Annotated in this window: 203 protein-coding genes, 3 pseudogenes and 2 riboswitches (2 of these 208 running past the window's edge); of the genes and pseudogenes, 118 read left to right on the top strand and 88 right to left on the bottom strand. The window is 71.2% G+C overall.

Features of this window, described 5'->3' with window-relative positions:
• From OG524_RS10410 to OG524_RS10400, 3 genes are all read left to right on the top strand, one after another.
• On the top strand, positions 1-307 hold the 3' portion of the coding sequence (locus OG524_RS10410; protein WP_405809942.1) for a hypothetical protein. The gene continues 32 nt to the left of window position 1, outside the view; the window shows 307 of its 339 coding nt (coding positions 33-339); its start codon lies beyond the left edge, outside the window; the stop codon is at positions 305-307.
• 10 nt (positions 308-317) lie between these two features.
• On the top strand, positions 318-1,028 hold the full coding sequence (gene npdG, locus OG524_RS10405) for an NADPH-dependent F420 reductase (RefSeq protein ID WP_405391217.1): 711 nt from the start codon (positions 318-320) through the stop codon (positions 1,026-1,028).
• Positions 1,029-1,108: 80 nt separating this feature from the next.
• Positions 1,109-1,291 carry a hypothetical protein gene (locus OG524_RS10400; RefSeq protein WP_405391218.1) on the top strand — a complete coding sequence of 61 codons (183 nt, stop codon included), beginning with the start codon at positions 1,109-1,111 and terminating at the stop codon, positions 1,289-1,291.
• 4 nt (positions 1,292-1,295) lie between these two features.
• Here the strand turns inward: OG524_RS10400 and OG524_RS10395 are convergent, their stop codons facing one another.
• Complete coding sequence (locus tag OG524_RS10395; RefSeq protein ID WP_405391219.1) at positions 1,296-2,111, bottom strand: site-2 protease family protein; 816 nt, start codon at positions 2,109-2,111, stop codon at positions 1,296-1,298.
• Between the two features lie 124 nt (positions 2,112-2,235).
• Between OG524_RS10395 and OG524_RS10390 the strand changes: the two genes are divergently transcribed.
• Positions 2,236-5,574: a BTAD domain-containing putative transcriptional regulator gene (locus tag OG524_RS10390; protein ID WP_405809939.1), complete on the top strand. Its 3,339-nt coding sequence runs from the start codon at positions 2,236-2,238 to the stop codon at positions 5,572-5,574.
• On the opposite strand, the gene OG524_RS10385 is transcribed toward OG524_RS10390, so the two are convergent.
• From OG524_RS10385 to panB, 3 genes are all read right to left on the bottom strand, one after another.
• Positions 5,575-6,423: an ABC transporter permease gene (locus OG524_RS10385; RefSeq protein ID WP_405391221.1), complete on the bottom strand. Its 849-nt coding sequence runs from the start codon at positions 6,421-6,423 to the stop codon at positions 5,575-5,577. It abuts the gene before it with no gap.
• Positions 6,420-7,442 carry an ATP-binding cassette domain-containing protein gene (locus tag OG524_RS10380; RefSeq protein WP_405391222.1) on the bottom strand — a complete coding sequence of 341 codons (1,023 nt, stop codon included), beginning with the start codon at positions 7,440-7,442 and terminating at the stop codon, positions 6,420-6,422. The genes OG524_RS10385 and OG524_RS10380 overlap by 4 nt, the downstream gene beginning before the upstream one ends.
• Before the next feature lie 144 nt (positions 7,443-7,586).
• Entirely contained in the window at positions 7,587-8,474 is an 888-nt protein-coding gene (gene panB / locus OG524_RS10375; protein WP_405391223.1) for a 3-methyl-2-oxobutanoate hydroxymethyltransferase, read from the bottom strand.
• A gap of 161 nt (positions 8,475-8,635) precedes the next feature.
• Between panB and OG524_RS10370 the strand changes: the two genes are divergently transcribed.
• From OG524_RS10370 to OG524_RS10345, 6 genes are all read left to right on the top strand, one after another.
• Complete coding sequence (locus OG524_RS10370) at positions 8,636-10,267, top strand: MFS transporter (RefSeq protein WP_405809936.1); 1,632 nt, start codon at positions 8,636-8,638, stop codon at positions 10,265-10,267.
• A gap of 408 nt (positions 10,268-10,675) precedes the next feature.
• A complete protein-coding gene (locus OG524_RS10365; protein WP_405391225.1) occupies positions 10,676-11,344 on the top strand; it encodes a TetR/AcrR family transcriptional regulator in 669 nt (222 codons plus the stop codon).
• 168 nt (positions 11,345-11,512) lie between these two features.
• Positions 11,513-12,556 carry an endonuclease/exonuclease/phosphatase family protein gene (locus OG524_RS10360; RefSeq protein ID WP_405809933.1) on the top strand — a complete coding sequence of 348 codons (1,044 nt, stop codon included), beginning with the start codon at positions 11,513-11,515 and terminating at the stop codon, positions 12,554-12,556.
• 23 nt (positions 12,557-12,579) lie between these two features.
• Positions 12,580-13,722, top strand: coding sequence for a Fic family protein (locus tag OG524_RS10355; RefSeq protein ID WP_405809931.1), 1,143 nt, complete (start codon positions 12,580-12,582; stop codon positions 13,720-13,722).
• A gap of 324 nt (positions 13,723-14,046) precedes the next feature.
• A complete protein-coding gene (locus OG524_RS10350) occupies positions 14,047-15,246 on the top strand; it encodes a Cmx/CmrA family chloramphenicol efflux MFS transporter (RefSeq protein ID WP_405391228.1) in 1,200 nt (399 codons plus the stop codon).
• 382 nt (positions 15,247-15,628) lie between these two features.
• Positions 15,629-16,849 (top strand): MFS transporter, encoded by a 1,221-nt coding sequence (locus tag OG524_RS10345; RefSeq protein ID WP_405809929.1) that lies wholly within the window; start codon positions 15,629-15,631, stop codon positions 16,847-16,849.
• Between the two features lie 60 nt (positions 16,850-16,909).
• On the opposite strand, the gene OG524_RS10340 is transcribed toward OG524_RS10345, so the two are convergent.
• From OG524_RS10340 to OG524_RS10325, 4 genes are all read right to left on the bottom strand, one after another.
• On the bottom strand, positions 16,910-18,664 hold the full coding sequence (locus OG524_RS10340; RefSeq protein ID WP_405391230.1) for an NAD+ synthase: 1,755 nt from the start codon (positions 18,662-18,664) through the stop codon (positions 16,910-16,912).
• Positions 18,665-18,929: 265 nt separating this feature from the next.
• A complete protein-coding gene (locus OG524_RS10335; protein ID WP_405391231.1) occupies positions 18,930-19,355 on the bottom strand; it encodes a CBS domain-containing protein in 426 nt (141 codons plus the stop codon).
• Between the two features lie 126 nt (positions 19,356-19,481).
• A complete protein-coding gene (locus OG524_RS10330) occupies positions 19,482-20,216 on the bottom strand; it encodes a DUF305 domain-containing protein (RefSeq protein ID WP_405809926.1) in 735 nt (244 codons plus the stop codon).
• Positions 20,213-20,896 carry a DUF3105 domain-containing protein gene (locus OG524_RS10325; protein ID WP_405391233.1) on the bottom strand — a complete coding sequence of 228 codons (684 nt, stop codon included), beginning with the start codon at positions 20,894-20,896 and terminating at the stop codon, positions 20,213-20,215. The genes OG524_RS10330 and OG524_RS10325 overlap by 4 nt, the downstream gene beginning before the upstream one ends.
• Before the next feature lie 243 nt (positions 20,897-21,139).
• Here OG524_RS10325 and glnA (OG524_RS10320) point away from each other — a divergent pair, with 243 nt between their 5' ends.
• The 3 genes from glnA (OG524_RS10320) (at position 21,140) to OG524_RS10310 (ending at position 24,180) form a co-directional block, all read left to right on the top strand.
• On the top strand, positions 21,140-22,501 hold the full coding sequence (gene glnA, locus OG524_RS10320; RefSeq protein WP_405391234.1) for a type I glutamate--ammonia ligase: 1,362 nt from the start codon (positions 21,140-21,142) through the stop codon (positions 22,499-22,501).
• A 179-nt stretch (positions 22,502-22,680) separates the two neighbouring features.
• Entirely contained in the window at positions 22,681-22,818 is a 138-nt protein-coding gene (locus tag OG524_RS10315) for a hypothetical protein (RefSeq protein ID WP_405391235.1), read from the top strand.
• Positions 22,819-22,956: 138 nt separating this feature from the next.
• Complete coding sequence (locus OG524_RS10310) at positions 22,957-24,180, top strand: hypothetical protein (RefSeq protein WP_405391236.1); 1,224 nt, start codon at positions 22,957-22,959, stop codon at positions 24,178-24,180.
• Positions 24,181-24,196: 16 nt separating this feature from the next.
• Here the strand turns inward: OG524_RS10310 and OG524_RS10305 are convergent, their stop codons facing one another.
• Positions 24,197-24,787, bottom strand: coding sequence for a TetR family transcriptional regulator (locus OG524_RS10305; protein WP_405391237.1), 591 nt, complete (start codon positions 24,785-24,787; stop codon positions 24,197-24,199).
• A gap of 609 nt (positions 24,788-25,396) precedes the next feature.
• Here OG524_RS10305 and OG524_RS10300 point away from each other — a divergent pair.
• Positions 25,397-26,185: a putative protein N(5)-glutamine methyltransferase gene (locus OG524_RS10300; protein ID WP_405391238.1), complete on the top strand. Its 789-nt coding sequence runs from the start codon at positions 25,397-25,399 to the stop codon at positions 26,183-26,185.
• 274 nt (positions 26,186-26,459) lie between these two features.
• Here the strand turns inward: OG524_RS10300 and OG524_RS10295 are convergent, their stop codons facing one another.
• Positions 26,460-27,008: a pyridoxamine 5'-phosphate oxidase family protein gene (locus tag OG524_RS10295; protein ID WP_405809923.1), complete on the bottom strand. Its 549-nt coding sequence runs from the start codon at positions 27,006-27,008 to the stop codon at positions 26,460-26,462.
• Positions 27,009-27,151: 143 nt separating this feature from the next.
• On the opposite strand from OG524_RS10295, the gene OG524_RS10290 reads away from it, so the two are divergent.
• Positions 27,152-30,148, top strand: coding sequence for a bifunctional [glutamine synthetase] adenylyltransferase/[glutamine synthetase]-adenylyl-L-tyrosine phosphorylase (locus tag OG524_RS10290; RefSeq protein ID WP_405391240.1), 2,997 nt, complete (start codon positions 27,152-27,154; stop codon positions 30,146-30,148).
• Between the two features lie 198 nt (positions 30,149-30,346).
• Here OG524_RS10290 and OG524_RS10285 read toward each other — a convergent pair whose 3' ends face one another.
• Together OG524_RS10285 and OG524_RS10280 are read right to left on the bottom strand one after the other, a co-directional pair.
• A complete protein-coding gene (locus tag OG524_RS10285; protein ID WP_405391241.1) occupies positions 30,347-31,327 on the bottom strand; it encodes a phosphatase PAP2 family protein in 981 nt (326 codons plus the stop codon).
• 76 nt (positions 31,328-31,403) lie between these two features.
• Positions 31,404-32,447, bottom strand: coding sequence for a LacI family DNA-binding transcriptional regulator (locus tag OG524_RS10280; protein ID WP_405391242.1), 1,044 nt, complete (start codon positions 32,445-32,447; stop codon positions 31,404-31,406).
• A 370-nt stretch (positions 32,448-32,817) separates the two neighbouring features.
• On the opposite strand from OG524_RS10280, the gene OG524_RS10275 reads away from it, so the two are divergent.
• The 5 genes from OG524_RS10275 (at position 32,818) to OG524_RS10255 (ending at position 38,820) form a co-directional block, all read left to right on the top strand.
• Entirely contained in the window at positions 32,818-34,089 is a 1,272-nt protein-coding gene (locus OG524_RS10275; RefSeq protein ID WP_405391243.1) for an extracellular solute-binding protein, read from the top strand.
• Positions 34,090-34,110: 21 nt separating this feature from the next.
• Positions 34,111-35,127, top strand: coding sequence for a carbohydrate ABC transporter permease (locus OG524_RS10270; RefSeq protein WP_405391244.1), 1,017 nt, complete (start codon positions 34,111-34,113; stop codon positions 35,125-35,127).
• On the top strand, positions 35,124-36,002 hold the full coding sequence (locus tag OG524_RS10265; protein ID WP_405391245.1) for a sugar ABC transporter permease: 879 nt from the start codon (positions 35,124-35,126) through the stop codon (positions 36,000-36,002). Before OG524_RS10270 ends, OG524_RS10265 begins: the two co-directional genes overlap by 4 nt.
• Positions 36,003-36,100: 98 nt before the next feature.
• The gene (locus OG524_RS10260) at positions 36,101-37,777 is read left to right on the top strand and encodes an alpha-amylase family glycosyl hydrolase (RefSeq protein WP_405809920.1); all 1,677 of its coding nucleotides are present in this window, start codon (positions 36,101-36,103) and stop codon (positions 37,775-37,777) included.
• Positions 37,762-38,820, top strand: coding sequence for a LacI family DNA-binding transcriptional regulator (locus OG524_RS10255; protein WP_405391247.1), 1,059 nt, complete (start codon positions 37,762-37,764; stop codon positions 38,818-38,820). The genes OG524_RS10260 and OG524_RS10255 overlap by 16 nt, the downstream gene beginning before the upstream one ends.
• Before the next feature lie 625 nt (positions 38,821-39,445).
• On the opposite strand, the gene OG524_RS10250 is transcribed toward OG524_RS10255, so the two are convergent.
• Genes OG524_RS10250 through OG524_RS10240 form a run of 3 tightly spaced genes read right to left on the bottom strand, consistent with a single transcriptional unit; the run spans position 39,446 to position 40,940 of the window.
• Positions 39,446-39,847, bottom strand: a complete 402-nt coding sequence (locus tag OG524_RS10250) for a hypothetical protein (protein ID WP_405391248.1) — start codon at positions 39,845-39,847, stop codon at positions 39,446-39,448.
• 8 nt (positions 39,848-39,855) lie between these two features.
• Complete coding sequence (locus OG524_RS10245) at positions 39,856-40,065, bottom strand: DUF397 domain-containing protein (protein WP_405391249.1); 210 nt, start codon at positions 40,063-40,065, stop codon at positions 39,856-39,858.
• A complete protein-coding gene (locus tag OG524_RS10240) occupies positions 40,062-40,940 on the bottom strand; it encodes a helix-turn-helix domain-containing protein (protein ID WP_405809917.1) in 879 nt (292 codons plus the stop codon). The genes OG524_RS10245 and OG524_RS10240 overlap by 4 nt, the downstream gene beginning before the upstream one ends.
• A gap of 164 nt (positions 40,941-41,104) precedes the next feature.
• Between OG524_RS10240 and OG524_RS10235 the strand changes: the two genes are divergently transcribed.
• The 5 genes from OG524_RS10235 to OG524_RS10215 all read left to right on the top strand — a co-directional run bounded on the left by OG524_RS10235 (position 41,105) and on the right by OG524_RS10215 (position 44,851).
• Positions 41,105-41,542, top strand: coding sequence for an ATP-binding protein (locus OG524_RS10235; RefSeq protein ID WP_405809915.1), 438 nt, complete (start codon positions 41,105-41,107; stop codon positions 41,540-41,542).
• Between the two features lie 297 nt (positions 41,543-41,839).
• Positions 41,840-42,733 (top strand): helix-turn-helix domain-containing protein, encoded by an 894-nt coding sequence (locus tag OG524_RS10230; RefSeq protein WP_405391251.1) that lies wholly within the window; start codon positions 41,840-41,842, stop codon positions 42,731-42,733.
• Positions 42,734-42,749: 16 nt separating this feature from the next.
• Positions 42,750-43,661: a hypothetical protein gene (locus OG524_RS10225; protein WP_405809914.1), complete on the top strand. Its 912-nt coding sequence runs from the start codon at positions 42,750-42,752 to the stop codon at positions 43,659-43,661.
• Between the two features lie 325 nt (positions 43,662-43,986).
• A complete protein-coding gene (locus tag OG524_RS10220; protein ID WP_405391253.1) occupies positions 43,987-44,463 on the top strand; it encodes a hypothetical protein in 477 nt (158 codons plus the stop codon).
• A gap of 16 nt (positions 44,464-44,479) precedes the next feature.
• Complete coding sequence (locus OG524_RS10215; protein WP_405391254.1) at positions 44,480-44,851, top strand: hypothetical protein; 372 nt, start codon at positions 44,480-44,482, stop codon at positions 44,849-44,851.
• Here the strand turns inward: OG524_RS10215 and OG524_RS10210 are convergent.
• Positions 44,830-45,318: a MarR family winged helix-turn-helix transcriptional regulator gene (locus OG524_RS10210; protein ID WP_405809912.1), complete on the bottom strand. Its 489-nt coding sequence runs from the start codon at positions 45,316-45,318 to the stop codon at positions 44,830-44,832. The two genes, OG524_RS10215 and OG524_RS10210, sit on opposite strands and share 22 nt — an antisense overlap.
• A pseudogene (locus tag OG524_RS10205) lies at positions 45,315-45,608 on the bottom strand (MarR family transcriptional regulator); the annotation flags it as partial. The gene OG524_RS10210 and the pseudogene OG524_RS10205, both read right to left, overlap by 4 nt.
• 484 nt (positions 45,609-46,092) lie before the next feature.
• Between OG524_RS10205 and OG524_RS10200 the strand changes: the two are divergent.
• The 4 genes and pseudogenes from OG524_RS10200 to OG524_RS10185 all read left to right on the top strand — a co-directional run bounded on the left by OG524_RS10200 (position 46,093) and on the right by OG524_RS10185 (position 54,384).
• Positions 46,093-47,820, top strand: a complete 1,728-nt coding sequence (locus OG524_RS10200) for a carbohydrate-binding module family 20 domain-containing protein (protein WP_405809910.1) — start codon at positions 46,093-46,095, stop codon at positions 47,818-47,820.
• 97 nt (positions 47,821-47,917) lie between these two features.
• Positions 47,918-53,224, top strand: coding sequence for a pullulanase-type alpha-1,6-glucosidase (gene pulA / locus OG524_RS10195; RefSeq protein WP_405809908.1), 5,307 nt, complete (start codon positions 47,918-47,920; stop codon positions 53,222-53,224).
• A 192-nt stretch (positions 53,225-53,416) separates the two neighbouring features.
• Positions 53,417-53,936 (top strand): annotated as a pseudogene (locus tag OG524_RS10190) (regulator); the annotation flags it as partial.
• 97 nt (positions 53,937-54,033) lie between these two features.
• Positions 54,034-54,384, top strand: coding sequence for a 5-carboxymethyl-2-hydroxymuconate Delta-isomerase (locus tag OG524_RS10185; protein WP_405391258.1), 351 nt, complete (start codon positions 54,034-54,036; stop codon positions 54,382-54,384).
• 3 nt (positions 54,385-54,387) lie between these two features.
• Here the strand turns inward: OG524_RS10185 and OG524_RS10180 are convergent, their stop codons facing one another.
• Positions 54,388-55,113, bottom strand: coding sequence for a TetR/AcrR family transcriptional regulator (locus OG524_RS10180; protein WP_405391259.1), 726 nt, complete (start codon positions 55,111-55,113; stop codon positions 54,388-54,390).
• A gap of 49 nt (positions 55,114-55,162) precedes the next feature.
• The gene (locus OG524_RS10175) at positions 55,163-57,109 is read right to left on the bottom strand and encodes a hypothetical protein (RefSeq protein WP_405809906.1); all 1,947 of its coding nucleotides are present in this window, start codon (positions 57,107-57,109) and stop codon (positions 55,163-55,165) included.
• Between the two features lie 122 nt (positions 57,110-57,231).
• Between OG524_RS10175 and OG524_RS10170 the strand changes: the two are divergent.
• Both OG524_RS10170 and OG524_RS10165 read left to right on the top strand, forming a co-directional pair.
• Positions 57,232-57,977, top strand: a pseudogene (locus OG524_RS10170) (class I SAM-dependent methyltransferase).
• 62 nt (positions 57,978-58,039) lie between these two features.
• On the top strand, positions 58,040-58,516 hold the full coding sequence (locus tag OG524_RS10165) for a hypothetical protein (RefSeq protein ID WP_405391262.1): 477 nt from the start codon (positions 58,040-58,042) through the stop codon (positions 58,514-58,516).
• Between the two features lie 35 nt (positions 58,517-58,551).
• Here OG524_RS10165 and OG524_RS10160 read toward each other — a convergent pair whose 3' ends face one another.
• Together OG524_RS10160 and OG524_RS10155 are read right to left on the bottom strand one after the other, a co-directional pair.
• Positions 58,552-60,036: a DUF1996 domain-containing protein gene (locus tag OG524_RS10160; RefSeq protein WP_405809904.1), complete on the bottom strand. Its 1,485-nt coding sequence runs from the start codon at positions 60,034-60,036 to the stop codon at positions 58,552-58,554.
• Between the two features lie 137 nt (positions 60,037-60,173).
• Positions 60,174-60,728, bottom strand: coding sequence for a carboxymuconolactone decarboxylase family protein (locus OG524_RS10155; RefSeq protein WP_405391264.1), 555 nt, complete (start codon positions 60,726-60,728; stop codon positions 60,174-60,176).
• A 69-nt stretch (positions 60,729-60,797) separates the two neighbouring features.
• Here OG524_RS10155 and OG524_RS10150 point away from each other — a divergent pair, with 69 nt between their 5' ends.
• The gene (locus OG524_RS10150; RefSeq protein ID WP_405391265.1) at positions 60,798-61,280 is read left to right on the top strand and encodes a MarR family winged helix-turn-helix transcriptional regulator; all 483 of its coding nucleotides are present in this window, start codon (positions 60,798-60,800) and stop codon (positions 61,278-61,280) included.
• 93 nt (positions 61,281-61,373) lie between these two features.
• Here OG524_RS10150 and OG524_RS10145 read toward each other — a convergent pair whose 3' ends face one another.
• Both OG524_RS10145 and OG524_RS10140 read right to left on the bottom strand, forming a co-directional pair.
• A complete protein-coding gene (locus tag OG524_RS10145) occupies positions 61,374-62,021 on the bottom strand; it encodes a LuxR C-terminal-related transcriptional regulator (RefSeq protein ID WP_405391266.1) in 648 nt (215 codons plus the stop codon).
• Entirely contained in the window at positions 62,006-63,274 is a 1,269-nt protein-coding gene (locus OG524_RS10140) for a sensor histidine kinase (protein ID WP_405391267.1), read from the bottom strand. Before OG524_RS10140 ends, OG524_RS10145 begins: the two co-directional genes overlap by 16 nt.
• Before the next feature lie 244 nt (positions 63,275-63,518).
• On the opposite strand from OG524_RS10140, the gene OG524_RS10135 reads away from it, so the two are divergent.
• Positions 63,519-65,657 carry an MMPL family transporter gene (locus OG524_RS10135; RefSeq protein ID WP_405809901.1) on the top strand — a complete coding sequence of 713 codons (2,139 nt, stop codon included), beginning with the start codon at positions 63,519-63,521 and terminating at the stop codon, positions 65,655-65,657.
• Between the two features lie 68 nt (positions 65,658-65,725).
• Here the strand turns inward: OG524_RS10135 and OG524_RS10130 are convergent, their stop codons facing one another.
• Both OG524_RS10130 and glnII read right to left on the bottom strand, forming a co-directional pair.
• Positions 65,726-66,355: a winged helix-turn-helix domain-containing protein gene (locus tag OG524_RS10130; RefSeq protein ID WP_405391269.1), complete on the bottom strand. Its 630-nt coding sequence runs from the start codon at positions 66,353-66,355 to the stop codon at positions 65,726-65,728.
• Between the two features lie 393 nt (positions 66,356-66,748).
• Positions 66,749-67,768: a glutamine synthetase gene (gene glnII / locus OG524_RS10125; RefSeq protein WP_405391270.1), complete on the bottom strand. Its 1,020-nt coding sequence runs from the start codon at positions 67,766-67,768 to the stop codon at positions 66,749-66,751.
• Between the two features lie 204 nt (positions 67,769-67,972).
• Between glnII and OG524_RS10120 the strand changes: the two genes are divergently transcribed.
• The gene (locus OG524_RS10120) at positions 67,973-68,902 is read left to right on the top strand and encodes a Gfo/Idh/MocA family protein (protein WP_405391271.1); all 930 of its coding nucleotides are present in this window, start codon (positions 67,973-67,975) and stop codon (positions 68,900-68,902) included.
• Positions 68,903-69,034: 132 nt separating this feature from the next.
• Here OG524_RS10120 and OG524_RS10115 read toward each other — a convergent pair whose 3' ends face one another.
• The gene (locus tag OG524_RS10115; RefSeq protein ID WP_405391272.1) at positions 69,035-70,444 is read right to left on the bottom strand and encodes a PLP-dependent aminotransferase family protein; all 1,410 of its coding nucleotides are present in this window, start codon (positions 70,442-70,444) and stop codon (positions 69,035-69,037) included.
• 47 nt (positions 70,445-70,491) lie between these two features.
• Between OG524_RS10115 and OG524_RS10110 the strand changes: the two genes are divergently transcribed.
• Positions 70,492-70,989: a carboxymuconolactone decarboxylase family protein gene (locus OG524_RS10110; protein WP_405809898.1), complete on the top strand. Its 498-nt coding sequence runs from the start codon at positions 70,492-70,494 to the stop codon at positions 70,987-70,989.
• A 50-nt stretch (positions 70,990-71,039) separates the two neighbouring features.
• Here OG524_RS10110 and OG524_RS10105 read toward each other — a convergent pair whose 3' ends face one another.
• The gene (locus tag OG524_RS10105; RefSeq protein WP_405391274.1) at positions 71,040-71,399 is read right to left on the bottom strand and encodes an arsenate reductase family protein; all 360 of its coding nucleotides are present in this window, start codon (positions 71,397-71,399) and stop codon (positions 71,040-71,042) included.
• A 120-nt stretch (positions 71,400-71,519) separates the two neighbouring features.
• Between OG524_RS10105 and OG524_RS10100 the strand changes: the two genes are divergently transcribed.
• From OG524_RS10100 to OG524_RS10080, 5 genes are all read left to right on the top strand, one after another.
• Positions 71,520-71,789 (top strand): hypothetical protein, encoded by a 270-nt coding sequence (locus OG524_RS10100; RefSeq protein ID WP_384492637.1) that lies wholly within the window; start codon positions 71,520-71,522, stop codon positions 71,787-71,789.
• Positions 71,790-71,869: 80 nt separating this feature from the next.
• Positions 71,870-72,658, top strand: a complete 789-nt coding sequence (locus OG524_RS10095; protein ID WP_405391275.1) for a hypothetical protein — start codon at positions 71,870-71,872, stop codon at positions 72,656-72,658.
• Positions 72,659-72,766: 108 nt separating this feature from the next.
• Entirely contained in the window at positions 72,767-73,630 is an 864-nt protein-coding gene (locus tag OG524_RS10090; protein ID WP_405391276.1) for an arpA protein, read from the top strand.
• Between the two features lie 58 nt (positions 73,631-73,688).
• Positions 73,689-74,504 (top strand): class I SAM-dependent methyltransferase, encoded by an 816-nt coding sequence (locus OG524_RS10085; protein WP_405391277.1) that lies wholly within the window; start codon positions 73,689-73,691, stop codon positions 74,502-74,504.
• A gap of 48 nt (positions 74,505-74,552) precedes the next feature.
• Positions 74,553-76,364 (top strand): choline/carnitine O-acyltransferase, encoded by a 1,812-nt coding sequence (locus OG524_RS10080; RefSeq protein WP_405391278.1) that lies wholly within the window; start codon positions 74,553-74,555, stop codon positions 76,362-76,364.
• A 79-nt stretch (positions 76,365-76,443) separates the two neighbouring features.
• On the opposite strand, the gene OG524_RS10075 is transcribed toward OG524_RS10080, so the two are convergent.
• Positions 76,444-76,653, bottom strand: coding sequence for a hypothetical protein (locus tag OG524_RS10075; protein WP_405809894.1), 210 nt, complete (start codon positions 76,651-76,653; stop codon positions 76,444-76,446).
• Positions 76,654-76,975: 322 nt separating this feature from the next.
• A complete protein-coding gene (gene glnA, locus OG524_RS10070; RefSeq protein ID WP_405809893.1) occupies positions 76,976-78,385 on the bottom strand; it encodes a type I glutamate--ammonia ligase in 1,410 nt (469 codons plus the stop codon).
• 220 nt (positions 78,386-78,605) lie between these two features.
• On the opposite strand from glnA (OG524_RS10070), the gene OG524_RS10065 reads away from it, so the two are divergent.
• The gene (locus OG524_RS10065; RefSeq protein WP_405391281.1) at positions 78,606-79,073 is read left to right on the top strand and encodes an RDD family protein; all 468 of its coding nucleotides are present in this window, start codon (positions 78,606-78,608) and stop codon (positions 79,071-79,073) included.
• A 103-nt stretch (positions 79,074-79,176) separates the two neighbouring features.
• Here OG524_RS10065 and OG524_RS10060 read toward each other — a convergent pair whose 3' ends face one another.
• From OG524_RS10060 to lipB, 4 genes are all read right to left on the bottom strand, one after another.
• Positions 79,177-79,884 (bottom strand): DUF4191 domain-containing protein, encoded by a 708-nt coding sequence (locus tag OG524_RS10060; protein ID WP_405809890.1) that lies wholly within the window; start codon positions 79,882-79,884, stop codon positions 79,177-79,179.
• Between the two features lie 30 nt (positions 79,885-79,914).
• On the bottom strand, positions 79,915-80,115 hold the full coding sequence (locus OG524_RS10055; RefSeq protein WP_405391283.1) for a hypothetical protein: 201 nt from the start codon (positions 80,113-80,115) through the stop codon (positions 79,915-79,917).
• Positions 80,116-80,387: 272 nt separating this feature from the next.
• The gene (lipA, locus tag OG524_RS10050) at positions 80,388-81,365 is read right to left on the bottom strand and encodes a lipoyl synthase (protein ID WP_405391284.1); all 978 of its coding nucleotides are present in this window, start codon (positions 81,363-81,365) and stop codon (positions 80,388-80,390) included.
• Positions 81,366-81,488: 123 nt separating this feature from the next.
• Complete coding sequence (gene lipB / locus OG524_RS10045; RefSeq protein WP_405391285.1) at positions 81,489-82,298, bottom strand: lipoyl(octanoyl) transferase LipB; 810 nt, start codon at positions 82,296-82,298, stop codon at positions 81,489-81,491.
• A 279-nt stretch (positions 82,299-82,577) separates the two neighbouring features.
• Here lipB and OG524_RS10040 point away from each other — a divergent pair, with 279 nt between their 5' ends.
• Positions 82,578-84,296 carry a regulator gene (locus tag OG524_RS10040; RefSeq protein ID WP_405809888.1) on the top strand — a complete coding sequence of 573 codons (1,719 nt, stop codon included), beginning with the start codon at positions 82,578-82,580 and terminating at the stop codon, positions 84,294-84,296.
• A 19-nt stretch (positions 84,297-84,315) separates the two neighbouring features.
• Here the strand turns inward: OG524_RS10040 and OG524_RS10035 are convergent, their stop codons facing one another.
• A complete protein-coding gene (locus tag OG524_RS10035) occupies positions 84,316-85,629 on the bottom strand; it encodes an NAD(P)/FAD-dependent oxidoreductase (protein WP_405391287.1) in 1,314 nt (437 codons plus the stop codon).
• 269 nt (positions 85,630-85,898) lie between these two features.
• Positions 85,899-86,798 carry a TIGR01777 family oxidoreductase gene (locus tag OG524_RS10030; RefSeq protein ID WP_405391288.1) on the bottom strand — a complete coding sequence of 300 codons (900 nt, stop codon included), beginning with the start codon at positions 86,796-86,798 and terminating at the stop codon, positions 85,899-85,901.
• 61 nt (positions 86,799-86,859) lie between these two features.
• On the opposite strand from OG524_RS10030, the gene OG524_RS10025 reads away from it, so the two are divergent.
• The gene (locus tag OG524_RS10025; RefSeq protein WP_405391289.1) at positions 86,860-87,387 is read left to right on the top strand and encodes a GNAT family N-acetyltransferase; all 528 of its coding nucleotides are present in this window, start codon (positions 86,860-86,862) and stop codon (positions 87,385-87,387) included.
• A 31-nt stretch (positions 87,388-87,418) separates the two neighbouring features.
• Here the strand turns inward: OG524_RS10025 and OG524_RS10020 are convergent, their stop codons facing one another.
• The 7 genes from OG524_RS10020 to OG524_RS09990 form a co-directional block, all read right to left on the bottom strand.
• Complete coding sequence (locus OG524_RS10020) at positions 87,419-87,940, bottom strand: DUF4240 domain-containing protein (RefSeq protein WP_405393250.1); 522 nt, start codon at positions 87,938-87,940, stop codon at positions 87,419-87,421.
• A gap of 61 nt (positions 87,941-88,001) precedes the next feature.
• Positions 88,002-88,970 carry a helix-turn-helix transcriptional regulator gene (locus OG524_RS10015; RefSeq protein ID WP_405391290.1) on the bottom strand — a complete coding sequence of 323 codons (969 nt, stop codon included), beginning with the start codon at positions 88,968-88,970 and terminating at the stop codon, positions 88,002-88,004.
• Between the two features lie 73 nt (positions 88,971-89,043).
• On the bottom strand, positions 89,044-91,713 hold the full coding sequence (gene aceE / locus OG524_RS10010; protein WP_405809885.1) for a pyruvate dehydrogenase (acetyl-transferring), homodimeric type: 2,670 nt from the start codon (positions 91,711-91,713) through the stop codon (positions 89,044-89,046).
• A 376-nt stretch (positions 91,714-92,089) separates the two neighbouring features.
• On the bottom strand, positions 92,090-92,713 hold the full coding sequence (locus OG524_RS10005; protein WP_405809883.1) for a GntR family transcriptional regulator: 624 nt from the start codon (positions 92,711-92,713) through the stop codon (positions 92,090-92,092).
• Between the two features lie 149 nt (positions 92,714-92,862).
• A complete protein-coding gene (gene sucB, locus OG524_RS10000; RefSeq protein ID WP_405809882.1) occupies positions 92,863-94,602 on the bottom strand; it encodes a 2-oxoglutarate dehydrogenase, E2 component, dihydrolipoamide succinyltransferase in 1,740 nt (579 codons plus the stop codon).
• A 60-nt stretch (positions 94,603-94,662) separates the two neighbouring features.
• Positions 94,663-96,051, bottom strand: coding sequence for a dihydrolipoyl dehydrogenase (lpdA, locus tag OG524_RS09995; protein ID WP_405391294.1), 1,389 nt, complete (start codon positions 96,049-96,051; stop codon positions 94,663-94,665).
• 358 nt (positions 96,052-96,409) lie between these two features.
• Positions 96,410-97,963: a leucyl aminopeptidase gene (locus OG524_RS09990; RefSeq protein ID WP_405391295.1), complete on the bottom strand. Its 1,554-nt coding sequence runs from the start codon at positions 97,961-97,963 to the stop codon at positions 96,410-96,412.
• A 237-nt stretch (positions 97,964-98,200) separates the two neighbouring features.
• Here OG524_RS09990 and OG524_RS09985 point away from each other — a divergent pair, with 237 nt between their 5' ends.
• On the top strand, positions 98,201-99,025 hold the full coding sequence (locus OG524_RS09985) for an endo alpha-1,4 polygalactosaminidase (protein ID WP_405391296.1): 825 nt from the start codon (positions 98,201-98,203) through the stop codon (positions 99,023-99,025).
• A 42-nt stretch (positions 99,026-99,067) separates the two neighbouring features.
• On the opposite strand, the gene OG524_RS09980 is transcribed toward OG524_RS09985, so the two are convergent.
• Positions 99,068-99,847 carry an adenosylcobinamide-GDP ribazoletransferase gene (locus OG524_RS09980; RefSeq protein ID WP_405809880.1) on the bottom strand — a complete coding sequence of 260 codons (780 nt, stop codon included), beginning with the start codon at positions 99,845-99,847 and terminating at the stop codon, positions 99,068-99,070.
• Positions 99,848-99,934: 87 nt separating this feature from the next.
• On the opposite strand from OG524_RS09980, the gene OG524_RS09975 reads away from it, so the two are divergent.
• On the top strand, positions 99,935-100,708 hold the full coding sequence (locus OG524_RS09975) for a hypothetical protein (RefSeq protein ID WP_405391298.1): 774 nt from the start codon (positions 99,935-99,937) through the stop codon (positions 100,706-100,708).
• 2 nt (positions 100,709-100,710) lie between these two features.
• Here OG524_RS09975 and cobT read toward each other — a convergent pair whose 3' ends face one another.
• On the bottom strand, positions 100,711-101,853 hold the full coding sequence (cobT, locus tag OG524_RS09970) for a nicotinate-nucleotide--dimethylbenzimidazole phosphoribosyltransferase (RefSeq protein WP_405391299.1): 1,143 nt from the start codon (positions 101,851-101,853) through the stop codon (positions 100,711-100,713).
• Between the two features lie 113 nt (positions 101,854-101,966).
• Entirely contained in the window at positions 101,967-103,169 is a 1,203-nt protein-coding gene (locus OG524_RS09965; RefSeq protein WP_405391300.1) for a bifunctional adenosylcobinamide kinase/adenosylcobinamide-phosphate guanylyltransferase, read from the bottom strand.
• An 87-nt stretch (positions 103,170-103,256) separates the two neighbouring features.
• Here OG524_RS09965 and OG524_RS09960 point away from each other — a divergent pair, with 87 nt between their 5' ends.
• Complete coding sequence (locus OG524_RS09960; RefSeq protein ID WP_385508366.1) at positions 103,257-103,460, top strand: hypothetical protein; 204 nt, start codon at positions 103,257-103,259, stop codon at positions 103,458-103,460.
• Positions 103,461-103,578: 118 nt separating this feature from the next.
• Here OG524_RS09960 and OG524_RS09955 read toward each other — a convergent pair whose 3' ends face one another.
• The 3 genes from OG524_RS09955 to OG524_RS09945 form a co-directional block, all read right to left on the bottom strand.
• Positions 103,579-104,655, bottom strand: a complete 1,077-nt coding sequence (locus OG524_RS09955) for a S1C family serine protease (protein ID WP_405391301.1) — start codon at positions 104,653-104,655, stop codon at positions 103,579-103,581.
• An 83-nt stretch (positions 104,656-104,738) separates the two neighbouring features.
• Positions 104,739-105,473 (bottom strand): class I SAM-dependent methyltransferase, encoded by a 735-nt coding sequence (locus OG524_RS09950; RefSeq protein ID WP_405393251.1) that lies wholly within the window; start codon positions 105,471-105,473, stop codon positions 104,739-104,741.
• 59 nt (positions 105,474-105,532) lie between these two features.
• The gene (locus OG524_RS09945; RefSeq protein ID WP_405391302.1) at positions 105,533-106,132 is read right to left on the bottom strand and encodes a DUF3043 domain-containing protein; all 600 of its coding nucleotides are present in this window, start codon (positions 106,130-106,132) and stop codon (positions 105,533-105,535) included.
• 295 nt (positions 106,133-106,427) lie between these two features.
• Here OG524_RS09945 and OG524_RS09940 point away from each other — a divergent pair, with 295 nt between their 5' ends.
• The 5 genes from OG524_RS09940 (at position 106,428) to OG524_RS09920 (ending at position 112,967) form a co-directional block, all read left to right on the top strand.
• Positions 106,428-107,210, top strand: coding sequence for a PspA/IM30 family protein (locus OG524_RS09940; protein ID WP_405391303.1), 783 nt, complete (start codon positions 106,428-106,430; stop codon positions 107,208-107,210).
• 10 nt (positions 107,211-107,220) lie between these two features.
• Positions 107,221-107,499, top strand: coding sequence for a hypothetical protein (locus OG524_RS09935; RefSeq protein ID WP_405391304.1), 279 nt, complete (start codon positions 107,221-107,223; stop codon positions 107,497-107,499).
• Between the two features lie 153 nt (positions 107,500-107,652).
• Positions 107,653-108,924, top strand: a complete 1,272-nt coding sequence (locus tag OG524_RS09930) for a sensor histidine kinase (RefSeq protein ID WP_405809876.1) — start codon at positions 107,653-107,655, stop codon at positions 108,922-108,924.
• Positions 108,915-109,610, top strand: coding sequence for a response regulator (locus OG524_RS09925; RefSeq protein WP_405391306.1), 696 nt, complete (start codon positions 108,915-108,917; stop codon positions 109,608-109,610). Before OG524_RS09930 ends, OG524_RS09925 begins: the two co-directional genes overlap by 10 nt.
• A gap of 204 nt (positions 109,611-109,814) precedes the next feature.
• Positions 109,815-112,967: an efflux RND transporter permease subunit gene (locus OG524_RS09920; RefSeq protein WP_405391307.1), complete on the top strand. Its 3,153-nt coding sequence runs from the start codon at positions 109,815-109,817 to the stop codon at positions 112,965-112,967.
• 269 nt (positions 112,968-113,236) lie between these two features.
• Here OG524_RS09920 and nadA read toward each other — a convergent pair whose 3' ends face one another.
• Positions 113,237-114,424 carry a quinolinate synthase NadA gene (nadA, locus tag OG524_RS09915; RefSeq protein ID WP_405391308.1) on the bottom strand — a complete coding sequence of 396 codons (1,188 nt, stop codon included), beginning with the start codon at positions 114,422-114,424 and terminating at the stop codon, positions 113,237-113,239.
• A gap of 230 nt (positions 114,425-114,654) precedes the next feature.
• Between nadA and OG524_RS09910 the strand changes: the two genes are divergently transcribed.
• Positions 114,655-115,011 (top strand): iron-sulfur cluster assembly accessory protein, encoded by a 357-nt coding sequence (locus OG524_RS09910; protein WP_056784314.1) that lies wholly within the window; start codon positions 114,655-114,657, stop codon positions 115,009-115,011.
• A gap of 70 nt (positions 115,012-115,081) precedes the next feature.
• Here the strand turns inward: OG524_RS09910 and OG524_RS09905 are convergent, their stop codons facing one another.
• Both OG524_RS09905 and OG524_RS09900 read right to left on the bottom strand, forming a co-directional pair.
• A complete protein-coding gene (locus OG524_RS09905) occupies positions 115,082-116,566 on the bottom strand; it encodes a hypothetical protein (RefSeq protein ID WP_405809874.1) in 1,485 nt (494 codons plus the stop codon).
• 130 nt (positions 116,567-116,696) lie between these two features.
• Positions 116,697-116,894 (bottom strand): hypothetical protein, encoded by a 198-nt coding sequence (locus OG524_RS09900; RefSeq protein ID WP_405391310.1) that lies wholly within the window; start codon positions 116,892-116,894, stop codon positions 116,697-116,699.
• 160 nt (positions 116,895-117,054) lie between these two features.
• Between OG524_RS09900 and OG524_RS09895 the strand changes: the two genes are divergently transcribed.
• Positions 117,055-118,029, top strand: a complete 975-nt coding sequence (locus OG524_RS09895) for a carbohydrate kinase family protein (RefSeq protein ID WP_405391311.1) — start codon at positions 117,055-117,057, stop codon at positions 118,027-118,029.
• A 7-nt stretch (positions 118,030-118,036) separates the two neighbouring features.
• Here OG524_RS09895 and OG524_RS09890 read toward each other — a convergent pair whose 3' ends face one another.
• Positions 118,037-119,422, bottom strand: coding sequence for a cysteine desulfurase/sulfurtransferase TusA family protein (locus OG524_RS09890; RefSeq protein WP_405391312.1), 1,386 nt, complete (start codon positions 119,420-119,422; stop codon positions 118,037-118,039).
• A 273-nt stretch (positions 119,423-119,695) separates the two neighbouring features.
• Between OG524_RS09890 and coxB the strand changes: the two genes are divergently transcribed.
• The 4 genes from coxB to OG524_RS09870 all read left to right on the top strand — a co-directional run bounded on the left by coxB (position 119,696) and on the right by OG524_RS09870 (position 124,171).
• A complete protein-coding gene (gene coxB, locus OG524_RS09885; protein WP_405809871.1) occupies positions 119,696-120,664 on the top strand; it encodes a cytochrome c oxidase subunit II in 969 nt (322 codons plus the stop codon).
• On the top strand, positions 120,661-122,397 hold the full coding sequence (ctaD, locus tag OG524_RS09880; RefSeq protein WP_405391314.1) for a cytochrome c oxidase subunit I: 1,737 nt from the start codon (positions 120,661-120,663) through the stop codon (positions 122,395-122,397). Before coxB ends, ctaD begins: the two co-directional genes overlap by 4 nt.
• Positions 122,394-122,792: a cytochrome c oxidase subunit 4 gene (locus OG524_RS09875; protein ID WP_405391315.1), complete on the top strand. Its 399-nt coding sequence runs from the start codon at positions 122,394-122,396 to the stop codon at positions 122,790-122,792. Before ctaD ends, OG524_RS09875 begins: the two co-directional genes overlap by 4 nt.
• A gap of 125 nt (positions 122,793-122,917) precedes the next feature.
• Positions 122,918-124,171 carry an Ig-like domain-containing protein gene (locus tag OG524_RS09870; protein WP_405391316.1) on the top strand — a complete coding sequence of 418 codons (1,254 nt, stop codon included), beginning with the start codon at positions 122,918-122,920 and terminating at the stop codon, positions 124,169-124,171.
• A 57-nt stretch (positions 124,172-124,228) separates the two neighbouring features.
• Here the strand turns inward: OG524_RS09870 and OG524_RS09865 are convergent, their stop codons facing one another.
• Positions 124,229-124,630 (bottom strand): hypothetical protein, encoded by a 402-nt coding sequence (locus OG524_RS09865; RefSeq protein WP_405391317.1) that lies wholly within the window; start codon positions 124,628-124,630, stop codon positions 124,229-124,231.
• Positions 124,631-124,817: 187 nt separating this feature from the next.
• On the opposite strand from OG524_RS09865, the gene OG524_RS09860 reads away from it, so the two are divergent.
• The 6 genes from OG524_RS09860 to OG524_RS09835 all read left to right on the top strand — a co-directional run bounded on the left by OG524_RS09860 (position 124,818) and on the right by OG524_RS09835 (position 131,955).
• Positions 124,818-125,438 (top strand): heme-copper oxidase subunit III, encoded by a 621-nt coding sequence (locus tag OG524_RS09860; RefSeq protein ID WP_056784286.1) that lies wholly within the window; start codon positions 124,818-124,820, stop codon positions 125,436-125,438.
• 55 nt (positions 125,439-125,493) lie between these two features.
• Complete coding sequence (locus OG524_RS09855) at positions 125,494-126,303, top strand: c-type cytochrome (protein ID WP_405391318.1); 810 nt, start codon at positions 125,494-125,496, stop codon at positions 126,301-126,303.
• Positions 126,300-127,352 (top strand): Rieske 2Fe-2S domain-containing protein, encoded by a 1,053-nt coding sequence (locus OG524_RS09850; RefSeq protein ID WP_405391319.1) that lies wholly within the window; start codon positions 126,300-126,302, stop codon positions 127,350-127,352. The genes OG524_RS09855 and OG524_RS09850 overlap by 4 nt, the downstream gene beginning before the upstream one ends.
• Positions 127,349-128,974: a cytochrome bc complex cytochrome b subunit gene (locus OG524_RS09845; protein ID WP_405391320.1), complete on the top strand. Its 1,626-nt coding sequence runs from the start codon at positions 127,349-127,351 to the stop codon at positions 128,972-128,974. The genes OG524_RS09850 and OG524_RS09845 overlap by 4 nt, the downstream gene beginning before the upstream one ends.
• 124 nt (positions 128,975-129,098) lie before the next feature.
• Positions 129,099-130,163: an anthranilate phosphoribosyltransferase gene (gene trpD / locus OG524_RS09840; RefSeq protein ID WP_405391321.1), complete on the top strand. Its 1,065-nt coding sequence runs from the start codon at positions 129,099-129,101 to the stop codon at positions 130,161-130,163.
• A 125-nt stretch (positions 130,164-130,288) separates the two neighbouring features.
• Positions 130,289-130,406: riboswitch (SAM riboswitch) on the top strand.
• Between the two features lie 172 nt (positions 130,407-130,578).
• Positions 130,579-131,955 (top strand): aminotransferase class V-fold PLP-dependent enzyme, encoded by a 1,377-nt coding sequence (locus OG524_RS09835; protein ID WP_405391322.1) that lies wholly within the window; start codon positions 130,579-130,581, stop codon positions 131,953-131,955.
• Positions 131,956-132,045: 90 nt separating this feature from the next.
• Here the strand turns inward: OG524_RS09835 and OG524_RS09830 are convergent, their stop codons facing one another.
• Together OG524_RS09830 and OG524_RS09825 are read right to left on the bottom strand one after the other, a co-directional pair.
• Positions 132,046-132,327, bottom strand: a complete 282-nt coding sequence (locus tag OG524_RS09830; RefSeq protein ID WP_007451244.1) for an Lrp/AsnC family transcriptional regulator — start codon at positions 132,325-132,327, stop codon at positions 132,046-132,048.
• Positions 132,324-133,076 (bottom strand): rhomboid family intramembrane serine protease, encoded by a 753-nt coding sequence (locus OG524_RS09825; RefSeq protein ID WP_405391323.1) that lies wholly within the window; start codon positions 133,074-133,076, stop codon positions 132,324-132,326. The genes OG524_RS09830 and OG524_RS09825 overlap by 4 nt, the downstream gene beginning before the upstream one ends.
• A gap of 169 nt (positions 133,077-133,245) precedes the next feature.
• On the opposite strand from OG524_RS09825, the gene OG524_RS09820 reads away from it, so the two are divergent.
• The 4 genes from OG524_RS09820 to OG524_RS09805 all read left to right on the top strand — a co-directional run bounded on the left by OG524_RS09820 (position 133,246) and on the right by OG524_RS09805 (position 137,662).
• Positions 133,246-133,488, top strand: a complete 243-nt coding sequence (locus tag OG524_RS09820; RefSeq protein ID WP_056784268.1) for a hypothetical protein — start codon at positions 133,246-133,248, stop codon at positions 133,486-133,488.
• A 37-nt stretch (positions 133,489-133,525) separates the two neighbouring features.
• The gene (locus OG524_RS09815; RefSeq protein WP_405393252.1) at positions 133,526-134,887 is read left to right on the top strand and encodes an NYN domain-containing protein; all 1,362 of its coding nucleotides are present in this window, start codon (positions 133,526-133,528) and stop codon (positions 134,885-134,887) included.
• 292 nt (positions 134,888-135,179) lie between these two features.
• Entirely contained in the window at positions 135,180-136,205 is a 1,026-nt protein-coding gene (locus tag OG524_RS09810; protein ID WP_405391324.1) for an NlpC/P60 family protein, read from the top strand.
• 203 nt (positions 136,206-136,408) lie between these two features.
• Complete coding sequence (locus tag OG524_RS09805) at positions 136,409-137,662, top strand: hypothetical protein (RefSeq protein ID WP_405809866.1); 1,254 nt, start codon at positions 136,409-136,411, stop codon at positions 137,660-137,662.
• On the opposite strand, the gene OG524_RS09800 is transcribed toward OG524_RS09805, so the two are convergent.
• Positions 137,619-138,854 (bottom strand): glycosyltransferase 87 family protein, encoded by a 1,236-nt coding sequence (locus tag OG524_RS09800; protein ID WP_405391326.1) that lies wholly within the window; start codon positions 138,852-138,854, stop codon positions 137,619-137,621. The genes OG524_RS09805 and OG524_RS09800 overlap by 44 nt on opposite strands.
• Before the next feature lie 68 nt (positions 138,855-138,922).
• Between OG524_RS09800 and OG524_RS09795 the strand changes: the two genes are divergently transcribed.
• Entirely contained in the window at positions 138,923-140,065 is a 1,143-nt protein-coding gene (locus OG524_RS09795; protein ID WP_405809864.1) for a glycosyltransferase family 4 protein, read from the top strand.
• 81 nt (positions 140,066-140,146) lie between these two features.
• Here OG524_RS09795 and OG524_RS09790 read toward each other — a convergent pair whose 3' ends face one another.
• The gene (locus tag OG524_RS09790) at positions 140,147-141,943 is read right to left on the bottom strand and encodes an AMP-dependent synthetase/ligase (protein ID WP_405391328.1); all 1,797 of its coding nucleotides are present in this window, start codon (positions 141,941-141,943) and stop codon (positions 140,147-140,149) included.
• 280 nt (positions 141,944-142,223) lie between these two features.
• Between OG524_RS09790 and OG524_RS09785 the strand changes: the two genes are divergently transcribed.
• The 6 genes from OG524_RS09785 (at position 142,224) to OG524_RS09760 (ending at position 147,316) form a co-directional block, all read left to right on the top strand.
• Positions 142,224-143,081 (top strand): metallophosphoesterase, encoded by an 858-nt coding sequence (locus tag OG524_RS09785; protein WP_405391329.1) that lies wholly within the window; start codon positions 142,224-142,226, stop codon positions 143,079-143,081.
• Between the two features lie 120 nt (positions 143,082-143,201).
• Positions 143,202-143,651 carry an SRPBCC family protein gene (locus OG524_RS09780; protein WP_405391330.1) on the top strand — a complete coding sequence of 150 codons (450 nt, stop codon included), beginning with the start codon at positions 143,202-143,204 and terminating at the stop codon, positions 143,649-143,651.
• 4 nt (positions 143,652-143,655) lie between these two features.
• Complete coding sequence (locus tag OG524_RS09775; protein WP_405391331.1) at positions 143,656-144,837, top strand: ArsA-related P-loop ATPase; 1,182 nt, start codon at positions 143,656-143,658, stop codon at positions 144,835-144,837.
• Between the two features lie 81 nt (positions 144,838-144,918).
• Positions 144,919-145,410, top strand: coding sequence for a DUF5304 domain-containing protein (locus OG524_RS09770; protein WP_405391332.1), 492 nt, complete (start codon positions 144,919-144,921; stop codon positions 145,408-145,410).
• A 75-nt stretch (positions 145,411-145,485) separates the two neighbouring features.
• The gene (locus OG524_RS09765; protein ID WP_405391333.1) at positions 145,486-146,427 is read left to right on the top strand and encodes an ROK family glucokinase; all 942 of its coding nucleotides are present in this window, start codon (positions 145,486-145,488) and stop codon (positions 146,425-146,427) included.
• A 127-nt stretch (positions 146,428-146,554) separates the two neighbouring features.
• Positions 146,555-147,316 carry an endonuclease/exonuclease/phosphatase family protein gene (locus tag OG524_RS09760; RefSeq protein WP_405391334.1) on the top strand — a complete coding sequence of 254 codons (762 nt, stop codon included), beginning with the start codon at positions 146,555-146,557 and terminating at the stop codon, positions 147,314-147,316.
• 70 nt (positions 147,317-147,386) lie between these two features.
• On the opposite strand, the gene OG524_RS09755 is transcribed toward OG524_RS09760, so the two are convergent.
• The gene (locus tag OG524_RS09755) at positions 147,387-148,058 is read right to left on the bottom strand and encodes a hypothetical protein (protein WP_405391335.1); all 672 of its coding nucleotides are present in this window, start codon (positions 148,056-148,058) and stop codon (positions 147,387-147,389) included.
• A complete protein-coding gene (locus tag OG524_RS09750) occupies positions 148,051-148,830 on the bottom strand; it encodes an alpha/beta hydrolase (protein WP_405391336.1) in 780 nt (259 codons plus the stop codon). Before OG524_RS09750 ends, OG524_RS09755 begins: the two co-directional genes overlap by 8 nt.
• A gap of 216 nt (positions 148,831-149,046) precedes the next feature.
• On the opposite strand from OG524_RS09750, the gene OG524_RS09745 reads away from it, so the two are divergent.
• The 4 genes from OG524_RS09745 (at position 149,047) to OG524_RS09730 (ending at position 152,850) form a co-directional block, all read left to right on the top strand.
• Positions 149,047-149,766: a lysophospholipid acyltransferase family protein gene (locus tag OG524_RS09745; RefSeq protein WP_405391337.1), complete on the top strand. Its 720-nt coding sequence runs from the start codon at positions 149,047-149,049 to the stop codon at positions 149,764-149,766.
• 47 nt (positions 149,767-149,813) lie between these two features.
• Entirely contained in the window at positions 149,814-151,043 is a 1,230-nt protein-coding gene (macS, locus tag OG524_RS09740; protein ID WP_405809859.1) for a MacS family sensor histidine kinase, read from the top strand.
• Entirely contained in the window at positions 151,040-151,732 is a 693-nt protein-coding gene (locus OG524_RS09735; protein ID WP_405391339.1) for a response regulator, read from the top strand. The genes macS and OG524_RS09735 overlap by 4 nt, the downstream gene beginning before the upstream one ends.
• A gap of 110 nt (positions 151,733-151,842) precedes the next feature.
• Positions 151,843-152,850 carry a 2-hydroxyacid dehydrogenase gene (locus tag OG524_RS09730; RefSeq protein WP_405809857.1) on the top strand — a complete coding sequence of 336 codons (1,008 nt, stop codon included), beginning with the start codon at positions 151,843-151,845 and terminating at the stop codon, positions 152,848-152,850.
• A gap of 37 nt (positions 152,851-152,887) precedes the next feature.
• Here OG524_RS09730 and OG524_RS09725 read toward each other — a convergent pair whose 3' ends face one another.
• Positions 152,888-154,789 carry an anthranilate synthase family protein gene (locus tag OG524_RS09725; protein WP_405809855.1) on the bottom strand — a complete coding sequence of 634 codons (1,902 nt, stop codon included), beginning with the start codon at positions 154,787-154,789 and terminating at the stop codon, positions 152,888-152,890.
• 96 nt (positions 154,790-154,885) lie between these two features.
• Positions 154,886-154,942 carry a trp operon leader peptide gene (locus tag OG524_RS09720; RefSeq protein ID WP_124277238.1) on the bottom strand — a complete coding sequence of 19 codons (57 nt, stop codon included), beginning with the start codon at positions 154,940-154,942 and terminating at the stop codon, positions 154,886-154,888.
• 103 nt (positions 154,943-155,045) lie between these two features.
• On the opposite strand from OG524_RS09720, the gene OG524_RS09715 reads away from it, so the two are divergent.
• Complete coding sequence (locus OG524_RS09715) at positions 155,046-156,392, top strand: class II 3-deoxy-7-phosphoheptulonate synthase (RefSeq protein ID WP_405393253.1); 1,347 nt, start codon at positions 155,046-155,048, stop codon at positions 156,390-156,392.
• Positions 156,393-156,555: 163 nt separating this feature from the next.
• Positions 156,556-156,825, top strand: a complete 270-nt coding sequence (locus OG524_RS09710) for a bacterioferritin-associated ferredoxin (RefSeq protein ID WP_405391342.1) — start codon at positions 156,556-156,558, stop codon at positions 156,823-156,825.
• A gap of 36 nt (positions 156,826-156,861) precedes the next feature.
• Here OG524_RS09710 and bfr read toward each other — a convergent pair whose 3' ends face one another.
• Positions 156,862-157,341: a bacterioferritin gene (gene bfr, locus OG524_RS09705; protein ID WP_007451289.1), complete on the bottom strand. Its 480-nt coding sequence runs from the start codon at positions 157,339-157,341 to the stop codon at positions 156,862-156,864.
• Between the two features lie 156 nt (positions 157,342-157,497).
• Here bfr and OG524_RS09700 point away from each other — a divergent pair, with 156 nt between their 5' ends.
• Positions 157,498-158,130: a sulfite oxidase-like oxidoreductase gene (locus tag OG524_RS09700; RefSeq protein WP_405391343.1), complete on the top strand. Its 633-nt coding sequence runs from the start codon at positions 157,498-157,500 to the stop codon at positions 158,128-158,130.
• A 20-nt stretch (positions 158,131-158,150) separates the two neighbouring features.
• Here OG524_RS09700 and OG524_RS09695 read toward each other — a convergent pair whose 3' ends face one another.
• From OG524_RS09695 to thiO, 6 genes are all read right to left on the bottom strand, one after another.
• Positions 158,151-158,633, bottom strand: coding sequence for a DUF4396 domain-containing protein (locus tag OG524_RS09695; RefSeq protein ID WP_405391344.1), 483 nt, complete (start codon positions 158,631-158,633; stop codon positions 158,151-158,153).
• Between the two features lie 77 nt (positions 158,634-158,710).
• Positions 158,711-159,577 carry a deoxyribonuclease IV gene (locus tag OG524_RS09690; protein WP_405809851.1) on the bottom strand — a complete coding sequence of 289 codons (867 nt, stop codon included), beginning with the start codon at positions 159,575-159,577 and terminating at the stop codon, positions 158,711-158,713.
• A 5-nt stretch (positions 159,578-159,582) separates the two neighbouring features.
• A complete protein-coding gene (pknB, locus tag OG524_RS09685; RefSeq protein WP_405809849.1) occupies positions 159,583-161,502 on the bottom strand; it encodes a Stk1 family PASTA domain-containing Ser/Thr kinase in 1,920 nt (639 codons plus the stop codon).
• A 124-nt stretch (positions 161,503-161,626) separates the two neighbouring features.
• Complete coding sequence (locus tag OG524_RS09680; RefSeq protein ID WP_405391347.1) at positions 161,627-162,421, bottom strand: thiazole synthase; 795 nt, start codon at positions 162,419-162,421, stop codon at positions 161,627-161,629.
• 2 nt (positions 162,422-162,423) lie between these two features.
• Positions 162,424-162,732 carry a sulfur carrier protein ThiS gene (gene thiS, locus OG524_RS09675; protein ID WP_405809847.1) on the bottom strand — a complete coding sequence of 103 codons (309 nt, stop codon included), beginning with the start codon at positions 162,730-162,732 and terminating at the stop codon, positions 162,424-162,426.
• Complete coding sequence (gene thiO / locus OG524_RS09670) at positions 162,729-163,916, bottom strand: glycine oxidase ThiO (RefSeq protein ID WP_405809845.1); 1,188 nt, start codon at positions 163,914-163,916, stop codon at positions 162,729-162,731. The genes thiS and thiO overlap by 4 nt, the downstream gene beginning before the upstream one ends.
• Positions 163,914-164,026, bottom strand: a riboswitch (TPP riboswitch). (Overlaps the previous gene by 3 nt.)
• A 51-nt stretch (positions 164,027-164,077) precedes the next feature.
• Between thiO and OG524_RS09665 the strand changes: the two genes are divergently transcribed.
• The 6 genes from OG524_RS09665 (at position 164,078) to OG524_RS09640 (ending at position 168,979) form a co-directional block, all read left to right on the top strand.
• On the top strand, positions 164,078-164,419 hold the full coding sequence (locus OG524_RS09665) for a hypothetical protein (RefSeq protein WP_405391349.1): 342 nt from the start codon (positions 164,078-164,080) through the stop codon (positions 164,417-164,419).
• Positions 164,420-164,447: 28 nt separating this feature from the next.
• Positions 164,448-165,680, top strand: coding sequence for an NAD(P)/FAD-dependent oxidoreductase (locus tag OG524_RS09660; protein ID WP_405809843.1), 1,233 nt, complete (start codon positions 164,448-164,450; stop codon positions 165,678-165,680).
• A gap of 106 nt (positions 165,681-165,786) precedes the next feature.
• Positions 165,787-166,152 carry an Rv2175c family DNA-binding protein gene (locus OG524_RS09655; protein ID WP_405391351.1) on the top strand — a complete coding sequence of 122 codons (366 nt, stop codon included), beginning with the start codon at positions 165,787-165,789 and terminating at the stop codon, positions 166,150-166,152.
• Between the two features lie 99 nt (positions 166,153-166,251).
• Positions 166,252-166,902 (top strand): thiamine phosphate synthase, encoded by a 651-nt coding sequence (gene thiE / locus OG524_RS09650; protein ID WP_405391352.1) that lies wholly within the window; start codon positions 166,252-166,254, stop codon positions 166,900-166,902.
• A gap of 158 nt (positions 166,903-167,060) precedes the next feature.
• Positions 167,061-167,978 carry a methylenetetrahydrofolate reductase [NAD(P)H] gene (metF, locus tag OG524_RS09645; RefSeq protein ID WP_405391353.1) on the top strand — a complete coding sequence of 306 codons (918 nt, stop codon included), beginning with the start codon at positions 167,061-167,063 and terminating at the stop codon, positions 167,976-167,978.
• Positions 167,979-168,028: 50 nt separating this feature from the next.
• Complete coding sequence (locus tag OG524_RS09640; protein ID WP_405809840.1) at positions 168,029-168,979, top strand: hypothetical protein; 951 nt, start codon at positions 168,029-168,031, stop codon at positions 168,977-168,979.
• A gap of 31 nt (positions 168,980-169,010) precedes the next feature.
• On the opposite strand, the gene OG524_RS09635 is transcribed toward OG524_RS09640, so the two are convergent.
• From OG524_RS09635 to OG524_RS09615, 5 genes are all read right to left on the bottom strand, one after another.
• A complete protein-coding gene (locus OG524_RS09635; RefSeq protein WP_405809838.1) occupies positions 169,011-170,528 on the bottom strand; it encodes a phytoene desaturase family protein in 1,518 nt (505 codons plus the stop codon).
• A 31-nt stretch (positions 170,529-170,559) separates the two neighbouring features.
• Complete coding sequence (locus tag OG524_RS09630; RefSeq protein ID WP_405391356.1) at positions 170,560-171,177, bottom strand: DUF4126 domain-containing protein; 618 nt, start codon at positions 171,175-171,177, stop codon at positions 170,560-170,562.
• Positions 171,178-171,522: 345 nt separating this feature from the next.
• Complete coding sequence (locus tag OG524_RS09625) at positions 171,523-172,134, bottom strand: TetR/AcrR family transcriptional regulator (RefSeq protein ID WP_405809836.1); 612 nt, start codon at positions 172,132-172,134, stop codon at positions 171,523-171,525.
• A 29-nt stretch (positions 172,135-172,163) separates the two neighbouring features.
• The gene (locus OG524_RS09620; RefSeq protein WP_405809834.1) at positions 172,164-174,251 is read right to left on the bottom strand and encodes a YhgE/Pip family protein; all 2,088 of its coding nucleotides are present in this window, start codon (positions 174,249-174,251) and stop codon (positions 172,164-172,166) included.
• Positions 174,223-175,008, bottom strand: a complete 786-nt coding sequence (locus OG524_RS09615) for an ATP-binding cassette domain-containing protein (RefSeq protein ID WP_405809832.1) — start codon at positions 175,006-175,008, stop codon at positions 174,223-174,225. Before OG524_RS09615 ends, OG524_RS09620 begins: the two co-directional genes overlap by 29 nt.
• 274 nt (positions 175,009-175,282) lie before the next feature.
• Between OG524_RS09615 and OG524_RS09610 the strand changes: the two genes are divergently transcribed.
• The 3 genes from OG524_RS09610 to OG524_RS09600 all read left to right on the top strand — a co-directional run bounded on the left by OG524_RS09610 (position 175,283) and on the right by OG524_RS09600 (position 177,406).
• Positions 175,283-175,804, top strand: coding sequence for an SAV_6107 family HEPN domain-containing protein (locus OG524_RS09610; protein ID WP_405391360.1), 522 nt, complete (start codon positions 175,283-175,285; stop codon positions 175,802-175,804).
• A gap of 163 nt (positions 175,805-175,967) precedes the next feature.
• Positions 175,968-176,726, top strand: a complete 759-nt coding sequence (locus OG524_RS09605; RefSeq protein ID WP_384500895.1) for a class I SAM-dependent methyltransferase — start codon at positions 175,968-175,970, stop codon at positions 176,724-176,726.
• A gap of 278 nt (positions 176,727-177,004) precedes the next feature.
• The gene (locus OG524_RS09600; RefSeq protein WP_405391361.1) at positions 177,005-177,406 is read left to right on the top strand and encodes a DUF3040 domain-containing protein; all 402 of its coding nucleotides are present in this window, start codon (positions 177,005-177,007) and stop codon (positions 177,404-177,406) included.
• Between the two features lie 667 nt (positions 177,407-178,073).
• On the opposite strand, the gene OG524_RS09595 is transcribed toward OG524_RS09600, so the two are convergent.
• From OG524_RS09595 to OG524_RS09580, 4 genes are all read right to left on the bottom strand, one after another.
• Entirely contained in the window at positions 178,074-180,497 is a 2,424-nt protein-coding gene (locus tag OG524_RS09595) for a transglutaminaseTgpA domain-containing protein (RefSeq protein ID WP_405809829.1), read from the bottom strand.
• Positions 180,494-181,867: a DUF58 domain-containing protein gene (locus OG524_RS09590; RefSeq protein ID WP_405391363.1), complete on the bottom strand. Its 1,374-nt coding sequence runs from the start codon at positions 181,865-181,867 to the stop codon at positions 180,494-180,496. The genes OG524_RS09595 and OG524_RS09590 overlap by 4 nt, the downstream gene beginning before the upstream one ends.
• Positions 181,867-182,913 carry an AAA family ATPase gene (locus OG524_RS09585; protein ID WP_405391364.1) on the bottom strand — a complete coding sequence of 349 codons (1,047 nt, stop codon included), beginning with the start codon at positions 182,911-182,913 and terminating at the stop codon, positions 181,867-181,869. The genes OG524_RS09590 and OG524_RS09585 overlap by 1 nt, the downstream gene beginning before the upstream one ends.
• A gap of 220 nt (positions 182,914-183,133) precedes the next feature.
• On the bottom strand, positions 183,134-183,694 hold the full coding sequence (locus OG524_RS09580; RefSeq protein WP_405391365.1) for a beta-class carbonic anhydrase: 561 nt from the start codon (positions 183,692-183,694) through the stop codon (positions 183,134-183,136).
• A 408-nt stretch (positions 183,695-184,102) separates the two neighbouring features.
• Between OG524_RS09580 and rsmH the strand changes: the two genes are divergently transcribed.
• The 16 genes from rsmH (at position 184,103) to OG524_RS09500 (ending at position 202,092) form a co-directional block, all read left to right on the top strand.
• The gene (gene rsmH, locus OG524_RS09575; protein WP_405391366.1) at positions 184,103-185,068 is read left to right on the top strand and encodes a 16S rRNA (cytosine(1402)-N(4))-methyltransferase RsmH; all 966 of its coding nucleotides are present in this window, start codon (positions 184,103-184,105) and stop codon (positions 185,066-185,068) included.
• A 49-nt stretch (positions 185,069-185,117) separates the two neighbouring features.
• Complete coding sequence (locus OG524_RS09570) at positions 185,118-185,600, top strand: septum formation initiator family protein (RefSeq protein WP_405809826.1); 483 nt, start codon at positions 185,118-185,120, stop codon at positions 185,598-185,600.
• Positions 185,601-185,604: 4 nt separating this feature from the next.
• The gene (locus OG524_RS09565) at positions 185,605-187,608 is read left to right on the top strand and encodes a penicillin-binding transpeptidase domain-containing protein (protein WP_405809824.1); all 2,004 of its coding nucleotides are present in this window, start codon (positions 185,605-185,607) and stop codon (positions 187,606-187,608) included.
• A gap of 14 nt (positions 187,609-187,622) precedes the next feature.
• Complete coding sequence (locus tag OG524_RS09560; protein WP_405391369.1) at positions 187,623-189,353, top strand: UDP-N-acetylmuramoyl-L-alanyl-D-glutamate--2,6-diaminopimelate ligase; 1,731 nt, start codon at positions 187,623-187,625, stop codon at positions 189,351-189,353.
• Between the two features lie 4 nt (positions 189,354-189,357).
• Positions 189,358-190,779: a UDP-N-acetylmuramoyl-tripeptide--D-alanyl-D-alanine ligase gene (murF, locus tag OG524_RS09555; protein WP_405391370.1), complete on the top strand. Its 1,422-nt coding sequence runs from the start codon at positions 189,358-189,360 to the stop codon at positions 190,777-190,779.
• Complete coding sequence (mraY, locus tag OG524_RS09550) at positions 190,776-191,846, top strand: phospho-N-acetylmuramoyl-pentapeptide-transferase (RefSeq protein ID WP_384500884.1); 1,071 nt, start codon at positions 190,776-190,778, stop codon at positions 191,844-191,846. Before murF ends, mraY begins: the two co-directional genes overlap by 4 nt.
• Positions 191,828-193,270 (top strand): UDP-N-acetylmuramoyl-L-alanine--D-glutamate ligase, encoded by a 1,443-nt coding sequence (gene murD / locus OG524_RS09545; RefSeq protein WP_405391371.1) that lies wholly within the window; start codon positions 191,828-191,830, stop codon positions 193,268-193,270. Before mraY ends, murD begins: the two co-directional genes overlap by 19 nt.
• 116 nt (positions 193,271-193,386) lie before the next feature.
• Positions 193,387-194,841 carry a putative lipid II flippase FtsW gene (gene ftsW, locus OG524_RS09540; RefSeq protein ID WP_405391372.1) on the top strand — a complete coding sequence of 485 codons (1,455 nt, stop codon included), beginning with the start codon at positions 193,387-193,389 and terminating at the stop codon, positions 194,839-194,841.
• A gap of 6 nt (positions 194,842-194,847) precedes the next feature.
• Positions 194,848-195,942 carry an undecaprenyldiphospho-muramoylpentapeptide beta-N-acetylglucosaminyltransferase gene (murG, locus tag OG524_RS09535; RefSeq protein ID WP_384500881.1) on the top strand — a complete coding sequence of 365 codons (1,095 nt, stop codon included), beginning with the start codon at positions 194,848-194,850 and terminating at the stop codon, positions 195,940-195,942.
• A 49-nt stretch (positions 195,943-195,991) separates the two neighbouring features.
• The gene (locus OG524_RS09530; protein ID WP_405809820.1) at positions 195,992-196,786 is read left to right on the top strand and encodes a cell division protein FtsQ/DivIB; all 795 of its coding nucleotides are present in this window, start codon (positions 195,992-195,994) and stop codon (positions 196,784-196,786) included.
• Positions 196,787-197,062: 276 nt separating this feature from the next.
• On the top strand, positions 197,063-198,274 hold the full coding sequence (gene ftsZ / locus OG524_RS09525) for a cell division protein FtsZ (RefSeq protein ID WP_405391374.1): 1,212 nt from the start codon (positions 197,063-197,065) through the stop codon (positions 198,272-198,274).
• Between the two features lie 17 nt (positions 198,275-198,291).
• Positions 198,292-199,023 carry a peptidoglycan editing factor PgeF gene (gene pgeF, locus OG524_RS09520; RefSeq protein WP_405393255.1) on the top strand — a complete coding sequence of 244 codons (732 nt, stop codon included), beginning with the start codon at positions 198,292-198,294 and terminating at the stop codon, positions 199,021-199,023.
• A gap of 6 nt (positions 199,024-199,029) precedes the next feature.
• On the top strand, positions 199,030-199,749 hold the full coding sequence (locus tag OG524_RS09515; protein WP_405391375.1) for a YggS family pyridoxal phosphate-dependent enzyme: 720 nt from the start codon (positions 199,030-199,032) through the stop codon (positions 199,747-199,749).
• Positions 199,750-199,876: 127 nt separating this feature from the next.
• Positions 199,877-200,488 (top strand): cell division protein SepF, encoded by a 612-nt coding sequence (locus OG524_RS09510; protein WP_405391376.1) that lies wholly within the window; start codon positions 199,877-199,879, stop codon positions 200,486-200,488.
• A gap of 91 nt (positions 200,489-200,579) precedes the next feature.
• The gene (locus tag OG524_RS09505) at positions 200,580-200,876 is read left to right on the top strand and encodes a YggT family protein (protein WP_014045410.1); all 297 of its coding nucleotides are present in this window, start codon (positions 200,580-200,582) and stop codon (positions 200,874-200,876) included.
• 49 nt (positions 200,877-200,925) lie between these two features.
• Positions 200,926-202,092 (top strand): DivIVA domain-containing protein, encoded by a 1,167-nt coding sequence (locus OG524_RS09500; RefSeq protein WP_405391377.1) that lies wholly within the window; start codon positions 200,926-200,928, stop codon positions 202,090-202,092.
• A gap of 506 nt (positions 202,093-202,598) precedes the next feature.
• Here OG524_RS09500 and ileS read toward each other — a convergent pair.
• Complete coding sequence (gene ileS / locus OG524_RS09495) at positions 202,599-205,748, bottom strand: isoleucine--tRNA ligase (RefSeq protein WP_405809817.1); 3,150 nt, start codon at positions 205,746-205,748, stop codon at positions 202,599-202,601.
• Positions 205,749-206,309: 561 nt separating this feature from the next.
• Here ileS and OG524_RS09490 point away from each other — a divergent pair.
• From OG524_RS09490 to OG524_RS09470, 5 genes are all read left to right on the top strand, one after another.
• Positions 206,310-207,137, top strand: a complete 828-nt coding sequence (locus OG524_RS09490; RefSeq protein WP_405809815.1) for a TraR/DksA C4-type zinc finger protein — start codon at positions 206,310-206,312, stop codon at positions 207,135-207,137.
• Between the two features lie 57 nt (positions 207,138-207,194).
• Positions 207,195-207,794, top strand: a complete 600-nt coding sequence (lspA, locus tag OG524_RS09485) for a signal peptidase II (protein ID WP_405391380.1) — start codon at positions 207,195-207,197, stop codon at positions 207,792-207,794.
• A gap of 23 nt (positions 207,795-207,817) precedes the next feature.
• Positions 207,818-208,759 carry an RluA family pseudouridine synthase gene (locus OG524_RS09480; RefSeq protein ID WP_405391381.1) on the top strand — a complete coding sequence of 314 codons (942 nt, stop codon included), beginning with the start codon at positions 207,818-207,820 and terminating at the stop codon, positions 208,757-208,759.
• Positions 208,756-209,232 (top strand): GNAT family N-acetyltransferase, encoded by a 477-nt coding sequence (locus tag OG524_RS09475; protein ID WP_405391382.1) that lies wholly within the window; start codon positions 208,756-208,758, stop codon positions 209,230-209,232. Before OG524_RS09480 ends, OG524_RS09475 begins: the two co-directional genes overlap by 4 nt.
• A 121-nt stretch (positions 209,233-209,353) precedes the next feature.
• The gene (locus OG524_RS09470) at positions 209,354-210,334 is read left to right on the top strand and encodes a cation:proton antiporter (protein ID WP_405809812.1); all 981 of its coding nucleotides are present in this window, start codon (positions 209,354-209,356) and stop codon (positions 210,332-210,334) included.
• 40 nt (positions 210,335-210,374) lie between these two features.
• Here the strand turns inward: OG524_RS09470 and OG524_RS09465 are convergent, their stop codons facing one another.
• On the bottom strand, positions 210,375-211,517 hold the full coding sequence (locus tag OG524_RS09465; RefSeq protein WP_405391383.1) for a mechanosensitive ion channel family protein: 1,143 nt from the start codon (positions 211,515-211,517) through the stop codon (positions 210,375-210,377).
• A gap of 38 nt (positions 211,518-211,555) precedes the next feature.
• Here OG524_RS09465 and OG524_RS09460 point away from each other — a divergent pair, with 38 nt between their 5' ends.
• The gene (locus OG524_RS09460) at positions 211,556-212,134 is read left to right on the top strand and encodes a dienelactone hydrolase family protein (protein ID WP_384500866.1); all 579 of its coding nucleotides are present in this window, start codon (positions 211,556-211,558) and stop codon (positions 212,132-212,134) included.
• A gap of 55 nt (positions 212,135-212,189) precedes the next feature.
• Here OG524_RS09460 and OG524_RS09455 read toward each other — a convergent pair whose 3' ends face one another.
• The 4 genes from OG524_RS09455 to OG524_RS09440 all read right to left on the bottom strand — a co-directional run bounded on the left by OG524_RS09455 (position 212,190) and on the right by OG524_RS09440 (position 216,935).
• Positions 212,190-213,845, bottom strand: a complete 1,656-nt coding sequence (locus tag OG524_RS09455; RefSeq protein WP_405391384.1) for an alkaline phosphatase D family protein — start codon at positions 213,843-213,845, stop codon at positions 212,190-212,192.
• 123 nt (positions 213,846-213,968) lie between these two features.
• Positions 213,969-214,784 carry a DsbA family protein gene (locus tag OG524_RS09450; RefSeq protein WP_405391385.1) on the bottom strand — a complete coding sequence of 272 codons (816 nt, stop codon included), beginning with the start codon at positions 214,782-214,784 and terminating at the stop codon, positions 213,969-213,971.
• 51 nt (positions 214,785-214,835) lie between these two features.
• Entirely contained in the window at positions 214,836-215,552 is a 717-nt protein-coding gene (locus OG524_RS09445) for a hypothetical protein (RefSeq protein WP_405391386.1), read from the bottom strand.
• A 57-nt stretch (positions 215,553-215,609) separates the two neighbouring features.
• Entirely contained in the window at positions 215,610-216,935 is a 1,326-nt protein-coding gene (locus tag OG524_RS09440; RefSeq protein WP_405391387.1) for a DUF2252 domain-containing protein, read from the bottom strand.
• Between the two features lie 223 nt (positions 216,936-217,158).
• Between OG524_RS09440 and dnaE the strand changes: the two genes are divergently transcribed.
• The gene (gene dnaE / locus OG524_RS09435) at positions 217,159-220,695 is read left to right on the top strand and encodes a DNA polymerase III subunit alpha (RefSeq protein ID WP_405391388.1); all 3,537 of its coding nucleotides are present in this window, start codon (positions 217,159-217,161) and stop codon (positions 220,693-220,695) included.
• A 78-nt stretch (positions 220,696-220,773) separates the two neighbouring features.
• Here the strand turns inward: dnaE and OG524_RS09430 are convergent, their stop codons facing one another.
• The gene (locus tag OG524_RS09430) at positions 220,774-220,953 is read right to left on the bottom strand and encodes a hypothetical protein (protein ID WP_329212048.1); all 180 of its coding nucleotides are present in this window, start codon (positions 220,951-220,953) and stop codon (positions 220,774-220,776) included.
• Positions 220,954-221,224: 271 nt separating this feature from the next.
• Here OG524_RS09430 and OG524_RS09425 point away from each other — a divergent pair, with 271 nt between their 5' ends.
• The 4 genes from OG524_RS09425 (at position 221,225) to OG524_RS09410 (ending at position 225,308) form a co-directional block, all read left to right on the top strand.
• Positions 221,225-222,484, top strand: coding sequence for an NYN domain-containing protein (locus tag OG524_RS09425; protein ID WP_405391389.1), 1,260 nt, complete (start codon positions 221,225-221,227; stop codon positions 222,482-222,484).
• A gap of 75 nt (positions 222,485-222,559) precedes the next feature.
• Complete coding sequence (locus OG524_RS09420; protein ID WP_405391390.1) at positions 222,560-223,585, top strand: ABC transporter ATP-binding protein; 1,026 nt, start codon at positions 222,560-222,562, stop codon at positions 223,583-223,585.
• Positions 223,586-223,622: 37 nt separating this feature from the next.
• Positions 223,623-224,474 (top strand): ABC transporter permease, encoded by an 852-nt coding sequence (locus tag OG524_RS09415; protein WP_405391391.1) that lies wholly within the window; start codon positions 223,623-223,625, stop codon positions 224,472-224,474.
• Between the two features lie 45 nt (positions 224,475-224,519).
• Entirely contained in the window at positions 224,520-225,308 is a 789-nt protein-coding gene (locus OG524_RS09410; protein ID WP_405809807.1) for an ABC transporter permease, read from the top strand.
• Positions 225,309-225,339: 31 nt separating this feature from the next.
• On the opposite strand, the gene ybaK is transcribed toward OG524_RS09410, so the two are convergent.
• The 4 genes from ybaK to OG524_RS09390 all read right to left on the bottom strand — a co-directional run bounded on the left by ybaK (position 225,340) and on the right by OG524_RS09390 (position 229,516).
• The gene (gene ybaK / locus OG524_RS09405) at positions 225,340-225,840 is read right to left on the bottom strand and encodes a Cys-tRNA(Pro) deacylase (protein ID WP_405809805.1); all 501 of its coding nucleotides are present in this window, start codon (positions 225,838-225,840) and stop codon (positions 225,340-225,342) included.
• A 17-nt stretch (positions 225,841-225,857) separates the two neighbouring features.
• Positions 225,858-226,637, bottom strand: coding sequence for an LON peptidase substrate-binding domain-containing protein (locus OG524_RS09400; RefSeq protein ID WP_405391394.1), 780 nt, complete (start codon positions 226,635-226,637; stop codon positions 225,858-225,860).
• 11 nt (positions 226,638-226,648) lie between these two features.
• Positions 226,649-227,683, bottom strand: coding sequence for a hypothetical protein (locus OG524_RS09395; RefSeq protein WP_405391395.1), 1,035 nt, complete (start codon positions 227,681-227,683; stop codon positions 226,649-226,651).
• Between the two features lie 231 nt (positions 227,684-227,914).
• On the bottom strand, positions 227,915-229,516 hold the full coding sequence (locus OG524_RS09390; RefSeq protein WP_405809802.1) for an oxidoreductase: 1,602 nt from the start codon (positions 229,514-229,516) through the stop codon (positions 227,915-227,917).
• Between the two features lie 158 nt (positions 229,517-229,674).
• Between OG524_RS09390 and hisD the strand changes: the two genes are divergently transcribed.
• On the top strand, positions 229,675-230,686 hold the 5' portion of the coding sequence (gene hisD / locus OG524_RS09385) for a histidinol dehydrogenase (RefSeq protein WP_405809800.1). Its footprint extends 311 nt past the window's final position; only the first 1,012 of its 1,323 coding nucleotides appear in the window; the start codon lies at positions 229,675-229,677; its stop codon lies off the right edge, out of view.

The raw sequence follows: 230,686 nt of genomic DNA, 5'->3' as shown, positions 1-230,686 counted from the left end.
GATGACCGGCTGGACCCTGCTCGTCCTGCCGCTGTCCTGCGCGTTCCTGCGCGGCTGGGCCCCCGCATGGCTGCGCCGCCGTGCCACACCGCGCATGATCAGGGCACGCGGTGCCGGCGGCCTGATCCTCTGGGCGAGCGCAGTGACGTCAGCCGCCTTCCTGCTGACCGGGGTCTTCGCCGACGACGGGTTGCGGCTGAGGATCCTGGCGGGCCCCGTGGCGGTGCTCGCCGGGATCGCCCTCGTCGCCGTGACGGATGTCGCAGAGCGGCGCAGGGGCAGGGTGCCCCTCCCTACCTCGCAGTAGGGTCGGCGCCATGACTACGAATGACAGCGGCAACGCGGCCAAGCCCCCCGCCCGGGACCCCTGGGACCTCCCCGACGTGTCCGGGCTGACCATCGGCGTACTCGGCGGCACCGGCCCCCAGGGCCGCGGTCTCGCCTACCGCTTCGCCCGCGCCGGGCAGAAGGTCGTCATCGGCTCCCGCGCCGCCGACCGGGCCGAGGCCGCCGCCGCCGAGCTGGGCCTCGGCGTCGAGGGCGCGGACAACGCGGAGTGCGCGCGCCGCAGCGACGTCGTGATCGTCGCGGTGCCGTGGGACGGACACGCCAAGACGCTGGAGTCCCTGCGCGAGGAACTCGCCGGGAAGCTCGTCGTCGACTGCGTCAACCCGCTCGGCTTCGACAAGAAGGGCGCCTACGCGCTGAAGCCCGAGGAGGGCAGCGCCGCGGAGCAGGCCGCCGCACTGCTCCCGGACTCCCGGGTCACGGCCGCCTTCCACCACCTCTCGGCGGTGCTGCTCCAGGACGGGACGATCGACGAGATCGACACCGACGTCATGGTGCTGGGCGAGGCACGCGCCGACACCGACATCGTGCAGGCACTCGCGGGCCGTGTCCCCGGGATGCGGGGCGTCTTCGCGGGCCGGCTGCGCAACGCCCACCAGGTCGAGTCGCTCGTCGCCAACCTGATCTCGGTCAACCGCCGCTACAAGGCACACGCGGGGCTGCGCACCACCGACGTGTGAGCCCGTGCCCGGAGCCGAATCGGGCATGAGGGACACTGGAGGGGACCGCGCACCATCCCCGGACAGGAGCACCAGCCCTCATGCCCCGCCTCGCTCTCTACGCCCTCGCCGTCTGCGTCCTCGCCGTCGCCGCCGCCGTGGTCTCCTTCGTCCAGGGCAGCATCGTCCTCGGGATCGTCTGGGTGCTGATCGTCGGTCTCTCCTCGAACATGACGTGGTTCTACTTCCGCAAGCACAAGGCGCAAGCGGCAGCCGCGAGCTGACCGCTCACGCCCCCCGCGGCACCGCGCAGCCCGGGTCCTGGTCGCCGAACCACTCCTGCCAGAAGCGGTACGTGTCGAGCCCGCAGTACGTCTCGATCTCACTGACGCCCAGCCCCCGCAGCAGCGCGTCGACCGCGTCGAAGAAGACCCCGTTCACCTCCGGGATCCACAGCAGGCCGAAGACCGCGATCAGCCCGAACGGCGCGAACGGCTCCACCTGGCGCCGGACCCTGTACGACAGCCAGGGCTCGATCACCCCGTAGCCGTCGAGCCCCGGGACCGGCAGGAAGTTCAGGATCGCGGCCGTCACCTGGAGCAGCGCGAGGAAGGCCAGCGCCAGGCGGAAGGAGAGCGGGACTCCGTCCAGCGCGTCCAGCCAGAACGGCGCCGTGCACACGACCGCGAACAGGACGTTCGTCAGGGGGCCGGCCGCCGAGATCAGGCTGTGCTTCCAGCGGCCGGTGATCCGGCCCCGCTCGATGTAGACCGCACCGCCCGGCAGGCCGATGCCGCCCATGATCACGAACAGCACGGGCAGCACGATGCTCAGCAGCGCGTGCGTGTACTTCAGGGGGTTCAGGGTGAGATAGCCCTTCGCCCCGATCGAGATGTCCCCGCTGTGCAGCGCCGTGCGCGCGTGCGCGTACTCGTGGAGGCAGAGCGAGACGATCCAGGCCGCCGTGACGAACAGGAAGACCGCGAAGCCGGTCTGCTCCGCGAAGTCCGTCCACACCGCCCAGCCGGAGACGGCCATGACGGCGACGATCCCGAGGAAGATCGGACTGACCCGCCGGTCGCCCCTGCGGATTGCGGTGGTCATCGGCGGAACTCCTGGTGGCTGGACGACGGACGGCGAGCCCGAACACTACGGGTGACACGGCGAGAACGTCTCGTGGCCGGGTGGTAGTTCCACGAACCGCGCGGCCGTCACGGACAATGGGCGCGTGCACTACGGCATCCTCGGTACCACCCGCGCACTCCGCGACGACGGCACGGCCGCAGCCCTCGGCGGGGCGCGGCTGCGCGCCCTGCTCACCGTGCTCGCCCTGCGCCCCGGGCGTACCGTCCCCGCCGGGGTGCTCGTGGACGAGGTCTGGGACGGTGATCCGCCCGCCGACGCGTCCGGCGCGCTGCAGGCACTCGTGGGCCGGCTCCGGCGGGCGCTCGGCCGGGACGCCGTCGACTCCGTGGAGAACGGTTACCGGCTCGCCGTCGGCCCGGACGCCGTGGACCTGCACCGTTTCGAGCGGCTCGCGGGGGAGGGGGCACAGGCCCTGGAGGACGGCGACGCCGCGCGGGCGCTGACCGTTCTCGACGAGGCACTCGCCCTGTGGCGCGGGCCCGCCCTCGTCGATCTGCCCGACCGCGCGGTGGCCGCGGCCCGCTGGGAGGCCCGGCGCCTGGACGCACGCCGCACCCGGATCACCGCCGCCCTGGCCCTGGGCCGCGCCGACGACGCCCTGCCCGAACTCACCGCGCTCTGCGCCGACCACCCGATCGACGAACCCCTGCAGGCCCTCCGGATCAGGGCGCTGCAGGCCGCCGGGCGCCCCGCGCAGGCCCTTGCGGCGTACGAGGACGCGCGGACGGTACTCGCCGACCGCCTCGGTACCGCACCCGGGCCCGAGCTGCGCAGGCTCTACGAGGAACTGCTGCACCAGGACCCGCCCCGCCCGGACCCGGCACCCGACCGCGTCCGGCAGGGCAACCTGCGGGCCAGGCTCACCAGCTTCGTCGGGCGGGAGACGGACATCGCCGGACTGCGCGAGGACCTGACCCGGGCCCGGCTGGTCACCCTGCTCGGCCCCGGCGGCGCCGGAAAGACCAGGCTGTCCCAGGAGGCCGCCGAGACGGTCGCCGCCTCCTGGCCCGACGGGGTCTGGTTCGTGGAACTCGCCCCCGTCGACGACCCGGGCGCCGTCGCCGAAGCCGTACTGAGCGCGATCGGTGCCCGGGAGACCGTGCTGCGGGGTGCGGGCGCCGAGGAGATCCGCGCCGTCGAACGCGCGGCGGAGCGGGGCTCCGACCGCGCCCGGAGCGCCGTCGTCCAGCTCACCGAACACTGCTCCGGGCGCCGCATGCTCCTGCTGCTCGACAACTGCGAGCACGTGATCGAGGCGGCGGCGGAACTCTCCGACCACCTCCTCGCCCACTGCCCCGGTCTCTCCGTCCTCGCGACGAGCCGTGAACCCCTCGGTGTCCCGGGCGAGTTGCTGCACCCCGTGGACCCGTTGCCCGACCCCATGGCCCTGCGCCTGCTCGCCGACCGCGGCGCCGCAGCCAGGCCCGGGTTCCGGGTCGACGCCGACAAGGAGACCGCGGCGGCCTGCGCGGAGATCTGCCGCCGCCTGGACGGTCTGCCGCTCGCCATCGAACTGGCGGCGGCCCGGCTGCGGATGCTCGGTCCACGCCAGATCGCCGACCGCCTCGACGACCGTTTCCGCCTGCTCACCAGCGGGAGCCGTACGGTGCTGCCGCGCCAGCAGACCCTGCGGGCCGTCGTCGACTGGTCCTGGGACCTCCTCGACACGGCCGAACGCGCGGTGCTCCGGCGGCTGTCGGTGTTCGCCGGCGGGTGTGCGCTGACCGCGGCCGAGGAGGTCTGCTCCGTCGGGGGCGTCGACGCCCGCGACATCGCGGGGCTCCTCGGCTCCCTGGTCGACAAGTCCCTCGTCGTCGCGGCCCCGGACAGCGACGACGGCATGCGGTACCGGCTCCTGGAGACCGTCGCCGAATACGCCTCGGACCGGCTCGACGAGGCCGGCGAGCGGGCCGCCGTCGAGCGGCGCCACCTCGTCCACCACCGGGAGCTCGCCCGCCTCACCGACCCACTGCTCCGCGGCGCGGGCCAGCAGGACGCCCTCGCCCTGTTCCAGCGCGAGTACGAGAACCTGCGCACCGCCCTGCGCCGGGCCGAGGCCGCCCGGGACGAGCACGAGCTCCTCTGCCTCGTCCTCTCCCTCGGCTGGTACTGGCAGATGCGCGATCTGCGGTCCGACGCCAGGTACTGGGCCGACGCGGCGGCGGAGCTCAGCCCCGACCCGTTCGCCGAGCCCGTCGAACCGGCCCCCTCCCTGCTGGAACGGTGCACCGACAGGCCGCCGCCGATGGAGCCCGAGCAGCTCCAGGAGGCCCGGCGCGGTGTGCGGCTGATCCAGCTGGCCAACATGGACCACTCGACCGACGAGTGGACCACCGAGGAGGGTGTGGTGCGGCTGAAGGCGATCGCCCGCACCTACCGGGCCGGCCAGCCGCAGACCTGCCGGATGCCGGGATCGCTCTGGCTGTTCGCCGTCCTGTTCACCGGGGATCCCGACCGACTGCGCGAACTGGTCGACGAGACGGTCCGCACCTGCCGGGAACTCGGCTACGAGTGGGAGCTCGCCGCCGCCCTGCAGATGCGGGCCAACGTCCTGGCCAACCGCCCCGACTGGGCGGGCGGGGCACGACAGGACGCGGACGAGAGCCTGGACATCTTCGTACGCGTCGGCGACGTCTGGGGCGCAGCCGAGGCGCTCTCCTCCCGGGGCGAGGCCAACGAGCGCACCGGTCGGAGCGCGGCGGCGGCCGAGGACTTCCGTACCGCGGTCACCTATGCCGAGCAGCTCGGCGCCCAGTCCCAGGTCGCGCTGCTGCGCGCCAGATACGCCTCCGCCCTCTGCGAGACGGGCCGGGGCGAGGAGGGGGAGCCCATCCTGCGCGAGGTGCTGGCCGCGGGCCGGCAGGCCGGGCACGAGGCAAGGCCCGCCGCCCGGCTCTACCTCGCCATGTATCTGGGCCGGACAGGCCGTACGGCCGAGGCGCGTGAGCAGCTCGAATTCCTGCGCGAGGAGTTCGGATCGGAGACCGTGGCGATATTCGAGGGGTTCGTGCTGGGTCTGCAGGCCTGGCTGGACAACATCGACGGGCAGTACGCAAAGAGCCTGGACCGGGCCTTCCGCGCGCTGGAGCGGTCCCAGGGACCGATGTCGCAGCTTGTGGCGCCCCACATGCCCTCTCTGCACCTCGTCGTCGTCGCCTGGTCGCTGGGCGGGCTCGGCGGCGAGCGGCGGAGCAGGGACGCCGCGCGGCTGCTCGGTCTGCACGAGGCACTGCTCCCGGACGGTCACGTACCCACGGTGACGGAGCGGCAGAACCGGGCCCGCGCGGAGGAGATCGCCCGCGCGGGCCTGCCGGACGACGCCGCCTTCGACGCCGCGTACGCCGAGGGCGGCGGCCTCACACTCGACGAGGCCACCGCCCTGACGGACGCGTACGCGCGGGAGGTGGACACCGCCCCGTGATCAGGTCCGCCTGCGGAACCTGCTGACCGCGAGCGGGCCCGCCAGCACGGTGATGCCCACGGCCCAGGCGAGGGTCACCCACACCGAGTGGGCGACCGGTCCGCCCATCATCAGGCCGCGCACCGCGTCAGCCAGGTTGGACAGCGGGTTGACGTCGGTGAACGTCTGGAGCCAGCCCGGCATCGTCTGGGTCGGCGCGAAGATGGACGAACCGAACTGCAGCGGCATCAGCACCAGGAACCCCACTCCCTGAACCGCCTGGGCCGTCTTCATGGCGAGCCCGAGCAGGATGAAGATCCACATGATCGCGGCGGCGAACACCGCCGTGAGCGCGACGGCCGCGAGCAGTCCGGTCACCGAGGTGCCCAGCTCCATACCGAGCGCGAAACCCATGCCGAGCAGGATGAGGGTGGCGATCATCATCCGGCCGAGCTCGACCACGATCTTCGCGACGAGGACGGAGGAGCGGGCGATCGGCATCGTACGGAACCGGTCCATGACGCCCTTGCGGAAGTCGTCGTTGACACCGGTGCCGACCGCCGACGCGATGTTCATCCCCATCATCGCCATCAGGCCGGGGACCAGGTAGTCGAGGTACTCCTGCCGGCCGCCGCCCATGCTCCCGCCGACGGACCCGCCGAAGACGTACACGAAGAGCAGGGTGAAGACGATCGGCATCAGGAGGACGTCGAACATCGACTCCGGATCCTTCTTGATCTGGAGCAGATTGCGCCGCGCCAGCGCGCCGATGTGCCGCAGATTGGCGCGCAGCCCGATCCGGCCCTCGTCGGAGAGCGTCTTCACCGGTGCGGGGCCGGTGGGCGTGGGCGTCAGTGTCGCCGTGCTCATGCCGCGACCTCCTGGGGAATCGTGTCGGTCGGGTGGGTGGACTTCTCGCCCGTGACGGCGAGGAACACCTCGTCCAGGCTGGGCAGGGCGGTGGCGACATGGGCGAGGGAGAAGCCCCGGGTGCCGAGGAGCCCGATGACGGCGGTCAGCTGCTCGTCGCTGAGGATCGGCACATACAGCAGCCCCTCGTCCGGGACGGCCTGCGCACCGGCGATCCCGTCGAGCCCGGCCTCCCTGAGCGCCTGTGCCATGGCGGCCAGCTGCGCCGGGTCCGAGGGCCGGATCTGCAGGGTGCGGCCGCCGACCTTCGCCTTGAGCTCGTCGACCCCGCCGCTGGCGATGATCCTGCCCTTGTCGATGACGGTGAGCTCGTTGGCGAGCTGCTCGGCCTCTTCCATGTACTGGGTGGTGAGCAGCACGGTCGCCCCCTCCGCGACCATGCGCTGCACCTCGTCCCAGACCTCGTTGCGGGTACGGGGGTCGAGTCCGGTCGTCGGCTCGTCCAGATAGAGGACCGACGGGCTGCCGATCATCGAGGCGGCCAGGTCGAGCCGGCGCCGCATACCGCCGGAGTAGTCCATCGCGGGCCGCTTGGCCGCCTCGGTGAGCGAGAACCGCTCCAGCAGCTCGTCGGCGCGGGCCCGCGCGGTCTTCCGCGGCAGATCGAGCAGCCGCCCGATCATGTAGAGGTTCTCCCAGCCGGACAGCTTCTCGTCGACCGAGGCGTACTGCCCGGTCAGCCCGATGGTGCGGCGCAGCTGCCGGGGCTGCTTCACCACGTCGAAGCCGGCGACGACGGCGTGGCCGGCGTCCGGGACGACCAGGGTGGAAAGGCAGCGTACGAGTGTGGTCTTGCCGGCGCCGTTGGGCCCGAGCACACCGAGAACGGTGCCTTCGCGCACATCGAGGTCCACGCCGTCCAGCGCCTTGGTCGAGCCGTAGTGCTTGACCAGCCCCCGTACCTCGACGGCGTTCTTGCCGCTCCTGGGGTTCTTGTCGTTTCGCGTCATGTCCACCATGACACCAGCGCCCACCGACAAGTCACCGACAAGTCACCGACAAGTCACCGACATGTCGCTGACAGTCGCCCGGCCGAAGGGCGACAGCCCGCCGATGGGGGAAGTCGGCGGGCTGTCGGTGGTGCGGCAGTGGTCAGTGGGGCGTCAGTGGAAGGTGTGCTCCGCCTGCGGGAACGATCCGCCGACGACCTCGTCGGCGAACTCCTTCGCGGCGTCCCCGAGCACCTGGCGCAGGTTCGCGTACTGCTTGGTGAAGCGGGGCACCTTGCCGCCGGTCAGTCCGGCCATGTCCGTCCAGACCAGGACCTGGGCGTCCGTGTCAGGACCGGCGCCGATCCCGATGGTCGGGATGTGCAGGGTGCGGGTCACCTCGGCGGCCAGCTCGGCCGGCACCAGCTCCAGGACGACGGCGAACGCACCCGCGTCCTGCACCGCCTTCGCGTCGCGCAGCAGCTGCTGCGCCGCCTCCTCGCCGCGGCCCTGCACCCGGTAGCCCATGGTGTTGACGGACTGCGGGGTCAGGCCGATGTGTCCCATGACCGGGATGCCGGCCTCGACCAGCAGCCGGATCTGCTCGTGGGACCGCTCGCCGCCCTCCAGCTTGACCGCGCCGACACCGGAGTCCTTGATCAGCCGGGTGGCGTTGCGCAGGGCCTGGACCGGGCTCTCCTGGTACGCGCCGAACGGCAGGTCGGCGACGATGAGGGCGCGCGTGGTGCCCCGCACGACGGCGGCGGAGAGCATGGCCATCTCGTCCATCGTGACGGGCACGGTGGTCTCGTAGCCGAGGTGACAGTTGCCCATCGAGTCACCGACGAGCATGACCGGGATGCCGGCCTCGTCGAACACGGACGCGGTCATCGCGTCGTAGGCGGTGAGCATGGGCCACTTCTCCCCGCGCTCGGTGGCGGCGGCGATGTCGTTGACCGTGATGCGACGGGTGCTCTTTCCCCCGTACAACGCCTTGCCGGCGGCGGGGGAGGGACCTGCGGAGGGCGTGGCGGCCTGATTCTGCGCAGCCTGAACAGACATGGCGTACTGCTCCTTCGTCATCTCGAGGCGCCCTGACGGCGTCCCCGGATCCCTTCCATGGTGGCATCCCGGAACCGTTCCCGGGAAGTGGGCCCCACCGGCGGGTAAAGACTTTCCAATACGAGACGGTCTCGTATCGAAATCAGGTTAGGGTCGTCCCCATGTCCATACCGTCCGGCGCCCCTGCCGCCGAGTCCCGTGTCCCGGAAGCGGTCCACCGCCGCCGCTGGGTCATCCTCACCGTCCTCATGTTCAGCCTGCTCATCGTCGTGCTGGACAACTCCATCCTGAACGTCGCGGTCAAGACGATCGCCGGCCCCGCGCCGACCGGCATCGGCGCCACCCAGAGCGAGCTCGAGTGGGCGATCAACTCCTACACGCTCGTCTTCGCCGGACTGCTCTTCACTGCCGGTCTGCTCGGCGACCGCATCGGCCGCAAGAAGGTCCTCCTGGCCGGGATCCTGGTCTTCGGCATCGGCTCCGGCCTCGCCGCGCTCTCCACCACGCCCGGCGAACTCATCACCTGGCGCGCCCTGATGGGCTTCGGCGCGGCGTTCGTGATGCCGGCCACGCTCGCGGTCCTGATGAACGTCTTCGAACGTGACGAGCAGCCCAAGGCCATCGGCATCTGGGCCGGCAGTGTCGGTCTCGGCATCGCCATCGGCCCGATCACGGGCGGCCTGCTCCTGGAGCACTTCTGGTGGGGCTCGATCTTCCTCGTCAACGTCCCCGTGGTGATCGTCGCGCTGATCGCCATGGCCGTCCTCGTACCAGACTCCCGGGACCCGAACCCCGGCCGGATCGACCCGCCGGGCGTCGTGCTGTCCATCGTCGGCCTGGTCCTGCTGGTGTACGGCATCATCCGCGGCGGCGAACTCGCCGACTTCACCGACCTCACCGTGCTCGCGCCGCTGCTCGGCGGGCTGCTCGTGCTGACGGTCTTCGTGCTGCACCAGAAGCGCAGCAGCCACCCTTCGATCGACATCTCGTACTTCCGGAAGCCGGCCTTCTCCGCCGCGGTCGCCGCCATCGCGCTGGTCTTCTTCGCGCTGATGGGCGTCACCTTCTTCTCCGCCTTCTACCTCCAGAGCGTGCGCGGCTACAGCGCCCTGCAGTCCGGGCTGCTCATCCTGCCGCTCGCCGCCGCGCAGATGATCTTCGCGCCGCGCGCCCGGCTGGTCGTCGACCGGTTCGGCGCGCGTGCGGTCTGCACCGTCGGCATGCTGCTGGTCGCGGGCGGCCTGGCGGCCTTCGCGCTCTTCGGCACGGACACGCCCGTCTGGGTGATGTGCGTGGTCTTCTTCGTCCAGGGCACCGGTATGGCGCACATCATGCCGCCGGTCACCGTCGCCGTGATGCAGGCACTGCCCCGCGAACGGGCGGGCTCGGGTTCGGCCATCAACAACACGTTCCGCCAGGTCGGCGGGGCGCTCGGCATCGCCGTGCTCGGCTCGGTGCTGTCCACGGTCTACCGGGGTGACATCGAGGGCCACCTCGCCGGCGTCCCGGCCGCGGCGCGGGACGTCGCGGGCGAGTCGATCGAGGCGACCCTCGGTGTCGCGGCCGGAATGGGCCCGGCGGGCCGGCCACTGATCGCCGCGGCGAACGACGCGTTCATCTCGGCGATGCACGTCACGGCCCTGGGCTCTGCGGCGGTCGCCCTGATCGGCGCCCTGGTGGTCGGCCTGTTCCTCCCGGGCAGGTCCACCCACCTGCCCGCCGAGGAACCCCCGCCCACCACCCCGGCACCGGCTCCCGGCAAGACCCTGACCGGAGGCACCGGACACCCGTAGCCGGCCGAACCCTGCCGGACGAGCCCAGGTGACCTGTGTCAGGGCAGGCCCACCCGAACCCGTCCGGCGCTCGGGGACAGGCAATGCAGGCCCGCCCGGCGTTCGAGGACGGGTGGGCCCGCGCCGGGGCAGGCAAACCAGGCCCGTCCGGCGTTCGGGGACGAGGCGTCACGCCGGACGGGCCCGGCGGGTCTGTGTCAGGGCAGGACGGGTGGGCCCGCGCCGGGGCAGGCAAACCGAGCCCGTCCGGCGTTCGGGGACGAGGCGTCACGCCGGACTGACCCGGCCCCACCCCCGCCCCGCCCGGCGGTCGCCCCGCCCCCGCAGGTCGGCGAGAATCGGAACGGACGGCGAACGGTGAACCGCAAGCGCCCTGCAACTCGCAACCCGCACAGCGAAAGGACCCACGTGCAGGCGGCACAGGACCAGCCCCAGGACCAGGCCGAGAGCGATCACGAGCCCCGCCGCGGCCGCCCCCGCAGCGCCGCCGCCGAGCGGGCGATCCTTGACGCCGTCGTGGAACTGCTGGAGTCCGGGGAACCCCTGGCCGGCCTGTCCATCGAGCGCATCGCCCGCACCGCGGGCGTCGGCAAGGCCACCATCTACCGCCGCTGGAGCGGTAAGGAGGAGCTCTTCGTCGACGTCCTGCGCGACATCGAGCCCGGCGACCCCACCGTCTCCGGCACCGCCGGCCTCGCCGACCTGCGCCTCCTGCTGGAGTCCATGCGGACCCGCGGCCTCGCCCAGCGTTCCTCCGTCCTCCTGCACAACGTGTTCGCGCAGATGAAGAGCCACCCCAAGCTGTGGGCCGAATACCAGGGCACCGTCATCGCACCGCGCCGCGTGGCGATGCTGGCCGCCGTCCGACGCGCGGTGGACGCGGGCGAGCTCCGTGACGACCTGGACGTGGAGCTGATGGACGACATGTTCATCGGCCCGATGCTCGTACGTACCGTCCACCGCCCCGAGTCCGCCCTGCCCGACGACCTCGTGGACCGTGTCATCAGGGTCCTGCTCCAGGGCCTCGCACCGAAACCGCAGGTCACCGCGGAGACCCCGACGTCCGCCCGCGCATGAGAGTTCCGTAACAAGCGCCCACAACCGTCCCGCCGACCGGAACCCGTGACACCACTTCCGTCGTCCTGATGCCAGTACGGCCGTCGCCGACGGCAGGAATACCGCCGTTCATCGCCTAGGGTCGTGGGGCGCGGCGATGTGTACGGCAAGGCAGTGAGGACAAGCGCGATGGTGCAGGCGTACAGGGCGGACACGGAGAACGCCGACCGAGGCCCGCTCGGACGCGGATCCCGCCTCCAGGCCCTGCGGCACAGACTGACCACGGACCGGGGCATCTGGCGGCGCGGCATCCTCCTCGCGATCTGCTCGGTCCTGCTCACCCTGGTGATGGTCTTCCACGCGGAGATCCCCAACGCCATCGGCAACACCGGCAGCCTCATCGAGACCTTCCTGCCCTGGTTCGGCCTGCTCGTGGCGCCGCTGCTGATCCTCGGCCTCGTCCGGCGTTCGGCGACCGCGCTGATCGCCCTGCTCCTGCCGGTCATCGTCTGGCTGAACGTCTTCGGCGGCCTGCTGTTCGCCGACAAGTCGGACACCGGCGGCAACCTCACCGTCGCCACGCACAACGTCAACGCGGGCAACCCCGACCCCACGGGCACCGCCCAGCAGGTCGCGGGCTCCGGCGCGGACGTGGTGGCCCTCCAGGAACTGCCCGACGGTCAGGTGGCCACGTACGAGAAGGCCCTCGCCGCCCGCTACCCGCACCACTCGGTGCAGGGCACCGTCGGCCTGTGGAGCAAGTACCCGCTGACCGGCTCCCGCCCCGTCGACATCAAGCTGGGCTGGACCCGTGCGATGCGCGCCACGGTCACCACACCGGACGGCTCGATCGCGGTGTACGTCGCCCACCTCCCCTCCGTACGGGTCAAGCTCCACGCGGGCTTCACCGCCAACCAGCGGGACAAGAGCGCCGACGCCCTGGGCGAGGCGATCGCCGACGAGCGGCTCGACCGGGTGGCGCTGCTCGGCGACCTGAACGGCACGATGAACGACCGGTCCCTGAAGGCGGTCACGGCCCAGATGCGGTCCACCCAGGGCGCGGCGGGCGACGGCTTCGGCTTCAGCTGGCCGGCGTCGTTCCCGATGGCGCGGATCGACCAGATCATGGTCCGGGGCGTCGAACCCCTCTCCTCCTGGACCCTCCCGGCGACGGACAGCGACCACCTCCCGATCGCGGCCCGCATCCAACTCCGAACGACCGGGGCGCAATGATAGGTAGTGGGTATCATTGAGTCATGCCGCTCTACCAGGTGCCCGTACTCCCGTCCGTCGACCAGCGCGTCCTGGACCAGGTGGACGCCATGCACGAGAAGCTTCGCCACGCGGTGCAGCAAGTGCCCCTGAAGTGGCAGCTGGACCTTCGTAAGGCGCTGACCGCCGGGGCCATCGCCGCCTCGAACACCATCGAGGGCTATCAGGTCGATGCCAAGGACGTCGCCGACCTGATGGACGGTGAGCGGGAGGTCGACGCGGACGAGGCGGACAAGGCTGAGACGCTCGCGTACCAGCAGGCGATGACGTACATCCAGTCCCTGTACGACGTTGCCGACTTCCGGTACAGCAAGGAACTCCTCAACGCCCTCCACTGGATGCTGCAGGGCCACCACCACCCGCAGAGAACGGCGGGACAGTGGCGCAGGACGGCCATTCGCATCACGGCTCCGGGTGACGAGCTGGCCACGGACTACGAGGGACCCGATCGGGAGCTTCTCCCCGGTCTCACGGGTGAACTGGTCGACTGGCTCAACGCGGGCGACCTCGACAGCCATTTCCTCGTCCGGGCGGCGATGGCCCATCTGAACCTGGTGAAGATCCACCCCTGGTCGGACGGGAACGGCCGGATGTCCCGTTCGCTGCAGACACTCCTGCTCGCCCGTGGTGGGGTGCTGGCGCCCGAGTTCTCGTCGATCGAGGAATGGCTGGGGATGCCTGGCAACACCTGGGAGTACTACAAGGTGCTCCGGGAGGTGGGCGGTCCCGTCTGGTCGCCGCAGCGCGACACGCAACCCTGGATCGCCTTCAACCTGCTCGCCCATCATCAGCAGGCCCAGCGTGTTCAGCACCGCGTCGACCGGTCCAACAACTGCTGGATCCAGCTTCTGGAAGCAGCCGACAGCCAGGGTGTGACGGAACGGCAGGTGACCGCACTGCACGAGGTCGCGATGGTGGGGCGTGTCCGGCGAACCCGTTACGAGAAGGCGGAGGCCCTCAACACCCAGCAGGCGACGCGGGATCTGCAGTTCCTCACCAGGAGTGGACTGCTGACCGCCGTGGGCCAGACCCGGGGCCGTCACTACGTGGCAGGTCCCCGCTTCCCGCAGGACGTGCTGGCGACCGCACGACGTCCCCACTCCCTCGTCAACCCGTACGCCGGGTAACAGACCTGCGGCCCGCTCCCGCGCGGTACGCTCTCCTCCATGTCCAGCCCCGAGTCCGACAGACTTCGGCCACCGGTCCGCCGGTGGCCGACCCGCAGCGCCGAAGGCCTCTGACCCCGGCGGTCACCGAGCCCTCCCCTGTCGTGTCGTCGACCACCGCCGGATCACGCGGCGGTGTGGGCCGATCGTCAAGTCCGTGAGCACACCGGGCATTCCTCCGTGTCGCCGTCCCCGCGCTTCCGCGCGCACGGACGGGCGCGGCCCGCATACCCCCGCGCACACCGCTCGTTCCTCCGACGGTTCCGTACAAGGGGTCTCCTTCCCATGCCATTCGCTGTCTACGTGCTCGGGCTGGCCGTCTTCGCCCAGGGCACATCGGAGTTCATGCTGTCCGGCCTGCTCTCGGGCATCGCCGCCGACCTCGATGTCTCACTGGCCGCGGCCGGCCTGCTGACCTCGGCCTTCGCCGTCGGGATGGTGATCGGCGCGCCGCTCACCGCCCTCGCGGGCCGCACCTGGCCCCGGCGCCGGGCGCTGCTGTTCTTCCTCGGTGTCTTCGTCGCCGCCCATGTGGTGGGTGCGCTGACCCCCGGCTACGGGGTGCTGCTCGCGACCCGGGTGGCGGGGGCGCTGGCCAACGCCGGTTTCTGGGCGGTGGCACTGGTCACCGCGATGGCCATGGCCGAACCGCACCTGCGGGCGCGGGCCACCGCCGTGGTCGTCGGCGGGGTGACCGTCGCCTGCGTGGTCGGGGTGCCGGCCGGGGCGGCGCTCGGCGAACTGTGGGGCTGGCGCGCGGCGTTCTGGGCCGTGGCCCTCGTCTCCGCACCGGCGGTCCTCGCACTCCTGCGGACGATTCCGGGCGGGCGCCCCGACGGCGTGCGGCGGGTGAGCGCCCGCGGCGAACTGCGCGCCCTGGCCCGCCCCCGGCCGCTGCTGACGCTGCTGGTGATGGCCCTCGTGCAGGGGGCGACCTTCTGCACGTTCTCCTACCTCGAACCGCTCGTCACCCGGGTCACCGGTTTCGGCGCCGGCTGGGTGCCCGCCGTCCTCGCGCTCTTCGGCCTGGGGTCGTTCGCGGGCGTCACCCTGGCCGGCCGGATCGCCGACTCCAGGCCCGGAGCCGTCGTGGCGGTCGGCATGACCGGGCTGGCCGTCGGCTGGGCGGCCCTCGCGCTGACCGCCGGGAACCCGGTGGCCGCGCTCGTCCTGGTCCTGGTCCAGGGCGCGCTCGCCTTCGGCACGGGGACGGTCCTGATCACCCGGGTCTTCCACCTGGCGCCCGACGCGCCGACCCTGGCCGGCTCCTTCGCCACGGCCGCCTTCAACGTGGGCGCCGCGCTGGGCCCTTGGCTCGGCGGCCTGGTCCTCGGCACAGGCCTCGGCTTCCGCGCCCCGGTCTGGACGAGCGCCCTGCTGATGTGCCTGGCCCTCGCCGGGACTTGGGTGCTGTCGGTGCGAGAGCTCCGGTCCGGCCGTACGCGGCGGCGTACGGGGGTTGAGGCGGCGGGTACGGAGGCGTGACCGGTGGCCGGGTGGGTCGCGGGCCCTCGCCGACCACGGCCACCCTGCCCCGCCCCGGCCTTCCGGGCCCTCCTCGCCGCCCTGCGCGTCGCGGCCACCCGTGATCTTCGCCACCGGGCAGACCGGGTGACCGCCTTCCTGCCCGGCTCCGGCGTACCACCGAATCCGTTCTGACCAGCGATCCCGGCATCCTCGCGCCGCCGGAGCAGGTGCGGGCCACATCTGGGCGCAACGGAGTGTTCACCTCCGGGCATAAATCGTCTGCGACACTTTGTTCCGGACGAATACATAGTCCGGACCGGCAACGAAGCCGACGCTCCCCCCACCTCCCGCCACCCGGCTCCACAGGCCGGGCCGCGCGCCTGCCCGAAAGGTCACCTCCATGCCCCTGGCCCTGCTCGCCCTCGCTGTGAGCGCCTTCGGCATCGGCACCACCGAGTTCGTGATGATGGGCCTGCTGCCCAACGTCGCGGACGACCTGGGAACGTCCGTGCCGACCGCCGGCTACCTCGTCTCCGCCTACGCGATCGGCGTCGTCCTCGGCGCCCCGCTGCTCACCGCCCTCGGCTCACGGGTGCCGCGCAAGCGGATGCTCCTCCTGCTGATGGCACTCTTCACCGTCGGCAACCTCGCCTCGGCGTTCGCCCCCGACTTCGGCTGGCTGCTCGCGGGCCGCTTCCTGGCCGGGCTGCCGCACGGGGCGTTCTTCGGGGTCGGCGCGGTCGTCGCCGCCCGGCTGGTCCCGGACGGTCGGCAGGCCCGCGCCGTCGCGACCATGTTCCTCGGACTGACCGTCGCCAACATCGTCGGCGTACCCGCGGCCACCCTGCTCGGCCAGCACCTCGGCTGGCGCGCCACGTTCGTCGTCGTCTCGGTGATCGGGGTCGCCGCCATGGCCGCGCTCGCCCGGCTCGTACCGCAGATGCCGACCGAGGCGCACCAGAACGTACGACGTGAGATGCGGGCGCTCGGCAACCGGCAGGTGCTGCTCGGGCTGCTCACCGCGGTGCTCGGCTTCGCGGGTGTCTTCGCCGTCTACTCGTACCTTTCCGCCATGACGACCGAGGCCATGGGCTTCGGTGAGTCCTCGGTGACACTCGTCCTGGCACTGTTCGGCATCGGGATGACCCTGGGCGCCCTGGCGGCCGGACCGCTGACGGACCGCGCGCTGCGCCCCACGCTCTACGGGTCGCTGGCCGCGCTGGCCGTCGTCCTCGTGGTCTTCCCGTTCACCGTGCACGTGCAGTGGGCGGCACTCGTGATGGTGGTCCTGCTCGGCGGGATCGGATTCATGACCACCACGCCCCTGCAGATGCTCGTGATGAACAAGGCCAAGGACGCCCCCACCCTCGCCTCGGCCTCCAACCACTCCGCTTTCAACCTGGCCAACGCCGGCGGCGCCTGGCTCGGTGGCGTGGCCATCGCGGCGGGCTGGGGCTGGACGTCACCGGCCCTGGTCGGCGCGGTCCTGGCGGTCGCCGGCCTCGCGGTGGCGGTCACGGCCGGCTTCCTCGACCGGACCCCGGGAACCTCACGGGTGGTGGCGGGGGCGGGTGCGACCGCGGCTGAGGTGCACGGCAAGCAGGAGGCCGGGGTGCACTGACCGCGCACCCCGGCCCGAGAAGGCGTACGCCGGACGGTCCCGGCGTACGCCTTCCGCGCGTCAGCTCGACTCGCGCCACCGGTTCGTGATCGGCAGGCGGCGGTCCTTGCCGAAGCCCTTCGGTGAGATCTTCGTGCCCGGCGGGTACTGCCGGCGCTTGTACTCCGCCGTGTCCACCATCCGCAGCGTCCTCGCCACCAGCTCCGCGTCGAAGCCTGCCGCGACGATCGCGTCGAGCCCCTGGTCCCGGTCGACGTACATCTCCAGGATCCGGTCCAGCACGTCGTAGTCCGGCAGCGAGTCCGTGTCCACCTGGTCCGGGCGCAGTTCGGCGCTCGGCGGCTTGGTGATGGAGGCCTCCGGGATCGGCGGGGTCTGCCCCCGCTCCTCGGCGGCACGGTTGCGCCACTTCGCGAGGCGGAACACCGACGTCTTGTACACGTCCTTGATCGGCCCGTACGCGCCGACGGAGTCCCCGTACAGAGTGGAGTAACCGACCGCAAGCTCCGACTTGTTGCCCGGCGCGAGGACGATCTGGCCCTCCTGGTTGGAGACGGCCATCAGCATCGTGCCGCGCAGCCGCGACTGGAGGTTCTCCTCGGCGAGACCCGTGAGCCCCAGCGACCCCATGTACGCGTCGAACATCGGCTCGATCGGTACGGTGCGGAAGTTCAGCCCGGTACGCCGGGCCAGCTCGGCCGCGTCACCCTTGGAGTGGTCCGAGGAGTACTTCGACGGCATCGAGATGCCGTACACGTTCGCGGCCCCCAGGGCGTCGCAGGCGATGGCCGCGACCAGTGCCGAGTCGATGCCGCCCGAGAGCCCGATCAGTACACCGCTGAAACCGTTCTTCGCGGCGTACGCGCGCAGGCCCACGACCAGCGCCGAGTACAGCTCCTCGTCGTCGTCGAGCCGCTCCGCGTAGCCGCCGGCCAGCTCCGGCTCGTACGCCGGGAGGGGCTCCTCGGAGATCACCACGTGGTCGATGCGCAGCCCGTCGTTCACGACGCCGGACGGGGCCTCGGACGCGGCGGCCGGCAGATCCAGGTCCAGGATCACGCTGCCCTCGGCGAACTGCGGGGCACGGGCGATCACCTCGCCGTCCTTGTCGACGACGATCGAGTCACCGTCGAAGACCAGCTCGTCCTGGCCGCCGATCATCGCCAGGTAGGCGATCGTGCAACCGGCCTCCTGCGCGCGCTTGCGGACCAGTTCGAGCCGGCTGTCGTCCTTGTCGCGCTCGTAGGGCGACGCGTTGATCGACAGCAGCAGCCCGGCCCCGGCGGCACGGGCGGCCGGGACACGGCCGCCGTCCTGCCAGAGGTCCTCACAGATCGCGAGCGCCACATCGATGCCGTGCACCCGCACGACGGGCATCGAGTCGCCCGGCACGAAGTACCGGAACTCGTCGAACACGCCGTAGTTGGGCAGGTGGTGCTTGGCGAAGTTCAGCGCGACCTGCCCGCGGTGCAGGACCGCCGCGGCGTTGCGCGGGGAACCGGCGGGCTGCCCGTAGCGCGCCGCCGCGTGCTCGGAGCGGTCGAGGTAGCCGACGACGACCGGCAGCTCGCCGAAGCCCTCGTCGACGAGGCGGACGGCGAGCGCGCGCAGCGCCGCCCGGGAGGCCTCGACGAAGGACGACCGCAGGGCCAGGTCCTCGACGGGGTATCCGGTCAGCACCATCTCGGGGAACGCCACCAGATGGGCGCCCTGCTCGGCGGCGTGCCGGGTCCAGTGGACGACGGACTCGGAGTTGGCGGCGATGTCACCGACGGTCGAGTCGATCTGATTCAGTGCGAGACGTAGTTGAGGCACGCGGCCAGTGTAATCGTCTTTCTGACGCGATGTCCTGGCGGGCCTGCGGAATTCCGGTCGGGGGCGGGGCGGGGCAGGTCCGGGGCCGCTGTGTGCGGGGCCGGACGGGCCGTCGCGACGGCGGGGGAGGGGCGGCTGCGCCGGGGAGACCGTGGCGGTGGCCCGTCGGCGCGGACGCCCGGAGGTCGCGGTGCGGGCTCCGGCGATCCGGGTCCCCGCAGCCCGGCACCCCGCACACGCGGCGGCACCGGGCCGGGAGGCGTTGTCAGGAGCGGGCGTAGACCTTTTCCGCCCACCCCGCGACCTGCTCGTCCGAGAGGTGGAGCGCCAGATCGGCCTCGCTGATCATGCCGATGAGCTTCTTGTTCTCGACCACGGGCAGCCGGCGGATCCGGTGGCTCTGCATCTCCTCCAGCACCGCTTCGACATCGGCGGTCGACTCGATCCAGCGCGGCGTTCCGTCACAGAGCTCGCCCGCCGTGGCCGTCGACGGATCGTGCCCCGACGCCACACACTTGATCACGATGTCGCGGTCGGTGATGATGCCGACCATTCTGTCCTGCCCGCCGTTGGCGGAGACGGGCAGCGCGCCCACCTTGTGGTCCCGCATCATCTGCGCGGCACGGTCCAGCGTTTCGTGGGCCGGGATCCAGTGGGCCCCGGTGTGCATGATGTCCTTGGCGGTGGTCATGGGGGATTCCTCCTGCGTGCTGGTGGGCACTGCCGTACGGCCCCGAGCGCAACCCATGGTCCTCGGGACCGTACGGAGCGGCGACCGCTATCACCCATTCGGGTGTACGAGACCCGGGCCGGCCCCTCAGGGGCGGGGTTTCGCACCCCTTGCCGCGAGCATGTCCGCCATCAGGTCCAGCTCGGACCGCTGCCCCTCGACCATGCCCTGGGCGAGCCGTTTCTCCACCCCCACCGTGCACCGCTCGGCGCAGCCGCGCGCCATCTCGACGCCGCCCTCGTGATGGTCGGTCATCAGCTGCAGGAAGAGGATCTCGGCCCGCTTCCCCTCGGCCTCGCCGAGACGTGCGAGCTCCGTCCTGGTGGCCATGCCCGGCATGAGGGCCCCGTCGTGGGCCTCGAATCCGGCCCCGCCGTGCTCCGTACCCCCGTCCGCTGCCCCGGCCGTTTCCCGCATGCCCCCCATGTCGCGCGAGCCGTGCCCGTCATGGCCGCCGGACATCCACGCCATCGGCTCCTGACCGTCGGGCGCCGTCTTCGGCAGCTCCCACAGGTCCAGCCAGCCGAGCAGCATGCCCCGCTGGTTGGCCTGCGTGTTGGCGATGTCGTACGCCAGCCGCCGTACGTCCTCGTCCCGCGTGTGGTCCCGCACCAGGAAGGACATCTCCACGGCCTGCTGATGGTGGACGGCCATGTCCCGGGCGAATCCCGCGTCCGCGGACTTTGTCGAGGGCGTACGGGGCGCGGGGGCCGCCCCGTCACCCCGCGCGGAGGCGATCGTCGCCGCCCCCGCGAACAGCAGGGCGAGCGCCACCGCGGAGCCCGCCACCCACCGTGTACGCCGGGTGCGTGACGTGCTCACCCGTCGATCCCGCCCGTGCAGGGCGCACCCGGCTCGGGTGTCTGCGCGCCCTGGACGTACTTCGCGAAGAACTGGGCCACCCGCCGGTCGTCGGCACTGTCCACCGTGACCTGCTTGCCCCAGGCGGTCAGCATGATCGCCCCGTCCTGGCCCGGGTACGGGCTCATCAGGGTGTACGGGGTGGTCCCGACCCGCGACGCGAGCTTGCGCACCTCCGCGTCGGCCGCCCGGTCGTTGTACGTGACCCACACCGCGCCGTGCTCCAGGGCGTGCACGGCGTTGACGTCACGGACGGCCTTTTCGTATACGACGCCGTCGCAGTTCAGCCATGCCTGCGCGTGGTCCCCGCCGACCGGCGGCTCCATGGGGTACGTCACGTCGGTCGCGACGTGGTTGCGGGTCAGCTTCTTCGCGTCCCACGTCTTCTCGCCCTCGACGGGCCCGGCGGCCAACTCCTGCTTCTCCTGCTCGGTCGGCTCGCCCTGCTTGGCGTCCTGCGTCCCGGAGGCCGCACCCGAATCCTTCGACGCGGTCCTCTCCAGCAGCGTGTACGTGCCGAAACCGAGCAGTCCGGCGACCACGACGGCACCCAGGCCTATGGCGACGACGGTGTTGCGGCGGGTGCGCGCACCGTCGGCGCCGTGCGTCTGGTCCACGCGGGTCCTGCTGTCGAAGCTCATGTCGTCGGGTCCTTCTGCCAAGGAGTAGGGAGGGACGGAACGGGCCGGAAAGCGGGTGCGCGCGGGGCCTCGGGACTGCCCTCGCACCCCTTGCACGCCATGGGCGCCGATCGTAGTGGGTGGCCGCGTGCTCTCTCTCACACCGAGTGCGTAATCTGGGTGAAATCCCGGGTCGTGATACTGAGGTGTCTCCCCTACCCCGGGCGGTGGTGCACGGACCGTCTGAACTGCAAGGATGTGGCTATGGACAAGCAGCAGGAATTCGTCCTCAGGACGCTTGAGGAGCGCGACATCCGCTTCGTACGGCTGTGGTTCACCGATGTTCTCGGTTACCTCAAGTCCGTCGCCGTGGCCCCGGCTGAACTCGAACAGGCCTTCGATGAGGGCATCGGCTTCGACGGCTCGGCCATCGAGGGCTTCGCCCGCGTATACGAATCAGACATGATCGCCAAGCCGGACCCGGCCACGTTCCAGATCCTGCCGTGGCGTGCGGAGGCCCCGGGGACCGCCCGGATGTTCTGCGACATCCTCATGCCGGACGGCTCGCCGTCCTTCGCCGACCCGCGCTACGTGCTGAAGCGCATTCTCGCCAAGACCTCGGACCTGGGCTTCACCTTCTACACCCACCCGGAGATCGAGTTCTTCCTGCTGAAGAACAAGCCGGTCGACGGCACCCGCCCCACCCCGGCGGACAGCTCCGGCTACTTCGACCACACGCCGCAGAACGTCGGCATGGACTTCCGCCGCCAGGCGATCACCATGCTCGAATCGATGGGCATCTCGGTCGAGTTCAGCCACCACGAGGGTGCGCCCGGCCAGCAGGAGATCGACCTGCGGTACGCGGACGCGCTCTCCACCGCCGACAACATCATGACGTTCCGACTGGTCATGAAGCAGGTCGCGCTGGAGCAGGGCGTCCAGGCGACCTTCATGCCCAAGCCGTTCTCGGAGTACCCGGGCTCGGGCATGCACACCCACCTCTCCCTCTTCGAGGGCGACCGCAACGCGTTCTACGAGTCCGGCGCCGAGTACCAGCTCTCCAAGGTCGGCCGCTCGTTCATCGCGGGCCTCCTGAAGCACGCGGCGGAGATCTCCGCCGTGACCAACCAGTGGGTCAACTCCTACAAGCGCATCTGGGGCGGCTCCTCCCGCTCCGCCGGTGCCGGTGGCGAGGCCCCCTCGTACATCTGCTGGGGCCACAACAACCGCTCCGCGCTGATCCGCGTCCCGATGTACAAGCCGGGCAAGACCGGCTCGGCCCGTGTCGAAGTCCGCTCCATCGACTCCGGCGCCAACCCCTACCTGACGTACGCGGTGCTGCTCGCCGCGGGCCTCAAGGGCATCGAGGAGGGCTACGAACTCCCGGCCGGCGCGGACGACGACGTCTGGGCGCTCTCCGACGCGGAGCGCCGCGCGATGGGCATCGAGCCGCTGCCGCAGAACCTCGGCGAGGCGATCGCGCTGATGGAGAAGAGCGAGCTGGTGGCGGAGACGCTGGGCGAGCACGTCTTCGACTTCTTCCTGCGCAACAAGAAGCGGGAGTGGGAGGAGTACCGCAGCGAGGTCACCGCCTTCGAGCTGAAGGCACTCCTGCCGGTGCTGTAGGCGCAGGCTCCCGTACACGCACGCGGCTTCGGGCCGACGGTCACGTGCCGTCGGCCCGAAGCCGTTTCGCCGGGTGGGCCGGTGAGGGGCCGGGTTCAGGGTTCCGGCAACGAGGGGTGGGCCAAGGGTGCGTGTGTGCTCCGTGGACCTCTGGAGGCCCGCCGCCGCACAATGCGTCGGTGACCACCGACGAGACCGATGTGACCCGCCCGGGAGACCGCGTGGCGAAGACCGTCGGCGCCCTGCTCGGCTGCGGGTTCCTGCCGGCGGGTGTGTTCCTGCTGCCGACCCCCACGGCCGGAGGTCGCGCGCGGTGATCCCGGCAGGCCTGTGCCGGTCGGCCCGACGCCTCCGCAGGACACGTACGGGCGCGCTGCGTTCCGCGCCTCACAGGTGGGACCGTTCCGTTACCCGGGGGAGGGCAACCGGGCGGGCGGTTTCGCGGTCGTACCGACGTGATCAGAAGCCATGTCCTCCCGCTGGGCGCCGTCGCCGCCTCGGCCGTCCTGCTGCTGACCGGCTGTGCCGGCGGCACCGACGACGAGCCCGCCCACCCGGTCTTCGGCGTGCCGGTCGAGCAGCAGCCCCGTCAGGCACTGCTGGCGACGCAGGCCGCGCGCACCGCGACCTTCAGCCAGACCCTGACCTTCACCTCGCCGTCCGGCGACACGGTGCAGAAGACCGCGGGGCGGATCGACTTCCCGGGCGGACGGGCCGCCGGAACGATCGACTGGGCACCGGCCGACGACCTGCCGGACGAGGCCAAGGACGCGCTGCTGGGCGTTCGCCTGGGGGCGGGCCGTGCCCCCGCGCGCACCCGGGTCGCGGTCGAACCGGACACCGTCCGGCTGCGGGCGGGCGGGGCAGGCTACTGGCTGCGTTACGAAGGGTCCTCCGACGCGTTCGGCACCGGCGCCGCGGTCGACTCGCTGCGGGGAGCCGAGTCCGCGTTCGGCGGGACACTCCTGGAGATCCTGAGCGGGGCCACGAAGGTGAAGCAGTCGCCGGCCGCGAAGGTGAAGGAGTCGCCGGCCGCGAAGGGCGGGCGCACCTACCTGGGGAAGCTCACCGCGTTCAACGCGCTGCGGCTGTTCCCCAAGGACCTGGCCGCCGAACTCACCGCGGACATCGACCCGAACGGTACGGCGACGCCCGTGTCGCTCAGCATGTCCACGGACGCCGAAGGGCGAGTCACCCGGGCGGAGGCCGACTTCTCGGGCCTGCTCGACAGGAAGGACAGCGCCCTGGACGAGGTGACCGGGCTGCGCGCCGTCCTGAAGGTGAGCGGTTTCGGGAAGTCCGCGCCGGTCATGCCCGCGGCGTCGGAACGCACGCTCGACGCGGAGGAGTCCGTCACCGCGGTCGGTGAGGTGAAGCAGGGCGGATGCGCCGACCTCACCACGGGCACCCGCACCCTCGACATGGTGGTGTCCGTCCCCTGCGCGCAGCCCCACGAGGCCCGCGTGTACGCCCACGCACGGTTCGACGCCGCGTACCCGGGGAACAGGGCCGCGAAGCGGATGGCCGGTGAGGCCTGCCGGGACGCGTTCGGATCGGCGCCCGCCGCCTGGACCCGGGAGGGCGTCGAGAAGGACCACTTCTGGTACACCTGGCCCGGCGAGGCCCGGTGGGGCGTCGGTGCCGATCCGGTGGTCACCTGCTACGTCGAGACACGCTGACGGGCCGCCGCCTCCCTCAGGCGAAGCCGCGCCCCATCTCGTCGAGGATCTCGTCGATCACCGCGCCCGGCCCCCGCGCCTGGTCCTCCTCGATCCACAGCCGCATCGCGATCCGCAGCGACGACAGGAATGCCGCAGCCAGGACCAAGGGCCGTACGTCCCCCGCGACCGGACCCTGGCGGGAGGCCACGGCCTCGGCCAGGTCCCGCTCCAGGGCCGCGTGGTTGGCGAGCTGGCGGGCGAGCAGCGAGGGGTGGCGCATGGCCAGCCGGGTCCGCACGGCCCACTCGCGCTCCGGCGGAGCGATGCGCCGCGAGAAATCGGCCGCCGCCGCCCGGAGCGCGGTCCAGGCGTGTTCCTCGGCGGGGCGGTCGCGGACCGCGAGGACCAGCGCCCTGATGTGCTGTTCCTCGCCGTACAGGAGCGCGTCCTCCTTGTTCGTGAAGTAGTTGGAGAACGTCCGGCGGGAGATCCCGGCCGCGTCGGCGACCGCCTCCACCGTCACATGATCGAAGCCGTGCTCGACGGTGAGGCGCAGTGTCGCCTCGTGCACGGCCTGCCGGGTGGCTTCCTTCTTGCGCTCCCGCAGTCCCACAGAGCTCTCCATGCCGCCATTATCTTCCTGATCTCCGCGGGGGATCGCGGTGGCCGGTGTCGCCGCCGCGTTCGTCCTGACGCCGACGGAGCCGTGCGACAGCACCGGCCTCCGAGCCTCCGGCCGGCCGAACTCCGGTCGCGGTACGGGCACTCGGGGGCCAGCGAGGATGTCGACGTGCTGAAGGAGCATTCACGCGTACCTCCCTGCGGCGTGCAACGGCGCCTGCGGAGCGGGATCACGCCGGCCCCGTGTTCATCAGCGGCAAGGGCTCCCGCATCGACCGGTCCGGCGCCATCGGCCCCGCGCCCGAGCGGTACGTCATCCGGTACGCGACGAACTGCGGCTGATCCACCGGCGGCAGCCCGCACCACGGGCGCCGCGGCGGTACACCGTGCCCCGCCGCCCAGGACCGGGCGGGGCACGGGGCCCGGCTCGTCCCGCCCGTGCGGCGGGCAGGAGCATTCCGGTAGTGTGACGCGTCCCGAGACCGGGACCGACCCAGGAGGTGAGACCCATTACCGCTTCAGCAGGCTGGGCGCTCACTCCTCGCCGTCGTGTGGCCGACCGGGCCTGAGCGATCGCGGAGCGCCCATCGGTTCATCCGAAAGGCTCCGCCCCATGCAGGAATTCGCCCCACCGCTCACCTTCTCGACCCTCGTCACCACGCTCCGTGCCGCCGGCTGCGTCTTCGCCGAGGACGAGGCGGAACTCCTTCTGGCCACGGCGGCCGACCCCGCCGCGCTCGCCACCATGCTGGAACGCCGGGCAGCCGGTCTGCCGCTTGAACACGTACTCGGCTGGGCCGAGTTCTGGGGACTGCGGATCTCCGTCGCCCCCGGGGTCTTCGTGCCCCGGCGGCGTACCGAATTCCTCGTCCGGCAGGCCGCGGCGCTCACCCCGGCTCCTGCGGTCGTGGTCGACCTCTGCTGCGGTTCCGGGGCGCTGGGTACGGCGCTGGCCTCGTCGCTGGACGGCGTCGAACTGCACGCCGCCGACGTCGAACCCGCCGCCGTGCGCTGTGCCCGGCGCAATGTGGGCGGTCTCGGCACGGTCTACGAGGGCGACCTCTTCGCACCCCTGCCCCGTTCGCTGCGCGGGCGGGTCGACGTCCTGCTCGCCAATGTGCCGTACGTGCCCACCGGTGACGTCGCCCTGCTGCCCGCGGAGGCGCGCGTCCACGAACCCCGCGTCGCGCTCGACGGAGGCGGCGACGGCCTCGACGTGATGCGGCGCGTCGTCGCCGAGGCGGCCGACTGGCTGGCCCCGGGCGGCAGCCTGCTGGTCGAGACCAGCGAACGGCAGGCCGCGCGCGCCGAGGAGACGGTGGGGAGCCGTGGACTCCTCGCGCGCACCGTCGTCTCCGAGGAGCTGTACGCCACCGTCGTCATCGGGACCCGGCCCCGGTAGGCGACGAGGGCGGGGCAGCCGGCCCTCCGGTATCCGACGGGGGGGCTGGCATCCGGCTCAGGCCCGCTGTCCGACGGGGGGCCGGCATCCGGCTCAAGCCCGGTATCCGGCGGGGAGGCCGGCATCCGGCTCAGGCCCGCTGTCCGACGGGGGGCCGGCATCCGGCTCAGGCCCGGTATCCGGCGGGGAGGCCGGCATCCGGCTCAGGCCCGCTGTCCGACGGGGGGCCGGCATCCGGCTCAGGCCCGCTGTCCGCGGGTCCGGGGCTCCCGGCTCAGGCGAAGAGCCAGCGCGTCTGGCCGTACGGGTCGCCCTTGGCGAAGCCGAAGGCCGTGCGGGGGGCCACCGCGAAGACCTCCGCACGGCCGCCGGCACCGTTGGAGAACATGCCGTCCGTGACACCGAAGTGCCAGTCGGCGCCGTACTTCTCCTCCCACGCCTCGGCCAGCGCGATCAGCCGCTTCTCGTCCGTCACCCGGGCCGCCCTGCCCTCGACCACGACGTCGAAGCCCTCTTCGAGGGCGTTGGCGCCGGTGGTCAGGACGACCTCCGGATTCGCGGCCAGATTCCGCGCCTTGCGTTCCGAGGGACCGGTGCAGAAGTGCAGGGCGCCGTCCGACCACACCCCGATCAGCGGGGTGACGTGCGGGCGGCCGTCCGGCCGGACCGTGGAGAGCCAGTACAGCTCCGCGCCGCTCAGGAGCGCGACCGCCTCCTGCCACGGGCGTGCGGTGGCGCCCTCACTGCTGTAACGGGCGTCCAGCGCCGTTTCGGGGGTGGTGCCGGGAGCGGCGGTGTCCTCACCCTTGTGGTCGTCCGGCATGGCGGTCCTCCTGGAAGTGTCGTGCGTGGGCGTTCCGGTCATCGTGTCCGTGAAGCAGGGACTCTGCCTCCGCGCCCAATTCATCGGCGCGGGACTAGGCTCGTAGAGCGGGCAAGTGTGGTCGGCGGTCAGGAGAACACGGAATGACGACGGTGCCGGGACGCAGAAGCAGTACCTTCACCCGACTGCTGCGGCACGGTTTCACCGATCCGTCCGCCGCCGAACGACTGCTCGACCTTCCCGAGCTCGGTACCGTACGGGCCGATCCCGTCCTCTTCGACGCCCTCGGGGCGACGTCCGACCCCGACCTCGCCCTGCACAGCCTCGTCCGGCTCGTCGAGGCCGAGGAGGCCGAGGAGCGGCAGATCCTGCTGGACACGCTCGTCGCCGCCAAGCCGCTGCGGGACCGCCTCCTCGGCGTCCTCGGCGCCTCCGAGGCCCTCGGCGACCACCTCGCGCGCCACCCGCGCGACTGGCAGGCGCTCGTCACGTACGAAGCCACCGATCTGCACCCCGGGGTCGCGGAATTCGAGCACCTGCTCGCCGACGCCGTCGACCCGGACTCGCTGCGGGTCGCCTACCGCCGGTCCCTGCTGTCGATAGCGGCCCGCGACGTGTGCGGGACCACGGACCTCGCGCAGGTCGCCGCCGAACTGGCGGACCTGGCGACGGCCACGCTGCGGGCCGCCCTCGCCATAGCCCGTACCGACGCGCCCGCCGACGCCGCCCAGTGCCGGCTCGCGGTCATCGCGATGGGCAAATGCGGCGGGCACGAGCTGAACTACGTCTCCGACGTCGACGTGATCTTCGTGGGCGAGCCCGTCGAAGGGGCGGAGGAGAACCGGGCCATGCAGGCCGCCACCCGGCTCGCCGCCCACATGATGCGGATCTGCTCCGACACCACCGTCGAAGGCACCATCTGGCCCGTCGACGCCAACCTGCGCCCCGAAGGCCGCAACGGACCCCTGGTGCGGACCCTGTCCTCGCACCTCGCCTACTACCAGCGCTGGGCCAAGACCTGGGAGTTCCAGGCACTGCTGAAGGCCCGGCCGGTGGCCGGGGACCCCGAGCTCGGCGCGGAGTACGTCGAGGCCGTCTCGCCCCTGGTGTGGCAGGCCGCCGACCGGGAGAACTTCGTCGGCGACGTCCAGCAGATGCGCCGCCGCGTCGTCGACAACATCCCCGTCGACCGCGTCGACCGCGAGCTCAAGCTGGGCCCCGGCGGGCTGCGGGACGTCGAATTCGCCGTACAGCTCCTCCAGCTCGTCCACGGGCGCAGCGACAGCACCCTGCGCTCCGGCTCCACCCTGACGGCCCTGCGGGCGCTCGCCGACGGCGGGTACGTCGGGCGGGCGGACGCGGCGCAGCTCGACGACGCCTACCGCTTCCTGCGCTCCATGGAGCACCGCATCCAGCTCTACCGGCTGCGCCGCACCCACCTCGTCCCCGAGGGCGAAGCGGACCTGCGGCGGCTGGGCCGCTCCCTCGGGCTGCGTACGGACCCGGTCGCCGAGCTCAACCGGGCGTGGCGGCGGCACGCCTCCGTGGTGCGCCGGCTGCACGAGAAGCTCTTCTACCGGCCGCTGCTCGACGCCGTGGCCCAGCTCGCGCCCGGCGAGAGCCGGCTCAGCGCGAAGGCCGCCGTCGTCCGGCTGGAGGCCCTCGGATACGCCGACCCGGCAGCGGCGCTGCGGCACCTGGAGGCCCTGTCGTCGGGGGTCTCCCGCAAGGCGGCCATCCAGCGCACCCTGCTGCCGGTGCTGCTCGGCTGGTTCGCGGACTCCGCCGACCCGGACGCCGGGCTCCTCGGCTTCCGCCAGGTGTCCGACGCGCTCGGCAAGACCCCCTGGTACCTGCGGCTCCTGCGGGACGAGGGGGCGGCGGCGGAAAACCTCGCCCGGGTCCTGTCAGCCGGCCGGCTCGCCCCCGACCTGCTCATGCGCGCCCCCGAGGCCGTCGCCATCCTCGGCGACCCGGAAGGGCTGAAGCCGCGTACCCGGGAGAACCTGGACCAGGAGGTGCTGGCCGCCGTGGGCCGTGCGCAGGGCGCCGAGGCGGCCGTCGCGGTCGCACGCGGCGTGCGGCGGCGCGAGCTGTTCCGCACGACGGCGGCCGACCTCACCGGCTCGTACGGCACCGAGGACAACCCCGCCGAACGGGACCCGGGCGCGCTCGTCGACCGGGTCGGCTCCGCCGTCACCGACCTGAACGCCGCCACGCTCTCCGGCGCCCTGCGCGCGGCCGTACGCGAACAGTGGGGCGATACCCTGCCGACCCGGTTCGCGGTCATAGGCATGGGCCGCTTCGGCGGTCATGAGCTGAGCTACGGCTCCGACGCGGACGTCCTGTTCGTGCACGCGCCCCGCGAGGGCGTGAGCGACGAGGAGGCCGCCCGGGCCGCGAACACCGTCATCACGGAGATGCGCAGACTGCTGCAGCTGCCGACGGCCGACCCGCCGCTCCTCATCGACGCCGACCTGCGCCCGGAGGGCAAGAGCGGGCCGCTGGTACGCACCCTGAAGTCCTACGAGGCCTACTACCGGCGCTGGGCCCTCGTCTGGGAGAGCCAGGCACTGCTGCGCGCCGAGCCGATGGCGGGGGACGAGGAACTGGGACGTGCCTTCGTCGAACTGATCGACCCGCTCCGCTACCCGGCCGAAGGGCTGGGGGAGGACGCGGTCCGCGAGATCCGGCGGCTCAAGGCGCGCATGGAGTCCGAACGGATGCCGCGGGGCGCCGACCCGACGCTCCACACCAAGCTCGGGCGGGGCGGCCTCAGCGACGTCGAGTGGACCGTGCAGCTGATGCAGATGCAGCACGGCTGGGCCGAGCCCGGCCTGCGCACGACCCGCACCCGCGAGGCACTGGCCGCGGCCTGCGCGGCGGAGCTGATCCCCGCGGAGGAGGCACAGACCCTGGACGAGGCGTGGGTGCTGGCCGCGCGGGTGCGGAACGCGGTGATGCTGGTCCGGGGACGGCCGAGCGACATGTTCCCCTCGAACCCGCGGGAACTGACGGCGGTCGGCCGCTACCTGGGCTATGAGCCCGGGCACGCGGGGGACATGCTGGAGGACTACCGGCGGATCACGCGGCGGGCGCGGGCGGTGGTGGAGGAGCGGTTCTACGGGGCGGCGGGCTGAGGGGGCCGCGCCTGCGGTGGGCGGTGCCGCGTGTGCCGGCGGGCTGGGGTCGCGGCCCCTCGAACGCCGGGACGGGCTGAACAGCTGCCCTCAATCGCCGGACCGGCCGGGTGGTCGCGTCCGACCTCGGGGGAAGGGGCCGAACCAAGCCCCTCCGGCGATTGAGGAGCGGGGTCAGGGGCGGAGCCCCGGGGTGGGTCAGGGGGAGCCGGGCGGGGCCGAGTGTGCGGGAGCCGGCTCCGCCCGCGTCGCGGCACGGGCCGAAGAAGCCACGGGCACGGGCACAGACGCACGCCCCCGCCCGGGCAACCGCCACCCCCCGCCCCCCGCCGAAGGCACCCGCTTCGGCAACCGGTGCGGCAACGCCCCGTACCACGCGTACGACACCGCGTAGCCGAACATCAGGCAGACCATCCCGCCGACCGCGTCCAGCCAGAAGTGGTTCGCCGTCGCCACGATCACGACCAGCGTGGCCGCCGGGTACAGCAGGCCCAGGATCCGCGCCCACGGGGCGGAGGCCAGCGCGAAGATGGTCAGACCGCACCAAAGCGACCAGCCGATGTGCATCGACGGCATCGCCGCGTACTGGTTCGACATGTGCTTGAAGTTGCCCGAGGCCATCGAACCCCAGGTCTGGTGCACCATCACCGTGTCTATGAAGCTCCCGCCGTTCATCAGCCTGGGCGGGGCCAGCGGGAACAGGTAGTACCCGAGCAGGGCCACGGCCGTCGTGGCGAAGAGGACCAGACGGGAGGCCGCGTAGCGGCCCGGATGACGGCGGAACAGCCACACCAGCACACCGATGGTGACCACGAAGTGCAGCGTCGCGTAGTAGTAGTTCATCGACACGATCAGCCATGTCACCGAGTTGACGGCCTGGTTGAAGGTCTCCTCGAACGCGAGCCCCACCGTGTGCTCCAGCGACCAGATCCAGTCGGCGTTGCGCAGGGCCGCGGCCTTCTGCTCGGGCACGGCGTTGCGTACGAGCGAGTACAGCCAGTAACTGACCGCGATGAGAAGGATCTCGAACCAGAGCCGGGGCCGGCGCGGGGAGCGCAGCGAGCGCAGTCGGCCGTGCCCGACGGTTCTGGTGGAACCGGTGGCCGTCGGTTCGTCCGTGACGGATGACGGGCCGGCCGCGGTGCGGTCTTCCTGTGTGGTCACGTGCGATTCACCCATAGGCGCAGAGTCTGCCAGATACGTCCCCCTCCGCCCGATCATCCTCCGGTCGGGTTCGGGTCGCACGTTCTCCACCCTAAAGACGAGGACGAGGTCCTGCGGAAGGACCGGGACCCGAGGCCGTTGAACCACGAACGACCAGTTCAGGCATGAAGACGAACTCGCTGTGCGGAGCGGGCGTGCCGCCGATCTCCTCCAGCAGCGTGCGCACCGAGGCCTGGCCCATGGCGGTCACCGGCTGCCGGATGGTGGTCAGCGGCGGATCGGTGAACGCTATGAGGGGCGAGTCGTCGTAACCGACCACCGAGAGGTCGCGCGGAACCTCCATCGACAGCCGGCGGGCCGCCCGGATCGCACCGAGCGCCATCATGTCGCTCGCGCACACCACCGCGGTGCAGCCGCGCTCCATCAGCGCCGAGGCGGCGGCCTGACCGCCCTCCAGTGTGTACAGGGAGTGCTGGATCAGTTCCTCCACGGCGTCCGGGTCCAGACCCAGCTGGTCCCGCATCGTGGCGTGGAAGCCCTCTATCTTGCGGAGCACCGGCACGAAGCGCTTGGGGCCGACCGCGAGACCGATGCGCTGATGCCCCAGCGCCACCAGGTGCGTCACCGCGAGCCGCATCGCGGCCCGGTCGTCGGGCGAGATGAACGGCGCCTGAACCTTGGGCGAGAAGCCGTTGACCAGGACGAAGGGGACGCCCTGCGCGCGCAGTTGCTCGTAGCGCTGCATGTCGGCGGAGGTGTCGGCGTGCAGTCCGGAGACGAAGATGATGCCCGAGACGCCACGGTCGACGAGCATCTCGGTGAGCTCGTCCTCGGTGGAGCCGCCGGGGGTCTGGGTCGCCAGCACCGGCGTGTAGCCCTGCCGGGTCAGCGCCTGGCCGATGACCTGGGCCAGTGCCGGGAAGATGGGGTTCTCGAGCTCGGGGGTGATCAGGCCGACCAGGCCGGCGCTACGCCTGCGCAGCCGCACCGGACGCTCGTAGCCGAGGACGTCGAGTGCCGCGAGGACGGATTCACGGGTGGTCGCTGCTACACCGGGCTTGCCGTTCAGTACGCGGCTGACCGTCGCTTCGCTGACCCCCGCCTGAGCTGCGATATCGGCAAGCCGTGCGGTCATGGAAGTGGACTGTACCGGGCGCGTCCCGTATTGCCCACCACGCGCGGTATTCGGGCAGTCCCCCCGGCGGGCCAGGCCCTTCGGCCTCCCTCCGGCCTTCCTTTGGCAACATCTTGCAACGCCTTGCGGGCGCTGCCGGTCGGACGCGATCGGATCGTCGTACCGCCATGGAACGGGGCCTGGCCTGGTGTGGGCAGGCTCAAGCGGGTTCCGTCAAGAGGCTTGACGGCAACCTTGAGGACACGCCAATGTAACGATCGCCGGGGCTTGCAGAAATCTTCCGCAAAGTCTTTCGGCCGTCTTTCATCCTTGTTACGTTCACGTCGACCCGGCGCCGCGACGGAGCGGTACGGCAGTTGAAGGAGTTCAGATGCGACGTGGCATAACGGCCACCGCCCTGGTCGCGGCCCTGGCGCTCGCGGCGACCGCCTGCGGCAGTGACGACGAGACCGGCGGAAGCAAGAGCTCGGGCGAGCTCTCCGGCACGGTGACGTGGTGGGACACCTCGAACGTCGGCAGCGAGGACAAGGTCTTCAAGAAGATCGCCGAGGGCTTCGAGAAGAAGCACCCGAAGGTCGACGTCAAGTACGTCAGCGTCCCCTTCGGCGACGCGCAGAACAAGTTCAAGAACGCCGCGCAGGCCGGCTCCGGCGCCCCGGACGTCATCCGCTCCGAGGTCGCCTGGACCCCGGACTTCGCGAACCTCGGCTACCTCGCCCCGCTGGACGGCACCAGCGCGCTGAAGGACGAGAGCGACTTCCTTCCGCAGGCCGCCGCGTCCACCAAGTACGACGGCAAGACCTACGCCGTCCCGCAGGTCATCGACTCCATGGGCATCTTCTACAACAAGAAGATCTTCAAGGAGGCCGGCGTCGAGCCGCCCGCGACCATCGCGGACCTGAAGTCGATCTCCAAGAAGATCAAGGACAAGACCGGCAAGACCGGTCTCTACCTGCGCGGCGACGACCCGTACTACTTCCTCTCCTTCCTGTACGGCGAGGGCGGCGACCTGGTCGACGCCGAGGGCAAGGCCGTCACGGTCGACAGCCCCGAGGGCGTCAAGGCGTTCAAGGTCGTCAAGGACCTGGTCGACTCCGGCACCGCGAAGACGGATGCCACGGACGGCTGGGAGAACATGATGCAGTCGTTCAAGAACGGCGACGTCGCGATGATGATCAACGGCCCGTGGGCCGTCGGCGACACGCTGACCGGCAAGGAGTTCACCGACAAGGCGAACCTGGGCATCTCCGCGGTGCCGGCCGGCTCGGCCGCGCAGGGCGCCCCGCAGGGCGGCCACAACCTCGCCGTCTACGCGGGCTCCAAGAACCTGGACGCCTCCTACGCCTTCGTCGAGTACATGACCTCGGTGGAGAGCCAGGCGCAGACCGCCGGCGAGCTGAACCTGCTCCCGACCCGCACCTCCGTGTACGCCAAGCAGGAGGCCGTGGACAGCGAGATCGTCCAGTTCTTCAAGCCCGTCGTCGAGACCGCCGTCGAGCGTCCCTGGATCCCCGAGGCGGGCAGCCTCTTCGCCCCGCTCGGCACCGAGTACACCAAGGTCCTCACCGGCCAGACCACGCCCGAGAAGGGCGCCAAGGCGACCGGCGACTCCTACCGCAAGCTCCTCGAGGGCTGGAAGTAACCCAGGAAGGCAGGCCGGCTGATGGCTGTCCACACCAGCCAGTCGGTGGCGAAGGCCGCGGGCGACGACGTCGCCCGCGGCCGGAGCCGCGGTACTGGTACCCCCCCGCCGCCGAGCAGGCTCCGGCGGGCCCTCTCGGTCCACTGGTACGCCTGGACCATGGTCGCCCCGGTCGTGATCGTGATCGGCGTGATCATCGGCTATCCGCTGTTCCGCGGCATCTGGCTGTCGCTGACCGACGCCGATGAGCGCAACGTCGCACGGTCGATCGGCGTCAACGAGATCCCCGCCACCTACGAGTTCGTGGGCGTGGACAACTACGTCGACGCCCTGACGGGCGGCCAGTTCCTCGGCACACTCGGCTGGACGCTGGTGTGGACGGTCTCCTGCGTGGGCATCACCTTCTGCCTCGGTATGGCCCTCGCCAACATCCTCAACCGCCGCATCGCCGGACGCTCCGCCTACCGCATGGCCCTGATCCTGCCCTGGGCCATCCCCGGCTTCGTCTCGGTCTTCGCCTGGCGCTTCCTCTACAACGAGGACCGCGGGCTGCTCAACAAGATCCTCACCGGCAGCGGTTTCGAGGGCATAGCCTGGCTGGACGACCCCACCTGGGCGAAGGTCTCCGTCATCGCCGTCAACGTCTGGCTCGGCGTCCCGTTCATCATGGTCGCCCTGCTCGGCGGACTGCAGTCGATCCCCTCGGAGCAGTACGAGGCCGCGGAGATGGACGGCGCGACCGCCTGGCAGCGGTTCCGCCACGTCACGCTCCCCGGACTGCGCCCGGTGTCCACCACGGTGATCCTGCTCTCCACCATCTGGACCTTCAACATGTTCCCGGTGATCTTCCTGCTGACCCGCGGCGGACCCGGTGAGGCCACCCAGATCCTGGTCACCCAGGCGTACAAATTCTCCTTCGAGATCAGCCCGCGCGACTTCGCGCAGTCCTCCACCTGGGGCGTGCTGATCCTCGTACTCCTGATGCTCTTCGCCGTGGTCTACCGGCGAGTGCTCCGCACGCAGGGAGACAACTGGTGACCACCCTCACCGAAACCACCGCACGGCACGCCGTCCGCAAGCCCCGGGGGCGCGGTGACCGCTCCCCGGCCGCCTCCGTGGCCCTGCACCTCACGCTGATCGCCGCGTCCGTGATCGCGGTCTTCCCGGTGCTGTGGGTGCTGCTGACCTCGCTGAAGCCCGCCAAGTTCGCCACGACTTCGGACTTCTTCAAGGACACGACCTTCGAGAACTACACGAACCTGATCAAGGACACGGAGTTCCTGACCTGGTTCGGCAACTCGGTGGTCATCGCGGGACTCACCACGCTCATCGGTGTCTTCGTCTCCGCCACCACCGGCTACGCGGTCAGCCGCTTCCGGTTCCCCGGCAAGCGCGGACTGATGTGGACACTGCTGGTCACCCAGATGTTCCCGGTCGCCGTCCTCATCGTGCCGATCTACAACATCATGGCGACCATGGGCCTGCTCAACCAGCCGGCCGGTCTCGTCATCACCTACCTCACCATCTCGGTGCCGTTCTGCGCCTGGATGATGAAGGGCTTCTTCGACACGATCCCGCGCGAGATCGACGAGTCGGGAATGGTCGACGGCCTCACCCCGTTCGGCACGTTCTGGCGCCTGATCCTGCCGCTGGCCAAGCCCGGCCTCGCCGTCACCGCCTTCTACTCCTTCATCACCGCCTGGGGCGAAGTGGCTTACGCCTCCGCCTTCATGGTCGGTGACGAGAACCTCACCCTGGCCGGCGGACTGCAGAAGTTCGTCAACCAGTACGGCGCCCAGTGGGGCCCGATGACCGCGGCGTCCGTGCTCATCGCGATCCCGGCCGCACTGGTGTTCCTCTTCGCGCAGAAGCACCTGGTCACCGGCATGTCCGCCGGAGCAGTCAAGGGCTGACCGCGCGTTCGACCCGCACGACCGCACCCCGTCACGGCGGCGCCGGATCCCCGACCCGGTCCCGGCGCCGCTCCCCACCCAGACACCCCAGGGACGACATGACCCAGCACCTCGCTGCCCCCTCCACCGGCACGTCCGACGACGCCCCGGGCCCCCGTGCCGGCTGGTGGCAGGATGCGGTGATCTACCAGGTCTATCCACGGAGCTTCGCCGACGGAAACGGCGACGGCATGGGCGATCTCGCGGGCATCACCGCCCGGCTCCCCTATCTCAGGGACCTCGGCGTCGACGCCGTCTGGCTCAGCCCGTTCTACGCCTCCCCGCAGGCGGACGCGGGCTACGACGTCGCCGACTACCGGGCCATCGACCCGATGTTCGGCACCCTTCTGGACGCCGACGCCCTGATCCGCGAGGCCCACGACCTGGGCCTGCGCATCATCGTCGACCTGGTCCCCAACCACTCCTCCGACCAGCACGAGTGGTTCAAGCGCGCCCTGGCCGAGGGCCCCGGCTCCGCCCTGCGCGAGCGCTACCACTTCCGCCCCGGCAAGGGCACCGACGGCGAACTCCCGCCCAACGACTGGGAGTCGATCTTCGGCGGCCCGGCCTGGACCCGCACCACCGACCCGGACGGCACCCCCGGCGACTGGTACCTGCACCTCTTCGCGCCGGAACAGCCCGACTTCAACTGGGAGCACCCGGCCGTCGCCGACGAGTTCCGCTCGATCCTGCGCTTCTGGCTCGACATGGGCGTCGACGGCTTCCGCGTCGACGTCGCCCACGGCCTCGTCAAGGCCGAGGGACTGCCGGACCTCGGCGCGCACGACCAGCTGAAACTGCTGGGCAACGATGTCATGCCGTTCTTCGACCAGGACGGTGTGCACGAGATCTACCGCAGCTGGCGCGTCATCCTCGACGAGTACCCCGGCGAGCGGATCGCCGTCGCCGAGGCATGGACCCCCACCGTCGAGCGCACCGCCAACTACGTGCGCCCCGACGAGATGCACCAGGCCTTCAACTTCCAGTACCTGTCCACCGCCTGGGACGCCGACGAACTCCGCAAGGTCATCGATACCTCGCTCGACGCGATGCGTCCGGTGGGCGCCCCCACCACGTGGGTGCTGTCCAACCACGACGTCACCCGGCACTCCACCCGCTTCGCCAACCCGGCGGGCCTGGGCACCCAGATCCGTACCGCCGGCGACCGGGTGGCCGGACTGCGCAGGGCTCGCGCCGCGACCCTGCTGATGCTGGCGCTCCCCGGCTCCGCGTACGTCTACCAGGGTGAGGAGCTGGGCCTCCCGGACGTCACCGACCTGCCCGACGAGGCCCGCCAGGACCCGTCGTTCTTCCGCGCCGAGGGCCAGGACGGCTTCCGCGACGGATGCCGGGTGCCGATCCCGTGGACCCGTGAGGGCAGCTCGTACGGCTTCGGTGACGGCGGCAGCTGGCTGCCGCAGCCCGACAGCTGGGGCGAGCTCTCCGTCGAGGCGCAGACCGGTACGGAGGGCTCCACGCTGGAGCTGTACCGTGCCGCGATCGCCGCCCGCCGCGAGCAGCCGGGCCTCGGCGCCGGCACGGACGTCACCTGGCTGGACGCCCCCGAGGGCGTCATCGTCCTCGGCCGCCCCGGCTTCGTCTGCACCGTCAACACCACGGGCGCCCCCGTGCGGATGACGGCCCCCGGCACCGTGCTGCTCGCCAGCACGCCGGTCACCGTCGACGGCGACACGTTCGACCTGCCCGCGGACACCACGGTGTGGTGGACGGTGTGACCGTCCCCGCACCCAGGACCGGACCGGCGCTGCGGCTCTCCGACATCGCCGGTCAGGCCGCGGTCAGCGAGGCCACCGTCAGCCGGGTGCTCAACGGTAAGCCGGGCGTCGCGGACACCACGCGTCAGCGGGTGCTCGCGGCGCTCGACATCCTCGGCTACGAACGTCCCGTACGGCTGCGGCAGCGCAGCGCCGGGCTGATCGGGCTGGTGACTCCTGAACTCACCAACCCGATCTTTCCCGCGTTCGCGCAGTCCGTGGAGCAGGTCCTCGCCGGGCACGGCTACACGCCCGTGCTCTGCACCCAACTGCCCGGCGGCGCCACCGAGGACGAGCTGGTCGAACAACTCGTCGAGCGTGGCGTCGGCGGGATCGTCTTCCTCTCCGGGCTGCACGCCGACACGTCGGCGGACCCGGCACGGTACGCCGCGCTCACCGACCGCGGCGTGCCGTTCGTCCTGATCAACGGCTACAACGAGCGCATCAGTGCCCCGTTCGTCTCGCCCGACGACACGGCCGCCGTACGGATGGCCGTGTCGCACCTCGCCGAGCTCGGCCACCGGAAGGTCGGCCTGGCGATCGGGCCGCAGCGCTACGTGCCGTCCCGGCGCAAGCGGGACGGCTTCGTCGACGCGGCCGTCTCCGTGCTGGGGATGGACCGGGGCGAGGCCGAACTCCTGGTGTGCTCGACGCTGTTCGGCGTCGAGGGCGGCCAGGTCGCGGCGGGCACCCTGCTCGACGCGGGCTGCACCGGCATCGTCTGCGGCAGCGACCTGATGGCGCTGGGCGTCGTCAGGACGGCCCGGGGGAGAGGACTGGACGTCCCGCGTGACGTCTCCGTCGTCGGCTTCGACGACTCGCAGCTGATCGCGTTCACCGACCCGCCGCTGACCACGGTGCGCCAGCCGGTACAGGCGATGGCCGCTGCGGCGGTGGGGGCACTGCTGGAGGAGATCGCCGGAAGTCCCGTGCAGCGCACGGAATACGTGTTCCAGCCGGAGCTCGTGGTACGCGGTTCCACCGCGGCGGTGCGGGCCGCCTGAACGAGCGGGAAGCGGGGCCGGGTCCGGAGGGGGACCCGGCCCCGCTCTGTGCGCCCGGTGGGGGTGCTTTGGCCGTCATCGGGAAGTAGAGGACACCAGAATCGGACATAACGCCCGCATTTTGGTCCGTCTCCTCGCAGTGACGGAGGCACAGCAGTCACGCTGGGAGCCTAGGTTCCGGTCAGCGTCGTGGGCGGCCACGAGGCGCTTCAGCTCGACGCGAGGCCGGGCGGGAAGCATATGCAGGGCTTCCTCAAGCACGTCACGGGCATGCCTCACATCGGCGAAGGCGCACCCCCGGCACGAGCAGAAAGCTTCCTGGGGGTACAAGGGCCGCCGCCCCGGCGGCTGCAGAAACGCTCGATAGCGTCTTAGCGCGAGGGCCGTGGCACCGGGGAAGACGTAGTAGTCCGCAGAAAGGCGCTCTGCTCGATGTATCGCCAGGCTCGTACGGACGGAGAGCCCGTAGATGCGACTCGGCGGCGGATCCGCCCAGACGCGAGGGCCGTGTTGCAGGGCACGCAGGGTGCCAGGCCGTCTACGAGGCATCGGCCTTTCGGTTTGAGGTCACGGCGTCATCTTGCCAGCCGCACGCATACGTGGCCAGGGACTTACGGGATGGCACTCAGGTGTACGGCACGACCACGATCTGCACATCGTCCTCGTAGATGATCCGCCCGGGATCCGAGGAACGCAGCACCCGGTAATCGACCTCGTGGGCGGCCAGGATCTCCAGATAGCCAGGGACCCGCGTGAGGAGATGTGCGGCCGACGGCTTGAACCATGCCGCCGCGCCGGGGTTGATCCCGTCGTCGTAGACGGTGGGGTCAACGGTCGAGGGGTCGGTGTATGCGGCGTCGTACCAGCTGTTGTTGCTGCGGCGGAAGGACTCCTCCGCATCCGAGAGCCGCCCCTCCCGCGCCAGGTTGTTGACGAGCCCGAAGACCCCGGTGAAGTGGCCACGCCTGTTCCTGTGCGGCGACTGGAACCGTATGTACGTGGCGGCTTCGCCTCCGCTGCCGGGCATCCCCATCGTCAGTTCTCTGCGGCGTACGCCAGGAAGGCTTCCCAGGCGGTGGGGGCGAAGCGGAGGCGGGGGCCGGGCGCGTTCTTGGAGTCGCGGACGTGCACGGTGCCGGGTGTGGCCGCCAACTCGACGCAGTCGTTGCCGTCACCACTGCTGCTGTAGCTGCTCCTGAGCCACTCCAACTCCGTGGCTTCCTCTGCAGTGGCCTTGTGGATCATGTCTCTCCCAGCAGTTGCTCAACGAAGGCCAGTGACTCACGTGGCGTAAGAGCCTGCGCCCGGATCATGCCATAGCGCAGTCCAAGGATTCTGAGCTGCTTCGGGTCGGAGACCGGACGGCCGCTGAACGCCCCCTCGGAACGACCCACCGCGCTGCCGTCGGGGAATTTCAGCACCTCGATTAACCCGCCCGTCCCAGGATGTTCCTCCCGATGAGTAGGCATCACCTGGATTGCCACGTTCCGCAACCGCCCCAGCTCCAATAGGCGTTCGAGCTGGCCGCGTAGAACCATTGTGCCTCCGACGGGACGCCGTAGCGTCACCTCTTCCTGGACAAAGCTCAGCGACGGTGCGGGGGTCCGATCGAAGACGGACCGTCGAGCCAGGCGCGCGGCCACCACCCGCTCCATCTCGTCGTGCGTATAGGCCGGCAACCATGAGGCGAACAGCGCCCTCATATGCTCCTCGGTCTGCAACAAGCCGTTGATGTTGTGGTGGTGGTACGCCTCCAACTCGATGGTCCTGGCTTCCAGCTTCGCCAGATCCCGCACCTTCTTCGGATACCGGACCTCTGCCAGCTCTCGCTTCAACATGGCGAGCTTCCCGCCCGCGCCGAGCACCTCGTCCGCCCTGTCAAGGAACTCCGGGCGGGGGATGCGCCGGCCGCCCTCCACCTTGTAGACCAGGTCCTCGCCGTACCCGATCGCGGCCCCGAACTCACCGGCGCGCATGCCTGCTGCCTCCCGCCAGGCCTTGATCTGGCGGCCCACCGTGGCGGCCATGGCTACTCCCGACTCGTCGTCGGGATCGACCTCCCAGCCGGGCTCGTCCGCTCCGTCGTCCCCGCGTGTCGTAACTGCTTCATCCACGCTCATCCGTGCCCCACTTCCGACGCGTCTGCCGTTCTTGCACCAACCTCTGTCGTCCCCTGCGAGTCACCCCGGACAGCCGGGACAGCACTGGACAAGGGCTGGACAATCACCGTACGTAACCGTCCTGCCACTCCTCACAGTAAGCAAAAACGGCCACGCTGAGTGACGTGACCCAAGAAATCACCCGAACCGAACATTCCGCTCCGACACGGCAGTTCACCGTGCTGCTCTCGCCCACCCGCCGTGGAGCCAGGTTCGCCCGCCTGCTGGCCGCGGCACAGCTGGGCGACTGGGGGCTGGCCACGGAGCCGGCGGCGAACACCGTGGCCGAACTGGCCGCCAACGCGGCCGTGCACGGGCGCGTACCGGGCCGGGACTTCCGGCTGGGCCTCGCGGTCCACCGCGATGCGCTCCTCCGTATCGAGGTGACCGACACCCTGGGTGATCGGCTTTCTCCTGTGCCCGGAGCCGTCGAAATGCCTGCCGACGATGCCGAGTCGGGGCGCGGCCTGCTGATCGTCGGGGCGTTCGCGGACCGCTGGGGCATCGAGGTCGGGCCCGCGCCGCGAAAGACGGTCTGGGCCGAACTCGACCTCGGGCGGTGACCGCCGTCACCGGGTCGCGGGAACCCGTGACCCGGTGGGCCGGGACGCGGTGTGCCGGGACGCGGTGGCCCGCGACGCTAAAGGCTTTGAAAGGACTCGGGAAAATGACCCTTCCCCACCCAACCCGCCCCAATGCGCGCTTCGTCACTCACTCGGGTGACATAAGGCAACTCAGCTGGATTTGGCATGTGTTGCCGGGCATATGCTCGCCCCGACCGCCACCGACATGCGACGGCCCCCGACGGGACGGACATCCCGATCGAGGGCCTGACCACCGAGGAAGCAAGGACCTTCCCGATGGGTACCCAGCAGATTACCGCGCCTCCGTGCGCCCAGCCCGCTGTATCCGGCGTCAGCCACGTCAACGTCCGGCACACCGCAGGCTTCACCGTCATCGGCAACCACCTCGCCCAGCATCGTGGCCTCTCGCTCGTCGCGGTCGGCCTGGCCGTGCACATCCAGTCGCTGCCGGCCGGAGCGGGGATCGGCATCAAGCGGCTCGCCGAACGCTTCCCGGAGAGCGAGACCCGTATCGCCGCCGCCCTGAGGGAGTTGGAGGCGGCCGGTTATCTGCACCGCAGCCGAGTACGCCTCGCCGACGGCCGCATCGTGACGCGTACGGTCTCGTACAACCAGCCGGGCGCGGACACTCCCGCCGTCAGGACCACTCAGCCCCGGGTCGCGCGCAGCACGGTTGAGCCCGCCCCGCCGACGCCGACTTCCGCCCCGCAGCCCGCCACCGTGCTCGTGCCGCCCCCGACCGCCCGCGCGGCCTCGCCCGCACCGCTTCCGCAGCCGCAGGCGCTCACCCCGGAGCTCCAGCGCACGGCCGTCGCGCTCCTGGCCGATCTGTGGCGGCATGCACCCCAACTCATGCTGTCCGAGGCGGACATCAGCGTGCTCACGCCGGGCATCGTCATTTGGCTCGAACGCGAGGCCCACCCCGACGCCGTCCGGAACGCACTCACCGCCGACCTGCCCGTCCCGCTCAAGCACCCGGCCAAGCTCCTGCGGCACCGCATCACCGCCCTGCTCCCGCCGCCGCTGCCCGGCACGCACGAGCTGGAGGCCGCACGCCCCGGCGCGATCGTCATCCCGCTCCAGAACTGCGACCGCTGCGACCGCGCCTTTCGTTCGCGGCACCCCGGCCACTGCCGCGACTGCCGCACCGACCTGCCCACAGCCGCCTGATCCCGAACGGAAACCCATGGTCAGCGCACCGCACGAAGCGATGCACCGCATCTTCCAGGAATACCCGGGCCTCTTCTCCCAGCTGTCCGACGTCCTCGGGCTCCCATTGCCGCCACTCGTGTCGGCGGAGATCCTGACCGTCGACCTCACCGAGAACGAGCCGCTCGAACGGCGCGTCGACACCCTCCTGCGCATCAGGACGGAGAACGACGGCCCTTTCCTGCTCGTCGTCGAAGCCCAGGGCAAGCAGGACCCCGGCAAAACAGCCAGCTGGCCGTACTACGTCACCTACCTCAACAACAAATACCGGATTCCGGTCCTTCTCCTCGTGGTCTGCCAGGACCACGCGACCGCCGCATGGGCCGCCCGTCCTCTCACGATCGGCCTACCGCAATGGCCGACCGTGACCACCCGCCCCCTCGTGGCGGGGCCGCACAACATGCCCGTCATCACGAACGTGGCCGAAGCCCGGAAGGACCTTGCGCTCGCCACACTCTCGGCGATCACACACGCTGACAATCCGGACGTCGATGCGATACTGAAGACGATGTCCGTCGCTCTGCGCGACGCACCGGAATCGATCGTTGAACCACTCGTCGAATTCATCGCACAAGGGCTGGGCAACCGCCCTGCCGCGCAACAGTGGAGGAACCTGGTGGCCGTGGATCTCTCCTTCTACACCTCGCCGCTCTCCGAGGAAATCCGCGACGAAGGCCGCGCACAAGGCCGCGCACAAGGTCGAGCCCAGGGCCGAGCCGAGTCTGTCTTGCTCCTGCTCGGTGCACGCGGCGTCGCGATCAGCGACCGGACGCGCGAAAAGATCAGGACATGCACCGATCCGGAACTTCTGGGCCAATGGCTGGTCCGCGCAGCCGTAGCCGCCACAGGTGACGAGATCTTCCGCGAGGATCTCTCTGCCGACCGGTAACACTTCATTCCGATGCCGTTTGCCCGTGCGTGAGCAAGGGCGTGCGGAAGGTTGCGCAGAGAGCATCCTGATCATCCTCGGCGCACGCGGTATCGATGTCACCGACGCAACTCGCGAGAGGATCACCACTTGCCGTGACCCGGAACTCGGAAGTCTCGCGCCGTTGGTTGATGCGCGCACTCGTCGCCGCCACAGCAGATGAAATCTTCAGCGAGGAGCCGTCCGCCGATGAGCAACGGGACTCGGTCCTGGGGATGTGACTCCGGACAGAGGCGGTGATCCGAGGCGCATATGGTGATCCTTTCGACGACTCGGCGGGGGCGCCATGGAGATCACCGTCCAGTGGATACGGACGTCCTGGACGAAGGAGTCCCGGGGCGGGGAGGGCGCCTCGCGCAGGAACGCGGCCCCGGTCGGCTTCGCTCTCCCGCCTCCCGAGACGGTCACCTCCGCACACGTGATCCGGATGCATGAGCGTGATGGCTTCGAGCCCTACGACGCCCAGGCGGACCGCAGCACAGTCGATGTGCAGCTACGGGAGGCCGACGGGCGACTGCGGGTCCTCCCACGGGTCCAGCCCTTGTTCGCCCTGCCGCCCAGGCCCCGACGGCCCCCGGCGGTGCGGCTCGTCCCCGGCCAGTGGGTGCGCTGGCAGCTCAACTACCGCTTCAGCAGTGCCATGGGGATCCGGGGCTGGTCGTACTGGCTGGACACCTTCAACATCGCCTACGGCCCGGTGCGCACCGATGTGTTCCTGTCCGCGCCCACCACGTTCATCGACGAGCAAGGACCGCTCCGATAGTCATGATCGTGCGCGGATGAACCACCTCGGTGACGCGAACCTGCGGACCTGGACGCTGCGCTTCATGGCACTCCTCGCTGCCGACGCCCCGGACCAGCTCGCCTGGCTGCGCGAGCGTGAGCTGGAGACGAAGGACGTCGTCGACGAGTTGGAGCTCATCTGCCAGATCGCGGAAGGGCTCGCGGAGCGCGGAGCCTTCGAGCCCCAGGACCTGCGCTCTTTCCGGGCCATAGGCCGTCGCCTCGGCGAGATCGATGCCGCCTGCCGGACCGGTCGCCGGGTCGACGCCCTGTGTGCGGATCCGGTGTGGGGCGAGATGCGTCAGCTCGCCCGCCAGGTCCTCCTCACGACGCTGGGCGACTGGCGTCAGCCACTGCCGCGCCCCTGAGCGGCACCGGGAGGTCGGACGGTCAGCGCCGCAAGCTCCGCATCGGCGCGCTCGGTGACCAGGGCGAGGACGCGTCCGGCGGCGGCCAGGTCCTCGGCGGGCAGCCCGCCCCAGATGCGGGCGCTGATGGGAGCTGTCTCCGCGCCGACGACGGCGAGCAGCTCGCGCCCTGCGTCAGTGGGGCGAAGGTGCGCGCCGTCCGCATCGAGCAGTTGCTCGGCGAGCAACTCGTCGAGGGTGGCGCGGATGTCGGCCGGATCGGCCTTGAGGAAGCCCTGGACCTGGGCGACGAGATCGCCCGGCGTCTGCGGGGCGTCGGTGGTGATGGCCGCGCGCAGGACGATCTGCTGCTGGAACGTGGCGCCGTGCCGGGCCAGGACGTGCTCCAAGACGCCGCGGGCGGCGTAGTGGGCCAGGCCGAGGGCGCGGGCGTCGGCGACGGGTCCGGTGGTGGACGTAGTGGTCATGGTGTTGTCCCCTGAGTGCTCTCGTCGTTCGGTACGGATGGAGCGATGGGCACATCGAGCAGGGTCGTCAACTCGTCGGTGAACGCGCGCGTCCGCGGGGCTTCGAGGCCGCCGAGAGGCTCCAGCAACTGCTGAAGCAGTTCCTGGACCACCACGCTGGCCCGCTGCACGACGGCCTGTCCCTGCTCGGTGGGGGCGAGTTGTACGGCGCGCGGGTCCCGGGGATCGCGGGTGCGTTCGATCAGGCCGCCGGACTCCAGGGCGCGCGCCGGCTTCGAGACGTACAGCGCCCCCCAACTGGCGTCGTTGGGAGGTTGCGGACAGAAAACGGCCCGATTCGGAGGGCCGGGCTGTCCGCAGCCTCCCGGTGACGGTGCCGCCGGAGAGGCCCCGGCGTCGGCCCGGGATGGGCCGGCGGGGAAGCGACGTCGGGGCCTCTCCTCGGCGTGACCGGCCCGGCCGGACGGGCGCGTGGGGCCCGGCGTACCGGGACCCCCGGCCGGCCGGGCCGGAGTCGGGATGAATTTAACAGCTTCGCAATATCTTGCGAAAGGCTTTGCAGGAAGAAATCTCCAAGATTTCGCGGATGTGAGCGGGATGTAATCGCGTCATGTCCAGGGGGTTGACCGGGGCAGGTCAGGATCGTACGGTCTGCCGCACACGAAGTTTTGCATCCTTGCTGCAAGAACCTTCATGAGCCTTGACGGCACGGCGCGTTGCCACGTGAGGCTGCTCCGCCATCCCCGCACCTTCCCCCACCGCAGGAGGAACGTCATGGCACGCAGACCCCTGTCTGCCACGCTCGCCCTGGTCATGGGCTCCGCCGCTCTCGTCATCCCCACCGGGCTCGGCGCCGCAGGTACCGCCCAAGCCGCCCCGCCCGGCGAGAAGGACGTCACCGCGGTGATGTTCGAGTGGAAGTTCGACTCCGTGGCCAAGGCCTGCACGGACAGCCTCGGTCCGGCCGGCTACGGCTTCGTCCAGGTCTCGCCGCCCCAGGAGCACATTCAGGGGGCTCAGTGGTGGACCTCCTACCAGCCGGTCAGCTACAGGATCGCCGGCAGGCTCGGCGACCGTACGGCCTTCGCGAACATGGTCAGCACCTGTCACGGCGCGGGCGTCAAGGTCATAGCCGACTCGGTCATCAACCACATGTCGGCCGGTTCCGGCACCGGCACGGGCGGCTCCTCGTACAGCAAGTACGACTACCCGGGCACCTATTCGGTCAGTGACATGAACGACTGCCAGTCGCAGATCAGCAACTACGGCGACCGGGGCAACATCCAGAACTGCGAACTGGTCGGCCTGGCCGACCTGGACACCGGCGAGGACTACGTGCGCGGCCGGATCGCGGCGTACCTCAACGACCTGCTCTCCCTCGGAGTCGACGGCTTCCGCATCGACGCCGCCAAGCACATGCCGGCCGGAGACCTCTCCAACATCAAGTCCCGGCTGAGCAACACGGGCGTCTACTGGAAGCACGAGGCGATCTACGGAGCGGGCGAGGCCGTATCGCCCTCCGAGTACCTCGGCAGCGGCGACGTCCAGGAGTTCCGCTACGGCCGCGGCCTCAAGCAGGTCTTCAACAACGAGAACCTCGCCAACCTGAAGAACTTCGGTGAGGGCTGGGGCTTCATGGAGTCGGGCAAGTCGGCGGTCTTCGTCGACAACCACGACACGGAGCGCGGCGGCGACACCCTGAACTACAAGGACGGCGCCAACTACACCCTGGCGAGCGTCTTCATGCTGGCCTACCCCTACGGTTCCCCGGACGTCCACTCCGGATACGAGTGGTCCGACAAGGACGCGGGCCCGCCCAGCGGTGGCCAGGTGAACGCCTGCTACAGCGACGGCTGGAAGTGCCAGCACGCCTGGCGCGAGATCTCCTCCATGGTCGGCTTCCGCAACGCCGCCCGCGGTCAGGGCGTCTCGAACTGGTGGGACAACGGCGGCGACCAGATCGCGTTCGGACGCGGCGCCAAGGCGTACGTCGCGATCAACCACGAGGGCTCCTCGCTGACCCGCACGTTCCAGACGTCGCTGCCCGCCGGTGACTACTGCGACGTCCAGTCCGGCAACGGCGTCACCGTCAACGGCTCGGGGCAGTTCACCGCCAGCCTCGGTTCCAACACGGCCGTCGCGCTGCACGTCAACGCCCGTACGTGTGCCGGCGGCGGCACCTCCGACCCGGACCCGGGAACCGGCCGGTCCGGTGCCTCCTTCGGCGTCAACGCCACCACCCAGCCCGGCCAGAACATCTACGTCACCGGCAGCCAGGCCGCCCTCGGCAGCTGGGACCCGGCAAGCGCGCTGAAGCTCGACCCGGCGACGTACCCCGTCTGGAAGCTCGACGTCAGCCTGCCCGCAGGTACGGCGTTCGAGTACAAGTACCTCCGCAAGGACGCGAGCGGCAACGTCACCTGGGAGAGCGGCGCCAACCGCACCGCCACCGTGCCGGCCTCCGGCAAGGTCACGCTGACCGCCGACGTCTGGCGCAGCTGACCGCACCGTTCGGCGGGCCGGGGACGCGCGGCGGTGCGTCCCCGGCCCGCACCCGCTCCACCAGGACCCACCCCTGAAAGTCGAGGAGAACCCGCCCGTGTCCCGAACCACCCTCCGGCGGGGGGCCGTTGCCGCACTGTGCGCGGCGCTGCTGCCCGTCGTCCCGGCGGCCTCAGCGGCTGCCTCACCCAGACCCCCGTCGCCGCCCTCGGACGCCAAGCTCGCCAGGGAGCCGGCCCGGCACGACCTGACCCGTGAGCAGTTCTACTTCGTGCTGCCCGACCGCTTCGCCAACGGCGACACCTCCAACGACCGCGGCGGGCTGACCGGCTCACGGCTGGAGACGGGCTACGACCCCACGGACAAGGGCTTCTACCAGGGCGGTGACCTCAAGGGGCTCACCGACAGGCTCGACTACATCAAGGGCCTCGGCACCACCGCCATCTGGCTCGCCCCGATCTTCAAGAACCGGCCGGTCCAGGGCACCGGGGACAACGCGTCGGCCGGCTACCACGGCTACTGGGTCACCGACTTCACCCAGGTGGACCCGCACTTCGGTACCAACGCCGACCTGACGAAGCTGATCGACAAGGCCCACGGCAAGGGCATGAAGGTCTTCTTCGACGTCATCACCAACCACACCGCCGACACCGTCGACTACACCGAGAAGAAGTACGGGTACAAGCCCAAGGGCGCCTTCCCGTACCTCGACGAGGACGGCCGGCCCTTCGACGACACCGAGGGCGTCGAGGAGGTGGACGCCGACTCCTTCCCGTACACCCCGGTGAACGCCGGCAAGAAGGTCCCGTCCTGGCTCAACGACACCACGATGTACCACAACCGGGGCGATTCGACCTACGCGGGCGAGTCCACCGAGTACGGCGACTTCTCTGGTCTCGACGATCTGTGGACCGAGCGTCCCGAGGTCGTCGACGGCATGGAGAAGATCTACGAGAAATGGGTCCGCGACTTCGACATCGACGGCTTCCGCATCGACACCGTCAAGCACGTCGACCTCGACTTCTGGACCCGGTGGGCCACCGCGCTCGACGACTACGCGGCGAAGCGCGGCCGCGACGACTTCTTCATGTTCGGCGAGGTCTTCTCCGCCGACACCGCCATCACCTCGCCCTACGTCACCCGGGGCCGGCTCGACGCCACCCTCGACTTCCCCTTCCAGGAAGCCGCCCGCCAGTACGCCTCCCAGGGTGCTCCCGCCTCGAAGCTCGCCGCGGTCTACGGTGACGACTACCGCTACACCACGGACAAGGCCAACGCCTACGAGCAGGTGACGTTCCTCGGCAGCCACGACATCGGCCGCTTCGGCGCGTTCCTGAAGCAGGACAACCCGAAGGCCGACGACGCCGAACTCGTCGACCGTGCCCGCCTGGCCAACGAGCTGATGTTCCTCGGCCGCGGCAACCCGGTGATCTACGCGGGTGACGAGCAGGGCTTCACCGGAGCGGGCGGCGACAAGGACGCCCGCCAGACGCTCTTCGCCTCGAAGACCCCCGACTACCTCGACGACGACCAGCTGGGCACCGACCGCACGCACGCCTCCGACGCGTACGACACGAAGCACCCGCTGTACCGGTCCATAGCGGACCTCGCCGAGCTCACCCGCGACCACCCGGCCCTGCTCGACGGCACCCAGACCGAGCGGTACGCGGAAGGCTCCGTCCACGCCTACTCGCGCACGGACACCAAGCGCCCGTACGAGTACGTCGTCGCCACAAACAACGGCACCGGCCCGAAGACCGTCGAGGTAGCCACCGAGTCCGCCGACATGAACTTCCGTACTCTGTACGGCGGTTCGGGCGCCGTCCGCAGCGGCTCGGACAAGAAGGTCAAGGTCACGGTGCCCGCGCTCTCCAGCGTCGTGCTCCGCGCCGACAAGACGGTCGACAGCCCCGCCACCAAGCCCTCCGTCACCCTGAAGGCCCCGGCCGCCGGAGCCACCGGCACCGTCGAGATCACCGCGGACGTGGACGGCGGCGGGCTCAACCGGGTCGTGTTCGCCGCGCAGACCGGCAACGGCAAGTGGCGCACCCTCGGCTCCGCCGACCACGCCCCCTACAAGGTCACCCAGCACCTGGACGCCTCGGTGAAGGCCGGGACCCCGCTGCGCTACAAGGCCGTGGTCGTCGACCGCGCCGGCCGCACCGCGAGCACCCTCGCCTCGACCACCGCGGGGCAGGCACCGCCGGCCCCGCGGCCCGTCGCCGTCGAACGCGACCACGCCGTCGTCCACTACAAGCGCGCGGACGGCGACTACGAGGGCTGGCAGCTGAAGTCAGGGGACAGGACCGCCGACTTCGTCGGGCGGGACGCCTACGGCGCCTTCGCCTGGATCGACCTCGCCGAAGGCGCCTCCTCCGTCCCCTACACCGTCGAGAAGGACGGCACCGCAGACGGCCCCGAGCGCACCGTCGACCTCGCGACGACCGGCCAGGTCTGGGTCGAGCAGGGCAAGGACGGACAGGCCACCGAGGCACCCGAGACCCCGCCGCAGGACACCTCCAAGGCCGTCCTGCACTACCACCGCGCCGACGGGAACTACGACGGCTGGGGCCTGCACACCTGGACCGGGGCCGCAGCGCCCACGGACTGGGCGAAGCCCCTGCTGCCCGTGAGGACCGACGCCTACGGTGCCACCTTCGAGGTGCCGCTCACCGACGGCGCCACCTCGCTCAGCTACATCCTGCACAAGGGCGACGAGAAGGACCTCCCCAGCGACCAGTCCCTGGACATCGCCTCGTACGGGCACGAGGTCTGGATGCTCGGCGGGAAGTCCGGCTACCTGCTGCCCCAGACCGGCGGCGCGCCCACGCCCGACCTCACCAAGGCCGAGGCCCAGTGGATCGACGCGAACACCGTCGTCTGGAAGGTGAAGGCCACCGACGCCACCAGCCAGCAGCTCGTGTACGCGAGGAACGGCGGGATCTCCGTCGTCGACGGCGCCCTGTCCGACGAGGGCCGGTGGCTCCGGCTCGGCACCACCGAGCTCACCGACGCGCAGAAGGCGAAGTACCCGCACCTCAAGGACTACCCGGCGTTCACCGTCGACACCCGCGACCGGGACAGGGTCAAGGAGTCGCTGCGCGGCCAGCTGATCGCCACCCAGCGCGCCGCCAACGGCGCCCTGCTCGCCGCCACCGGGGTGCAGACCGCCGGAATCCTGGACAGCCTGTACGGGAACGCCGCGAGCGGTGCCGATCTCGGTCCGGTGTTCCGCAAGGGCAGCCCCACGCTCTCCGTCTGGGCACCCACCGCCCGTGACGTCGCGCTCGAACTCGACGGGAAGACCGTCCCGATGCGCCGCGACGACCGCACCGGCGTCTGGTCGGTCACCGGGAAGAAGAGCTGGAACGGCAAGCCCTATCGCTACGCCGTGGACGTCTGGGCGCCCACCGTCCAGAAGACCGTCACCAACAAGGTCACCGACCCCTACTCCACCGCCCTGACCGCCGACTCCGCACGCAGCCTCGTCGTCGACCTCGACGACCCGAAGCTCGCCCCGCGCGGCTGGTCCGGCCTGAAGAAGCCCGCCGCGACCCCGCTGCGCGACGCACAGATCCAGGAACTCCACGTCCGCGACTTCTCGATCACGGACAAGACCTCGCGGCACCCCGGTGAGTACCTGGCCTTCACCGACACCCGCTCCGACGGGATGAAGCACCTCAAGGAGCTCGCCGGCTCCGGCACCGGCTACGTCCACCTGCTGCCCGCCTTCGACATCGGGACGATCCCCGAGAAGAAGCCCGGTCAGCAGGCACCCGCCTGCGACCTCTCCGTCCACGCCCCCGACTCCGAGGAGCAGCAGGCCTGCGTCGCGAAGGCCGCGGCCAAGGACGGCTTCAACTGGGGCTACGACCCGCTGCACTACACGGTGCCCGAGGGCTCGTACGCCTCCGACCCCGACGGCACCAAGCGCACCGTCGAGTTCCGTCAGATGGTGCAGGGCCTCAACGGCGCCGGGCTGCGGACCGTCATGGACGTCGTCTACAACCACACCGTCGCCTCCGGCCAGGACGACAAGTCCGTGCTCGACAGGATCGTGCCCGGCTACTACCAGCGGCTCCTGGAGGACGGCACCGTCGCCACCTCCACCTGCTGCGCCAACACCGCGCCCGAGAACACCATGATGGGCAAGCTCGTCGTCGACTCGATCGTCACCTGGGCCAAGGAGTACAAGGTCGACGGCTTCCGCTTCGACCTGATGGGACACCACCCCAAGGCGAACATCCTCGCGGTCCGTGAGGCCCTCGACGAGCTGACCGTCGCCAAGGACGGCGTCGACGGCAAGAAGATCATCCTCTACGGCGAGGGCTGGAACTTCGGCGAGATCGCCGACGACGCCCGCTTCGTCCAGGCCACCCAGAAGAACATGGCCGGCACCGGCATCGCGACCTTCTCCGACCGGGCCCGCGACGCGGCGCGCGGCGGCAGCCCCTTCGACGAGGACCCCCGGATCCAGGGCTTCGCCTCCGGCCTCTACACCGACCCCAACACCTCGCCCGCCAATGGCACCGAGGCCGAGCAGAAGGCCCGCCTCCTCCACTACCAGGACCTGATCAAGGTCGGTCTCACCGGCAACCTCGCCGACTACACCTTCACCGACACCCAGGGCCGCGAGGTCAAGGGCTCGGCCGTCGACTACAACGGCGCCCCCGCCGGCTACGCGGCGGTGCCCGGCGACGCGCTCGCCTACGCCGACGCCCACGACAACGAAACCCTCTACGACACCCTCGCGTTCAAGCTTCCGGTGGGCACCACGGCCGACGAGCGGGCCCGCATGCAGGTCCTGGCGATGGCGACCTCCGTACTCTCGCAGGGCCCGTCGCTCTCCCAGGCCGGCACCGACCTGCTCCGCTCCAAGTCGCTCGACCGCAACTCCTACGACAGCGGCGACTGGTTCAACGCCCTGCACTGGGACTGCCGCAAGGGCAACGGCTTCGGCCGCGGGCTGCCGCCGGCCGCCGACAACAAGGACAAGTGGTCCTACGCGAAGCCGCTACTGACCGCCCCCGCGCTCACCCCTGGGTGTGCGCAGATCACGGGCGCGTCCGCCGCGTACCAGGACCTCCTCACCATCCGCACCACCGAGAAGGACTTCGCCCTCGCCACCACGGAACAGGTCCAGGACACCCTGTCCTTCCCGCTCTCCGGCAAGGAGGAGACACCCGGGGTGATCACCATGCGGCTGGGCAGGCTCGTCGTCGTCATGAACGCCACCCCCGGCACCGAGAGCCAGAGCGTTCCCGGGCTCGCCGGAAAGAACTACGCCCTGCACCCCGTCCAGGCGGCGGGCGCGGACCTTACGGTCAAGAAGGCCTCGTACGAAGGGAAATCGGGCAGCTTCACCGTCCCGGGACGCACGGTCGCCGTGTTCTCGCCGCGCTGACCCCTGTCGGGCTACGGTGATCGCAGACGTCGGCGATGGAGCCGAAACAGCTGGGCGCCGTGCGCGTACGTCCTGTCCACACCGGCCGGTCACGGCTCCGTACCCCCATGGGGGACCGGAGCCGGGGCCGGCCGGTCCTGGCAGCGGGGGCGGCCGGGCGGGTGCTCCGGCGCACCGAGGCGGCGTCCGTCACACCGGCTGCGCTGCCACCTCATCTCCGTCTTCGCCCTCACCGGGCCGGGCAGGCTCACCGAGGCGGCGCAGGGCGCCGCGGTCCTGCGCAGCGCCCTGCGAGAGCCGGGGCGAACACTGGACACGTTCGTACGCCGACCACCAACTGGCCCTGATCGCGCTCCTCCAGGGCCGCGCACGGACGTCCGTCGCGCACGCCCGGTCGATGCCGGCCGGCAGGCACCTCCTGCGCGACAGCTTCGGCATCGCCCTCGGTCCGGACGTCCTCGCGGCCAAGCCGGCCGCCCAGGGCGAGGGAATCCGGGCCGCCCGGGTGTACGGCACCGGGCACGCGTACTGGCGCACGGCCGGCCACCCCCAGCGCGGCACCACCGAACTGGGCCCGGTGCGTGAGGCCTGCGAACGCCGGGCACGCGCCCTCGCCGGCGACGCGGCCTGCCGGCGCGCCTTCGAACGGGGACAGGCCGACACGGCGGAGGCGGGGCTCGCCTCGGCACTCGGCGCCGGACCGCGCGGCTGAGCGGACGCGGGTCCCGGCCGGTACTCCCTTGTGCCGTCGCGCCGATCAGGAAAGGCTGAGGCCGGACACCGCACCCACCCGCATCCAGGAGCGCTTGATGCCGTATATCACCGTCGACTACTCCGCCGAGCTCGACGACAGCTTCGACCGCCGTGGCTTCGCCCTCGCCCTGCACCCGCTGGTCGCCGAGACCGTCACCACGAAGATCCCGAACTGCAAGACCAGGTTCCGGCGGGTCGACGAGTCCGTCGTCGGGGACGCCCCGACGGGCGACGCGATCGTGCACATCTCGATCGCCCTGCTGCCCGGACGCACCCCGCAGGTCAAGGAGCGGCTGACCGAGTCCGTCCTGGAGCTGCTGGCCGGCCATCTGAAGCCCGTCGACGACCTCGTCGTCCACACCTACGCCGAGACCAGGGACCTCGACCCGTCCGGACGCAAGCGGTAGGGCCTACGGCAGCCGCTGCACCGGGACGGCCGGTGCGGCGGACGCCAGGGCGGAGAGCCGCGCGAGCAGTTCACCGAACGGGCCGTCCGCCGGTTCCTGCACGAAGACCCGCAGCATGATTCCGGCCGTCTCCTGGTCGTACGCGGCACTCACCGAGGCCAGCGCGGCGAAGTCGTGGACCAGCTGCAGCTCCAGCTCGGCGCGCGGGATACGGCGCTGCCCCTCCAGCCAGAGCTGGGCCGTCGACTCGGCCAGCGACACCCAGGACCGGACGACGAGCTCCAGCCGGGCGGGCGGCGACGCCACCCCGAGGTGCGCGACGATCTGCTCGTACGCGGTCCGGCGCACCCCGTCGATCAGGGCGTTGGCCGTGGACGAGCCACCTGCCGGGCCGCCCCGCAGCAGCGCCGCGAAACCGGGACCGTGCTGCTCGACGAAGTCGAAGTACCGCCCCATCACCCGCAACAGCCTTGCTCCCAGGGGCCCTTCGTGCGCCTCCAGGAAACGCCCGGCCAGATCATCGGCGGCCCGGCCCAGCGCCGCCTCGTACAGACTCTGCTTCCCCGGGAAGTAGTGGTAGACGAGCGGACGCGAGATACCGGCCGCGGTCGCGATCTCGTCGATCGACACGTCGTCGGGCGAACGGTGGCTGAACAGCTCCAGGGCGACGCCGATCAGCTGCTGCCTGCGCTCGGCGACGCCCATCCTGCGCCGTACACCGGTCGTCATACCCCCAGCCTAACGGGAGCGGGCCGCAGGCCGTCCGGCCGCCGTCCGGTCAGCGCAGCGCCCCCACCCGGCTGCCGTCCGCCAGCAGTCCGTCGAGCCGGGCCCGGTCACCCGCCCGGGCCCGCACCGCCAGCAGCCGCCCGTCCGCGCGCCCCTCGACACCGCCCGTCGCCGACAGGGACGCGAACTGCCGGGAGCCCGCCGCGAGTACGTACCACCGCCCGCCGTCCGACTTCCACAGCACACCCGCCAGCACCCGCGGTCTGCGTATCCCGCAGTCCGGCGAGCCCTCGGCACGGGCCGCGACCGCGCCCGGCGCTCCGGCGCCGCCCGACAGCCCGGGCGGCGCCTGGAACTGCGCCAGCACCCTGCTTCCCGTACCCCGCCAGGTCTCCGCCCGGGTGCAGAGCCACAGCGCGTCCCCGTCGCCCTCGGGCAGCGGCTGCCTCGCGTACGGCCAGGAGTTCACCGACCGGACCCCGTGGGAGCGCACCGCCGGGAGGAGGCATGCGGTGCGCGCCCAGCTCTCCCGGTCGGACCGGCCCGACACCTCGTGCGGAGCGGACGGCCTGCCGGAGGTGAGGTGCGCCGGAGCGAGCTCGCCGAGGTCCGTCAGCAGCCGCGCCGCCGTGCCGTCCCGCACCTCCAGGGCCTGCCAGGAGCGGCAGTCCGCCCCGCCGCCCGGAGCGGTCAGCGCGTCCGTCACCCCGTGATGGTCGCGGCGCAGCGGCCGTGCCGGGCCATGGGGTGCCAGCAGGTCCCGCACCAGGACCTCGCGTGCCCACGGAGCGGTCAGATAGCGGATCCGGCCCTTCCGGCGCTGTACGACCAGGGCGCTCGCCGCCACCGCGTCCGCACCGTCCACCCGGGCGAAGTCGAGCGCGGCGCCGCCCGCCGGGTCGGCATTGCGGGGCTCGGCGTAGCGCACGACACGCAGCCCGTCGTGGAACAGCACCACCACCGCACTGCCGGACTCGCCCGCGTACAACAGCTGCGGCGGGCCCATCGGCGGGCCGACCGGTGTCCCGGGCGTCGCCGACGAGGTCACCCCGGGACCGGGCCGCGCCCACACGGCGAGGGCGCGGCCCAGCAGCCCGGTGTCCTCGGTCCGGTCGCCCCGCGTGGGCCAGGCACCGAAGCCGGTACGGTCCGCGCTCCGCCAGAAACCGGCCGGTACCCGGCGCAACATGCCCGGATCCAGGGCCTGTTCGGCGGCGGGGTTACGGGAGTACGGCGGCGCCGCCGCGCCGTGGGGCCCGCCCAGGCCGTCCCCCGGCATCAGCAGCAGCGTCCCGCACACCAGGAGGGCGCCGAGCCCGGCGAGAACGGTCCGCCCGCGCCTCCTGCGGCGCGGCAGATCGGCCGGCCGGGCCTGCAGCGAACACGGATCGAATTCCGGTGAGGCAAGCAGGGCATGCGGCGCGGTGATCCCGTCGGCCTCCAGCAGCGCCGCCTCCGGGTCCGCGACGCCCGCTGCGGCAAGGACCCGGCACACCTCGTCGTCCGCGAGGCCTTCGAGACCCCGCAGCACATGGGCGGCCCGGCAGGGTCCCGACACCTCGGACAGCGCCTGCTCCAGGGCCAGTTCGTCCGCACCGCAGGAGTGCGGGAAGAGCCGCAGCCCCCACACCTGGGGGAGCAGGGGCGGCAGCTGCCCCCGCCGCGGCCGGGCGAACCGCCACAGGGGGAGCCCGGCCTCCAGGGCGGAACGCACCACTCGGAGCCGTACGTACGCGTAGGCGCACCCCGGATCCGCCGGGGCAGCCGGGGGCACGGCCGCCTGTTCCGTGGTGTGCCCGCGGGGCAGGGACCGCTGGGCGAGCCAGTGCGCGGTCAGCACACGGCGGTTGCGGCCGAGTGAGGACGGCAGGACGAGATACCCGATCCGCACCAGCCGCGCGTAGTGCTCGGTGACGGCGGCCTCGGCCCGCTCCGCGTCGGCCTGCTCCGCGAGGGGGCGGCCGGCGGACGACGGTACTGCTCGCAGTGGGGGCACGTTCAGCAGAACGAGGGAATGGTGCGATGGTCACTTTGGCGCGCCCCGGGGTGCACGCCTCCCGGGGCCGGATTCTTGCCACGACCGGCTCACCTCGGCGCCCGGGCAGCGATGACGGGGGGATGACGACCACCTCGCGCGCCCGGTCCTTCGACGCTGCCGCGGCCGTCTACGCGGCCAACCGCCCCTCCTACCCGCCCGCCCTCATGGACGCGATCGAGGAGCTGGCCGGATTCGGCCTGGAAGGCGCCCGGGTCGCGGACGTCGGGGCGGGTACGGGCCTCGGCACCGCCCTGCTGCACGCCCGCGGCGCCCGGGTGACGGCCGTCGAGCCCGGTGACGGCATGGCCGCGGAGTTCCGCAGGGCCCTGCCCGTGTGCCGCTCGTGCGGGGCGACGGCAACCACCTGCCGCTGCGCTCCGGTTCCACCGACCTGGTGACGTACGCCCAGGCCTGGCACTGGACCGACCCGGACCGGTCCGTACCGGAGGTGCGGCGGGTGCTGCGGCCGGGCGGTGCGCTCGCCCTCTGGTGGAACGACTCCGACGCGGACGTCCCGTGGATCGCCGCACAGGACGCCCGGGTGAGGCGCTTCTTCGGGGCCGAGGAAACGGAGCCCGACGAGGGGGGCTTCACGCGCGGACTGCCCGCCGGACTCGACTTCACCACCCGGCGGCTGTGGTGGAGCCGGCACGTGCCGCTCGACGCGCACCTGGCCAACATCGGCAGCCACTCCGCCTTCCTCGTCATCGGACAGGACGCGGCCCGCGGCTTCCTCGCCCCGGAACGCGAGCTGCTCGCCGGGCTCTTCCCGGACGGTGTGGTCGAGGAGTCCTACGCGGTGAGCCTGGCCGTCGCACGCTGCTGAACCGTCCGCGGCAATCCGTGGTTTCCCCGCGCCGGGCGGGACCCACGGGGCACGATGGCCGCATGGTGAAGCAGCTGGAGTGGCGACGAGGACACGGCCTCAGGGCCGCCGCAGCCGTACTTGCCGGGCTGGCCCTGCTCACCGCGTGCGGCGGGGGAGCGGACGGCGACGACAGGCCCGCCGTGCCGCCGACCGCGACCGGAACCCTGGAACAGCTGGCGTCGAAGGCGGCATGCGAGCCGAATCTGCAGACCGACGCCCAGGAGATCCGGCAGGCCAGCTGCACGACGGGCGACGGCCGTTATGTGCTGGCCACCTTCGCCACCGACCGCGGCCAGCGGGAGTGGATCAACGAGGCCAACGACTACGGCGGCTCGTACCTGGTCGGCCGGAAGTGGGTCGCGGTCGGTGACGCGAAGGTGGTCGCGGCGCTGCGCGGCCGGCTCGGGGGGACGGTGGAGACCGCCTCGCCGCACCACTCGGGAAACAGTGGGGGTGGGGGGAGCGAGGACGGGCACTCCGGTCACCACGGGAGCTGACCGCGCAGGCAGGAGGGACGGGTGTCAGGGCCGCGTCAGCGGCACCTGCGCCCGCCGTTGACGCAGCTCACCACCCTCTTCATCACCTGGTCGTCGAAGACGTTGATGAAGTCGCCGTGATCGGTCCCGGGTTTGTGCAGCTGTTCCGGGAAGGAGTCGACGGCGAAGCCGGGGCCCGGCGGGACGTCGTACACGATGCGCTGCACCAGCTGCGGAATGGCCCTGAAGCCGTTAGGGCAGCGCCCGTCGTCCTGGGCGAAGGCCACATGGGTGCGGTGGTTCGCACTGTCCGTGTTCCGGCCGTCCCAGCAGCTCTGGAAGGCGAAGGAACGCACCACCTGGCTGCCTTCCGGGCAGATCGGATACTTGTCCTTCAGCTGCCTGTCCTCGAATCCGGTGCAGCTCCAGGAGGCGTTGGCGTTGGCGTCGCCATTGGTGAACGCCTTGGCGTCACCGGTGATGATCCGCAGGAAGCGCGGCATGGCCGTAACCTTCCCGGCCGGGGAACCGACGAATTTCAGCGTGACCTGCGACGGGGTCTGGATCTCCCCGGCGTTCTGGTCCTTCCCGCCGCCGTCGGCATCCACGTCGTTCTCGTCCTGTCCGTTCTGCAGGCGCAGTACCGGCCAGTAGTACGTGGATCTGTCGCCCTGATTCCGGCAGGTCGTCTCACCGCCGGCCAGATCGTCGTCACTGGAGAATGCGTCGGTGGCCTGATTCCCGATGTAATCGTGCATATGGTGAGCGCCGTTGCTCACACCGGGTGCGGCGATGACATTGTCCGGATTGAATTTGCCGTTCTCATTACGGCCGCAGTCGGTGGAGAACGTACCGCGGGAGGCGCCGCGGCGATTGCGGGGGCGGTCGGCATCGGGCTCGACGGACTGGATGTCGACGAAGTCGGAGGCTTCGGGGCCGTTGCCGCCCTGCCCCTGTCCGCCGTCCTGACCCTGGTCGGCTCCTTCCCCGGGGTTCCGGCCGCCGCCCTGCTCGCCGCCCTGGCCGCTGTCGCCGCCCTGGCCGCTCGCGTCGCCGCCGTCACCGTCGTCGGCCCGCAGGCTGCACGGGGCGAGCCCGTCCAGGTTCCGCGGCCGTTCGGCCGCGTCGCGCTCGATGGCGGTGCCGATCCGGTCGAGACTCGCCGCCCGCTTGTTCTTCAGCGGGCCGAGCACCGCGTTCTCCGCAAGATTCGGATCCCGGGCGATCTGCTCCTTCCGGTCCGCGAACTGCCGGTAGGCATCCGTGATCTGGGTATCCATGGCCGCCAGTTCGCGGTCGACCTCGGGGCGTGCCCGGCCGGGCACATCAGGAAGGGCGATTCCCGCGTCGGGGCAGTCGATGGTGGACATCTGCCGACCCGCGGTCAAGGACCGGTCAGGTGGTGAACCGGACGATCCTTCTCCCGCACTCGCGTAGACATTGACCGCGACCAGCCCACCTCCGCCCAGAACCAATGCGACCGAGGCGACAATCGCCCGATTGGCCAGTGTCGAACGTTTCTTGCGCGATGTGCGTCCCATGGAACTCCTCTGCTTCGAGGGAGAAGCGTGACGTCCCATACGGGCCGGGCGCCCGGCCCGTTCAGAACGCCGGGGAATTCGTGGGAATCTCCATGGCCGAAACGGCCCGAACGCTCGGAACGGTCAATCCCCGGTTCTCAGGCGAAGGCGGCCGGTTCGTCATCCACCGGAGCCCCGGTCATCCGGTTGGCCAGCGTCGACATCGTGTACGCGCCGATGCCGAGAACCACCTCCAGGGCGTTGCGGGTCGTGTGCCCCAGCGAGAGGAAGTCCTGCATCTCGTCCTCGCCGACCGCCCCCGCCGTCGCGAGGACCGCGAGCGTGAACCGGCGTACGCCCTCCAGCCGTTCGTCCGGCAGGGGCTGCGGATCGCCGGCGCGCAGGGCCGCGATGAGCTCCGGAGCGGCGTCGAGCGAGGTCAGTCGCGCCGTGTGGTTGGCCACGCAGATGTGACACGCGTTGCGGGTGGCCATCGTCATGACGACCACCTCGCGCGCCAGCGGGTCCAGGGTGCTCGACTCGAAAGTCGCGCCGGCCCGGAGGAACCCGTCCAGCAGCTCCGGGGAGGTGGCGAGACGGGCGACCGCGGACGGCAGGTGGCCGCCCTGCTTCTTCGCCACGGCCTCCATGGTGCGCCGGGCGGCCGGAGGTGCGGAGTGGAGGGTGTGGTCGGGGAACGCGGATGCGGGCATGGTGGGCCTCTCGCGGTAAACTCGACAACGTGATTGACGAAAAGGTAAACGAGGTTGTCGAAATGCGCAATGGCTGAGCCGGAGGAGGGACGGGCGGTGGCGGGCTTCGAGCTGCCTGTTCTGCTGTTCGCCGGATTCCGTTCGATCATCGACGACCTGCACCGCGACCTGGCCGCGCACGGGTTCCCCGAGATGCGCCCCGCGTACGGCTACGCACTCCAGGCCGTCGGGCGCGAGGGGGCGAGCGCCAGCGAGATCGGACGGCGGCTGGGGGTCTCCAAACAGGCCGCGGGCAAGACCGTCGAGAAGCTGGAGGGCTTCGGCTACGTGGAACGCGTCGACGACCCCGAGGACGGCCGGCGCAAGCTCGTCAGGCTCACCGCACGGGGTGTCGAGGTGCTGGCCAGGTCGGCAGAAGGCTTCGAACGGCTCCATGCCGAGTGGGTACGGGCCCTCGGTGCCGAGCGGGTCCGGGCACTGGAGGCCGACCTGCGCACGATGGCCCCCGCGAACGCGTTCCGGCTGGACGCGGAGAGGTGGTTCGCGGGCTGAGCGGTGCCCGGCCGACCGTCCCGCCCGCGCACCGGCGGGACGGATCGGTCCGCGCACCGGGCCACCGCCCCGCCCGTGCGCCTGCGCGGCGGATCAGCCCCGGTCGAGGTAGGCCAGCACGGCCAGCACCCGGCGGTTGTCGTCGTCCGACGGCGGCAGACCGAGCTTGCCGAAGATGTTCGACGTGTGCTTGGCCACCGCCCGCTCCGTGACCACCAGCTGCGAGGCGATCGCCACGTTCGAACGGCCCTGCGCCACCAGCTCCATGACCTCGCGCTCCCGGGGCGTGAGCCCGCCCATCGGTTTGTCCTGGGCACGCCGGGACAACAGCTGCGAGATCACCTGCGGATCCATCGCCGTACCGCCCGCGGCCACCCGGCGCACCGCGTCGATGAACTGGTCCGCGTCGAACACCCGGTCCTTCAGCAGATAGCCGATCCCGCCGTTGCCGTCGGCCAGCAACTCCCGTGCGTACAACTGCTCCACGTGCTGCGACAGGACGAGCACCGGCAGCCCGGGCCGGCTGCGCCGGGCCGCCAGGGCGCACTGCAGGCCCTCGTCCGTGTGGGACGGCGGGAGCCGGACGTCGACCACGGCGACGTCCGGCTCCAACTCGGCCAGGGCCCTGGTCAGTTCGGGCCCGGTCTCCACTGCTGCCGCGACCTCGAAATCATAGGCCTCGAGCATCCGCACCAGACCGTCGCGGAGCAGGAAGAGATCTTCGGCTAGGACAACGCGCAAGGGATCTCCATGGTCACCATGGTGGGACCGCCCGCAGGGCTGCTGACGGCCAGTACGCCGTCGAATGTACCCAGTCGGCGTTCGATCCCGCTCAGTCCCGAGCCGGCCCCGATCGCCGCACCGCCCCTGCCGTTGTCCGTGACGGAGATCCGCAGCATGCCCTCGGCGTGGTGCATGTCCACCCAGACGCGGTCGGCGTCCGCGTGCTTCACCACGTTCGTCAGTGTCTCGCTGACGGCGAAGTACGCGGCCGACTCGACGGATGCCTCGGCCCGGCCCGTGAGTTCCACGCCCACCTCGGACTCCACCGGCAGCCGCAGCGCCAGGGCCCGCACCGCGTCGCCCAGCCCACGCTCCGCGAGGACCGGCGGATGGATGCCCCGTACGAGGTCGCGCAGCTCCGTGAGCGCCTCGGCGGAGGAGGCGCGGGCCATGGCCAGCAGCTTCTTCGCCTGCGCCGGGTCCTTCTCGACGAGCGCCTCGATCGTGCCGAGATTCATGCCCATGGCGACCAGCCGGGCCTGCGCCCCGTCGTGCAGATCCCGCTCGATGCGGCGCAGTTCGGAGGCCGCCGTGTCGACCGCCTCGTGCCGCGTCTCGGTGAGCCGGTCGATCCGCAGCGCCAGTTCCTGCTCCTGCGTGGGTGCCAGCACCGACCGGGCGAGCACGAAGTGCAGCCGCAGCAGCGGCCGGCTCGCCCACAGGCCGACGTGGAAGAGCACGATGCCGAGCGCCGCGGCGGCCAGCCCCGTCGCCTGGCTGCTGACCGGCACGAAGCCGTACCAGTACGTGCTGTCCTCGAACACCCGCCACAGCCCCGCCGCCAGGACGAGACCTTCCACCGGGTAGACCATCAGCGCGAAGGAGACGGCCAGCAGCAGGTAGCCGCCCGTCATGTCGACCAGCAGCCACCTCAGGTCCCGCCAGGTCGCCGGGTCCTTCAGCAGCAGCGCCGTGCGCTCCACCTGCCCGGTGAAACCGGTGCGCAGATCCGGCGGGAAGGGCCGGTAGGCGATCGGGATGCGGACGTCCGACCAGGCCACCGCGAGCAGCCGGCGCCGGTTGACGTGCTTGCGCACCTCCTCCAGCACCCACGGGGTGGTGACCAGACCCACGCCCAGCAGGACGAAGGTGACGGAGAACACCGCCAGCACGAACAGGGTGACCGAGCCCACGATGCTCGCGAACGACAGGACGAACGACCTTCCGGCGGCCAGCAGCCCTTCGCGTACCCGGCTCTTCGTCGCAGTCATACCGTCTCTCCCCTCGCCGGACCCCCGTCGGATCCTGTCCGGTGAACAGTGTCGCCCGCCGTGTGCGGCGGGCGTCAGCCGTTCCGCCACCCGGCCGGGGTGCACCTGGCACCACCTCCAGGGCTCGCCCTGTGCCTCCCCGGGGAGGGGGTCCCGGCGGCTGGGGCGGCCGGCCTCCGCTTCCTAGATTCGTAGGTGCCTCGTCCGAGGCGTTTCCGAGTCATATCCCAGGGGGCGAAACCGCATGAGACGCAACCTCGCGGCACGCATCGGTGTGTGGAGCGCACACCACCGAAAGACGGCCGTTCTCGGCTGGTTGCTCTTCGTCGTGCTCGCCACGGGCATCGGCGGGGCGTCCGGCATGGTCGAGATGTCCACGTCGGAGAACGGCGCCGGCGACTCCGCGCGGGCCGAGAAGATCCTCGACGACGCCGGACTGGGCCACCCCGCAGGTGAGCTGGTCATGGTGTCCGCCGCCCGCCCCGACGGCTGGCGCACCGCGGCCGGTGAGCTCGCCGCCGCACTGAACGCGACCGGAGAGGTGCGCGGTCTCGCGGACCCGGTCGTGTCGAAGGACGGCAAGGAGGCGCTGATCACCTTCGGGATGAAGGGCGAAGCGGCCACCGCCGCCGACCGGGTGCAGCCGGTCCTGGACGCGGTCTCCGGGGTCCGGGAGGCACGGACGGACGTCGAGATCCACCAGTTCGGCGAGGCCAGCGCAGGCAAGTGGCTCGGTGATCTGCTCTCCGAGGACTTCAGGAAGGCCGAATTCACCGCCGTACCCCTGGCGCTGGGCATCCTGCTGGTCGCCTTCGGCGCCGTCGTGGCCGCGCTGCTGCCGGTCGGTCTCGCGCTGACCGCCTGCATGGCCGCGTTCGGTCTGCTGTCGCTCGCCAGCCACCAACTGCACCTCTTCCAGACCACGTACTCCGTGATGTTCCTGATGGGCTTCGCCGTCGGCGTCGACTACTGCCTCTTCTACCTGCGGCGCGAACGCGACGAGCGGGCGGCGGGACGCGACGCCGAGACCGCGCTGCGCATCGCGGCGGCCACCTCCGGCCGGGCCGTACTCGTCTCCGGGCTCACCGTGATGGTGGCGATGGCCGGCATGTTCCTGTCCGGGCTGCTGCTGTTCAAGGGCTTCGCGCTCGCCACGATCATCGTCGTGTTCATCGCGATGCTGGGCTCCGTGACCGTGCTGCCCGCGCTGCTGTCCTGGCTCGGCGACCGCATCGACGCGGGCCGCGTACCGCTCCTGAACCGCCGCGGCAAGCGGGGCACGAAGCCGAGCGGCGGCATGGCCGGTACCGTCCTCAGGCCCGTCCTGGCCGCACCGAAGCTCTTCGCCCTCGGCTCCGTCGTCGTGCTGCTCGCCCTGGCCGCGCCCGCACTCGGGATGAAGACCGAACAGCTCGGCCTGGAGAAGCAGTTCGGCTCCGAATCGCCGCTCGCGACCGCCCACCGCGCCATCTCCGAGAGCTTCCCCGGCGGCCCCGACCCGGCCCGCGTCGTGGTCCGGGCGGACGACATCGGCGCACCGGAGATCCGTACGGCCCTCGGCACCTTCGACCGGGTCACCGTCCACACGGCACAGGACATCGCTGAGATCGAGGTCCCGCTGCCCCACGGCAAGGACGACCTGGCCGAACTGCGCGAGAACCGGGTGCCGGACGCCTTCGACGGCACGGGCGCCGAGGCCTACGTCACCGGTGAGCTCGCCTCGTCCTTCGACTTCAACGACCAGCTGAAGCGAGGCATCGTCCCCGTCTTCGCGTTCATCACCGCCGTGACCTTCCTGCTGATGCTGTTCTGCTTCCGCAGCTACGTCATCGCGGTGACGTCCATCCTGCTCAACCTGCTCTCCGTCGCCGCCGCGTACGGGGTGATGACCGCAGTCTTCCAGCACGGCTGGGGCGCCGAGCTGATCGGCTCGGAGGGCGTCGGCGCGATCGAGTCCTGGATGCCCCTGTTCGTCCTCGTCGTCCTGTTCGGCCTGTCGATGGACTACCACGTGTTCGTGGTCTCCCGGATCCGTGAGGCCCGGGACAGCGGCCTGGACACCCGGGCGGCGATCGACACGGGCATCCGGCGCACCGCCGGAGCGGTGACCGGCGCCGCGGCGATCATGGTGGCCGTCTTCGCGGTCTTCGGGACCCTGTCCATGCAGGACATGCAGCAGATGGGCGTCGGCCTCGCCGTCGCGGTACTGCTGGACGCCACGGTCGTACGGATGGTCCTGCTGCCCTCCGTCATGGCAATGCTGGGCGAGCGGAACTGGCGGGTGCCGCGCCTGCTCTCCCGGCTGCCGAGCCTGGAGCACAGCGAGCCCGCCACGACGGACACGACCGGTACGGAGCCGGTTCCGGCGGGATCACGCGGCTGACGCGGAACCACCCCGGAACGGCAGGAGGCCCCGGGACCCGGGGCCTCCTTCGTGTCCGCAACGCAGGATCAGGGGGCGTACTTGTAGCCCACACGCCGGACGGTCTGGATCGAGCGGCGGTGCTCCGCGCCCAACTTGCGGCGCAGCCGGGCGACATGGACGTCGACGGTGCGCCCGTCGCCCACGTGCCCGTAACCCCAGACCGTCGTCACCAGCTGATCACGGGTGTGCACCCGGTGCGGGTGCGCCACCAGGTGGGCCAGCAGCTCGAACTCGAGGTACGTGAGGTCGAGCACGACACCGTCCACGGCGGCGGTGCGCCGGGTCGAGTCGATCCGTACGGGACCGCCCGCCGGGGCCTCGGGGGCCGGCTCCGGCACGAGCTGCCGGTCCTGGGCGGTGGCCACGGCCCCGGCGAGAGCCAGCTGCTGGTCGGCGGGGACGAGCACCAGGTAGCCGACCATCGGCGGCCGGCCCGGCAGCACCGGCAGCGTGTGCTGCGGAGCGGGCAGCCAGGTGGCACCCGGTGGCAGGAAGCCGACCACGTCGGTCAGGTCGGCGACCTCGTCACGGTCGACGGCGCGCAGCCGGGGGCGGTTCGGGGACAGGGTGGTGCGGGCGGTGGTGGTGGCCGCAGCGGACACCGCGGACGCCGCGGTGGCGGCGGACGCGGTGGAGAAGGTGCGAGTGTTCGCCATGAGGGTCAGCTCTTTCGCGCGAGAAGTCGTCGAGGGACGTACGTCGTGCGCGCGGGCCGAAGGCCGGGGGTGAGGCGGCTTTAGAGGGCCTGCGCGTTCCACGCGCGGCAACACACCCGGTCGAAGTCATGATGCTGACGAGAGGGCCAGAACGGCTCGAGGTCGCTGCGACCCGACGAGGTGTGCTGGAAGCTGGCCATGTCCCCATTGAAGCAGAGATTGCGGCTGTGCATCAGAGTCCTCTCACCCGTCGATACGGTCCCGCCGAGTTACCTTCCTCACCTGCCACTTGCTCACCCGTGGCCACTCGGCCCACAGGGCACCCCACACCGAACAGTGAGGGCGCCCACCGTGGCCGGTGGGCGCCCTCACTGATGGACCGGGTGTCGCGGGTCAGACCTGGTCGGCCTTCTCCAGCGCGGTGCAGCAGGTGTCGACGATCAGCCGCGTGACGACGTACGGGTCGACGTTGGCGTTCGGGCGACGGTCCTCGATGTAGCCCTTCTGGTCCTGCTCGACCTGCCACGGGATACGGACCGAGGCGCCGCGGTTGGAGACGCCGTAGCTGTACTCGTTCCACGGGGCGGTCTCGTGCAGGCCGGTCAGACGGTCGTCGATGCCCGCGCCGTAGTTCTTGACGTGGTCCATCGGCTTCGAGCCCTCACCGAGCGACTCGGCGGCGGTGATGATCGCCTCGTAGCCCTCGCGCATCGCCTTCGTGGAGAAGTTGGTGTGCGCGCCCGCGCCGTTCCAGTCGCCCTTGACCGGCTTCGGGTCCAGCGTCGCGGAGACGTTGAAGTCCTCGGCGGTGCGGTACAGCAGCCAGCGCGCGATCCACAGGTGGTCGGAGACCTCCAGCGGGGAGACCGGTCCGACCTGGAACTCCCACTGGCCGGGCATGACCTCGGCGTTGATGCCGGAGATGGCCAGGCCCGCCTTCAGGCAGTTGTCGAGGTGCTTCTCGACGATGTCGCGGCCGAAGATCTCGTCCGAGCCCACACCGCAGTAGTAGCCGCCCTGCGCGGCCGGGAAGCCGCCCTCGGGGAAGCCCAGCGGACGGTGGCCGTCGAAGAAGGTGTACTCCTGCTCGATGCCGAAGATCGGCTCCTGGCCCTCGAACCGCTCGGCGACCGGGCGGAGATCGGCGCGGGTGTTGGACTCGTGCGGCGTCATGTCGATGTTGAAGACCTCGCACAGGACGAGGACGTCGTCACCGCCACGGATCGGGTCCGGACACGAGAAGACCGGCTTCAGAACCCGGTCGGAGGCGTGGCCCTCGGCCTGGTTGGTGCTCGAACCGTCGAAGCCCCAGATGGGCAGCTCCGCGCCATCGGTCATTATCTTCGTCTTGGAGCGAAGCTTGGCGGTCGGCTCGGTGCCGTCGATCCAGATGTACTCAGCCTTGAACGTCACGGACGCCATCCTTTGCGGGTGCTGCGGTCTATGGTGCGCAGCTTGGCAAGACGCGATTTCCCGTCCGTTGCCCGAATGTGAACCCCGTGTTACCGAGGTTTCCCCGGGGTGTCGGACGGCAGGTCCCCGCAGTCCCGGGGCGTCTCACCCTGCGGCGCACTGGATACGGTCCGCGCCGGAACCCGGCCGGGGGACACTGGCGGCATGACCACACCCGCCGCCTCCCGCACCCCGATACGGATCGGCCTCGTCGGCGCCGGCCCCTGGGCCCGTATGACCCACGCCCCCGCTCTCGCGGCCCACCCCGATGCCGAGCTGAGCGGGGTCTGGGGCCGCAGGCCCGAGGCCGCGGACGCGCTCGCCGCCGCACACGGCACCCGGGCGTACACGGGCGACGCGGGCATCGACGCGCTCCTTGCCGTCAGCGACGCGGTGGCCTTCGCCGTACCGCCGGACATCCAGGCGCCGCTGGCCGCGCGGGCCGCCGCCGCCGGATGCCACCTCCTGATGGACAAGCCGGTCGCGACGACGGTGGCGGGCGCGCGCGAGGTGGCCGAGGCCGCCGAGCGGGCCCAGGTCGCCTCCGTGGTCTTCTGCACGCTCCGGTTCGCGCCCGGGACAGCCGGATGGATCGCCGAACAGGCCGCGTCGGGGGGCTGGTTCACGGCCCGCGCGCAGTGGATCGGGGCGCTGTACGCCCCGGGCACGAGCAACGAGTTCGCCGCCTCGCCCTGGCGCCGCGAGAAGGGGGCGCTGTGGGACGTCGGCCCGCACGCGCTCTCCGTGCTGATCCCGGTGCTGGGTGACGTGACTGAGGTGACGGCGGCCCGCGGCCCGGCCGACGCCACGCATCTGCTGCTCAGGCACACCTCCGGCGCGTCCAGCACGGTGACGCTCGCGCTGGACGCACCGGTGGGCGCGACGGGGACGGAGGTCGAATTCAGGGGCGAGCGGGGGAGGAGCCTCCTGCCCGCGGGCTACGACGACGCCCTCGCCGCGTTCCGGGTGGCGCTGGACGCGCTGATCGACGCGGCGCGTACGGGAGTGGCGCACCCCTGCGACGTACGGTTCGGGCTGCGGCTCACGGAGCTGCTGGCGCAGGCCGAGGCGGCCCTGGGACCGGTGCGGGCCTGAGACCCGGCCCCCGTCCTTCCGGCCGATGCTCCTCCTGTCCCGGCCGGATGCGCGCGAGGCGCTGCGGCAGTGCGGTGCGCGTGTCCTCGCGTACGGGTGACGGGCCGCTTCGTTCCGACGGACGTCCGCGTGTCACTCCGGAGGCAGCGCCCGGCACAGCGCCTCCAGGGCCGGCGCGTACGCGTGCTCGGCCGGGGTCGCGTACCCCACGACCAGCCCGTCCCGCGCGGCCCCGGCGGTGACGGCGGCCGGATGCAGATACCCGGCGAGCCCCTCCACCGCCAGCCCCTGCCAGGCGGCGGCCCGCACCACGGAACGCTCCGTGCCACGCGGCAGTTCCAGCACGGCGTGCAGCCCCGCGGCGATCCCGGACACCCTGACCTGCGGGGCGCACCGCTCCAGCGCCGCCACGAGCTGATCGCGGCGCCGCCGGTGCCGCTGCCGCATCCGGCGCACCTGACGGTCGTACGCCCCCGACCCGACGAAGTCCGCGAGGGTCAACTGCTCCGTGGCGCTCGACCACTGCTCCCGCTCGCCCTTCGCCGCGAGGACACCGTCCACCAGCCGTTCGGGCAGCACCATCCAGCCGATCCGCAGCGTCGGCGAGAGGCTCTTGCTCACGGAACCCAGCAGCACCACGTGCTCCGGATCGAGCCCCTGCACGGCGCCCACCGGCTGCCGGTCGTAGCGGAACTCCCCGTCGTAGTCGTCCTCCACGACCAGGCCACCCGTCGCCCGCGCCCAGTCGACGACGGCCGCACGGCGCTCCGGGTGCAGCGGGCCACCCGTCGGGAACTGGTGCGCCGGGGTGAGCAGCACCGCACGCTCGGCCCGCCCCAACTCCCGTACCAACGCCCCGTCCCCGTCGACGGCGACCGGCCGCGTCCGGACCCCCCGGCCGCCCAGCAGCTCCCGGTGGAAGGGCAGTCCGTACGCCTCCACGGCCCACGGACCGCCCACCACCTCGGCCAGCAGCCGCAGCGCGTGCGCGGCGCCCGAGCAGAGCACGATCCGCTCGGCCGAGGTCCGCACACCGCGCACCCGGGCCAGATAGCCGGCCAGCGCCTCCCGGAGCTCCGGCCGCCCCCGTGGATCACCGGGCCCGAACGCGTCGTGCGGGGCCCGGGTCAGCGCCCGCCGGGCCGAGGCCACCCAGGCGCTCCGGGGGAAGGCGGACGGGTCGGGCTTCCCCTGCACCAGATCGTGGACCGGGCGGGTGGCCCGTTCCGGGGTGCGCCGCCGATGGGCGCGGGCGAGCGGGGCGGCCCGCTCCGCGACCCGGGTGCCCGAACCCTGGCGGGCGGCCAGCCAGCCCTCGGCGACGAGTTCGGCGTAGGCGTCGGCCACCGTGTTGCGGGCCAGCCCGAGGTCGGCGGCGAGCGAACGGTACGGCGGCAGCCGGGTCCCCGGAGCGAGCCGTCCGCTCCGGACCGCGTCGCGCAGCGCCCGCATCAGGACGGCCCGCCGATTGCCCGTGCCGGAGAGCTCCAACGGCAGGTCACTGCCCAGGATCTCCGCGGAATTGACCCATGAATCCGTCACTGGAATGCACCCTGTCGCCGGTCACCGAACCTCGTAGATTCGTACCCATGACGACGACAGAGATCAAGTCCGGCACCGACACGGCCACCGCCGCCTCCACCGTCCGGCTCAATTTCGCCCAGGCCGCGCCCAAGGTCTTCCGCGCCGTGATCGGACTGGACGCGGCGGCCCGCGAGGGCCTGGACCCGGCTCTCGTGGAACTGGTCCAGATCCGCTCCTCGCACCTCAACCACTGCGCGTACTGCCTCCACATGCACACCACCGACGCCCGCAAGGCGGGGGAGAGCGAGGAGCGGCTGCACATGGCCGCCGTGTGGCAGGAGGCGGCGCACTTCTTCACGCCGAAGGAGCAGGCCGCCCTCGCCCTCACGGACGCCGTCACCCGCGTCGCGGACGCCGGAGTGCCCGACGCGGTCCACGAGCGCGCCGCGGCCCACTTCGACGAGCGGGAACTGGCCCAGCTCCTGGCCCTGATCCTCACGATCAACACCTGGAACCGCATCGCCCTCGCCACGGCGAAGCGCGCGGGCACGGACGAGCGCTGAGCGCCGCGCCGCGGGGGCCCTGATCCCGCCGGGGCCCTGGGCGTGCCGGCTCACCGCCCGAGGGCGTCCCGTACGGCTTCCTCCGACCGGCCCACCACGGCCGTCCCGTCCTCCGCGGTGATGATCGGCCGCTGGATCAGCTTCGGGTGCTCCGCCAGCGCCGAGATCCACCGCTCGCGCGAACCCGCGTCCTTCACCCACTCCTTGAGCCCCAGCTCCTTCGCGTCCGCCTCCTGGGTCCGGGTGATGTCCCAGGGCTCCAGCCCCAGCCGGTCGAGCACGGCACGGATCTCGTCGGGGGAGGGCACGTCCTCCAGGTAGCGGCGGACCGTGTACTCGGCGCCCTCGGCGTCGAGCAGATCCACCGCGCTGCGGCACTTGGAACAGGCGGGATTGATCCAGATCTCCATGGGGCCAAGGGTACGGGAGGGATCTCCGAAATAGCCTCTGGCCAGGGGCGATTGTCAGTGGGAGGCAGTAAAATGGAGGGAGTTCGTGAGGGTTCCACCACTGTGCCAGGAGGTTTGCCGATGGCCGTTGCCACAGCCACGACCGAGCCGCTCCACCAGCCCCTGCGGAAGAAGCCGCTCCCCGCGGGACGGCCCCGCGAGTGGTACGTCTCGCACAACCGCCGCCTCAAGGCCATGCGCCTGGCGATCGCCCTGCTCGACACGGGCGTCTACCAGCCGTCGAGCGCCGACAACCACAGGATCCGTGCGACAGCCGACCGCCTCGCCATCCACCCGCCGTCCGACACCACCTGCCGCATGGTCCGCGCGCTGATCCGCTACGGCCGCTGACACCCGCCGCCTGTGCCTCCGGGAAACCCGGGGGCACAGGCGCGTCCGGTGATGTCGGAGGGCGGTGACAGACTGCCCGGATGTCACTCGCAGACCTGACCTTCGGCCACTGGCACACCCTCGGCCGTGACACCGCCGCGCGGTACGTGGAGGAGGCCGCCCGCAAGGTGGACGGCCGGCTCGTCCGGCAGGCCGGCGCCCCGCACCACGCGGTCGTCGAACGGGCGGGTGCGCACTACGCGTTGATACCCGGCGGCGAGGTGACCGTCGGCTTCGACGCCGACGCCTGGCAGCCGCTGCCCGACCAGCTCGTCTCGTACCGGGAGGAGAGCGTCGCCGGCGGCTTCGGCTTCGACGAGGACCCGCGGGCCCATCTTGCGCAGACGCTGACCCCGCGGCGCACCGTCTCGCTGCCCGCCGTGCTGATGGCGGTCGAGCCCCTGAAGCTCCCCGAGCTCCCCGCACTGGTCCCCGCCCTGCTGGCCGCGGACGGCCTGCTGCTGCCGGACCCGGACGCCTGGGAGCACGCCTGCGGCGCCGGCGCCACGACGCTGTTCCGCTGGGGGAACCACTGCCCGCCCGGCGCCCCGTACGGCACGGAGGGAACCGGTCCGCACCACGCCCCGAACGCCTTCGGACTGCACATCGCCTACGACGTCTACGACACCCCCGAGATGACCTCCGACCCGGGTTCCGTATACGGCGGCGACGGCGGTGAAGCGGTCTGCGGCGGCTACGGCACCTTCCTGGAGTGGCTGCCGCTGGCCACCGCCAACCACAACCCGTCCATGGCGGACTTCCTCGACGGCCCCGAGGGCGAGGACATGTTCGAGGACTTCAACGTCCGCCCGGTCATCGCTCTGGACTGACCGGCACACCGAGTGTGACGTGTCACAGACAACGCAGCGTCCACTGTGGGAACTTCAACTCTGTTACTCCTCAGTTGTGTTACCGACGCGCGCGTGGAGAGGGTCGAATTGAGCACTCTGCAAGCCATCACGCTCGACCAGGTGGTCGACACGGACCGCTACCCCCTGTCGGACCCCGGAAGCGACGAGGCCCGGGCCGTGGTGGCACGGGCCGGGCAGGAACTGGCCACGGTCGGCTGCACCGTCCTTCCGGACTTCGTCCGTCCGTCGCTCCACGAGGTGCTGCGCCAGGAGTGCGCCGCCTTCGCCCCCCAGGCGTACTACGACGTCGAGACGGTCAACGTCTACAACATCGCCGTGGACGCGGACCTCCCCGACGGCCATCCGGGCCGCCGCACGCTCCGGCGCGGCAACGCCTTCGTGGCCCGCGACCGCATCCCCGAGGGCGCCCTCATCGCCCGGCTCTACGGGCACACGATGTTCCAGCGCTTCGTCGCCGACTGCTTCGGGCTGCCACGGCTGCACGAGCTCGCCGACCCGCTCTCCGGGCTCGTGCTCAACGTCGTACGCCCCGGGATGGAGCACCCCTGGCACTTCGACACCAACGAGTACACGGTCAGCATGCTCACCCAGCGGGCCGGCACCGGCGGCGAGTTCGAGTACTGCCCGAACATCAGGTCCGCCGAGGACGAGCGCTTCGACGCCGTCCGCGACGTGCTCGACGGCACCGCCCGGGGCGAACGGCTGCCGCTCAGGCCGGGCGACCTGCAGCTGTTCATGGGCCGCTACTCACTGCACCGCGTCAGCCCCGTACAGGGCGACGTGGCACGCCACTCCGCGATCTTCGCCTACAGCGAGCGCCCCGGCGTGATCGGGAGCGTGGCACGGACCCGGCAGCTCTTCGGCCGCGTCCTGCCCGAACACCTGGCCGCCGAAGGCCGGGCCGTACGGAGCGACCGCCTGCTGGACTGACGGGCGGCCCGCGCAGACAGTTCCTGCCCCGCACGCCTTCCACCAAGGAGTAGGCCCCTTGCGTTTCGACGCGACCGGAAAAGTCTCCCTCGACCACATCTACACCGCGCCCGACCCGCGCACGTACTTCGAGGTGCTCCGCCCCCTCGGCTACTGCGTCCCGCAGCAGGCCAAGCCCTACTTCGAGAAGATCGTCAAGGAGTACCGGGAGTCCGAACAGGTCGACGCCCCCAAGATCCTGGACATCGGCTGCTCCTACGGGATCAACGCCGCCCTCCTGAAGTACGACGCGACGATGGACGAGCTGTACGCCCGCTACGGCGACGCCGCCGGGATGTCCCGCGGCGAACTGCTGGCCCGCGACCGCGGCCTCTCCCGCTCGCGCGGACCCGGGCACGGCCTCCGCTTCACCGGCCTGGACGCCTCCACGAGTGCCCTGGCCTACGCACACGAGGCCGGATTCCTGGACGACACGGTCCACGCCGACCTGGAGACGGACGACCCCACACCGGAGCAGCATGCCCTGCTCACCGGGACGGACCTCGTGATCTCGACGGGCTGCATCGGCTACGTCACCGAACGCACCCTCACCCGCGTCGTGCACGCCCAGGGCGAACGCCGCCCCTGGATGGCGCACTTCGTGCTGAGGATGTTCCCGTTCGACCCCGTCGAGGAAGCCCTCGCCGGACTCGGATACCGCACCGTGCGGGTCGACGACGTCTTCAAGCAGCGCAAGTTCGCCGACCCGCAGGAACAGGCACTCGTCCTCGACAGCATGGCGGCGGCCGGAGTGGATGCGCGGGGCCTGGAGGAGGAAGGCTGGATGTACGCCCAGCTGTACGTCTCCCGCCCGCACCAGGACCCCGCCCGCTGAACCCCGCCCGCCGAGCACCCGCACCCACCGACCGAAAGCAGAGCCGAATTGAACGTCAGCCAGGAAGCAGCGGTCAGCGCCACCTTCGCCCGGGAGGGCGGCCTGCCACGCGTGCCGCTGCCCACGCTCGAAGCCAGCTGCGAGAGGTTCCTCGCCTGGTGCGCACCGCTGCTGAACGCCGAGGAACGGGCCGCGACCGAGGCCGAGGCCGCTGCCTTCCTCCGGCCCGACGGCCCCGGCCGCGTCCTGCACGCGGCGCTGGAGGAGTACGACGCCACGGAGGGCGTGCACAGCTGGCTCGACACCTTCTGGCCGTACCGCTACCTCGGCCGCCGCGACCGGATCGCGCTCAACGCCAACTTCTTCTTCCTCTTCCAGGACACCGGCCAGGGGCAGCTGGACCGGGCGGCCGGACTGGTCGCCGGGGCGCTCCACTACAAGCGGCAGCTGGACGAGGGCCTCATCGCGCCGGTGGAACAGCGCGGAGTGCCCCAGTCGATGGTGCAGAACAAGTACCTGTTCTCCACGACCCGTATCCCCGGCGTCCCGCTGGACACCGTCCGCGCCCCGTACGGCGACCGTGCGCCCGGCCCGTCCACGGCCCGGCACATCGTGGTGTTCTTCCGGGGGAGCATGTTCCGGCTGGACGTACTCGGTGAGGACGGCGTCCCACACAGCCTCGACGAGATCGAGGCCGGACTGCGCGCCGTGACCAAGGCCGACGTGCACACGGACGAGGCCGACCGGGCCGGTCACCTCACCACGATGGCGCGCGCGGAATGGGCGGCGGCCAGGGACGCCCTCATCGCCCGGCACCCCCGCAACGCCGAGACGCTGGACGACATCGAGACCGCGCTCTTCTGCGTCTGCCTGGAGGACCTCGCACCCGAGGACACCAAGGCCACCTGCGACGAACTGCTGTACGGGGACAGGGGCAACCGCTGGTTCGACAAGGCCGTCTCCTTCGTCGTCTACGCGAACGGCCGGGCCGGCATCAACGTCGAGCACTGCGAGCTGGACGGGACCACCATCCTCAGCTTCACCGACGCACTGCTCAGCACGGAGCCCGAGGAACACGCACGCCTGTCCGGCGCCCGCCCGCAGGGACAGCCCGTCCCGCACCCCCTCGCGTTCGAGCTGGACGACCCCCTGCGCGCCCAGGTGCGGTCCGCCGCCGAGTCGTTCGCCGCGTACGGTGCCGCCACGGCCACCAGCACGGTCTCCTTCGACGACTTCGGCAGCACCGCGGCCAAGGCGCTCGGGGTGTCCCCGGACGCGTTCGTCCAGGCCGCCTACCAGCTGGCCCACCAGCGCGCCAAGGGGCACCTCGGCGCCACGTACGAGTCGATCGCGACCCGCCAGTTCCGGCACGGCCGCACCGAGGCGATGCGTGTCGTCACCCCCGAGATGCCGGCCTTCGTGGCGGCGATGGACGACCCCACCGCCGACCGCGACACCCGCCGCGCCGCCTTCCGCGCCGCCGCGACCGCCCATGTGACCCGCGCGAAGGAATGCCAGGCCGGGGACGCCCCCGAGCAGCACCTGTGGGAGCTGGAACTCATCCAGCGCCGCCGGGGCGCCGAGCTCGGGATCACCGAACAGCCCGCCCTGTACCGCTCACCGGGCTGGGTCACGATGCGGGACGACTACCTGAGCACCAGCTCGGCGCCGTCGGAGAACATCCAGTACTTCGGCTTCGGTTCCACGAGCAGCAAGTGCATCGGCATCGCCTACGTCCTGCTGCCCGACCGCTTCAACCTCTACCTGAGCACCCCGCAGCCGGTCGCCGACCAGATGCACGCCTTCGCGGACCGCCTCCGCGAGGCCGTCGCGGAACTGCGCGAACTACTGGCGGGCTGACAACGGACGGGCGGCGAGCGATCGTTCAGGCACAGCTCGCCGCCCGCCCGTTCGCCGCGCCCGGTGGCTCCGGGCCGGCTCATCCGTCCGACGCGCCCTCCGCCGCCCACAATTCGTCGATGCGTGTGCGAACCGCACTCACCGCAGTCACCCCCAGATCCGACGCCCACGGCAGCCCGGCCTGGTCCGTGCCCTCGGCGACGCCGACGAGGACGGCCAGGGTCAGGCGGGCCCACTGCTCCTCGGTCAAGCAGTCGGGCTTGCTGACCGGTTCTGGTGCGGGCGGCATGCTCTCCCCTTCCGGAAGGTCTGCCGGAGCACTGGTGGCGGGTGGCTGGCTGGACGACGTCAGGCCCGCCACGGTGCGGGGACGTAGCCCTTCGCCGGAGCGGGGAGCGCGTCGAGGCAACGGGCCGAGCACGCGTTGACGAGCAGCGCCAGGACATCGGTGCCGACGACGAGCGATGTCCTTGAGTGGCGAAACCGGATGGGTCGCAGGAGCGCGCAAGCAGCGAGGGCCGCCACCCCGGAGTCGGGGTGGCGGCCCTCGCGGGCATCACGTCGTCGAACCGGCCGGGCCGCGCACCTTCGTGCGCGACGGGGCCCGCCGCCTAGAGGTCGAAGTACAGCTCGAACTCGTGCGGGTGCGGCCGCAGCTGGATCGGGGCGATCTCGTGGGTGCGCTTGTAGTCGATCCACGTCTCGATCAGGTCGGGCGTGAAGACGCCGCCGGCCTGGAGGTAGTCGTGGTCCGCCTCGAGGGCGTCGAGGACCGCCGGGAGCGAGGTCGGGACCTGCTGGACGCTCGCGTGCTCCTCGGGAGCCAGCTCGTAGAGGTCCTTGTCGATCGGCTCCGGGGGCTCGATCTTGTTCTTGACGCCGTCCAGGCCGGCCATCAGCAGGGCCGAGAACGCCAGGTAAGGGTTCGAGGACGGGTCCGGGGCGCGGAACTCGACGCGCTTCGCCTTCGGGTTGGAGCCCGTGATCGGGATACGCATCGCGGCGGAGCGGTTGCGCTGCGAGTACACCATGTTGACCGGGGCCTCGAAGCCGGGGACCAGGCGGTGGTAGGAGTTCACCGTCGGGTTGGTGAAGGCCAGCAGCGACGGGGCGTGCTTCAGGATGCCGCCGATGTAGTAGCGGGCCATGTCCGACAGACCCGCGTAACCCTGCTCGTCGTAGAAGAGCGGCGTGCCGCCCTGCCACAGCGACTGGTGCACGTGCATGCCCGAGCCGTTGTCACCGAAGATCGGCTTCGGCATGAAGGTCGCGGTCTTGCCGTTGCGCCAGGCGACGTTCTTCACGATGTACTTGAAGAGCATCAGGTCGTCGGCCGCGGCGAGCAGCGTGTTGAACTTGTAGTTGATCTCCGCCTGGCCGGCGGTGCCGACCTCGTGGTGCTGGCGCTCGACCTGGAGGCCGTTCTTGTCCAGCTCCAGGGAGATCTCGGCACGCAGGTCGGCGAAGTGGTCGACCGGCGGGGTCGGGAAGTAGCCGCCCTTGTAGCGGACCTTGTAACCCCGGTTGTTCTCGGTCGCACCGGTGTTCCAGGCGCCGGCCTCGGAGTCGATGTGGTAGAAGCTCTCGTTCGCCGACGTCTGGAAGCGGACGTTGTCGAAGACGTAGAACTCGGCCTCGGGACCGAAGTACGCGGTGTCGGCGACACCGGTCGAGGCGAGGTACGCCTCCGCCTTCTTGGCCACGTTCCGCGGGTCACGGCTGTACTGCTCACCGGTGATCGGGTCGTGGATGAAGAAGTTGACGTTCACCGTCTTGTCGCGGCGGAACGGGTCGACACGGGCCGTGGACAGGTCCGCACGGAGCGCCATGTCCGACTCGTGGATGGCCTGGAAGCCGCGGATCGACGAGCCGTCGAAAGCCAGTTCCTCGGCCGGGTCGAAGGACCCTGCGGGGATGGTGAAGTGCTGCATCACACCCGGCAGGTCGCAGAACCGGACGTCGATGAACTTGACGTCGTTGTCGGCGATGTACTTCTGGACTTCGTCGGCGTTCTGGAACATCCAACTCCTCCTACTCCCGACCCGGGAAAGGGCGGGGTTGCAACTCGTTGTGCGGCCAGTGCGGTGGCACACGCTGAACCCGACCATAGGCAGGCAGGATTTCTCCAGCGTGACCCATTTGTTTCGCCCAAGTTAACCGGGCCGGGGGTAGCGGCACCTCAGCGACGTGTTCAGTGCCCCGCCCGGCCGGTCGCAAACACGGGCGCAGTACCGTGGACGGGTGGACAACAGGCAAGCAATCGGATCGTGGCTCTCGGGGCCGCGCGCGGCGGCCGAGGAGATGGGCGCCGACTTCGGTTACCGGGGCGAACGCCTCGGTCTGCCCCAGGAAGGCCCGGGGTCGGTGGCCCCGCTCGGCCGGCGCTTCGGGGCACTCTTCATCGACTGGTCCGTGTGCATGGTGATCGCATACGGGCTGCTCGCTCGCGGTGACCAGCAGGCGGCCGGGAACTGGGCGCTCGGCGTCTTTCTCGTGCTGAGCCTGCTCACGGTCGGAACCATCGGTTCCACGCCGGGCAAGCGGATCCTGGGCCTGCGGGTCATCTCCGAGGACGGCGGACGGCTCGGCGCGGGACGGGTGATCGTCCGGACCGTGCTCCTCCTCCTGGTGATCCCGGCCCTGGTCTGGGACCGCGACAGCCGCGGCCTCCACGACCGGCTGGGCCGCGCCGTCCAGGTGCGTATCTGAGGACACGGGCACGCGGAGCGGGAAACGGACGCACGGAGCGAACAGGACAAGAGGGCGGCCCCGGACGAATACGTCCGGGGCCGCCCTCTTCGTACGTGCTGCGTCAGCGCATCTTCCCGCCGCGCGGCATCCGCATGCCCTTGGGCATCGGGCCCTTCGGCAGCGGCATGTTGCTCATCAGGTCACCCATCGCCCGCAGCCGGTCGTTGGCCGCCGTGACCTGCGGGCCGGTCAGGACCCGCGGAAGCTTCAGCATCTTGGTGCGCACCTTCTTCAGCGGCACCTGGCCCTCGCCGTCACCGACGATGATGTCGTGCACCGGCACGTCCACCACGATGCGGGCCATCTTCTTCTTCTCGGCCGCCAGCAGGCCCTTCACCCGGTTCGGGTTGCCCTCGGCGACCAGCACGATGCCCGCCTTGCCGACGGCCCGGTGGACGACGTCCTGGCTGCGGTTCATCGCGACCGCCGGGGTCGTGGTCCAGCCACGGCCGACACGGTCCAGCACGGCCGCCGCGGCGCCGGGCTGTCCCTCCATCTGCCCGAAGGCCGCACGCTCGGCGCGCCGTCCGAAGATGATCGCCATTGCGAGGAGGGCCAGTACGAAGCCCAGGATGCCCGCGTAGACCGGGTGGTCGATCAAGAAGCCGATCGTGAGGAGGACGCCGAAGGTGACGATTCCCACACCCGCGACGACAAGACCGACCTTCGGGTCGGACCGCCTGGTCATCTTGTAGGTCAGGACGATCTGCTTGAGCCGCCCTGCGTTCTCGGCGCTGTCCGCGCCCTCGGTGCTTGCCTTCCTCGCCATGTAAGGAAGTTTACGTGGCCCCGGAGTGACCTAGGAACGGTGGTCGGCCACAGCCTTCAGTACGTGCTCCGCCTCGACCCGGTCCTTGGCCCTGCGGCGGTCCTCCAGGACCGCCGTCCAGGCGTTCCGGCGGGCGGTGCGCTGGCCGCTGCTCAGCAGCAGCGACTCGACGGCGCGGAGTGCGGTGGTGACGGACGGGATGGCGTTGGCTCGTACCGGCGCGGCATGCATGGTGGTCGTTCCCCCTCGGAGCGGATGCGCGCACCCGGCGCGCACTGAGTGGCGGGAAGCAGTGACGACAGCGGCCGCGTGTACCGCCGCTGCGTATGTACCTAGGGTCACTGCTCGGTGTTACCAGTGCATGACCGGTCGGTCAAACACCAATGAAACCCTGATTTCGGAGCCGCGCACGCCGACGCGGCCCATACGGGCCCCCGACCTGCGGGGAGCGTAGGGCCGCGTCGTCGCAGCGATTACCGCTCAGTAGCTTCTTGTGCTCGGATTCACACGGCGGAGGCTGCCGTTGCTCCCGCGACCGCCGCGCCCCGGCGGTCCATCGCCTGCTGGAAGAGGCGGCCGGCGCGGTACGAGGAACGCACCAGCGGCCCCGACATGACGCCGGAGTAACCGATCGCGTCGGCCTCGTCCTTCAGTTCCACGAACTCGTGCGGCTTCACCCAGCGCTCGACCGGGTGGTGCCGCGGGGTGGGCCGCAGGTACTGCGTGATCGTGATGAGCTCGCAACCCGCGTCGTACAGGTCCTGGAGCGCCTCGCTGACTTCCTCGCGGGTCTCGCCCATGCCGAGGATCAGGTTGGACTTGGTCACCAGACCGGCCTCACGGGCCCGGGTGATGACTTCCAGGGAGCGCTCGTAACGGAACCCGGGGCGGATCCGCTTGAAGATCCGCGGGACCGTCTCGACGTTGTGCGCGAGCACCTCGGGGCGCGAGGAGAAGACCTCGGCGAGCTGCTCCGGGACCGCGTTGAAGTCGGGGATCAGCAGCTCCACCTTGGTGGCGCCGGTCGCCCGCTCCGCGGTCTGCGCGTGGATCTGGCGCACCGTCTCCGCGTACAGCCAGGCGCCGCCGTCCTCCAGGTCGTCGCGTGCGACGCCGGTGATCGTGGCGTAGTTGAGGTCCATCGTGACGACGGACTCGCCCACGCGGCGGGGCTCGTCGCGGTCGAGGGCCGCGGGCTTGCCCGTGTCGATCTGGCAGAAGTCGCAGCGCCGGGTGCACTGGTCACCGCCGATGAGGAAGGTGGCCTCGCGGTCCTCCCAGCATTCGTAGATGTTCGGGCAGCCGGCCTCCTGGCACACGGTGTGCAGACCCTCGCTCTTCACGAGTTTCTGCATCTTCGTGTACTCGGGGCCCATCTTCGCCCGGGTCTTGATCCACTCGGGCTTGCGCTCGATGGGGGTCTGGCTGTTCCGGACCTCGAGGCGCAGCATCTTGCGCCCGTCGGGTGCGACAGCGGACACTCCGGCACTCCCCTTTGCTTTCGCTGCATTGGATTCTTCGGCGAACACCAGGGTACGCCCGTGGTTAGAACGGTCTTACGTCTGCCCAACCTGTGGCCGACAGGGCCTATTCCCGTGCGGTTCTCAGGCGGTCGCCGCGGTCGCGGGGGCCGCCACGGCGCGGGGCGCGAGCTCCGCGTTCTCCAGGACGTCCCTGAGGTGCCTCTCGGCGACCGGGAGCACCTCCGCGATCGTGAGGTCGCGGCCCAGCTCGTACGCGAGCGAGGTGACGCCCGCGTCCCGGATGCCGCACGGCACGATCCTGTCGAACCAGGTGTTGTCCGGGTTCACGTTCAGCGCGAAGCCGTGCATGGTCACACCCTTGGCGACCCGGATGCCGATCGCGGCCAGCTTGCGGTCCTCGCGGCGCTGGCCGGCGTTGGACGGCGCGTACTCGGGGCCGTTCATCCGGGGGTCGAACTCCTCGTCGTGCAGCCGGGGATCGAAGTCCAGCGACAGCCCGCCGAGCGAGGGCCGGTCCTCGACCGGGTCGCCGAGGACCCAGACACCGCTGCGGCCCTCGACCCGGGAGGTCTCCACGCCGAAGTCGGCGGCCGTGCGGATCAGGGCGTCCTCCAGCCGGCGCACATGGGCGACGACGTCGACCGGACGCGGCAGCTTCTGGATGGGGTAGCCGACGAGCTGGCCCGGACCGTGCCAGGTGATCTTCCCGCCGCGGTCGACGTCGACGACCGGGGTGCCGTCCAGCGGGCGCTCGCTGTCGGTCGTGCGGCGCCCCGCCGTGTAGACGGGCGGGTGCTCGAGGAGCAGGCAGGTGTCGGGGACCGTGTCCTCGAACCGGGCGGCGTGCACCTCGCGCTGCTTCTGCCAGGCCTCCTGGTAGTCGACCGCTTCCTCGCCGAATCCCAGACGGACGAACCGCAGCTCACTCACTTCGGGTGCCTCCCTACTCGCGGTGGCGGGAGGCCGGGGGGTGTCCCCGGAGCCACGTCACCATGCACTGATGTGCGCCCTCGGCCACTGTACGACCGCTCCGTGCGCCGGCGTCCGGCAGGTCGAGACCGGCACTCCCCTGTCAGCGATGTCCACAATCCTCACACGATCGGATGAATGTGGAGCGAACGTCGTCGATGCGGCAGCCGGGCCAGCTAAATTCGCGCCGTTCCATAAGGGCTGCCCGCCGGGCCCCGAAGGCAGGAGACCCTAGAGCTGATGTCGGAACGACCTCCGCAGCGCACCCCCAACCGGCGGCTCGCTGCGCTCATCGCGGAAGCCGGATTCTCCCATGCGGGCCTGGCCCGCAGGGTGGATCAGCTGGGCCTCGAACACGGCCTCGACCTGCGGTACGACAAGACCTCGGTGACCCGCTGGCTGCGCGGTCAGCAGCCGCGGGGCACCACCCCCGCCCTGATCGCCGAGGTCTTCACCCGGCGGCTGGGGCGGCGGCTCTCGGCGCAGGACCTGGGCCTGGACGCGTGCGCGCCCGTCTACGCGGGTCTGGAGTTCGCGGCCACACCCACCGAGGCCGTCGACATCGTCAGCGGGCTGTGGCGGAAGGACTCGGGCAGCCACGCGGAGCTGCGGAAGATCGCGTTCACCCCGGCCGGACTGGTCGTTCCCAGCCGGGACTGGCTGATCGGGCGCGCCGACGAGTGGGTCGGCCGCGGCGAACCCGCGCCGGTGACCGGAGCGCCCGGCCTGCCGGCCCCGCGGACCCCGGCCGAGGCCAACGGCCTGCGGACGGCGAACGGGCCGCACACCGCCAATGACTCCGGCAAGCCCCACGGCCCCGCGGGCGCGCCAGGAGCGGGCACCCACGGAGCCGGGGCACACGGAGGCGGCACACACGGAGCCGGTGCACACGGTGCGGGCGCCCATGGAGCCGGAGCGCACGGGACGGCCGCGCACGGGTCGGGCGTCCACGGTGGCCGGCCCGGCACCCGCGGCCCCGGTTCCTCCCGTCCGCCCGGCCCCGCGGCACCGCCCCCGGGCGTCCCGCGCCAGCGGCAGACCGACCGGGGCCCCGGCCAGCGGGTCGGCAGCGGCGACGTGGCCGCCCTGCGATCGGTCGGTGAGCTCTTCCGCACGCTGGACAACGCGTACGGCGGCGGCCACGCCCGGCAGGCCCTCGTGCGGTACCTGGAGCACGAGGCCGAGCCCATGCTCCGCGGGAGCTACGGAGAGACGATCGGCCGGCGGCTCTTCTCGGCGGTCGCCGACCTGACCCGGCTGGCGGGCTGGACCTCGTACGACATCGCGGCGCACGGCCTCGCCCAGCGGTACTTCGTCCAGGCGCTGCGGCTCGCACAGGCCGCCGGGGACCGGGCGTACGGCTCGTTCGTCCTGATCACGATGAGCCGGCAGGCGGTCTACCTCGGGCACGGCAGGGAAGCCGTCCAGCTGGCCCGGGTCGCCCAGCAGGGCATCGGCTCGTCCGCGCCGTCCGTCGTCATGGCGATGCTGCACGCGGTCGAGGCGCGCGGGCACGGCGTGCTCGGCGAGACCAGGGCCTGCGTCGCCGCCCTCGTACGGGCCGAACGTTCCCTGCAGGCCGCCCGGGCCGGCGACGACGTGCCGCACTGGTCCCGCTACTTCGACGAGGCGCAGCTGGCCGACGAATTCGGTCACTGCCACCGCGATCTGCAGCAGTACCGGGTGTCCGCCCAGCACGCCGAGCGGTCCCTCCAGCTGCGCGCTCCGGCGTACGCCCGCAGCAGGCTGTTCTGCCGGGTGGTGCTGGCCTCCGCCCGGCTCGGCCTCGGTGAGCTGGACCAGGCCTGCCTGCTGGGCGCCGAGGCGGCCCAGCAGGCTTCGGAGATGCGGTCGGTGCGCGCGACGGAGTACGTACGGGACTTCGAGCGCCGCCTGGAGCCCTACCGGGACGCGGTCGCCGTACGCGGGTACCGCGACCGGGTCGCCGCGCTGGGCTGACCGGCGGCCGGCCCGGGCGCTACGCGGCGGCGGGCAGCGCCGTCCCGCCCCCGGGCTCTCTCCGCACCCCCAGGTCCGTGAGGATCGCCGAGGCCGCGCGCCGCCCGGAGTGCAGGGCGCCCTGGACCGTGCTCGTGTCCCGGTGGTCGCCGCACACGTACAGGCCGGCGAGCACCCGGACCGGCCGGCGCAGATCGTGCGGGGGCGGCATCGCGGGCACGGCCTCCGGGTCGTGACGGGCCGCCAGCAGCTCCCAGTCGTGGGTGGGCATGCCGTACAGCGTGGCGAGATGGGCGCGGACCGTGCGGTCGAGGTCCGGCGGCGGGGGGCCGAGCACCGTGGAGGTGACCAGCGTCCGGCCGTGCGGCGCCCGCGAGGGGTCGACCTCGCTCATCACGACGGTGTGCGCCACCGGACCCGACCGGTCCGCGTCCAGCAACAGGCTCGCACCGGTCGACGGGGCCACCGGGGCCGTGTGGTGCAGCACCGTCACCGGGTGGAACACCGGCGTCCGCAGCCCGGGCAGCAGCTCGGCGGCGGCCCCCGCACCGGTGGCCAGCAGCAGGGAACGGCAGCCCAGTTCGCCGTGTTCCTTGGTGCGCACAGAGGTGATGCCGGCGGCCGTGACGTGCACCCCGGTCCGTACGGTGCCGGGCGGCAGCGCCGCCGCCAGCAGCTCGGGCAGCGTCGAGGAACCCCCGGCAGGTACGCAGAGCCGGCCGCGCGCGTAACTGCGCAGTGCGAGGTCGGCGCAGCGGCTCGACGTCGTGAGGTCCGGATCGCTCAACAGGGCGGAGAGCAGCGGGCGCAGGAAGGTGCTGACCGTGCGCGGCGGGATCCCGCGTGCCGACAGGGCCGAGAGCGCCGGCCGGTCGGGCCGGGCCATGATCCGGGCCGTCGGAGTGGTGGCGAGGCGGGCCAGCCACGCGCCCAGCCTGGCCTGTTCGATCGTCCCGCCCAGGAGCGCCCGGGGGGCGCTCGACCGGGAGCGCACGGACCGGAGCGCGCCCCTCGCGCTCCGTACGTCCCCGGCGCGGAACCGGCGGCCCTCGCTGTGCACCAGTACCCCCGGGGCGAAGTCCCGCAGCACCAGCCCTTCGAGACCGGGGGTCGTGCGGAGCTCCGGGTACGCGGAGCTGAGCAAGGGGCCCAGATGGTCGAGCCGGAACCCGTCCGTCTGATGGGTGGCCATCCTGCCGCCGACCTGCGCGGCGGCCTCCAGGACGGTGACGCTCACTCCTGCGCTGATCAGCTGATGGGCCGCTGAAAGGCCGGCTGTCCCGGCCCCGATGATGACCACGTCCGCGTGCTGTGCCGTGTCTGCCGTGAGCACGTGCCCCTCCCCGCGTCGGCTCGACTGGTGGGGAGCTCTTGCCCCCAACAGGCCCCCGGAATGCCGGAGTTCGGGTCGAGGGTAGGTGGATGGCCGATGCAGGCACAGTCGCGCGGACCCCGGGCATCGGTGCACGGGGTCGCACGACACCCGGTGGGACCGTCCCGGGGACGGCGAACGGAACGGCGGCAGGAGGGCCCCAGGGGGCCGGGACGGGACGGCTGACCTGCGCCGCGAAGCGGCACCGCGGCCCCGGAGGGCGGCCGGGCTCAGCGCAGTGCGGCGCGGATGGCCTCGTCGATCCCGGGGAAGGCGAACGAGAAGCCCGAGTCGAGAAGTTGGCCGGGGAGCACCCGCTGGCTGCCCAGGACGTCCTCGGCGAAGTCCCCGAGCGCGATCCGCAGTGCGGGCGCCGGGGCGGTGAACAGGGTCGGGCGGCGCAGCACCCGGCCCATCGCGGCTGTCACCTGGCCGTTGGTGACGGGGGAGGGGCCGGTCAGATTCACCGGACCGGACAGGGACTCCGTGTCCAGGAGGTGCCGCATGGCCGCGATGTGGTCGTGCAGGGCGATGAAGCTCCAGTACTGCCGGCCGTTCCCGAGCCGCCCGCCGAGCCCCGCCCTGAACAGCGGGAACAGGCGACCCCAGGCACCGCCCCGCCGGGCGACGACCAGGCCGGTACGGGTGTGCACCGTGCGGATGCCAGCCTCCTCGGCGGGGGCCGTGGCCTCCTCCCACTCCACGCACACGGACGGCAGGAAGCCCTCGCCGGGCGGCGCGCTCTCGTCGACCGCGCGGTCCCCGGTGTCGCCGTAGTAGCCGATGGCGGATCCGGACAGCAGCACCCTCGGCGGGGTGTCCAGGGAGGCCACCGCCTCGGCGATCGCCGCCGTGCCCAGCACCCGGCTGTCCCGGATCTCCCGCTTGTACGCCTCGGTCCACCGGTGGTCCCCGACCCCGGCACCGGCGAGGTGGACGACGGCGTCGCAGCCGACCAGCCCCGCCACGTCGACGTACTGCCGCTTCGGGTCCCACTCCACCTCGTCGCCCGTGGCGGCAGGGCGGCGCACCAGGCGCACCACCTCGTGCCCGTCGGCGCGCAGCGAGCGCACGAGCGCCGCTCCGATGAGTCCGGTCGATCCGGTGACGGCGATACGGGAGTGCGGCATGGGCCCATCCTGCCCCATGGGCCCCGCGGCACGTGGAACACGGCGTGGCACAGTGGCACGCATGTCCGAGCCGCAGATCCTCTCGCTCCTGCCCGTCCGAACCGCCGCGCAGGCGGACGCGAGCGCGCTCGGGGAGCTCGACCGCGCCACCTGGTCGACGCTGCACGCGGTGCAGCCGAGGCCGCAGCCCCCGTACGAGCCCTTCTTCGACGAGCGGCACCGGCCCGAGGACTTCCTGGTGGCCGAGGCCGTCACCGGTGCGGGGGAGGAGCGCATCGCCGGATACCTCCGGCTGGCCAGGCCGACCCCGCTCGCCTGCAACGCCCACGTACGCCAGATACAGGGCCTCGCCGTGGCCGAGTGGGCGCGGGGCAGCGGCATCGCGCGGGCGCTGCTGCGCGCCTCGTACACCGAGGCACGGCGGCAGGGAGCCGGGCGGCTCACCCTGCGGGTGCTCGGGCACAACGCCCCCGCGCGGGCGCTCTACGCGTCGGAGGGCTTCGCCGTCGAAGGGGTGCTGCCCGGCGAGTTCTTCCTGCACGGACGGTACGTCGACGACGTCCTGATGGGCCGTGCGCTGGCGCCCTGAGACGCCGGGACCGGGGGCCCGAACCGGCCGCTCAGGCCGCCCCGAAGCGGTCCCAGAGCGCGGGGAACCGTTCCGCCAGCGCCGCGTCGTCCTCGAAGGCGAAGGGCGTGCCCTCCGGTTCCGCGGCCTGGGACGGCAGCCCGAGGTCGGGAGCCACCACGCCGGTGAGCTGCTCGTACGCCTCGTCCGCCGCGTATCCGAGCTCCTCGCCGTCCCCGTCGAGCTCGTCGTCGAAGTCCTCCAGCAGCTCGGCGAGGCTGTCCGGATCGTGCATCGCGCCCTCGAAGACCTCCCGGCCCTGCGCGATCAGCCAGCACCGGAAGAAGTCGAACGCGTCGTCGCTCGCCCCGCCGAGCAGCACGGCGGCCGCGCCCCACAGGTCCCAGCGGTAGGCGCGGTTGTAGCGGGCCTCGAAGTGCCTGGCGAAATCCAGCACGGAGTCGGGGTCGAGCCGCACCAGCCGTTCGACGAGCAGGTCGGCGTGGTCCTCGGGGTCGCCCTCGGCGGCCTCGCGGGTGCTGTCGATGATCTCCCAGAACTCCGTCTCGTCCATCACGGGTCCAGCATCTGCCCTGGCGGCAGGCGATGCACGCGGAGACACCGAATTGAAGCCTTCAGCGATACAGGTCGCGCAGGCGTTCGGCGGCATCGATGAAACGTTCGCGCAGGGTGGCGGGCGCGAGGACCTCCAACTCCGGTCCGAGGGCGAGCAGCTGGCCGTACGCGACCTCCTCGGACTCGACCGCCAGGACGACCGTGCGCAGGCCGTCCCCGTCGGGCCCGGCGGCCACCGCCAGCGCCTCCTCGGCGGCGGCCCGGTCCACGGCGTACGGCAGCCGCCGCACACCGGCCCCGGACAGCCGTACGGTCACCTCGGTACGCAGGATCGACCGGGCGAACTGGGCCGCCCGCTCCTCCCAGAAGCCGGGCAGATCGAAGTCCTCGTCCCGGGTGAAGCGGGCCTCCGACACGGTGACCGCGGTGAACCGGTCGATCCGGTACACCCGGAAGTCCTCCCCGGCCCGGGCGCACAGGTACCAGACGCCGGCCTTCAGCACGAGCCCGTACGGGGACAGCTCCCGCTCGACCTCCCGCGTACCGCCGCGGAGGTAGCGGACCAGGACCGGCCGGTCGTCCCAGACGGCCTCCGCGACGGCCGGCAGCAGCTCGGGGGTGGCCGGCTCGTGGAACCAGCCCGGGGCGTCCAGGTGGAAGCGCTGGGCGGCGGTCCTGGAGGCGTCCCGCAGCGAGGGCAGCAGGGCCGCCGAGACCTTCAGCCGGGCCGCCGACGCCGCGTCGTCCAGCCCCATCTCGCGCAGCGCGGAGGGCAGCCCGGACAGGAAGAGCGCCTCGGCCTCGTGGCGGGCCAGCCCGGTCAGCCGGGTCCGGTAACCCCCGACGAGCCGGTACCCGCCGGCCCGGCCCCGGTCCGCGTACACGGGCACCCCCGCCTCGGAGAGCGCCTGGGCGTCCCTGGTCACGGTGCGCTCCGACACCTCCAGCTCCTTCGCCAGCTCGGCGGCGGTCATGGCGGGGCGGGACTGCAGGAGCAGCACCATCTTGATGAGCCGGGCAGCACGCATGGAGCCATTGTGAGGGTGCCGACGACGGCGGGGCAGGTGCCGGACCTGCCCGGCACCCGCCCCGCCGGTCCGACTACAGCCCGTACTTCTCCCGGGCCTCCTTGACCTTCGAGGCCGGGATCTCGCCGCGGCGGGCCAACTGGGCCAGGGAGGCGACCACGACCGACTCCGGGTCGACCCCGAAGTGCCGGCGGGCGGCCTCGCGGGTGTCGGAGAGGCCGAAGCCGTCCGTGCCCAGCGAGGACCAGTCCTGCTCCACCCACTGGCTGATCTGGTCCGGCACCGCGCGCATCCAGTCGCTGACCGCGAGGACCGGGCCCGGCGCGCCGGAGAGCGCCTGCGTCACGTACGGCACCTTCTCCTCGCCGCGGAGCAGCGCCTCGTCGGCCTCCAGCGCGTCACGGCGCAGCTCGCCCCACGAGGTCGCGGACCAGACATCGGCCGTGACCCCCCAGTCGGCGGCCAGGAGTTCCTGGGCCCTGAGCGCCCAGTGGATCGCCGTACCGGAGCCCAGGAGCTGCAGACGCGGCGCGTCCGCCGTGGCGGGCGTGCCCTCCTTGAAGCGGTACAGGCCCTTGACGATGCCCTCCTCGACGCCTTCCGGCATCGCGGGCTGCTGCTTCGGCTCGTTGTAGACCGTCAGGTAGTAGAAGACGTTCTCGGCCTCGGGGCCGTACATCCTGCGCAGACCGTCCTTGACGATCACCGCGATCTCGTACGCGAACGCCGGGTCGTAGTTCAGCGACGCCGGGTTCGTGGACGCGATCAGGTGCGAGTGGCCGTCCGCGTGCTGCAGACCCTCGCCCGTCAGCGTCGTACGGCCCGCCGTGGCACCGACGATGAAGCCCTTGCCGAGCTGGTCGGCGAGCTGCCACATCTGGTCGCCGGTCCGCTGCCAGCCGAACATCGAGTAGAAGATGTAGAACGGGATCATCGTCTCGCCGTGCGTCGCGTACGACGTGGAGGCGGCGATGAAGTCGGCCATGGCACCGGCCTCGGTGATCCCCTCGTTGAGGATCTGGCCGTCCTTGGCCTCCTTGTAGTACATCAGCTGGTCACGGTCGACCGGCTCGTACGTCTGGCCCAGCGGCGAGTAGATGCCGGCCGACGGGAACAGCGACTCCATACCGAAGGTACGGGCCTCGTCCGGGACGATCGGGACCCAGCGCCTGCCGGTCTCCTTGTCCCGCATCAGGTCCTTCACCAGGCGGACGAACGCCATGGTGGTGGCCATCTCCTGCTTGCCGGACCCCTTGTACAGGGCCTTGAAGGCGCGATCCTCCGGCTGCGGCAGGGCCGCGGCGTGCACCCGGCGGGCGGGGGCCGGACCGCCGAGGGCGGCACGGCGCTCCTGGAGGTAGCGGACCTCGGGGGAGTCGGCGCCCGGGTGGCCGTAGGGGACCAGGCCGTCCGCGAAGGCGCTGTCCGGGATCGGGAGGCCGAGCAGCTCGCGCATGCTCTTGAACTCGTCGATCGACAGTTTCTTCATCTGGTGGTTGGCGTTCTTGGACTCGAAGCCCTTGCCGAGCGTGTAGCCCTTGACCGTCTGGGCCAGGATCACGGTCGGCGCGCCCTTGTGCTCCACCGCGGCGCGGTAGGCCGCGTACACCTTGCGGGCCTCGTGGCCGCCGCGGGAGCTGTAGAAACACTCGGCGATCTTGGCGTCGCTCAGCAGTTTCGCCAGCTCGGCGAGCGCGGGCTCGGCGCCGAAGAAGTGCTCGCGGATGTACGCCACGTCTCGGGTCGCGTACGTCTGGAACTGCGCGTCCGGCACCTCGCGGAGGCGGCGGATCAGCGCGCCCGTGGTGTCCAGCTGGAACAGCTCGTCCCAGGCGTTGCCCCAGAGCGTCTTGATGACGTTCCAGCCGGCTCCGCGGAACGCGCCCTCCAGCTCCTGGACCACGCGGAAGTTCGCGCGGACCGGGCCGTCGAGGCGCTGCAGGTTGCAGTTGATGACGAAGGTCAGGTTGTCGAGCTGCTCACGGGCCGCGAGGGCGAGGGCTGCGGTCGACTCGGGCTCGTCCATCTCGCCGTCGCCCAGGAAGGCCCAGACGTGCGAGTTCGACGTGTCCTTGATCCTGCGGTTCTCCAGGTAGCGGTTGAAGCGCGCCTGGTAGATCGCGGAGAGAGGGCCGAGGCCCATCGAGACGGTGGGGAACTCCCACAGCCAGGGCAGCCGCCGCGGGTGCGGGTAGGACGGCAGGCCCGCACCGCCCGACTCCTGGCGGAAGTTGTCGAGCTGCTGCTCGCCGAGGCGGCCGTCGAGGAAGGCACGGGCGTAGATACCGGGGGAGGCATGGCCCTGGATGTAGAGCTGGTCGCCGGAACCGTCCCCCTCCTTGCCGCGGAAGAAGTGGTTGAAGCCGGTCTCGTACAGCCAGGCGGCCGAGGCGAAGGTGGCGATGTGGCCGCCGACGCCGAAGCGGGCACCACGGGTGACCATCGCGGCCGCGTTCCAGCGGTTCCACGCGGTGATCTTCGATTCCATCTCCAGGTCGCCGTCGAAGGCGGGCTCCGCGGAGGTGGGGATGGTGTTGACGTAATCGGTCTCCAGCAGCTTGGGCAGCGCGATACCGGCGCCCTCGGCGTGCTGGAGCGAACGCCGCATCAGATAAGCGGCGCGGTGCGGGCCCGCGGCCTTGGTGACGGCGTCCAGGGAGGCCGCCCATTCGGCGGTCTCCTCGGGGTCGCGGTCCGGGAGCTGGTCGAGCTCGCTCGGAAGCTTTGCTACGGGGTCGGTCATGATCGCCGCCTTCCGGAGTGGGAGGGGGTGGAGAAGGCCCTGGCTGGCAGGACAGGGCGATCGGGCCGGTGGGCCCGCGAGTGAACTGTAAGGCGCCGATCGATGATCGATCAAAGGATGAAAGGCAAAACTTCTCGATATGAAGAAAGTGGCATGGGGTGCCTCGAAGTGGGGCACGGAGTGACGGGACTATTGGGGTGAAACGGGCTCTGAGCTGCACAGTCGAGCGCCTGGTACCGCAGATGGGTGCGTACCTCCGCGAGGCGCACGCCGTCACCCGCACTCCCGCCGCCGCTCCGGCGCACGCCCTCCCGCGCTGGCTCGCGCCTTCGCCGGGCTTATGGCCGAGGGACGTGCCCGGGGCCGCGCCCCGGAGTCACGCCCGGGGCGCGCACCCCAGGACGTGCTCCTTCACCAGCACGGCGATCTGCGGGTCCCGCCGCAGGAACGCCTTGATCAGCGCCTCGTGCTCCTCCGCGTACGACTTCTGCACCGTGCCCAGCCAGCGGATGGACAGGGCCGTGAAGACCTCGATGCCCAGCCCCTCCCAGGTGTGCAGCAGCACGGCGTTCCCCGCCGCCCGCACCATCTCCCGGTGGAAGGCCACGGTGTGCCGCACCTGTGCCTCGCCGTCGGCCAGCCGGTCCGCCTCGTACAGGGCCGCCACGTGCGGGGTCAGCGCCGAGCAGTCCTCGCCCAGTGCCGGGGCCGCCAGCTCCGCGGCGATCTGCTCCAGCCCGGCCCGTACGGGGTAGCTCTCCTCCAGATCGGCCGCCGTCAGATTCCGTACCCGTACGCCCTTGTTGGGCGCCGACTCGATCAGCCGCAGGGTCTCCAGCTCGCGCAGCGCCTCACGCACCGGCGTCTGGCTGACCTCCAGCTCGGTCGCGATGCGCCGCTCGACGATCCGCTCGCCCGGCTTCCAGCGCCCGCTGACGATCCCGTCCACGATGTGCTCGCGGATCTGCTCGCGCAGCGAGTGGACGACGGGCGGGGTCATGACGGGCTCCTTCGGGGCAAACCGGTGCTGCCTGCACCGACGCAGCCGCCAGGGGACGACCGGTGGTGTCTAGACAATACGGCGGCGCCCCCGCCCGGGAGTGTTCCGGACGGGGGCGCCGCTGGTGAGGCTGGTTACAACCGCGGGGCTCAGAGCCCGAGCTCGACCTCGAACTCGCCGGCCTCGAGGATCGCCTTGACCGTCGTCAGGTAGCGGGCGGCGTCCGCGCCGTCCACCAGACGGTGGTCGTAGGAGAGCGAGAGGTACGTCATGTCGCGGACACCGATGACGGTGCCCTCGGCGGTCTCGATGACCGCCGGACGCTTGACGGTGGCACCGATGCCCAGGATGGCCGCCTGGTTCGGCGGCACGATGACGGTGTCGAACAGCGCACCGCGCGAACCGGTGTTGCTGATGGTGAAGGTCGCACCCGACATGTCGTCCGGGGTGAGGCCACCACCGCGGGCCTTGCCGGCCAGCTCGGCCGTCTTCTTCGCGATACCGGCGATGTTCAGGTCGCCCGCACCCTTGATGACCGGGGTCATCAGGCCCTTCTCGGCGTCCACGGCGATGCCGATGTTCTCCGAGTCGAAGTACGTGATGGTGCCTTCGTCCTCGTTGATCCGGGCGTTGACGACCGGGTGGGCCTTCAGCGCCTGGGCCGCCGCCTTCACGAAGAACGGCATCGGGGACAGCTTGACGCCCTCACGGGCGGCGAAGGACTCCTTCGCCTGGTTGCGCAGCTTCATCAGCTTGGTGATGTCGACCTCGAGGACCGAGGTCAGCTGGGCCTGCGAGTGCAGCGCCTTCATCATGTTGTCGCCGATGACCTTGCGCATGCGGGTCATCTTGACCGTCTGACCGCGCAGCGGGGACGCCTCCAGCTTCGGCGCGGCCTTGGCTGCCGGGGCAGCGGCGGCCGGAGCCGGAGCGGCAGCGGCGGCCCTGGCGGCCTCCGCGGCGGCGACGACGTCCTGCTTGCGGATACGGCCACCGACGCCGGTGCCCTTGACCGCGCCCAGGTCGACGCCGTTCTCGGCGGCGAGCTTGCGGACCAGCGGCGTGACGTACGCGCCGTCGTCACCGGAAGGCGCGGCCGGAGCGGCCGGTGCCGGGGCGACGGGTGCCGGGGCGGCGGCCACCGGCGCGGGGGCGGCCGGAGCCGCGACCGGGGCGGCGGGTGCCACCGGCGCGGGAGCCGGGGCAGCCGGTGCCGGAGCAGCAGCGGCCGGAGCCGGAGCGGCCGGAGCCGGAGCGGCCGGAGCCGGAGCGGCGCCCGGAGCACCGATGACGGCGAGCTTGGCGCCGACCTCGGCGGTCTCGTCCTCGGCGACCACGATCTCCAGCAGCACGCCGGAGACCGGGGCGGGGATCTCGGTGTCGACCTTGTCCGTGGAGACCTCGAGCAGGGGCTCGTCCTCCGTGACCTCCTCGCCGACCTCCTTCAGCCAGCGGGTGACGGTGCCCTCGGTGACGCTCTCACCGAGCGCCGGGAGTGTGACATCGGTACCGGCGGCGCCACCGGCCGGGGCCGCGGGAGCCTCGGCAGGAGCGGCGGCGGCAGGGGTCTCGGCGACGGGCGCCGGGGCCTCGGCGGCAGGCGCCGGCGCGGCAGCGGGCTCGGCGGCCGGAGCCGCGGCGGGCGCGCCCGTGCCGTCGTCGATGACGGCCAGCTCGGCGCCGACCTCGACGGTCTCGTCCTCGGCGACCTTGATGGACGCGAGGATGCCCGAGGCGGGGGCGGGGATCTCGGTGTCGACCTTGTCGGTCGAGACCTCGAGCAGCGGCTCGTCGGCCTCGACGTGCTCGCCCTCGGCCTTCAGCCAGCGGGTGACGGTGCCCTCGGTGACGCTCTCGCCGAGCGCCGGAAGGGTTACGGAAACCGACATGGTTTCAGTTGCTCCTTACGAAAGTGCGGAAGTGGTCGGTCGTCGCGCCCGGGACCGGAATCAGTCGTGGGAGTGAAGAGGCTTGCCGGCCAGGGCCAGGTGGGCCTCGCCCATCGCCTCGTTCTGCGTCGGGTGGGCGTGGATGAGCTGCGCGACCTCGGCCGGCAGCGCCTCCCAGTTGTAGATCAGCTGGGCTTCGCCGACCTGCTCGCCCATACGGTCACCGACCATGTGGACGCCGACCACGGCACCGTCCTTGACCTGGACGAGCTTGATCTCGCCGGCGGTCTTCAGGATCTTGCTCTTGCCGTTGCCCGCGAGGTTGTACTTGAGGGCGACGACCTTGTCCGCACCGTAGATCTCCTTGGCCTTGGCCTCGGTGATACCGACGGAGGCGACCTCGGGGTGGCAGTACGTCACCTTCGGCACGCCGTCGTAGTCGATCGGCACGGTCTTGAGGCCGGCCAGCCGCTCCGCCACCAGGATGCCCTCGGCGAAGCCGACGTGGGCGAGCTGGAGGGTCGGGGCGAGGTCGCCCACGGCCGAGATCGTCGGGACGTTGGTCTGCATGTACTCGTCGACGAGGACGTAGCCGCGGTCCATCGCGACGCCGGCCTCCTCGTAGCCCAGGCCCTGCGAGACCGGGCCGCGGCCGATCGCGACCAGCAGCACCTCCGCCTCGAAGGTCTTGCCGTCGGCGAGGGTGACCCGCACACCGTCCTCGGTGTACTCGGCCTTGTCGAAGAAGGTGCCGAGGTTGAACTTGATGCCGCGCTTGCGGAACGCGCGCTCAAGGAGCTTCGAGCTGTTCTCGTCCTCGACCGGGACCAGGTGCTTCAGGCCCTCGACGATCGTGATGTCGGTCCCGAAGGACTTCCACGCCGAGGCGAACTCGACGCCGATGACGCCGCCGCCCAGGACGATCGCGGACTTCGGCACGCGGTCCAGCTTCAGCGCGTGGTCCGAGGAGATGATGCGGTTGCCGTCGATCTCCAGGCCGGGCAGCGACTTCGGCACGGAGCCGGTCGCGAGCACCACGTGGCGGCCCTGGATGCGCTGGCCGCCGACATCCACCGAGGTGGGCGACGAGAGCCGGCCCTCACCCTCGATGTAGTGCACCTTGCGCGAGGCGATGAGTCCCTGCAGACCCTTGTACAGGCCCGAGATCACCTCGTCCTTGTAGGCGTGGACGGCCTCGATGTCGATGCCCTCGAAGGTGGCCTTCACGCCGAACTGACCGGCCTCGCGGGCCTGGTCGGCGATCTCGCCGGCGTGCAGCAGCGCCTTCGTGGGAATGCAGCCGTTGTGCAGGCAGGTGCCGCCGACCTTGCCCTTCTCGATCAGTGCGACGTCCAGGCCCAGCTGCGCTCCGCGCAGTGCCGCGGCGTAACCGCCGCTACCACCGCCGAGGATCACTAGGTCGAAAACGGTGCTGGCGTCGTTCGCCACGTCACGTCCTCCATGCATGTGCGCCGTACGCCGGGCCCCGTCGCTGGGGTGTGACCGGCCGGTCGGCTGGTGTTCGGCCGCTTGCGTTATTCGGCCCTGTGGTGGGGGCCCTGTCCTGCCGAGAACCCATCTTCGCACTTGTTGAGGGCGGGCGGGACGCGGGGCCCCGCTCCGGGTCGGACGGGTGTCCGGCCCGGACGGTTGCCGATGCGTACAAAGTTTCGGAAAAGCAGCCGGTCAGAGCCACTGGGTGGAACACGTACGGCCCCGGACGTATGCCCGGGGCCGTATCCGCTGCGCGCGAACGTCACACGCGGACATCACGCGCGAAAGCCGCACGCGTACGTGGTGCCCGGACTCAGCCCAGGTCGCCGGCGGCCGTGCGCTCCGCCAGCTTGACCAGGGTGCGGACCGCGGATCCGGTGCCGCCCTTGGGCGTGTAGCCGTACGGCGCTCCCTCGTGGAAGGCGGGCCCGGCGATGTCCAGGTGGGCCCAGGCGATGCCCTCGCCCACGAACTCCTGGAGGAAGAGGCCGGCCACCAGGCCGCCGCCCATCCGCTCGCCGATGTTGGCGATGTCGGCGGTCGGGGAGTCCATGCCCTTGCGCAGGTCGGCGGGGAGCGGCATCGGCCAGGACGCCTCGCCGACCTCCTCGGCGATCTCGTGGATGGCGGTACGGAAGGCGTCGTCGTTGGCCATCACGCCGAAGGTGCGGTTGCCGAGGGCGACGACCATCGCGCCCGTCAGGGTCGCCACGTCGACGATCGCGTCGGGGTTCTCCTCGGAGGCGCGGGTCAGCGCGTCGCCGAGGACGAGCCGGCCCTCGGCGTCGGTGTTGAGGACCTCGACGGTCCTGCCGCTGTACATGCGCAGCACGTCACCCGGGCGGGTGGCGTTGCCCGACGGCATGTTCTCGGCGAGGGCCAGCCAGCCGGTGACGTTGACCCGCAGGCCGAGACGGGACGCCGCGACGACAGCCGCGAACACGGCGGCGGCGCCGCTCATGTCGCACTTCATCGTCTCGTTGTGGCCGGCCGGCTTGAGCGAGATGCCGCCCGAGTCGTAGGTGATGCCCTTGCCGACGAGGGCGAGGGTCTTCTCCGCCTTGGGGTGCGTGTAGGCGAGCCGGACGAGGCGCGGGCCGTGCGCCGAACCCTGGCCGACGCCCAGCAGACCGCCGAAGCCGCCCTTGACGAGCGCCTTCTCGTCGAGGACCTGCACCTTGATGCCGTGCTCCTTGCCGGCGGCGGTGACCACGGCGGCGAAGGACTCGGGGTACAGGTCGTTGGGCGGGGTGTTGATCAGGTCGCGGGCCCGGTTGATCTCCTCGGTGACCGCGAGGGCGCGCTCGGCGGCGGCCTTGAACGCCTTGTCGCGCGCCTTGGTGCCGAGCAGGGCGACCTCGGCGAGCGGCAGCTTCGGGCCGCCGGGCTTGGCACCCTTGGGGGCGACCTTGTTCTCGCCGCCCTGGTAGGCGGTGAAGGCGTACGCGCCCAGCAGGGCGCCCTCCGCGATGGCCTCGGCGTCCTCGGCGGACTCCGTCGGCAGGGCGAATCCGGCCTTCTTCGAGCCGGCGAGCGCGCGGGCGGCGCTGCCCGCGGCCCGGCGCAGTGCCTCGGCGTCGTACGTGCCGCCCTTCTTCGGGACCGGGCCGAGCCCGACCGCGAGGACGACCGGGACCTTGAGTCCGGACGGCGCGGGGAGCTTGGTCACCTCGCCCTCGGCACCAGAGGCGCCCAGGGTCTCCAGGACGGTGGCGAGCTTTCCGTCGAACGCCTTGTCCACGGCCTCGGCGCCCGGTGCGACGACCAAGTCCCCGGACTTGGACCCGGCGCCCTTGGCGACGCCGACGACGAGTGCGTCGGCGCGCAGCGTCGCCGCACCGGCAGTGCTGAGAGTGAGAGCAGTCACGGTGGTGAAATCTCGCTTCCGTTGAGTTCTGTGTCGGTCGAGGGGGTGGGCCGACCGTGCCCGGCGCATCGTAGACGCCGCCGCAATGTGCCGGTTATGAGCCTACGCGCGCCTTCGCTCCCCGCTCACAGGGGCGGGGCCGTCCAGCCGTACGCCCCCGTTCCGACCGGCCCCGTGCGGAGGGAACGGACCTCGGGGATAGGGTCGTTGACCTGGGCGGGACGAGTGGGGGACGACATGCGGAGCGCGAGGACGCGGTGGCCGGTGCCCTGCGCCGTGCTGGTGCTGCTGGCCGGCTGCGCCCCCGGTGCGGAGACCAGGACCCCCGCGGAACCGAAGACCCCCGCGGAGCCGAAGGCCGCGCAGCGCTGGCAGCCGGAACCGGGCGTGGAATGGCAGTGGCAGCTCTCCGGCCGGGTGGACACGGGCGTCGACGTGCCGGTCTACGACATCGACGGGTTCGACCAGGACGCGAGCACGGTGGCCGCGCTGCACCGTGAGGGCCGCAAGGTCATCTGCTACCTCTCCACCGGCGCCTGGGAGGACTTCCGGCCCGACGCGGCGAAGTTCCCCGCCTCCGTACGCGGGAAGAGCAACGGCTGGGAGGGTGAGTGGTGGCTCGACATCCGCCGCACCGACGTCCTGGAACCGCTGATGGAGGCCCGGATCGCCATGTGCGCGAAGAAGGGCTTCGACGCCGTCGAGCCGGACAACATGGACGGCTACCTCAACACCACGGGCTTCCCCCTGACCGCGGGGGACCAGCTGCGCTACAACCGGCTGATCGCCCGCATCGCCCACGACCACGGGATGGCCGTCGGCCTGAAGAACGACCTGCCGCAGATCCCGGAACTGGTGGACGACTTCGACTTCGCGGTCAACGAACAGTGCGCGCAGTACGACGAGTGCGAGACCCTCACCCCGTTCATCGAGGCGGGCAAGGCCGTCTTCCACGCCGAGTACGAGGTGCCGGTGGCGGACTTCTGCGCACAGTCCCGGAAGCTGCGGCTGAGCTCGCTGCTCAAGAAGTACGAACTCGGGGTCTGGCGCCGCACCTGCTGACGGTCCCTCGGCCGCGGACGCCCCCGGCCGAGGGGTCGCGTCTCAGCCGAGGACCAGCGCCACCAGCGTCACCGTGGCGGCCGTCTCCTCCAGCGCCCCGAACACGTCGCCGGTCACCCCGCCGAAGCGCCGCACGCAGTGGCGCAGCATCAGGTGCGCCGCCCCCAGGCCGGCCAGGGCCGCGAGGGCGTGGTGCACGGCCCCGTGACCGCCGAGCAGCGCACCGGCCCCCGCGCAGCCCGCGAGGACCACGCAGGCGACGGCCGTGGCGGTACGGAGCGCGACGGTGCCCGCCACCGCCGCGCCGAGGCCCTCCGGCCGGGCCGGCGGGACGCCTCGGCGCGCGGCCAGCGTGAGCGCGAGCCGGGCGACGACGGCGGCCGTGACCGTCCCCAGCGCCCCGTACGCCCAGCCCCGCCCGTACAGCTCGGACAGGGCCGCGACCTGGGCCAGCAGGACGAACAGCAGGGTGATCACACCGAACGGCCCAATGTCGGACTGCTTCATGATCCGCAGGGCGTCCTCGGCCGGCCGGGCGCTGCCGAGTCCGTCGGCGGTGTCCGCCAGGCCGTCCAGATGCAGGCCCCGGGTCAGCACGGCGGGGAGCGCGGCGGAGGCGACCGCGGCCGGCAGGGCCCCTGACCCGGCGAGCAGCAGCAGCACCCCGGACCCGGCCGCGAGCAGCCCCACCACCAGCCCGGCGAGCGGGGCGCAGAGCATGCCGGCACGGGCGGCTCCACGGTCCCAGCGGGAGACGCGGACGGGGAGCACGGTCAGGGTGCCGAAGGCGAAACGTATGCCGTGGCTGTTCAGGGAGGTCACCGCGCGCAGGCTAGCCGGTACGGCCCGGCGCTAGATTGTGCAGAACACGCAAAAGACCGCAAAGCCGGACTGTCGGGAGTAGGTGGCATGGGTCACTGGCTTCACCAGAACATCGTCGAACCGGGCAAGCTCCCGCTGCTGCTCGCCCTGAGCGCCTTCGTGCTGACGTTCGCCGTCACCCGTGTCATCACCCGGATGATCAGGGCCGGGAAGGGGCCGTTCCGCAACATCTCGCCCGGCGGGGTGCACGTCCACCACGTGGTGCCGGGCGTCGTGCTCTCGGTGGTCGGCGGCTTCGGCGCGGTGGCCTGCGGACAGCACGGCGTCGCCGCCGGGATCTGCGCCGCCGTCTTCGGTGTGGGAGCCGGCCTGGTCCTCGACGAGTTCGCGCTGATCCTGCACCTCGACGACGTGTACTGGAGCGAGGAGGGCCGGCAGAGCGTGGAGGCCGTCGTCCTCACCGCCTCGCTCGTCGTGCTCGTGCTCGCCGGCTTCTCACCCCTGGGTGTGGACGAACTGACCGGCGAGCAGCAGCAGAACAGGCTGGGCGTCGTGCTGACCTACCTCGTCAACTTCGGCTTCGTACTGATCGCCCTGTTCAAGGGCAAGGTCCGCATGGCGGTGATCGGCACCCTCGTCCCGTTCATCGCGCTGATCGCCGCGATCCGGCTGGCCAGGCCGGTCTCGCCGTGGGCCAGGCGCTTCTACCGCAACCGGCACCGGGCCCGCGCCAGAGCGGCGCTGAGGGCCTATCACCACGACGTGCGCTGGGCGGGGCCGCGCCGCAGGTTCCAGGACCTGATCGGCGGAGCCCCGGACCGGACACCGCTCCCGGGGCCGCCCGGCGGCCCCGGGACCTGAGATCAGGCGGTGGTGCTCTCCGCGCTCCCCACGTTCCCCACGTTCTCCGCGGGGTCCGCGCTCTCCGGCTCCACGGAGGTCCCGTCCGCGGATTCCTCCTCGGACTCCTCCGCCCGCTCGGGCAGCTCCGCGGCCAGCGCCGCGGCGGCCTGGACGAGCGGCAGCGCGAGCAGCGCGCCGCTGCCCTCGCCCACGGTCACCCCGTGGTCCAGCAGTGGCGTCAGCGCCATCCGGTCCAGCGCCTTCGTCTGCGCCGGCTCACCGCTCACCTGCCCGGCCAGCCACCAGTCCGGCGCCCGGAAGGCCGCCCGCTGGGCCACCAGGGCACAGGCCGCCGAGACGACGCCGTCCAGCACCACGGGCATCCGGCGCACCGCGCTCTGCAGCAGGAAGCCGGTCATCGCCGCCAGATCAGCGCCGCCCACCGCTGCCAGCAGCTCCAGCTGATCGCCGAGAACAGGCCGGGCCCGGCGCAACGCGTCCCGGATCGCGGCGCACTTGCGCATCCACGCCAGGTCGTCGATGCCCGCACCCCCGCGCCCGGTCACCACCGACGCGTCCGTGCCGCACAGGGCCGCGATCAGGGTCGAGGCCGCCGTCGTACCGCCGACGCTCAGATCACCGAGCACCACCAGATCGGTGCCGGAGTCGGCCTCCTCGTCGGCGATCCGCATCCCGAGACGTACGGCCTGCTCGGCCTCCTCGGCCGTCAGCGCGTCCTCGACGTCGATACGGCCGCTGCCGCGCCGCACCCGGTGCCGCACGACCGCGTCGGGAAGCAGCTCCGGGTCGCAGTCCAGGCCCGCGTCCACGATCCGCACGGGCACGGAGAAGCGCCGGGACAGCACCGCCACCGGGCTCGCCCCGTCCAGCACGGCCCGGACCAGCTCGTGCGCGGTCCCGGCCGCCCGGCCGGACACCCCGAGCTCCGCCACCCCGTGGTCACCCGCGAAGAGCACCACACGGGGCCGGTCGACCGGCTTGACCGGCACCGCCTGCTGAGCGGCCGACAGCCACTCGCCCAGCTCGTCGAGCCGTCCGAGGGCGCCGGAGGGGACGATCAGCCGCTCCCGGCGTTCCTCGGCATCACGGCGTACACCCCCGTCGGGGCGTTCGATCAGGTCGGAGAAGTCGTCCAGATTCACGGGGGTCTGCCTCGCGGGTCGTCACATGGTGGGCGGGAACCCGGCGCAGGGCTCCTGTGCGGAACAGTACCCGGCGCCCTTGTGCGGTCCCGGCCCGCGCACCCGCCCGCGGCTCAGCCGCGCAGCACCAGCGCCCGGCCCGCCACCACCAGCAGCACATGCTCGCACTCGGTGGCGAACGCGGCGTTCAGACGGCCCAGTTCGTCCCGGAAGCGCCGCCCCGCGGCCGTCGCCGGGACCACCCCCGAGCCGGTCTCGTTGGTCACGGCGACGACGGTACGGCGCGTCCCGCGCACCGCGCGCACCAGATCGGCGACCCGCGCCCGCAGCGCGTCCTGCCCGCCGTCCGCCCAACGGGCGTCGTCCCAGGCGTCCACCCGGTCCATCGCGTCCGTCAGCCACAGCGAGAGGCAGTCGATCAGGAGCGGCGGACCGTCCGCCTCCAGCAGCCCCACCAGCTCGCACGTCTCCTCGGTGCGCCACGCGGCGGGCCTGCGCTCCCGGTGCAGTCCGACCCGGGCCGCCCATTCCGCGTCGCCCTCGCGGCGGCCTCCGGTCGCCACGTACACCACCTCGGGGAACGTCTCCAGGCGCTGCTCGGCCTCCAGCGACTTCCCCGACCGGGCGCCACCCGTCACCAGCGTGCGCCGGGGCACATCGGGCACGGCGTGGTACTGGCCCACCGGCAGTGTCGTCCCGTCCGGCACCGCGCGCGCCCCGCCCGCCGCGAGCCTGCGGTCCAGCTCCTCACCGGGCGGCGCGTCATGGTCCAGATGGACGGCGATCACCTCGGTGGCCGTCCCGACCGCCTCCACGGCCCGCAGCCTGGCCACGGCGTCGGGGCGCGCGACCACATCGCAGACGACCATGTCGTACGGCTCCGCCACCCGGTCGGCCAGCCCGGCGGGGGCGGCCCCCGGCGGCAGGTAGAGCAGCCGCTCGCCCTCCGGCGACGTCACCTCGTAGCCGGTGCCCGGGGCGTCCATCGCCACCGCCCGGATCCGGTGCCCGGTGATCAGCGTCAGCTCCTGCCCGTCCGGGACCCGCCCCGCGGGCGGCAGCGAAGGGGGCAGCTCCATGGCGGGACCGTCGTGCGGATGGGTCAGCAGCACCTGTCGTACGCCGCTGAGCGAATGGCCCGCACGGGCGGCGGCGAACACCGCGCCCGGGGTGAGGTCGAGCAGCAGCGCGTCGTCGACGAGCAGCGCGGTCGCGGCGCGCGCCCGCGCACCACGGGCCGACGCGCAGACGGCGCAGGGGCAGTCGGGGCGCGGCAGCCCGCCGGGGGCGCCGGTGCCGAGCAGAGTCAGTTCCACGCTGCTGATCCTCCCGTGTCCATGCACCACCTGCGCGCCCGGGCCAGGCACTAGGCTTTGGGCAGCAACGTGACCCAGGAGGCGGACATGGCGTGGACGTGGCGGTTCGAGAAGTCCGACGGTACGGAGACGGAGCCGGCCCTGCAGCCGGAGGAGTTCACGACCCAGGGTGACGCGGAGTCCTGGATCGGTGAGTTCTGGAAGGAGCTCCTGGAGGGCGGTGCCGACCAGGTGTCGCTGTTCGAGGACGCGACGAAGATCTACGGCCCGATGAGCCTCCAGGCCGAATAGGCCCCGACAGGCCCCACCGGCCCGCCCGTCACCGAGCCCCGGCCCGGCAACCGGGCGGGCCCCTGCCGTCCGGCCCCGCGCCGGGGCGAGCCGGTGCCGCCACCCGTGGCGGCCCGCGTCACATCTCGCCGAGAGTGACCTCGGCCGACCTCTCCACCTCCCCGCGCAGGTAGGTCACCTTGACCTTGTCGCCCGGCTTGTCGTTCGCCAGCGCCTCGGAGAGCGAGGTGATCGTCGTGACCGGAGTGCCGTCGATCCGGGTGATGACGTCCCCGGTACGCAGCCCCGCGTCCGCCCCGGCCCCGCCCTTCTCCACGCTGACGATCGCGACCCCGGCAGGCTGATAGCTGTCGTCGACGACCGTACGGCCCGTGATGTTGAGCGCGGCCCGGCCCGAGTCGGTGACCTTCCCCGACTTGATGATCTGCTCGGCGACCGTCCGCACCATCGAGACCGGGATCGCGAACCCGATCCCGGGCGCCGCGCTGTCGCCCTCCGTCGCCGCGAGGGTCGGGATGCCGATCACCTCGCTGTCGAGGTTCACCAGGGCGCCGCCGCTGTTCCCCGGGTTGATCGCCGCCGAGGTCTGCACCATGTCGGCCAGCGTCGCTCCGGTGCCGCCGTCCGAGCCGCTCTCGCTCACGGTCCGGCCCACGGCGGAGACGATGCCCTGGGTGACGCTGCTGGACAGGCCCAGCGGCGAGCCCATCGCCAGCACGATCTGCCCCACCTCGACCTCGTCGGTGTCGTCGAACCGCGCGGCCCTCAGCCCGCCGGGGATGTCGTTCAGCTTGATGACCGCCAGGTCCTGCTCCGGGTAGGAGGAGACCAGGGACGCCTTGAGCACCTTCTCGCCGGTGGGGACGCTGACGTCGAAGGTCTTCTCGCTGCCCACCACATGGGCGTTCGTGACGATGTGGCCCTTGTCGTCGTAGACGATGCCGGAACCGAGAGCGTCCCCGGCGGCGATCTGCACGACGGACGGCAGCACGTCCTTGATGACGTCCTGGTACTGCTCCTCCAGGTCGCCCGCCGCACGGGCGGGCACGGCCTGGCGCGCGGGGGCGCCGGACGGTGCGGAGTCCGGCCCGGCGCAGCCACAGGCCAGGGCGAGCGCGCAGACACCGGCGGCCAGGGGCAGCACACGGCGGCGGATCACGCGGCGGGAGGAAGCGGGTGCGGGGGATGCGTCCATGCCCGGAGTATCACCGGGGTCCCCGGGCGGGGGCCCGCACTGTTGGGCCGATCAGACGTACGAGGCGAGCCCGCGATCAGGTCCTAACCGCGTACCCCGCACAGGTGCAGCAGCGCGGCCACCCTGCGGTACGGATCGGTCCGCCCCGCCCGGTCCTCCGTGTCCAGCACACGGGCCAGCTGTTCGGCGTCCGGCAGCTCCACCTCGTTGCCCACGTTGTCCGTGAAGACCCGTACGCCGTACCAGGCGTGCAGCGGCGCGGCGATCCCGGCGAGCGTCGCCGTCAGCGCGTCGAGCCGGTCCGCCCGCACCTTGAGGCCGAGCCGGTTCGTGTACGTGTCCGTGTCGAACGCCTTGAGGGCCCCGGCGAAGTCGCCTGCGGTCCCGGGCCGCATCGCCAGCGCGTCCGCGTTCCGCACGAGCAGGGACAGCAGCCCGCCGGGCGCCAGCATCCGGGCCAGGCCGGCCAGCATCGGATCAGGCTCGGGGACGTACATCAGGACGCCGTGGCACAGCACGACGTCGAAGCTGCCGGGCAGGAAGTGGACACCGGTGTCGCGGCCGTCGCCCTCGATGAACCGCATCCGCTCCCGGATGCCCTCGGGTTCGCCCGCGAGCGCCTCCCGGGCGGTCCTGAGCATCTCGCCGTCGGACTCCAGGCCCGTCACGGAGTGCCCGGCCCGCGCCAGACGCAGCGCCTGGGTGCCCTGACCCGTACCGACGTCGAGCACCCGCAGCCGCCGCCCCACCGGGAAGCGCGCGGCTATCTGCTCGTCCAGCTGCCGGGCGACGAGCTCCTGGCGGACCGTGTTGCGCAGGCCGCCGAGCCCGTCGAGCCACTGGGCAGAGACCCCTGTGAAGCCGGAGGTCTCCGTACTCAGGGCCGCTCTCCCCGCTTGACCTGCGGCTTCGGAAGTCGCAGTCGGCGCATCTGGAGCGTACGCATCAGGCCGTAGGCCACCGCGCCGCGCTTGGGGGTGTCCGGGAAGCGCTCGGCGAGCTGCTTCTTGAGCCGGAACGCGAGGCCGATGGAGTCGACCACGATCAGCACGATCACGCCGAGCCAGAGCAGCAGCGAGATGTTCTGGATGTTCTGGATCTGGATGACGCTGAGGATCAGGATGATCACGGCGAGCGGGAGGAAGTACTCCGCGATGCAGAAGCGCGAGTCCACGAAGTCACGGACGAAGCGCCGCACGGGCCCCTTGTCACGGACCGGCAGATAACGCTCGTCGCCCGACGCGAGTGCCTCACGCTGCCTGGCCAGATCGGCGCGGCGCGCTTCGCGCTGGCGCTTCACCGCCTCCTTGCGATCGGTCGGCGTGCCACTGGAGGCACGCCTGCGCTGCGTCTGGGCCTCGCTGCGCTTGGGGGTGGGGCGACCCTTGGGAGCCTCAGGGTCGCGGGGCTGCTTGGAGAGGTCCGCCGTCACCTTGCCGGTGGGGGCCTTCTCTTCCTTGGAACGGCTACGGAACACAAAACCCAAGGGTACGGGGTCGGCGAGGGCGACACGGGACCGGGCGGGAACGATCCGGCAACGGACTGCGTCCTGATAACTGTCCTGACAGGGGCAGAACGGACTCCGGCACCACTTCCCCGATGCTCGTCTACTCCCTGGGCGGGAGTGGTCACCGGTCGCAGTCGTCCTTGGGTAGGAGCGCATCCGTACCCGAACAGTGCGGTAATGGAGACAGGGCCCGTACTGTGGGTTCTGTTGGAGTGCTGGAGCTCAGTCCGTCAGAAGGGGGCGCGCGAAGCCCATGAGCGGTGTCATGAAGCGTATGGGAATGATCTTCCGCGCGAAGGCAAACAAGGCCCTTGACCGGGCCGAGGATCCGCGCGAGACCCTCGATTACTCGTACCAGAAGCAGCTGGAGCTGCTTCAGAAGGTACGCCGCGGCGTCGCCGATGTGGCGACCTCGCGCAAGAGGCTGGAGCTGCAGCTGAACCAGCTGCAGGGACAGTCGTCCAAGCTGGAGGACCAGGGCCGCAAGGCACTCGCGCTCGGCCGCGAGGACCTGGCCCGCGAGGCGCTGTCCCGGCGTGCCGCCCTCCAGCAGCAGGTCACGGACCTGGAGACGCAGCACCGGACGCTGCAGGGTGAGGAGGAGAAGCTCACTCTCGCCGCCCAGCGGCTTCAGGCCAAGGTGGACGCCTTCCGCACGAAGAAGGAGACCATCAAGGCCACCTACACGGCGGCCCAGGCGCAGACCCGGATCGGTGAGGCCTTCTCGGGCATCTCCGAGGAGATGGGCGATGTCGGCCTCGCGATCCAGCGGGCCGAGGACAAGACCCAGCAGCTCCAGGCGCGGGCGGGAGCCATCGACGAGCTGCTGGCCTCCGGCGCCCTGGACGACCCGACCGGGACGGCGAAGGACGACATCGCCGCCGAGCTGGACCGGATCTCCGGTGGTACGGATGTAGAGCTGGAGCTGCAGCGGATGAAGGCCGAGCTGGCCGGCGGTTCCTCCGCGCAGCAGCAGGCCATCGAGGGCGGTGCGCAGGACGCGGCACCGCAGTCGCAGCAGTCCCCGCACAAGTTCGACAAGCAGTGAGGGCGGCGTCATGATCGTACGGATCATGGGGGAGGGCCAGGTAGTCCTGGCCGACAGTCATGTCGCCGAGCTGAACAAGCTCGACGACGTACTGCTCGCGGAGATGGAGAGCGGTGACGGACCCGGTTTCCGCACCACGCTCCACGCGCTCCTGGACAAGGTGCGCGAGCTCGGCTCGCCACTGCCGGACGACTCCCTGGAGCCGTCCGAGCTGATCCTGCCGTCACCGGACGCCACCCTCGACGAGGTGCGCGCCATGCTCAGCGACGACGGGCTGATCCCCGGCTGACCGTGCGCCCGCTCCACACTCCGCACCGCGCCCCGCCCCGGTTCCACCGGTGCGGGGCGCGGTGCTGCGGGGCGCCGCCCCGCCCGTGTCCGTGACGGCATCCGGACACCGCACGGACCTGCCGGTGGACGGCACGCCGTACCGTGGCTCGACGTGACAACCCTCCCGACCGGGCTCGTGCGTCCGCGACGCTGGCTGCACGGCCACCCCCTCGCCTTCGACGGGGCACTCGCCGCGGCGGTGCTCGCCGCCATGCTCTGCGCCTCGTTCGCCGAGCCGAACCCGGGGCACGGGCCCATCTTCGGTGTCCGTACCCCCGAACTCCCCAGCGTCCTGCTGATGGTGCTCGGGGCCGGGGCGCTCGTACTGCGGCGGCGCAACCCCATGGCGGTGCTCGCCGTGACCGGGGTGCTGTCCGCCCTCGAATTCCTCCTGACGGACCCGCCCGCCCCCGTGGTGATGAGCTCAGTCATCGCGCTCTTCAGCGTGGCGGCCCGCACCGACCGCCCTACCACCTGGCGGGTCGGCCTGCTGACCATGGTGGTGCTGACCGGGACCGCGATGGCGTTCGGCTCCGCCCCCTGGTACAGCCAGGAGAACGTCGGCGTCCTCGCCTGGACCGGCCTGGCCGGTGCCGCCGGCGACGCCGTGCGCAGCAGACGGGCGTTCGTCGACGCGATCAGGGAACGGGCCGAGCGGGCGGAGCGCACCCGTGAGGAGGAGGCCCGCCGCCGGGTCGCCGAGGAACGGCTGAGGATCGCCAGGGACCTGCACGACGTCGTCGCCCACCACATCGCCCTGGTCAACGTCCAGGCCGGGGTGGCCGCCCATGTCATGGACAAGCGCCCGGACCAGGCCAAGGAGGCGCTCGCCCACGTACGCGAGGCCAGCCGCTCCGCGCTCAACGAACTGCGGTCCACCGTCGGGCTGCTGCGCCAGTCCGGCGACCCGGAGGCGCCCACCGAACCGGCCCCCGGGCTCGGCGTCCTCCGCGAGCTGGTCGACACCTTCCGCAACGCGGGCCTCCCCGTCGAGGTGGCATGCACCGACCGGGACAGCCCGCTGCCGGCGGCCGTCGACCTCGCCGCCTACCGGATCATCCAGGAGGCCCTGACCAACGTACGCAAGCACGCGGGCACCGACGCCAAGGCCGAGGTGAGCGTCGTACGGGTCGGGGCGACGGTGGAGATCACCGTGCTCGACAACGGAAGGGGCGCCGCGACGGGCCGTGCCGACGAGCACGAGGACGGTGGCGGGCACGGCCTCATCGGCATGCGTGAACGCTGCATCGCGCTCGGCGGCACCCTCACCGCGGGTCCCCGCTACGGCGGCGGATTCCGCGTCCATGCGATCCTGCCCGTCATGTCCCGCACGGCTGAGCCGGAGAGACCGGCCACGGCGGAACGGACGGGGGGATGCGCGTGACACCGATCAAGGTGCTGCTCGCCGACGACCAGGCGCTGCTGCGCAGCGCGTTCCGGGTGCTGGTCGACTCGGAGCCCGACATGCAGGTCGTCGGTGAGGCCGCGGACGGTGCCGAGGCCGTGGCGCTGGCCCGCACGACCCGCGCCGACGTGGTGCTGATGGACATCCGGATGCCCGGCACCGACGGGCTCGCCGCCACGCGGATGATCAGCGCGGACCCCGATCTCGCGGGCGTACGGATCGTCATGCTCACCACGTTCGAGGTGGACGAGTACGTGGTGCAGTCCCTGCGCGCGGGCGCGTCCGGCTTCCTCGGGAAGGGTGCCGAGCCGGAGGAACTGCTCAATGCCATCCGGATCGCCGCGGGCGGTGAGGCGCTGCTCTCCCCGGCGGCGACCAAGGGGCTCATCGCCACCTTCCTCGCCCAGGGCGGCAGCGCCGGCGAGGGCCCGGACGCCGCCGAGTACTCCGAGCGGCTCGGCGCGCTCACCGGACGTGAGCGCGAGGTGCTCGTCCTGGTCGCGGGCGGGCACTCCAACGACCAGATCGCCGAGCGGCTCGTGGTCAGCCCTCTCACCGTCAAGACCCATGTGAACCGGGCGATGGCGAAACTGGGAGCACGGGACCGGGCCCAATTGGTCGTAATCGCGTACGAATCGGGCCTGGTGCGACCCAGGACCGAGTGACGGGTGGAGATCCGGCGTACTCCAGCTGCGGTATGGGCTTCATAAGAAAGCAACCCCGGGGCCGACGAATACGTCGCCGGGATCGGCGATCGTATAACTGGGCAGGCTGTGTCCCCTTCGTTCGACCTCCGGACCCGGGCCTTCGGCCTCGGCTCCTGACCAGCCGTCCAACTGCCGCGTACGCCACAGAAGAGAGACCCACCCATGTCCTGGCTGTCCAGATTCAGCCTCGCGCAAAGGGCCCTGATCGGGCTGATCTCGATCGTCGCGCTCGTTTTCGGAGCGATCGCGATCCCGCAGCTCAAACAGCAGCTGCTGCCCACCATCGAACTCCCGATGGTGTCGGTGCTGGCCCCCTACCAGGGTGCGTCCCCCGATGTGGTCGAGAAGCAGGTCGTCGAACCCCTCGAGAACGCCATCAAGGCCGTCGACGGCGTCGAGGGAATCACCTCGACCGCCAGCGAGGGCAACGCCGTCATCATGGCGAGCTTCGACTTCGGTGACGAAGGCACGAAGCAGCTCGTCGCCGACATCCAGCAGGCCGTCAACCGCGCCCGCATCCAGCTGCCCGACGACGTCGACCCGCAGGTCATCGCGGGTTCGACGGACGACATCCCGACCGTCGTCCTCGCCGTCACGTCCGACAAGGACCAGCAGGCACTGGCCGACCAGCTCGACCGCACGGTCGTCCCGGCGATCGAGGACATCGAAGGCGTCGGCCAGGTCTCGGTCGACGGTGTCCAGGATCTCCAGGTCTCCGTCGTCCCCGACGACAGGAAGCTGGCGGCGGCCGGACTGAACGCCGGCTCGCTGGCCCAGGCGCTCCAGGCCGGCGGTGCCACCGTGCCGGCCGGCTCCTTCGCCGAGTCGGGCAAGAGCCGCACCATCCAGGTCGGTGGCTCCTTCACCTCGATCCGGCAGATCGAGGACCTGAGGGTCTCCGCGCAGGACCCGACCGGCAAGCCCGGGAAGCCGGTCCGCGTCGGTGACATCGCCACGGTGGAGGAGGAGCCCTCCACGGCGGTCTCCATCACCCGGACGAACGGCAAGCCGAGCCTCGCCGTCATGGCGACGATGGACAAGGACGGCAGCGCCGTCGCCATCTCCGACGCCGTCCACGACAAGCTCCCGGAGCTGCGCAAGGACCTCGGCGCCGGCGCCGAGCTCACCATCGTGTCCGACCAGGGCCCGGCCGTCTCCAAGGCGATCTCCGGCCTGACCACCGAGGGCGCGCTCGGCCTGGTGTTCGCGGTCATCGTGATCCTGGTCTTCCTCGCCTCGATCCGCTCGACCCTGGTCACCGCGGTCTCCATCCCGCTCTCCGTGGTCCTCGCGCTGATCGTGCTCTGGACCCGCGACCTGTCGCTGAACATGCTCACGCTCGGCGCGCTGACCATCGCGATCGGCCGCGTCGTCGACGACTCGATCGTGGTCCTGGAGAACATCAAGCGGCACCTCGGCTACGGCGAGGAGCGCCAGTCGGCGATCATCACCGCGGTCAAGGAGGTGGCCGGCGCGGTCACCTCGTCCACGCTCACCACCGTCGCGGTCTTCCTGCCCATCGGTCTGGTCGGCGGCATGGTCGGCCAGCTCTTCGGCTCGTTCTCCCTCACCGTCACGGCGGCGCTGCTGGCCTCCCTGCTGGTCTCGCTCACCGTGGTCCCCGTCCTGTCGTACTGGTTCCTGCGCGCCCCCAAGGGCACCGCGGAGAACCCGGACGAGGCACGCCGCGCGGCGGAGGAGAAGGAAGCCGCGAGCAAGCTCCAGCGGCTCTACGTCCCGGTGCTGCGCTTCGCGACCCGGCGCCGTATCACCAGCATCGTCATCGCCTTCGTGGTGCTGTTCGGCACCTTCGGCATGGCACCCCTGCTGAAGACGAACTTCTTCGACCAGGGCGAGCAGGAAGTCCTCTCCATCAAGCAGGAGCTGACCCCCGGCACCAGCCTGGAGGCGGCCGACGCGGCGGCGCAGAAGGTCGAGAAGGTCCTCGCGGCCGACGACGGCGTCAAGGACTACCAGGTCACCGTCGGCTCGTCCGGCTTCATGGCGGCGTTCGGCGGCGGTACGGGAGCCAACCAGGCCTCCTACCAGATCACCCTTGAGGACTCCGCGGACTTCGACGCCACCCAGGACCGGATCGACGAGGCCCTCGGCAAGCTCGACGGCATCGGCGACACGACGATCGCCGCGGGCGACGGCTTCGGCAGCCAGGACCTGAGCGTCGTGGTGAAGGCCGCCGACGCGGACGTCCTGAAGAAGGCCTCCGAAGCGGTGCGCACCGAGGTCGCCAAGCTCGACGACGTCACCGACGTCCAGAGCGACCTGGCGCAGAGCGTCCCGCGCATCTCGGTCAAGGCCAACGACAAGGCGGCCGACGCCGGGTTCAGCGAGGCCACGCTCGGCGCGGCGGTGGCCGGAGCGGTGCGGGGCACCCCGTCCGGCAAGGCGATCATGGACGACACCGAGCGTGACGTCGTCGTGAAGTCCTCCAGCCCCGCCACCACGATGGCCGAGCTGAAGGCCCTGAAGCTCGGCCCGGTCGAACTCGGGCAGATCGCCGACGTGAAGCTGGTCCCCGGTCCGGTCACCATGACCCGGATCGACGGTCAGCGGGCGGCGACGATCACGGCCAAGCCGACGGGCGACAACACCGGCGCGGTGAGCACCTCGCTCCAGACGAAGATCGACGCCCTGGAGCTCCCGGACGGCGCCACCGCCACCATCGGCGGCGTCTCCCAGGACCAGGACGACGCCTTCGCGAAGCTGGGCCTGGCCATGCTGGCGGCCATCGCGATCGTCTTCATGCTGCTGGTGGCCACCTTCCGGTCGCTCATCCAGCCGCTGATCCTGCTGGTCTCCATCCCCTTCGCGGCGACGGGCGCCATCGGCCTCCTCGTCATCACCGGCACCCCGCTGGGCGTCCCGGCGATGATCGGGATGCTGATGCTCATCGGCATCGTGGTGACCAACGCGATCGTGCTGATCGACCTGATCAACCAGTACAGGGCGCAGGGCATGGGTGTCGTCGAGGCAGTCGTCGAGGGCGGCCGTCACCGTCTCCGTCCGATCCTGATGACGGCACTGGCGACGATCTTCGCCCTCCTCCCGATGGCGCTCGGCGTCACGGGCGAAGGCGGCTTCATCTCGCAGCCGCTGGCGGTCGTGGTGATCGGCGGCCTGATCACCTCCACGCTGCTGACCCTGCTCCTGGTGCCGACGCTCTACGCGATGGTCGAGCTCCGCAAGGAGCGCCGCGCCAGGAAGAAGGCGGCGAAGCGCGAGGCGAAGTCGGGCACCGTGACCCCTGGAACGCCGGAGGAAGCCTCCTCCGACGAGCCGGAGCCGGCGAAGGCCTGACGCCCCTTGTAGGTAGCCGCACAGAGAAGGCCCCCGACGCCACACACGGCGTCGGGGGCCTTCTCCATCAGGACCCGGCCGGCCCAAGTCCTCAGGCAGCCAGACCAAGCCCTTGGCGTTGTCGAAGGCTCAAGTCCTCGGGGAGTCAATCAAGCCCTCGGACAGCCAAATCAAGCCCCTCCGGCGATTGAGGAGCGGGGTCCGGGGCGGAGCCCCGAAGCGCCGGAACGACGGGAGGGCCCGGTCCGCAGGCGCCCCCCGCCCACCCCCTACGGCAGCGCCAGCATCCGCTCCAGCGCCAGCTTCGCGAACTTCTCCGTCTCCGGGTCGACCTGGATCCGGTTGACGAGATTCCCCTCGGCCAGCGACTCCAGCGTCCACACCAGGTGAGGCAGGTCGATCCGGTTCATCGTCGAGCAGAAGCAGACCGTCTTGTCGAGGAAGACGACCTCCTTGTCCTCGGCCGCGAACCGCTTCGCGAGCCTGCTCACCAGGTTCAGCTCCGTGCCGATGGCCCACTTCGAGCCGGCCGGGGCCGCCTCCAGCGCCTTGATGATGTACTCGGTCGAGCCCACGTAGTCGGCGGCCGCCACGACCTCGTGCTTGCACTCCGGGTGCACCAGGACGTTCACGCCCGGGATGCGCGCGCGCACGTCCTCGACGGACTCCACCGAGAACCGCCCGTGCACCGAGCAGTGCCCGCGCCACAGGATCATCTTCGCGTCGCGCAGCTCCTGGGCGGTCAGGCCGCCGTTCGGCTTGTGCGGGTTGTAGAGGACGCAGTCCTCCAGGGTCATCCCCATGTCCCGCACGGCCGTGTTCCGGCCCAGGTGCTGGTCCGGCAGGAAGAGGACCTTCTCGCCCTGCTCGAAGGCCCACTCCAGCGCGCGCTTCGCGTTCGAGGAGGTGCAGATCGTGCCGCCGTGCCGGCCGGTGAAGGCCTTGATGTCGGCGGAGGAGTTCATGTACGAGACCGGCACGACCTGCTCGGCGACGCCCGCCTCGGTCAGCACGTCCCAGCACTCGGCGACCTGCTCCGCGGTGGCCATGTCTGCCATCGAGCAGCCCGCCGCCAGGTCCGGCAGCACGACCTTCTGGTCGTCACCGGTCAGGATGTCCGCGGACTCCGCCATGAAGTGCACACCGCAGAAGACGATGTACTCCGCCCCGGGCCGCGCGGCGGCGTCCCGGGCCAGCTTGAACGAGTCGCCGGTGACGTCCGCGAACTGGATGACCTCGTCGCGCTGGTAGTGGTGGCCGAGGACGAAGACCTTGTCGCCGAGCTTCTCCTTGGCGGCACGGGCGCGCTCCACCAGGTCCGGGTCGGACGGGGAGGGCAGGTCGCCGGGGCATTCGACGCCGCGCTCGCTCCTCGGGTCGGCCTCGCGGCCGAGCAGCAGCAGGGCGAGGGGCGTCGGCTGGACATCCAGGGGCTGGGCGGTGGTCACGACACGCACCCTTTCTTTTCTGCGAACTCTGCGAGCAAGCCTTTTCGTCTAATTGACGTTATCTATCATAACCGGCGCACGTCGGATTGACGATGCCGATAGCGTCGATGTGACGCATCCCCTCGACGGGGTGGTGTGCGAGCATGAAGGGAACAGACACGCGCCTGGCCCGGAATGAATCCGCGGCCCCGATGGTTGGACCGTCGGCAAGCAGTCCGTACAACCCGGGAGAGAAGCAGATGTCCGTATCGGACGAGACCACCACCGTGAGCGACGGCATCCTCCTGTCCGACGCCGCCGCAGACAAGGTCAGGACCCTGCTGGAGCAGGAGGGCCGTGACGACCTCGCGCTGCGCGTCGCCGTACAGCCCGGGGGCTGCTCGGGCCTGCGCTACCAGCTCTTCTTCGACGAGCGCTCGCTCGACGGCGACGTCGTGAAGGACTTCGGCGGCGTCAAGGTCGTCACCGACCGGATGAGCGCCCCGTACCTGGGCGGAGCCTCCGTCGACTTCGTGGACACGATCGAGAAGCAGGGCTTCACGATCGACAACCCGAACGCCACGGGCTCCTGCGCCTGCGGTGACTCCTTCAGCTGAACTGAGACGTACGACGGCGGCGGCGCACCCGGATCCCCGGGTGCGCCGCCGTCGTACGCGTAAGGGTCCGTCAGCCGCGCGGCACCGAGGCTCCCGAAACCGCGTCGACGACCTTCCGGTCACCCAGCGGGGCGTCCAGCGTCACCGTCCGGGTCACTTCCTCGGCGATCAGGATGCACGCCTTGCCGGGCTCCGGCTTCGACTCGGTGACCGTCACCCGTACCGTCGTGCCGCCCTCCGTGGCACGCGCCGCGTACGTGCTGCACACGCCGCCCCAGAACGTCACCTTCAGCGTCCGGCCCTCGGCGCTGTACGAGATGATCTGCCGCTGTCCGGCCGTCGTGTCGTCCGAGCCCGTCCCCGGGTCCTGCGGGACCTTCGTGGGCTCCGGAGCCGGCCGGGTGCTGTCCTTCGCCAGGTACTCGTGGTTCACCGCCACGCGCACGACCGTGTTCTCCGGGCCGCCCCCTTCGGACCGTACGGAGAACAGCCACGAGGGCACGAGCACCCGCTCCCCGTCCGCGTTCTGCGCGGCGAGCCCCAGCACCGCCTTCTCGACCGTCGCGGTGGTGGTCTCCGGAGCGGTGCCGCTCCCGCCGGAACAGTCCGTCTTCTTCGGTGCGGCGGGGTCGCCCTCCAGCGGTACGGGGGTCGCGCAGCCGCCGACACCGCCCTTCGCGGCGCTCCGGTTCTCCGCGTTCAGCTGCTTCAGCGCCTCGTCCGCGCCGATGACCGGATACGTATCGCCTTTCTCCAGGCCCTTCAGCTGCCCGCTGCCGCCGACGATCTCGCCCCCGGCACCCACCTGGACGCCGGTCGACCAGCCGTACGTGGGCAGCCCGCCGACCATCGGGTCGGCATTCACCACGCGTACGGAACCCATCAGCTGCCCGGCGTCGAGTGCGGCGTCGTCCTGCCCCACGGCCTTCAGCACCGGGAGCGCCGCCGCCTTGGCGGCCTTCTCGCCCACGGGCGAGCCGGTGCCCGGTGCCGCGTCCTTCGAGCAGACCGTGGCCGACTCGCACGCGTCCGGGCCGCCCGGGGCGTAGCGGGCGAAGGTCCAGGTTCCCGGAGCCCGCTCGGTCACCCGCAGCACCGGCCCCGACCCGTCCCCGTCACTGCCGACCTTCCAGGCGGTGCCGTCGGAACGCGGCGTTCCCTGCACCCCGAGGGCCTTGGCCAGCCGTGCCACCTCCGCCGAGGTCACCTTGCCCGCCGTCCGGTGCACGGCGGCCGTGTCCGGGCCGTCCGGAAGCTCTCCCGAGGCGCGGTAGACGGTCCCGCCGCCGTGAGGATCCGGCTCACCCGGCGCGATGCCCGGCGCAGGCGCTACCGTCGGGCCGCCGTCGGCCGCGACGTCCAGCGACAGCAGAGGGGGCGAGGCGGCCCCGGGGTCGGGGCCGAGCCCGGGGCCCGCCTCGCCCGCGGCCGTCGAGGCCCAGTACGCGCCGCCGCCACCGGCCAGCAGCACGGCTGCCGCCACCGAGGCCACGGCGAGCGGCGAACGCCGCCGCCGGGTACCGGTCACGTCCTTCACGGGTCGCTCGGTGCTCACCGGATCGCTCCTTCGACTGCATAGCCGCCACAGGCTCATCGCCTGTCCCCCGAGTAGGGGACAACGGTGGGACGGAGCAGGGGAGCGCGCGGTTCCCCCGACGGGCGCCCGGCGAACCGCCGCCGGCCGGTCAGTCCCCGTAGTCGGACATGGCGTCGATCAGCCGGGCCGACGAGGGCGGCACCGTGACCCCGTGAATCAGGGACGGAGCCACCGGCTTCGTGGCAGTCTTCGCGGGGACGACCCAGTGCGGCGCCATGCGCGCGCAGTCGCCGCGCAGCTCGGCCAGGTTCATCTCGGACTCACGCGGAACGATGTTGTTCGACATATCCGCACCGTACGCACGGTGGAGCTCAGGTAGAAAGCCCTACTATCGGGTAGTTTTCACCTTTCGGGTCGGACGGTGATACCGGGTAGCGTGAACTGTCATGCCGTCCCGGAGGGCGCGCTCACGCGTTCCCTTCGCCTTCCGCAGGAGCAGCCACCCCGTGCGTATTGCAGTCACCGGCTCCATCGCCACCGACCACCTGATGACCTTCCCCGGCCGATTCGCCGACCAGCTCGTCGCGGACCAGCTGCACACGGTCTCGCTCTCCTTCCTGGTCGACAACCTCGACGTGCGCCGAGGAGGTGTCGGCGCCAACATCGCCTTCGGCATGGGTCTGCTCGGCGCCCGTCCGATCCTGGTCGGTGCCGCAGGGGCGGACTTCGACGAGTACCGCGCCTGGCTCGACCGGCACGGCGTCGACACCGGATCGGTCAGGATCTCCGAGGTCCTGCACACGGCCCGTTTCGTCTGTACGACGGACTCGGACCACAACCAGATCGGCTCCTTCTACACCGGCGCGATGAGCGAGGCCCGGCTCATCGAGCTGAAGAGCGTCGCCGACCGGGTCGGCGGCCTCGACCTCGTCTCCATCGGCGCCGACGACCCCGAGGCGATGCTCCGCCACACGGAGGAGTGCCGCTCCCGGAACATCCCGTTCGCCGCGGACTTCTCCCAGCAGATCGCCCGGATGGACGGCGACGACATCCGGATCCTCCTCGACGGCGCGACGTACCTCTTCTCCAACGAGTACGAGAAGGGGCTCATCGAGACCAAGACCGGCTGGAGCGACGAGGAGATCCTCTCCAAGGTCGGCCACCGCGTCACCACCCTCGGCGCCCGCGGCGTCCGCATCGAGCGCGCCGGCGAGGACCCGATCGAGGTCGGCTGCGCAGAGGAGGAGCGGAAGGCCGACCCGACCGGCGTCGGCGACGCCTTCCGGGCCGGATTCCTCTCCGGCCTCGCCTGGGGCGTCGGGCTGGAGCGCGCCGCCCAGGTCGGCTGCATGCTCGCGACCCTGGTGATCGAGACGGTCGGCACCCAGGAGTACACCCTGCGGCGGACCCACTTCATGGACCGCTTCACCAAGGCCTACGGCGACGAGGCCGCCACCGAGGTCCGGGCGCACCTCTCCTAGGACGGGCTCAGACGAGCCGGCGGACCACATAGGCCGAGCCGCGGTCCGCCGGCTCCTCACCCACGTACTCCTGCTCGCGCATCTCGCACCAGGCGGGAATGTCGAGCCGGGCGGCCTCGTCGTCGGCGAGGACCGTCACCGTGCCGCCCACGGGTACCTCTCCGATCACCTTTGCGAGTTCGATCACCGGGATCGGGCAGCGCCTGCCCAGCGCGTCGACGACGAGCGACGCACGCGGGGCGGGGGAGGGGGCCGCCGACGACGGCGCCCCGAGCCGCTCCCGCACCCCGGCCACCACGCCCGGCAGCACCTCCAGGAAGCGGTCCACCTCGGCCCCGGTGGTCCCGGACGGCAGCGACACGCGGATGTTTCCCTCCGTGAGCACCCCCATCGCCTTGAGGACATGGCTCGGGGTCAGGGTGCTGCTCGTGCAGGACGAACCGGATGAAACGGAGAATTCCGCTCGGTCCAGCTCATGGAGCAGCGTCTCTCCGTCGACATAGAGACAGGAGAAGGTGACCAGGTGCGGCAGTCGCCGCACCGGGTCGCCGACCACTTCCACGTCCGGCACCAGACCGCCCCCCACCGCGGCCCGGATGCGGTCCACCAGGGCGCGCAGCCGTACGGACTCCTCGGCGGCCTCGGCACGCACCGCGCGCAGCGAGGCCGCCGCCGCCACGACGGCCGGGATGTTCTCGAAGCCGGCGGCCCGCCCCGACTCCCGCTCGTCGGCCGGGCCTTGGGGTGCGAACCTGACGCCCTTACGCACGGCGAGCAGCCCGACCCCGGCCGGCCCGCCCCACTTGTGGGCACTGGCGGTCAGCAGCGACCAGCCACCCTGCACGGGGCCCCAGCCCAGCGACTGGGCGGCGTCCACCAGCAGCGGCACGCCCGCCGCAGAGCAGATCTCCGCGGTCGTGGCCACCGGCTGCTCGGTGCCCACCTCGTGGTTCGCGGACTGCAGGCAGGCCAGCGCGGTGTCGGCGCGCAGCGCCCCGCCGTATGCGGCGGGGTCGACCGCGCCGGACCGGTCCACCGGTACCTCGGTGAAGGAACCGCCGGCGGCCTCCAGCGCCGCGGCCGCGTGCAGCACGGACGAGTGCTCGACCGCCGAAAGGACCAGATGGCGGCCGACACGCCGACGGCCGGAAAGAGCCCCGGCGATCGCGGAGTGCACCGCACGCGTTCCCGACGAGGTGAAGACGAGCTCGTCCGGCCGGCACCCGACGGCCTCCGCCGCGGCCTCCCGGGCCGCGTCCAGCAGCAGCCCGGCCCGTCGCCCCTCGCGGTACAGCCGGGCAGGGTCGGCCCAGCCCTCGTCCAGCGAGGCAAGCAGCGCCTGGCGGGCGACGGGGTGCAGGGGGGCGGAGGAGGCGGCGTCGAAGTAGGGCACGCCGCCACGCTAGCCCTCACCGGCGCCTCACTCCGGGACGGGCCTGGTGCCGACAGGGGGAGAGGGGGCGTCAGATGACGCCCGGAGGCCCGGATTCCACCCCTTCGGGGTGTCGGGCGGCGCGTTGGGCACCCTCCCCGCGCGACCCCAAATAGCGTCCAGTAGGGTTTGGTCCGCATAAACATCCAAACCCCTGCCCGCGTCAGGGCCGGCGACCGACCAAGCGAAACGGCCGCGCCGACCGTGCGGGCGAGACTCTCGGGAAGGCGCTACGTGAGTCCCAACGGCTCCGACCGCTCGTCGCGGCGCCCGATGCGGCGGAAGCTGCCGCAGGTGCTGACTGCGGCCCTGGTCCTGGCGACGGCCTCCGGTTGTGAATACAACTGGGAGGATTTCCCCCGCCTCGGTATGCCCACCCCGGTAACGGAAGAGGCCCCTCGGATCCTCTCCCTCTGGCAGGGCTCGTGGGCGGCAGCGCTCGCCACGGGTGTCCTGGTCTGGGGACTGATCCTGTGGAGCGTCATCTTCCACCGGCGTAGCAGGACCAAGGTGGAGGTACCTCAGCAGACCAGGTACAACATGCCCATCGAGGCGTTGTACACAGTGGTCCCCCTCATCATCGTCTCGGTGTTCTTCTACTTCACCGCGCGCGACGAGTCGAAGCTCCTCGAGCTCAGCCCGAAGCCCACCCACACCATCAACGTGGTCGGCTACCAGTGGAGCTGGGGCTTCAACTACATCGAGAACGTGGAGGGCTCGCCCTCCACGGGCGGCGAGGTCCCGAAGGAACTCGACGCCATCCCCGACAAGTACAGCAAGGACTTCCCCAAGGACGCCGGCGGCGTCTACGACGTGGGCATCCCCGGTACGCGCAACCCGCAGAACGGCAACCCGGGTCCGACCCTGTGGCTGCCGAAGGGCGAGAAGGTCCGCTTCGTGCTGACTTCGCGTGACGTCATCCACTCCTTCTGGGTGGTGCCGTTCCTCATGAAGCAGGACGTCATTCCGGGCCACACCAACGCGTTCGAGGTGACTCCGAAAAAGGAGGGCACCTACATGGGCAAGTGCGCCGAGCTCTGCGGCGTCGACCACTCCCGGATGCTCTTCAACGTCAAGATCGTCTCCCCCGAGCGTTACCAGCAGCACCTCAAGGAGCTGGCGGAGAAGGGTCAGACGGGCTACGTGCCGGCAGGCATCGAGCAGACGGACCCGGCCAGGAATGCGGAGACGAACAAACTGTGAGCATCCTCAACGAATCTCAGGGTGCCGCGGCAGCAGACGACTCTTTCGAGGACGAGCTGCCGGTGCGGCGCAAGCAGCCGGGGAGCGCGGTCGTCAAGTGGCTCACCACCACTGACCACAAGACCATCGGCACGATGTACCTGGTCGCCTCGTTCGTGTTCTTCTGCATCGGCGGTCTCCTGGCGCTCTTCATGCGCGCCGAGCTGGCCCGCCCGGGTACGCAGATCATGTCGAACGAGCAGTTCAACCAGGCGTTCACGATGCACGGCACGATCATGCTGCTGATGTTCGCGACGCCGCTCTTCTCCGGGTTCGCGAACTGGATCATGCCGCTGCAGATCGGCGCGCCCGACGTGGCGTTCCCGCGGCTGAACATGTTCGCGTTCTGGCTGTACCTCTTCGGTTCGCTCATCGCGGTGGCCGGCTTCCTCACCCCGCAGGGCGCCGCCGACTTCGGATGGTTCGCCTACTCCCCGCTGTCGGACGCGGTCCGCTCGCCGGGCGTCGGCGCCGACATGTGGATCATGGGTCTGGCCTTCTCCGGCTTCGGCACGATCCTCGGTGCGGTCAACTTCATCACCACGATCATCTGCATGCGCGCCCCCGGCATGACGATGTTCCGCATGCCGATCTTCACCTGGAACGTCCTGCTGACCGGTGTCCTGGTCCTGCTGGCCTTCCCGGTCCTGGCCGCGGCACTCTTCGCGCTGGAAGTCGACCGGAAATTCGGCGCACACATCTTCGACGCCTCAAATGGCGGCGCGTTGCTGTGGCAACACCTCTTCTGGTTCTTCGGACACCCAGAGGTGTACATCATCGCCCTGCCGTTCTTCGGAATCGTTTCCGAGATCATTCCGGTATTCAGCCGGAAGCCGATGTTCGGATACATCGGTCTGATCGCGGCGACGATTTCCATCGCCGGCCTTTCGGTCACGGTGTGGGCGCACCACATGTACGTGACCGGCGGTGTGCTGTTGCCGTTCTTCTCGTTCATGACCTTCCTGATCGCGGTACCGACCGGTGTGAAGTTCTTCAACTGGATCGGCACGATGTGGAAGGGTTCTCTGTCCTTCGAGACACCGATGCTCTGGTCGGTCGGCTTCCTGATCACCTTCGCCTTCGGTGGTCTGACCGGCGTGATCCTGGCCTCGCCGCCGCTGGACTTCCACGTCTCCGACTCGTACTTCGTCGTCGCGCACTTCCACTACGTCGTGTTCGGCACCGTGGTCTTCGCGATGTTCGCCGGATTCCACTTCTGGTGGCCGAAGTTCACCGGCAAGATGCTGGACGAGCGGCTCGGCAAGATGACGTTCTGGACGCTGTTCATCGGCTTCCACGGCACCTTCCTGGTGCAGCACTGGCTCGGTGCCGAGGGCATGCCGCGCCGTTACGCGGACTACCTCGCCGCCGACGGCTTCACCGCGCTGAACACCATCTCGACGGTGTCCTCGTTCGTGCTCGGCCTGTCGATGCTCCCGTTCTTCTACAACGTGTGGAAGACCGCGAAGTACGGCAAGAAGGTCGAGGTCGACGACCCGTGGGGCTACGGCCGTTCGCTCGAATGGGCGACGTCCTGCCCGCCCCCGCGGCACAACTTCGTCAGCCTGCCGCGCATCCGTTCCGAATCCCCGGCGTTCGACCTGCACCACCCGGAGATCGCGGCGCTCGAGCAGCTCGATCACCTCTCCGAGGGTGACAAGGTCCTCGTCGGTGGCAAGGAGGACGGCAAGTGAAGATCCAGGGCAAGCTCTTCCTCTGGCTGAGCGTCTTCATGCTGGCCATGGCCGTCACGTACGGCGTCTGGTCGAAGGAGCCGGTGGGCACCACCGTGCTCGTCCTGTCCTTCGGACTGACCGTCATGATCGGCTTCTACCTGGCCTTCACGGCCAACAGGGTCGACCAGATGGCCCAGGACAACAAGGAAGCCGACATCGCGGACGAAGCCGGTGAGGTGGGCTTCTTCTCCCCGCACAGCTGGCAGCCGCTCTCGCTGGCCATCGGTGGCGCCTTCCTCTTCCTGGGCGTCGTCTTCGGCTGGTGGCTGGCCTACTTCGCGGCCCCGATGCTCCTGATCGGCCTCTTCGGCTGGGTCTTCGAGTACTACCGAGGCGAGAACCGCACCCAGTAGCACCGCGCCGTCCACGGACGGCGGCACCTGTACGGGGGCCCGTACCGCTCGTCACAGAGCGGTACGGGCCCCCGTTTGCAGTCACTGAACGCGCTGGATCGGATGAATCTTCTTAGCGTGGGTTCATGAACCACACGCCGCGCATCCGCACCCTGGTGAGCTGCACCCTGCTGGTCGTGACCCTGGTTGCAGGTGCGACCGCCTGTGGCGAGCCCGATGGCCATCCACTCTCCCTGAAGCCGCACGACGCGGCCGACCTGGTCACCTTCAACGGTCCCTCCAAGGACGAGAAGGCCGACCCCGACAAGCCCCTCGAAGTCACCGTCAAGGATGACGACGTCCGCATCACGGATGTGACTGCCGTCGACACGGAGGGCCGCCACCTGGCGGGCGAACTCGACGCCGACGGGAAGCGCTGGCACTCCACCGCCTCGCTCGCGGCCGGCACCCGGTACACCGTCAAGGTCTCCACGGAGGACGGCGACGGCGCCCCCGGCAGCCGTACGTACGCCTTCGGAACGACCTCCGCGAAGAAGTTCCTGAAGGTCGCCTTCGGTCCGCAGGCGGGCACCTACGGCGTCGGGCAGCCCGTCACGGCGGAACTCAGCGCTCCGGTCACCGACCGGGCGGCCAGGGCCACCGTGGAACGCGGGCTGCAGGTCCGGTCGACCCCCGCGGTCACGGGCTCCTGGTACTGGGTCGACGACAAGACCCTGCACTACCGGCCCAAGGAGTACTGGCCCGCCGACGCCACCATCGACGTCCGCAGCAACCTCAAGGGCATCAAGGTCACCAACGCCCTCTACGGGGCCGCCGCGAAGCCTCTGAAGCTCGCCACCGGCGACCGCATCGAGGCCATCACCGACGCCTCGGACCACTCCATGACGGTCCTGCGCAACGGAGAAGTGATCAACACCATTCCGGTGACCACCGGCAAGCCCGGCTTCTCCACCCGCAACGGCGTCAAGGTCGTGCTGGGCAAGGAGTACTACGTACGCATGCGCGGCGAGAGCATCGGCATCGCCGCCGGCTCGTCCGAGTCGTACGACCTCCCCGTCTACTACGCGACCCGCGTCACCTGGAGCGGCGAGTACGTCCACGCGGCCCCCTGGTCGACGGGCGCACAGGGCAACGCCAACGTCAGCCACGGCTGCACCGGCATGAGCACCGCCGACGCCGAGTGGTTCTTCGACACGGTGCGCGAGGGCGACATCGTCAAGGTCGTCGGCAGCGAGGGCGAGACGATGACACCGTTCGACAACGGCTTCGGCGACTGGAACCTGGCCTGGGACAGCTGGCAGAAGGGCAGCGCGCTGCGCAGCGGCACCCCCGACGCGGGCACCGACGTCCAGACGGCGCGACTGCGCCCCCAGGTCTGATCCGGCCGGGGAGTGCGCCGCGCCGGGCAGGGACCGTACGCGGGGTCCCCGGACCCGTCAGGCCCCGACGGACAGCCGGTGGCGCAGCAGGGAGGCCAGGGCGTCCGCGAAGCCGACCGGGTCGACCGGATGGGTCACCGCCGCGTCCGCGCGGCTCCAGGTGGCCAGCCAGGCGTCCTGCGGGCGTCCGATGAGCAGCAGCACCGGCGGGCAGTCGAAGATCTCGTCCTTGATCTGCCGGCAGACGCCCATACCGCCCGCGGGCGCCGTCTCGCCGTCCAGCACGCAGGCGTCCACACCGCCCCGGTCGAGCGCGCTCAGGACCGCGGGCAGCGTGGCGCACTCCAGGAACTCCACCTGGGGCACGTCCGCCGCGGGCCTGCGGCCGGCGGCCAGCTTCACCTGCTCACGGGTGTTGGCGTCGTCGCTGTAGACCAGGACCGTGGCGGTCGGCTGCATTGTTCCTCCGTGACATCTGTGTCTTCGGGGCTCTCGGGGCATGAACCGATGGGCGGATCGTACTCCGGCGGACAGCCTGTCAGCACCGGTAATGACAGCGTTTCGATGGGCCGTTCGGTGCGGACACACTCCACTGACACACCGAACAGCACCCCCGGGAGTGAGGGCGGGATAAGCGACCGACATAATGTCGGTCGTGGCGACAGCAACGACAGTAGAAACCGGGCACGCGCACCCGTCGGTCAATCGACCGAACCTCACCAGCGTCGGAACCATCATCTGGTTGAGTTCCGAGCTGATGTTCTTCGCGGCCCTCTTCGCGATGTACTTCACCCTGCGATCGGTGATGGGACCCGACCACTGGAAGGAGATGGCCGACCATCTGAACTTCCCGTTCTCGGCGACGAACACGACGATCCTGGTGCTTTCCTCTCTCACCTGCCAGCTCGGCGTCTTCGCCGCGGAGCGGGGCGATGTGAAGAAGCTCCGCACCTGGTTCATCATCACGTTCGTGATGGGTTCGATCTTCATCGGAGGCCAGGTCCTCGAGTACACCGAGCTGGTCAAGGACGCGGGTCTCTCCCTGTCCTCCGACCCGTACGGCTCGGTGTTCTACCTGACGACCGGCTTCCACGGTCTGCATGTGACAGGCGGTCTCATCGCCTTCCTGCTCGTTCTGGGCAGGACGTACGCGGCCTCGAGGTTCACCCACGAGCAGGCCACCGCGGCCATCGTCGTGTCCTATTACTGGCACTTCGTCGATGTCGTCTGGATCGGCCTGTTCGCCACGATCTACATGATCAAGTAACCGGGCTCGCACCCACCCACCATCGACGCAGAAGATCCTGACACCGGGGTAATCCGTGAAAAAGCTCTCCGCACGACGACGCCATCCGCTGGCGGCGGTCGTCGTACTACTCCTCGCGCTGGCGGCTACCGGGGGGCTGTACGCCGCGTTTGCGCCTGCGGGTAAGGCACAGGCCGACGAAACCGCCCAGTCCCTCGCGATCGACGAGGGCAAGAAGCTCTATTCCGTAGGCTGCGCCAGCTGCCACGGAGCCGGCGGTCAGGGAACCACCGACGGGCCGTCCCTCGTGGGCGTCGGCTCCGCCGCCGTCGACTTCCAGGTCGGTACCGGACGTATGCCGGCCCAGCAGCCGGGTGCCCAGGTACCGAAGAAGCCGGTCATCTACACCCAGGCCGAGATCGACCAGCTCGCGGCGTACGTCTCGTCGCTGGGTGCCGGTCCGATCACGCCGACCGAGAGCCAGGTCGACCCCGCGGGCGCCGACGTGGCCAAGGGCGGCGACCTGTTCCGCAACAACTGCGCGCAGTGCCACAACTTCACCGGTCAGGGCGGCGCCCTGACGGACGGGAAGTACGCCCCGGACCTCGAAGGCGTGAGCCCGAAGCACATCTACGAGGCCATGCAGACCGGCCCGCAGAGCATGCCGTCGTTCCCGGACAGCACCATGCCGGAGCAGCAGAAGAAAGACATCATCGCGTACGTCAAGACCGTCAACGGCAGTGAGTCCGAGACCCCCGGTGGGCTCTCGCTCGGTGGCCTCGGCCCCGTCAGTGAGGGTCTCTTCGGCTGGATCTTCGGCCTGGGCGGCCTGATCGCCATCGCCGTATGGGTCGCGGCCCACACCGCTAAGGCCAAGAAGTCATGAGTAGCCAACAGATTCCAGAAGAGAACCTGCCGGTAGAGCAGGGCACCGCGCACAGCGCGGTAGAGGGGGCGGCCGACCCGTTCGCCGACCCAGGGCTGCCGGCCCACAAGCCGCGCATCCAGGACATCGACGAACGGGCCGCGAGGCGCTCCGAGCGAGCCGTCGCCTTCATGTTCACGCTGTCCATGCTGGCGACGGTCGGCTTCATCGCCTGCTACGTCATCTTCCCGGTCGACAAGATCGTCTACATCTGGCCGTTCGGGCACGTGAGCGCGCTCAACTTCTCCCTGGGTCTGACCCTGGGCGTCGCGCTCTTCGCCATCGGCGCGGGCGCCGTCCACTGGGCGCGCACCCTGATGTCCGACGTGGAGGTCGCCGACGACCGGCACGCCATCGAGGCGACGCCCGAGGTCAAGGCCAAGGTCATGGCCGACTTCGCGGACGGTGCCAGGGAGTCCGCGATCGGGCGGCGGAAGCTGATCCGCAACACCATGTTCGGCGCGCTGGCCCTGGTGCCGCTCTCCGGCGTGGTGCTGCTGCGCGACCTCGGTCCGCTGCCGGAGAAGAAGCTCCGCGTGACCCTGTGGGCCAAGGGCAAGCAGCTCGTCAACATGAACACCATGGAGCCGCTGCGCCCCGAGGACATCGTCGTTGGTTCGCTGACCTTCGCCATGCCCGAGGGCCTGGAGGAGGACGCGCACGACTTCCAGACGCAGATCGCCAAGGCAGCCCTGATGATCATCCGCATCGAGCCGGACAACATCAAGGACAAGCGCGAGCGCGAGTGGGCCCACGAGGGAATCGTGGCCTTCTCCAAGATCTGCACCCACGTCGGCTGCCCGATCAGCCTGTACGAGCAGCAGACGCACCACGTGCTCTGCCCGTGCCACCAGTCCACCTTCGACCTCTCCGACGGCGCCCGCGTCATCTTCGGTCCGGCCGGTCACGCCCTTCCGCAGCTGCGGATCGGCGTGAACAGCGAGGGCAACCTCGAGGCGCTCGGCGACTTCGAAGAGCCCGTCGGTCCTGCCTTCTGGGAGCGCGGATGAGTACTACGACGGAAACACAGCGCAAGGCGCCCGCCGGTGAGCGGGTGGCCGACTGGGCGGACGGCCGGCTCGGCATCTACGGCCTGGCCAAGGCCAACATGCGCAAGATCTTCCCGGACCACTGGTCCTTCATGCTCGGTGAGATCTGCCTCTACAGCTTCATCATCATCATCCTCACGGGTGTGTACCTGACGCTGTTCTTCAACCCGAGCATGAACGAGGTCGTGTACCACGGCTCGTACGAGCCGATGCAGGGCATCCGGATGTCCGCGGCCTACGCCTCGACCCTGGACATCAGCTTCGACGTCCGCGGTGGCCTGCTGGTCCGGCAGATCCACCACTGGGCCGCGATCATCTTCCTCGCCGGCATGTTCGTACACATGTTCCGAGTGTTCTTCACCGGCGCGTACCGCAAGCCGCGCGAGATCAACTGGCTGTTCGGCTTCCTGCTCTTCGTGCTCGGCATGTTCACCGGGTTCACCGGCTACTCGCTCCCGGACGACCTGCTCTCCGGTACGGGTGTGCGCTTCACGCAGGGCGCGATCCTGTCGATGCCGATCGTCGGTACGTACATCTCGATGTTCCTGTTCGGCGGGGAGTTCCCCGGTACGGACATCATCTCGAGGTTCTACTCGATCCACATCCTGCTGCTGCCGGGCATCATGCTCGGGCTCGTGGTCGGCCACCTCATCCTGGTCTTCTTCCACAAGCACACGCAGTTCGCCGGACCGGGCAGGACGAACAAGAACGTCGTCGGCATGCCGCTGTTGCCGGTCTACATGGCCAAGGCCGGAGGCTTCTTCTTCCTGGTCTTCGGCTTCATCGCGATCCTCTCCGCGATCGCCACGATCAACCCGATCTGGGCGCTCGGCCCCTACCGTCCCGACCAGGTGTCCACGGGCGCCCAGCCGGACTGGTACATGGGATTCGCGGAAGGCTTCGTCCGCGTGATGCCCGGCTGGGAGATCAACCTCTGGGGCCACACGCTGGTCCTGGGCGTGCTGATCCCGCTGGTGCTGTTCGGCGTCGTCCTCGGCGCGCTCGCGATGTACCCGTTCATCGAGTCGTGGATCACCGGGGACAAGCGCGAACACCACATCCTGGACCGTCCGCGCAACGCTCCGACCCGTACCGGGCTGGGCGTCGCCTGGGTGACGATCTACTTCGTCATGCTGATCGGCGGCGGCAACGACATCTGGGCGACCCACTTCCACCTGTCGCTCAACGCGATCAGCTGGTTCGTACGAGTCGCCTTCTTCGTCGGACCGGTCCTGGCGTTCATCGTCACCAAGCGGATCTGCCTCGGCCTCCAGCGCCGCGACAAGGAGAAGGTGCTGCACGGACGCGAGTCCGGCACCATCAAGCGCCTGCCGCACGGTGAGTTCGTCGAGATCCACGAGCCGCTCGGTCCGGAGCAGCTGCACACGCTCACGGCGCACGAGCAGTACAAGCCGGTCGAGATCGGCCCCACGGTCGACAAGAACGGCGTCGAGCGCAAGCCGTCGTCCCTCCAGAAGCTGCGGGCCAAGCTCAGCAAGAGCTACTACGGCGACGAGAGCCAGATCGCCAAGCCCACCGCCGAGGAGTACAAGGAGATCACCAGCGGCCACGGCCACCACTGATCACCTCAGCTGATCGCCACAGCAGGAGCCCCGTCCATTCGATGGACGGGGCTCTTCGCCGTTCCCGGGGCTGGATAGGGTGGGGACCGATCCCCATATCGGCTGTGGACCCCAGGAGCGGACCATGAACATGGCGACCCCGGACGGCGGCGACAGCGCGGCGGCCCGTTCCTGGCCCGGCGTGCTCACCCCTCTCCTGCGCGGTGAGAACCTGACCGCCGAGGACACCGCGTGGGCCATGGACCGCATCATGAGCGGCGAGGCCACCGACGTGCAGATCGCCGGGTTCGCGGTCGCGCTGCGGGCCAAGGGTGAGACGGTCGACGAGGTCACCGGCCTCGTGAACGCCATGTACGCGCACGCCAGGACCATCCACGTGCCCGGTCGTACGGTCGACATCGTGGGCACCGGCGGCGACCTGGCCAAGACGGTCAACATCTCCACCATGTCGGCGATCGTCGTCGCGGGGACCGGCGCCAAGGTCGTCAAGCACGGCAACCGCGCCTCGTCGTCGGCGAGCGGTGCCTCCGACGTCCTGGAGAAGCTCGGCGTCAGTCTCGAACTGACACCGCAGCGGGTGGCCGAGGTCGCCGAGGAGGCGGGCATCACCTTCTGCTTCGCCGTGAAGTTCCACCCCGCCCTGCGCTACGCGGCCAAGGCCCGCAAGGAGCTCGGCACGCAGACCACCTTCAACATCCTCGGCCCGCTCACCAACCCGGCCCGGGTGCGTTCCCAGGCCATCGGGGTCGCCGACGTGAAGATGGCCCCCATCGTCGCGGGCGTGCTCGCCGACAAGGGCAACTCGGCGCTCGTCTTCCGGGGCGACGACGGTCTCGACGAGCTGACCACCACGGCGACCTCCCGGGTCTGGATCGTCCGGGACGGCACCGTGCGCGAGGAGGCGTTCGACCCGCGCGACGTCGGCCTGGAGCTGGTGCCGGTCGAGGCGCTGCGGGGCGCCGACGCCTCGTACAACGCGGACGTCGCCCGCCGGCTGCTGGACGGGGAGACCGGTCCGGTACGCGACGCGGTGCTGCTGAACTCGGCTGCCGCGCTGGTCGCCCTCGACCCGGGCGAGGGCACTCTGAACGAGCAGATCGCCGCGGGGATGCTGCGGGCCGCCGAGTCGATCGACTCGGGTGCGGCCAAGCGCGCACTGGAGCGCTGGGTGGCCGCGAGCAACGCGTAGGACCCCTCGTTCCGGCCGTGTCGCGCGTGTCGACGGCCCACGGGCGTGTGAGGTGAAGCAGGGCGCAGTCCGGATCGCGGACTGCGCCCTTGCGTGTACAGGCAGGTATGGCAAGATGCTGCGCAGGTCATGAGTGACAGCGACTACGGCCCCGGCCCGCTGTCCGGCAACCCTCCGTCCGTGGCGGGGTGCCCCGGGTGAAGACCGGGCCGCAGGCAGCGAGGTCTGCGGCAAGCGCGGGCCCCTCGGCATCTGTGGATGCCAACCCCCGGGGTCCTGGTCCCTAGGGAGCCTCTTGTGAGCAAGCGAATGCGATAGGGCTCAACGCCCTTCTCCGCACACCCTTTTCTTCTTTCCCCGCGCTGCCGCGTACTGCCGGCGCGAGGATTTCGCCTGCCTGTTACGGGAGTTCGCCATGTCTGTCTCCACTGCTGTCCTCGACCAGTCCCTTTGTGCCCCGCTGCCCGTTCTGGGGGCGGATGTCACTGTTCCGTTGGTTACGGGTGGCGACGTCACCTATGCCGCCCTCGACTACGCGGCGAGCTCCCCGGCCCTGCAGCGGGTGTGGGACGACGTGGCGGCCTACGCCCCGTACTACGGCAGCGTGCACCGCGGGGCCGGGTACCTGTCGCAGCTCTCCACCGACCTCTTCGAGAGCAGCCGCACGACGGTCGCGGACTTCCTCGGCTGCCGTCCCGGGGACCAGGTGGTCTTCACCCGCTCGACGACGGACTCCCTCAACCTGCTCGCCTCCGTGCTGCCCGCCGACTGCCAGGTCTTCGTCTTCGAGACCGAGCACCACGCCTCGCTGCTGCCCTGGCGCGACGCCCGGGTGACGTACCTCGACGCCCCGCGCACCCCCGCCGAGGCCGTCGCCACGCTGGAGCGGGCGCTGGCCGACCGTGACCCGCACGGCCCGGCGCTCATCTGCGTGACCGGTGCGTCCAACGTCACCGGTGAGCTGTGGCCGGTCAGGGAACTGGCCGCCGCGGCCCACGCCCACGGGGCGCGCATCGTGCTCGACGCGGCGCAGCTGGCGCCCCATCACCCGGTGGACATCGCGGAGCTGGACGTCGACTGGGTCGCCTTCTCCGGGCACAAGCTGTACGCGCCGTTCGGCTCGGGCGTCCTCGCGGGCCGCGCCGACTGGCTGCTGGACGCGGAACCGTACCTCGCCGGCGGCGGCGCGTCCCGCAAGGTCGCCCGGCGTACCGACGGGGGCGTGGACGTGGAGTGGCACACCACGGCGGCCCGGCACGAGGCGGGATCGCCCAACGTCATCGGCGTCTACTCCATCGCCGCCGCCTGCAAGGCCCTGACCGAGGCCGGGTTCGACCGGCTGGTCGCACGCGAGCAGCAGCTCGTCACCCGGGTCCGTGAAGGACTGGCGGAGGTGCCCGCCGTCAAGGTGCTCTCGCTGTTCGGCGACGACGCCCCGCGGGTCGGCGTCATCTCGTTCGTCGTCGAGGGCTGGAACAGCTCGCACTTCGCCGCCGCCCTGTCCGCGGAGTACGGCATCGGGGTGCGCGACGGACTGTTCTGCGCCCACCCGCTCGTCCGTACGCTGCTCGGCAGCGAGCCGCAGGACCCGGGCGAGTGCGGTGCGCCGGAGGCCGAGCCGGGGGAGAGGTCGCTCAACGCCATCCGGGTGAGCTTCGGGGCCGGTACGCCGGACGAGCACATCGAGCGGTTCCTGGGCGCGGTCCGGGAACTGGTCCGTACCGGTGCGCGGTGGACCTACCGCACCGAGGGCGGCCGCTGCGTCCCGGACCGGGGCGCAGCACAGATCTGACGGCTTCGGGTACGGCTTCGGCCGGGGACGGGAGCGGCACTCCCGTCCCCGGCCGAAGCCGTGGTGTCCTACGCGTCGAGTCCGTATGTCCTACGCGTCGAGGCCGATGGCGAAGGCCGCCTCGAGGTCGTGCTGCGAGTACGTACGGAAGGCGACGTGGGTGTCGGTGCCCTCGACGCCCGGGATCTTGCTGATGCGGCCGGGGATGACGTCGGCCAGATCGTCGTGCTTGGCCACCCGGACCATGGCGATCAGGTCGTACGTACCGGTGACCGAGAAGACTTCGCTGACGCTGTCCAGCGCGGCAATGGCCTCGGCGATCTCGGGAATCCGGTCCACGCTGGTCTTGATGAGCACGATCGCGGTGATCACGGCTTGCTTTCTCCCTCGGTGGCCGTGGCTGGAGCCTTCACCCTAACCCCACCCCGGAAGCGCCCCCAGGCGTAGAGGAACCCGGTGGCGAAGCCCGCCACATGGGCGAGGTAGGCCACGCCCGGGCCGCTGCCCGCGCCCTGCGCCGCCAGCCACTGCAGGACGAACCAGAACACGAGCACGATCCAGGCGGGGAAGCGCAGCGGCAGGAAGAAGAGGAACGGGAAGAGGCTGGTGACCCGGGCGCGGGGGAAGAGGCTGAGGAAGGCGCCGAGCACCGCCGAGATCGCCCCCGACGCGCCCACCAGGGTCTGGTCGGAACCCGAGTGCACGACCGCGTAGACCACCAGGGCGAAATAGCCGCAGCAGACGTAGAAGAAGGCGAACTCGGCGCGGCCCATGCGTTCCTCGGTCATGGCGCCGAACACGTACAGGAAGAGCATGTTGCCCAGCAGGTGCAGCCAGCTGCCGTGCACGAAGAGTGCGGTGAGCGGGGTGAGTGCCGCGTGGGCGGAGCCGTCCAGGAGTTCGCTGGGGATCACGCCCCACCGCTCGAAGTAGCCGGCCTGCGAGGCGAGCAGGGCGTCGGCGGAGCCGCGGACCGGGGCGAGGCCGGAGAGCGGGCTGAGGAGGAAGACGGCGAAGCACAGCGCCATGAGCCCGTAGGTGACCGGTGCGCCGCCCGGTGCGGTCGCCGCCCCGAGTTCCCTGGCCCGTGCCCGCCAGTCGACTTCCCGCCAATCGATCACGTACAGAGCTTGACGTACCGGGTGACAACGGGACGGACCGCCTCGCCGTGTCGATGGGTATGCGCTAGGCCGTAGGGTTACCCGAGGACATCCGCAGTTCGACGGCGCACCGCGAGATCGAAGACCTGGGCACCACGAGACTCGACGAACGACGAAAGAGGACGCAACGATGACGACGGTTCCCCTGCCTACGGACGGGACCCGCTGGCGCTGCACGCTCTGCGGCAATCTCACCCGGTTCGACGTGACGCGCTCCTCCAAGGTCGTGGAGTACGTACATCTCGACCTGGCCGGGGAGTCGAGTGTCGAGGAGCGCGAGGTGGTCAGTGAGACCATCGAGTCGGTCCGCTGTCGTTGGTGCAACGCGGTGGACCAGATCGAGCTGGTCGACAGGCCGGGTGCCGACTCCTGACGGGGCCGCGCGGACAGACACATTGGGGTGATGGATGGTGGAGCAGCCGACAGGCGGCGCCGAACCGGCCGACGAGGCCGACGGTGCCGCGGAGTCGCTCGACCGTCCGCTGCCCGAAGGCGTGCGCCGCAAGGTCGTGGCGCTCGTCTCGGACGCGTTCGGCGGCCTGACCGTCGGCGAACTCCCCGCACAGCTCCGGCAGTACGCCAGGTTCACCCCGAGCCGGCGGGCCAAGTTCGCGGGGAACGCGATGGCGGCCGCGCTGGAGAGCGACGCGGCGTTCCGCCGGCGCATCGGTGAGCGGATCGGCCAGACCCAGCCCGAGTTGGCCGCCGCGCTGGAATCCGGTGCACCTCCCGCCGCGGCCGATCCGGTCGACGTGGCCGCCGCCGCATACGTGCTGCGGCCGGCCGGCTGGGTCAAGCTGGTGGCCGCCGCGGGCGAGGAGGTCCAGCGGGCGGACGCCGAGCGGGCCGACGAGGAGACCCGGCACGAGCTGGAGCGGCTCCGCGAGGAGCTGGCCGCCGCGCGCGGCCAGATCAGGGCCGAGACCGAAAGGCTCCGTGCCGAGCTGGACGCCTCCCGCAAGGAGACCGAGTCCCTGCAGCGCAAGCTGCGCAGCGCCCTCAGCGAGGTGAAGCGCGGCGAGGCGGCCCTGCGCAGGAGCGGCGCCGAGACCGACGGGGTGCGTGCCGAGACCGCGGCCCAGGTGTCCGCCGCCGAGAGTGAGTCCCGGCGGCTCAAGGCACGCCTCGCCGAGGCGGAGACCGCCGTCGAGGCCGGCCGCAGGGCTGCCAGGGAAGGGCGTTCGGTCGAGGACATGCGGCTGCGGCTGCTCCTGGACACCGTCCTGGACGCCGCTCAGGGGCTCCGTCGTGAACTGGCCCTGCCGCCCTCGTCGATCCGCCCGGCGGACGGCGTCGACGCGGTGGAGCCCGGCCGGATGTCCCCGAAGGACATCGCGGCCAGAGCCCTTTCGGAGACCGACCCGGCGCTGCTCGACCAGCTGCTCGCGCTGCCGCAGGCGCATCTCATCGTCGACGGCTACAACGTGACGAAGACCGGCTATCCGCAGATGCCGCTGGAGAAGCAGCGGTTGCGGCTCCTGGGCGGGCTCTCGGTCCTCGCCGCCCAGACCGGCGCCGAGATGACCTGTGTCTTCGACGGGGCCGAGCTGGCGGCCCCCGTGCTGCTCGCGCCGCCGCGCGGGGTGCGTGTGCTGTTCAGCAAGGCGGGGGTGACCGCCGACGAGCTGATCAGACAGCTGGCCCGCGCCGAACCGCCGGGCAGGCCCGTCGTGGTGGTCTCCACCGACCGTGAGGTGGCCGACGGGGTGGCGAAGGCGGGAGCCAGACCGGTCGCGTCCGCCTTGCTCCTGAAGAGGCTTTCGCGCGTCTAGTTCCGTATGTGCGGCATGGGTGGCTTGCCGGAATTTCTGGAACGTACCGTCAACTCACCGCTACACGCCGTGTGATGAAAGTAAAGAAGTGCCTGGTGTGACGAGATTTTTCTCGTGAGGATTTGAACTGATCACAAGATGGTCACTAGGGTCAGGCCTCGAACCTTCGCACGGATGATCGCCCACCCGGGGTGACAGCGAAGGAACCGCCGAGTCCGTGACGTGCACGGAGCCGGGGATTTCCGTCCCCCACAGCCCGGTAGGCGGCTCGAGGAAGAAGGAGCTCGCCTTCGTGGCGTCCCACCGTCGTCCCAAGCAGCCGAGCCGCACCCGCGTGACCGTGCTCACCGCGACCGCCGCAGCAGCCGTGGCCCTGACCTCCCAGGCCGCCCACGCCGACCCCAAGCCGACCAAGAGCGAGGTCAAGGCGAAGGTCGACAAGCTCTACCACGAGGCCGAGGCCGCCACCGAGAAGGCCAACGGCGCCGAGGAGGCGCAGGGCAAGCTCAAGAAGCAGGTCGACGCGCTCCAGGACAAGGTCGCCCGCGGCCAGGACGAGCTCAACACCCTGCGCGGCGAGCTCGGTTCGCTCGCCACCGCGCAGTACCGCTCCGGTGGGCTCGACCCGTCCGTGCAGCTGCTGCTCTCCTCGGACCCGGACGACTTCCTCGACCAGGCCTCCGCGCTCGACCAGCTGACGGCCAAGCAGGCCGAGTCGCTGCAGAAGATCCAGGCGAAGCAGCGCGCACTCGCGCAGCAGCGCAAGGAAGCCCAGGCGAAGATCGGTGACCTCGCCGACGTCCGCAAGACGCTCGACGAGAACAAGAAGAAGCAGCAGGGCAAGCTCGCCGACGCACAGAAGCTGCTCAACACCCTCACCGCCGCCGAGCGGGCCAAGATGGACGAGGAGGAGCAGCGCGCCAGCCGCGCCGCCGGCGAGCGGGTCCAGCTCGGCAACGAGGCCCCCGCCTCGGCCCTCGGCGCCGCCGCCCTCCAGGCCGCCTCCACGCAGCAGGGCAAGCCGTACGTCTCCGGCGGCACCGGCCCCAACTCGTTCGACTGCTCGGGCCTGACCCAGTGGGCCTACGCCCAGGCCGGCGCCCAGATCACCCGCACCACGTACACCCAGATCAACGACGGCGTGCGGATCGGCCGCGGCGCCCTCAAGCCGGGCGACCTGGTGTTCTTCAACAACACCTCGCACGTGGGCCTGTACGCGGGCAACAACCAGATCCTGCACGCCCCGAAGCCGGGCACCGTGGTCCGTTACGAGTCGATGGACTACATGGGCACCTTCCAGTTCGGCGTGCGGATCTGACGCCCGAACGGGCGAACCACCGCACACCCCGCCGACACCCGCCCCGCCGGAGACCGACAGGTCACCGGCGGGGCGTCGTCGTATCGCCGCCCGCCCCCGGCGTGACCTCCGGCCGCCAGGGTGGCGGCGGACCGGGTCATCCACGACCCCGTCGGTGATGCCCGTCTCCTCGGTCACCCGCGTCTGACCGTACGATCGGCTGGATGGCTGCTGGGACGCGGGACACGCGGCGGGGACGTACCCGCGGACGGAGCACGGCGGGCGCCGTGCTCGCCGGACTGCTGTTCGCGTCCGCCTGCGCCGCGCCCCGGGACACCGCGGACCGCGTCACGGCCGAGGAGATCGGCGTCACCCTGGACCGGCGCGCCACCGCCGTCATGGCCCACGACACCAAGGCCTACCTGGCCGCGCTCGACCCGCGGGCCGAGTCCTTCCGGGCGGCCCAGCGCACCGAGCTGCGCAACCTGGCCGACGTGCCGCTGGAGTCCTGGGCGTACAAGGTGAACGGCGTCTCCGGAGCGGGCACCGGCCGGGTCAGCGCCGACGTCGAGCTGCGCTACCGGTTCAAGGGCTACGACAATGCCCCCATGTCCTCGTCCCGCACGGTCGAGCTGGTACGCCGCGGCGCTGACGGCCCCTGGTACATCGCCGCCGACCGGGCGGCCGAGGACACTCCCGGGCTGCTCTGGCAGCAGGGCGACGTCGAGGTCGTACGGGGCACGCACAGCCTGGTCCTGGGGGTCGGCCGCCCGGCGGAGGAGCTGCGCCGCGTCGCGGACACCGCGGACCGGGCCGTGCCGGCCGTCTCCGGCGCCTGGCCGGAACCCTGGGCGCGGCGGGTCGTGGTGCTCGTACCCGAGTCCGTGGACGACATGGCGGGGCTCCTCGGCTCACCCGTGGAGAGCTACCGGGGCATAGCGGCCGTCACGACGGGCGAGGTCGGCGGCAGCGGCCGGCGGCCCGCGGACCGGGTGATCGTCAACCCGCAGGCGTACGGAATGCTCGGCGAGTTCGGCCGGCGGGTCGTCCTCACCCACGAGACCACCCATGTGGCGACCCGGTCCCACACCTCCGCCGCCACCCCCGTCTGGCTCTCCGAGGGCTTCGCCGACCTCACCGCGTACCGCCAGGAGAGCCGTACCGCCCAGGAGCTCGCCCCCGATCTGGCCGAGGCGGTACGGGGCGGTGACCTGCCCGCGCGACTGCCGGTGGACGAGGACTTCGGCTTCGGCGGGGACGCGGAGACGCTGGCGAAGGCGTACGAGGGCGGCTGGCTGGCCTGCGAGCTGATCGTGCGGGACTGGGGCGAGGAGGAGCTGATCGCCTTCTACAAGGCCGTCGGGGCCCGCTCCGGGCGGGACGGGGCGGTGGAGCACGCCATGCAGAACGTGCTCGGCACGACACCGCAGGACTTCACGGCGCGCTGGCGGGACTATCTGCGCGACCGGCTCGGCTGACCCGCTCCGCCTCCCCGCCCCGCACCCCCGGCACGGTCCCGCGCCACAGCCGCCACCCGGCGGTCACCGTCGCAGCGACCAGCAGGCCGTTGCGCACGGCCAGGAGCGTTACGCCCTGCCCGTCACCGGCCACCACGTGCGCGAAACCCAGCGGGAACTCCAGCAGGGTCACGCCGGTGGCCACCAGGACCAGGCACGCGGGCAGCGCCATCCGGCTGCCGCGGAACACCAGGCACACCGCGGCGAGCCCGACCAGCCACACCATGTACTGCGGGCTGATGACCCGGCTGGTCGTGGTGAACAGCAGCACCGCGGTGAACGCCGCGTCCGCCGGGGTGTGCACCGCGAACCTCCTCGCCCGCAGCCGCCACACCACCAGCCAGCCGAGGGCGACCACGCTCAGCCACAGCGCCAGCGTGCTCACCAGGGCGACGTGCGGGCCGGTGAACTCCATCGACCCGTACCGCAGTTCCACCCCGCCCTCCCAGCCGTACCACCGCGCCACATGGATGGCCAGCGCCCCCAGCGACTCGATCTCCAGGCCCCGGTCCCGCTGGAACGTCAGGAACGCGAACGCGCCCGGCAGGGCCAGCGCCGCCACCAGGGCGAGCACCCCGGCCGTCACCGCCGCGGCCGACCAGGCGCGCCGGGTCGCCCGCCCCCGGGCGGTGCCCACCAGCAGCAGCACCGGCCACACCTTCAGCAGCGCGCCGAAGGCGGCCAGCGCGCCCAGCACCCGCGGGTGGCGCACCCCGGCCAGCAGCGCCGCCACCGCGACGGCCGTCACCATCAGGTCGTACCGGGCGTACACGGTCGGCCCCAGCAGCGGGACACCCAGAACCCACACCCAGGCGCCCGCGGCACGCGTGCCGGGCCGCCCCGCCGCGTACAGCAGCAGCCCGAACACCACGGCGTCGCAGAGCAGTACGAGGAGGAAGAAGGCGGACGCGTACTCCAGGAAGGGCAGCAGGGCCGGGGAGAGCACCGCCAGCGCGGCGCCGGGCGGATACTGCCAGGTGACGTCGTCCAGCGGATACGAACCGGCGAGGAGTACCTCGTACCAGCCGTGGTAGATGACCGCCACGTCGCTCGTGACGTCCGGGCCGGGCACCGTGAACACCTTGAAGACGCAGAGCAGCAGAACCACTCGGGTGAGGGTCCAGGCGGCGAGGGACAGACGCATGGGCGTCATGATGCCGCCATCGGATGTACAGGAGCTGTCAGACAGGGCCGCGCGGTCGCCCGGTACTGTCGGCGGCGATGGACAAGACCCTGATCGTGACGAACGACTTCCCGCCCCGTCCCGGTGGCATCCAGGCCTTCCTGCACAACATGGCGCTGCGCCTGGACCCCGGACAGCTCGTCGTCTACGCCTCCACCTGGAAGCGCGGCCCCGAGGGTGCCGAGGCCACCGCCGCCTTCGACGCCGAACAGCCCTTCACCGTCGTACGCGACCGTACGACGATGCTGCTGCCCACCCCACGGGTGACCCGGCAGGCGGTCGGGCTGCTGCGCGCGCACGGCTGCTCCTCCGTCTGGTTCGGCGCGGCGGCCCCCCTCGGGCTGATGGCCCCCGCGCTGCGCAAGGCCGGCGCCCGCCGGATCGTGGCCACCACGCACGGCCACGAGGCGGGCTGGGCCCAGCTGCCCGCCTCCCGGCAGCTGCTGCGGCGCATCGGCGAGGGCACGGACACGATCACCTACCTCGGCGAGTACACCCGCTCCAGGATCGCCGCCGCGCTCACCACCGAGGCCGCGGGCCGGATGGTCCAGCTGCCCCCCGGGGTCGACGAGAAGACCTTCCACCCGGCCTCCGGCGGCGACCGGATCAGGGCCCGGCTCGGGCTCGCGGACCGGCCCGTCGTCGTGTGCGTGTCCCGGCTCGTCCCGCGCAAGGGCCAGGACACCCTCATCCTCGCCATGCCCGCGATCCTGGCCCGCGAGCCGGACGCCGTCCTGCTGGTCGTCGGCGGCGGACCGTACGCCGCGCAGCTGGGGAAACTGGCCGCGGAGACGGGAGTCCAGGACTCCGTGCGCTTCACCGGAGCGGTGCCGTGGGAGGAACTGCCCGCGCACTACGGGGCCGGGGACGTCTTCGCCATGCCCTGCCGCACCCGGCGCGGCGGCCTCGACGTCGAGGGCCTGGGGATCGTGTACCTGGAGGCCTCCGCGACCGGACTGCCTGTCGTCGCGGGCGACTCGGGCGGTGCCCCGGACGCCGTGCTCGACGGCGAGACCGGGTACGTGGTGCGCGGCGGGTCGGCCGAGGAGTCCGCCGACCGGATCGTCACCCTGCTCGGCGACCCCGCGCTGCGCCGGCGGATGGGGGAGCGCGGCAGGGCCTGGGTCGAGGAGAAGTGGCGCTGGGACCTGCTCGCCGAGGAGCTCCGGACGCTGCTCTGAGGCGGGAGCCGCAGGGGTGTATGCCGCAGGGGCCCGCACCGTGATGGTGCGGGCCCCTGCGGCATGTGCGTTCCCGTGCGTTCAGCCGCGGTAGATCGACTCGACCTCGTCCGCGAAGTCCTTCGCCACGACGTTCCGCTTCAGTTTCAGCGACGGAGTGATGTGACCCGCCTCCTCCGTGAACTGCGCCGACAGGATGCGGAACTTGCGCACCGACTCCGCCTTGGACACCGCCGCGTTGCCGTCGTCGACCGCCCGCTGCACCTCGGCCAGCAGATCGGCGTCCTCGCGCAGCGACACCGCCGTCGAACCGGCCGGCTTGCCGTTCTCCTCGGCCCAGCGGGAGAGGAACTCCTCGTCGAGGGTGACCAGGGCGCCGACGAACGGCCGTCCGTCGCCGACCACCATGCACTCCGCGACCAGGGCGTGCGCCCGGATCCGGTCCTCGATCACCGCGGGGGCGACGTTCTTCCCGCCCGCCGTGACGATGATCTCCTTCTTACGGCCGGTGATCGCGAGATAGCCGTCCTCGTCGAGCGTGCCGATGTCGCCCGTGTGGAACCAGCCGTCGGCCAGCGCCCCGGCCGTCGCGGCCTCGTTCTTCCAGTACTCCGCGAACAGGTGCTCGCCGTGGAGCAGCACCTCGCCGTCGTCGGCGATCCGCACGACCGAGCCGGGCAGCGGCTGGCCGACCGTACCGATCTTCTGCCGGTCCCACGGGTTGAAGGCCGTGGCCGCGCAGGTCTCCGTGAGGCCGTAGCCCTCCAGCACCGTGAAGCCGATACCGCGGAAGAAGTGGCCGAGCCGCTCGCCCAGGGGCGCGCCGCCGGAGATCGCGTACTCGCCGCGGCCGCCGAGCACGGCCCGCAGCTTGGAGAACACCAGCTTGTCGAAGACCTTGTGCTTGATCCGCAGGCCGACCGACGGGCCCTGCGGGGTACCCAGCGCCCGGCTGTACGCGATCGCCGTGTCGGCGGCACGGTCGAAGATCTTGCCCTTGCCGTCCGCCTGCGCCTTGGCGCGCGCCGAGTTGTAGACCTTCTCGAAGACCCGCGGCACACCCAGGATCAGCGTCGGCCGGAAGGAGGCCAGCTCGTCCGTGAGGTTCTTGATGTCCGGCACGCAGCCGAGCCTGATCGGGGCCATCACCGAAGCGACCTCGACCAGCCTGCCGAAGACGTGCGCGGCGGGCAGGAAGAGCAGGACCGAGCACTCACCGGTACGGAAGAGGGGCTTCAGCCGCTCCACCACGTTGCCGCACTCGGCGAAGAAGCTGCGGTGCGTCAGCACACAGCCCTTGGGACGCCCGGTGGTGCCCGAGGTGTAGACGATGGTGGCCGGGTCGTCGGCCTTGGCGCTCACCATGCGCAGGTCCAGGGTCTCGTCCGAGACCTCGGCACCCCTCGCGGTCAGCTCGGCGACCGCGCCCTCGTCGATCTGCCACACGTGCCGCAGCCCGGGGAGCGCGTCGCGCACGGAGGCGACGGTCTCGGCGTGGGCGGTGCTCTCCACGACGACCGCGACCGCGCCCGAGTCGCCGAGTATCCACTGGACCTGCTCGGGGGAGCTGGTCTCGTAGACCGGCACGGTGACCGCGCCCGCGCTCCAGATCGCGAAGTCCAGCAGCACCCACTCGAAGCGGGTACGGGACATGAGGGCGACCCGGTCGCCGGGCTCGACGCCCGCCGCGATCAGGCCACGCGCGGCGGCTCTGACCTCAGCGAGGAACCGGGTGGCCGTGACGTCCGTCCAGACTCCGGCCACCTTGCGGCTCATGACCGCGACATCGGGATGCTGAGCGGCGTTGCGGCGGATGAGATCCGTCAGGTTGCCGTCCGTAGGGACCTCGTACAGGGCCGGAAGGCTGAACTCGCGCAAGACTGCTGCTCCTCATCGGGCTCCGGTTCCACGGCTCTGTGTGACGCACCGGATGCGGTCCAAGACTGGCAGGTGCTCGGTGGGGTGAGCACGACTGGACTGGCGGGACGTTACCCACCGGTACCGGATTCCGGATAGGGGGTTCCGGCCAGATGTCTTATGCATCACACATATAAGTGGTCCTCCCGCGCACATTAGTCCACCCACGTCACACGCCGCAGGTAACCGCAGGTCCGGTGGGCACTACCCGGCGTGGGCGCGGACACCTAGGGTGAACTCCATGCGAGGCATGCGAGGCGGCGGACCGGACGGCAGGGGCGCGACCGGGGACGGCGGGGGCGTGACCGGGAGCGGCGGGGACACACCGAACCGTAGGACGCGCGTGCACGTGGTCAGTGATGTGCACGGCAACACGGAGGCGCTGGCACGGGCCGGGGACGGCGCGGACGCGCTGATCTGCCTGGGTGACCTCGTCCTCTTCCTCGACTACGCCGACCACTCGCGCGGCATCTTCCCCGACCTCTTCGGTGTGGCGAACGCCGACCGCATCGTCGCCCTGCGCACCGCGCGGCGCTTCGACGAGGCACGCGCCTTCGGCCGCGAACTGTGGGCGGGCCGCGACCGCAACGCCGCGATCATCGAGGCCGTGCGCAAGCAGTACGCCGAGATGTTCGCCGTCCTGTCCACCCCGACGTACGCCACCTACGGCAACGTCGACGTGCCCGGACTCTGGCCCGAGTACGCCGGGCCCGGCACCACCGTGCTGGACGGCGAGCGCGTCGAGATAGGCGGCCGGGTGTTCGGCTTCGTCGGCGGCGGCCTGGAGACCCCGATGAACACCCCGTACGAGATCAGCGACGAGGAGTACGCCGCCAAGGTCGAGGCGCTCGGCCCGGTGGACGTCCTGTGCTCGCACATCCCGCCCGAGGTGCCCGAGCTGACGTACGACACGGTGGCCCGCCGCTTCGAACGAGGCAGCCGCGCACTCCTGGACGCCATCCACCGCACCCGCCCCCGATACGCGATTTTCGGCCATGTCCACCAGCCGCTGGCACGCCGGATGCGGATCGGCGTCACCGAGTGCGTCAACGTCGGACACTTCGCCTCGACCGGACGGCCCTGGGCCCTGGAGTGGTGAATGCCACGGCGCCGGCCACCGGCCGGGGCGTGGACGGGGCGACGGCGGGCACGCGATAGCCTGCACACGGCAGGCCTCTGCCGAACGCGACCGGTAACACCGCACTGGAGGGCCACGGCGATGGCTGAACACACCAGCTCGAGCATCACGATCGAGGCGGCACCGGCCGACGTCATGGGAGTGATCGCCGACTTCGCCCGCTATCCCGAATGGACCGGCGAGGTGAAGGAGGCCGAGATCCTGGCCTCCGACGACCAGGGCCGTGCCGAGCAGGTCAGGCTGGTGCTGGACGCCGGAGCGATCAAGGACGACCACGTCCTCGCCTACACCTGGAACGGCGCGTACGAGGTCAGCTGGAGCCTCGTCAAGTCCCAGATGCTGCGCGCCCTCGACGGCAGTTACGCGCTGGCGCCCCTGGGCGACGGCGACCGCACCGAGGTCACCTACCGGCTCGCCGTCGACGTCAAGATCCCGCTCCTCGGCATGATCAAGCGCAAGGCCGAGAAGGTCATCATCGACCGCGCCCTGGCCGGACTGAAGAAGCGCGTCGAATCCGTCCCGAAGGCCTGATCGCATGCGTACGGTCCTCGTCACCGGCCCCGGCGGCGCAGGCCGTACCACCGTCGCCGCGGCGACGGCGCTGGCGGCGGCCCGCACCGGCCGCCGCACACTCCTGGTCTCCGCCGACGCCGTCCCCGGCCTTCCGGAAGGCACCGGACCCACCGAGGCCGCAGACGGTCTCCACCACGCCCGCGTCGACTCGGCCGAGCACTTCCGCGGCGAACTCGTCGCACTCCAGGAACGGGCCTCCGGCGTCCTCGACCTGCTCGGTGCCCGCCGGCTGGACGGCGAGGAACTCACCGAACTGCCCGGCAGCGCCCAGCTCGCCCTCCTGCACACCCTGCGCCGGGCGGCCGAGGGCGACTGGTCCGAGGACGGCTACGACGTCCTCGTCGTCGACCTCCCCCCGCTGGCCGACGCCCTCGCCCTGCTCGCCCTGCCCGGACAGCTGCGCCGCTACCTGCGCCGCCTCCTGCCCCAGGAACGCCAGGCCGCCCGCGCGCTGCGCCCGATGCTCGCGCAGCTCGCCGGAGTCCCCATGCCGGCCCAGTGGCTGTACGAGGCCGCCGCCCGCAAGGACGCCGAGCTGGCCGCCGTCGAGGCCCTGATCGGGGACACGGCGACGACCGTACGGCTGGTCGCCGAGCCCGGACCCGCCGCCGAGGACGCCCTGCGCGCCGCCCGCACGGGACTGGCCCTGTACGGACTGCGCGTCGACGGCCTCGTGGCCAACCGCGTCCTGCCCCGGCACTCGTCCGACCCCTGGTTCGCCGATCTCGCCGCCCGCCAGGAGAAGTGCCTGGTGAGCTGGCAGGAGAGCGGTACGCCGCTGAGCGAGGTGGCCCACCTCGGGCGTGACCCGCGGACCCTCGACGACCTCGCCCTGCTCGACGCGATACCCGCACCGGACGACCGGACACCGGGCCGCGCCGACGACCCCTGGTGGACGGAGGACTCCCGCGACGAGGACGACGGCGTCCTCGTCTGGTGCCTGCCGCTGCCCGGCGCCGTCAAGGAGGACCTCCGCCTCGTCCGCCGGGGCGACGAACTGCTCCTCACCGCGGGCCCGTTCCACCGTGTCGTCCGCCTGGAGTCCGCACTGCGCCGCTGCACCGTCTCCGGAGCCGCGCTCACCGACGGTGTTCTCCGTGTCCGGTTCACACCGGACCCCGCGCTCTGGCCCCGGACACCCTGAACGCCGTATCACCGTTCGGGTAACGTCGGTAGTACGTGGCCCGTACGGCCAGCACAGGCAACCGCGTCGCAGGAGTCCGTCATGAGTGAAGCCACCGATCGTCCCGTCGACGACGACGCGTGGGCGGAGGCCTGCGCCGAGGACCTGGAGGCGGAGAAGGCCCGCCGCCGTGCGCAGTACGGACCGCAGCCCGGCTCCGCCGCGGAGGAGCTGCGCAAACTGATCGACGCGGTCGCCGACAAGGTCTCCGAGTTCCGGTCGCCGCTGCTCGGCATGGCCGCCCAGGGCACCGTCCAGCAGGTCATCCGGCAGGCCAGGTCCGCGGTCGAGCCCGTCATCGAGCGCAATCCGGACCTCTTCGGCCATCTCGCCGCCGCGGGCAACGAACTCCTTGCCGCCTACCGCTCCGCCGTCGAGGGCCAGGAGAGCCGCTGGACCCGCGGAACCGAGGGCGCGGGAGGCACCGCCGGGGACGCCCCGGGCACGTCCGGTCCGGCGAAGAAGGCCGCCGACGACCCCTCCGACCCGCGTGACGAGGGCTCCGGCGGCAGCGAACACATTGACCTGGACTGACCCAGGGCCGGAAATACCCGTCCCGGGCTCGGGTACGGTTGGCCGTAGCGGGGCTCGACCGAAACTGAGGGATTCATGGGACTCACCATCGGCGTCGATATCGGCGGCACGAAGATCGCGGCTGGAGTGGTCGACGAAGAGGGACGGATCCTCTCGACGTTCAAGGTATCGACCCCGCCGACGGCCGAAGGCATCGTCGACGCGATCAGCTCGGCCGTGGCCGGAGCCAGTGACGGTCACGACGTCGAAGCCGTCGGCATCGGCGCGGCCGGATACGTCGACGACAAGCGCGCCACCGTGCTGTTCGCCCCGAACATCAATTGGCGGCACGAGCCGCTGAAGGACAAGGTCGAACAGCGCACCGGCCTGCCGGTCGTCGTCGAGAACGACGCCAACGCGGCTGCCTGGGGCGAATACCGCTTCGGTGCCGGCCAGGGGCACGACGACGTCATCTGCATCACGCTCGGCACCGGCCTGGGCGGCGGCATCATCATCGGCAACAAGCTGCGCCGTGGACGCTTCGGCGTGGCTGCGGAGTTCGGTCACATCCGGGTCGTCCCGGACGGACTGCTCTGCGGCTGCGGCAGCCAGGGCTGCTGGGAGCAGTACGCCTCCGGGCGCGCGCTCGTCCGGTACGCGAAGCAGCGCGCCAACGCCACCCCGGAGAATGCCGGGATCCTGCTGGCGCTCGGCGACGGCACGGTGGACGGCATCGAGGGCAAGCACATCAGCCAGGCCGCCAGGCAGGGCTGCCCGGTGGCCGTCGACTCGTTCCGTGAGCTGGCCCGCTGGGCCGGCGCCGGACTCGCCGACCTGGCCTCGCTCTTCGACCCGTCGGCGTTCATCGTGGGCGGTGGCGTCTCGGACGAGGGCGAACTGGTCCTCGACCCGATCCGCAAGTCGTTCCGGCGCTGGCTGATCGGCGGCGAGTGGCGTCCGCACGCGCAGGTCCTGGCAGCCCAACTGGGCGGCAAGGCAGGCCTGGTGGGCGCCGCCGACCTGGCCCGCCAGGGCTAGGGTCCTACGCTTGGATCAGGCCGCGCCCCCGCAGGCCCGGCCCGATCCGGACGAGAGGACCACGCAGCACTCCGACGCCCGTCGCGCCCTCCGGGGAGCGGCGGGCGTCCGCCGTATCGTGCCTCGCATGGTCACGACGCCGATGCCGCTGCCCGACTCCCGCACCGAGCCGGACGGTTCGGCCGTCATCCGGGTGCTCAGCTACAACGTCCGCTCGCTGCGCGACGACACCGAGGCCCTGGCCCGCGTCATCCGCGCCTGCGCACCCGATCTGGTGTGCGTCCAGGAGGCCCCGCGCTTCTTCCGCTGGCGCAAGGCCGCCGCCCGGCTCGCCGCCATGACCGACCTGGTGATCCTCGGCGGCGGCGCCCCCGCGGCCGGTCCGCTGCTCCTCTGCTCCCTGCGCGCCACCGTGGAACGCACCGAGGACGTCCTGCTGCCGCTCACCCCCGGGCTGCACCGGCGGGGGCTGGCCACGGCGGTGGTACGGATCGCCGGGGCCCGGCTCGGCGTGGTGAGCTGTCATCTGAGCCTGCGGCGCGAGGAACGGCCGGCCCAGGCAGAGCTCCTGCTGGACCGTGTCGAAGCGATGGGTGTCCCGCACGCCGTCGTGGCCGGCGACCTCAACGACGTACCGCGGGGGAAGGCCTTCCAGCGGCTGGCCGGGCGGTTCCAGGACTGCTGGGCCGTACGGCCGTGGGGCGGCGAGCACACCTTCCCGCCCCACGCCCCGGCCAGGCGCATCGACGCGGTGTTCGCGACCGGCGGGATCGAGGTGCTCGGCTGCGGTGTGCCCGCGGCCCTGCCCGGCATCACCGACGCGGATCTGAGGGCGGCCACGGACCACCTGCCCGTCCTGGCCGCACTCAGGGTGCCGGCCGGGGACTGAGGGGGCGCGCCGGACGCCCCGGCCCGTGTGGACCGGGGGCCGACTCGGCCGCCGGGACCGTGCGGCCCGGTCAGACGACCGCGCCGGAGCCCGGGATGTCGTCGTCGTCCTCGTCGTCATGGGGCATACGGGCCACCAGGGTGGCGAAGCCGCCCAGGAAGCCGCCGATGGAGAGCGTGGTGAGCCACCACGTCATCTCCCACTGCAGCAGCACCGCGACGAGCATCAGCACCGGGCCGCCGACGACCGCGAGCCAGGCGAACTTCGCCGTGACGTCGGCCTCCGGCAGCGGCGGCGGCTCGGGCGGGACGAAGTGCCCCTCCTCGCTGTCGTCCGGGTCGTCGCCGTCGCCCTCGGCGGACTCCGCCACCTCGTAGTCGCGCGGACCGGCGACCCCGGGCGCGAAGACGACCGAGCTGCCCAGCGACTTCTTCTCCGGCGGCCTGCCGGGCGCCTTCTTGCCGGAACCCTTGTCCGCGTCCTCCCCGGCACCCGGGTCCGACCCCGGCAGGGTGTTGAGCTGGTCGTCCTCCAGCAGCGCGAGGTCCTCTATCGACTTGAACGGCTTGGCGCCCGGCGGGTCCGGCGGCTCCTCGCCGTATCCGGCGACGATCGCCTCCCAGGCCGCGGCCTCGTCGAGCTGCCCGCCCTCCTCCGTGCCCTCGGGGACAGCCGTCCCCTCCGTGGGGCGCGGTTCGCGCTCCTCGTCACTGCCCGCGCGCTCCGCGTCGTGCTCAGCCACCGGACGTGCTCCCCTTCTTGCCGACGCTGGGTGCGAGGCGGCCGATGAACCGGTAACTCTCATCGAAGATCCGCTCCGCATCGTGGTCCAACGTCGCCACGTGGTAGCTCTGTTCCAGCAGGATCTCCTCGACGTCCCTGGACGACACCCGGCTGAGGATCCGTGCCGAGTCGGCCGGCGGCACGACATGGTCCTGCGGGCTGTGCAGCAGCACGATCGGCTGCGTGACCTGAGGCAGCTGGGCGTCGACCAGCCGGAAGAACTTCCGGACCGAGTGCGCGGCGTGCAGCGGAACCCGGTCGTAACCGACCTCTTCGGAACCCTCCAGCGCGATATCGCTGGTCAGCCCCTTCGTCGTCCGCACCAGGTGCCGGGCGACCGGCAGGGCGTACGCGGCCAGGCCGTGCACCTTGTTCGCCGGGTTCACCAGGACCAGGCCCCGGATCGCGTCGCCGTGCTTCGCCGCGAGGCGCAGCGACAGCGCGCCCCCCATGGAGAGCCCGAAGACGAAGACCTGCTCGCACCGGGCCAGCAGAACGCGCAGCTCCCGGTCCACCTCCGCGTACCAGTCCTGCCAGCCCGTGACCGCCATGTCCTGCCAGCGTGTGCCGTGTCCCGGCAGCAGCGGGAGGGACACGGTCAGCCCGCGCTCCGCCAGATAATCGGCCCAGGGACGCATCGACTGCGGTGAACCGGTGAAACCGTGACAGAGGAGGACGCCGACCTCTCCGCCCTCGTGGCGGAACGGCTCGGCTCCAGGGAGGACCGGCACCGGGGTCTCCTGTTCATGAGCGGGACGGGGCGTGCGGGGGGAGTGCAAAAGGATTACCTCACCGTACGCGACCGGACCGACACCGACCAGGGCCGTCACCACCCGAGCACCACCGCCCGGGGGCCGTCCGCGGCGGACGGAGCCCCACGCCCGGGCGGAAGAGGCCGGGGGCCCCACAGGCTAAGGTCTGACCGACAGCACACAGGAGGCACCCGAGTGATCTACGGCGCAATGAAGTTCTCCATCGGCGGGTCCCTGAAACTCGCCTTCCGGCCGTGGGTGGAGGGCCTGGAGAACATCCCCGAGCAGGGGCCGGCGATCCTCGCGAGCAACCATCTGTCGTTCTCAGACTCCTTCTTCCTGCCGGCCGTCCTCGACCGCAAGGTGACCTTCATCGCCAAGGCCGAGTACTTCACCTCACCCGGCGTGAAGGGCAAGCTCACCGCCGCGTTCTTCAAGGGCGTCGGCCAGCTCCCGGTGGACCGCTCCGGCGGCCGGGGAGCGGGCGAGGCGGCCATAAAGGCGGGCATCCAGGTCATCGAGAGCGGCGGGCTCTTCGGTATCTACCCGGAGGGCACCCGGTCGCCCGACGGCCGCCTCTACCGGGGCAAGCCCGGCGGTCTCGCCCGGGTGGCCCTCGCCACCGGCGCACCCGTCATCCCCGTCGCGATGATCGACACGGAGAAGATCCAGCCGCCCGGTCAGGTGGTGCCCCGGCTGATGCGGCCCGGCATCAGGATCGGCAAGCCGCTCGACTTCACCCGTTACCAGGGCATGGACGGCGACCGCTTCATCCTGCGCTCGGTGACCGACGAGGTCATGTACGAGATCATGAAGCTCTCCGGCCAGGAATACGTGGACATCTACGCGACCGCGGCCAAGAGGCAGCTCGCCGACGAGGCGAAGAACAAAGGCACGGAACGGTCCGGCGCGTAACCGCGTCGCGCACCGTCCCGGGCGGCAGGGGAATCGGGGGAGGGACCATGGCCAGGCGTGAGCGGGTCGTACGGATGTCGGTCGAACAGCCGCTGTGGCGGGCGCTGACCGCGTACCGCGTACTGACCCTGATCTACGCGGTGCTGCTCGCCGGCTTCCGCGACAAGACGTACGACCGGCCCTGGGTGGCCTTCGCCTTCCTCGCGGTCCTCGCCGTGTGGACGCTGATCACGCTCCCCAGGGTGGCCAACGCGGCGAGCTGCACCAAGCGCTTCCTCGGCATCGACCTCACCGTCGCCCTGACCGGGATCCTGCTGACCCCCCTCGCCGACTTCAGCGCCCAGCGGGTCGACGGCCCGACCCTGCCGTCGATCTGGACCGCCGGCTCGGTCCTCGCCTTCGCGCTCAAGGGCGGCTGGCGCTGGGCGGCCTTCGCCTCCACCCTCGTCGCCGCCGCCAACATCGTCGAGCGCGGCGAGCCCAGCTGGGACACCTTCCACAACGTCCTGCTGGTCTGGGTCGCGTCCATCGCCATCGGGTACGTCGTCGAGGTCGCCCGCGCCAGTGAACGCACCCTCGCCCGCGCCCTGGAGATCGAGGCCGCCACCCGCGAACGCGAACGGCTCGCCCGCGACATCCACGACAGCGTCCTGCAGGTCCTCGCCATGGTGCAGCGCCGCGGCACCGCGATGGGCGGCGAGGCCGCCGAGCTGGGCCGGATGGCCGGGGAGCAGGAGGTCGCGCTGCGCACCCTGGTCTCCAGCGGCCTGGTGCCCACCACCCGGGTCTCCGAGGACAGCGCCGAGGGCGCCGTGGTCCGCGCCGTGGAGGTGGACCCGGACGGGGAAGGGACCGGGACGTCCGACTGCGACCTGCGTGCCCTCCTCGCCCCGCACGCCGGAACCCGGGTCAGCTTCGCCGAGCCGGGCGCCCCGGTGCTGCTCGCCCCCGCGGCGGCGCGTGAGCTCGCCGCCGCGGTGAGCGCGGCCCTGGACAATGTGAGGGTCCACGCCGGACCGGACGCGCAGGCCTGGATCCTGGTCGAGGACGAGCCGGACGAGGTGATCGTCACGGTCCGGGACGACGGGCCCGGCATTCCGGAGGGCCGGCTGGACCAGGCGGAAGGGGAGGGCCGGCTCGGAGTCGCGCTCTCGATCCGCGGACGGCTGCGCGATCTGGGCGGCACGGCAGAACTGATCTCGGTACCCGGCCAGGGCACCGAGGTCGAACTGAAGGTTCCGAAGGTTTCACGGGGGAAGGCAGGATCGGTCCGATGAGCACACCGAACACCCAGGCGTCCGAGGCGCGGCCCATCAAGGTCATGGTCGTCGACGACCATCCGATGTGGCGCGACGCGGTGGCCCGCGATCTGGCCGAGGCCGGCTTCGACGTCGTCGCGACCGCCGGGGACGGCCCGCAGGCCGTGCGCCGGGCCGGGGCTGTGAACCCCGACGTCCTCGTGCTCGACCTCAACCTGCCCGGCATGCCCGGCGCCCAGGTCTGCAAGGAGCTCGTGGGGTCCCGCCCCGGGCTGCGCGTCCTGGTGCTCTCCGCCAGTGGCGAGCACGCCGACGTGCTGGAGGCGGTGAAGTCCGGCGCCACCGGCTACCTGCTCAAGTCGGCCAGCACCCAGGAACTGACCGAAGCCGTACGCGCCACCGCGGCCGGCGACCCGGTATTCACCCCCGGGCTCGCCGGACTGGTCCTCGGCGAGTACCGCAGGCTCGCCTCCGACCCCGCCCCGGCCGCCTCGAACGAACCGAAGGTTCCGCAGCTCACCGACCGCGAGACCGAGGTGCTGCGGCTGGTCGCCAAGGGACTCTCGTACAAACAGATCGCCGAGCGCCTGGTCATCTCGCACCGGACCGTGCAGAACCACGTCCAGAACACCCTGGGCAAGCTGCAGCTGCACAACCGCGTGGAGCTCGTCCGGTACGCGATCGAGGCCGGCCTCGACGACGTCTGACGGCACGGCGAGGCGGACGGAGGCCGGGGGTCCTCTCCGGCTGAGCGGCGCTCCGGGGGTGCGGGCCGTATATTCGCCAGGGTCCGTACCCCCACCCCGGGAGAGACGTCGTGGAAATCCTCGCATTCGGTGTGCAGTCGGACGAGAAGCCGCTGATCGAGAAGGCCTTCGCCGGGCAGCACGACGTGCGCTGCCTGGACGTCTTCCTCACGAAGGACACCGCCCCGATCGCGGCCGGCTACGAGATCATCTCGACCAGCGTCAACGCCGACCTCGGCAGCCCGGTCCTGCAGACCCTCGCGGCGGGCGGCACGCAGATGATCGCCCAGCGCTCCACGGGCTTCAACAACATCGACCTCGACGTCGCCGAACGGCTCGCCCTCCAGGTCGCCCGGGTCTCGTACTACTCGCCCCACTCGGTCGCCGAGTTCGCCTGGACCCTGGCCATGGCCGTCAACCGCCGTATCGTCCGCGCGGTGAGCCGCACCCGGGACTTCGACTTCCGCCTCGACGGACTTCTCGGCCGGGACATGCACGGCCGCACGGCCGGAGTGGTCGGAACCGGCAAGATCGGCGAGGCGTTCACCCGGATCGCCCACGGCTTCGGCATGAACCTGCTGGGCTGGGACGTCGCCGAGAACCCGGCCTGCACCGAGCTCGGCATGACGTACGTCGACAAGGAGCGGCTCTTCGCCGAGGCCGACCTGGTCAGCCTCCACGTGCCGCTGCTGCCCGCCACCCACCACATCATCGGCAAGGACGCCCTGTCCTTGATGAAGGACGACGCGATCCTGGTCAACTCCAGCCGCGGCGGTCTCATCGACTCCACCGCGCTCGTCGCCGAGCTGCGGGCCGGACGTTTCACCGGTGTCGGACTCGACGTGTACGAGGCGGAGGCGGGACTCTTCTACGTCGACAAGTCCCTGGAGGGCATCGACGACGACACCCTGGCCAGGCTCGTCACCTTCCCGAACGTCATCGTGACCTCGCACCAGGCGTACTACACGACCGACGCCGTGGGCCAGATCATCGACGCGACCGTCCGTAACGTCGCCGACTACCTCGCGGGCCGACGCAGCGAGAACGTCCTCGTCCCCAAGCTCCCGGCCGCCCCGTAAGGGCCCCGGCGCTCCGGGGCCCCACGAGGCCGGCCCCTCAGCCGGGCACCGGCAGCGCCGTCAGCAGCTCGGTCACGATCGTGGCGCCCCGCAGCGTCAGCACCGACTCCGGGTGGAACTGGACCGAAGCGAAGCCCCGCCCCCGCAACGCGTGCAGCTCCCCGGAGGCCGGGTCCCGGCTCACCTCGATGCCGTGGGCACCCAGCTCGGCCGTCGCCGCCTCGTCGCACCGCGCCGTGAAGCTGTTGTAGAAGCCCACGGTCTCCGGGCGGCCGAACAGCTCGATCCGGGTCTGTGCCCCCTGGTACGGCACGGCCTTGCGCACGATCTCCAGGCCCAGCTCCGCCGCGATCAGCTCATGGCCCAGACAGACACCCAGCAGACCGTGCCGGTGGTCCCGCACCAGCTCGGCGGTCAGCCCGCGCAGCAGCCGCATCTTCGGATCGGACACGTCCCCCGGATCACCCGGCCCGGGACCCAGCACGACGGGCCCCCGGTGCGCCCGTACGGCGTCGCGCAGCCCCGGATCGTCGTACCCGCGCACCGACACGGTCAGACCCGAGGAGCGCAGCAGATGCGCCAGCATGGCTGTGAAGGTGTCCTCGCCGTCCACCACCAGCGCATGGCCGGTCAGCTCCCGCGTGCGCTCCTGCATCCGCAGCCAGAACGGGGCGAGTCCGCCCCGCCGGTCGTCCAGGGCCGCCTGCACCCGCGGATCGGAGGCCAGCCGCGGACGGTCCGCCTCCGCCTCCGGCCGGCCCGGCCGGACGCCCAGCGCCGCCAGCACCCCGGCCGCCTTCGCATGGGTCTCGGCGACCTCGCCCGCCGGGTCGGAGTGGCGCACCAGTGTCGCCCCGACCGGCACCCGCAGGCGGCCGTCGGCCGCGATGTCGGCCGTGCGGATCAGGATCGGCGAGTCCAGCGTCTGCGTACCGTCCGGCTCCCGGCGCAGCAGGGCCAGGGCGCCCGCGTAGTAGCCGCGGCCCCCTGGCTCGTACCGCTCGATCACCCGGCAGGCGTTCTGCACGGGGGAGCCGGTGACCGTCGCCGCGAACATGGTCTCCTTCAGGACCTCGCGCACATCCAGCGAGGAACGCCCGCGCAGTTCGTACTCGGTGTGGGCGAGGTGGGCCATCTCCTTGAGGCGGGGGCCGACCACCACGCCGCCCATGTCGCCGACGGTGCACATCATCTTGAGTTCCTCGTCGACCACCATCGAGAGCTCCTCGGTCTCCTTGCGGTCGCCGAGGAAGGCCAGCAGGCCCTCGGCGGTCGGCCCGCCGGCCGGGTAGCGGTACGTCCCGCTGATCGGATTCATCACGACCGTCCCGCCGGACATCCGCACATGGACCTCCGGGCTGGCGCCGACCAGCGTCCGGTCCCCGGTGTGGACGACGAACGTCCAGTACGCCCCGCGCTCACCGGCCAGCAACCGCCGGAACAGCGCCAGTGCGTCCGCTCTGCCGAACCCGGGGATCTCACCTCCGAAGGTCCGCCGGATCACGAAGTTGGCGCCCTCGCCCCGTCCGATCTCGTCCTCGACGACCCGCCGGACGATGTCCGCGTACTCCTCGTCCGGGACGTCGAAGGCGCCGTTCTCGACCCGCACCCCATGGGAGGGCAGCTGCGCGAGGACCTCGTCCAGCGGCAGCTCGTAGGCCTCGTCGGCGGTCAGCACGGCCAGTGGGGTCCCGTCGTCGCGCACGTCGAAACCGCGCTCGGCGATCTGCCGGAAGGGCACCAGGGCCAGGGTGGGCCGCTCGCCCACCGGGATCCCGGCGAGGCGGTCCACCTCACGCACCCCGCCGATCAGGACCTCGACGGTGTCGTGGTCCCGGCCGGGTGTCCGCCTGCGGAGCAGCGCGAAGGGCGGGGAGCCGTCCCGGAGCAGTCGCTGGACGAGGTCGGTGACAGGGATGTGCTCGGCACGGTCGGGCATGGGCGTTCCTTCCGGATGGAGGAACGGCTCCCGGCTCCGAAACGCAGAGAAGGCCGCCCCTCGGGCGGCCTTCGCGAAGTCTGTACGCGCGATGAATCAGCGGGCCGCCGGATGAGCGGTCCACCACCAGTTCTGGGTCGTCTGCGCGAACATGTCCCGAACCCTAGCGGATGCACCGGACAAACGAGCGTGTGTCTCAGTAGTTGAGCGCGCGGCGGAACGGCGTCGCCGACCCCGTAATGTTGTGGGCGTGACCGTGAACGCCAATACCTCCGTCGCCGGTGGCAACACCTGGCGAGACCTTCCCGCGGCGCAGCAGCCCGAGTACCCCGATGCCGAGGCTCTGCGCGATGTGCTCGCGGACCTCGAGTCGTATCCTCCGCTCGTCTTCGCCGGCGAGTGCGACCAGCTGCGTGCCCGCCTGGGAGCCGTCGCCAAGGGCGAGGCGTTCCTGCTGCAGGGCGGTGACTGCGCCGAGGCCTTCGACGCCGTGTCGGCCGAGCACATCCGGGCCAAGCTGAAGACGCTGCTCCAGATGAGTGCCGTCCTCACGTACGCGGCCTCCGTGCCCGTCGTCAAGATCGGCCGGATCGCGGGGCAGTACTCCAAGCCGCGCTCCAAGCCGACCGAGACCCGCGACGGCGTGACCCTGCCGACCTACCGCGGCGACTCGGTGAACGGCTTCGCCTTCACCGAGGAAGCCCGTATCCCGGACCCCGAGCGGCTGAAGCGGATGTACCACGCGTCCGCCTCCACGCTGAACCTGGTCCGCGCCTTCACCACCGGTGGCTACGCCGACCTGCGCCAGGTGCACGCCTGGAACCAGGACTTCGTGAAGTCCTCGCCCTCCGGCCAGCGTTACGAGGCACTGGCCCGTGAGATCGACAACGCGCTGAACTTCATGAAGGCGTGCGGCACGGACCCGGCCGAATTCAAGGCGGTCGAGTTCTACGCCTCGCACGAGGCACTGCTGCTGGACTACGAGTCGTCGCTCACCCGCACCGACTCGCGCACCGGGCGGCTGTACGACACGTCGGCCCACATGGTCTGGGTCGGTGAGCGCACCCGGCAGATGGACGGCGCGCACATCGAGTTCGCCTCGAAGGTCCGCAACCCCGTCGGCATCAAGCTCGGCCCGACGACCACCGTCGACGAGGCGCTCGGCTACGTCGACCGTCTCGACCCCGAGCGTGAGCCGGGCCGGCTGACCTTCATCGTGCGCATGGGTGCCGACAAGGTCCGCGACAAGCTTCCCGAGCTGGTCGAGAAGGTCACCGCCTCCGGCGCCACCGTGGTGTGGGTGACCGACCCGATGCACGGCAACACCTTCGAGGCCGCGTCCGGCCACAAGACGCGCCGTTTCGACGACGTCCTGGACGAGGTCAAGGGCTTCTTCGAGGTGCACAAGGGCCTCGGTACGCACCCGGGCGGCATCCACGTCGAGCTCACCGGTGACGACGTCACCGAGTGCGTGGGCGGCGGCCACGAGATCTTCGTGGACGATCTGCACCAGCGCTACGAGACGGCCTGCGACCCGCGCCTCAACCGCAGCCAGTCCCTCGACCTGGCGTTCCTGGTCGCCGAGATGTACCGCGACCAGTAGGAACCGCCCGCGACGACGCCTGTGGGGCACGGATCCATGTGATCCGTGCCCCACAGTCGTTCCCGGGGCTTTCACGCGCCGGTGGTGACGGGTAAGGTTAGGTTAGCCTCACCGAGAAGTCGGGGACGGCGCCGCGATCGACCCCGCCCGGGAGGTGAACCGCATGTACGTCTGCTCCTGCTTCGGCATCACCGAGCAGCAGGTCAAGCAGCATGCGGACGACGGCGCGTGCACGCCCCGCCAGATCGCCTCCGCGTGCAAGGCCGGCACGGACTGCGGCGGCTGCGTCCGCCGGATCCAGGCGCTCCTCGGCCGTGGCGACTGCCCGCGCCGTGAGCTCCTGGAAGGCCGTACGGAGCCGACGGGCGCCCCGTCCGGTGCGCCCGCCCTCTTCGGTACCACGCCGGACGTACGGCTCTCCGACGCCGCCTGAGCGACCCGCCGGTCCGGGACGGCGGCCCCGGCCGGATCAGCTCTCCGGCTGCTCGATCAGTTGCGCGATGTAGAGCGGCTCCCCGAGCTTCTCCACCAGCTCCAGCTGGGTGTCGAGGTAGTCGATGTGGTGCTCCTCGTCCTCCAGGATGGATTCGAAGATGTTCGCCGACGTGATGTCGCCCTTGCCGCGCATCACCTCGATGCCCCGCTTGAGACGGTCGATCGCCTCCACCTCGACCTGACGGTCGGCCTGGAACATCTCGGTGACCGTCTGGCCGACCCGCACATGGAAGAGCCGCTGGTAGTTGGGCAGCCCGTCCAGGAAGAGAATCCGGTCGGTGAGGATCTCGGCGTGCTTCATCTCGTCGAACGACTCGGCCCGGGTGTACTTGGCGAGCTTCGTCCAGCCGAAGTTGTCCTGCATCTTCGCGTGCAGGAAGTACTGGTTGATGGCAGTCAATTCGGCGGTCAGCTGTTCGTTCAGGAACTCGAGGACCTCGGGGTCGCCCTGCATCGCAGAGGCTCCTTCCAACCGGTGAACTGGGCATGTTTGCGCCGCATCCTCGCATCGCGCCCGGCGGCCGTCCAGTAAGTGCACGCTTAGTATGAGTTGCCCGAATCGGCTCTCCCCTGGTCATGACCACCCCTGCCTGTCTGTCACCATGGAGGCATGGGTCAGCCGGAAAGCCGGGAACGCGGCACAGCAGAGCAGTCCGGGCTACCGCCGGGGCAGCGACTGCAGCGTGGCTGGCCGGTCACCCATTACGGGCCGGTGCCCAAGTTCAAGCCCGACCGCTGGGAGTTCCGGGTCTTCGGGGCCACGGCCGACGGCGAGAAGCACTGCTGGAATCATCAGGAATTCTCGGCACTGCCGTTCTCGTCCGTTGTCGCCGACCTCCACTGCGTGACGAAATTCAGCATGCTCGGAGCCGAATGGGGCGGAATCCAGGCCCGCGCGATCGTGGAACTGGCACCGCCCGCGCCCCATGTCACCCATGTGATGGTCTGGGCCGAATACGGATTCAGCTCGAATCTGCGACTGGCCGACTTCACCTCGGACGGGACGCTCTTCGCCACACACAAGGACGGTGAACTCCTCACCGCGGAACACGGATTCCCGCTGCGGCTCGTCGTCCCGCACCTGTACGCCTGGAAGGGCCCGAAATGGGTCCGTGGCATCGAGTACATGACGGCCGACCGCCGTGGCTTCTGGGAGGAGCGCGGCTACCACAACATCGGCGACCCGTGGAGTGAGCAGCGCTACTCCTACCAGGAAGAGCCCGGGGACGGCCCCGAGCTCTGATCCCGGAGTGCCGGACCGCCTCAGTGGTGGTACGCGTGCACCACGGCGTGGCCCTTGCCGCGGCCGATCATCCACTTGTTGACCGGTGTCGTGACGACGAACGCGGCAACCAGTGCGATGGCCAGCACCGCCCAGAACTTCACGTCCGACAGATGGGCGTCCATCGCCCCCGGCCACAGGGCGATCACCCCGTTGTCGATCAGTTCCATCACGGCGATGGACAGGGTGTCGGCGGCCAGGGCCACCCGGACGGCCGTGCGGAGACCGACCCCGGAGCCCAGGATTCCGCGCAGCGTCAGCGCGTAACCGAAGAAGAACGCCAGGACGATCGCGAGCACCATCGTCTGTGTGTTGCCCCAGCCGAGCGCGGTGCCGATCACCATGCCCAGGACCTCGCCGATCGCACAGCCGGTGAGGCAGTGCAGGGTGGCCCGGGCGGCCATGGCCCAGCTCGCGGCGCCGCCCGCGTGGTCGTGCCTGCCGTGGTGCGAGTCGTGCTGCATGAATACCCCCAGGGCCGGATCGCGAGGTTCCTGACATCCATACGAACCGTATACCCCCCTAGGGTATTCCCTCGGGGTTACCGAAGGGCGGCGCCGCCCCGGAGCTCCTTCAGGCGCGCCACGTCCGCCGCGTGCCCCTCCTTGCCGCCGGGCGTCTCGATGATCAGCGGCACCCCGTCGGTCGCGGGATGCGCGAACAGCTCACGGAACGGCTCGGCGCCGATGTGACCGGCGCCGATGTTCTCGTGCCGGTCCTTGTGGGCCCCCACCACGTCCTTGGAGTCGTTGGCGTGGATCAGCTTCAGCCGGCCCTCGCCGACCGTCTCCACCAGCAGGTCCAGGGTCTGCCGCATGCCGGCCGGACCCGTCAGGTCGTGACCGGCCGCGTAGATGTGGCAGGTGTCCAGGCAGACGCCCAGCTTGGGATGGGAGTCCAGGGCCTCGAAGTACGGGCCGAAGTCCCAGGTCCGCGAACAGAGCGAGAAGCCCTGTCCGGCGGTCGACTCCAGCAGCAGGAAGGGGTCGTCGTCATGGGTCAGCTCGTCCAGCAGCGGCCTCATGTGCGCGCGCACCTGCGCGAGGGCCTCGGCCCTCGGCCGGCCGCCGGTCGCCGACCCGGTGTGCACCACCACCCCCAGGGCGCCGATCGCCCTGGCCCGGCGCAGCGAGTGCCGCAGCGACTCGACGGACCTCTCCACGGTCGCCTCGGTGTGCGAGCCGAAATTGATCAGGTACGGGGCGTGGACGTACGCCGGGATCTCCGCAGCCGCGCACTCCGCGCGGAACAGGTCGTCCTGCGCCGGATTGCCGGTCGGGGTCGCCCAGCCGCGCGGATTGGCGACGAAGACCTGCACGGCCTCCGCCGCGAGCTCCCGCGCGTAGTCGAGGCCGACCTTGGCGAGTCCGCCGGCCACCGGGACGTGCCCGCCTACAGGATTGCGCATGTGTTCTAGAGACCCTTGGTTCTGATCGTGATCGTGGAGCCCTCGGCGGCCTTCCGGCCGCCCTCGACCGACTGGCTCGCGATCGTGTCGCTGAAGGAGAGGAACGGCCGGTCAACCTCGACCTCGAAGCCCGCCTCCTCCAGTGCGTCGCGGGCCGCGTCGACGTCCTGCCCGGTCACATCGGGGACGTCGAGCATCCTCGGCCCCTTGGAGACCGTGAGCTCGACGGTGTCGCCCTCGGCCGCCTCCTGGCCGCTGCCGGGCGTCTGCTCGGCGACATCGCCCGCGACCTGGGGCGAATTGACCCGGCCGGGCAGCACCTCGGCCTTGAGACCCGCCTCGTCCAGCGCGGCCGTGGCGTCCTCGACGTTGAGCCCCGTGACGTCGGGGACGTCGACCGGGCTGCCCTTGCTGACGACCAGCGCGACCGCGGATCCGGCATGCCGCTCGGCGCCGACGGCGGGATCCGTACGGATCACGTCCCCCCGCACGACCTCCTCGTCGAACTCCCGGGTCACCATGCCCTGCTCCAGGCCCGCCTGCTTCAGCTCACGCCGGGCGTCGGGGACGGAGAGGCCCTCGATGTCGGGCACCTTCACGATCTCCGGACCGCGCGACACCACCAGCTTCACCGCGTCGTTGCCCCGGATCCGCTCGCCCGAGCCGGGAGCGCTGCTGATCACCGTGCCGCGCTTCACCGTGTCGCTGTAGGCGCGCTCGACGCCCTTGAGGTCGAGACCCGCGTCCGAGAGGCGCCCCTCCGCCGCCTTCTGGGTCTGGCCCAGGAGGGACGGGACGTGGGTGAACTGCCCCGCGTTGATGTACCAGACACCCGCGCCGACCCCGAGCACCAGCAGGAGACCGACCAGCGCGGCAATCAGCCCGCGCCGGGGAACCGCCGCGAAGCGTCCGGGCCCACCGCGCCGCGACTCCGGCGGCAGGGGCGGCATCTCCAGCCGGCTCGTGTGGTGCGCGGTGCCCTGACCGGCAGGGATCACCCGCGGGATCACGCTCGTACGGTCCTCGGCGGCGTCATGCGTCTCCGCGCGGGCCTGCGGGGGCACCGCGTCCAGCTGCTCCTCGGTGAGGGCCGCCCGCACCTCGCGCGACCTGGCCAGCAGGGCCACCGCGTCCTCGGGCCGGACCTCGGGGCCGCGGGCCGTGGCGACCGCCACCAGGGCGTCCAGTCCGGCCGCCAGGCCGGGAACGGCACCGGACGGGGCCGGCACGTCCTCGTTGAGGTGCTGGTAGATGACCTGGGCGGCGGTGCCGCCGGTGTGCGGCTTGCCACCCGTCAGCATCTCGTACAGCACGACACCGCAGGCGTACACGTCGGAACGGGTGTCGGCCGTGCCGTGCTCGATCTGCTCGGGGGCGAGGTACGACACCGTCCCCAGCAGCGAACCCGTGGTGTCCGTGACGGTGCCCACCGCCCGGACCAGACCGAAGTCGGCGACCTTCACCCGGCCGTCGTCCCCGATCAGGACGTTCTCCGGCTTCATGTCGCGGTGCACGAAACCCGCCCGGTGCGCGGCGCCGAGCGCGGCCAGGACCGGCTCCAGGATGTCCAGCGCGGCCCGGGGCTGCAGGGCCCCGCGCTCGCGCAGTACGTCGCGCAGCGTGCACCCAGCGACGTACTCCATCGCCAGGTAGACGTACGCCCCCTGGGCGCCCTGGTCGAAGACCGCCACCACGTTGGGGTGCGCGAGCCGGGCCACGGACTTGGCCTCACGGATGAAGCGCTCGACGAACGCCGCGTCCGTCGCCAGCGCGGGGTGCATGACCTTGAGGGCGAGCACCCGGTCCAGCCGGGTGTCCAGGGCCCGGTAGACCGTGGCCATACCGCCGACGGCGATGCGCGCATCGATGCGGTAGCGGCCGTCGAGCAGCTGCCCGACGAGGGGGTCCTGGAGGGTCGTATCCACGGGTCGAGTCTACGAGCCGCCACGGACACGGCGGACGGCCCCGGGTGCCCCGGGGCCGTTCTGGAGCCGAGCCGTGACAGGGACATGCGTGAGTCGTGACGGGGCGGTCACCCGGACACGGAGGTCAGAAGGCCGGGCGCTCCGGATCCAGCACCGCCCGGCCCCCCGCCGGCGAGGACGCCTCGGCGAAGTGGCGCCGCGGGATCCGGCCCGCCCGGTACGCCAGGCGCCCGCCTTCCACCGCGTGCCGCATCGCCGCGGCCATCAGCTCCGGTTCCTGGGCCCGGGTCACCGCCGAGGCGAGCATCACGGCGTCGCAGCCCAGCTCCATCGCCAGCGCCGCGTCCGAGGCCGTCCCGGCACCGGCGTCCAGGATCACCGGAACCCCGGCCTGCTCGACGATCAGCTGGAAGTTGTGCGGGTTGCGGATGCCCAGCCCGGAACCGATGGGAGAGCCGAGCGGCATGACCGCCGCGCACCCCACGTCCTGGAGCTTCCGGGCCAGGACCGGGTCGTCGTTGGTGTACGGCAGGACGGTGAACCCGTCGTCCACCAGGACCTCGGCGGCGTCCAGCAGCTCGATCGGGTCGGGCAGCAGGGTCCGCTCGTCGGCCACGACCTCCAGCTTGATCCAGTCGGTGCCCAGCGCCTCCCGGGCGAGCCGGGCGGTCAGCACGGCCTCGCCCGCGGTGAAACAGCCCGCGGTGTTCGGCAGGACGCGGACGGAGAGCCGTTCCAGGACGGAGAGCACCGAGCCCCGCACGGTCGGGTCGAGCCGGCGCATCGCCACGGTGGTCAGCTCGGTGCCCGACGCGATCAGGGAGCGCTCCAGCACGTCGAGGCTCGGCGCCCCGCCCGTTCCCATGATCAGCCGGGAGGAGAAGACGGTGGAGCCGAGGGTGAAGAGGTCGTCGGACACGGTCAGCCTCCCTGGACAGCGGTGAGGACCTCGACACGGTCGCCGTCGGCGAGCACGGTGGCGGACCACCGGCCGCGCGGGACGACGGCCTCGTTGACCGCCGCCGCGACCCCCGAGTGCGCGGCGGTCAGGGTCGCGACCAAGGCGTCCAGCGAGGTCCCGGCGGGCACGTCGCGGCGCTCCCCGTTGACGGAGACGGACACCGAATCGGAAACCGGCACGGACACCGAATCGGGATCCGGCACGGACACGGGAACGGGCAGCGGCTCGGGCGCCGTGGCGGGTGCCGCGGTGGGCACGGGCTCTGTCATGCGGGCTGCTCCTGGGGCGCGGGGGAGAGGGCTTCGCAGGACGGGCCGAAGCGGTCGGGCGTGAAGGGGCGGGCCACCTCGGGCAGTTCGCCGGTGGTCAGTACCTGGGCCATCACATCGCCGGTGACGGGTGTCAGTAGCACCCCGTTGCGGTGGTGGCCGGTGGCGAGGTGCAGGCCGGGCAGCGCGGTCGGGCCCAGCAGCGGGGCGTTGTCCGGCGACGCGGGGCGCAGTCCGGCCCGGGTCTCCGTCAACGGCAGTTCGGTGATGCCTGGCACCAACTCGTGGGCGTCACGCAGGAGTTCGTAGACCCCGCCCGCGGTGACCGTGGTGTCCCAGCCCATTTCCTCACTGGTGGCGCCCACGACCAGCTCGCCGTCGGCGCGGGGCACGAGGTAGACATGGCTGCCGCGCACCACGGCCCGCACGGTCCGGCTGAGGAAGGGGGCGTACGTGGGCGGCACGGTCAGCCGCAGCACCTGCCCCTTGACCGGGCGGACCGGTGGTGCGACCGCCTCGGGCAGTCCTTCGAGCCGGCCGCTCAGGCTGCCGCCGGCCAGCACGACCTGGCCGGCGGACACCTCCGAGCCGTCGGCCAGGACGAGGCCCGTCGCCCGGCCGCCCGTGACGGAGAGCCGCCGTGCCCAGGCCCGGTGGAAGACCACCCCGGCCCGCTCGCACGCGGTGACCAGGGCCGAGGCCAGCCGCCGGGGATCCACCTGGTGGTCGCCGTCGACCCGCAGCCCGCCGCGTACCCCCGGGGCGAGCATCGGTTCCAGGCGGCGGCACTCGCGTCCGCTGAGCCACTCGGACTCCAGCCCCGAACGCTGCTGCAGGGCGTGCAGCTCCCGCAGATGGGCGCGGTCGTCGGAGTCCAGGGCGACCGCCAGCGTGCCGCAGGCGCGGAAGCCGGTTTCCCGGCCTGCCGCTTCCTCCAGCTCGGCCACGAACGCCGGATAGCGCGCGGCGGAGGCGACGTTGAGACCGAGCAGCATCTGCTCGCCGTAGTGCAGTTCGGTGACGGCGGCCAGCATCCCGGCCGCGACCCCGGCGGCCCCGCCGCCGGGCTCGGGGTCCACCACCGCCGTGGACAGACCATGCTGGGCCGACCGCCACGCGGTGACCAGACCGATGATCCCGCCCCCGACGACCAGGACGTCGGAGGTGTTCCCGCAGATGCGCATGGGCGTCCAGCCCCTCCCTTCGCCGGCATGACCCGGATCAGGTTCGTACGGTCGGAGGCCGGTCAGCCTCCCTCTCAGCCCGGTGCGTCCGGGCTCCCGCGAGTGCCTTACGGTGGCCAGCCTAGACCCCGCCGCCCACGGCCAGTAAGGGAGCAGCCACCGTGGCCCGTTCACTCGACGGACTCGTCCTCGCACCGGTCGCCGACCAGGCCCCCGGCCAGGTCGGCACCCGCACCCGCTTCACGTACCACGAGCGGGAGGGGCGGATCTGGGCCGAGTACGCGGGCGGTGACGTCGTCCGCGGCCACCTCGTCGGCACCCGGGACGCGGACACGCTGGACTTCCGGTACGTCCAGCTGAAGCGGGACGGGACGACCTCCGGCGGGCACTGCGTCTCGGTCGTCACGGAGCTTCCCGACGGCAGGGTGCGGCTGGACGAGCGCTGGGAGTGGGAGTCCCAGGAGGGCAGCGGGACGAGCGTGGTGGAGGAGCTCCCGGCCTGACGGCGTGTCAGGTGATTAGGGTGGGCGGGTGAGCGAGCAGACGCGGGACCGGACAGCGGGGGAGCGGCCACGCCGTGTCGTGATCGTCGGCGCGGGCATGGCCGGCGTACAGACGGCCGTGGCCCTGCGGGAACAGGGCTTCACGGGTCCCGTCACCCTGATCGGCGCCGAGCCGCACCAACCGTACGACCGGCCGCCGCTGTCCAAGGCCGTCCTGCTCGGCAGCGCGGAGGACTCCGCCTTCGACGTCGACTTCGAGGCGCTGGACATCACGCTGCGCCTGGGCCTCGGCGTGACCGGCCTGCGCGCCGCCGCGCACGAGCTGGACACCCCGGACGGGCCCGTCCCGTACGACGTCCTGGTCCTCGCCACGGGGGCCGAACCCGTCGTCCTGCCCGGCTCGGAGGGCGTCCCGGGCGTCCATCTGCTGCGCACCCTGGACGACGCCGAACGGCTGCGGCCCGTACTGGAGAGACAGCACGACATCGTGGTCGTCGGAGCCGGCTGGATCGGTGCCGAGTTCACCACCGCGGCCCGCGCGGCCGGCTGCGCGGTCACCGTCGTCGAAGCCGCCGGGCGTCCCCTCGCGGGCACCCTGCCCGCCGAGGTCGCCGCCCCGATGGCCGCCTGGTACGCCGGGAGCGGAGCCGAACTCCTCACCGGCGCCCGGGTCGCCCGCGTCGAACCGGGCGCCGTCCACCTGACGGACGGCCGGGTGCTCCCCGCCGGTGCGGTGGTCGTGGGCATCGGTGCCCGGCCGGCCACCGGCTGGCTGGCCGGCTCCGGCATCGCACGGGGCCCGGACGGCTCGGTCACCGCCGACGGGTACCTGCGCACCTCGCTGCCCGACGTGTACGCCGTGGGCGACTGCGCGTCCTTCCCCTCCGCCCGCTACGGCGAGCGGCTGCTCGTCCACCACTGGGACAACGCCCTCCAGGGGCCCCGGACGGTCGCCGCCGCCGTGGCCGACGGCCGGCCGCGGGCGTACGACCCGGTGCCCTACTTCTGGTCCGAGCAGTTCGACCGCTTCGTGCAGTACGCCGGCCACCACCGGGGTGCCGACACGCTGCTGTGGCGGGGCGACCCCGCCGAGGCGTCCTGGACGGTCTGCTGGCTGCGGGAGGGCGTCCTGGTCGCGGTGCTGGCCGTCGGCAGACCGCGCGACCTCGCCCAGGGGCGCAGACTCGTCGAGGCCGGGGCGCGGATCGATCCGGAACGAGCCGCCGACCCCTCCGTGCCGCTGAAGTCGGCGACGCTCTAGGAACCTGCTCCGTGCCGCCGGAACCGGCGACGCTCCGGGACGCGGCGTGCCCCCGTACGGTCGGCCCGGCTACCGGCTGTCGGTCCGGGATGGCACGCTTGTCCCTGTGACCGAGATTGACGCAAAGATCGATGCTCTCGTCCCCGCATGGCTCCACCTTCCCGACATCGCGGAAATGCTCGATGTCGAGGTGACGCGTGTACGCCAGCTGGTCAAGGAGGGCCAGCTGATCGCCGTACGACGTGGTGAGAACCGCGCGCTCCAGGTGCCTGCCGCCTTCATCGACGGCGACAAGGTGGTCAAGGGTCTCGCAGGGACCCTGACGCTCCTGAGGGACGACGGCTACAAGGACGAAGAGATGCTGGAATGGCTCTTCACCTCCGACCCCAGCCTGCCCGGAACACCCGCGCAGGCCCTGAGTGAGAATCGCGGTACGGAGGTGAAGCGCCGGGCCCAGGCGCTCGCCGTCTGACCGTACGACCGTGAGCGGGGTGCGGGCCGTGAAGGACACGGCCCGCACCCCGCTGTCACGGCTCCACCGACCACCGATGTACCGACGGGGGAACACCACATGTCCACGCCTCGCGCGCAGCTCTCCGACGCCCGGCTCTACCTGTGCACGGACGCCCGGAAGCGGCAGGGCGACCTGCCCGACTTCCTCGACGCCGTGCTCACCTCCGGCGTGGACATCGTCCAGCTGCGCGACAAGGGGATGGAGGCCGCGGAGGAACTCGACCACCTCGCGGTGTTCGCAGACGCCTGCAAGCGCCACGGCAAGCTCCTCGCGGTGAACGACCGGGCCGACGTCGCCCACGCCATCGGCTCCGACGTCCTGCACCTCGGGCAGGGCGATCTGCCGGTGCCCGCCGCCCGCGCCGTCCTCGGCGGCGACGTGATCGTCGGCCGCTCCACCCACGCCGAGTCCGAGGTCGACGCCGCCGTCGCCGAGACCGGCGTCGACTACTTCTGCACGGGCCCCTGCTGGCCCACCCCGACCAAGCCCGGCCGGCACGCCCCGGGCCTCGGCCTCGTGCGCTACGCCGCCTCGCTCGGACAGCCGCGTCCGTGGTTCGCCATCGGCGGGATCGACGCGGGCAACCTGGACGAGGTGCTGGACGCCGGAGCGCGCCGGGTCGTCGTCGTACGGGCGATCACGGAGGTGGACGACCCGGCCGGAGCCGCCGCGGCGCTCGCCGCACGCGTCCGGGCCCGGTCCGTCTGAGCCGGAGCCGGCTTCCCGGACCCGTGGACAGCCCCGTGAACCGCGCCGCGGGCCGCACCGTACGGCCCTCTGTCCGAAGGGTGGACAACAATCATCTGATTCCGGTCAAATCGCACCGTCCGGTTGGGGTACCGCCGAGCCCTGGTTAACCTCGCGGTATGGCCCTTGGCACACCTTCCACCAGGACGGATCACGCCCGCACCGTGCGTGAACTGCTCGCGACCGGCAAGACGTCGTACTCGTTCGAGTTCTGGGCGCCCAAGACCGAAAAGGGCGAGCGGAACCTCTGGAACGCCCTGCGACGGGTCGAGGCGGTGCGGCCGAGTTTCGTCTCAGTGACGTACGGGGCCGGTGGTTCGACCCGTGCCGGGACGGTACGGGCGACCCAGCAGATCGCCGCCGACTCGACGCTCACCCCGGTCGCGCACCTCACCGCCGTCGACCATTCCGTCGCCGAACTGCGCAACATGGTCGGGCAGTACGCCGACGCCGGCATCCGCAACATCCTCGCGGTGCGCGGAGACCCGCCCGGCGACCCGATGGGCGAGTGGGTCGAGCACCCGCAGGGGGTGCGGTACGCCGCCGACCTCGTCCGGCTGATCAAGGAGTCCGGCGATTTCTGCGTCGGCGTCGCGGCGTTTCCCGAAATGCACCCGCGGTCGGCCGACTGGGACTCCGACGTCCGGAATTTCGTGGACAAGTGCCGCGCCGGAGCCGATTACGCGATCACCCAGATGTTCTTCCATCCGGAGAGTTATCTGCAGATGCGTGACCGTGTGGTCGCTGCGGGTTGCGAAACCCCGGTGATTCCCGAAGTTATGCCGCTCACCAGCGTCAAACAGCTGGAAAGATTCGCCCAGCTCAGCAACGCGTCCCTGCCTCCGGCACTGAAAGACCGCATCCTCGCCGCCAAGGACGACCCCGCCGCTGTACGCTCCATTGGCATCGAGTTCGCCACGGAGTTCTGCGCGAAGTTGCTCTCCGAGGGTGTCCCGGGGCTGCACTTCATCACGCTCAACAACTCGACGGCGACGCTCGAGATCTACGAGAATCTCGGACTGCACAAGCAGTCGTGACCGGCCGTACCCGCCACCAACCGGGGCGGTGGCCGTAGGAGGGGGCGGGCGTGGGCTGGACGGTCCTCTACATCGCATTCGGCATCGTGGCGTTGTGGCTGCTGGGCGAGGTGCTGCTGCAGTACAAGGCACGCCTGCGCTGGCGGCTGCTCGCCTTCGGAGGCTTCCTCGGTGTGGTCCTCGGTGTGCTGATCCCCTCCGTGCTGGTGATCGCCCTCGGCGCGATCGCCTTCGCGACGGGCCAGACGTATGTGACGCTCTCCTTCCGGAAGGGCTTCTCCACCGGCTGGGCCATAGGCGGCAGCCCCGGTGCGAGCCGCCGTCGCCGCGGTGGCGGCGAGCGGTCCGCCACCCAGGAGCCCGTACTCCAGGTCTCCGGCCTGGAGTACGAGGAATCCGCCCCCCAGGCCCACGGAAACGCGGCCTCCGAGGTCTACGAGCCGCAGCCGCTGCCCGACGACACCGGCCAGTACGGCATATACACCGACACCGCCCACAGCGCCCGGGGCGGCGAGGACCGGCAGCAGGACGAACAGCAGCCGCAGTACACCGCCTACGACCCGTACACCGGCTATGCGCAGCCCTCCCAGGACACCTACAGCGGCCAGGGCGCCTACCAGGCGGCCCAGGACGCCTACCCGGGCCAGGAGAGCTACCAGGGCCAGGACGGCTACGCCACCGGGCAGTACGACTACGGCACCGGGCAGGCGGGCTACGCGGCCTACTCGGACCCGTACATCGGGACGGGCACCACCGCGGGCACCGGGCAGCACGCCACGTACGACAGCTACGGCAACGCCTACGACAACGGCTACGGCGGGCAGCAGCCCACCGACGCCTACGCCGGTCAGTACGCCTCCGACACCCCGCCGGGCGGCGTCTGGGTCCCGCAGCAGCGCGAGAGCGAGCAGTACCCCCCGATGCCCCCGGAGGCGCCGACCGGCCCCGCCCCGTACGGCAACGGATACGACACCGGCCAGAACGAGCAGTACCGCTACTGACGCGGTACCGCCCATGGACGGCTTCCGCAGCTCACCGCGAGCCGCGGAAGCCGTCGCCCTCCACCACGAGTCCGGCCACCAGGGCCCCCGACATCCCGGCATGGGCCATTCCACCGCCCGGATGCGACCATCCGCCCGCCAGGTACAGGCCGGGCAGCGGGGTGCGGTTCCCGGAGTGCAGAAAGGCGCCGTCCGCTCCCGCCAGCGCGGGGGCGGGCACCGAACCGCCCTCGGCGCCGGTGTCGGCCGCGGTGTCGGCGGGGGTACGCGTCTCGGAGCGGATCATCCGCTCGCGCAGGCCGGGGACCGCCTCGGCGGCCCGGCCGATCATGGACTCGGCGAACCGCTCGCACAGCACGGCGTCCGTCCAGTCGACCGGACCGTGCGGTGCCACCGTCGCCATCAGGGTCACCGCCTCGTGCTCCCCGTCCGGGCGGGTGGCGGGGTCGTCCGGGCGCAGGACCGTCACCGTGGGACGCTCCGCCGCCCGGCCCCCGAACACCGCCTCCTGCTCCGCCGCCCCGTCCGCCGGATGCACCACGGTCCGGTGCACGGCACCGGCCTCCCGCGCGCCGCGCAGCGACAGCAGGACCAGGAAGCGGCCCGGCACCCGGCCGCGCTCCACGCCCGGCCGCTCCCCGGGCGCCCCGCCGGGCAGAGGCTCCTGACCGGGCGACAGCTCAGGCCGCGGCTGCGCCCCGAGGACGACATGGTCGGCCTCCACGCTCTCGCCGTCCGCCAGCTCGACGCCCGCGGCCCGGCCGTCCTTCTCGGTCACCCGGACCACCTCCGCACCGAAGACGAACGTCACCCGACGGGCCAGGCACCGCTCGTACACCGCGTCGGCCAGCGCCCGCATCCCCCCGGCGACGTACCAGCTGCCGAAGGTCTCCTCCATGTACGGCAGGAGGGCGGCGGCGGCCGGTGCGTGACGGGGATCCAGGCCGTACGACAGGGCGTATCCGTCGAGCAGGGCGGCCAGCCGGGGATCCGCCAGCTCCACGGAGCCGACCTCCGCCACCGTCCGCGCCTGCCGGGCGGACCGCAGCAGCCTGCGGCGGCGCACCGCCGGGTAGGGGTCCCGGCCCAGTACCTGGTGGTCGTCGCGCAGAGGCTCCTCCAGGAGGGGCCTGCGCGACCGGTCCCAGGCGGTGCCCGCCCGGTCCAGGAACTCCCCCCAGCGCGCCCCGGAACCCTCCCCGAGCGCCGCGTCCAGCGCGCCGACGACTCCGGCCCGTGAGGCGTTGGGCAGCGACACCGCCGTGCCGTCCGCGAAGAGATGGCGGCTCGCAGGGTCGACCTGGGTCAGCGTGACGCACTGCTCCAGGGACTTCTTGCCCGTCTTCACGAACAGATCGCGGTAGACCGCCGGAAGATGGAGCAGCGAAGGCCCGGTGTCGAACACGAAGCCGTCCCGGGCATGGCGGCCGAGCGAGCCGCCGTACGTCCGCGACCGCTCGTACACCGTCACCCGGTGGCCTGCCACGGCGAGCCGTGCGGCCGCCGCCATCGCGCCCGTCCCGGCGCCGATCACCGCAATTCGTGCCATGTCACAGACCCTAGACGGTGCCACCGACAGGTCATTCGGGAGGCCGGTGCACGCCCGCTCCCGCCAGTCGTCCCTCCTCGCGCCGCTGCGTCCTGCGGCGCAGGAACCGGCGGATGCGGGAGGCGAGGAAGACCAGTATCACCAGGCCGAGCACCAGGAGGGTCCCGGCGATCACGGCCGCGGCCACCGGGTTGAAGACCGCGAACGTGATGATCCCGGCGACGCCGAGGTCCTCCGCGACGCTGACCCCGACATTGCTGAACGGCTCGGGCGAGGTGTTGACCGCCATCCTGGTGCCTGCCTTCACCAGATGGCTCAGCAGCGCGGTGGTGCCGCCCACCGCCCCGGCCGCGAGCTCCGGCAGCGATCCGCTCTCGCCGGCCAGCAGCGCGGCGACGACCGCCCCCGCCACGGGCCGGATCACGGTGTGCACGCTGTCCCACGCCGAGTCCACGTAAGGGATCTTGTCCGCCACCGCCTCGCACAGGAAGAGCACACCGGCGATCACGAGCACGTCGGTGCGCTGCAGCGACTGGGGCACCTCGTCGGTCAGACCGGTCGCGCCGAAGAGGCCGAGCAGCAGGACCACCGCGTAGGCGTTGACACCGCTGGCCCAGCCACTCGTGAACACCAGGGGGAGTACGGACACGGACGCGATCGTAACCAGTCGCGGTCCGGCCCGGGTGGGTCCCGGCACACAGCTCTGAGTATCCCTACCTATCGGGCGAGATGAGTAGGGATACGGATGGGGTGCCACCTGCCCGGACGGAAGAGTGGGGACCACGGAAGGGGCGCAGCGCCAGGACCGCCGACACGGGGCGGCGGAACGGCGCGGCGCTCCGGACGTAACGGGGGTGTACGACGGAGGGCCCGAGGACCACGGGGGACGGGGGAACGGGGTCACGGGGGAGGGTTCTGCGGAGTCACGAAGACGCCGGGCCGGTGGAATTCGAGGGGGATCGAATTCCACCGGCCCGGCGTCTTCGTGTGTTCCTCAGCGCCCGCTGACCCGCCCGTGCAGCAGCAGGGACAGGGCCGAGTGCACGTCGTCGATGGTCCGCTCCGGCTGGAAGGCCTGCCAGTCGAGGGCCGCCACCAGCACCATCCCGACGAGCGCGGCGGCCGTCAGCTGGATGTCGATCTCCTCGCTGAGCTCACCGTTCGCGACGCCCTCCCGGAGCACCTCCTCGACCACGGCGACGGCCTCCTGGCGCAGCACCAGGAGGGTCGACTGCCACGCGCGGTTGGTGCGCCAGAGCTCGGCGACGTACAGCTGGGTGAAGGCCGGGTAGCGGTCGATGAAGCCCAGACCGGCCCTGATCATCGCGTCCAGCGCCTCCACCTGGGTGCCGTCGCGCTCGTCGGTCTCCTCCACGGCGGAACGGAGCGAAGCGGTGAGCAGTCCGACGCCGTGCCGCAGCAACTCCTCGAAGAGTTCGGTCTTGCTCTTGAAGTTGTAGTAGACCGTGCCCTTGGCCACTCCGGCACGCTCGGCGATCTCGTCCACCGTGGTCGCGGAGAAGCCCTTCTCGGCGATGAGGGTCACCGCCGCCTCGTAGAGCTTCTGCCGGGTGGCCTGGCGGCGCGTGGTGCTACTGCTGTCCATGCCGACGATTCTCACAGGTCCGGGCGCGCTCACGGACTGAGCTCCGGGTGCAGCCGGTCCAGGGTCCACACCTGCTTGCGGCGGGCGGAGAGCGCGGTCAGCGCCAGGGCGCCCGCGGTGAAGGCCAGCAGGACGGCACAGGCCTGCCAGACCGGCCCGAGGCCGCCGCCTGTGATCAGCCTGCGCAGCCCGTCCACGACGTACGTCATCGGGAGGTAGGGGTGGATCGCGCCGAAGAATCCCGGGCTGGTCTGCACCGGGTAGGTGCCCCCGGCCGAGGTCAGCTGGAGCATCAGCACCGCGAGGACGAGGATGCGTCCAGCCGCGCCGAAGCGGGCGTTCAGCCACTGCACGATCGCGGCGAAACAGCAGGTCACCAGGGCGAGGAAACCGATCGTCCCGGCTGCGTGCGTCATCTCCAGGCCGAGCCGCCAGTGCAGCACGGACATCAGGGCGACGACCTGGAGCAGGCCGACGGCGGCGACCGGCAGCCAGCCCGCGAAGGCGATGCGCCAGGCCGGTGCCCCGGCCGACAGGGCCCTCCGGTTGAGCGGCTGGATCAGCATGTACGCCACCATCGCGCCCACCCAGAGCGAGAGCGGGATGAAGTACGGGGCGAAGCCCGTGCCGTAGTTGGGCGCCGCGTGCAGCGACGAGGACGCCAGTTGCACGGGGTCGGCCATGACACCGGTCCGGTCGTCGCGGTCCTTCTTGTCGTAGTCGGGGATCCTGCCGACGCCGTCGTTCAGTCCCTGTGCGAGCGTCGCGGAGCCGTCGCCGAGCCGGTACAGCCCGCTGTCGAGGCTCTTGGCGCCCTTCCTGAGCTTCCCGAGTCCCGTGTCCAGGTTCCCGGCGCCGGTCTTCGCGGTGCCCAGCCCGGTGTGGAGCGTGTCGGCGCCCTTGGCGACCTTGTGGGCACCGGTGTTGAGCGCGTTGATCTTCGCGACGGCGGACTCCAGGTCCGTGTCCAGGTCCGGTGAGCGCTTCGCGAGGGCGTCGGCCTGCTTCTGCAGGGTCGTCAGCTGTGTGCGCAGCTTCGTCAGGTCACCGTTCTGCTCGGTGACCAGTGCGTTCACGTCGTCGGCGGCCTTCGTGACATCGGCCGCCGCGGTCCTGGCGCGCTTCAGCTGGGGGCAGACCCCGGGGTCCGGCAGTGGCTGCTCCTCGCAGCGGACGCGGTAGACCTCCGCCAGGTCGTCGGAGGCCGTGTGGGCGGCGGCGGAGGCGGTGGGCGCCGTCTCGACCAGCAGGTCGAGGTTGTCCCGTACGGCCTTCGAGGAGTCGGAGACCAGCCGGGCGGTGTCCCCGATCGTCCTGCCGTTGTCCTTCAGGAACGGACGTACGTCGGCGGCCGCCCTGCCGGCCTTGTCGGCGAGTGCCTGGGTGCCTTCGGCGACCTGCCGCGACCCCGTCTCCAGGTCGCCCGCACCCTTGTCGAGCCTGACGATCCCGCTGGAGAGCGTGCCGCTGCCCGACTTGGCGTCCTTGAGCCCGTCCACGAGGTCCTTGGACCCCTTCTTCGCCTTGGTGACACCGCTCCTGAGGCCGTCGGCGCCCGCGGCGGCCTCGGCCGTCGCGTCGTGCAGGCCGGAGAAGTTGATGAAGATCCGGTCGAGGAAGCCGCGTGAGGCCTTCGTCGAGGCGGCGCTGCGGACCTCGGCGAACACCGTCCGGGAGATCTGCCCGACGATGTAGTTGTTGGCGTCGTTCGTGCGGACCTGGAGGGCGCCGGTCTCGGGGGAGTCACCCGCGCTGGACGCGATCCGTTCACTGAAATCGGCGGGCATCGTCAGCGAGAGGTAGTACGTCCCGTCCTCGACACCCTTCTCGGCCTCGGCAGGACCGACCTCGTGCCAGTCGAAGACCTTGGAGTCGAGCAGCCGGCCGGTGATGTCGTCGCCCGCCGCGAGGCGCTCGCCCTCGGAGCTCGCGCCCTTGTCCTCGTTGACGAGCGCCGCGGGGATCCTGTCGAGCCGCCCGTACGGATCCCAGAACGACCAGAGGTACAGGGCGCCGTACAGCAGGGGCAGCAGCAGGAGCGCCACCAGCGCGGCACGCGGCATCCGCCCCCTGCCGAACCGCCTGAGCTCAAGCGCGGCCAGTCTCGGCGATCGCATCGGACGTCTCCTCCTCGGTCGTGTCGTCGTCCGCCGCGGTGGCGGCAGTCCCGTCCTTCGCCGGCGGCCCGGTGCGTACGGTGAGCGCGTCACCGGGGGCCTCGCTGCACACGGCGAGCACCGTCGTCCCGCCGTCCGCGAGACCCCGCAGCAGCTTCCAGGCCTCGGCACGGTCCGCGCCGGAGAGCTTGAGGTCGGTGTCGTCCACGGCGAGGAGCCGCGGACGGCCCATCAGCGCGAGGGCCACGGACAGCCGCAGGGACTCGATGCGCTCCAGGTCCCGTACGGAGGTGCGTTCGGCCTTGGGCAGGGTGGCGGGGTCCAGCCCCGCAGCGTCCAGGGCGGTGTCGATCACCGCCCGCGCGGTGGCCGCCCGTTCGGCGCGGGGGCGCAGCAGGGAGCGCACGGAACCGTCGAAGCGGCGCTGCAGCAGGGCCCGTTCCCGCAGGTGCTCCGCGACCGTGAAGGCCGGATCGAGCTCGCTGACACCGGGGACCGGCCCCAGTGCGCTGATCCCGCGGACGGCGGCGAGCTTGCCGGGCACGCGGTGCCCGCCGACCTCCGCACGGCCCCGGGTGGGACGCATCCGACCGGTGAGCGCGAGCAGCAGACAAGTGCGGCCCGAGCCGGACGGCCCCTCGACCGCCACCAGCGATCCGGGATCCGCGGTGAAGTCCACGCCCCGGAAGGCCCAGCCGCGGGGGCCCTCCAGTCCGAAGTCCTCGGCGCTCAACGCCGCCCCGTGCGGGCTGTCCACGACGACCCCACCCCTCTGTCCGAACGCTGATTTGAACTGACCAGTCAGTGCAAAAAATTACCCGAACTGGCGCCCGATGCAAAACGCCGGACCTTCCGGCCCCCTCCCGCCGGACCGTGCGGCAGGGGGCAGGTCCGGGCCGGAGGGTGCGCGATTGGGTGGCTGTACGGGAAGAACGCCAGGTCAGGGGGCATTTCTGAGGGATTGTCAGTGGTGTCCGTCACGATGGATGCATACGGCCACGAAGCCGTCACACGACGACAGGAGGTTCGTCATGGCCAGCTCGTCCGCAGCCGCCGCCCCGCGGCGCCGCGCAGGCAGCCCTGCCCCCTCACTGACCGGTCCGGCAACCGACGTCCACCCCGTACTGCGCCGCACCGCGGCGCCGCCCGCCGCTCTCGATCTGCTCGCCCAGGCCCGCACCGGCCTGGACGAGGCCGCCGTACTCGACGTGCCCAACGAGCGGTTCGCCACCGCTCATCTGGCCGCACTGCGCACCGCAGCCGCCGTGCTCGCCGCCCGTGGCCGGCCCGAAATCAACCGGCGCCGCCGGGAGAGGATCCGCAGCGCGTGGGAAGTCCTCCCGGAAATAGCGCCCGAACTCACCGAATGGAGCGCCCTGTTCGCCTCCGGCGCCGCGCGCCGCGCCCGTGCGGAGGCGGGCATACCCGGCGCGGCCACCGGCCGCGACGCCGATGACCTGCTGCGGGACGCGGCCATGTTCCTGCGCCTGGTCGAACGACTCCTGGTGCTCCAGCCGGTCCTGCCGCAGCCACGGAGGGACCGGCCCCGGTAGCGGACCGGGCGACCGGCCCGCCCCCGTGTCGCGGCCCGACACGGGGGACCGGGACGGTGGTGCGAGGCAATAGGGTGGAGAGCACCCGTATCACCACCCCGTATCACCTGCACTGTTCACGCTCCGCCGTCCGTGGCGGCACCGTGCCGAGGAGTCAACTGCCGTGTCGGACCAGCTGCGCCCCCGTGCCTCCCTCCGTACCGCTGTGGTCTGGGAGGTTCTCAAGGACGCTCTCGACCGTCGGGTCAAGGCGACCGGCAGGGACACCCTGGACGTGCTGGACACCGGTGGTGGCACCGGGAACTTCGCGGTGCCCGTCGCCCGGCTCGGCCACCGGGTCACCGTGGTCGACCCCAGCCCCAACGCCCTGTTCGCCCTGGAGCGCCGTGCCGCCGAGGCCGAGGTCGCCGACCGGGTCCGCGGGGTCCAGGGCGACATCCTGGGCCTGTTCGAGGTCGTGGACCGGGCCGGCTACGACGCGGTCCTGTGCCACGGCGTCCTGGAGTACGTGGACGACCCCGCCGAGGGCGTACGGAACGCGGTCGACGCGCTCCGCCCGTCCGGCGCACTCAGCCTGCTCGGTGCCGGGCTCGGCGGCGCGGTCCTGGCCCGGGCACTCGCCGGCCACTTCACGGAGGCCCGGCAGGCGCTGACGGACCCGGCCGGACGCTGGGGCGAGGGCGATCCCGTGCCCCGCAGGTTCACCGCCGAGCAGCTGACCGAGCTGGTCACCGCCGCGGGCATCGAGGTCGGCGCGGTCCACGGCGTACGGGTCTTCGCGGACCTCGTGCCGGGCGTTCTGGTGGACACCGAGCCGGGGGCGACGGAGGCACTCCTCCGACTGGAGGCGGCCGTCGCGGAACTGCCGGCCTTCCACTCGGTGGCGACCCAGCTGCACGTTCTGGGCGAGAAGCGCGCCTGAGCCACGGCTGCGGACGGCCGGAGCACGGCTGATCAGCAGCGCAGCTGCAGACGGAGTACCGCCCGGAACACCCGATCGGGGCGCGGGCCCCGTATGATCGGTTGACACCATCCGGCATGACGGATCGGAGGTCGGGGAATCTACGCCTCAGCAGCCGAGCCGACATGGCGTCCGGACTGGCTATGGCTAGAGGGCGGGTTTCACGGGGGCGAATCCCTGCCTATCCTGGAAGGGCCGCATACCGGTCGCCCCCCGCGGCCGACGACGAGGAGGACTCCGTGCCGCTCTCGGAGCACGAGCAGCGAATGCTCGAGCAGATGGAGCGAGCGCTGTACGCCGAAGATCCCAAGTTCGCTACAGCGCTTGAGGGAAGCGGGCTGCGCAGGTACACCCGGCGACGGGTCTACCAGGCGGTGGCCGGTTTTCTGGTGGGTATCGCGCTCCTCATGGCCGGAATGGTCGCCCAGGAGATCTGGATCAGCGTGGTGGGATTCCTCGTCATGCTGGGCTGTGCCGTGCTGGCGGTCACCGGGTGGCGCAAAGCGCCCAAGCCCGGTGAGCAGCAGCAACCGGCAGGGAGCGGGGGCGGAGGCGAACGCCGACATCCCAGGCAACGCCGTTCGATGATGAACCGGATCGAGCAACGGTGGCAGCGCCGCCGCGACGAACAGGGCCAGTGAACGCACCGTTCCCCGGTCGGCGCAGGGCAGCCCCGCCCGGTCCCGGCATGCGGTCGCGTCCACCGAGAACTTGACGCTGGACCTCATGCGTGAGGGGCGGTCGCAGTCATTGCGACCGCCCCTCACGCATGTCCGTCCCGAATCACCTGTCCGGCGCCCGTCCCGAAGCGGGGCGGGCGCCGGCCACCCGGACGGAGCAGGCCACCACGAGAGCCTGACCACCGGGAACCGGCCACCGTGCCACGGGAACGGTCACCGGCCACCGCGCCACGGGAACGGTCACCGGTCACCGTGCCGCGGGAACGGTCACCGTGCCGGCGCCGGGCGACCGGCCCGGTGCCCGTCCGGGTGCCCGCCGCCGTGACGAACGGGCCACCGGGCTCGGCCCGCGTGCGGTCCGCCCCGGACCGGCGCCCCCGACGAACCGACCGTCCCGGAACCGGCCCCTGGCGAGGCGGACCACCGAGTGGGCCGCCACCGGGCACGGCCCCACGCATGCGGCGGCTGCCCGAAACCGGTGCTGCGACGGGTGGCTGCCCGGCCGGGGCCCTGTGCCACGGCGCCGGCCGCCCCGGAACCGGCCCCTGACGGGTGGGTGAGGAAGCCCCCGCCCCGCCCCGCGCGGCAGGCGCGGCAGGCGTGGGACGGGCCGGGGTCAGTCGTGGTGTCAGCCCTCCTGGCGGGACGGGCGGCGCAGGCGGAAGGGCAGGCGGTCGCGGAACGGACGGCCGGCCCAGCGCGCGGTGAGCGCCGCGCGGCGCTCGGAGATCGCCCAGATCACCCGAACGGCCGAACGCGGCGCGATCGTCGCACGCAACCGTCCCGTGCGACCGGTGGCGGCGCGCAGCCCCGCCCGTACGGCCAGCGCATCCTCGGACAGGCCCGTGGCAGCGCGGGGCTCGGGAGCGTACAGCACCTGCTCCACCGCCCCCGCCACCCGATGGGCCGCGGCCGCCGCGGCGCCGTCGAGCTCCCCCAGCCGGACGACACGCGCAGCCGCCTTCCGCGGGGTCTGCGACTCGTCCGGCGGAATGCCGTGGTCCCAGGCCGTATCGGTGATCTCCCGCCACGCCGCCAGGACCCTGGCCGTGGCATCGGCGGGCGTCCGGCCCCCCGAGTGGCCCAGCCGCCGTGACCGCGCCCGCAGCCGCCAGAACATCGGCAGCAGCGGGAGCGAGAGCACCGCCAGGGCACCGAGCCCGACCAGGAGCACCGTTCTCACCGTGGTCCACGGCCCGCCGGAGTCCACCGGCACCGGAGCCGCCGACGCACCGCACTCGCCCTGACGCCGCATCTGCTCCGGGCAGGACTCCGAGACGGAGGGCGCGGCCGTGGGCGCCACGGAGGTGCCCTCCGACGGCTGCGCCGGACTGCTCGGCCCCTCCGAGGGAGCCTCCGGCCGTGTGTACGACGGGGTCGTGCCCCGGGACGGGGTCGGCTCGAAGCGGGTCCAGCCCACACCCTCGAAGTACAGCTCGGGCCAGGCGTGCGCATCCCGCAGCCCGACCGACAGCGAACCGTCCGCCTGGACCGTGCCCGGGGTGAAGCCCACCGCTACCCGGGCCGGTATGCCCAGTGTCCTGGCCATCGCGGCCATCGTGAACGAGAAGTGGACGCAGAAGCCCTCCTTGTCCCGGAGGAAGCGCTCGATCGCCGCCGTGCCGGTTCCCGACGTCACCGTCGTGTCGTAACGGAAACCGCCCTCGGAGGCGAACCAGTCCTGCAGCTTGACCGCTCGCTCGTAGTCGTTGGTGGCCCCCTCCGTCACCTTCTCGGCGGTCTCCGGGACCACGCCGGGCAGCGAATCCGGAACCCGCGTGTACTCACGTGCCAGATCCGAACGGGGTGCCATCGCGTCGGCGAGCTGTCCGGAGGTCGGCTCCACCACCAGACTGCTGACCTCGTACCGGGCGCCGCGCGTCGTCTGGCCGTCGTCACCGACGAGCGTGCGCCCCTCGGGCTCGAACCGCCAGCGGCCCTCGACGTCCACCTCGCTCGCCGGGTACGGGAGCGGCAGATACGTCTGCTGGTACGAGGGTGACGCGGAGATGTTCGTCCTGATCTCGGTGACGGAGACATCCGCACTCAGGCCGGCCGGCTGCGGCAGCCTGTCCGGCACATCCTTCAGCCGGCGGGTCGACGGCCGCCACTCGCTCCCGTTGAACTGATCCAGGGCCAGGATCCGCAGGTACATGTCCTGCGGGTTCGTGGCGTTGGTGCGGAACGACATCACCTCCCGGTTCTCCGGCTGATTCAGGTTGTTCTGGAGCGACACCAGCGGGTTCACCGCGGAGATCGTGCCCCCGCCGCCACCCCTGCCGCTGCCGCCGCCCGTGCCGCTCAGCAGCCCGCCCTCCAGGGCCGGCAGCGCGGCGGGAACCACCAGCGCTATGCCCAGCGCCACCGCACCGATACGCCGCCCGGTACGGACCGGGGCGAGAGCGTGCCCGGACGGTCCTTCGAAGCCGGACGCCAGACCACCCGAAGAACGCGAGGCACCGCCGAAGACCCGCCCCCACCGCGACAGCCGGTCCCTGCCCTCGGCCAGCAGCAGGAGCAGATAGCCGCACGCCGCGAGGAGGAACCAGAGCCAGCCCGCCCCTCCGTCGGAGAGCCCGGCCGCGACCGAGTAGAGCGCGAGCAGCGGCAGGCCCGCCGGCGCAGCCGTACGGAAGGTCACCGCGAGGACGTCCACGGCGAGTCCGATCAGCAGCACCCCGCCGATCAGCATCAGCTGGATGCCGTCCGTCGCCGGTGCCGGAGTGTCGTACCTGTTGACGTCGTCGGCGCCCGAGGTGAGCAGCTCCGCGAGCCGCTGGACCGCCTGTGGGCCGGGCAGCACACCGAACAGTGCGTGCTCCCTGGCGAACGCCACGGTCAGCAGCAGCAGTGTGACCAGCAGCTGAAGGGAGACCGTCAGGGTCCGGGCCAGCGGAACCCGGCGGGCGAGAGCCCCCACACCGCCCTGGATCGCCAGCAGGAAAGCCGCCTGCAGGATCCACTTCGACGGCTCCACCAGGGGCAGCAGGGCCCCCGCCGACATCATCGTCGCCGCGAAGGCGCACAGCGCCAGCCGAGTACGCCCGCTCATGACCATCCCCCGGAGAAACCTGTCGTCGCACCGGCCGCGCCGGGCTGTCCCACGGAGCGCTCCTGGCCCGCCTGCTGCCACAGCTGGGAGAGGGCGGCCCCCGGCGGAACCGCCACGGCCGTCCAGCCCGCCTCGCGCAGCAGCCGCAACCGGTCGGCGGCCGGCGCCGGAGGAACCCCGTCCCCGCCACGCGCCCAGTCGGCACCGTCCAGCACGAACGCGACCGCGGCACCGCTGCGCTGCCGCATCCGGGCCGCCACCGCCGTCTGCTCCTCGTCGAGATCACCGAAGAACGCCACCAGCAGCCCCTCGTTGTTCCCGCGCAGCACGTCGTACGCACGGGAGAGACCACCCCCGGCGGAATGGTCGACGACCGCCAGGGTGTCCATCATCAGGCCCGCCGCTTCCGCCGACTCCTGCGTCGACCCGGCGAAGCCGTCGGCGCTCTCGCCCGGCACGGAACTCCCGTCGTCCGTCAGCAGCCGTACGGCGAAACCGCGCTCCAGCATGTGCACCAGCGCGGAAGCCGCACCCGACACCGCCCACTCGAACGCGGAATCCGGCCCGGCCCCCTGGTACGCCACCCGCCGGGTGTCCAGCAGCACCGTGCACCTGGCCCGCTGTGGCTGCTCCTCCCGGCGCACCATCAGCTCGCCGTAGCGCGCGGTGGAACGCCAGTGCACCCGGCGCAGGTCGTCCCCGTGCCGGTAGCCGCGCGGAATGATGTCGTCCTCGCCGGCCAGGGCCAGCGAACGCTGCCTGCCGTCGCCGTACCCGGACGCCTCGCCCGCAAGCCGCAGCGTCGGAAGGGCCTCGGTGCGGGGGATGACGACGAGGGTGTCGTACGCGCTGAAGGAACGGGTCAGCTCACACATCCCGAACGGGTCGCTCAGCCTCAGCTGCAACGGCCCCAGCGGGTAGCGCCCGCGCAGGTCCGACCGGACCCGGTAGGACACCTCACGCCGGCCGCCCGCCTCCACCCGGTCCAGCACGAACCGGGGCCGCGGACCCAGCACGTACGGCACCCGGTCCTGCAGCATCAGCAGAGCCGTGGGCAGCCGGGACACGTTGTCCATCCGCAGGTGGACCCGCGCCTCCGACCCCGCGGGCACTCGCGACGGCGACAGCCGCCGGCTGCCCGCGACCCGGTAGCGGGTGCGGTAGAGCACCGTCACACAGACGAGGGGCAGCACCGCCAGGAGCAGCCCGACCCGCAGCAGGTCGCCCTGGCCCAGCACATAGGCGCAGACCGCGGCGGCGACGCCGGCGGCGAGGAAGGACCGCCCCCGTGTCGTCAGACCGCTCAGTGCGGCCCGCAGGCCGCCCTTGTCGTCGCCGTCGTCCACGGGGCCGGGCGCTCCGGCCGCCATCACAGCCGCCGTGCGCCGGGCTGCTGGCCGTAGACCGGGCGGCCGGGCTGGTGCTGCGGCTGCGCGGGGGCGGCCCCGTCGCCCGTGGTGGGCACGGGCGTGCGCTGCAGGATCTCCAGCACGACCTGCTCGGCGGTACGGCGGTTGAGCTGTGCCTGCGCCGTGGGCAGCAGTCGGTGCGCGAGCACCGCCGCAGCGAGTGCCTGGACGTCGTCCGGCAGCGCGTAGTCACGCCCGCTGAGGGCTGCCGACGCCCTGGCCGCACGCAGCAGATGCAGCGTCGCACGCGGCGAGGCACCGAGTCTGAGGTCCGGGTGATGACGGGTCGCCCCCACCAGGTCCACCGCGTACCGCCGTACGGATTCGGCCACATGGACCATGCGCACCGCGTCGATCAGCTTCACGATGTCGTGGGCGTGCGCCACCGGCTGCAGGTCGTCCAGCGGCGAGACCCCGCCGTGCACGTCAAGCATCTGGAGCTCGGCCTCAGCACTGGGATAGCCGATCGACACACGGGCCATGAACCGGTCCCGCTGCGCTTCGGGCAACGGATACGTGCCCTCCATCTCCACCGGGTTCTGCGTGGCGACGACCATGAACGGATTGGGCAGCTCGTAGGTCTCGCCGTCGATCGTGACCTGGCGCTCCTCCATCGACTCCAGCAGCGCCGACTGGGTCTTCGGCGACGCGCGGTTGATCTCGTCGCCGATCACGATCTGGGCGAAGATCGCCCCGGGCTTGAACTCGAAGTCCCGGCGCTGCTGATCGAAGATCGACACCCCGGTGATGTCCGAAGGCAGCAGGTCGGGCGTGAACTGGATGCGCCGCACCGAGCAGTCGATGGACCGTGCCAGCGCCTTGGCCAGCATCGTCTTGCCGACCCCGGGCACATCCTCGATCAGCAGATGCCCCTCGGCGAGCAGTACGGTCAGCGAAAGCCGTACGACCTCAGGCTTGCCCTCGATCACACCCTCCACCGACCTGCGCACCCGCTCCGCTGTCGTGGTCAGATCTGTGAGGCTCGCTCGATCGTCATAGGTCGTCACCCGGCCCTCCTCGGCCCTTTTGCGCACGGGCCGGCGCACAGAAATGCCCGGCCCGCCCCGAAATACGGACGTTCTCCGGAGGACCCGGAGACCGTCACACCCACATTCTTGTTGCCGTTACCGCTTCGTGTCACTCGCCTGTGGATAACCAAGGGCGAAATGCCGGGTGTGGGCCGTATGTCGATCGAAAGCCGAGAGCGCGGAGCTGCGGGAAGGGAATTCAGGACACGGGGAGGATCTCGCGCAGGCGTCCGGTCGTCACGTCGAAGACGAAGCCACGGATGTCGTCCGTGTGCAGGAGGAACGGCGAGGTGCGCACGCGCTGCATCGACTGCCGTACGTCCTGGTCGGCGTCCTTGTATGCCTCCACCGCCCAGACCGGACGCTGTCCGACCTCGTGCTCCAGCTCCTGCCGGAACTCCTCGGTGATGCTTTCGAGGCCGCAGTTCGTGTGGTGGATGAGTATGACGCTGCGGGTGCCGAGCGCCCGCTGGCTGATGGTCAGCGAGCGGATGACGTCGTCGGTGACCACGCCGCCCGCGTTGCGGATGGTGTGGCAGTCGCCCAGCTCCAGGCCGAGCGCGTCGTGGAGGTCGAGACGGGCGTCCATGCAGGCGACCACGGCGACGCGGAGCACAGGGCGCGCGTCCATGCCGGGGTCGCGGAACTCGCCCGCGTAGGCGGCGTTCGCCTCGACGAGCCGGTCGGTGACGGTGCCGTCGGATCGGGCCGCACCTGCGACGGGAGTGGTCTCGGCGGAGGACTGTGCGGAAGTCGACATGGCTAAGACGTTAGCTCTCGCGGCGGCCCCTGGCGCCCTGTGGAGGGGGACAAAGAACATCAACAAGACTTGTTGTGAGGTACTCCACAAGCCTCACAGTCCTGCGTCCGGCCGGGTGAGCGTCCCGGACCGTGCGAGTGGTGCGACGCGCTGCCCGGTTCGTTGATCGGGAATCGATCGAATGGCAGGGTGGACTAAAGTGACGCGAAGTTACCGACACGCCTGCACATTGTGCATAGTTTGCATGTTTTCGAATTCCCCGTGATGTGCGGCGTACATGCGGCCCGGCCCTCTCCCGCTCGTCGGTCGGCCGACGCCCCTTCCCCGGCGTCGGCGGACCTCCCCTTCCGAGCGGGCGGGGACCAGACCGCACGTGCAGCCACGCGGGACAGAGCCTGAGAGGGCGCATTGAGCCAGACCCGACATGTCCCGGTGATGCTCCAGCGGTGCCTGGACCTGCTGGCCCCGGCTCTGGAGGCGACAGGACCGCAGCCACCGGTGGTCGTGGACTGCACCCTCGGACTCGGCGGCCACAGCGAGGCCCTGCTCGCCTCCTTCCCCGACGTCCGGCTGATCGCGCTGGACCGCGACAAGGAGGCGCTGCGGCTGTCCGGCGAACGCCTCGCCCCGTACGGCGACCGGGCCACCCTGGTGCACGCCGTCTACGACGAACTGCCCGAGGTCCTCGACCGGCTGGGCGTCCCCAAGGTCCAGGGAATCCTGTTCGACCTGGGTGTCTCCTCCATGCAGCTGGACGAGGCCGACCGGGGGTTCGCGTACGCCCAGGACGCACCGCTCGACATGCGCATGGACCAGACGACCGGCATCGGCGCGGCCGAGGTGCTCAACACCTACCCGCCGGGCGAACTCGTACGGATCCTGCGCGCGTACGGCGAGGAGAAGCAGGCCAAGCGGATCGTCTCCGCCGTCGTACGCGAACGCGAGAAGGAGCCCTTCACCAACAGCGCCCGTCTGGTCGAGCTGATCCGCGACTCCCTGCCGCAGGCGGCCAAGCGCACCGGCGGCAATCCGGCCAAGCGGACCTTCCAGGCCCTGCGCATCGAGGTCAACGGCGAACTCACCGTCCTGGAGCGGGCCGTCCCGGCCGCCGTGCGGAGCCTCGCCGTCGGCGGCCGGATCGCCGTCCTCTCGTACCACTCGCTCGAGGACCGGCTGGTCAAGCAGGTCTTCGCGGCCGGTGCGGCCAACACCGCGCCGCCCGGGCTGCCCGTCGTCCCCGAGCGCTACCAGCCCCGTCTGAAGCTGCTGACCCGCGGCGCCGAACTGCCCACCGAGGAGGAGGTCGCCGAGAACCGGCGGGCCGCCCCCGCCCGGCTGCGCGGCGCCCAGCGGATCCGCGAGGAGGAGCGGTGAGCGCGCCCCGCCGGGCCGGCCGGGGGCCGGGAAGGGCGGGGGAGCAGCGGTGACCAGGACGGCCGAGCCGACGAAGGGGCGGGCCGGCCGGCTCGCGCGGCTGATGCCGTCGGGGCCGAGCACCGCCGCCCGCACCCCCTTCGTCCTGCTGGTCGTGCTGCTCCTCGCCGGTGGCCTGATCTCGCTGCTGCTGCTGAACTCGGCGCTCAACGAGGGGTCCTTCAGGCTGAGCAAGCTGAAGAGGGAGACCACCGAACTCACCGACGAGCAGCAGGCCCTGCAGCGCGACGTCGACAGCTACTCCCAGCCGGACGCGCTGGAGCGGCGCGCCCGCCGGCTCGGCATGGTGCCCGGCGGCAACCCCGCCTTCCTGAACCCGGACGGCAGTGTCCGCGGGGTGCCCGAGCAGGCCGCGGCCGATCCGTCCCCCACGCCTGCCCCCAAGCCGGCGGCGAGCGCCACCCCCGACCCGGCCTCCTCCGCGTCCCCCACGACCTCCACCACTCCGCCCCCGACGAGCCCCGGCAGGTGACGCAGTGCCGTCCAAGGAACCGCCGCGCCGCCGTGTTCCCGGCCCCGCGCGCCCCCGAAACGGCGCGAGCGGTTCCGGGCGGCCACGGCCCTCCGCACGCCGGGAGTCCGGGCGGCCCCGGTCCTCGCCGGGCCGGCCGCGCAAGGGGTCCTCGCGCGGCGGCACCCCGCAGTCCATCCGGCTCGGCAACCCGCGCCCGCGGCTGCGCCTGATCAGCCTCTGCCTGACGCTCGTCATGCTGGCCTTCGTCGTCCGCCTCCTCCAGGTCCAGGCAGTCGACGCCGGCGCGTACTCGGCGAAGGCCGAGAAGAACCGCTACCTCGAGTACACGATCGCCGCCGAACGCGGCGAGATCACCGACCGGGGCGGGATCGCCCTGGCCACCAGCGTCGACGCGCACGACATCACGGCCGACCCGAAGATGTTCACCCCCGAGGACAGCAAGGCCCCGGACGCGCCGCAGCAGGCGGCGGCGCTGCTGGCCCCGATCCTCGGCAAGGACGTGGCGGAGCTGACGAAGAAGCTCTCGACCCCCGACAGCCGCTACACCGTGCTGGCCCGGCGGCAGACCCCGCAGGTCTGGAAGCAGATCAAGGACCTCAAGTCCGTCTTCGCCGAGAAGGCCGCCGAGGACAGGGCCGCCGGCGGCCCGGGCGCCGATGTGCTGGCCGGTGTCCTCCAGGAGACCACCACCAAGCGGGTCTATCCGAACGGTGATCTCGCCGCCGGGATACTGGGCTTCGTCAACGCCGAGGGCAAGGGCGGCGGCGGCCTGGAGGCACAGTTGAACGGGCAGCTCCAGGGCGAGGACGGCAAGATCAGGTACGCCCAGGCCGGCGGACGTCCGGTACCGACCGCCGGATCCAAGGAGATCCCGGCCGTCGAGGGCACCGACATCGAGCTGACCATCGACCGCGACATCCAGTGGGCGGCCCAGCGGGCCATCGCCGACCAGGTGAAGGAGTCGAAGGCGGACCGCGGTTACGTGATCGTCCAGAACACGAAGACCGGCGAGGTGCTGGCCATGGCCAACGCCCCCGGCTACGACCCGAACGACTTCTCGCAGGTCAATTCGGCGGCCCTGGGCAACGCGGCGCTCCAGGACGTGTACGAGCCCGGCTCCACCAGCAAGGTCATGTCCATGGCCGCGGTGCTGGAGGAGGGGGTCGCGACCCCCGGCACGCACGTCACCGTCCCCAACCGGCTGCACCGCGGGGACCGGGCGTTCAGGGACGACATCGACCACCCCACCTGGTACCTCACGCTCAACGGGGTCCTCGCCAAGTCGAGCAACATCGGCACCATCCTGGCCACCGGGCAGCTCGGGAAGACACAGTCGGAGGCCAACGAGGTCCTGTACTCGTACCTCCGCAAGTTCGGCCTCGGCAGCACCACCGGGCTCGACTACCCGGGCGAGTCGCCGGGCATCCTCGCCAAGCCCGAGGACTGGTCGACCTCGCAGCAGTACACGATCCCGTTCGGCCAGGGACTCTCGCTCAACGCCATGCAGGCCGCGTCGGTCTACCAGACCATCGCCAACGGCGGCGTCCGGATCGAGCCGACCCTCGTCCGCGGCACCAAGGGCGCCGACGGCCGGTACACGGCGTCCGAAGCCCCCGAGCGCACCCGTGTGGTCAGCGAGAAGACCGCCAAGACGCTGGCGAGGATGCTGGAGTCCGTGGTCGACGACCGGGAGGGCACCGGGACCAAGGCCCACATCCAGGGCTACCGGGTCGCGGGCAAGACCGGGACGGCCAACCGCGTCGATCCCGTACGGGGCATCTACAAGGGCTACACGGCGTCCTTCGCGGGCTTCGCTCCGGCCGACGATCCGCAGGTCACCGTCTACTGTGCGATCCAGAACCCCACCAAGGGCAGCTACTTCGGCGGACAGATCTGCGGCCCGATCTACAAGAAGGTCATGGAGTTCGCCCTGAAGACCCTCCAGACCGCACCCTCCGGCAGCGACCCCGCCCGGCTGCCGGTGTCCTTCGAGCCCGGCGAGTGACCCGGAAGCACCCAGTGACGACCATCACCCCTGATCCCGGGAACCGGAACGAGAAGTACCGCAACCCCGGCCCCTCGCTTCGCGAGAGGCCGGGTCGGCCCGGTACGCTCACCGCCGTGCCCCACGCTGATCAGTTCCAAACCACTCAGAAGGACGCGCTTGTGACCTATCCGGGAGCGCCCCGACCGGACCGGCTGCGGCCGACCTCCCTCGGAGAGCTGGCAGCCAGGCTCGGCGCCGGACCGCAGGATTCCGGTGAGGTCACCGGAATCACCCACGACTCCCGGGCCGTGCGCCCCGGAGACGTGTACGCGGCCCTGCCCGGCGCCCGCTTCCACGGCGCCGACTTCGCCGCCCAGGCCGCCGGCCTCGGCGCCGCCGCGATCCTCACCGACCCGGCGGGCGCCGAACGCGCCGCCGCCACCGGCCTCCCGGTCCTGGTCACCGAGGACCCGCGCGGCCGGATGGGCGACATCGCCGCCGAGATCTACGGGCGGCCCGGCATCGGCCTCCTGCAGATCGGCATCACCGGAACCTCGGGCAAGACCACCACGGCCTACCTGGTCGAGGGCGGCCTGCGCGGCGCCGGACGCAGCACCGGGCTGATCGGCACCGTCGAGATGCGGATCGGCGACGAGCGCATCAAGTCGGAGCGCACCACACCGGAAGCGACCGATCTCCAGGCCCTGTTCGCCGTCATGCGTGAACGCGGCGTCGAGGCGGTCGCCATGGAGGTCTCCAGCCACGCCCTGGTGCTCGGCCGCGTCGACGGCTGCGTCTTCGACGTCGCCGTGTTCAACAACCTCAGCCCGGAACACATGGAGTTCCACTCCGGGATGGAGGACTACTTCCAGGCGAAGGCGCAGCTGTTCACCCCGCAGCGCAGCAAGCTCGGGGTCGTCAACTTCGACGACGAGTACGGCCGCAGGCTGGTCGACGAGGCGTCCGTCCCGGTCGTCACCTTCTCCGCCGAGGGCCACCCGGACGCCGACTGGCGGGCCGAGGACGTCGAAGTCGGCCCCCGGGACAGCAGCTTCACCGTGATCGGCCCCAAGGGCGAGCGGATCGCCGCCACGGCCCCGCTGCCCGGCCCGTTCAACGTCGCCAACACCCTTGCCGCGATCGTCACCCTGGCTGCTGCCGGGGTCGACCCGCAGACCGCCGCCGACGGCGTCGCGTCCGTCCCCGGCGTCCCGGGACGGCTGGAACGCGTCGACGCCGGACAGCCGTACCTCGCGGTCGTCGACTACGCGCACAAGACCGACGCCGTCGAATCCGTCCTGCGCTCCCTGCAGAAGGTCACCGAGGGCCGGGTGCACATCGTGCTCGGCTGCGGCGGCGACCGTGACACGACCAAGCGCGGCCCGATGGGCGCCGCTGCGGCCCGGCTCGCCGACACCGCCGTACTGACCTCCGACAACCCCCGCTCCGAGGACCCCCTGGCGATCCTCGCCGCCATGCTCGCGGGCGCCGCCGAGGTGCCCGTCCACGAGCGCGGCGACGTGCTCGTCGACGCGGACCGGGCCGCGGCCGTCGCCGCTGCCGTCGCCCGCGCCGAGCCCGGCGACACCGTGCTGGTGGCCGGAAAGGGACATGAGCAGGGACAGGACATCCACGGGGTGGTACGCCCCTTCGACGACCGCGAGGTCCTGCGCGAGGCCATCGAGCGCTCCTTGGGGCGCACGAGCGCCGTGCACGCCCCCGAGGACCGCGCACACACCCACGAGAACAACAGTCAGGGATGACCAAGTGATCGCCCTTTCCCTCGCCGAGATCGCCGAAATCGTCGGCGGGCAGCCGCACGACATACCGGACCGGTCCGTCACCGTCACCGGCCCCGTCGTCATCGACTCCCGAGAAGTGCGGGAGGGCTCCCTGTTCGCCGCGTTCGCCGGCGAGCGGGTCGACGGCCACGACTACGCGCAGCGCGCCGTCGAGGCGGGAGCGGCCGCCGTGCTCGCCGCCCGCCCCGTCGGTGTCCCGGCGATCGTCGTCGACGACGTCGTGGCGGCGCTCGGCACCCTCGCCCGCGCCGTCGTCGAACGCCTCGGCACCACCGTCGTCGCGCTCACCGGCTCGGCGGGCAAGACGTCCACCAAGGACCTCATCGCCCAGCTGCTGGAGCGCAAGGCGCCCACCGTCTGGACCCCGGGGTCCCTCAACAACGAGATCGGCCTGCCGCTCACCGCGCTGCGCGCCACCGCCGAGACCCGTCACCTCGTCCTGGAGATGGGCGCGCGCGGGGTGGGCCACATCCACTACCTCGCCGAGCTGACCCCGCCGAGGATCGGCCTGGTCCTCAACGTCGGCAGCGCCCACCTCGGTGAGTTCGGCAGCCGCGAGGCGATCGCCCAGGCCAAGGGCGAGCTCGTGGAGGTCCTTCCCGAGGACGGCCTCGCCGTGCTCAACGCCGACGATCCGCTCGTCCGGGCCATGGCGTCCCGCACGAAAGCCCGGGTGCTCCTCTTCGGAGAGGCCCCGGATGCGGACGTACGGGGAGAGAACATCCGGCTCACGGACGACGGCCGCCCCGCTTTCGAGCTCCACACACCTACCGGGTGCAGCGACGTGACCTTGCGCCTGTACGGTGAGCACCACGTGTCGAACGCGCTCGCCGCGGCCGCCGTCGCCCATGAGTTGGGCATGTCCGTGACTGAGATCGCCGAGGCGCTCTCCGGGGCGGGCACCCTCTCCCGCTGGCGCATGGAGGTCACCGAGCGTCCGGACGGTGTGACGGTCGTCAATGACGCCTACAACGCGAACCCCGAATCCATGAGAGCCGCACTCCGTGCGCTGGCTGCCATGGGCAAGGCCTCACGGGCGGGAGGGGGACGTACGTGGGCGGTGCTCGGTCAGATGGCCGAGCTCGGCGACGCGTCGCTCGCCGAGCACGACGCTGTCGGACGGCTCGCCGTCCGGCTCAACGTCAGCAAGCTCGTCGCTGTCGGAGGAAGAGAAGCCTCCTGGCTGCAACTGGGCGCATATAACGAGGGTTCGTGGGGTGAGGAGTCGGTGCACGTGTCCGACGCACAGGCGGCCGTCGACCTGTTGCGCAGTGAACTGCGCCCGGGAGACGTCGTGCTGGTGAAGGCGTCCCGGTCGGTCGGCCTGGAGAGGGTCGCCCTGGCACTGCTGGAGAACGCGACCGAGGGCGAGGTCGCCGTCCGATGAGGCAGATCCTCTTCGCGGGAGCCATAGGGCTCTTCCTGACCCTGGTCGGCACTCCGCTGCTGATCAAACTTCTGGCCCGCAAGGGCTACGGGCAGTTCATCCGGGACGACGGCCCGCGTACCCACGGCAGCAAGCAGGGCACGCCCACCATGGGTGGTATCGCCTTCATCCTGGCGACGATCATCGCGTACCTGCTCGCGCACCTGATCACCGGCGAGGACATCCGGTTCTCCGGCGTCCTCGTCCTGTTCCTGATGGCCGGGATGGGCCTCGTCGGCTTCCTCGACGACTACATCAAAATCGTCAAGCAGCGCTCGCTCGGTCTGCGTGCCAAGGCGAAGATGGCCGGGCAGCTGATCGTCGGCATCGCGTTCGCCGTGCTCTCGCTCCAGTTCGCCGACCTCCGGGGCAACACCCCGGCGTCCACCCGGCTCTCCTTCGTCGAGGACTTCGGCTGGTCCATCGGACCGGTGCTGTTCGTCGTCTGGGCGCTGTTCATGATCCTCGCCATGTCCAACGGCGTGAACCTGACGGACGGTCTGGACGGCCTGGCCACCGGCGCCTCCGTGATGGTCTTCGGCGCGTACACCTTCATCGGGCTGTGGCAGTTCCAGGAGTCCTGCGCCAACGCGACCACGCTGACCAACCCCCAGGCCTGTTTCGAGGTACGCGATCCACTCGACCTCGCGGTCGTCGCCTCCGCGCTGATGGGCTCCTGCTTCGGCTTCCTGTGGTGGAACACCTCGCCCGCGAAGATCTTCATGGGCGACACCGGTTCGCTGGCCCTCGGCGGTGCCCTCGCCGGCCTCGCGATCTGCTCCCGCACCGAGTTCCTGATGGCCATCCTCGGCGGCCTCTTCGTGATGATCACCATGTCCGTGGTCATCCAGGTCGGTTCGTTCAAGATGACCGGCAAGCGGGTCTTCCGAATGGCGCCGCTCCAGCACCACTTCGAACTCAAGGGGTGGTCCGAAGTCCTTGTCGTGGTCCGCTTCTGGATCATCCAGGGCATGTGCGTGATCGTCGGACTCGGTCTCTTCTACGCGGGATGGGCAGCCAGGAAGTGAGCAACGTGGACTGGCAGGGCAAGCACGTCACGGTCGCCGGGCTCGGCGTCAGCGGTATCCCCGCGGCCCGCGCCCTGCACGAGCGCGGGGCCCTCGTCACCGTCGTCAACGACGGCGACGACGAGCGCTCCCGCGCCCAGGCCGCCGGACTGGAGGCGCTCGGCATCACCGTGCGCCTCGGCGACGGGGCAACCCTGCCCGGGTCCACCGAGCTCGTCGTCACGGCTCCCGGCTGGAAGCCCGACAAGCCGCTCTTCCTGGCGGCCGCCGAGGCGGGCGTCCCCGTCTGGGGCGACGTCGAACTCGCCTGGCGGCTGCGGGGGCGGGACGGCAGGGAACCAGCACCCTGGCTCGCGGTCACCGGAACCAACGGCAAGACCACGACCGTGCGGATGCTCGCCTCGATCCTGGAGGCGGCCGGACTGCGCACCGCCGCGGTCGGCAACATCGGGGTGTCCCTGCTGGACGCGGTGCTCGGCGACGAGACCTACGACGTACTCGCCGTCGAGCTGTCCAGCTACCAGCTGCACTGGGCGCCCTCGCTGCGCGCCCACTCCGCGGCCGTCCTCAACCTGGCCCCGGACCACCTCGACTGGCACGGCTCCATGGCCGGTTACGCGGCCGACAAGGGCCGGATCTACGAGGGCAACAGCGTCGCCTGCGTCTACAACGCGCAGGACGGTGCGACCGAGGACCTGGTGCGCGGGGCCGACGTCGAGGAGGGCTGCCGGGCGATCGGGTTCACCCTCGGTACGCCGGGGCCCTCGCAGCTCGGCGTGGTCGACGGCATCCTCGTCGACCGGGCCTTCGTGACCAACCGGCAGAAGCAGGCCCAGGAGCTCGCCGAGGTCGGCGACGTCAATCCGCCGGCCCCGCACAACATCGCCAACGCCCTGGCCGCGGCGGCGCTCGCCCGCGCCTTCGGCGTACCGCCGACGGCCGTACGCGACGGGCTGCGGGCCTTCCGCCCCGACGCCCACCGCATCGAACACGTCGCGGACGTCGCCGGGGTCACGTACATCGACGACTCCAAGGCCACCAACACCCACGCCGCCGAGGCCTCCCTCGCGTCCTACGACCCGATCGTCTGGATCGCCGGCGGCCTCGCCAAGGGCGCCACCTTCGACGCGCTGGTGACCGGGGCCGCGAAGCGGCTCAGGGGCGTCGTGCTGATCGGCGCCGACCGTGCGCTGATCAGCGAAGCCCTGGCGCGACACGCCCCCGAGGTACCGGTGGTCGACCTCGACCGGACCGACACTGGGGCGATGTCCGCAGCGGTCGGGGAGGCGGCACGGCTCGCCCGGCCGGGCGACACCGTACTGCTGGCACCGGCCTGTGCCTCGATGGACATGTTCGTCAACTACAACAAGCGGGGCGAGGCGTTCGCGGACGCGGTCCGTCAACTCGCCGACGAGAGCGCCTGACGGGCCCGGCCTCCGCGCCGTACCGTCCCGGAGTACCGGGACACCGACGGCACCGCCGCGGTCCTGAGGGGCCCCGGCGACAGCCCCGGGCACGAGCAGTGGAGGGGACAGCGACAATGCCGGCCGACGAGAGCCCAGCCGCTCGCGGAGCGGACCGCTCACGGGCGGGAGCGGCGATCAGCCGGGCGTTCACCCCGCCCCTGCTCGCCGGCCCGCTCCCGGCAGGCCCCGGGTCCCCGGGACCCGTCCTGCGGAGCCGCCCGGCCACCGGCGCCCGAAGGCCCCCGGTGCCCCGCGGCGGCGGCAGCCGGAGCACCGCACCCAGGCCGCCCCGCGGCGCCGGGGTGCGCCGGATGTACGAGCGGGCACGCAGGGCCTGGGACCGGCCTCTGACCGCCTACTACCTGATCCTCGGGTCCAGCCTCCTGATCACCGTGCTCGGGCTCGTGATGGTCTACTCCGCCTCGATGATCAAGGCCCTGGAGCTCGCCAAGCCCGGCACCTATTTCTTCCGCAAGCAGTTCCTCGCCGCCGTGATCGGCGCCGGGCTGATGCTGCTCGCCTCCAGGATGCCGGTCAAGCTCCACCGGGCGCTCGCCTACCCGCTGCTCATGGGCACGGTCTTCCTGATGGTCCTGGTCCAGGTCCCCGGGATAGGGATGTCGGTCAACGGCAACCAGAACTGGCTCTACCTGGGCGGCCCCTTCCAGCTCCAGCCGAGCGAATTCGGCAAGCTCGCCCTCGTCCTGTGGGGCGCCGACCTGATCGCCCGGAAACAGGACAAACGGCTGCTGACGCAGTGGAAGCACATGCTCGTGCCGCTCGTGCCGGTCGCCTTCATGCTGCTCGGGCTGATCATGCTCGGCGGCGACATGGGAACGGCGATCATCCTCACCGCGATCCTGTTCGGCCTGCTCTGGCTGGCCGGCGCTCCCACCAGGCTCTTCGCCGGCGTTCTCGCCTTCGCGGGCCTCATCGGCTTCCTGCTCATCAAGACCAGCCCCAACCGGATGTCGCGGCTCGGCTGCATCGGTGCGTCCGAACCGGGCCCGGGCGACTCCTGCTGGCAGGCCGTGCACGGAATCTACGCCCTGGCGTCCGGCGGATGGTTCGGTTCCGGGCTGGGCGCGAGTGTGGAAAAATGGGGGCAACTACCTGAACCCCACACCGACTTCATCTTCGCCATCACCGGGGAGGAGCTGGGTCTGGCGGGGACGCTGTCGGTACTCGCCCTGTTCGCGGCTCTAGGCTATGCGGGTATCCGCGTGGCCGGACGCACGGAGGACCCCTTCGTCAGGTACGCAGCGGGAGGCGTGACCACCTGGATCACGGCGCAGGCCGTGATCAACATCGGTGCGGTGCTCGGCCTGTTGCCGATCGCCGGTGTCCCGCTCCCGCTGTTCTCCTACGGAGGATCGGCCCTGCTGCCGACCATGTTCGCGGTCGGGCTCATGATCGCCTTCGCGCGAGAGGATCCCGCCGCGAAAGCGGCCCTGGCCATGCGGAGGCCCGGGGTCAGATGGAAGACGATGAGACGGCGCGTCACGAAGCGTCCGTCCGGAGAGCGGTGAATTTCGGTGCATGTCGTACTCGCCGGCGGGGGGACCGCCGGCCACATCGAGCCCGCGCTTGCCCTCGCAGACGCCCTGCGCAGGCAGGACCCGACCGTGGGAATCACTGCCCTCGGCACGGAACGCGGACTCGAGACCAGGCTCGTACCCGAGCGGGGGTACGAACTGGCTCTGATCCCCGCCGTACCGCTGCCCCGTAAGCCCACACCCGAGCTGATCACCGTCCCGGGCCGGCTGCGCGGCACGATCAAGGCGGCCGAGCAGATCCTGGAGCGCACCAAGGCGGACTGCGTGGTCGGCTTCGGCGGCTACGTCGCCCTGCCCGGCTACCTCGCCGCCAAGCGCGCCGGGGTCCCGATCGTCGTCCACGAGGCCAACGCCCGGCCGGGCCTGGCCAACAAGATCGGTTCGCGGTACGCCCACGGGGTCGCCGTCTCCACCCCCGACAGCAAGCTGCGAGGTGCCCGCTACATCGGCATCCCGCTGCGCCGCACCATCGCCACCCTCGACCGGGCCCGGGTCCGACCGGAGGCGCGTGCCGCCTTCGGCCTCGACCCCAACCTGCCGACGCTGCTGGTCTCCGGCGGTTCGCAGGGGGCCCGCCACCTCAACGAGGTGGTCCAGCGGGTCGCACCGCTGCTGCAGCGGTCCGGCATCCAGATCCTGCACGTGGTCGGCCCGAAGAACGAATTGCCGCGCATCGACAACATGCCCGGGATGCCGCCCTACATCCCGGTACCGTACGTGGACCGGATGGATCTCGCGTACGCCGCGGCCGACATGATGCTCTGCCGTGCGGGTGCGATGACCGTCGCGGAGCTCACCGCCGTCGGGCTGCCCGCCGCCTTCGTCCCGCTGCCCATCGGCAACGGCGAACAGCGGCTCAACGCCCAGCCGGTGATCAACGCCGGTGGCGGCCTGCTGGTGGACGACGCGGCGCTCACCCCCGAGTGGGTGCAGGGCAACGTCCTTCCGGTGCTGGCGGATCCGCACCGGCTGTACGAGATGTCCCGGGCAGCCGCGGAGTTCGGGCGACGGGACGCCGACGACCTGCTCGTCGGCATGGTGTACGAGGCGATTGCCGCACGCCGCCAGGCGTGAGGCGGTGCGGACCCGGGGCGAGCGCCCCGGGTCCGGCGAAGGAGCGAGCGTGGCCGGACCGACGACCGCCCAGCGCGGCGCAGCCAAGCAGGCCGACACCCCGGCCCGCCCGCCGCACATCGGCCCCGAGGGGCGCCGGCTGACCGGCCGTGTGCGAATGGTCCTGGCCGCGGTCGCCGTGGCCCTGACCGCCGCGGCGACGGTCTGGGTGTTCTACGGATCCTCCTGGCTGCGGGTCGAGCAGGTGACGACCAGCGGCACCGACGTCCTGACCCGGGCGGAGGTGGAGGCCGTCGCGGCCGTTCCCGTCGGAGCTCCGCTGGTCTCCGTGGACATCGAGTCCATTGAGGACAGGTTGCGCCAGAAGTTGCCCCGTATCGACTCCGTGGATGTCGTACGGTCCTGGCCGCACGGTATCGGCCTTAAAGTGACCGAACGACAGCCGGTCCTGTTGGTGGAAAAGGGTGCGAAGTTCATCGAAGTGGACGCGAAGGGCGTGCGCTTCGCCACGGTGGACAAGGCGCCCGGGCACGTACCCCTGCTCGAGTTGGACACCGGCCGGTCGGCGAGTCTGCGACGCTTCGGCAGTGACCGTCTGTTGCAGGAGGCGGTCGACGTCGCGGGCGACCTCCCGGAAAAGCTGTCCCGGGAGACCGAGACCGTACGGATCACCTCGTACGACTCCGTCTTCCTGGAACTGACCGGGGAACGGACCGTGATGTGGGGCAGTGGTGAAGAAGGGCCCGTGAAGGCGCGGGTCCTCACCGCTCTCATGAAAGCCTCGCCCAAAGCGGGGCACTTCGACGTGAGCGCACCCACCGCCCCGGCGGCATCGAAGAGTTGACGCGTATTCGGCCTGGCCAGCACCCTGGTTGGTCAGCGCTACGGGTGATCACATAGGGTGAAAAGAAAAACGGGAGGTTCGGCGTGTTCGTTGAACGTGCGCCACTTGTCGACTTAGTGTCCTGTTCGGGAGAGTCCAAGAAGCGGACACACTGGTAACCCTAAACTTCAACGTTAGGGTTTGGGTCGGCGTTCGGACCGTCCCAATCGGCATCCGTCGTCGCGGCGGGACTACCGCGAAGCGACGACACGTAACTCGAGGCGAGAGGCCTTCGACGTGGCAGCACCGCAGAACTACCTCGCAGTCATCAAGGTCATCGGTGTCGGCGGCGGTGGTGTCAATGCCATCAACCGAATGATCGAGGTCGGCCTCAAGGGCGTCGAGTTCATCGCGATCAACACCGATGCGCAGGCACTGCTGATGAGCGACGCCGACGTCAAGCTCGACGTCGGCCGTGAACTCACCCGTGGCCTCGGCGCCGGGGCGAACCCCGCCGTCGGCCGCAAGGCGGCCGAGGACCACCGTGAGGAGATCGAGGAGGTCCTCAAGGGGGCCGACATGGTCTTCGTCACCGCCGGAGAAGGCGGCGGCACCGGCACCGGCGGCGCACCCGTCGTCGCCAACATCGCCCGCTCGCTCGGCGCCCTGACGATCGGTGTGGTCACCCGCCCGTTCACCTTCGAGGGCCGGCGACGCGCGAACCAGGCGGAGGACGGCATCGCCGAGCTCCGCGAAGAGGTCGACACCCTCATCGTCATCCCCAACGACCGGCTGCTGTCCATCTCGGACCGCCAGGTCAGCGTGCTCGACGCGTTCAAGTCGGCCGACCAGGTGCTGCTCTCGGGCGTCCAGGGCATCACCGACCTCATCACGACCCCGGGTCTGATCAACCTCGACTTCGCCGATGTCAAGTCGGTCATGTCCGAGGCCGGATCGGCGCTCATGGGCATCGGATCGGCCCGCGGCGACGACCGCGCGGTGGCCGCCGCGGAGATGGCGATCTCCTCGCCGCTCCTCGAGGCGTCCATCGACGGTGCCCGCGGGGTGCTGCTCTCCATCTCCGGCGGCAGCGACCTCGGTCTCTTCGAGATCAACGAGGCCGCGCAGCTGGTGAGTGAGGCCGCCCACCCGGAGGCCAACATCATCTTCGGTGCGGTCATCGACGACGCGCTGGGCGACGAGGTGCGGGTCACCGTGATCGCGGCGGGCTTCGACGGCGGACAGCCGCCGGCCCGTCGGGAGACCGTCCTCGGGGCGGGCGCCAAGCGCGAGGAGCCGGCTCCGTCGGCCCGGACCACCGAGCCGGTGCGCCAGACCAGCACGCTGGGCTCCGTGCCCTCGCGTGAGGAGACCCAAGCGCCGGCCGAGCCGGTGCCGGCGGCGAACGAGAGCTCGCTGCCGCCGGTCTCCCCTCCGCACGTTCCGACGGCACGTCCCTACCAGGACTCCCAGGCCGAAGAGCTGGACGTACCGGACTTCTTGAAGTGATAGGTCCGCAGCACGCGGTGAAGACCGCGGGGTCTTCGGCGGGCGGCGCCCATTTCGCCTTCACCGACAGGTGGGGCGGAGTGAGCGCCGCTCCGTACGAGGAGCTCAACCTCGGCGGCGCGGTCGGCGACGACCCCGCCGCCGTCCGTGCGAACCGCGAACACGCCGCGACCGGGCTCGGCCTGGACCCGGCGCGGGTCGTCTGGATGAACCAGGTCCACGGGCGCGAGGTGGCCGTCGTCGACGGGCCCTGGGGTGACGCGGGTGAAATCCCCGCCGTGGACGCGGTGGTGACGGCCCGGCGCGGACTCCCGCTCGCGGTGCTCACCGCCGACTGCACCCCCGTACTGCTCGCCGACCCGGCGGCCGGAGTCGTCGCGGCCGCCCACGCGGGCCGGCCGGGACTCGTCGCGGGGGTCGTACCGGCCGCCGTCGAGGCCATGATCGCTCTGGGCGCCGAACCGTCGCGGATCGTCGCGCACACCGGACCGGCCGTCTGCGGACGGTGCTACGAGGTTCCGGAGCAGATGCGTGCCGAGGTCTCCCGGGCGGTCCCGGCCTCGTGGTCGCAGACCAGCTGGGGGACACCGGCTGTGGACGTCACCGCCGGAGTGCACGCCCAGCTCGACGCACTCGGGGTCGGCGACCGGCACAGCTCGTCGTTCTGCACCCTGGAATCGGGCGACCACTTCTCGTACCGCCGCGACCGCACCACGGGTCGGCTCGCCGGATATGTCTGGTTGGACTGATAGGGCATGACGGAACGTAGGGCTCAACTCGCCGCGAACCTCGCACAGGTGGAGGAACGTATCGTGTCCGCCTGTGCGGCGGCGGGCCGCGAACGGGAAGAAGTGACCCTCATCGTGGTCACCAAGACGTATCCCGCGAGCGATGTGCGGATTCTGCACGAACTCGGTGTGCGCCATGTCGCGGAGAATCGGGACCAGGACGCGGCACCCAAATCTGCGGCATGTGCGGATCTGTCGCTCACATGGCACTTTGTCGGACAGTTGCAGACGAACAAGGTTCGTTCCGTGGCCGGTTATGCCGATGTGGTGCAGTCCGTGGACCGGATCCGGCTCGTTTCTGCTCTCTCGGCGGCGGCGGAGAAGGGCGGACGTGAACTCGGCTGCCTCATCCAGGTCGCCCTGGACGCGGAGAGCGGCGAGCGCGGTGACCGGGGCGGGGTCGCACCGGACGCGATCGAGGAGTTGGCCGCGGCGGTGGAGGCGGCACCCGGGCTCCGGCTCGGCGGCCTGATGACCGTCGCCCCGCTCGCTGGGCCGTACGCGGGCCGCCAACGGGCCGCGTTCGACCGCCTGATGGAATTCTCATCCCGCCTGCGCGGGAACCATCCGGCTGCGAACATGGTCTCTGCGGGGATGAGTGCGGATCTCGAGGACGCGGTGGCGGCCGGAGCGACACATGTACGCGTCGGTACGGCGGTACTCGGAGTCCGACCCAGGCTCGGGTAACGTCGCGAAGCAAGTCGGACCACAGCAGAAAATATGGTCATTCCCGCTCCAGGCGGGCAGGCCGGAGTGGATCTCGGGCACTTGGTGACACGAATGCCGATCCACCACAGAGCGGAGGACTCGGAGCATGGCCGGCGCGATGCGCAAGATGGCGGTCTACCTCGGCCTCGTGGAGGACGATGGGTACGACGGTCCGGGGTTCGACCCCGATGACGAATTCGAACCCGAGCCGGAGCCCGAGCGGGACCGGCGGCGGCACCAGCCCGCGCATCAGGTGGAGCGGGAAAGGGACGAACCGGTGCGAGTGGTGCAGCCACCGGCGCCGCGTGAGCCGGTTCAGCTCCCGGCGGAAAGCGGACGACCCGCCCGAATCGCCCCCGTGGCATCCATCACACCTGACCGCCCGAACATGGAGAAGAACGCACCGGTGATCATGCCCAAGGTCGTGTCCGAGCGGGAGCCCTACCGCATCACCACGCTGCACCCCAGGACCTATAACGAGGCCCGTACCATCGGGGAACACTTCCGTGAGGGCACTCCGGTGATCATGAACCTCACGGAGATGGACGACACGGATGCGAAGCGACTTGTCGACTTTGCCGCAGGACTTGTCTTCGGCCTCCATGGCAGCATTGAGCGGGTGACGCAGAAGGTGTTCCTGTTGTCGCCTGCTAACGTCGATGTCACGGCGGAGGACAAGGCCCGCATCGCAGAGGGCGGATTCTTCAACCAGAGCTGAGAACACGACACCACGAACAACCCGGCCGTGAGGCCGGTGCCGGCCGGGAGGCCGGAGCTAACGAGAGCCAGGGGAGAGGGAAGCGCGAGACATGGGCGTCGCACTGGATGTGGTCTATATCGCGCTGATGTGTTTCCTCATCGTGCTGATCTTCCGGCTGGTCATGGACTACGTCTTCCAGTTCGCACGTTCATGGCAGCCAGGCAAGGCGATGGTGGTCGTTCTCGAGGGCACTTACACTGTCACCGATCCACCGTTGAAGCTTCTGCGGCGGTTCATACCGCCGTTGCGTCTCGGGGGCGTGGCACTTGACCTGTCCTTCTTCGTTCTGATGATCATCGTCTACATTCTGCTCAACATCGTGGGCAAGCTTGCGAGCAGCGTGTGAACGATACGGTCTTGCCGACTGCCGACGACTACGTAGAGGTGAAGAAGAGATGCCGCTGACCCCCGAGGACGTGCGGAACAAGCAGTTCACGACCGTCCGCCTCCGAGAAGGCTATGACGAGGACGAGGTCGATGCCTTCCTCGACGAGGTCGAATCGGAGCTGACCCGCCTGCTTCGTGAGAACGAGGACCTGCGCGCCAAGCTGGCCGCTGCCACGCGTGCTGCCGCGCAGAACCAGCAACAGCAGGGTATGCGTAAACCGCCGGAGCAGCAGGACAGGCCGGGCGCCCCTGTGCCCGCCGCCATATCTGGTCCGCCGGTACAGCAGCAGCAGCCCCCGCAGATGGGTCCCCCCCAGCTGCCCGGTGGCGCTCCGCAGCTGCCTGCCGGTCCCAGCGGCCACGGCCCCCAGGGCGGCCACGGCCCCCAGGGCGGCCACGGCCCCGGTCCGCAGGGCCCCGGTCCGATGCAGGGCGGTCTCATGGGTGGCCCGATGGGCGGCCCCATGGGCGGTCACGCCCCGCAGCAGCAGATGCAGCAGATGCAGCAGCCGCAGATGCAGCAGCCGCAGATGCAGCAGCCCGGTCAGGGCCCCGGTGGCGACAGTGCCGCCCGTGTCCTCTCCCTTGCCCAGCAGACCGCCGACCAGGCGATCGCGGAGGCCCGCTCCGAGGCCAACAAGATCGTCGGCGAGGCGCGCAGCCGTGCCGAGGGTCTTGAGCGTGACGCACGTGCCAAGGCGGACGCGCTGGAGCGGGACGCGCAGGAGAAGCACCGCGTGGCGATGGGCTCGCTGGAGTCGGCCCGCGCGACGCTGGAGCGCAAGGTCGAGGACCTGCGCGGCTTCGAGCGCGAGTACCGGACCCGTCTGAAGTCCTACCTGGAGAGCCAGCTGCGTCAGCTGGAGACCCAGGCCGACGACTCGCTGGCTCCGCCGCGTGCCCCGGCCGCCGCTTCGCTGCCGCCGTCGCCCTCGCTGGCTCCGGCCGGTGCGGGTGCGATGGGACACACCATGGGCTCGAACCACGGTGGGCACGGCAACCAGCAGATGGGCGGCAACCCGTCCATGGGTGGCGGACCGTCGTACGGCGGCCAGCAGCAGATGTCGCCCGCGATGACGCAGCCGATGGCGCCGGTGCGGCCGCAGGCTCCGCAGCCGATGCAGCAGGCGCCTTCGCCTATGCGTGGGTTCCTGATCGACGAGGACGACAACTGAGCGGTTCGCGCTCGCTGAGCGCGTAGCCGTCGGCAGGCAAAGGGCCGGGCCCCGGGGATTTCCCTGGGGCCCGGCCCTTTTGCGTGCGTCTGCTCGCGGGGCGGGGTGGGGCCGCTGCGCGGGGCCTGTCCCCTACCCGCCCCTTCCCGTAACCGGGGGCTCCGCCCCGGACCCCCGCTCCTCAAACGCCGGAGGGGCTGGGTGGGGGGCCGCACCGGGAGGGCTGGGGGGAGAGGGAGGGGGCTGCACCGAGAGGGCCGCACGAGGGGGAGGGAGCCGCGCCGGGAGGGCCGGGGAGGCCGGGGAGGGGGACGGGCTGCCGGTGGGTGAGGGTGAGCCTTGGGAGGGGGCCGGGCTGCCGGTGGGTGAGCGTGAGCCTTGGGAGGGGGCCGGCCACCGGGCCGGTGGGAAACGGGAGCGGCCATCTCCCACAGAGGAGGGGTCGCTGGGAAACGGGAGCGGCCCGCCCATCCAACCGGATGGGCGGGCCGCTCTTGTGGTGCGGGTCAGTGCTGTGTCTTGCGGAGACGGAACGTGAGGGCCAGGCCCTCGTCCTCGAACGGGGCGCCGTACGTGTCGTCCGCCTGGCCCTGGGCGTAGTCCAGGGCCAGGACCTCGTCCGCGATCAGGGGCGCGTGTTCGGTCAGGGCCTCGGTCGTGGCGGGGGACGTCGAGGTCCAGCGGACCGCGATCCGGTCCGCCACGTCCAGACCGCTGTTCTTGCGGGCCTCCTGGATCAGGCGGATCGCGTCACGGGCCAGCCCCGCCGCTCGCAGCTGCGGGGTGATCTCCAGGTCCAGGGCGACCGTCGCGCCCGAGTCGGACGCCACCGACCAGCCCTCGCGCGGGGTCTCCGTGATGATGACCTCGTCGGGGGAGAGCGTGACCTGCTCGCCGTCGACCTCGACCGACGCCGTGCCCTCGCGCAGGGCCAGGGAGAGTGCCGCCGCGTCCGCGTTCGCGACCGCCTTGGCCACGGCCTGCACCCCCTTGCCGAAGCGCTTGCCCAGCGCGCGGAAGTTCGCCTTCGCGGTGGTGTCGACCAGCGAACCGCCGACCTCCGAGAGCGAGGCCAGGGAGGAGACGTTCAGCTCCTCCGTGATCTGGGCGCGGAGATCGGCCGGGAGGGACTCGAAGCCGGACGCGGCGACCAGGGCCCGGGACAGCGGCTGGCGGGTCTTCACACCGGACTCGGCACGCGTGGCGCGGCCGAGCTCGACCAGGCGGCGTACGAGCGCCATCTGCGAGGAGAGCGCCGGGTCGATCGCCGCCGGGTCCGCCTTCGGCCAGGTCGAGAGGTGCACCGACTCGGGGGCGTCCGGGGTGACCGGGGCGACCAGGTCCTGCCAGACCCGCTCGGTGATGAACGGGGTCAGCGGGGCCATCAGCCGGGTGACCGTCTCGACGACCTCGTGCAGCGTGCGCAGCGCCGCCTTGTCGCCCTGCCAGAAGCGGCGGCGGGAGCGGCGCACGTACCAGTTGGACAGGTCGTCGACGAACGCCGAGAGCAGCTTGCCGGCGCGCTGGGTGTCGTAGCTGTCCAGGGCCTCGGTCATCTGGTCCACGAGGGCGTTCAGCTCGCTCAGCAGCCAGCGGTCCAGCACCGTGCGCTCCGACGGCGCGGGGTCGGCCGCAGAGGGCGCCCAGGCCGACGTACGGGCGTACAGGGCCTGGAAGGCGACCGTGTTCCAGTAGGTGAGGAGCGTCTTGCGGACGACCTCCTGGATGGTGCCGTGGCCGACCCGGCGCGCCGCCCACGGGGAGCCGCCGGCCGCCATGAACCAGCGCACGGCGTCGGCGCCGTGCTGGTCCATGAGCGGGATCGGCTGGAGGATGTTCCCCAGGTGCTTGGACATCTTGCGGCCGTCCTCGGCGAGGATGTGGCCGAGGCAGACCACGTTCTCGTAGCTGGACCTGTCGAAGACGAGCGTGCCGACCGCCATCAGCGTGTAGAACCAGCCGCGGGTCTGGTCGATGGCCTCCGAGATGAACTGCGCCGGGTAGCGGCTCTCGAAGATCTCCTTGTTCTTGTACGGATAGCCCCACTGCGCGAACGGCATCGAACCCGAGTCGTACCAGGCGTCGATGACCTCCGGGACGCGGTACGCCTCCAGCCGGCAGTTCTCCTGGGTGCAGGTGAACGTGATCTCGTCGATGAACGGGCGGTGCGGGTCCAGCTCCGACTGGTCGGTGCCGGTGAGCTCGCCCAGCTCGGCCCGGGAGCCGACACACGTCAGGTGGTTGTCCTCGCAGCGCCAGATGGGCAGCGGGGTGCCCCAGTAGCGGTTGCGGGACAGTGCCCAGTCGACGTTGTTGTTCAGCCAGTCACCGAAGCGGCCGTGCTTGACCGAGTCCGGGAACCAGTTGGTCTTCTCGTTCTCCTGGAGCAGCCGGTCCTTGACCGCCGTCGTGCGGATGTACCAGGACGGCTGCGCGTAGTACAGCAGCGCGGTGTGGCAGCGCCAGCAGTGCGGGTAGCTGTGCTCGTACGGGACGTGGCGGAAGAGCTTGCCACGGGCGGCCAGGTCCTCGGTGAGCGCCTCGTCCGCCTTCTTGAAGAAGACGCCGCCGACCAACGGAAGGTCCTCCTCGAAGGTTCCGTCGGGGCGGACCGGATTGACGACGGGCAGGCCGTAGGAGCGGCAGACGACGAGGTCGTCGGCGCCGAAGGCGGGGGACTGGTGGACCAGACCCGTACCGTCCTCGGTCGTGACGTACTCGGCGTTGACGACGTAGTGCGCCTCGGCCGGGAAGTCGACCAGGGAGAACGGGCGCTCGTATGTCCAGCGCTCCATCTCGGCGCCGGTGAACGACCGGCCGGTGGTCTCCCAGCCCTCGCCCAGCGCCTTCTCCAGGAGGGGTTCGGCGACGACCAGCTTCTCCTCGCCGTTCGTCGCGACGACGTACGTGACGTCGGGGTGCGCGGCGACCGCCGTGTTGGAGACCAGGGTCCAGGGGGTCGTCGTCCAGACCAGCAGCGCGGCCTCGCCGGCCAGCGGGCCCGAGGTGAGCGGGAAGCGGACGAAGACCGAGGGGTCGACGACCGTCTCGTAGCCCTGGGCGAGCTCGTGGTCCGAGAGCCCGGTGCCGCAGCGGGGGCACCAGGGGGCGACGCGGTGGTCCTGGACCAGCAGCTCCTTGTTGAAGATCTCCTTCAGCGACCACCACACGGAGTCGACGTACGCCGGGTCCATGGTGCGGTACGCGTCGTCCAGGTCCACCCAGTAGCCCATGCGGGTCGTGAGCTCGGTGAACGCGTCGGTGTGGCGGGTGACGGACTCACGGCACCTGGCGTTGAACTCGGCGATGCCGTACGCCTCGATGTCCTTCTTGCCGTTGAAGCCCAGCTCCTTCTCCACCGCGAGTTCGACCGGCAGCCCGTGACAGTCCCAGCCGGCCTTACGGCCGACGTGGTAGCCCTGCATGGTGCGGAAGCGGGGGAAGACGTCCTTGAAGACGCGGGCCTCGATGTGGTGGGCGCCCGGCATGCCGTTGGCGGTGGGCGGGCCCTCGTAGAAGACCCACTCGGGGCGGCCCTCGGACTGTTCGAGGCTCTTGGCGAAGACCTTGTTGTCACGCCAGAAGTCGAGCACGGCGTGCTCGAGGGCGGGCAGGTCGACCTGGGCGGGTACCTGGCGGTACTGCGGCGATGTCATGTGCGGGCTTCCTCCGGCGGACGTCTTCCACTTCCGTCGGAGGGACGAGAACCGGCAGGCTCCCGCGGTACCACCCTCCTTGGCCCCGGGCATACGCCCTTGGCCCCCTCATTGGGGTCGCGATGCCGGGTCTACTGGCCTTGCACCCGTGGGTGGAGCCCACTGTCCAAAGCTTTCTTCCGGCAGCTCCGGGGTGATCTTCACGACGCGCTCGCCCCCGGGCTCCCACCGTCCCCGGGTCGCTGCCGGCTGCGTACGACGCTACTCGTCCCATCCATGCCTCTCGCTGCGGCCAGTGTACGGGCCCGTACGGGCGACGGCCGACCGGTTTATCCACGGGCGCGGTGCGACCCGAATGGCCGGACGGGGCGGACGGAGTCCCCGGGTGTCCGGGCGGGCGGATTACCGCGCGGGGAGCTGGGCACAACGGTTGCAGGTACGCCACCACGCGATCACGGGAGGGCCGACCGGCGGCGTGCCCCGTTGCCGCTGGGCCGGGGTCGATTTATCGTCCCAGCACGATTCGCGTGCAAGATCACAATATGTGAAGGGGCCGCGGCCATGGTGGCGAAGAAGACCGCCGTAACGAGAACGGCGTCCGAGAGGTCCACGGCTGCGGCTGCCGGGGAGCCGGCCGGGAGCGAGGAGGCCGTCACGGACTCCGTCACGGACTCCGGCCCGGACGCGGCGGAGGAGCCGGCCGGGAAGACGGCCGCAAGGAAGGTGGCGGCGAAGAAGACGCCGGCGCACCCGCCGGACGAGCAGGAACGGGCCGATCGGGCTCCGGCGCACCACGGGCCGGCGAAGAAGAGCGCGGCGAAGAAGAGCGCAGCCAGGAAGGCTTCGGAGAAGGCCACGGGGGCGGCCCAGGCCGCCGAGCAGACAGGAGCCCACACGGTGGTAGCCAAGAAGAGCGCCGGCCGGACCACGGCAGCAGGAAAGGGCGGCGCGACAGCCGTGCCGCAGGCCCGTGCGGCCGCCGCGACGGCCACGGGGGAGCTCGCGGTCAGGCCCGGGGAGGATCCCTGGACCCCGGAAGAGGTCACCGAGGCGCGGACGGTGCTGACCAGCGAGGTCATGCGGCTGCGCAGCGAGCTGGAGGCGTCGGGTGCGGCGCTGGCCGGTCTGATGCGGGACTCCGGGGACGGCGCGGGGGACGACGACGCGGACACCGGCACCAAGAACATCACCCGCGAGCACGAGCTGTCCCTGGCCGCGAACGCCCAGGAGATGCTGGAACAGACCGAGCGGGCCCTCGCCAGGCTCGACGCGGGCACGTACGGGCTGTGCGAGGTCTGCGGCAACCCGATCGGCAAGGCACGGATGCAGGCGTTCCCCCGGGCCACCCTCTGTGTGGAGGACAAGCAGAAGCAGGAGCGGCGCGGTTGACCTCACCGGTGTGTCGTACCCTCGTCCTCAGTCAGGCACCTAGGTTGAGGGACTCACGTGGCAGAGGCGGAGCGCATCATCGGTACGCCGGATATCCCTGATGCCGAGGGGGCTGAAGGGGCGGAGCCCCAGCAGCCCTCCGAGGGCGCGAGCCCGGCGGACGGCGGCCGGGGCAGGAAGAAGATCCTCGTCCTCCTCGGCGTGGCCGTCCTGGCCTACCTGCTGGACCTGATCAGCAAGATGATCGTGGTCGCGAAGCTGGAGCACCAGGAGCCCATCGAGATCTTCGGCGAGTGGCTGAAGTTCGACGCGATCCGTAACGCGGGCGCGGCCTTCGGGATCGGTGAGGCGTTCACCGTGATCTTCACGGCCATCGCGGCCGTCGTGATCGTCGTGATCATCCGGCTGGCGCGCAAGCTCTACAGCCTGCCCTGGGCCATCGCCCTGGGCCTGCTGCTCGGCGGAGCGCTCGGCAACCTCACGGACCGCATCTTCCGTGCGCCCGGCGTGTTCAAGGGCGCGGTGGTGGACTTCATCGCCCCCGCGCACTTCGCCGTCTTCAACCTCGCCGACTCCGCGATCGTCTGCGGCGGCATCCTCATCGTGATCCTCTCCTTCAAGGGCCTGGACCCCGACGGCACCGTGCACAAGGACTAGTGGGCGCAAGGCATACTCGACAGGTGAGTACGTATCCCGAGGTCCGCACCCTGCCCGTACCCGAAGGCCTGGAAGGCGAGCGTGTCGACGCCGCCATCTCCCGGATGTTCGGGTTCTCCCGCACCAAGGCCGCCGAGCTGGCCGCTGCCGGGAAGGTCCAGGTGGACGGTGCGGTGGCCGGGAAGTCCGAGCGGGTGCACGGCGGCGCCTGGCTGGAAGTGGAGATGCCGCAGGCACCCGCTCCGGTCCAGGTCGTCGCCGAGCCCGTCGAGGGCATGGAGATCGTGCACGACGACGACGACATCGTCGTCATCATGAAGCCCGTCGGCGTCGCCGCCCACCCCAGCCCCGGCTGGACCGGCACCACCGTGATCGGTGGTCTCGCGGCGGCCGGCTACCGGATCTCCACCTCCGGTGCCGCCGAGCGCCAGGGCATCGTGCACCGGCTGGACGTCGGCACCTCCGGCCTGATGGTCGTGGCCAAGTCCGAGCGTGCCTACACCCTGCTCAAGGCACAGTTCCGGGACCGGGTCGTCGAGAAGAAGTACCACGCGCTGGTGCAGGGCCACCCGGACCCGATGAGCGGCACCATCGACGCCCCCATCGGGCGCCACCCGCAGCACGACTACAAGTGGGCCGTCACCGCCGAGGGCAAGCCCTCCGTGACGCACTACGACCTCATCGAGGCCTACCGCGCGGCCAGCCTGCTCGACATCAAGCTGGAGACCGGGCGCACGCACCAGATCCGCGTGCACATGGCCGCCCACCGCCACCCCTGCGTCGGCGACCTGACCTACGGCGCGGACCCGACGCTGGCCAAGCGCCTGGGCCTCACCCGGCAGTGGCTGCACGCGGTCCGGCTCGGCTTCGAGCACCCCTCGGACGGCAGCTGGGTCGAATTCTCCAGCACCTACCCGGACGACCTCCGCCACGCCCTCGAAACGATCGCGGCAGAGAGCGAATGAGTTCCGCACCCGCCGCGTACACCACCCGCAGGGCGCTGGACGAGAGTGACCTCGCGGCCTGCTTCCAGGTCCGCAAGGACGTCTTCGTCGGTGAGCAGCGGGTGCCCGAGGAGATCGAGTACGACGCCCACGACGCCGGCGCGGTGCACGTCCTGGCCGTCGCCGCGGACGGCTCCGCACTCGGTACGGGACGGCTGCTGCACGGTGCGGCGGCGGCCGACCGGACCGGGGGCGACCTCACCGTCGGCTCACTGGGCCGGCTCGCCGTGACCCGGGAGGCCCGCGGCCTCGGCGTCGGTGCCGCGCTGGTGCGCGCAATCGAGGCGGAGGCGCGCACGCTGGGCCTGGCCGCGGTCGACCTGCACGCCCAGACGCATGCCCTCGGCTTCTACGAGCGGCTCGGCTACGTCGCCTACGGCCCGGAGTTCCCGGACGCCGGGATGCCGCACCGGGCCATGCGGCGGGCGCTCTGACCTGATCACCTGACCGGGCCGCCGTCGCGGCGACGCCGGGACAGCGGCCCCGCGTGGTACGCCGGGATCCGGTCGGCCGAGCAACCGGGCCCCGGACCGGGAACGCCGCGGAAGGCACAACGTGGACCAAATGACACTCCTGCTCCTGCTGCTGCTCGGAGCGGTGGTCACGGTGCCGCTCGGGAGCTACGTGCTCGCCGAGGAGCTGATGGGCTCGGGCGTGCTCGCCGTCCTCACCACGGCGCTCTTCCTCGCCGAGCACACCGCGGACGCCGACGACGTCCTCGGACGCCTCACCGGCAGGTCCTTCCGGGAGATCGTCGACACACTCGTCACCGGCGTCGCCTTCGGCCTGATCGGCCTCGAACTCCACAACGTCTTCGGCACCGCCGACGGCCGCCTGCCTGAGCTGCTGGGCTGGGGCCTGGTCGTCGTCGCGGTCGTCGTCGGCGTACGGCTGATGTGGCTGCTGCCCGCCACCTGGCTCGCCAAGCGGCTGCACACCCGCCGTGACTACAGCGAGGAGATCCCCACCAGCTGGCGCGAGACCGTCGTCATGTGGTGGGCCGGGATGCGCGGGGTGGCCTCCGTCGCACTGGCCCTCGCGATCCCGCTGGAGACGGACGACGGCAAGCCGTTCCCCGGCCGCGACGAGATCGTCTTCATCGCGTTCGCCGTCATCATGGCCACCCTCGTCTTCCAGGGCCTGACCCTGCCGTGGCTGGTGCGGAAACTCGGCGTCCGGGCGGACACGGACGCCGAAGGGGCCCTGGAACGCGACCTCGCGATCCGTGCGGCCAAGGCGGCCAAGCACCGGCTCGGGGAGATCCAGGACGCCGAGGACTTCCCCGAGGAGGTGCTGGAGCGGCTGCAGCGCGCGGCGTACGACATCGGGGCCCGGATCAGCCCCGACATGGTCGACGAGGAACGGCGCGAAGCGTACGCGCGGCGCGCCGAGCGGTTCAAGGCGGTCGGCCGGGTCCAGCGCGAGATGCTGTCGGCGGCCCGCCACGAGGTGCTCGCCGCCCGCAGCGAGCCGGGGTCGGACCCCGAGATCGTCGACCGGGTGCTGCGCCACCTGGACGTGCGCAGCCTGCGCTGACCGTCCGGCCGGCCCACCCGTGCACCCGAACCGCGCCGACTCAGCCGCGCCCGGTGCGGGGAGCCATGTCCGGGTCCTGCTTCCGGCCGTCGGACGGGGCACGGCCGTTCTCCGCGCCCGTCAGTTCCCGCCAGTGGTCGCCCGGCCGCAGGGCGGCGGGCGCCGTCGCGACGCGCGGCAGGGCGTACGGGTGGTGGTCCCGCAGCCAGGCGATCATCTGCTCCCGCACGGCGCAGCGCGCCGTCCAGATGTCGTCCGCGTCCTTCGCCGTGATCACGGCCCGTACCTCGATCGTCGTGGGGGTGGTGTCCGTGACGGCCAGCGACCAGTCGCGGCCGTCCCACGCGGCGCACTCGCCGAGGATGTCGCGCAGCCTGTCCCGTATCGCGGGGACCGGGGCCGAGTGGTCGAGGTGGAAGAAGACGGTGCCGGACATCTGCACCCCGCCGCGCGACCAGTTCTCGAACGGCTTGCTGGTGAAGTAGGACACAGGCATCGTGATCCGCCGCTCGTCCCAGGTCCGCACCGCGAGGAAGGTGAGGGTGATCTCCTCCACCGTGCCCCACTCGCCGTCCACGACGACGGTGTCGCCGATCCGGACCATGTCGCCGAAGGCGATCTGGAAGCCGGCGAAGAGATTGCCGAGGGTCGACTGGGCCGCGACACCGGCGACGATGCCGAGCACACCGGCGGAGGCCAGCATCGAGGTGCCGACGGTGCGCATCGCCGGGAACGTCAGGAGCATCGCGGCGACCGCGACCGTCGCCACCACGGCGGTGACCACCCGCTGGATCAGCGTGACCTGGGTCCGGACCCGGCGGACCCGGGCCGGATCGCGGGTGGACGTCGCGTAGCGGGCGTACGAGGCCTGGACGACGGTGGCGGCGACGCGGATCACCAGCCAGGCCGACGCGGCGATCAGCACCAGCGTCAGGACCTGGCCGATCGCGCCCCGGTTGTCCCGCACCACGTCGAGCCGCAACTGGCCGAAGCTCGCCCTCAGCAGCGCCGTGCAGAGCACCACCTGCAGGGGCGGACGGCAGAGCCGCAGCAGACCCCAGACCGGCGTCTCCTGGTGCCGGTCGTCGGCACGCCGTAGCAGCCGGTCGACCAGCCAGCCCACCAGCAGTGTGATCATCAGCGATCCGCCCACCACGAGCAGCGGTCGCACTATGTTCTCCATCCCGTCGTCCTCCGAGCGATCAGGGCACAGCTGGCACCATGGGACGCATGAACATCATGCTTTTCCACTCGACCTACGGTCTGAGGCCCGCTGTGCACGCGGCTGCCGACCGGCTGCGCGCGGCCGGGCACGAGGTGCGCGTGCCCGATCTCTTCGAGGGGCACACCTTCGACACGGTCGAGGAGGCGATGGCCTTCCAGGAAGAGGTCGGCAAGGACGAGCTGCTCAAGCGCGCCGTGCTGGCCGCCGCGCCCTACTCCGACCAGGGCCTGGTCTACGCCGGCTTCTCGCTCGGGGCGTCCGTGGCGCAGACCCTCGCGCTCGGGGACGCGAAGGCGCGCGGGCTGCTGCTGCTCCACGGCACGTCGGACATCGCGGAGAGCGCCTCGGTGGAGGAGCTGCCGGTGCAGCTGCACGTCGCCGACCCCGATCCGTTCGAGTCGCACGACTGGCTGAACAGCTGGTACCTCCAGATGCAGCGGACCGGCGCGGACGTCGAGGTCTACCGCTACCCCGGGGCCGGGCACCTGTTCACCGACCCGGAACTGCCCGACTTCGACCAGGCCGCCGCCGAGCTGACCTGGAAGGTCGCGATCGGCTTCCTCGCCACGCTGTGAGCACCGGCGGGGCCCCGCGCCGCCCCGGCGGGCGGACGCGGGCCCCTCGGGCGGATCAGCGCACCGGGGCGTCGGCCCTTACGACCTTCTGGGTGCCGCTGAGCGTGCGGTACGAGCGGACCCAGGACGCCGTGGCGTCCTTCCGCGTCTTGTCGGAGACCGCGTAGTAGTCCATCTGCGAGCGCTCGGCGGTCACGTCGAGGACCCCGTAGCCGTGCGAGTCCATGTCGATCCACTTCACATGGCGGTTGGCGGCCTTGACCGCCGCCGTGGCCACGACCGAGACGGTTCCGGGCGCGACCCGCAGGATGTCGTCCAGATTGTCCGAGGTCACCGACGTCACCACGAACTCGGTGGCCGCCGAGGCCGACAGCGGATACGTCGCCGCCTTCACGGGCACGTCGTTGGCCCACGCCATGTGGATGTCGCCGGTCAGGAAGACCGTGTTCCTCACCGACCGGTCCCGCAGGTGGGCGATCAGCTCCTTGCGGTCGTCCGTGTAGCCGTCCCACTGGTCGACGTTGACGGCGAGCCCCTCCCCGGGCAGCCCCAGCAGCTCCGCGAGCGGCGCCAGCAGATGGGCGGGCAGTGCGCCGAAGGCGACCGGCGAGATCATCACCGAGGTGCCGACCAGCTTCCAGGTGGCGTCCGATCCCGCCAGCCCGGCCTTCAGCCAGTCCAGCTGCGCCCGCCCGGTGACCGTACGCTCCGGGTCGTCGACCGCGCCGTTGCCTATGGACGCCTGCTCGGAGCGGAAGCTGCGCAGGTCGAGCAGGTGCAGATCGGCCAGGCTGCCGAAGCGGAGCCTGCGGTAGACGGTGCCCTCGGTGGAGGCGCGGACCGGCATCCACTCGAAGTACGCCTGCTTCGCCGCGGCCACCCGCGCCGCCCAGGCGCCCTCGGTGCCCGGGGTGTGGTTCTCGGCCCCGCCCGACCAGGCGTCGTTGGCGAACTCGTGGTCGTCCCAGATCGCGATCACCGGGTGGGCGGCGTGCAGCGACTGGAGGTCCGCGTCCGTCTTGTACGTACCGTGCCGGGTGCGGTAGTCGGCGAGGGTGAGGATCTCGTGGACCGGGGCGTGCGGGCGTACGACGGTGTCCTGGGTCGGATAACTGCCCGACGCGTACTCGTAGATGTAGTCGCCCAGGTGCAGGACGGCGTCCAGGTCGGCGCGGGCTGCGAGATGCCGGTACGGGGAGAACCAGCCGGCCTCCCAGTTGGCGCAGGAGACAACGCCGAAGCGGATTCCGGGCGTGGCCGAAGCGGCTGCGGGCGCCGTACGCGTACGGCCGACGGGGGAGAGGACCGCCCCTTCGGCGCCGGCGGAGAAACGGAACCAGTACGTCGTCGCCGGGCGCAGCCCGCGCACGTCGGCCTTCACGGTGTGGTCGGAGGCGGCCCGTGCGACGGAGCCGCCCCGGGCGGCGATCCGGGAGAAGGCCCTGTCCTCGGCGATCTCCCACGCCACCGCCGTGTCCGCGCCGAGGCCTGATCCGGGCACGGCCTCCGGGCCGGGCGTGACACGGGTCCACAGGAGTACGCCGTCGGGCAGCGGGTCGCCGGAGGCGACGCCGTGCAGGAAGGCCGGACCGGTGGCGGCGCGGGCGCCGGTGGCCGTGGCGGTGGCGAGCACGGGGGCGGCGACCGCGGTTGCGGCGGCCGCTCTGACAACCGTGCGGCGGCTGGGGTGCGGGAACTGTCGACTGGTCACGGACCAGCACCCTACTGGCGCGTAGAGCGAACAGGCGGGCGAACCAAGGAAGTTCGCCCGCCTGTCGGTGATCAGACACCCGAAGTTGTGCCCCCGGTGCCCCGGAGGCCGGAACCCGTCCGGTCAGCCCTTCAGGGCCTTGGCGATCGCCGCGGTGTACTCGGCCTCCGTCATGGGGGCGTTCTCGCTGCCCTCGGCGGTGACCTTCTTGCCGTCCATCTTCAGCGTGGGGGTGCCCTGGACACCGCTCTCGTCGAACGTCTTGGACATCTTGACCGCCCAGGCGTCGAACGTGCCGTCCTCGACGTCCTTCTCGAACGCGGTGTTGCCCTTGAGCGCGTCCACCGAGTTGGCCACCTCGATGAGGAAGTCGTCCTTGGCGAACTTGTCGTCGCTCTCCTGCGGGTGGTACTTCGCGGAGTACAGCGCGGCCTTGTAGTCCAGGAAGGCCTCGGGGCTCACGTCGAGCGCGGCACCCAGCGCGCTCAGGGCGTTCTTGGAGCCCTCGCCGTTGTCCGTGTTGTCGATGAAGGTGGCACCGACGTACTTGATCCTGTACTTGCCGGCGTCGACGTCCTTGGCGATCGTCTCGCCGACCGTCTGCTCGAACGTGGCGCAGATCGGGCAGCGGGAGTCCTCGTAGAGCTCCAGGGTCTTCTTGGCGGAGGACTCGCCGATCACGACGGTCGTGCCGTCGTCGCCCGAGGTGTTCTTCGGCGCCGTCACGTTCTTCGCGTCGGCGGCGGCCTCCCAGGCGGAGGGCTTGTTCAGCTCCGACACGCCGTAGGCGATGCCGCCCACGACCGCCAGCGCGGCGACGACCGAGACGGCGACGACGATCTGCTTGCGTGCCTTGTCCTTCTTGGCCTGGCGCTCGCGCTCGGCGCGCAGCCGCTCGCGGGCGGCCTGCTTGTTGGCCTGGCTGTTGCGGTTGCTCATGAGTGTTCTCCGGGGGTGCGTGGGGTGGTCTCGGGGGGTGTCGCCATGTGCTCAGGCTGTGACGGGAGCCGAGCTCGGCGGACCCCTCCGTCCCACGGAGTGCACCAGGAGACGGGCCGGGAAGAGCGGGCCGGGACGCCCGGCGGAACGGCCGTCGCGGCGCACGAGGAGCCGGGCGGTCCCCGCCACGGCGGCCGCGGTGAGCAGCGGCCGGAACGCGACGGCGGCAGCCGCGCGCAGCAGCCCCGCCAGCGCCGCCTCGCCGTGCCGCAGCCAGGCCGCGGCCAGCAGGCCCACCGCCACGTGCGCGGCCAGCAGCAGCCACGGCACGGCGGGGCCCGGGGAGGCCAGCAGGGCAGCCGCACGGTCGCCCGTGCCGGTCACCCCGGCCAGCGGCGTCCCCACCGTGGCGACACCGGTGAGCGGCACGGGCGCCTCGCCGCCGCAGAGCAGATCGACACCCACGGACCGCAGCGGGCCCGCGATCGGGCCGCCGGCCGCCCCGTAGCAGAGGTGCTGTCCGGTGGTGAACACCGTGTCGGCGACCAGCTCCAGCGGGACCAGCAGCCCGGCGATCGCGCCGAACCGGCGCTCCCGGCCCGCGAGCGCGAACGCCACGGCGAAGACCGCACCGGCCAGCAGCGCGACCGCCGTGAGCGGCAGCGGGACCCGGGAGAGCAGTACATGGGAGGTGGAGGAGAGCGTGACGACGAGCGCGGTGAACAGCGCCGCGCGTACCGCTCTGATCTGCTTCCCTGATACGTCCATCGCCGCAGAGTGTGCCATGTGTCCCTGTAAACGAGCCCTAAGGCCGTAGGTCGCGGTCTACAGCCCCGGGATGCGGCCGTTGCGGAAGAGGTCCACGAAGATCTGGTGATCGGCGCGGGCGCGGGCGCCGTAGCTGTGCGCGAAGTCGACCAGCAGCTCCGCGAAGCCCTCCTCGTCCGCGGCGATGGCCGCGTCGATCGCGCGCTCCGTGGAGAACGGCACCAGCGAGTGCCCGCTCTCGTCGTCCGCCGCCGAGTGCATCGTCGCCGTGGCCCGGCCGAGATCGGCGACGACCGCCGCGATCTCCTCCGGCTCGTCGATGTCGGACCAGTCCAGATCGACCGCGTACGGCGAGACCTCGGCGACCAGCTGGCCCGCCCCGTCCAGCTCGGTCCAGCCCAGCCACGGGTCGGCGTGCGCCTGCAGGGCGCGCTGCGAGATCACCGTGCGGTGCCCCTCATGCTGGAAGTAGTCCCGCACGGCCGCGTCGGTGACGTGCCGGGAGACCGCCGGGGTCTGCGCCTGCTTGAGATAGATCACCACATCGTTCTCCAGGGCGTCGCTGTTGCCCTCCAGGAGGATGTTGTACGAAGGCAGGCCGGCCGACCCGATGCCGATGCCACGACGGCCTACGACGTCCTTCACCCGGTACGAGTCGGGCCGCGTCAGGCTCGACTCCGGCAGAGTCTCCAGATAGCCGTCGAAGGCGGCGAGCACCTTGTAGCGTGTCGCGGCGTCCAGGTCGATCGCACCGCCGCCGGCCGCGAACCTGCGCTCGAAGTCCCGGATCTCCGTCATCGACTCCAGCAGCCCGAACCGGGTCAGGGAACGGGCGACCCGGAGCGCGCCCAGCAGCGGGCCGTCGGCGGTGTCCAGGGTGAAGGGCGGCACCTCGTCATTCTTCGCGCCCGTCGCCAGGGCGTGGATGCGCTCCCGGTACGCGGCGGCGTAGACCCCGACCAGCACGGTGATCTGCTCGTCGCTCAGCGCCTTCGCGTAGCCGATCAGGGCGACGGAGGCCGCGAAGCGCTTGAGGTCCCAGGTGAACGGGCCGACGTAGGCCTCGTCGAAGTCGTTGACGTTGAAGACCAGCCGGCCGTTGGCGTCCATGTACGTGCCGAAGTTCTCGGCGTGCAGATCGCCGTGGATCCACACCCGGCTCGTCCGCTCGTCGAGATACGGCCCGCTGTTCTGCTCGCGGTCCAGATCGGCGTAGAAGAGCCCGGCCGAGCCCCGGTAGAAGGCGAAGGCGGAACCGGCCATCTTGCGGAACTTCACCCGGAAAGCCGCGGGATCGGCGGCCAGGAGCTCACCGAAGGCGGTGTCGAAAACGGCGAGAATCTGCTCCCCGCGCTGCTCCGCGCGGGTCTGCGTGTCCGACATCGCTGGGTGCCTCCTGCTACATGGCGTTCATGACAAATCGGGCGGGTGTCCCCGCCCTTCCAACGCGCGACCGTACCCCGGAGTGCCCGTCACCTGTCACCTCGGAGACGTAGACTTCCACGCTGTCCCCCCAAGCCGTCATCTGCCGGCCGTCGCCCGATCACCACCCCCTAGCCGAGGCGTCTTCCCGCCGCCCTCGACAACGACCCGGAGGCACAGAGCCGTGGCCAAGCCGCCCTTCACGCACCTGCACGTCCACACCCAGTACTCGCTGCTGGACGGTGCCGCGCGGCTCAAGGACATGTTCGAGGCGTGCAACACGATGGGCATGTCGCACATCGCGATGACCGACCACGGCAACCTCCACGGGGCGTACGACTTCTTCCACTCGGCGACCAAGGCCGGGGTGACGCCCATCATCGGGATCGAGGCCTACGTCGCCCCCGAGTCGCGCAAGCACAAGCGCAAGATCCAGTGGGGCCAGCCGCACCAGAAGCGCGACGACGTGTCCGGCTCCGGTGGCTACACGCACAAGACGATCTGGGCGTCGAACAGCACCGGGCTGCACAACCTCTTCAAGCTCTCCTCGGACGCCTACGCCGAGGGCTGGCTGCAGAAGTGGCCGCGGATGGACAAGGAGACCATCTCCAAGTGGTCCGAGGGCCTGATCGCCTCCACCGGGTGCCCCTCCGGCGAGGTGCAGACCCGGCTGCGGCTCGGACAGTTCGACGAGGCGGTCCGGGCGGCGTCCGACTACAAGGACATCTTCGGCGAGGGCAGGTACTTCCTGGAGCTGATGGACCACGGCATCGAGATCGAGCGCCGGGTCCGCGACGGGCTCCTCGAAATCGGCAAGAAGCTGAACATCCCGCCGCTCGTGACGAACGACTCGCACTACACCTACGCCAGCGAGGCGACGGCGCACGACGCCCTGCTCTGCATCCAGACCGGCAAGAACCTCTCCGACCCGGACCGTTTCCGCTTCGACGGCACCGGCTACTACCTGAAGACGACGGACGAGATGTACGCCGTCGACTCCTCGGACGCCTGGCAGCAGGGTTGCGCCAACACCCTGCTGGTCGCGCAGCAGATCGACACCACGGGCATGTTCGAGAAGCGCGACCTGATGCCGAAGTTCGAGATCCCGGACGGCTTCACCGAGATCACCTGGTTCCAGGAGGAGGTCCGCGTCGGCATGGGCCGCCGCTACCCCGGCGGTGTCCCGGACGACCGGCAGAAGCAGGCCGAGTACGAGATGGACATCATCATCCAGATGGGGTTCCCGGGGTACTTCCTCGTCGTCGCCGACTTCATCATGTGGGCCAAGAACAACGGCATCGCGGTCGGCCCCGGCCGTGGTTCAGCCGCCGGCTCGATCGTCGCGTACGCCATGGGCATCACCGACCTCGACCCGATCACGCACGGGCTGATCTTCGAACGGTTCCTCAACCCCGAGCGCGTCTCCATGCCCGACGTCGACATCGACTTCGACGAGCGCAGGCGCGTCGAGGTGATCAGGTACGTCACCGAGAAGTACGGCGCCGACAAAGTCGCCATGATCGGCACCTACGGCAAGATCAAGGCCAAGAACGCCATCAAGGACTCCGCCCGTGTCCTCGGCTACCCGTACGCGATGGGTGACCGCCTGACCAAGGCCATGCCCGCCGACGTCCTCGGCAAGGGCATCGACCTCAACGGCATCACCGACCCGAAGCACCCGCGCTACAGCGAGGCGGGCGAGATCCGGGGGATGTACGAGAACGAGCCGGACGTCCAGAAGGTCATCGACACCGCGAAGGGCGTCGAGGGCCTGGTCCGGCAGATGGGTGTGCACGCGGCCGGCGTGATCATGTCCAGCGAGCCGATCGTCGACCACGCGCCGATCTGGGTGCGGCACTCCGACGGTGTGACGATCACGCAGTGGGACTACCCCCAGTGCGAGTCGCTCGGCCTGCTCAAGATGGACTTCCTGGGCCTGCGCAACCTGACGATCATGGACGACGCCATCAAGATGGTGAAGGCCAACAAGGGCGTCGACCTGGAGATGCTGGCGCTCCCGCTGGACGACCCCAAGACGTACGAACTGCTGTGCCGCGGCGACACGCTCGGGGTGTTCCAGTTCGACGGCGGGCCGATGCGTTCGCTGCTGCGCCAGATGCAGCCCGACAACTTCGAGGACATCTCCGCCGTCTCGGCCCTGTACCGGCCGGGCCCGATGGGAATGAACTCGCACACGAACTACGCCGAGCGCAAGAACGCCCGGCAGGAGATCACCCCGATCCACCCGGAGCTGGAGGAGCCCCTCAAGGAGGTCCTCGGCCTCACCTACGGCCTGATCGTCTACCAGGAGCAGGTGCAGAAGGCCGCCCAGATCGTCGCCGGCTACTCGCTCGGCGAGGCCGACATCCTGCGCCGCGTGATGGGCAAGAAGAAGGCCGACGAGCTCGCGAAGAACTTCGTCCTCTTCGAGGCCGGCGCGAAGAAGAACGGGTTCTCCGACGCGGCGATCAAGGCCCTGTGGGACGTCCTGGTCCCGTTCGCCGGATACGCCTTCAACAAGGCGCACTCCTCCGCGTACGGCCTGGTCACCTACTGGACCGCCTACCTCAAGGCCAACTACCCGGCCGAGTACATGGCGGCCCTGCTGACCTCCGTCAAGGACGACAAGGACAAGTCGGCGGTCTACCTCAACGAGTGCCGGCGCATGGGCATCAAGGTGCTCCCGCCCAACGTCAACGAGTCCGAGTCGAACTTCGCCGCCCAGGGCGACGACGTGATCCTCTTCGGCCTGACCGCCATCCGCAACGTCGGCCAGAACGTGGTCGACTCGATCATCCGGTGCCGCAAGGCGAAGGGGAAGTACTCCACCTTCCCGGACTTCCTGGACAAGGTCGAAGCGGTCGTCTGCAACAAGCGCACCGTCGAGTCGCTCATCAAGGCGGGCGCCTTCGACGAGATGGGCCACACCCGCAAGGGCCTCGTCGCCCACCACGAGCCGATGATCGACAACGTGGTGCAGGTCAAGCGCAAGGAGGCCGAGGGACAGTTCGACCTCTTCGGCGGCGGCGAGGAGGACAGCGACGAGCCGGGCTTCGGGCTCGACGTCGAGTTCTCCGACATCGAGTGGGAGAAGTCCTACCTGCTCGCGCAGGAGCGCGAGATGCTCGGCCTGTACGTCTCCGACCACCCGCTCTTCGGGCTGGAGCACGTCCTGTCCGACAAGTCGGACGCCTCGATCTCGCAGCTCACCGGCGGTGAGCACTCCGACGGCGCGATCGTCACGGTCGGCGGCATCATCTCCGCCCTCCAGCGCAAGATGACCAAGCAGGGCAACGCCTGGGCCATCGCCACCGTCGAGGACCTCGCGGGCTCCATCGAATGCATGTTCTTCCCCGCGACCTACCAGCTGGTCTCCACCCAGCTCGTCGAGGACACCGTCGTCTTCGTCAAGGGCCGCCTCGACAAGCGCGAGGACGTGCCGCGCCTGGTCGCCATGGAGATGCAGGTCCCCGACGTCTCGTCGGCCGGGACCAACGCGCCGGTCGTGCTGACCATCCCCACGGTCAAGATCACCCCGCCCATGGTCAGCCGGCTCGGCGAGGTGCTCAGCAACCACCGGGGCGACACCGAGGTCCGCATCAGGCTCCAGGGCCCCCGCAAGACCACGGTGCTCCGGCTCGACCGGCACCGGGTCAAGCCCGACCCGGCGCTCTTCGGCGACCTGAAGGTGCTGCTCGGCCCGTCCTGCCTGGCCGGCTGAGAAGCTCTCCGGGAACAGCGAGAGGGGCGCCCCGCCACCGGCGGGGCGCCCCTCTCGGCCTGTCGGCCCTTGGAACCGTCAGTTGTGGCCGAAGCGCCGCTGGTGCTTACGGGCAACATCCGAGGGGCTGCCCTGGGCCTGCGACTGCGGCTGGGTCTGCGACTCGTACGCCGTCGACTTCGCCTCCTCCGCACCACGCTCCGCTGCGGACGCGCGGTCGTGCTGGCTGCCCTGCTTACGGTTCTTGTTCTTGGCCATGGTGATGCCTCCTGTGGGGAATCTCGGGGCCAGGACCGATGTCAGACTCACATAGCACCTCATATGCCGCATGTTGGATCATTACCCAGTGTAGTCCGGGCGGTATCATGCGCCGTTTCCCGGATCCGCCACGCCGATGATCGAGTTCCGGACCTCAACCCTCCCGTGGTCGGGCAGACTCGAAGGAAACCCTGAGTAGGCGAACCCCGAGCAGGCGGACCAACCCCCCACGACCGGGTCCGCCGATCCGTTCCCGAATTCCTGGAAGAGGGTGGAACGCGTGGACCGTTGCGTCGTCCTGGTGGACGCCGGCTATCTGCTGGGCGCAGCCGCGAGCCTGCTGGCGGGGGAGCCCGCCCGTTCCCGCATCACCGTCGACCACGCGGCCCTGATCCAGGGCCTGCGCGAGCGCGCCGAGGCGGACACGGAACAGCCCCTGCTCCGGATCTACTGGTTCGACGGCGCCCCCGACCGGGTACCCCAGCCCGAGCACCGCAGGCTGCGCGTGATGCCCCGGGTCACCGTTCGACTGGGAGCACTCACTCGCAGTGACGGCCGCTGGGCGCAGAAGGGCGTCGACGCCGCGATGCACGCCGAGCTCACCGAGCTGGCCAGAAATCGCGCCTGCTCCGACGTGGTGCTCGTGACCGGTGACGGCGATCTGCTGCCCGGACTGATGTCCGCCAAGGAACACGGGGTGGCCGTCCACCTCTGGGCCGTCCAGGCCGCCGACGGCGACTACAACCAGTCCGAGGACCTCGTCGCCGAGGCCGACGAGCGACGGGTGCTGGACCGGGCCTGGATCACCAAGGCCGTACGGGCCAAGGACACCGGGGGCGTGTGCGCACCGCCGCCCGTGCCGCGCCCCGAGATCGCCGCGATCCTCTCCGCGCCGCTGCCCGAGGCCGCCCTCGCCGCCTCGGCCGAGCGCGCGTCCGAGGCGCAGGCGGCGGCAGCACGCAACGGCACCGGCGCACCGGCCGACGAGGCCACCGCCCATCCGCAGCCCGCCCCCGGCCACAAGGGCGTCCCCACCCCCAAGGACCTGGCGAGCCTGCGTGCCCCCGGGGCCCAGGCCGCCCCGCACCCGGTCCAGCCGCCCGCCGCCAACGCGACGCTGCGCTGGTCGTCCGACCGGGGCTGGGTGGAGCGCGGCGGCCCCCTCGGTGAACCGGCAGAGACCGCGTCCCTGCCGACCCTGGCCCAGCTCACCAGCGCCGAACAGCGCTGGGCGGACCGGGAGGAGGACATCACCACCGTCGGCGGCGACCCTTTCGAGGTCGGCCAGGTCTTCGCCCGGCGCTGGATGGAACGGCTGCCGGAGACCGTGCACCTGCAGAAGCTGTCCACCATGTACCCCCGCATCCCGCACCGCATCGACGGGGAACTCCTGAGGTACGCGGCCCGGTTCGGGCTGCTCGCGCACAAGGACGACCAGATCGACGAGCACGACCGCTATGCCATCCGGGCGGGCTTCTGGCGGGAGATCGATGTACGGGCCGCCGCCGAGCACGTCCCCGCGGGGGGGTAGGCGGGACGGCTCCGGAGCGGCGCTGTCCTGCCCCGGGCGCAATCCGGGGCATCCGACCCCGTACTCTCGTACCTCGTGAGTACGGGCACAGCACAGGCGCAGACCGGGACCGGGGCCGTTTGCGCGGTGCGTGATCTGGTCAGGACCTATCCCGCCGTCCGCGGCCGGCGCGGAAGCGCGGCCACCCCCGAGGTGCGCGCCACCGACGGGATCAGCCTCGATGTCCGGCGCGGTGAGATCTTCGGCCTGCTCGGGCCCAACGGCGCGGGCAAGTCCACGCTCGTGCGCCAGCTGACCGGGCTGATGAGGCCCGACTCCGGCAGTGTCGAGGTGCTGGGCCACGATCTCGTCCGCCACCCCGAGCGGGCCTCCCGGCTGATCGGCTACCTCGGGCAGGAGTCCACCGCGCTCGACGAGCTGACGGTGTCCCTCGCCGCCGAGACCACCGGGCGGCTCAGGGGCCTGCCGGTGCGGGAGGCGCGGGCCGAGCGCGACGCCGTCCTGGAGGAGCTGGGGCTCACCGAGCTCGCCGGGCGCCCCCTGAACAAGCTGTCCGGCGGCCAGCGGCGGCTCGCCTGCTTCGCCGCCACGCTGGTCGGGGAGCGTCCCGTCCTCGTCCTGGACGAGCCGACGACGGGCATGGACCCCGTCGCCCGGCGTGCTGTCTGGTCCGCCGTCGACCGGCGGCGGGCCGAGCACGGCGCGACGGTCCTGCTCGTGACCCACAACGTGATCGAGGCCGAGACGGTGCTCGACCGGGTCGCGGTCATGGAGCGCGGCAAGGTCATCGCCTGCGACACCCCGGCCGGCCTCAAGGAACGGGTGGCGGGCGAGGTCCGGGTCGAGCTCGTGTGGCGCGAACGGGCGCCGCTGGACGTCCCGGAGGTGGCCGCGCTGCGCGCCTCGGCGCAGGAGTCGGGGCGCCGCTGGGTGCTGCGGCTCGGACCGGACGAGGCACGGGCGGCGGTGGCCGCCGTGACCGGCGGGGCCGCGTTCTCCTCGCTGGACGACTTCACGCTGGCCACGCCCAGCCTGGAGGACGTCTATCTGGCGCTCGGCGGGGACTCGGCCCGGGCGGCCGAGGGACTGGTGAAGGCGTGAACGGATACGTGACGAAGTCGAAGGGGAGCAGCGCCAGGTGACGAGCATCGTTCCCGCGGAGACCACCGGGACCAGGGCGAAGCTGTCCGGTCCGGTGGCCTCGACCGCATCCGGCAGGCCCGCCCGCACGTCCCCCGCGCCCCTCGCGCCCCGGGCCCGGCTGCTGCCCTCGATGGCCGCCGTGTACCGGGCTCAGCTGTCGCGGGCGCGGGTCGCCCGGATCCCGCTGCTCTTCGTGGCGACCTTCCAGTCCATCGGGATCATGGTCCTGATGCGCGGGGTCGTCGACGGCGGCGCCGAGGCGCGGGCCGTGGTCGCGGGGTCCAGCGTGCTGGTGGTGGCCTTCGTGGCACTGAACCTGCTGGCCCAGTACTTCGGCCGGCTGCGGGCGGACGGCGGTCTCGACCACTACGCCACGCTGCCGGTGCCGCCCGCCGCGGTGGTGCTGGGGGCGGCGGGGGCGTACGCCTCGTTCACCGTGCCCGGCACGGTCGTCACGGCGGTCACGGGAAGCGTGCTGTTCGGGCTGCCCATGTCACATCTGTGGGTGCTCGTCGCGGTCATCCCGCTGTCCGGGGCCGCGCTGTCCGGGCTGGGCGCGGCGCTGGGGCTGCTGGCGCCGCGTCAGGAGCTGGCGACGCTGCTCGGGCAACTGGGCATGTCCGCCGCGCTGCTGCTGGGCGTCCTGCCGGCCGACCGGCTGCCCGAGCCGGTCGGGTGGGCGCGTGATCTGCTGCCTTCGACGTACGGCGTCGAAGCGTTGTCCCGGTCCTTCGACGCCCGCCCGGACTGGGCGGTCGTCGCCCTCGACCTCGCGGTGTGCGCGGCCGTGGGCGTGCTGTCGCTGGCCGTGGCGACCTGGGCGTACCGCCGGGCGGCGGTCCGCTGACGGTCCGGTGAGGCGGTGTGCCGGACGGCCTGGCACGATGGCACCGTGACCGCACCGTTGACGCCGCCGCACCAGCCCCAGCCCCACGATCCGTGGCAGGCCCCGGCCTCGGGATCCCATGCCGTACCCGGCGGCCCGGAGCCGCTGGACACGGCGGATTCGCGCGCGGAGCTGCTGCAGGCAGCCGTGATCGCCGCGATCCTGACGGCCGCGGGCGTCGCGCTCGGGCTGCTGTGGCTGTGGCTGGCCCCCCGGGTGCCGCTGGTCTCCGACGACACGGCGGTCTTCCTCAAGAACAGTGAGGGCGAGGAGGCGATCGGGGCCGACGGCACCTTCGTGCTGCTCGCCCTGGGCTTCGGCCTCGTGTCGGCCGCCGCCGTCTTCCTCTTCCGCAGGCGCGGAGGCATCCCGCTGGTGGTGGGGCTGGCCCTGGGCGGGCTGCTCGGCTCCCTGCTGGCGTGGGGGATCGGCACCTGGTTCGGGCCGACGCCGGACGTGGTGGCCCATGCCAAGGAGGTCGGCAAGGGCGTCACCTTCGACGCGCCGCTCGAACTGCACGCGGTGGGTGCGGCGATGCTCGCCTGGCCCATCGCGGCGATGATCGTGCACCTGGGGCTGACGGCGCTGTTCGGGCCGCGGGATCCGGAGCCGGAGTGGGGGGTTCCCTACGGGGAGCCGTACGCGCCCGGCTCGGCCACGCAGGGCTCGTCCACGCCGGGGCCGGACGCCTCGGACTCCGAGGGCTCCGCCGCCCCCGGGGCGGAGCCGGCGTTCGGGGCCGGGCCCGCCGGTGAGGACGGCAGGTCCGCGGGGGAGTGGCCGCAGCGCCCGTAGCCGCTCCCGGCCGGATGCGGCGGCCGGGTGGTCAGGTGCGGCCGACGGGGGCCACCACGGCGTTGGTCAGGGCGGTCAGGTCCTGCGGGGACAGCTCGACCTCCAGGCCGCGGCGGCCCGCCGACACGCAGATCGTGGGGTGTGTCCCCGCCGACGCGTCGAGCACCGTACGCAGCCGTTTGCGCTGGCCCAGCGGGGAGATGCCGCCCCGCACGTAGCCCGTCGTGCGCTCCGCCGCAGCCGGGTCCGCCAGCGCCGCCCGCTTGCCGCCGACCGCCGATGCCAGCGCCTTCAGGTCCAGCGACCCGGCGACCGGCACCACCGCGACGACCAGCTCGCCGTCGACATCCGCGACCAGCGTCTTGAACACCCGGTCGGGCGGGACCCCGAGGGCCTCGGCGGCCTCCTCGCCGTAGGACGGGGACGACGGGTCGTGCTCGTAGGAGTGGACCGTGAACACGGTGCCGGCCGCGGCCAGCGCCACCGTGGCCGGGGTGCCGCCGGACTGCTGCTTCTTCGCCTTCTTCGCCACCGGGCAGGGTCCTCGGGTCAGTTGGGGTGGGTGGGCGCGCGGGTCAGGTCGATCGCCGGGAGCGACGGGAGGTGCCGGATGACGGCCGTCTCCTTGCGCAGCAGCGCCAGTTCCTCGCGCAGCCGGGTCGCGGTGTCCGGTGCCTGGAGCAGTCGTTGCTTCGCCGGGACGTCGAGGACGGCCGCGGCGGCCACCAGGTACGAGACCACGGACGGGTCGTCCGGCAGGTCGGCCCCGGTCGTGAGGGAACGCTCGCTGGCTCCCGCGAGCCGCTTCTGATAGCTGCGGAAGGCCCGCAGGACACCCTCGGCGAGGGCTCCGGCCTCCTCCTCGGCGGTCGAGTCGTCGCCGTCCGGGTCCTCCGGATTCTCCGGCAGGTCCTCGACCTCGGCCGTCAGGAACGGGCCGCTCGCGTCGACCGAGAGCAGCCGGACCCGGGTGGTGCCGGTCGCCAGGACCTCGAAGCTGCCGTCCGCGCGCTCACGGATCTTCGCCGCGTCCGCGACACAGCCGACCCGGTGGAAGGTCTGGATCGGATCGGGCCCGAAGCCGTCGGCCGGGCCCCGCCCGACCGGGGCCGCGGCGGCGATCGTGTCCGGCATCCCGGTGGCCGTCGGGGCGGTCTCGCGGCCGTCGCGGATGGCGACCACCACGAAACGGCGCGGTTCGTCCTCGTCGATCGCGAGCAGCTCGCGCATCATGGCGCGATAACGCTCCTCGAAGACGTTGAGAGGCAGCACGAGGCCGGGAAACAGCACCGCGTTCAGCGGGAAGAGGGGAAGGCGAGCGGTGGTCACAACGGTCAAGCCTAATGGCCGCGGAGCCCGTCGTGTCCTGGCCGTCCACGCGAGGGCGCCGCAGAGGCCGCGCGGAGCCGTGCGTCCGCCCGCGCGTCGAGGAATCCGCCGAGCGCGTCCTCGGAGACGTACGCCCACGGGAACGACGTCACATGGCCCCCGATCAGCCGGAACTGCTCCAGTGCCTCCTCCGCGCGGCCCCGTACGACCAGTACGTGGGCGAGGAGGTTACGGACCTCCGCGGGCCAGGGATCACCGGCCGGGAAGCGCGCGGAGAGCCTGATCGCGAGGTCCGCAGCGGCGTCGATCCGGGCCTCCTGCACGGAGGTGGCCCGCCCGGCGGCCTCCTCGTCGCACAGCAGGGCGAAGGCCGCCCGCACCGGGAGCGCCTGCACCAGGGAGTCCGCCGCGGCGTCCTCGGCCGCCCGCTCGGCGAAGTCGAAGCACTCGCGGTGCGAGCCGTACCAGGCGGCCGAGAGGTAACGGAGCGCGGCGACATGGCAGCCGTAGTGGTGCGCGGAGCGGCGTACGGCCTGCTCCCACAGCGCCTCGAAGACCGTGTGCGTGGCGTGCGTGCCCCGGGCGTGGTCCAGGGCGAGCCGCCACGGCACCGGGTCGCGCGGGTCGGCCTCGGTGGCCGCCGTGATGAGCGGGGCCACCTCACGCAGCAGTTCGGCGTGGGCGGGGGACTCCCAGGCGCGGCGTACGGCCAGTTCGGCCTTGACGAGCAGGGCGTCCGGGTCGCGTGGGGCGGCGGCCAGCCACTCGGTGAGCCAGCCGTCGCGGTTGCGGGCGAAGACGACCAGGCGGGACAGGCAGCGGTCGCGGGTCTCCCACTCGGCGGCGTCCCGGGTGGTGGCCAGGAGCTTGGCGGCGGGTTCGAACTCTCCCAGGGCGGCCGCGACCAGCGCGGGGGACAGCCGCTCGTCGGGCGCGTCGAGCAGCACCGCATCGTCCGCGGGCAGCCCGGCCGACAGCCCGGGGCCGTACCGGGACGCGCGCGCGGAACTCAGCAGTGCGCGGAGGAAAGCCATGGTGCAGACCATTGAAAAGCCCTGGTGGGGGCGGCGCCAGGGGTGCACTGTGAAACTTCTGTAGCGAGTACGAGGGTTGCCCTCGACAGGGTCAAGAAAGGGTAAAGGAAGCGTCGGACGACGGCTTGATTCCGGTGCTCCGGCGGACCCGGCCCACTTGCCGGGACGGGTCTCCACAGGTCTTTCGACCGCCGCCCCTCCAGGATTACGCCGGAGATACGGCCGGAGCGGCGGACTCCCGGATCAGCCGCGGCGCAGCAGCCGGGAGGCGCCCGCCGCCACCGTCGTGGCCAATATCCACCCCAGCAGGACGAGGGCCGCCGCGGCCCACTGCCAGCCGCCCTCCATCCGCCAGTAGCCGTCCTGCCCGAGATTGATCACCGGCACCAGCAGATCCAGTGCGTACAGCGGGGCGTTCCACTGCGGATGCTCCTCGCCCTTGATCGGCGCCGGGTGGTAGTGCGAGAAGGCGACCGCCCCCGCCGCCCACAGCACCGCCATCCACACCGCGGCCCGCCCCGGCCGGTAGCCATACGCCACCGTCCAGTCCTGGAGGTAGCCCCACAGCCTGGCCGCGGGCGGCAGCGTCTCGCGGCGGCGCCGCTGCTTGGCGAGCAGCACCTCACGGGCGTCCGCGTCCTCCCCGCAGCTGCGGAGGACCGTCGCGAGGCGCTCGTACGGCTCCGGGACGTACTCCGGCGTCGCGGCCAGCACCCAGTCCAGACGCCGGGAGAGCGGGAAGTGGCCGTACGGGACGAGGTTCTCGTAGACGAAGCCGCCCATCGCCAGCCCGCCGGGACCCGGCCAGCTGGTCGACACGTCGATCAGCGTGACGACCTTCGCGCCGTTCAGCACGACCCGGCCCTCCTCCGGGCGCTCCGCGTTGAACCGCAGCTCGGGTGTCACGATCCGGCGCAGCGACAGCTCCTCGTCACCGGTCAGCATGAACCGGGCCTTGTGCAGGTCCACCGCGTCGCCGAACCGCCCGTCGTCGAGCCGGACCGCGCCCCGGCACTCGAAGACCTGCGCCCGGGTCCCGCGGGCCGGACCGATGCCGCGCGCGATGCCGTACGGGGGAGTGGTGCCCTGGTTGCCCGTGTCGATGCTCACCCAGGCCTCGGTCATGTACAGCGTGCGCTCGACGCTCAGCTGCGGGGCGTTCAGCGCCCGCCGCCCGTCCGACGCGCGCAGCCGGCTGCCGCGCAGGCTCAGCGAACCGCCGACCTTCGCCCCGCGCAGGCTCAGCTCGCCGCGCGTGTCGATCATCTCGGCCTGCAGGTCCTGGGCCACCGACATCCCGTCCCCGACGAACGCGCGGCCGCGCCGGTCGGGGCCCACGCTGAGCTGGTTGATCAACAGGTCCGTGCCGATCTGCGCGTCGGTCAGCCGGATGCCGCGCTCCACCCGGCAGCGCGGCAGGTGCAGATCGCCCTCCGTGTGCAGCCGGGCGGCGTCCAGCCTCGGCACCGCGCAGCCCACCATCCGCAGCGTCGTGAAATGGCACTCAGGAACCACCACCTCCTGCTCGAAACGGCAGCCGGTCAGCTCCACGTACGGAGACACCCGGCCGCCCGCCAGGTCCAGCTTCCCGGTGACGCGCACACCCCGGAGCTTCAGCGCCGCCACCCGCCCCGGCCTCGCGGGCGGGCCGCTCAGCAGCAGCCGAGCCACCGTCCGCGCCCCGACGCTCCGCTCCGGACCCCAGACGTGCGGGGCGAACGGATCGTCGCGCACCGGGTCGTGGGAGCGCAGATCGTAGGTCGTGCCGTTCCGGAAGGACTGCCACATGCCCAGTTCCGCGGCGCTGAGCCCGTCCGGGATCTCGCCGTCGTGCGGCTCGGTCACTGCCTCACCTCCGCCTGCGCGGATCGTCCGCGCTCGTACAACCGTTCTTCCCGCTGTGTGACGGCGTGAACGCTAACGGTCAGCAGTGACAGCCGGGACATATATCAGCCAGTGATACGGACGACCGGGCGCCGGAACCGGTCTGAGAGAATTGGGATGTGATCTCTCGAATCGATCTGCGCGGCACCGCCCTCCCCGAGGGCGGCGACCTGCGCGACCTGCTGCCCCGTGCCGAGTTCGACGTGGAAGCCGCCCTGGAGACGGTGCGGCCCATCTGCGAGGACGTACGCCATCGTGGCTCCGCGGCAGTGATCGAGTGGGGGGAGAAATTCGACGGCGTCCGCATCGACTCGATCCGGGTCCCGGCCGACGCGATCACCGCTGCGCTGGAAACGCTCGACCCCGCCGTGCGCGCGGCCCTGGAGGAGTCGATCCGCCGCGCCCGTCTCGTCCACCGCGAGCAGCGCCGCACCACGCACACCACTCAGGTCGTCCCCGGCGGCACGGTGACCGAGAAGTGGGTGCCCGTCGAGCGCGTCGGGCTGTACGTCCCCGGCGGACGCTCGGTCTACCCCTCCTCCGTCGTGATGAACGTCGTCCCGGCCCAGGAGGCCGGAGTCGAGGGCATCGCCGTCGCCTCCCCGCCCCAGAAGGAGTTCGGCGGGCTGCCGCACCCCACGATCCTCGCCGCCTGCGCCCTCCTCGGCGTCGACGAGGTGTACGCCGCCGGCGGCTCCCAGGCCATCGCGATGTTCGCGTACGGCACCGAGGACTGCCTGTCCGTGAACCTCGTCACCGGACCCGGCAACATCTACGTCGCCGCCGCCAAGCGCCTCCTCAAGGGCCGCATCGGCATCGACGCCGAGGCCGGACCCACCGAGATCGCGATCCTCGCCGACGCGAGCGCCGACCCGGTGCACGTCGCCGCCGACCTGATCAGCCAGGCCGAGCACGACCCGATGGCAGCCGCCGTCCTCGTCACCGACTCCGAGGAGCTGGCCGCCGCCACCGAGGCGGAGCTGAAGCCGCAGGTCGCCGCGACCAAGCACGTCACCGATCGGATCGAGCCCGCACTCGCCGGCCGCCAGTCCGCGATCGTCCTGGTCAACGACCTGGAGGACGGCCTCAAGGTCGTCGACGCGTACGCGGCGGAGCACCTGGAGATCCAGA

The organism is Streptomyces sp. NBC_01520 (assembly GCF_045040375.1).
GTDB lineage: Bacteria > Actinomycetota > Actinomycetes > Streptomycetales > Streptomycetaceae > Streptomyces.
The sequence above is the reverse complement of the archived record's forward strand: the minus strand, read 5'-3'. Positions and strand labels throughout refer to the sequence as shown.

Coding starts and splice junctions, on each gene's coding strand:
- npdG (WP_405391217.1), top strand. CDS start 318: ATGACTACGAATGACAGCGGCAACGCGGCCAAGCCCCCCGCCCGGGAC.
- OG524_RS10400 (WP_405391218.1), top strand. CDS start 1,109: ATGCCCCGCCTCGCTCTCTACGCCCTCGCCGTCTGCGTCCTCGCCGTC.
- OG524_RS10395 (WP_405391219.1), bottom strand. CDS start 2,111: ATGACCACCGCAATCCGCAGGGGCGACCGGCGGGTCAGTCCGATCTTC.
- OG524_RS10385 (WP_405391221.1), bottom strand. CDS start 6,423: ATGAGCACGGCGACACTGACGCCCACGCCCACCGGCCCCGCACCGGTG.
- OG524_RS10380 (WP_405391222.1), bottom strand. CDS start 7,442: ATGGTGGACATGACGCGAAACGACAAGAACCCCAGGAGCGGCAAGAAC.
- panB (WP_405391223.1), bottom strand. CDS start 8,474: ATGTCTGTTCAGGCTGCGCAGAATCAGGCCGCCACGCCCTCCGCAGGT.
- OG524_RS10370 (WP_405809936.1), top strand. CDS start 8,636: ATGTCCATACCGTCCGGCGCCCCTGCCGCCGAGTCCCGTGTCCCGGAA.
- OG524_RS10360 (WP_405809933.1), top strand. CDS start 11,513: ATGGTGCAGGCGTACAGGGCGGACACGGAGAACGCCGACCGAGGCCCG.
- OG524_RS10355 (WP_405809931.1), top strand. CDS start 12,580: ATGCCGCTCTACCAGGTGCCCGTACTCCCGTCCGTCGACCAGCGCGTC.
- OG524_RS10350 (WP_405391228.1), top strand. CDS start 14,047: ATGCCATTCGCTGTCTACGTGCTCGGGCTGGCCGTCTTCGCCCAGGGC.
- OG524_RS10345 (WP_405809929.1), top strand. CDS start 15,629: ATGCCCCTGGCCCTGCTCGCCCTCGCTGTGAGCGCCTTCGGCATCGGC.
- OG524_RS10335 (WP_405391231.1), bottom strand. CDS start 19,355: ATGACCACCGCCAAGGACATCATGCACACCGGGGCCCACTGGATCCCG.
- OG524_RS10325 (WP_405391233.1), bottom strand. CDS start 20,896: ATGAGCTTCGACAGCAGGACCCGCGTGGACCAGACGCACGGCGCCGAC.
- glnA (WP_405391234.1), top strand. CDS start 21,140: ATGGACAAGCAGCAGGAATTCGTCCTCAGGACGCTTGAGGAGCGCGAC.
- OG524_RS10305 (WP_405391237.1), bottom strand. CDS start 24,787: ATGGAGAGCTCTGTGGGACTGCGGGAGCGCAAGAAGGAAGCCACCCGG.
- OG524_RS10300 (WP_405391238.1), top strand. CDS start 25,397: ATGCAGGAATTCGCCCCACCGCTCACCTTCTCGACCCTCGTCACCACG.
- OG524_RS10295 (WP_405809923.1), bottom strand. CDS start 27,008: ATGCCGGACGACCACAAGGGTGAGGACACCGCCGCTCCCGGCACCACC.
- OG524_RS10290 (WP_405391240.1), top strand. CDS start 27,152: ATGACGACGGTGCCGGGACGCAGAAGCAGTACCTTCACCCGACTGCTG.
- OG524_RS10285 (WP_405391241.1), bottom strand. CDS start 31,327: ATGGGTGAATCGCACGTGACCACACAGGAAGACCGCACCGCGGCCGGC.
- OG524_RS10280 (WP_405391242.1), bottom strand. CDS start 32,447: ATGACCGCACGGCTTGCCGATATCGCAGCTCAGGCGGGGGTCAGCGAA.
- OG524_RS10275 (WP_405391243.1), top strand. CDS start 32,818: ATGCGACGTGGCATAACGGCCACCGCCCTGGTCGCGGCCCTGGCGCTC.
- OG524_RS10270 (WP_405391244.1), top strand. CDS start 34,111: ATGGCTGTCCACACCAGCCAGTCGGTGGCGAAGGCCGCGGGCGACGAC.
- OG524_RS10260 (WP_405809920.1), top strand. CDS start 36,101: ATGACCCAGCACCTCGCTGCCCCCTCCACCGGCACGTCCGACGACGCC.
- OG524_RS10250 (WP_405391248.1), bottom strand. CDS start 39,847: ATGCCCGGCAGCGGAGGCGAAGCCGCCACGTACATACGGTTCCAGTCG.
- OG524_RS10245 (WP_405391249.1), bottom strand. CDS start 40,065: ATGATCCACAAGGCCACTGCAGAGGAAGCCACGGAGTTGGAGTGGCTC.
- OG524_RS10240 (WP_405809917.1), bottom strand. CDS start 40,940: ATGAGCGTGGATGAAGCAGTTACGACACGCGGGGACGACGGAGCGGAC.
- OG524_RS10230 (WP_405391251.1), top strand. CDS start 41,840: ATGGGTACCCAGCAGATTACCGCGCCTCCGTGCGCCCAGCCCGCTGTA.
- OG524_RS10225 (WP_405809914.1), top strand. CDS start 42,750: ATGGTCAGCGCACCGCACGAAGCGATGCACCGCATCTTCCAGGAATAC.
- OG524_RS10220 (WP_405391253.1), top strand. CDS start 43,987: ATGGAGATCACCGTCCAGTGGATACGGACGTCCTGGACGAAGGAGTCC.
- OG524_RS10215 (WP_405391254.1), top strand. CDS start 44,480: ATGAACCACCTCGGTGACGCGAACCTGCGGACCTGGACGCTGCGCTTC.
- OG524_RS10210 (WP_405809912.1), bottom strand. CDS start 45,318: ATGACCACTACGTCCACCACCGGACCCGTCGCCGACGCCCGCGCCCTC.
- OG524_RS10200 (WP_405809910.1), top strand. CDS start 46,093: ATGGCACGCAGACCCCTGTCTGCCACGCTCGCCCTGGTCATGGGCTCC.
- OG524_RS10185 (WP_405391258.1), top strand. CDS start 54,034: ATGCCGTATATCACCGTCGACTACTCCGCCGAGCTCGACGACAGCTTC.
- OG524_RS10180 (WP_405391259.1), bottom strand. CDS start 55,113: ATGACGACCGGTGTACGGCGCAGGATGGGCGTCGCCGAGCGCAGGCAG.
- OG524_RS10165 (WP_405391262.1), top strand. CDS start 58,040: ATGGTGAAGCAGCTGGAGTGGCGACGAGGACACGGCCTCAGGGCCGCC.
- OG524_RS10160 (WP_405809904.1), bottom strand. CDS start 60,036: ATGGGACGCACATCGCGCAAGAAACGTTCGACACTGGCCAATCGGGCG.
- OG524_RS10155 (WP_405391264.1), bottom strand. CDS start 60,728: ATGCCCGCATCCGCGTTCCCCGACCACACCCTCCACTCCGCACCTCCG.
- OG524_RS10150 (WP_405391265.1), top strand. CDS start 60,798: ATGGCTGAGCCGGAGGAGGGACGGGCGGTGGCGGGCTTCGAGCTGCCT.
- OG524_RS10140 (WP_405391267.1), bottom strand. CDS start 63,274: ATGACTGCGACGAAGAGCCGGGTACGCGAAGGGCTGCTGGCCGCCGGA.
- OG524_RS10135 (WP_405809901.1), top strand. CDS start 63,519: ATGAGACGCAACCTCGCGGCACGCATCGGTGTGTGGAGCGCACACCAC.
- OG524_RS10130 (WP_405391269.1), bottom strand. CDS start 66,355: ATGGCGAACACTCGCACCTTCTCCACCGCGTCCGCCGCCACCGCGGCG.
- OG524_RS10120 (WP_405391271.1), top strand. CDS start 67,973: ATGACCACACCCGCCGCCTCCCGCACCCCGATACGGATCGGCCTCGTC.
- OG524_RS10110 (WP_405809898.1), top strand. CDS start 70,492: ATGACGACGACAGAGATCAAGTCCGGCACCGACACGGCCACCGCCGCC.
- OG524_RS10105 (WP_405391274.1), bottom strand. CDS start 71,399: ATGGAGATCTGGATCAATCCCGCCTGTTCCAAGTGCCGCAGCGCGGTG.
- OG524_RS10100 (WP_384492637.1), top strand. CDS start 71,520: ATGGCCGTTGCCACAGCCACGACCGAGCCGCTCCACCAGCCCCTGCGG.
- OG524_RS10095 (WP_405391275.1), top strand. CDS start 71,870: ATGTCACTCGCAGACCTGACCTTCGGCCACTGGCACACCCTCGGCCGT.
- OG524_RS10075 (WP_405809894.1), bottom strand. CDS start 76,653: ATGCCGCCCGCACCAGAACCGGTCAGCAAGCCCGACTGCTTGACCGAG.
- glnA (WP_405809893.1), bottom strand. CDS start 78,385: ATGTTCCAGAACGCCGACGAAGTCCAGAAGTACATCGCCGACAACGAC.
- OG524_RS10060 (WP_405809890.1), bottom strand. CDS start 79,884: ATGGCGAGGAAGGCAAGCACCGAGGGCGCGGACAGCGCCGAGAACGCA.
- OG524_RS10055 (WP_405391283.1), bottom strand. CDS start 80,115: ATGCATGCCGCGCCGGTACGAGCCAACGCCATCCCGTCCGTCACCACC.
- OG524_RS10040 (WP_405809888.1), top strand. CDS start 82,578: ATGTCGGAACGACCTCCGCAGCGCACCCCCAACCGGCGGCTCGCTGCG.
- OG524_RS10030 (WP_405391288.1), bottom strand. CDS start 86,798: ATGCCGCACTCCCGTATCGCCGTCACCGGATCGACCGGACTCATCGGA.
- OG524_RS10025 (WP_405391289.1), top strand. CDS start 86,860: ATGTCCGAGCCGCAGATCCTCTCGCTCCTGCCCGTCCGAACCGCCGCG.
- OG524_RS10020 (WP_405393250.1), bottom strand. CDS start 87,940: ATGGACGAGACGGAGTTCTGGGAGATCATCGACAGCACCCGCGAGGCC.
- OG524_RS10015 (WP_405391290.1), bottom strand. CDS start 88,970: ATGCGTGCTGCCCGGCTCATCAAGATGGTGCTGCTCCTGCAGTCCCGC.
- aceE (WP_405809885.1), bottom strand. CDS start 91,713: ATGACCGACCCCGTAGCAAAGCTTCCGAGCGAGCTCGACCAGCTCCCG.
- OG524_RS10005 (WP_405809883.1), bottom strand. CDS start 92,713: ATGACCCCGCCCGTCGTCCACTCGCTGCGCGAGCAGATCCGCGAGCAC.
- sucB (WP_405809882.1), bottom strand. CDS start 94,602: ATGTCGGTTTCCGTAACCCTTCCGGCGCTCGGCGAGAGCGTCACCGAG.
- OG524_RS09985 (WP_405391296.1), top strand. CDS start 98,201: ATGCGGAGCGCGAGGACGCGGTGGCCGGTGCCCTGCGCCGTGCTGGTG.
- OG524_RS09975 (WP_405391298.1), top strand. CDS start 99,935: ATGGGTCACTGGCTTCACCAGAACATCGTCGAACCGGGCAAGCTCCCG.
- OG524_RS09960 (WP_385508366.1), top strand. CDS start 103,257: ATGGCGTGGACGTGGCGGTTCGAGAAGTCCGACGGTACGGAGACGGAG.
- OG524_RS09955 (WP_405391301.1), bottom strand. CDS start 104,655: ATGGACGCATCCCCCGCACCCGCTTCCTCCCGCCGCGTGATCCGCCGC.
- OG524_RS09940 (WP_405391303.1), top strand. CDS start 106,428: ATGAAGCGTATGGGAATGATCTTCCGCGCGAAGGCAAACAAGGCCCTT.
- OG524_RS09935 (WP_405391304.1), top strand. CDS start 107,221: ATGATCGTACGGATCATGGGGGAGGGCCAGGTAGTCCTGGCCGACAGT.
- OG524_RS09925 (WP_405391306.1), top strand. CDS start 108,915: ATGCGCGTGACACCGATCAAGGTGCTGCTCGCCGACGACCAGGCGCTG.
- OG524_RS09920 (WP_405391307.1), top strand. CDS start 109,815: ATGTCCTGGCTGTCCAGATTCAGCCTCGCGCAAAGGGCCCTGATCGGG.
- OG524_RS09910 (WP_056784314.1), top strand. CDS start 114,655: ATGTCCGTATCGGACGAGACCACCACCGTGAGCGACGGCATCCTCCTG.
- OG524_RS09900 (WP_405391310.1), bottom strand. CDS start 116,894: ATGTCGAACAACATCGTTCCGCGTGAGTCCGAGATGAACCTGGCCGAG.
- OG524_RS09870 (WP_405391316.1), top strand. CDS start 122,918: ATGAACCACACGCCGCGCATCCGCACCCTGGTGAGCTGCACCCTGCTG.
- OG524_RS09865 (WP_405391317.1), bottom strand. CDS start 124,630: ATGCAGCCGACCGCCACGGTCCTGGTCTACAGCGACGACGCCAACACC.
- OG524_RS09860 (WP_056784286.1), top strand. CDS start 124,818: ATGTCGGTCGTGGCGACAGCAACGACAGTAGAAACCGGGCACGCGCAC.
- OG524_RS09850 (WP_405391319.1), top strand. CDS start 126,300: ATGAGTAGCCAACAGATTCCAGAAGAGAACCTGCCGGTAGAGCAGGGC.
- OG524_RS09845 (WP_405391320.1), top strand. CDS start 127,349: ATGAGTACTACGACGGAAACACAGCGCAAGGCGCCCGCCGGTGAGCGG.
- trpD (WP_405391321.1), top strand. CDS start 129,099: ATGAACATGGCGACCCCGGACGGCGGCGACAGCGCGGCGGCCCGTTCC.
- OG524_RS09835 (WP_405391322.1), top strand. CDS start 130,579: ATGTCTGTCTCCACTGCTGTCCTCGACCAGTCCCTTTGTGCCCCGCTG.
- OG524_RS09820 (WP_056784268.1), top strand. CDS start 133,246: ATGACGACGGTTCCCCTGCCTACGGACGGGACCCGCTGGCGCTGCACG.
- OG524_RS09805 (WP_405809866.1), top strand. CDS start 136,409: ATGGCTGCTGGGACGCGGGACACGCGGCGGGGACGTACCCGCGGACGG.
- OG524_RS09800 (WP_405391326.1), bottom strand. CDS start 138,854: ATGACGCCCATGCGTCTGTCCCTCGCCGCCTGGACCCTCACCCGAGTG.
- OG524_RS09795 (WP_405809864.1), top strand. CDS start 138,923: ATGGACAAGACCCTGATCGTGACGAACGACTTCCCGCCCCGTCCCGGT.
- OG524_RS09785 (WP_405391329.1), top strand. CDS start 142,224: ATGCGAGGCATGCGAGGCGGCGGACCGGACGGCAGGGGCGCGACCGGG.
- OG524_RS09780 (WP_405391330.1), top strand. CDS start 143,202: ATGGCTGAACACACCAGCTCGAGCATCACGATCGAGGCGGCACCGGCC.
- OG524_RS09775 (WP_405391331.1), top strand. CDS start 143,656: ATGCGTACGGTCCTCGTCACCGGCCCCGGCGGCGCAGGCCGTACCACC.
- OG524_RS09770 (WP_405391332.1), top strand. CDS start 144,919: ATGAGTGAAGCCACCGATCGTCCCGTCGACGACGACGCGTGGGCGGAG.
- OG524_RS09765 (WP_405391333.1), top strand. CDS start 145,486: ATGGGACTCACCATCGGCGTCGATATCGGCGGCACGAAGATCGCGGCT.
- OG524_RS09760 (WP_405391334.1), top strand. CDS start 146,555: ATGGTCACGACGCCGATGCCGCTGCCCGACTCCCGCACCGAGCCGGAC.
- macS (WP_405809859.1), top strand. CDS start 149,814: ATGGCCAGGCGTGAGCGGGTCGTACGGATGTCGGTCGAACAGCCGCTG.
- OG524_RS09735 (WP_405391339.1), top strand. CDS start 151,040: ATGAGCACACCGAACACCCAGGCGTCCGAGGCGCGGCCCATCAAGGTC.
- OG524_RS09725 (WP_405809855.1), bottom strand. CDS start 154,789: ATGCCCGACCGTGCCGAGCACATCCCTGTCACCGACCTCGTCCAGCGA.
- OG524_RS09710 (WP_405391342.1), top strand. CDS start 156,556: ATGTACGTCTGCTCCTGCTTCGGCATCACCGAGCAGCAGGTCAAGCAG.
- bfr (WP_007451289.1), bottom strand. CDS start 157,341: ATGCAGGGCGACCCCGAGGTCCTCGAGTTCCTGAACGAACAGCTGACC.
- OG524_RS09700 (WP_405391343.1), top strand. CDS start 157,498: ATGGGTCAGCCGGAAAGCCGGGAACGCGGCACAGCAGAGCAGTCCGGG.
- OG524_RS09695 (WP_405391344.1), bottom strand. CDS start 158,633: ATGCAGCACGACTCGCACCACGGCAGGCACGACCACGCGGGCGGCGCC.
- OG524_RS09690 (WP_405809851.1), bottom strand. CDS start 159,577: ATGCGCAATCCTGTAGGCGGGCACGTCCCGGTGGCCGGCGGACTCGCC.
- thiS (WP_405809847.1), bottom strand. CDS start 162,732: ATGACAGAGCCCGTGCCCACCGCGGCACCCGCCACGGCGCCCGAGCCG.
- thiO (WP_405809845.1), bottom strand. CDS start 163,916: ATGCGCATCTGCGGGAACACCTCCGACGTCCTGGTCGTCGGGGGCGGG.
- thiE (WP_405391352.1), top strand. CDS start 166,252: ATGTCCACGCCTCGCGCGCAGCTCTCCGACGCCCGGCTCTACCTGTGC.
- metF (WP_405391353.1), top strand. CDS start 167,061: ATGGCCCTTGGCACACCTTCCACCAGGACGGATCACGCCCGCACCGTG.
- OG524_RS09635 (WP_405809838.1), bottom strand. CDS start 170,528: ATGGCACGAATTGCGGTGATCGGCGCCGGGACGGGCGCGATGGCGGCG.
- OG524_RS09625 (WP_405809836.1), bottom strand. CDS start 172,134: ATGGACAGCAGTAGCACCACGCGCCGCCAGGCCACCCGGCAGAAGCTC.
- OG524_RS09620 (WP_405809834.1), bottom strand. CDS start 174,251: ATGCGATCGCCGAGACTGGCCGCGCTTGAGCTCAGGCGGTTCGGCAGG.
- OG524_RS09610 (WP_405391360.1), top strand. CDS start 175,283: ATGGCCAGCTCGTCCGCAGCCGCCGCCCCGCGGCGCCGCGCAGGCAGC.
- OG524_RS09595 (WP_405809829.1), bottom strand. CDS start 180,497: ATGAGCGGGCGTACTCGGCTGGCGCTGTGCGCCTTCGCGGCGACGATG.
- OG524_RS09590 (WP_405391363.1), bottom strand. CDS start 181,867: ATGGCGGCCGGAGCGCCCGGCCCCGTGGACGACGGCGACGACAAGGGC.
- OG524_RS09580 (WP_405391365.1), bottom strand. CDS start 183,694: ATGTCGACTTCCGCACAGTCCTCCGCCGAGACCACTCCCGTCGCAGGT.
- mraY (WP_384500884.1), top strand. CDS start 190,776: ATGAGGCAGATCCTCTTCGCGGGAGCCATAGGGCTCTTCCTGACCCTG.
- murD (WP_405391371.1), top strand. CDS start 191,828: ATGGGCAGCCAGGAAGTGAGCAACGTGGACTGGCAGGGCAAGCACGTC.
- ftsW (WP_405391372.1), top strand. CDS start 193,387: ATGCCGGCCGACGAGAGCCCAGCCGCTCGCGGAGCGGACCGCTCACGG.
- OG524_RS09515 (WP_405391375.1), top strand. CDS start 199,030: ATGACGGAACGTAGGGCTCAACTCGCCGCGAACCTCGCACAGGTGGAG.
- OG524_RS09510 (WP_405391376.1), top strand. CDS start 199,877: ATGGCCGGCGCGATGCGCAAGATGGCGGTCTACCTCGGCCTCGTGGAG.
- OG524_RS09505 (WP_014045410.1), top strand. CDS start 200,580: ATGGGCGTCGCACTGGATGTGGTCTATATCGCGCTGATGTGTTTCCTC.
- OG524_RS09500 (WP_405391377.1), top strand. CDS start 200,926: ATGCCGCTGACCCCCGAGGACGTGCGGAACAAGCAGTTCACGACCGTC.
- ileS (WP_405809817.1), bottom strand. CDS start 205,748: ATGACATCGCCGCAGTACCGCCAGGTACCCGCCCAGGTCGACCTGCCC.
- OG524_RS09490 (WP_405809815.1), top strand. CDS start 206,310: ATGGTGGCGAAGAAGACCGCCGTAACGAGAACGGCGTCCGAGAGGTCC.
- OG524_RS09475 (WP_405391382.1), top strand. CDS start 208,756: ATGAGTTCCGCACCCGCCGCGTACACCACCCGCAGGGCGCTGGACGAG.
- OG524_RS09465 (WP_405391383.1), bottom strand. CDS start 211,517: ATGGAGAACATAGTGCGACCGCTGCTCGTGGTGGGCGGATCGCTGATG.
- OG524_RS09460 (WP_384500866.1), top strand. CDS start 211,556: ATGGGACGCATGAACATCATGCTTTTCCACTCGACCTACGGTCTGAGG.
- OG524_RS09450 (WP_405391385.1), bottom strand. CDS start 214,784: ATGAGCAACCGCAACAGCCAGGCCAACAAGCAGGCCGCCCGCGAGCGG.
- OG524_RS09445 (WP_405391386.1), bottom strand. CDS start 215,552: ATGGACGTATCAGGGAAGCAGATCAGAGCGGTACGCGCGGCGCTGTTC.
- OG524_RS09440 (WP_405391387.1), bottom strand. CDS start 216,935: ATGTCGGACACGCAGACCCGCGCGGAGCAGCGCGGGGAGCAGATTCTC.
- OG524_RS09430 (WP_329212048.1), bottom strand. CDS start 220,953: ATGGCCAAGAACAAGAACCGTAAGCAGGGCAGCCAGCACGACCGCGCG.
- OG524_RS09395 (WP_405391395.1), bottom strand. CDS start 227,683: ATGGTCTGCACCATGGCTTTCCTCCGCGCACTGCTGAGTTCCGCGCGC.